This is a genomic window from Microbacterium sp. NPDC057944 (assembly GCF_042887445.1).
In the GTDB taxonomy this organism is placed as follows: domain Bacteria; phylum Actinomycetota; class Actinomycetes; order Actinomycetales; family Microbacteriaceae; genus Microbacterium; species Microbacterium natoriense.
Window position 1 is genome coordinate 1,648,185 of record NZ_JBHVPJ010000001.1, and the last position, 224,967, is coordinate 1,873,151.

215 protein-coding genes and 2 tRNA genes (1 of these 217 cut by a window edge) are annotated in these 224,967 nt (G+C 69.8%); 139 read left to right on the plus strand and 78 right to left on the minus strand.

Translation table 11 applies throughout. The features are described 5' to 3' along the window. Nucleotides 1-106, plus strand: partial view of a universal stress protein gene (locus ACFVRO_RS07410; protein ID WP_386950917.1) — the final stretch only. 818 nt of this gene lie to the left of the window's left edge; only the last 106 of its 924 coding nucleotides appear in the window; the start codon falls outside the window, past its left edge; its stop codon occupies nt 104-106. Nucleotides 107-324: 218 nt separating this feature from the next. Here ACFVRO_RS07410 and ddaH read toward each other — a convergent pair whose 3' ends face one another. The 6 genes from ddaH to ACFVRO_RS07440 form a co-directional block, all read right to left on the minus strand. Further along, on the minus strand, nt 325-1,086 hold the full coding sequence (gene ddaH / locus ACFVRO_RS07415; protein WP_223585897.1) for a dimethylargininase: 762 nt from the start codon (nt 1,084-1,086) through the stop codon (nt 325-327). 58 nt (nt 1,087-1,144) lie between these two features. Continuing rightward, on the minus strand, nt 1,145-2,518 hold the full coding sequence (locus ACFVRO_RS07420) for a pyridoxal phosphate-dependent decarboxylase family protein (protein WP_386950919.1): 1,374 nt from the start codon (nt 2,516-2,518) through the stop codon (nt 1,145-1,147). Nucleotides 2,519-2,626: 108 nt separating this feature from the next. After that, nucleotides 2,627-3,682, minus strand: a complete 1,056-nt coding sequence (locus ACFVRO_RS07425; protein ID WP_386950921.1) for an alpha/beta hydrolase — start codon at nt 3,680-3,682, stop codon at nt 2,627-2,629. A 67-nt stretch (nt 3,683-3,749) separates the two neighbouring features. Beyond that, on the minus strand, nt 3,750-4,493 hold the full coding sequence (locus tag ACFVRO_RS07430; RefSeq protein ID WP_386950922.1) for a siderophore-interacting protein: 744 nt from the start codon (nt 4,491-4,493) through the stop codon (nt 3,750-3,752). Next, nucleotides 4,493-6,238: an ABC transporter ATP-binding protein gene (locus tag ACFVRO_RS07435; RefSeq protein ID WP_386950924.1), complete on the minus strand. Its 1,746-nt coding sequence runs from the start codon at nt 6,236-6,238 to the stop codon at nt 4,493-4,495. The genes ACFVRO_RS07430 and ACFVRO_RS07435 overlap by 1 nt, the downstream gene beginning before the upstream one ends. Continuing rightward, entirely contained in the window at nt 6,235-8,085 is a 1,851-nt protein-coding gene (locus tag ACFVRO_RS07440) for an ABC transporter ATP-binding protein (protein WP_386950926.1), read from the minus strand. Before ACFVRO_RS07440 ends, ACFVRO_RS07435 begins: the two co-directional genes overlap by 4 nt. A 128-nt stretch (nt 8,086-8,213) precedes the next feature. On the opposite strand from ACFVRO_RS07440, the gene ACFVRO_RS07445 reads away from it, so the two are divergent. After that, nucleotides 8,214-8,900, plus strand: coding sequence for a TetR/AcrR family transcriptional regulator (locus ACFVRO_RS07445; RefSeq protein ID WP_386950928.1), 687 nt, complete (start codon nt 8,214-8,216; stop codon nt 8,898-8,900). 1 nt (nt 8,901) lies between these two features. Here ACFVRO_RS07445 and ACFVRO_RS07450 read toward each other — a convergent pair whose 3' ends face one another. The 3 genes from ACFVRO_RS07450 to ACFVRO_RS07460 form a co-directional block, all read right to left on the minus strand. Then, a complete protein-coding gene (locus tag ACFVRO_RS07450; protein ID WP_386950929.1) occupies nt 8,902-9,453 on the minus strand; it encodes a cysteine hydrolase family protein in 552 nt (183 codons plus the stop codon). Then, nucleotides 9,450-10,892, minus strand: coding sequence for a purine-cytosine permease family protein (locus ACFVRO_RS07455; protein WP_386950930.1), 1,443 nt, complete (start codon nt 10,890-10,892; stop codon nt 9,450-9,452). Before ACFVRO_RS07455 ends, ACFVRO_RS07450 begins: the two co-directional genes overlap by 4 nt. Before the next feature lie 82 nt (nt 10,893-10,974). Further along, the gene (locus tag ACFVRO_RS07460; RefSeq protein ID WP_386950933.1) at nt 10,975-12,255 is read right to left on the minus strand and encodes a M18 family aminopeptidase; all 1,281 of its coding nucleotides are present in this window, start codon (nt 12,253-12,255) and stop codon (nt 10,975-10,977) included. A gap of 171 nt (nt 12,256-12,426) precedes the next feature. On the opposite strand from ACFVRO_RS07460, the gene ACFVRO_RS07465 reads away from it, so the two are divergent. Further along, nucleotides 12,427-17,964: a hypothetical protein gene (locus ACFVRO_RS07465; RefSeq protein ID WP_386950935.1), complete on the plus strand. Its 5,538-nt coding sequence runs from the start codon at nt 12,427-12,429 to the stop codon at nt 17,962-17,964. Between the two features lie 226 nt (nt 17,965-18,190). Further along, entirely contained in the window at nt 18,191-19,045 is an 855-nt protein-coding gene (locus ACFVRO_RS07470) for an EamA family transporter (RefSeq protein WP_386950938.1), read from the plus strand. A 21-nt stretch (nt 19,046-19,066) separates the two neighbouring features. On the opposite strand, the gene ACFVRO_RS07475 is transcribed toward ACFVRO_RS07470, so the two are convergent. Then, nucleotides 19,067-19,720 (minus strand): response regulator, encoded by a 654-nt coding sequence (locus ACFVRO_RS07475; protein WP_386950940.1) that lies wholly within the window; start codon nt 19,718-19,720, stop codon nt 19,067-19,069. 231 nt (nt 19,721-19,951) lie between these two features. Between ACFVRO_RS07475 and ACFVRO_RS07480 the strand changes: the two genes are divergently transcribed. Beyond that, nucleotides 19,952-21,094, plus strand: coding sequence for a sensor histidine kinase (locus ACFVRO_RS07480; RefSeq protein ID WP_386950943.1), 1,143 nt, complete (start codon nt 19,952-19,954; stop codon nt 21,092-21,094). Nucleotides 21,095-21,299: 205 nt separating this feature from the next. On the opposite strand, the gene ACFVRO_RS07485 is transcribed toward ACFVRO_RS07480, so the two are convergent. Further along, on the minus strand, nt 21,300-22,043 hold the full coding sequence (locus ACFVRO_RS07485) for a GntR family transcriptional regulator (protein WP_386950945.1): 744 nt from the start codon (nt 22,041-22,043) through the stop codon (nt 21,300-21,302). Nucleotides 22,044-22,213: 170 nt separating this feature from the next. Between ACFVRO_RS07485 and ACFVRO_RS07490 the strand changes: the two genes are divergently transcribed. The 7 genes from ACFVRO_RS07490 (at nt 22,214) to ACFVRO_RS07520 (ending at nt 29,764) form a co-directional block, all read left to right on the plus strand. Next, a complete protein-coding gene (locus ACFVRO_RS07490) occupies nt 22,214-23,143 on the plus strand; it encodes a phosphate/phosphite/phosphonate ABC transporter substrate-binding protein (protein ID WP_386950948.1) in 930 nt (309 codons plus the stop codon). 81 nt (nt 23,144-23,224) lie between these two features. Next, nucleotides 23,225-24,052 (plus strand): phosphonate ABC transporter ATP-binding protein, encoded by an 828-nt coding sequence (gene phnC / locus ACFVRO_RS07495; protein WP_105672848.1) that lies wholly within the window; start codon nt 23,225-23,227, stop codon nt 24,050-24,052. Next, a complete protein-coding gene (locus ACFVRO_RS07500; RefSeq protein ID WP_386950950.1) occupies nt 24,049-25,788 on the plus strand; it encodes a PhnE/PtxC family ABC transporter permease in 1,740 nt (579 codons plus the stop codon). The genes phnC and ACFVRO_RS07500 overlap by 4 nt, the downstream gene beginning before the upstream one ends. After that, nucleotides 25,785-26,909 carry a TIGR03364 family FAD-dependent oxidoreductase gene (locus ACFVRO_RS07505; protein WP_386950953.1) on the plus strand — a complete coding sequence of 375 codons (1,125 nt, stop codon included), beginning with the start codon at nt 25,785-25,787 and terminating at the stop codon, nt 26,907-26,909. The genes ACFVRO_RS07500 and ACFVRO_RS07505 overlap by 4 nt, the downstream gene beginning before the upstream one ends. Then, nucleotides 26,906-27,613, plus strand: coding sequence for an HAD family hydrolase (locus ACFVRO_RS07510; RefSeq protein ID WP_386950955.1), 708 nt, complete (start codon nt 26,906-26,908; stop codon nt 27,611-27,613). The genes ACFVRO_RS07505 and ACFVRO_RS07510 overlap by 4 nt, the downstream gene beginning before the upstream one ends. 7 nt (nt 27,614-27,620) lie before the next feature. Next, nucleotides 27,621-28,700, plus strand: coding sequence for an alcohol dehydrogenase catalytic domain-containing protein (locus ACFVRO_RS07515; RefSeq protein ID WP_386950958.1), 1,080 nt, complete (start codon nt 27,621-27,623; stop codon nt 28,698-28,700). A gap of 155 nt (nt 28,701-28,855) precedes the next feature. Further along, nucleotides 28,856-29,764: a DMT family transporter gene (locus ACFVRO_RS07520; RefSeq protein WP_386950961.1), complete on the plus strand. Its 909-nt coding sequence runs from the start codon at nt 28,856-28,858 to the stop codon at nt 29,762-29,764. A 1-nt stretch (nt 29,765) separates the two neighbouring features. On the opposite strand, the gene ACFVRO_RS07525 is transcribed toward ACFVRO_RS07520, so the two are convergent. Further along, nucleotides 29,766-30,524 carry a YidC/Oxa1 family membrane protein insertase gene (locus ACFVRO_RS07525; RefSeq protein ID WP_386950964.1) on the minus strand — a complete coding sequence of 253 codons (759 nt, stop codon included), beginning with the start codon at nt 30,522-30,524 and terminating at the stop codon, nt 29,766-29,768. 63 nt (nt 30,525-30,587) lie between these two features. Continuing rightward, entirely contained in the window at nt 30,588-30,860 is a 273-nt protein-coding gene (locus ACFVRO_RS07530) for a DUF6412 domain-containing protein (protein ID WP_341941335.1), read from the minus strand. Nucleotides 30,861-30,950: 90 nt separating this feature from the next. Here ACFVRO_RS07530 and ACFVRO_RS07535 point away from each other — a divergent pair, with 90 nt between their 5' ends. Beyond that, nucleotides 30,951-31,982, plus strand: coding sequence for an NAD(P)H-dependent flavin oxidoreductase (locus ACFVRO_RS07535; protein WP_386950967.1), 1,032 nt, complete (start codon nt 30,951-30,953; stop codon nt 31,980-31,982). A gap of 306 nt (nt 31,983-32,288) precedes the next feature. Here ACFVRO_RS07535 and purU read toward each other — a convergent pair whose 3' ends face one another. Next, the gene (gene purU / locus ACFVRO_RS07540; RefSeq protein ID WP_105672840.1) at nt 32,289-33,140 is read right to left on the minus strand and encodes a formyltetrahydrofolate deformylase; all 852 of its coding nucleotides are present in this window, start codon (nt 33,138-33,140) and stop codon (nt 32,289-32,291) included. Between the two features lie 75 nt (nt 33,141-33,215). Between purU and ACFVRO_RS07545 the strand changes: the two genes are divergently transcribed. Further along, entirely contained in the window at nt 33,216-33,683 is a 468-nt protein-coding gene (locus ACFVRO_RS07545; RefSeq protein ID WP_386950969.1) for a glutaminase, read from the plus strand. Between the two features lie 156 nt (nt 33,684-33,839). On the opposite strand, the gene ACFVRO_RS07550 is transcribed toward ACFVRO_RS07545, so the two are convergent. From ACFVRO_RS07550 to ACFVRO_RS07565, 4 genes are read right to left on the minus strand one after another with little or no spacing between them, the layout of a single operon-like run. Then, a complete protein-coding gene (locus ACFVRO_RS07550) occupies nt 33,840-34,556 on the minus strand; it encodes a GMP synthase (protein ID WP_386950972.1) in 717 nt (238 codons plus the stop codon). A gap of 24 nt (nt 34,557-34,580) precedes the next feature. Next, nucleotides 34,581-35,321: a LysR substrate-binding domain-containing protein gene (locus ACFVRO_RS07555; RefSeq protein ID WP_386950975.1), complete on the minus strand. Its 741-nt coding sequence runs from the start codon at nt 35,319-35,321 to the stop codon at nt 34,581-34,583. Between the two features lie 20 nt (nt 35,322-35,341). Further along, entirely contained in the window at nt 35,342-35,707 is a 366-nt protein-coding gene (locus ACFVRO_RS07560) for a hypothetical protein (RefSeq protein WP_386950978.1), read from the minus strand. Beyond that, complete coding sequence (locus ACFVRO_RS07565; RefSeq protein ID WP_386950980.1) at nt 35,704-37,326, minus strand: PspC domain-containing protein; 1,623 nt, start codon at nt 37,324-37,326, stop codon at nt 35,704-35,706. Before ACFVRO_RS07565 ends, ACFVRO_RS07560 begins: the two co-directional genes overlap by 4 nt. 113 nt (nt 37,327-37,439) lie before the next feature. On the opposite strand from ACFVRO_RS07565, the gene ACFVRO_RS07570 reads away from it, so the two are divergent. Together ACFVRO_RS07570 and ACFVRO_RS07575 are read left to right on the plus strand one after the other, a co-directional pair. Next, nucleotides 37,440-38,639 (plus strand): PspC domain-containing protein, encoded by a 1,200-nt coding sequence (locus ACFVRO_RS07570; RefSeq protein ID WP_341941342.1) that lies wholly within the window; start codon nt 37,440-37,442, stop codon nt 38,637-38,639. Next, nucleotides 38,632-39,291, plus strand: a complete 660-nt coding sequence (locus ACFVRO_RS07575) for a LuxR C-terminal-related transcriptional regulator (RefSeq protein WP_386950983.1) — start codon at nt 38,632-38,634, stop codon at nt 39,289-39,291. Before ACFVRO_RS07570 ends, ACFVRO_RS07575 begins: the two co-directional genes overlap by 8 nt. An 86-nt stretch (nt 39,292-39,377) precedes the next feature. Here ACFVRO_RS07575 and ACFVRO_RS07580 read toward each other — a convergent pair whose 3' ends face one another. From ACFVRO_RS07580 to ACFVRO_RS07620, 9 genes are all read right to left on the minus strand, one after another. Next, nucleotides 39,378-39,785: a DapH/DapD/GlmU-related protein gene (locus ACFVRO_RS07580; protein ID WP_105672833.1), complete on the minus strand. Its 408-nt coding sequence runs from the start codon at nt 39,783-39,785 to the stop codon at nt 39,378-39,380. A gap of 80 nt (nt 39,786-39,865) precedes the next feature. Then, entirely contained in the window at nt 39,866-40,639 is a 774-nt protein-coding gene (locus ACFVRO_RS07585; RefSeq protein WP_105672832.1) for a DNA-formamidopyrimidine glycosylase family protein, read from the minus strand. Beyond that, a complete protein-coding gene (locus tag ACFVRO_RS07590) occupies nt 40,639-41,409 on the minus strand; it encodes an EI24 domain-containing protein (protein WP_386950985.1) in 771 nt (256 codons plus the stop codon). The genes ACFVRO_RS07585 and ACFVRO_RS07590 overlap by 1 nt, the downstream gene beginning before the upstream one ends. 357 nt (nt 41,410-41,766) lie before the next feature. Next, on the minus strand, nt 41,767-46,365 hold the full coding sequence (locus tag ACFVRO_RS07595) for an ATP-dependent helicase (RefSeq protein WP_386950987.1): 4,599 nt from the start codon (nt 46,363-46,365) through the stop codon (nt 41,767-41,769). Between the two features lie 43 nt (nt 46,366-46,408). After that, nucleotides 46,409-47,479 carry a hypothetical protein gene (locus ACFVRO_RS07600; RefSeq protein ID WP_386950989.1) on the minus strand — a complete coding sequence of 357 codons (1,071 nt, stop codon included), beginning with the start codon at nt 47,477-47,479 and terminating at the stop codon, nt 46,409-46,411. A gap of 14 nt (nt 47,480-47,493) precedes the next feature. Beyond that, nucleotides 47,494-48,096 carry an ATP-binding cassette domain-containing protein gene (locus ACFVRO_RS07605; RefSeq protein WP_386950992.1) on the minus strand — a complete coding sequence of 201 codons (603 nt, stop codon included), beginning with the start codon at nt 48,094-48,096 and terminating at the stop codon, nt 47,494-47,496. Continuing rightward, the gene (locus tag ACFVRO_RS07610) at nt 48,087-49,106 is read right to left on the minus strand and encodes a hypothetical protein (protein ID WP_386950994.1); all 1,020 of its coding nucleotides are present in this window, start codon (nt 49,104-49,106) and stop codon (nt 48,087-48,089) included. Before ACFVRO_RS07610 ends, ACFVRO_RS07605 begins: the two co-directional genes overlap by 10 nt. Nucleotides 49,107-49,183: 77 nt before the next feature. Continuing rightward, nucleotides 49,184-49,738 (minus strand): hypothetical protein, encoded by a 555-nt coding sequence (locus tag ACFVRO_RS07615; protein ID WP_386950997.1) that lies wholly within the window; start codon nt 49,736-49,738, stop codon nt 49,184-49,186. A gap of 20 nt (nt 49,739-49,758) precedes the next feature. Further along, nucleotides 49,759-50,040: a hypothetical protein gene (locus ACFVRO_RS07620; RefSeq protein WP_386950999.1), complete on the minus strand. Its 282-nt coding sequence runs from the start codon at nt 50,038-50,040 to the stop codon at nt 49,759-49,761. A gap of 258 nt (nt 50,041-50,298) precedes the next feature. On the opposite strand from ACFVRO_RS07620, the gene ACFVRO_RS07625 reads away from it, so the two are divergent. Next, the gene (locus tag ACFVRO_RS07625) at nt 50,299-50,706 is read left to right on the plus strand and encodes a DUF6157 family protein (protein ID WP_386951001.1); all 408 of its coding nucleotides are present in this window, start codon (nt 50,299-50,301) and stop codon (nt 50,704-50,706) included. 27 nt (nt 50,707-50,733) lie between these two features. Here the strand turns inward: ACFVRO_RS07625 and ACFVRO_RS07630 are convergent, their stop codons facing one another. The 4 genes from ACFVRO_RS07630 to ACFVRO_RS07645 are packed head-to-tail and all read right to left on the minus strand — an operon-like array spanning nt 50,734 to nt 56,106. Then, the gene (locus ACFVRO_RS07630) at nt 50,734-52,053 is read right to left on the minus strand and encodes a CHAT domain-containing protein (protein ID WP_386951003.1); all 1,320 of its coding nucleotides are present in this window, start codon (nt 52,051-52,053) and stop codon (nt 50,734-50,736) included. Next, the gene (locus ACFVRO_RS07635; protein WP_386951005.1) at nt 52,050-53,681 is read right to left on the minus strand and encodes a hypothetical protein; all 1,632 of its coding nucleotides are present in this window, start codon (nt 53,679-53,681) and stop codon (nt 52,050-52,052) included. The genes ACFVRO_RS07630 and ACFVRO_RS07635 overlap by 4 nt, the downstream gene beginning before the upstream one ends. Continuing rightward, nucleotides 53,678-54,766 carry a hypothetical protein gene (locus ACFVRO_RS07640; protein WP_386951007.1) on the minus strand — a complete coding sequence of 363 codons (1,089 nt, stop codon included), beginning with the start codon at nt 54,764-54,766 and terminating at the stop codon, nt 53,678-53,680. The genes ACFVRO_RS07635 and ACFVRO_RS07640 overlap by 4 nt, the downstream gene beginning before the upstream one ends. After that, nucleotides 54,763-56,106, minus strand: a complete 1,344-nt coding sequence (locus ACFVRO_RS07645; protein ID WP_386951009.1) for a hypothetical protein — start codon at nt 56,104-56,106, stop codon at nt 54,763-54,765. The genes ACFVRO_RS07640 and ACFVRO_RS07645 overlap by 4 nt, the downstream gene beginning before the upstream one ends. Before the next feature lie 81 nt (nt 56,107-56,187). Here ACFVRO_RS07645 and ACFVRO_RS07650 point away from each other — a divergent pair, with 81 nt between their 5' ends. From ACFVRO_RS07650 to ACFVRO_RS07665, 4 genes are all read left to right on the plus strand, one after another. Next, nucleotides 56,188-57,483 carry a PA2928 family protein gene (locus ACFVRO_RS07650; protein ID WP_386951012.1) on the plus strand — a complete coding sequence of 432 codons (1,296 nt, stop codon included), beginning with the start codon at nt 56,188-56,190 and terminating at the stop codon, nt 57,481-57,483. Between the two features lie 100 nt (nt 57,484-57,583). Continuing rightward, nucleotides 57,584-58,333, plus strand: coding sequence for a DUF998 domain-containing protein (locus ACFVRO_RS07655; protein WP_386951015.1), 750 nt, complete (start codon nt 57,584-57,586; stop codon nt 58,331-58,333). A gap of 25 nt (nt 58,334-58,358) precedes the next feature. Continuing rightward, entirely contained in the window at nt 58,359-59,630 is a 1,272-nt protein-coding gene (locus ACFVRO_RS07660) for a sensor histidine kinase (RefSeq protein ID WP_386951017.1), read from the plus strand. Further along, on the plus strand, nt 59,627-60,286 hold the full coding sequence (locus ACFVRO_RS07665) for a response regulator (protein ID WP_386951019.1): 660 nt from the start codon (nt 59,627-59,629) through the stop codon (nt 60,284-60,286). The genes ACFVRO_RS07660 and ACFVRO_RS07665 overlap by 4 nt, the downstream gene beginning before the upstream one ends. A gap of 210 nt (nt 60,287-60,496) precedes the next feature. Here ACFVRO_RS07665 and ACFVRO_RS07670 read toward each other — a convergent pair whose 3' ends face one another. Then, nucleotides 60,497-62,182: an ABC-F family ATP-binding cassette domain-containing protein gene (locus ACFVRO_RS07670; protein WP_386951022.1), complete on the minus strand. Its 1,686-nt coding sequence runs from the start codon at nt 62,180-62,182 to the stop codon at nt 60,497-60,499. Nucleotides 62,183-62,469: 287 nt separating this feature from the next. On the opposite strand from ACFVRO_RS07670, the gene ACFVRO_RS07675 reads away from it, so the two are divergent. Further along, a complete protein-coding gene (locus ACFVRO_RS07675) occupies nt 62,470-62,817 on the plus strand; it encodes a hypothetical protein (protein WP_386951024.1) in 348 nt (115 codons plus the stop codon). Between the two features lie 7 nt (nt 62,818-62,824). Here the strand turns inward: ACFVRO_RS07675 and ACFVRO_RS07680 are convergent, their stop codons facing one another. Beyond that, complete coding sequence (locus tag ACFVRO_RS07680) at nt 62,825-63,469, minus strand: alpha/beta hydrolase (RefSeq protein ID WP_386951027.1); 645 nt, start codon at nt 63,467-63,469, stop codon at nt 62,825-62,827. A gap of 29 nt (nt 63,470-63,498) precedes the next feature. On the opposite strand from ACFVRO_RS07680, the gene ACFVRO_RS07685 reads away from it, so the two are divergent. Then, complete coding sequence (locus tag ACFVRO_RS07685; protein WP_386951029.1) at nt 63,499-64,101, plus strand: NUDIX hydrolase family protein; 603 nt, start codon at nt 63,499-63,501, stop codon at nt 64,099-64,101. Between the two features lie 141 nt (nt 64,102-64,242). Here the strand turns inward: ACFVRO_RS07685 and ACFVRO_RS07690 are convergent, their stop codons facing one another. After that, nucleotides 64,243-65,310, minus strand: coding sequence for a threonine aldolase family protein (locus ACFVRO_RS07690; RefSeq protein ID WP_386951031.1), 1,068 nt, complete (start codon nt 65,308-65,310; stop codon nt 64,243-64,245). A gap of 72 nt (nt 65,311-65,382) precedes the next feature. Here ACFVRO_RS07690 and ACFVRO_RS07695 point away from each other — a divergent pair, with 72 nt between their 5' ends. The 3 genes from ACFVRO_RS07695 (at nt 65,383) to ACFVRO_RS07705 (ending at nt 67,839) form a co-directional block, all read left to right on the plus strand. Then, nucleotides 65,383-66,900 carry an MFS transporter gene (locus ACFVRO_RS07695; protein WP_386951033.1) on the plus strand — a complete coding sequence of 506 codons (1,518 nt, stop codon included), beginning with the start codon at nt 65,383-65,385 and terminating at the stop codon, nt 66,898-66,900. Next, on the plus strand, nt 66,897-67,508 hold the full coding sequence (locus ACFVRO_RS07700) for a GNAT family N-acetyltransferase (RefSeq protein ID WP_386951036.1): 612 nt from the start codon (nt 66,897-66,899) through the stop codon (nt 67,506-67,508). Before ACFVRO_RS07695 ends, ACFVRO_RS07700 begins: the two co-directional genes overlap by 4 nt. Nucleotides 67,509-67,602: 94 nt before the next feature. Continuing rightward, the gene (locus ACFVRO_RS07705) at nt 67,603-67,839 is read left to right on the plus strand and encodes a hypothetical protein (protein ID WP_386951038.1); all 237 of its coding nucleotides are present in this window, start codon (nt 67,603-67,605) and stop codon (nt 67,837-67,839) included. Between the two features lie 87 nt (nt 67,840-67,926). On the opposite strand, the gene ACFVRO_RS07710 is transcribed toward ACFVRO_RS07705, so the two are convergent. Both ACFVRO_RS07710 and ACFVRO_RS07715 read right to left on the minus strand, forming a co-directional pair. Continuing rightward, nucleotides 67,927-68,568, minus strand: coding sequence for an SDR family oxidoreductase (locus ACFVRO_RS07710; protein ID WP_386951041.1), 642 nt, complete (start codon nt 68,566-68,568; stop codon nt 67,927-67,929). A 111-nt stretch (nt 68,569-68,679) separates the two neighbouring features. After that, on the minus strand, nt 68,680-70,119 hold the full coding sequence (locus ACFVRO_RS07715) for a DUF6421 family protein (protein ID WP_386951044.1): 1,440 nt from the start codon (nt 70,117-70,119) through the stop codon (nt 68,680-68,682). Nucleotides 70,120-70,191: 72 nt separating this feature from the next. Here ACFVRO_RS07715 and ACFVRO_RS07720 point away from each other — a divergent pair, with 72 nt between their 5' ends. Further along, entirely contained in the window at nt 70,192-70,650 is a 459-nt protein-coding gene (locus ACFVRO_RS07720) for an Lrp/AsnC family transcriptional regulator (RefSeq protein WP_344012741.1), read from the plus strand. Nucleotides 70,651-70,665: 15 nt separating this feature from the next. Here the strand turns inward: ACFVRO_RS07720 and ACFVRO_RS07725 are convergent, their stop codons facing one another. Then, a complete protein-coding gene (locus tag ACFVRO_RS07725) occupies nt 70,666-71,691 on the minus strand; it encodes a DUF5937 family protein (RefSeq protein WP_386951047.1) in 1,026 nt (341 codons plus the stop codon). A gap of 45 nt (nt 71,692-71,736) precedes the next feature. On the opposite strand from ACFVRO_RS07725, the gene ACFVRO_RS07730 reads away from it, so the two are divergent. From ACFVRO_RS07730 to ACFVRO_RS07745, 4 genes are all read left to right on the plus strand, one after another. Then, the gene (locus tag ACFVRO_RS07730; RefSeq protein WP_386951049.1) at nt 71,737-72,099 is read left to right on the plus strand and encodes a cupin domain-containing protein; all 363 of its coding nucleotides are present in this window, start codon (nt 71,737-71,739) and stop codon (nt 72,097-72,099) included. A gap of 15 nt (nt 72,100-72,114) precedes the next feature. Beyond that, nucleotides 72,115-72,405 carry a DUF4287 domain-containing protein gene (locus ACFVRO_RS07735; protein WP_386951051.1) on the plus strand — a complete coding sequence of 97 codons (291 nt, stop codon included), beginning with the start codon at nt 72,115-72,117 and terminating at the stop codon, nt 72,403-72,405. Between the two features lie 22 nt (nt 72,406-72,427). Continuing rightward, nucleotides 72,428-73,072, plus strand: coding sequence for a dihydrofolate reductase family protein (locus ACFVRO_RS07740; protein ID WP_386951054.1), 645 nt, complete (start codon nt 72,428-72,430; stop codon nt 73,070-73,072). A gap of 866 nt (nt 73,073-73,938) precedes the next feature. After that, nucleotides 73,939-74,904, plus strand: coding sequence for a 1,4-dihydroxy-2-naphthoate polyprenyltransferase (locus ACFVRO_RS07745; protein WP_386951057.1), 966 nt, complete (start codon nt 73,939-73,941; stop codon nt 74,902-74,904). A gap of 242 nt (nt 74,905-75,146) precedes the next feature. Here ACFVRO_RS07745 and ACFVRO_RS07750 read toward each other — a convergent pair whose 3' ends face one another. Genes ACFVRO_RS07750 through ACFVRO_RS07760 form a run of 3 tightly spaced genes read right to left on the minus strand, consistent with a single transcriptional unit; the run spans nt 75,147 to nt 77,563 of the window. Then, nucleotides 75,147-76,325, minus strand: coding sequence for a hypothetical protein (locus ACFVRO_RS07750; RefSeq protein ID WP_386951060.1), 1,179 nt, complete (start codon nt 76,323-76,325; stop codon nt 75,147-75,149). A gap of 48 nt (nt 76,326-76,373) precedes the next feature. Further along, nucleotides 76,374-76,649, minus strand: a complete 276-nt coding sequence (locus ACFVRO_RS07755) for a DUF4229 domain-containing protein (RefSeq protein ID WP_386951062.1) — start codon at nt 76,647-76,649, stop codon at nt 76,374-76,376. Then, the gene (locus tag ACFVRO_RS07760; RefSeq protein ID WP_386951065.1) at nt 76,646-77,563 is read right to left on the minus strand and encodes a hypothetical protein; all 918 of its coding nucleotides are present in this window, start codon (nt 77,561-77,563) and stop codon (nt 76,646-76,648) included. The genes ACFVRO_RS07755 and ACFVRO_RS07760 overlap by 4 nt, the downstream gene beginning before the upstream one ends. Nucleotides 77,564-77,667: 104 nt before the next feature. Here ACFVRO_RS07760 and ACFVRO_RS07765 point away from each other — a divergent pair, with 104 nt between their 5' ends. The 5 genes from ACFVRO_RS07765 (at nt 77,668) to ACFVRO_RS07785 (ending at nt 83,480) form a co-directional block, all read left to right on the plus strand. Beyond that, nucleotides 77,668-78,648 carry a glycosyltransferase family 2 protein gene (locus ACFVRO_RS07765; protein ID WP_386951068.1) on the plus strand — a complete coding sequence of 327 codons (981 nt, stop codon included), beginning with the start codon at nt 77,668-77,670 and terminating at the stop codon, nt 78,646-78,648. After that, nucleotides 78,645-80,006 carry a polysialyltransferase family glycosyltransferase gene (locus ACFVRO_RS07770; protein ID WP_386951071.1) on the plus strand — a complete coding sequence of 454 codons (1,362 nt, stop codon included), beginning with the start codon at nt 78,645-78,647 and terminating at the stop codon, nt 80,004-80,006. The genes ACFVRO_RS07765 and ACFVRO_RS07770 overlap by 4 nt, the downstream gene beginning before the upstream one ends. Next, a complete protein-coding gene (locus ACFVRO_RS07775) occupies nt 80,003-81,151 on the plus strand; it encodes a cytidylyltransferase domain-containing protein (RefSeq protein ID WP_386951073.1) in 1,149 nt (382 codons plus the stop codon). Before ACFVRO_RS07770 ends, ACFVRO_RS07775 begins: the two co-directional genes overlap by 4 nt. An 83-nt stretch (nt 81,152-81,234) precedes the next feature. Further along, entirely contained in the window at nt 81,235-82,107 is an 873-nt protein-coding gene (locus ACFVRO_RS07780; RefSeq protein WP_386951076.1) for an N-acetylneuraminate synthase family protein, read from the plus strand. Beyond that, on the plus strand, nt 82,104-83,480 hold the full coding sequence (locus ACFVRO_RS07785) for a DUF6716 putative glycosyltransferase (protein ID WP_386951078.1): 1,377 nt from the start codon (nt 82,104-82,106) through the stop codon (nt 83,478-83,480). Before ACFVRO_RS07780 ends, ACFVRO_RS07785 begins: the two co-directional genes overlap by 4 nt. Nucleotides 83,481-83,501: 21 nt before the next feature. On the opposite strand, the gene ACFVRO_RS07790 is transcribed toward ACFVRO_RS07785, so the two are convergent. Beyond that, on the minus strand, nt 83,502-84,104 hold the full coding sequence (locus ACFVRO_RS07790) for a TetR/AcrR family transcriptional regulator (RefSeq protein WP_386951081.1): 603 nt from the start codon (nt 84,102-84,104) through the stop codon (nt 83,502-83,504). A 104-nt stretch (nt 84,105-84,208) separates the two neighbouring features. Here ACFVRO_RS07790 and ACFVRO_RS07795 point away from each other — a divergent pair, with 104 nt between their 5' ends. Together ACFVRO_RS07795 and ACFVRO_RS07800 are read left to right on the plus strand one after the other, a co-directional pair. After that, on the plus strand, nt 84,209-84,922 hold the full coding sequence (locus tag ACFVRO_RS07795; protein WP_386951084.1) for an SDR family oxidoreductase: 714 nt from the start codon (nt 84,209-84,211) through the stop codon (nt 84,920-84,922). A gap of 37 nt (nt 84,923-84,959) precedes the next feature. After that, nucleotides 84,960-85,958 (plus strand): NADP-dependent oxidoreductase, encoded by a 999-nt coding sequence (locus tag ACFVRO_RS07800; protein WP_386951086.1) that lies wholly within the window; start codon nt 84,960-84,962, stop codon nt 85,956-85,958. Nucleotides 85,959-85,962: 4 nt separating this feature from the next. On the opposite strand, the gene ACFVRO_RS07805 is transcribed toward ACFVRO_RS07800, so the two are convergent. Further along, the gene (locus ACFVRO_RS07805) at nt 85,963-87,012 is read right to left on the minus strand and encodes a hypothetical protein (protein ID WP_386951088.1); all 1,050 of its coding nucleotides are present in this window, start codon (nt 87,010-87,012) and stop codon (nt 85,963-85,965) included. 212 nt (nt 87,013-87,224) lie between these two features. Here ACFVRO_RS07805 and ACFVRO_RS07810 point away from each other — a divergent pair. After that, nucleotides 87,225-87,300, plus strand: a tRNA-Met gene (locus tag ACFVRO_RS07810). Between the two features lie 31 nt (nt 87,301-87,331). Here ACFVRO_RS07810 and ACFVRO_RS07815 read toward each other — a convergent pair. The 9 genes from ACFVRO_RS07815 to ACFVRO_RS07855 form a co-directional block, all read right to left on the minus strand. Further along, entirely contained in the window at nt 87,332-88,222 is an 891-nt protein-coding gene (locus ACFVRO_RS07815; protein ID WP_386951091.1) for a siderophore-interacting protein, read from the minus strand. Then, entirely contained in the window at nt 88,219-90,027 is a 1,809-nt protein-coding gene (locus ACFVRO_RS07820) for an ABC transporter ATP-binding protein (protein WP_386951094.1), read from the minus strand. Before ACFVRO_RS07820 ends, ACFVRO_RS07815 begins: the two co-directional genes overlap by 4 nt. After that, a complete protein-coding gene (locus ACFVRO_RS07825) occupies nt 90,020-91,660 on the minus strand; it encodes an ABC transporter transmembrane domain-containing protein (protein ID WP_386951096.1) in 1,641 nt (546 codons plus the stop codon). Before ACFVRO_RS07825 ends, ACFVRO_RS07820 begins: the two co-directional genes overlap by 8 nt. Further along, nucleotides 91,657-92,445: an ABC transporter ATP-binding protein gene (locus ACFVRO_RS07830; RefSeq protein ID WP_386951098.1), complete on the minus strand. Its 789-nt coding sequence runs from the start codon at nt 92,443-92,445 to the stop codon at nt 91,657-91,659. Before ACFVRO_RS07830 ends, ACFVRO_RS07825 begins: the two co-directional genes overlap by 4 nt. A gap of 11 nt (nt 92,446-92,456) precedes the next feature. Further along, a complete protein-coding gene (locus ACFVRO_RS07835; RefSeq protein ID WP_386951101.1) occupies nt 92,457-93,551 on the minus strand; it encodes a FecCD family ABC transporter permease in 1,095 nt (364 codons plus the stop codon). Then, entirely contained in the window at nt 93,548-94,621 is a 1,074-nt protein-coding gene (locus ACFVRO_RS07840) for a FecCD family ABC transporter permease (RefSeq protein WP_386951103.1), read from the minus strand. Before ACFVRO_RS07840 ends, ACFVRO_RS07835 begins: the two co-directional genes overlap by 4 nt. Nucleotides 94,622-94,629: 8 nt before the next feature. After that, complete coding sequence (locus ACFVRO_RS07845) at nt 94,630-95,697, minus strand: ABC transporter substrate-binding protein (protein ID WP_386951105.1); 1,068 nt, start codon at nt 95,695-95,697, stop codon at nt 94,630-94,632. Nucleotides 95,698-95,864: 167 nt separating this feature from the next. Continuing rightward, a complete protein-coding gene (locus ACFVRO_RS07850; RefSeq protein WP_105677320.1) occupies nt 95,865-96,707 on the minus strand; it encodes an AraC family transcriptional regulator in 843 nt (280 codons plus the stop codon). After that, a complete protein-coding gene (locus ACFVRO_RS07855; RefSeq protein WP_386951108.1) occupies nt 96,704-97,327 on the minus strand; it encodes a TetR/AcrR family transcriptional regulator in 624 nt (207 codons plus the stop codon). Before ACFVRO_RS07855 ends, ACFVRO_RS07850 begins: the two co-directional genes overlap by 4 nt. A 71-nt stretch (nt 97,328-97,398) precedes the next feature. On the opposite strand from ACFVRO_RS07855, the gene ACFVRO_RS07860 reads away from it, so the two are divergent. Both ACFVRO_RS07860 and arfB read left to right on the plus strand, forming a co-directional pair. Continuing rightward, a complete protein-coding gene (locus ACFVRO_RS07860) occupies nt 97,399-98,742 on the plus strand; it encodes an MFS transporter (RefSeq protein ID WP_386951111.1) in 1,344 nt (447 codons plus the stop codon). A gap of 156 nt (nt 98,743-98,898) precedes the next feature. Next, nucleotides 98,899-99,339, plus strand: a complete 441-nt coding sequence (gene arfB, locus ACFVRO_RS07865; protein WP_105677308.1) for an alternative ribosome rescue aminoacyl-tRNA hydrolase ArfB — start codon at nt 98,899-98,901, stop codon at nt 99,337-99,339. A 72-nt stretch (nt 99,340-99,411) separates the two neighbouring features. On the opposite strand, the gene ACFVRO_RS07870 is transcribed toward arfB, so the two are convergent. Continuing rightward, entirely contained in the window at nt 99,412-101,487 is a 2,076-nt protein-coding gene (locus tag ACFVRO_RS07870) for a bifunctional lysylphosphatidylglycerol flippase/synthetase MprF (protein WP_386951112.1), read from the minus strand. Nucleotides 101,488-101,554: 67 nt separating this feature from the next. On the opposite strand from ACFVRO_RS07870, the gene ACFVRO_RS07875 reads away from it, so the two are divergent. Then, a complete protein-coding gene (locus tag ACFVRO_RS07875; RefSeq protein WP_386951115.1) occupies nt 101,555-102,622 on the plus strand; it encodes a PQQ-dependent sugar dehydrogenase in 1,068 nt (355 codons plus the stop codon). 4 nt (nt 102,623-102,626) lie between these two features. On the opposite strand, the gene ACFVRO_RS07880 is transcribed toward ACFVRO_RS07875, so the two are convergent. Beyond that, nucleotides 102,627-103,733 carry an LLM class flavin-dependent oxidoreductase gene (locus ACFVRO_RS07880; protein ID WP_386951118.1) on the minus strand — a complete coding sequence of 369 codons (1,107 nt, stop codon included), beginning with the start codon at nt 103,731-103,733 and terminating at the stop codon, nt 102,627-102,629. A gap of 226 nt (nt 103,734-103,959) precedes the next feature. On the opposite strand from ACFVRO_RS07880, the gene ACFVRO_RS07885 reads away from it, so the two are divergent. The 6 genes from ACFVRO_RS07885 (at nt 103,960) to ACFVRO_RS07910 (ending at nt 110,106) form a co-directional block, all read left to right on the plus strand. Then, entirely contained in the window at nt 103,960-105,282 is a 1,323-nt protein-coding gene (locus ACFVRO_RS07885) for a M20/M25/M40 family metallo-hydrolase (protein WP_386951121.1), read from the plus strand. 173 nt (nt 105,283-105,455) lie between these two features. Then, a complete protein-coding gene (locus ACFVRO_RS07890; protein ID WP_386951123.1) occupies nt 105,456-106,499 on the plus strand; it encodes an amino acid ABC transporter permease in 1,044 nt (347 codons plus the stop codon). After that, nucleotides 106,496-107,287 (plus strand): amino acid ABC transporter ATP-binding protein, encoded by a 792-nt coding sequence (locus tag ACFVRO_RS07895; protein WP_223585958.1) that lies wholly within the window; start codon nt 106,496-106,498, stop codon nt 107,285-107,287. Before ACFVRO_RS07890 ends, ACFVRO_RS07895 begins: the two co-directional genes overlap by 4 nt. A 51-nt stretch (nt 107,288-107,338) precedes the next feature. Next, the gene (locus tag ACFVRO_RS07900) at nt 107,339-108,337 is read left to right on the plus strand and encodes an ABC transporter substrate-binding protein (protein WP_105677298.1); all 999 of its coding nucleotides are present in this window, start codon (nt 107,339-107,341) and stop codon (nt 108,335-108,337) included. Between the two features lie 78 nt (nt 108,338-108,415). Then, complete coding sequence (locus tag ACFVRO_RS07905; protein WP_386951126.1) at nt 108,416-109,567, plus strand: LLM class flavin-dependent oxidoreductase; 1,152 nt, start codon at nt 108,416-108,418, stop codon at nt 109,565-109,567. Beyond that, nucleotides 109,564-110,106: a GNAT family N-acetyltransferase gene (locus ACFVRO_RS07910; RefSeq protein WP_105677317.1), complete on the plus strand. Its 543-nt coding sequence runs from the start codon at nt 109,564-109,566 to the stop codon at nt 110,104-110,106. The genes ACFVRO_RS07905 and ACFVRO_RS07910 overlap by 4 nt, the downstream gene beginning before the upstream one ends. A gap of 59 nt (nt 110,107-110,165) precedes the next feature. Here ACFVRO_RS07910 and ACFVRO_RS07915 read toward each other — a convergent pair whose 3' ends face one another. The 4 genes from ACFVRO_RS07915 to ACFVRO_RS07930 are packed head-to-tail and all read right to left on the minus strand — an operon-like array spanning nt 110,166 to nt 114,683. Beyond that, on the minus strand, nt 110,166-111,026 hold the full coding sequence (locus ACFVRO_RS07915) for a DUF1684 domain-containing protein (protein WP_386951129.1): 861 nt from the start codon (nt 111,024-111,026) through the stop codon (nt 110,166-110,168). Beyond that, a complete protein-coding gene (locus tag ACFVRO_RS07920; protein ID WP_341941402.1) occupies nt 111,023-112,408 on the minus strand; it encodes an NtaA/DmoA family FMN-dependent monooxygenase in 1,386 nt (461 codons plus the stop codon). Before ACFVRO_RS07920 ends, ACFVRO_RS07915 begins: the two co-directional genes overlap by 4 nt. An 18-nt stretch (nt 112,409-112,426) precedes the next feature. Next, the gene (locus ACFVRO_RS07925; RefSeq protein WP_386951131.1) at nt 112,427-113,623 is read right to left on the minus strand and encodes an LLM class flavin-dependent oxidoreductase; all 1,197 of its coding nucleotides are present in this window, start codon (nt 113,621-113,623) and stop codon (nt 112,427-112,429) included. Between the two features lie 31 nt (nt 113,624-113,654). Then, nucleotides 113,655-114,683 carry an LLM class flavin-dependent oxidoreductase gene (locus ACFVRO_RS07930; protein ID WP_386951134.1) on the minus strand — a complete coding sequence of 343 codons (1,029 nt, stop codon included), beginning with the start codon at nt 114,681-114,683 and terminating at the stop codon, nt 113,655-113,657. Nucleotides 114,684-114,925: 242 nt separating this feature from the next. On the opposite strand from ACFVRO_RS07930, the gene ACFVRO_RS07935 reads away from it, so the two are divergent. After that, nucleotides 114,926-115,651, plus strand: a complete 726-nt coding sequence (locus ACFVRO_RS07935; RefSeq protein ID WP_386951136.1) for a GNAT family N-acetyltransferase — start codon at nt 114,926-114,928, stop codon at nt 115,649-115,651. On the opposite strand, the gene ACFVRO_RS07940 is transcribed toward ACFVRO_RS07935, so the two are convergent. Together ACFVRO_RS07940 and ACFVRO_RS07945 are read right to left on the minus strand one after the other, a co-directional pair. Continuing rightward, nucleotides 115,648-116,289, minus strand: coding sequence for a DsbA family protein (locus ACFVRO_RS07940; protein WP_386951138.1), 642 nt, complete (start codon nt 116,287-116,289; stop codon nt 115,648-115,650). The genes ACFVRO_RS07935 and ACFVRO_RS07940 overlap by 4 nt on opposite strands. Before the next feature lie 66 nt (nt 116,290-116,355). Continuing rightward, the gene (locus ACFVRO_RS07945; RefSeq protein ID WP_386951141.1) at nt 116,356-116,760 is read right to left on the minus strand and encodes a hypothetical protein; all 405 of its coding nucleotides are present in this window, start codon (nt 116,758-116,760) and stop codon (nt 116,356-116,358) included. A 72-nt stretch (nt 116,761-116,832) separates the two neighbouring features. Here ACFVRO_RS07945 and ACFVRO_RS07950 point away from each other — a divergent pair, with 72 nt between their 5' ends. The 3 genes from ACFVRO_RS07950 to ACFVRO_RS07960 are packed head-to-tail and all read left to right on the plus strand — an operon-like array spanning nt 116,833 to nt 119,697. Further along, a complete protein-coding gene (locus tag ACFVRO_RS07950; RefSeq protein ID WP_105673772.1) occupies nt 116,833-117,177 on the plus strand; it encodes a PLD nuclease N-terminal domain-containing protein in 345 nt (114 codons plus the stop codon). Next, a complete protein-coding gene (menD, locus tag ACFVRO_RS07955; protein WP_386951144.1) occupies nt 117,174-118,838 on the plus strand; it encodes a 2-succinyl-5-enolpyruvyl-6-hydroxy-3-cyclohexene-1-carboxylic-acid synthase in 1,665 nt (554 codons plus the stop codon). The genes ACFVRO_RS07950 and menD overlap by 4 nt, the downstream gene beginning before the upstream one ends. 16 nt (nt 118,839-118,854) lie before the next feature. Then, nucleotides 118,855-119,697: a PPK2 family polyphosphate kinase gene (locus ACFVRO_RS07960; protein ID WP_386951146.1), complete on the plus strand. Its 843-nt coding sequence runs from the start codon at nt 118,855-118,857 to the stop codon at nt 119,695-119,697. 323 nt (nt 119,698-120,020) lie between these two features. On the opposite strand, the gene ACFVRO_RS07965 is transcribed toward ACFVRO_RS07960, so the two are convergent. Further along, the gene (locus ACFVRO_RS07965) at nt 120,021-121,274 is read right to left on the minus strand and encodes an isochorismate synthase MenF (protein WP_386951149.1); all 1,254 of its coding nucleotides are present in this window, start codon (nt 121,272-121,274) and stop codon (nt 120,021-120,023) included. Between the two features lie 198 nt (nt 121,275-121,472). Here ACFVRO_RS07965 and ACFVRO_RS07970 point away from each other — a divergent pair, with 198 nt between their 5' ends. The 6 genes from ACFVRO_RS07970 to ACFVRO_RS07995 all read left to right on the plus strand — a co-directional run bounded on the left by ACFVRO_RS07970 (nt 121,473) and on the right by ACFVRO_RS07995 (nt 127,448). Further along, nucleotides 121,473-122,060 (plus strand): hypothetical protein, encoded by a 588-nt coding sequence (locus ACFVRO_RS07970; RefSeq protein WP_386951151.1) that lies wholly within the window; start codon nt 121,473-121,475, stop codon nt 122,058-122,060. A gap of 69 nt (nt 122,061-122,129) precedes the next feature. After that, on the plus strand, nt 122,130-122,789 hold the full coding sequence (locus tag ACFVRO_RS07975) for a ubiquinone/menaquinone biosynthesis methyltransferase (protein WP_386951616.1): 660 nt from the start codon (nt 122,130-122,132) through the stop codon (nt 122,787-122,789). A 34-nt stretch (nt 122,790-122,823) separates the two neighbouring features. Further along, entirely contained in the window at nt 122,824-123,885 is a 1,062-nt protein-coding gene (locus ACFVRO_RS07980) for a polyprenyl synthetase family protein (RefSeq protein ID WP_105673760.1), read from the plus strand. 56 nt (nt 123,886-123,941) lie between these two features. Continuing rightward, the gene (locus ACFVRO_RS07985; RefSeq protein WP_386951154.1) at nt 123,942-125,315 is read left to right on the plus strand and encodes an FAD-dependent oxidoreductase; all 1,374 of its coding nucleotides are present in this window, start codon (nt 123,942-123,944) and stop codon (nt 125,313-125,315) included. Nucleotides 125,316-125,377: 62 nt separating this feature from the next. Next, nucleotides 125,378-126,409 (plus strand): hypothetical protein, encoded by a 1,032-nt coding sequence (locus ACFVRO_RS07990; protein ID WP_386951155.1) that lies wholly within the window; start codon nt 125,378-125,380, stop codon nt 126,407-126,409. A gap of 28 nt (nt 126,410-126,437) precedes the next feature. Further along, on the plus strand, nt 126,438-127,448 hold the full coding sequence (locus tag ACFVRO_RS07995; protein ID WP_386951159.1) for an alpha/beta hydrolase: 1,011 nt from the start codon (nt 126,438-126,440) through the stop codon (nt 127,446-127,448). Here ACFVRO_RS07995 and ACFVRO_RS08000 read toward each other — a convergent pair. Further along, on the minus strand, nt 127,439-128,071 hold the full coding sequence (locus ACFVRO_RS08000) for a GntR family transcriptional regulator (RefSeq protein ID WP_105673752.1): 633 nt from the start codon (nt 128,069-128,071) through the stop codon (nt 127,439-127,441). The genes ACFVRO_RS07995 and ACFVRO_RS08000 overlap by 10 nt on opposite strands. Before the next feature lie 413 nt (nt 128,072-128,484). Between ACFVRO_RS08000 and ACFVRO_RS08005 the strand changes: the two genes are divergently transcribed. The 3 genes from ACFVRO_RS08005 to ACFVRO_RS08015 all read left to right on the plus strand — a co-directional run bounded on the left by ACFVRO_RS08005 (nt 128,485) and on the right by ACFVRO_RS08015 (nt 130,817). Beyond that, a complete protein-coding gene (locus ACFVRO_RS08005) occupies nt 128,485-129,168 on the plus strand; it encodes a response regulator transcription factor (protein ID WP_181155862.1) in 684 nt (227 codons plus the stop codon). Then, a complete protein-coding gene (locus ACFVRO_RS08010) occupies nt 129,165-130,196 on the plus strand; it encodes a sensor histidine kinase (RefSeq protein ID WP_386951162.1) in 1,032 nt (343 codons plus the stop codon). Before ACFVRO_RS08005 ends, ACFVRO_RS08010 begins: the two co-directional genes overlap by 4 nt. Nucleotides 130,197-130,280: 84 nt before the next feature. After that, complete coding sequence (locus tag ACFVRO_RS08015; protein WP_386951165.1) at nt 130,281-130,817, plus strand: hypothetical protein; 537 nt, start codon at nt 130,281-130,283, stop codon at nt 130,815-130,817. 81 nt (nt 130,818-130,898) lie between these two features. Here ACFVRO_RS08015 and ACFVRO_RS08020 read toward each other — a convergent pair whose 3' ends face one another. Continuing rightward, a complete protein-coding gene (locus ACFVRO_RS08020) occupies nt 130,899-131,387 on the minus strand; it encodes a YajQ family cyclic di-GMP-binding protein (protein WP_105673738.1) in 489 nt (162 codons plus the stop codon). Between the two features lie 186 nt (nt 131,388-131,573). Between ACFVRO_RS08020 and ACFVRO_RS08025 the strand changes: the two genes are divergently transcribed. The 3 genes from ACFVRO_RS08025 to ACFVRO_RS08035 all read left to right on the plus strand — a co-directional run bounded on the left by ACFVRO_RS08025 (nt 131,574) and on the right by ACFVRO_RS08035 (nt 135,352). Then, the gene (locus ACFVRO_RS08025; protein ID WP_223585975.1) at nt 131,574-132,788 is read left to right on the plus strand and encodes a maltose ABC transporter substrate-binding protein; all 1,215 of its coding nucleotides are present in this window, start codon (nt 131,574-131,576) and stop codon (nt 132,786-132,788) included. Between the two features lie 70 nt (nt 132,789-132,858). Further along, nucleotides 132,859-134,463 carry an ABC transporter permease subunit gene (locus ACFVRO_RS08030; RefSeq protein WP_386951167.1) on the plus strand — a complete coding sequence of 535 codons (1,605 nt, stop codon included), beginning with the start codon at nt 132,859-132,861 and terminating at the stop codon, nt 134,461-134,463. A gap of 1 nt (nt 134,464) precedes the next feature. Beyond that, nucleotides 134,465-135,352: a sugar ABC transporter permease gene (locus tag ACFVRO_RS08035; RefSeq protein ID WP_105673732.1), complete on the plus strand. Its 888-nt coding sequence runs from the start codon at nt 134,465-134,467 to the stop codon at nt 135,350-135,352. Between the two features lie 9 nt (nt 135,353-135,361). Here ACFVRO_RS08035 and ACFVRO_RS08040 read toward each other — a convergent pair whose 3' ends face one another. Further along, nucleotides 135,362-136,573 (minus strand): ROK family transcriptional regulator, encoded by a 1,212-nt coding sequence (locus ACFVRO_RS08040; protein ID WP_386951169.1) that lies wholly within the window; start codon nt 136,571-136,573, stop codon nt 135,362-135,364. A gap of 187 nt (nt 136,574-136,760) precedes the next feature. Here ACFVRO_RS08040 and ACFVRO_RS08045 point away from each other — a divergent pair, with 187 nt between their 5' ends. The 9 genes from ACFVRO_RS08045 to ACFVRO_RS08085 all read left to right on the plus strand — a co-directional run bounded on the left by ACFVRO_RS08045 (nt 136,761) and on the right by ACFVRO_RS08085 (nt 146,059). Further along, nucleotides 136,761-139,376, plus strand: a complete 2,616-nt coding sequence (locus tag ACFVRO_RS08045) for a chitosanase (protein ID WP_386951172.1) — start codon at nt 136,761-136,763, stop codon at nt 139,374-139,376. Nucleotides 139,377-139,381: 5 nt separating this feature from the next. Further along, nucleotides 139,382-140,650 carry an MFS transporter gene (locus tag ACFVRO_RS08050; RefSeq protein WP_386951175.1) on the plus strand — a complete coding sequence of 423 codons (1,269 nt, stop codon included), beginning with the start codon at nt 139,382-139,384 and terminating at the stop codon, nt 140,648-140,650. After that, nucleotides 140,647-141,603 (plus strand): TolB family protein, encoded by a 957-nt coding sequence (locus tag ACFVRO_RS08055; protein WP_386951178.1) that lies wholly within the window; start codon nt 140,647-140,649, stop codon nt 141,601-141,603. The genes ACFVRO_RS08050 and ACFVRO_RS08055 overlap by 4 nt, the downstream gene beginning before the upstream one ends. A 56-nt stretch (nt 141,604-141,659) precedes the next feature. Then, entirely contained in the window at nt 141,660-141,812 is a 153-nt protein-coding gene (locus ACFVRO_RS08060; protein WP_181155858.1) for a hypothetical protein, read from the plus strand. Between the two features lie 114 nt (nt 141,813-141,926). Continuing rightward, nucleotides 141,927-142,904: an ABC transporter gene (locus tag ACFVRO_RS08065; RefSeq protein ID WP_105673725.1), complete on the plus strand. Its 978-nt coding sequence runs from the start codon at nt 141,927-141,929 to the stop codon at nt 142,902-142,904. Between the two features lie 8 nt (nt 142,905-142,912). Beyond that, nucleotides 142,913-143,404 carry a hypothetical protein gene (locus tag ACFVRO_RS08070; RefSeq protein ID WP_386951181.1) on the plus strand — a complete coding sequence of 164 codons (492 nt, stop codon included), beginning with the start codon at nt 142,913-142,915 and terminating at the stop codon, nt 143,402-143,404. Nucleotides 143,405-143,458: 54 nt separating this feature from the next. After that, nucleotides 143,459-144,106, plus strand: coding sequence for a spermidine/putrescine ABC transporter substrate-binding protein (locus ACFVRO_RS08075; protein WP_181155857.1), 648 nt, complete (start codon nt 143,459-143,461; stop codon nt 144,104-144,106). 127 nt (nt 144,107-144,233) lie between these two features. Then, complete coding sequence (locus ACFVRO_RS08080) at nt 144,234-145,229, plus strand: ATP-binding cassette domain-containing protein (RefSeq protein ID WP_223585982.1); 996 nt, start codon at nt 144,234-144,236, stop codon at nt 145,227-145,229. Then, a complete protein-coding gene (locus ACFVRO_RS08085; RefSeq protein ID WP_386951183.1) occupies nt 145,226-146,059 on the plus strand; it encodes an ABC transporter permease in 834 nt (277 codons plus the stop codon). The genes ACFVRO_RS08080 and ACFVRO_RS08085 overlap by 4 nt, the downstream gene beginning before the upstream one ends. 27 nt (nt 146,060-146,086) lie before the next feature. Here ACFVRO_RS08085 and ACFVRO_RS08090 read toward each other — a convergent pair whose 3' ends face one another. Next, entirely contained in the window at nt 146,087-149,287 is a 3,201-nt protein-coding gene (locus ACFVRO_RS08090) for an ATP-binding protein (RefSeq protein ID WP_386951185.1), read from the minus strand. Nucleotides 149,288-149,513: 226 nt separating this feature from the next. Between ACFVRO_RS08090 and ACFVRO_RS08095 the strand changes: the two genes are divergently transcribed. The 39 genes from ACFVRO_RS08095 to rplQ all read left to right on the plus strand — a co-directional run bounded on the left by ACFVRO_RS08095 (nt 149,514) and on the right by rplQ (nt 178,027). Then, on the plus strand, nt 149,514-149,990 hold the full coding sequence (locus ACFVRO_RS08095; protein ID WP_105673716.1) for a DUF2975 domain-containing protein: 477 nt from the start codon (nt 149,514-149,516) through the stop codon (nt 149,988-149,990). Further along, nucleotides 149,990-150,211 (plus strand): helix-turn-helix transcriptional regulator, encoded by a 222-nt coding sequence (locus ACFVRO_RS08100; RefSeq protein ID WP_105673714.1) that lies wholly within the window; start codon nt 149,990-149,992, stop codon nt 150,209-150,211. The genes ACFVRO_RS08095 and ACFVRO_RS08100 overlap by 1 nt, the downstream gene beginning before the upstream one ends. Continuing rightward, entirely contained in the window at nt 150,208-153,909 is a 3,702-nt protein-coding gene (locus ACFVRO_RS08105) for an SCO7613 C-terminal domain-containing membrane protein (protein WP_386951188.1), read from the plus strand. The genes ACFVRO_RS08100 and ACFVRO_RS08105 overlap by 4 nt, the downstream gene beginning before the upstream one ends. Nucleotides 153,910-154,118: 209 nt before the next feature. Then, the gene (rpsL, locus tag ACFVRO_RS08110; RefSeq protein ID WP_013584051.1) at nt 154,119-154,487 is read left to right on the plus strand and encodes a 30S ribosomal protein S12; all 369 of its coding nucleotides are present in this window, start codon (nt 154,119-154,121) and stop codon (nt 154,485-154,487) included. 5 nt (nt 154,488-154,492) lie between these two features. Continuing rightward, complete coding sequence (gene rpsG / locus ACFVRO_RS08115; protein WP_045256225.1) at nt 154,493-154,966, plus strand: 30S ribosomal protein S7; 474 nt, start codon at nt 154,493-154,495, stop codon at nt 154,964-154,966. Between the two features lie 84 nt (nt 154,967-155,050). Next, nucleotides 155,051-157,168 carry an elongation factor G gene (gene fusA / locus ACFVRO_RS08120; protein WP_105673711.1) on the plus strand — a complete coding sequence of 706 codons (2,118 nt, stop codon included), beginning with the start codon at nt 155,051-155,053 and terminating at the stop codon, nt 157,166-157,168. A gap of 148 nt (nt 157,169-157,316) precedes the next feature. Continuing rightward, nucleotides 157,317-158,507: an elongation factor Tu gene (gene tuf / locus ACFVRO_RS08125; protein WP_105673709.1), complete on the plus strand. Its 1,191-nt coding sequence runs from the start codon at nt 157,317-157,319 to the stop codon at nt 158,505-158,507. 179 nt (nt 158,508-158,686) lie between these two features. Continuing rightward, nucleotides 158,687-158,899 carry a hypothetical protein gene (locus tag ACFVRO_RS08130; protein WP_105673707.1) on the plus strand — a complete coding sequence of 71 codons (213 nt, stop codon included), beginning with the start codon at nt 158,687-158,689 and terminating at the stop codon, nt 158,897-158,899. A gap of 867 nt (nt 158,900-159,766) precedes the next feature. Then, nucleotides 159,767-160,075: a 30S ribosomal protein S10 gene (gene rpsJ, locus ACFVRO_RS08135; protein WP_017201594.1), complete on the plus strand. Its 309-nt coding sequence runs from the start codon at nt 159,767-159,769 to the stop codon at nt 160,073-160,075. A gap of 8 nt (nt 160,076-160,083) precedes the next feature. Beyond that, nucleotides 160,084-160,743, plus strand: coding sequence for a 50S ribosomal protein L3 (gene rplC / locus ACFVRO_RS08140; RefSeq protein WP_341941419.1), 660 nt, complete (start codon nt 160,084-160,086; stop codon nt 160,741-160,743). Nucleotides 160,744-160,745: 2 nt separating this feature from the next. Continuing rightward, on the plus strand, nt 160,746-161,408 hold the full coding sequence (gene rplD / locus ACFVRO_RS08145) for a 50S ribosomal protein L4 (RefSeq protein ID WP_105673703.1): 663 nt from the start codon (nt 160,746-160,748) through the stop codon (nt 161,406-161,408). Beyond that, on the plus strand, nt 161,405-161,728 hold the full coding sequence (rplW, locus tag ACFVRO_RS08150) for a 50S ribosomal protein L23 (protein ID WP_017201591.1): 324 nt from the start codon (nt 161,405-161,407) through the stop codon (nt 161,726-161,728). The genes rplD and rplW overlap by 4 nt, the downstream gene beginning before the upstream one ends. Nucleotides 161,729-161,748: 20 nt before the next feature. Then, entirely contained in the window at nt 161,749-162,588 is an 840-nt protein-coding gene (gene rplB, locus ACFVRO_RS08155; RefSeq protein WP_105673701.1) for a 50S ribosomal protein L2, read from the plus strand. Between the two features lie 12 nt (nt 162,589-162,600). Continuing rightward, entirely contained in the window at nt 162,601-162,882 is a 282-nt protein-coding gene (gene rpsS, locus ACFVRO_RS08160) for a 30S ribosomal protein S19 (protein ID WP_017201589.1), read from the plus strand. Continuing rightward, nucleotides 162,882-163,280, plus strand: coding sequence for a 50S ribosomal protein L22 (rplV, locus tag ACFVRO_RS08165; protein ID WP_386951191.1), 399 nt, complete (start codon nt 162,882-162,884; stop codon nt 163,278-163,280). The genes rpsS and rplV overlap by 1 nt, the downstream gene beginning before the upstream one ends. Beyond that, nucleotides 163,280-164,035, plus strand: coding sequence for a 30S ribosomal protein S3 (gene rpsC, locus ACFVRO_RS08170; protein WP_105673696.1), 756 nt, complete (start codon nt 163,280-163,282; stop codon nt 164,033-164,035). The genes rplV and rpsC overlap by 1 nt, the downstream gene beginning before the upstream one ends. Beyond that, nucleotides 164,035-164,454, plus strand: a complete 420-nt coding sequence (gene rplP / locus ACFVRO_RS08175; protein WP_105673694.1) for a 50S ribosomal protein L16 — start codon at nt 164,035-164,037, stop codon at nt 164,452-164,454. Before rpsC ends, rplP begins: the two co-directional genes overlap by 1 nt. Continuing rightward, on the plus strand, nt 164,454-164,771 hold the full coding sequence (rpmC, locus tag ACFVRO_RS08180; RefSeq protein ID WP_017829202.1) for a 50S ribosomal protein L29: 318 nt from the start codon (nt 164,454-164,456) through the stop codon (nt 164,769-164,771). The genes rplP and rpmC overlap by 1 nt, the downstream gene beginning before the upstream one ends. Continuing rightward, nucleotides 164,771-165,088 (plus strand): 30S ribosomal protein S17, encoded by a 318-nt coding sequence (rpsQ, locus tag ACFVRO_RS08185; protein WP_105673692.1) that lies wholly within the window; start codon nt 164,771-164,773, stop codon nt 165,086-165,088. The genes rpmC and rpsQ overlap by 1 nt, the downstream gene beginning before the upstream one ends. After that, the gene (gene rplN / locus ACFVRO_RS08190; RefSeq protein ID WP_017201583.1) at nt 165,085-165,453 is read left to right on the plus strand and encodes a 50S ribosomal protein L14; all 369 of its coding nucleotides are present in this window, start codon (nt 165,085-165,087) and stop codon (nt 165,451-165,453) included. The genes rpsQ and rplN overlap by 4 nt, the downstream gene beginning before the upstream one ends. Before the next feature lie 2 nt (nt 165,454-165,455). Then, nucleotides 165,456-165,815: a 50S ribosomal protein L24 gene (rplX, locus tag ACFVRO_RS08195; protein ID WP_386951195.1), complete on the plus strand. Its 360-nt coding sequence runs from the start codon at nt 165,456-165,458 to the stop codon at nt 165,813-165,815. Continuing rightward, nucleotides 165,815-166,405 (plus strand): 50S ribosomal protein L5, encoded by a 591-nt coding sequence (gene rplE, locus ACFVRO_RS08200; protein WP_105673689.1) that lies wholly within the window; start codon nt 165,815-165,817, stop codon nt 166,403-166,405. Before rplX ends, rplE begins: the two co-directional genes overlap by 1 nt. A gap of 141 nt (nt 166,406-166,546) precedes the next feature. Further along, nucleotides 166,547-166,945 (plus strand): 30S ribosomal protein S8, encoded by a 399-nt coding sequence (gene rpsH / locus ACFVRO_RS08205; RefSeq protein ID WP_105673687.1) that lies wholly within the window; start codon nt 166,547-166,549, stop codon nt 166,943-166,945. A gap of 6 nt (nt 166,946-166,951) precedes the next feature. Next, nucleotides 166,952-167,488 carry a 50S ribosomal protein L6 gene (rplF, locus tag ACFVRO_RS08210; RefSeq protein ID WP_386951198.1) on the plus strand — a complete coding sequence of 179 codons (537 nt, stop codon included), beginning with the start codon at nt 166,952-166,954 and terminating at the stop codon, nt 167,486-167,488. 2 nt (nt 167,489-167,490) lie between these two features. After that, nucleotides 167,491-167,850 carry a 50S ribosomal protein L18 gene (gene rplR / locus ACFVRO_RS08215; RefSeq protein ID WP_105673683.1) on the plus strand — a complete coding sequence of 120 codons (360 nt, stop codon included), beginning with the start codon at nt 167,491-167,493 and terminating at the stop codon, nt 167,848-167,850. Next, nucleotides 167,847-168,545 carry a 30S ribosomal protein S5 gene (gene rpsE, locus ACFVRO_RS08220; protein ID WP_386951200.1) on the plus strand — a complete coding sequence of 233 codons (699 nt, stop codon included), beginning with the start codon at nt 167,847-167,849 and terminating at the stop codon, nt 168,543-168,545. Before rplR ends, rpsE begins: the two co-directional genes overlap by 4 nt. Beyond that, nucleotides 168,545-168,730 carry a 50S ribosomal protein L30 gene (gene rpmD, locus ACFVRO_RS08225; RefSeq protein WP_067121122.1) on the plus strand — a complete coding sequence of 62 codons (186 nt, stop codon included), beginning with the start codon at nt 168,545-168,547 and terminating at the stop codon, nt 168,728-168,730. Before rpsE ends, rpmD begins: the two co-directional genes overlap by 1 nt. Continuing rightward, nucleotides 168,730-169,362: a 50S ribosomal protein L15 gene (rplO, locus tag ACFVRO_RS08230; RefSeq protein ID WP_386951202.1), complete on the plus strand. Its 633-nt coding sequence runs from the start codon at nt 168,730-168,732 to the stop codon at nt 169,360-169,362. The genes rpmD and rplO overlap by 1 nt, the downstream gene beginning before the upstream one ends. 103 nt (nt 169,363-169,465) lie before the next feature. After that, nucleotides 169,466-170,788: a preprotein translocase subunit SecY gene (gene secY, locus ACFVRO_RS08235; protein WP_386951205.1), complete on the plus strand. Its 1,323-nt coding sequence runs from the start codon at nt 169,466-169,468 to the stop codon at nt 170,786-170,788. Then, complete coding sequence (locus ACFVRO_RS08240; protein ID WP_386951208.1) at nt 170,785-171,381, plus strand: adenylate kinase; 597 nt, start codon at nt 170,785-170,787, stop codon at nt 171,379-171,381. Before secY ends, ACFVRO_RS08240 begins: the two co-directional genes overlap by 4 nt. Before the next feature lies 1 nt (nt 171,382). After that, nucleotides 171,383-172,231: a type I methionyl aminopeptidase gene (gene map, locus ACFVRO_RS08245; RefSeq protein ID WP_386951210.1), complete on the plus strand. Its 849-nt coding sequence runs from the start codon at nt 171,383-171,385 to the stop codon at nt 172,229-172,231. A gap of 125 nt (nt 172,232-172,356) precedes the next feature. Continuing rightward, on the plus strand, nt 172,357-173,025 hold the full coding sequence (locus tag ACFVRO_RS08250) for a DsbA family protein (protein WP_386951213.1): 669 nt from the start codon (nt 172,357-172,359) through the stop codon (nt 173,023-173,025). Nucleotides 173,026-173,186: 161 nt separating this feature from the next. After that, the gene (locus tag ACFVRO_RS08255) at nt 173,187-174,743 is read left to right on the plus strand and encodes a choice-of-anchor A family protein (RefSeq protein WP_386951216.1); all 1,557 of its coding nucleotides are present in this window, start codon (nt 173,187-173,189) and stop codon (nt 174,741-174,743) included. A 161-nt stretch (nt 174,744-174,904) separates the two neighbouring features. Further along, entirely contained in the window at nt 174,905-175,126 is a 222-nt protein-coding gene (gene infA, locus ACFVRO_RS08260; RefSeq protein ID WP_005050493.1) for a translation initiation factor IF-1, read from the plus strand. Between the two features lie 64 nt (nt 175,127-175,190). Continuing rightward, complete coding sequence (gene rpmJ / locus ACFVRO_RS08265; protein ID WP_005050492.1) at nt 175,191-175,307, plus strand: 50S ribosomal protein L36; 117 nt, start codon at nt 175,191-175,193, stop codon at nt 175,305-175,307. Nucleotides 175,308-175,493: 186 nt separating this feature from the next. Then, complete coding sequence (rpsM, locus tag ACFVRO_RS08270) at nt 175,494-175,868, plus strand: 30S ribosomal protein S13 (protein ID WP_047524098.1); 375 nt, start codon at nt 175,494-175,496, stop codon at nt 175,866-175,868. Between the two features lie 31 nt (nt 175,869-175,899). Then, complete coding sequence (gene rpsK, locus ACFVRO_RS08275; RefSeq protein ID WP_050722515.1) at nt 175,900-176,298, plus strand: 30S ribosomal protein S11; 399 nt, start codon at nt 175,900-175,902, stop codon at nt 176,296-176,298. A gap of 124 nt (nt 176,299-176,422) precedes the next feature. Next, on the plus strand, nt 176,423-177,412 hold the full coding sequence (locus ACFVRO_RS08280) for a DNA-directed RNA polymerase subunit alpha (RefSeq protein ID WP_017201565.1): 990 nt from the start codon (nt 176,423-176,425) through the stop codon (nt 177,410-177,412). Nucleotides 177,413-177,475: 63 nt separating this feature from the next. After that, a complete protein-coding gene (gene rplQ / locus ACFVRO_RS08285; RefSeq protein ID WP_341941424.1) occupies nt 177,476-178,027 on the plus strand; it encodes a 50S ribosomal protein L17 in 552 nt (183 codons plus the stop codon). A 158-nt stretch (nt 178,028-178,185) separates the two neighbouring features. Here the strand turns inward: rplQ and ACFVRO_RS08290 are convergent, their stop codons facing one another. Together ACFVRO_RS08290 and ACFVRO_RS08295 are read right to left on the minus strand one after the other, a co-directional pair. Then, nucleotides 178,186-179,763 (minus strand): AMP-binding protein, encoded by a 1,578-nt coding sequence (locus ACFVRO_RS08290; RefSeq protein WP_386951218.1) that lies wholly within the window; start codon nt 179,761-179,763, stop codon nt 178,186-178,188. An 82-nt stretch (nt 179,764-179,845) separates the two neighbouring features. Then, the gene (locus ACFVRO_RS08295; protein WP_386951221.1) at nt 179,846-181,066 is read right to left on the minus strand and encodes a PAS domain-containing protein; all 1,221 of its coding nucleotides are present in this window, start codon (nt 181,064-181,066) and stop codon (nt 179,846-179,848) included. A gap of 161 nt (nt 181,067-181,227) precedes the next feature. On the opposite strand from ACFVRO_RS08295, the gene ACFVRO_RS08300 reads away from it, so the two are divergent. The 8 genes from ACFVRO_RS08300 (at nt 181,228) to ACFVRO_RS08335 (ending at nt 187,732) form a co-directional block, all read left to right on the plus strand. After that, the gene (locus tag ACFVRO_RS08300; protein ID WP_386951224.1) at nt 181,228-182,256 is read left to right on the plus strand and encodes a Bug family tripartite tricarboxylate transporter substrate binding protein; all 1,029 of its coding nucleotides are present in this window, start codon (nt 181,228-181,230) and stop codon (nt 182,254-182,256) included. Nucleotide 182,257: 1 nt separating this feature from the next. Continuing rightward, the gene (locus ACFVRO_RS08305) at nt 182,258-182,821 is read left to right on the plus strand and encodes a tripartite tricarboxylate transporter TctB family protein (RefSeq protein ID WP_386951227.1); all 564 of its coding nucleotides are present in this window, start codon (nt 182,258-182,260) and stop codon (nt 182,819-182,821) included. Beyond that, on the plus strand, nt 182,821-184,368 hold the full coding sequence (locus tag ACFVRO_RS08310; protein ID WP_105673657.1) for a tripartite tricarboxylate transporter permease: 1,548 nt from the start codon (nt 182,821-182,823) through the stop codon (nt 184,366-184,368). Before ACFVRO_RS08305 ends, ACFVRO_RS08310 begins: the two co-directional genes overlap by 1 nt. Before the next feature lie 116 nt (nt 184,369-184,484). Continuing rightward, a complete protein-coding gene (locus ACFVRO_RS08315) occupies nt 184,485-185,288 on the plus strand; it encodes a sulfite exporter TauE/SafE family protein (protein WP_386951229.1) in 804 nt (267 codons plus the stop codon). A gap of 26 nt (nt 185,289-185,314) precedes the next feature. Further along, nucleotides 185,315-185,770 (plus strand): MaoC family dehydratase N-terminal domain-containing protein, encoded by a 456-nt coding sequence (locus tag ACFVRO_RS08320; RefSeq protein ID WP_386951232.1) that lies wholly within the window; start codon nt 185,315-185,317, stop codon nt 185,768-185,770. After that, complete coding sequence (locus ACFVRO_RS08325) at nt 185,770-186,168, plus strand: MaoC/PaaZ C-terminal domain-containing protein (RefSeq protein ID WP_386951235.1); 399 nt, start codon at nt 185,770-185,772, stop codon at nt 186,166-186,168. Before ACFVRO_RS08320 ends, ACFVRO_RS08325 begins: the two co-directional genes overlap by 1 nt. Next, nucleotides 186,168-187,298: a UDP-N-acetylmuramate dehydrogenase gene (locus ACFVRO_RS08330; protein ID WP_386951238.1), complete on the plus strand. Its 1,131-nt coding sequence runs from the start codon at nt 186,168-186,170 to the stop codon at nt 187,296-187,298. The genes ACFVRO_RS08325 and ACFVRO_RS08330 overlap by 1 nt, the downstream gene beginning before the upstream one ends. 32 nt (nt 187,299-187,330) lie before the next feature. Further along, nucleotides 187,331-187,732 carry a VOC family protein gene (locus ACFVRO_RS08335; RefSeq protein ID WP_386951240.1) on the plus strand — a complete coding sequence of 134 codons (402 nt, stop codon included), beginning with the start codon at nt 187,331-187,333 and terminating at the stop codon, nt 187,730-187,732. Nucleotides 187,733-187,824: 92 nt separating this feature from the next. Here the strand turns inward: ACFVRO_RS08335 and ACFVRO_RS08340 are convergent, their stop codons facing one another. Together ACFVRO_RS08340 and ald are read right to left on the minus strand one after the other, a co-directional pair. Next, a complete protein-coding gene (locus ACFVRO_RS08340) occupies nt 187,825-189,024 on the minus strand; it encodes a pyridoxal phosphate-dependent aminotransferase (RefSeq protein WP_386951243.1) in 1,200 nt (399 codons plus the stop codon). A gap of 181 nt (nt 189,025-189,205) precedes the next feature. Next, nucleotides 189,206-190,291 carry an alanine dehydrogenase gene (gene ald, locus ACFVRO_RS08345; RefSeq protein WP_386951245.1) on the minus strand — a complete coding sequence of 362 codons (1,086 nt, stop codon included), beginning with the start codon at nt 190,289-190,291 and terminating at the stop codon, nt 189,206-189,208. Nucleotides 190,292-190,412: 121 nt separating this feature from the next. Between ald and ACFVRO_RS08350 the strand changes: the two genes are divergently transcribed. After that, entirely contained in the window at nt 190,413-190,922 is a 510-nt protein-coding gene (locus ACFVRO_RS08350; protein ID WP_105673625.1) for an Lrp/AsnC family transcriptional regulator, read from the plus strand. A 17-nt stretch (nt 190,923-190,939) separates the two neighbouring features. On the opposite strand, the gene ACFVRO_RS08355 is transcribed toward ACFVRO_RS08350, so the two are convergent. The 3 genes from ACFVRO_RS08355 to aceB all read right to left on the minus strand — a co-directional run bounded on the left by ACFVRO_RS08355 (nt 190,940) and on the right by aceB (nt 194,752). Next, a complete protein-coding gene (locus tag ACFVRO_RS08355) occupies nt 190,940-191,371 on the minus strand; it encodes a hypothetical protein (protein WP_386951247.1) in 432 nt (143 codons plus the stop codon). Between the two features lie 108 nt (nt 191,372-191,479). Then, entirely contained in the window at nt 191,480-193,075 is a 1,596-nt protein-coding gene (locus tag ACFVRO_RS08360; protein ID WP_386951250.1) for an isocitrate lyase, read from the minus strand. Nucleotides 193,076-193,105: 30 nt separating this feature from the next. After that, nucleotides 193,106-194,752, minus strand: coding sequence for a malate synthase A (gene aceB, locus ACFVRO_RS08365; protein ID WP_341941441.1), 1,647 nt, complete (start codon nt 194,750-194,752; stop codon nt 193,106-193,108). A gap of 140 nt (nt 194,753-194,892) precedes the next feature. Here aceB and ACFVRO_RS08370 point away from each other — a divergent pair, with 140 nt between their 5' ends. From ACFVRO_RS08370 to ACFVRO_RS08395, 6 genes are all read left to right on the plus strand, one after another. Beyond that, nucleotides 194,893-196,344, plus strand: a complete 1,452-nt coding sequence (locus tag ACFVRO_RS08370; protein ID WP_344012608.1) for a helix-turn-helix domain-containing protein — start codon at nt 194,893-194,895, stop codon at nt 196,342-196,344. Between the two features lie 238 nt (nt 196,345-196,582). After that, nucleotides 196,583-197,689, plus strand: coding sequence for an ABC transporter substrate-binding protein (locus tag ACFVRO_RS08375; protein WP_386951252.1), 1,107 nt, complete (start codon nt 196,583-196,585; stop codon nt 197,687-197,689). Further along, nucleotides 197,689-198,486, plus strand: coding sequence for an ABC transporter ATP-binding protein (locus tag ACFVRO_RS08380; protein ID WP_386951254.1), 798 nt, complete (start codon nt 197,689-197,691; stop codon nt 198,484-198,486). Before ACFVRO_RS08375 ends, ACFVRO_RS08380 begins: the two co-directional genes overlap by 1 nt. Next, the gene (locus tag ACFVRO_RS08385; RefSeq protein ID WP_341941443.1) at nt 198,479-199,327 is read left to right on the plus strand and encodes an ABC transporter permease; all 849 of its coding nucleotides are present in this window, start codon (nt 198,479-198,481) and stop codon (nt 199,325-199,327) included. Before ACFVRO_RS08380 ends, ACFVRO_RS08385 begins: the two co-directional genes overlap by 8 nt. 94 nt (nt 199,328-199,421) lie before the next feature. Beyond that, nucleotides 199,422-200,789, plus strand: coding sequence for an NtaA/DmoA family FMN-dependent monooxygenase (locus ACFVRO_RS08390; protein ID WP_386951257.1), 1,368 nt, complete (start codon nt 199,422-199,424; stop codon nt 200,787-200,789). After that, nucleotides 200,782-201,666: a ribokinase gene (locus tag ACFVRO_RS08395; RefSeq protein ID WP_386951260.1), complete on the plus strand. Its 885-nt coding sequence runs from the start codon at nt 200,782-200,784 to the stop codon at nt 201,664-201,666. Before ACFVRO_RS08390 ends, ACFVRO_RS08395 begins: the two co-directional genes overlap by 8 nt. An 11-nt stretch (nt 201,667-201,677) precedes the next feature. Here the strand turns inward: ACFVRO_RS08395 and ACFVRO_RS08400 are convergent, their stop codons facing one another. After that, nucleotides 201,678-202,307 (minus strand): PadR family transcriptional regulator, encoded by a 630-nt coding sequence (locus tag ACFVRO_RS08400; RefSeq protein WP_386951263.1) that lies wholly within the window; start codon nt 202,305-202,307, stop codon nt 201,678-201,680. Between the two features lie 104 nt (nt 202,308-202,411). On the opposite strand from ACFVRO_RS08400, the gene ACFVRO_RS08405 reads away from it, so the two are divergent. After that, a complete protein-coding gene (locus ACFVRO_RS08405; RefSeq protein ID WP_105673603.1) occupies nt 202,412-202,924 on the plus strand; it encodes a flavin reductase family protein in 513 nt (170 codons plus the stop codon). Continuing rightward, nucleotides 202,921-203,316 carry a riboflavin kinase gene (locus tag ACFVRO_RS08410; RefSeq protein ID WP_386951266.1) on the plus strand — a complete coding sequence of 132 codons (396 nt, stop codon included), beginning with the start codon at nt 202,921-202,923 and terminating at the stop codon, nt 203,314-203,316. The genes ACFVRO_RS08405 and ACFVRO_RS08410 overlap by 4 nt, the downstream gene beginning before the upstream one ends. 22 nt (nt 203,317-203,338) lie before the next feature. On the opposite strand, the gene ACFVRO_RS08415 is transcribed toward ACFVRO_RS08410, so the two are convergent. Beyond that, entirely contained in the window at nt 203,339-203,896 is a 558-nt protein-coding gene (locus tag ACFVRO_RS08415; protein WP_386951268.1) for a TetR/AcrR family transcriptional regulator, read from the minus strand. Between the two features lie 55 nt (nt 203,897-203,951). Here ACFVRO_RS08415 and ACFVRO_RS08420 point away from each other — a divergent pair, with 55 nt between their 5' ends. Then, nucleotides 203,952-204,656 (plus strand): MBL fold metallo-hydrolase, encoded by a 705-nt coding sequence (locus ACFVRO_RS08420; protein ID WP_386951271.1) that lies wholly within the window; start codon nt 203,952-203,954, stop codon nt 204,654-204,656. 2 nt (nt 204,657-204,658) lie between these two features. Here ACFVRO_RS08420 and ACFVRO_RS08425 read toward each other — a convergent pair whose 3' ends face one another. Continuing rightward, entirely contained in the window at nt 204,659-206,167 is a 1,509-nt protein-coding gene (locus ACFVRO_RS08425; RefSeq protein ID WP_386951274.1) for a PucR family transcriptional regulator, read from the minus strand. A 95-nt stretch (nt 206,168-206,262) separates the two neighbouring features. On the opposite strand from ACFVRO_RS08425, the gene gabT reads away from it, so the two are divergent. The 6 genes from gabT (at nt 206,263) to ACFVRO_RS08455 (ending at nt 214,523) form a co-directional block, all read left to right on the plus strand. Beyond that, the gene (gene gabT, locus ACFVRO_RS08430; protein WP_105673593.1) at nt 206,263-207,630 is read left to right on the plus strand and encodes a 4-aminobutyrate--2-oxoglutarate transaminase; all 1,368 of its coding nucleotides are present in this window, start codon (nt 206,263-206,265) and stop codon (nt 207,628-207,630) included. 144 nt (nt 207,631-207,774) lie between these two features. After that, the gene (locus ACFVRO_RS08435; protein ID WP_105673591.1) at nt 207,775-209,139 is read left to right on the plus strand and encodes an NAD(P)/FAD-dependent oxidoreductase; all 1,365 of its coding nucleotides are present in this window, start codon (nt 207,775-207,777) and stop codon (nt 209,137-209,139) included. Continuing rightward, the gene (locus tag ACFVRO_RS08440; protein WP_105673589.1) at nt 209,139-210,017 is read left to right on the plus strand and encodes a universal stress protein; all 879 of its coding nucleotides are present in this window, start codon (nt 209,139-209,141) and stop codon (nt 210,015-210,017) included. Before ACFVRO_RS08435 ends, ACFVRO_RS08440 begins: the two co-directional genes overlap by 1 nt. Before the next feature lie 3 nt (nt 210,018-210,020). Beyond that, nucleotides 210,021-211,631: an APC family permease gene (locus ACFVRO_RS08445; RefSeq protein ID WP_386951276.1), complete on the plus strand. Its 1,611-nt coding sequence runs from the start codon at nt 210,021-210,023 to the stop codon at nt 211,629-211,631. Between the two features lie 35 nt (nt 211,632-211,666). Continuing rightward, nucleotides 211,667-213,133, plus strand: a complete 1,467-nt coding sequence (locus ACFVRO_RS08450; RefSeq protein ID WP_386951279.1) for an NAD-dependent succinate-semialdehyde dehydrogenase — start codon at nt 211,667-211,669, stop codon at nt 213,131-213,133. 25 nt (nt 213,134-213,158) lie between these two features. After that, on the plus strand, nt 213,159-214,523 hold the full coding sequence (locus ACFVRO_RS08455) for an NAD-dependent succinate-semialdehyde dehydrogenase (RefSeq protein ID WP_386951282.1): 1,365 nt from the start codon (nt 213,159-213,161) through the stop codon (nt 214,521-214,523). A 141-nt stretch (nt 214,524-214,664) separates the two neighbouring features. Here ACFVRO_RS08455 and ACFVRO_RS08460 read toward each other — a convergent pair whose 3' ends face one another. After that, nucleotides 214,665-217,460 carry a hypothetical protein gene (locus tag ACFVRO_RS08460; protein WP_386951285.1) on the minus strand — a complete coding sequence of 932 codons (2,796 nt, stop codon included), beginning with the start codon at nt 217,458-217,460 and terminating at the stop codon, nt 214,665-214,667. Nucleotides 217,461-217,509: 49 nt separating this feature from the next. After that, complete coding sequence (locus ACFVRO_RS08465; RefSeq protein ID WP_386951288.1) at nt 217,510-219,324, minus strand: HSP90 family protein; 1,815 nt, start codon at nt 219,322-219,324, stop codon at nt 217,510-217,512. Between the two features lie 193 nt (nt 219,325-219,517). On the opposite strand from ACFVRO_RS08465, the gene ACFVRO_RS08470 reads away from it, so the two are divergent. From ACFVRO_RS08470 to nusG, 3 genes are all read left to right on the plus strand, one after another. Continuing rightward, nucleotides 219,518-219,590: transfer RNA gene (locus tag ACFVRO_RS08470), tRNA-Trp, on the plus strand. Between the two features lie 40 nt (nt 219,591-219,630). After that, nucleotides 219,631-219,906, plus strand: coding sequence for a preprotein translocase subunit SecE (gene secE, locus ACFVRO_RS08475; RefSeq protein WP_105673576.1), 276 nt, complete (start codon nt 219,631-219,633; stop codon nt 219,904-219,906). Between the two features lie 40 nt (nt 219,907-219,946). After that, nucleotides 219,947-220,978: a transcription termination/antitermination protein NusG gene (nusG, locus tag ACFVRO_RS08480; protein ID WP_105673574.1), complete on the plus strand. Its 1,032-nt coding sequence runs from the start codon at nt 219,947-219,949 to the stop codon at nt 220,976-220,978. A 62-nt stretch (nt 220,979-221,040) separates the two neighbouring features. On the opposite strand, the gene ACFVRO_RS08485 is transcribed toward nusG, so the two are convergent. After that, a complete protein-coding gene (locus ACFVRO_RS08485; protein WP_386951291.1) occupies nt 221,041-223,743 on the minus strand; it encodes a tetratricopeptide repeat protein in 2,703 nt (900 codons plus the stop codon). A 2-nt stretch (nt 223,744-223,745) separates the two neighbouring features. Next, nucleotides 223,746-224,897, minus strand: a complete 1,152-nt coding sequence (locus tag ACFVRO_RS08490; RefSeq protein ID WP_386951294.1) for a hypothetical protein — start codon at nt 224,895-224,897, stop codon at nt 223,746-223,748. Nucleotides 224,898-224,967: the final 70 nt, after the last annotated feature.

A 224,967-nucleotide genomic window follows, 5' to 3' on the forward strand; every position in this document is an offset into this window, starting at 1 on the left:
CTCGCACGCGACGAAGGTGGTCAGGCACTCGCCGGTCCCGGTGATCGTCGTGCCTCGCGGCGCGGCGGGGGAGCTCCTGGAAGCGGCGGAGGACCCGGGCGCCTGAGCGCCTGCGTCAGGCGGCGCTGCCGGTCTGCGCCAGAACTCCGGAGATCCTGCCTGCATCGGCGCGGATTGCGCCGCCTCCACCCGGATCGCGACGATTCTCCGGAGTTCTGGCGGTGGACGGACGCCGGGACGGATGCGACGGACGGATGCGACGGACGGATGCGACGGACGGATGCGACGGACGGATGCCGGGACCGCGGTCCCGGCATCCGTTGATCAGTCGCGCACGCGCACCGAGAGGCAGGTGACGCAGCCCTCGAGCTTCTCGAACTCGCTGATCGGCGTCTCGATCACGGTCAGTCCGCGGTCGCGGAACAGCTGGGCGCTCTGCGGTGCCTCGGACGACATGAGCACGGTCGTGTCGTCGAGGACGACGACCGCGGTGCCCTGCTCCTCCAGCACAGGGAGGAACTCGGGGTACACGGAGGCGTCGTCGACGAGCGGCGGGTAGCCGATGATGGTGCCGTCGGGCAGCGCGGTGACCCCGCTCTTGAGGTGGAGCACCTTGGTGACGGGCACGGCGACGACCGTCCAGCCGCGAGGGGTGAGAAGGTCGCGCAGCTGCGCGAAGCCGTCGGCGTTCGAGCGCAGGGTCTGTCCGACGTAGACGGTTGTGCCGACCTTGAGCACGTCTCCGCCGTCGAGCGTGCCCGGGGCCTCGATCGCGACGAAGGGGATGCCGGCGCGCTCCAGAGCCTCGCGCGTGGAGTCGATCTCGCCGCGGCGGGAGTCGGCGCCGGGGCGGCTGAGCACGGCGAGGTCGCCGAACATGATCACGGTGTCCTCGACGAAGACACCGTCGGCGTGCTCGTCGGCGGCGTCGATCTCGATGACGTCCCAGCCGAGTCCGCGGTAGACGTCGACGTACTGCTCCCACTGTCGCTGAGCCAGTTCGGCGTCGACGGGGACGCGCTCGAAGTGGGTGAGCTCGCCTTCGGCGAGACGCGGAGAGGGACGGCGGACGAGAAGGCGTGACATGGCTCAAGAATACCGGCGGCCCGCGTGGGCGAGCCACCGGCGGTCCCGGCGGATCAGGTCACTCCATGGTGTCGAGGATGGCGATGAGGTCCTCGAAGGTGGTCAGCGGATTCACGATCGCGAAGCGCGTGTTGGGTCGTCCGGCATGCGAACTCGGGACGACGAACGCGTACTGGGAGTCGAGCAGCCCGTCCGACCAGCGGGCGTAGTCGTCGCGGTCCCAGCCGTCGCGCTCGAACACGACGACCGTGAGCTGCGGGTCGCGGACGAGCGTGAACCCGGGGCGACGGCGGATCTCCTCGGCGATCCGCTGCGTGAGCGCGAGCGTGCTCGACACCGCGTCACGGTACGCCTGCACCCCGTAGGTGGTCAGCGAGTACCAGAGCGGAAGGCCCCGGGGGCGCCGGGTGAGCTGGATCGCGTAGTCCGAAGGGCTGAAGTCGTCGCTGTCGGTGAGGGTGTCGAGGTACTCGGCGTGCTGCGTGTGCGCTCGACGGCCGGTCTCGGGATCGCGGTAGAGCAGCGCGCAGCAGTCGTACGGGGCGAAGAGCCACTTGTGCGGATCGACGATGGCCGAGTCGGCCCGCTCGACGCCGCGGAAGTGGTGCCGGGCCTCCGGGGCAAGGATGCCGGTGAGGCCGTAGGCGCCGTCGATGTGCAGCCAGAACTCGAACTCGTCCTTCAGCGCGGCGATGCCCTCGATGTCGTCGATGATGCCGAAGTTGGTGGAGCCGGAGGTCGCGACGACCGCGAACACGGCGTCGCCATGCTCGACGAGAGCCTCGCGCACGGACTCCGCGTGCAGCTTGCCGTCGGCGCCCGCGGGTACGGCGATGGTGTCGACGTCCATGACCTTCGCCGCCGACTTGTTCGAGGAGTGCGCCTCGGCGCTGCAGACGAGCTTCCACCGTGGCGGGAGCGGAGTGCCGGCCTCCTCGAGGCGGCGCTTGGCGGCGTCACGCGCGGCGACGAGGGCCGAGAGGTTGCCGATCGTGCCGCCCTGCACGAACACTCCTCCGGCGCCCTCGGGGAAGCCGATCTCGGCCGCGAGGAAGGACAGCACCTCGTTCTCGGCGTACACGGCGCCTGCGCCCTCGAGCCAGCTGCCGCCGTACAGGCCGGATGCCGAGACGACGAGGTCGAAAGCGATCGCCGCCGTCGTCGGGGCGGTCGGGATGAAGGAGAGGTAGCGCGGGTGGCTCGCGGTGAGGCACGCCGGAGCGAGGATGTGTTCGAAGAGCGCGAGCGCGCGGGTGCCGCCGATGCCCTCGTCTGTGATAGTGCGGCCGGCGAGGCGGCGCAGCTCCCCAGGGGGGAAGGGCTTGTCGAGCGGCACGTCCCGTGCCAGCATCCGCCGGCGGGAGTAGTCGAGCACAGCGTCGACGATCGACGCCTGCTCATCGGTCGCCGCGTGCATCCGCGTCGGGTTCATCGGACACTCCTCTTTCGCCCCGCGGCACACCCGCCGAGGCAGGGAAACGCTAACAGAACGGCGGCTCCGTGGCATCCTCCCGCCCTCCTCTCGGGCGCGGGCGAGGGGTCAGCGGGTGGTGTGCGCGTCCAGGAACGCGATCGTCTTCTCCAGCGCGGTCCGCGCGTCGGGCTGATCGAGATGGAACTGGTACTCGTGCGGCAGCTGCGGCTCGTGGGGAGCGGGCCAGAACAGCGTGGTCACATCGACCCCCAGCTCGTCGAGGCGCTTCGCCATCGGGATCGACTGCAGCCAGGTGAGACCGTCGCCGTTGCCGCCGGAGATGTAGGTCGCCGGGAAGTCGGCGGTCACCCAGTCGATGGTCGACATCGTGGCGCCGGTCGAGCCCTCAGCCCAGTCCTTGGCGCCCGAGTACGCCCACATCGACGACTTGAACCCCCAGCCGACGAGGCCGTTGAGCTCGGCGAGGGCGGAGAGGTCGTAGACCCCGCAGTTCAGGACGGTCGCGACCAGCTGATCCGGCCGCAGGGCGGGCGCGAGGCCCATGATCTCGGCGTAGTCGGAGTTCGTGATGAGAGTCGCGAGCTGGCTCGCGAGCTGACCTCCCGCCGAATCCCCGGCGAGCACGATCTGCGTCGGATCGACGCCGAGCTCCTCGGCGTGCGCGTCGATGTACGCCAGCGCCTCGTTCAGCTGCGTGACGGCGAGCGGGTAGACACCCTCCGGGCCGAGCGTGTAGTTCACCGCGATCGTCGTGTACCCCTCGCCGGCGAGGATCCGGAGATAGGGGTCGACGTTCTCCTTCGCGCCCGACACCCAGGCGCCGCCGTGGATCCAGACCACGGTCGGCAGCGGGCCCGAGGCGGATGCCGGTGAGAACACGTCCATCGTGGTGTCCGCGCCGCCGTCTGCGTACGCCACGTCGAGGGTCTCGGTGAGCTTCGTGTCGGGGACGTGCCGGTCCATCTCCGCGGCGGTGTCGTCTCCGCCCTTCGTGAACACCCCCCGGATCACCATCGCCGAGGGCCACGGTGTGATCGATCCGATGATCGCGACGACTGCGGCGACGGCGAGGAGGATGCCGAGAGTGACCTTGGTGCGGCGCCACCGTCGGCGGCGACGCTCCGGTCGTGCGGACTCCTCGACGGGCGCTGCTGTGCTCATGGGACCCCTCCTCCGCACCAGTGTGCCAGTACTCCGAGTGGGTGCCTACGGGGGTCTCCCCGTGGTCTCAGCCGGTCGACTTCCCCTCGATCCAGTAGAACTGGGTGAAGTGACGGCCTCGATCGAGGGTCAGATGATCTCGGAGGACTCCGCGCACGTTCTTGACGAGCGTCTTCTCTCCGGCTGCCCACGCGTAGACGCCGGGCTGCGGAGCGACGGAAGAGCGGATCGCCTCAGCGAGCGCGGCGCCACGGTCCCCGCTCCTCTCCACCCACTCCCAGCTGCCGTTCTCGCGCACGGTCCGCGGCAGGGCATCGCGATCGACGTGCTCCTCCTCCAGGAGCACGCGCGTCTCGACCTCCGGGGGCGCGGCCTGCAGCCAGGTGTTGATCGCAGGCAGTGCAGTGGCGTCCCCCGCGAGGACGAGGGTCGTGGTGCCGTCAGGGATGTCGATGCGCGCCGGGGTGAGTGCGACTTCGAGGCGGTCGCCGACAGCGGCGGTCCTCGCCCAATCCCCGGCGGGCCCCGCCACATCGTGAAGCACGAAGTCGAGGCTGAACGTCGACGTCGCAGCGTCGACCGTCACGAACGTGTACCCGCGTTGAACGACGAAGCCGTCACCCTTGGCCGGGTGCGGCACCCAGAGTCGCAGCCAGAGTGTGGGAAACACGTCGACGGCCCCGACGACGTCCGGGGCGCGGAAGACGATCCGTCGGTACCAGGGGGTGAAGTCGCGGATCTCCACGACCTCGGTCGGATGATTCGCGATGCGCATCAGGCGCATCATCCCGCGCTGCCAGTTGGCGGCCATCAGCGTGCGACCTCCCCGGCGGGCACGAGGTGCCAGCCTGATGCCCGCGAGCGCTCGTTCCAGAAGTCGGCGTAGCGACCGCCGGCGGCGAGAAGTTCGTCATGCGTTCCGCGTTCGACGATGCGTCCCTGATCCAGGAACAGGATCTGATCGGCGTGCTGGATCGTCGAGAGGCGATGCGCGACCACCATGACCGTCTTGTCACGGGTGAGCTCGTGGATGCCGCGCACCACGGCCGCCTCATTCTGCGGGTCGAGAGCACTGGTGGCCTCATCGAGCAGCACGATGGGCGCATCCTTCAGCAGAGCGCGGGCGATCGACACGCGCTGGCGCTCGCCGCCGGACAGAGAGGTGCCGCCCTCGCCGACGTTCGTGTCCCACCCGTCGGGAAGCCGTTCGATGATCTCATCCACTCGGGCGACCTCCGCCGCGCGAGCGAGGTCGGCGGCGGAGGCATCCGCACGCCCGATCCGCACGTTCTCCGCTATCGACTGGTGGAACAGATAGACGTCCTGGAACACGAGGGAGAACTGCTCCATGAGCGTGGTCGAGGAGTACTCCGAGATGGCGTGGCCGCCGACCTCGATCCGTCCGGCTCCGACGTCGTAGAAGCGCGAGGCGAGGCGCAGCAGCGTGGTCTTGCCGCTGCCGCTCGGTCCGACCAGGGCTGTCGTGGTGCCTGCCGGCACGGTGAAGGAGACACCGTCGATCACGGGCTCTCCGGTGTCGTAGGCGAAGCGCACATCGTCGAAGCGCACTCCGGCGTCGGCAGGCTGCACGGGACTGTCCGATTCGGGCAGCGTCGGAGTGTCGAGCAGCTCCGTGATGCGGTCGGCCGCGTTCGCGGCACCGCGCACCGCGGTCGACAACTCGGCAGCCTGGTTCAACGGATCGATGAAGCGCGAGCTCACGGCGATCAGGGCGATCGCGGCCGGCACGGAGAGCGTGCCACCGGAGGCGAACGAGACCACCAGGTAGACGAGCGCGATGAAGGTGAGCTGCACCAGGAACGAGAACACGACGAGACCGGGCACCGAGGCGAACACGAGTCCGCGCCCGACGCGTCGTTGTGCGGTGAGTGCCTTCTGCAGGCCGCGGTTCCCGGTCGTGGCGGCCCCGAAGGCACGCAGCACGGGCTGCGCCTGGGCGAACTCGATCACCCGGGAGTTCGACTCCTCGGCGGCGGTGTGCGCCCTGGTCTCGGCGCGGGAGTAGACGCCCTGACCCCAACGGTTCACGAGATACAGCAGCGGTGCACTCACGACCATGGCGAGCGACACACGGGCGTCGAGGAACAGCATCCCCACAGCGACCCCCGCAGGTACCAGCACACCGGTCAGGAGCGGGGTGAGCAGATGGGCGAACACGCCCATCGCGTCCTTCACGCTGCTGCTGATCAGGCGCGAGACGCGCCCGGCCGTGGCCGATCCGAACCACCCGAGCGGCAGGGTCGCGATGTGGTCGCCGAGCCGCGTCTGCAGCGAGTGCATCATGCCCGTGCCGATGCGCAGACCGAGCACGGACTGCCGGTATCCGCAGAGGAACACCACGACGACGGCAGCGGCGACCCCGGCTGTCCAGCCCCAAGCCGCGCCCAGGTCGCCGCGGAACAGGGCCTCCAGCAACGGCATCAGCAACACGTACGCGGCGGACTGCGCGAGCGCGAACACCACGATCGTGACGAGGTAGAGCGGGATCATCCCGCGGTAGGGATCGGGCACCAGGCGCAGCACCTTGCGGATCATGCGCGCACCTCCAGGTTCTGAGTGGTTCCGGATGCGGCATCCGCGGTCCGTTCGAGCTGGTCGACCTCGGTGAGGGCGCGTTCGTTCGCGGCCCAGAGACGGGAGAAGAGTCCGTCGGCGTTCCGGAGCTCGTCCGGGGCGCCTCGTTCGACGACGCGGCCGCGGTCGAGCACGACGATCTGGTCCACGTCGACGATCGTGTGCAGGCGATGAGCGATCACCAGCACGGTCCGGTCGGCGACGAGCACTGCGAGGGCATCCTGGATCGCCGCCTCGGATTCCGGATCCGCGAAGGCCGTCGCTTCGTCGAGCACGAGCACCGGCGCATCGGCGAGCAGCGCACGCGCGATCGAGAGGCGCTGGGCCTCACCGCCGGAGAGCCGCGCGTCGACGCCGATCTCGGAGTCGTAGCCGCGCGGGAGTTCGAGAATGCGCTCGTGGATCTGCGCCGCTCGGCACACGCGCTCGAGCGCGGCGTCATCCGCATCCGGCCGCGACAGCAGCACGTTCTCGCGCACGCTGCCGGCGATCAGCTGCACATCCTGCAGCACGAACCCGACGGCGCGGTAGAGGTCTGCCGACCGCAGCGAGCGGAGGTCATGGCCGTCCACCGTGATGCGCCCGCCGGTCACGTCGTAGAAGCGCGGGACGAGCCGGGCGAGCGTCGACTTGCCCGATCCGCTCGGTCCGACCAGCGCCGTGATCGTGCCGGGGTGGAGCTCCAGATCGACACCCCGCAGCACGGGGTGACCCTCGCGGTATTCGAACGACACATCCTCGAACCGCACGAGTCCGGAGGTCGGGACAGGTCCATCGGCCGGGTCGACCAGCTCGGGGGTCTCGATCAGGTCGAGCAGTCGGACGGATGCCGACGACGCCTGTCGCAGGGCCTGGAGCCCGTACCCGAACGTGAGCACCGTGCTGCCGATGCCGAGCCCGACGAGGACGAACGGGACCAGGGCGGCGGGCTCCATCGCGCCGCCGCCGATCAGGCCGAGCGCGGCGAGGAGCACGATCAGGAGCACGACGACCGGATTCAGCAGCTGGCTTCCGATCCCCTCCAGGCGGGTGATCGGCCCGACCCAGGCGGTGAAGAAGGTCGCGTAGCCGTCGATCGCCTCCTGGTAGCGGTGGTGTCCCTTGCGCGGCTGCCCGAAGGCGCGCACGACCTGGATGCCGTCGACGAACTCGATGGTGGTCTCGCTGACCCTGCTCTGCCAGGACTCGAAGGTGGTGAGCTTCGCGGCGTAGCCGGAGCCCATGATGCGCGACATCACGAATCCGTAGAGCACGATCGGCACCAGCAGCAGGAGTCCGAGTCGCCAGTCGACGAGCATCAGGTAGACGAAGGTCGCGAGGGGCAGGGTGAGAGCGCTGACGAACTCGAGTCTGGCGTGCGCGACGAGGTAGTGCAGTGCGTCGACGTCGTTCTGCAGGAGCTTCTTGACCTCTCCGGAGCTGCGCTCGGTGAACCAGCCCAGCGGCACGCGCGAGAGCTTCGCGGCGAGCAGCTGGCGCAACGTGAACTGGTGCTCTGCGTCGATCAGGTGAGACCAGAGCATCGCGCCCGACTGCAGTAGGCCGCGCACGCCGAGGATGCCGAGGGCGGTGAGCAGCAGCGTCCACACGCGGCTCCAGTCCGGAGCGGTGGCGAGGAGTTCGCGGCAGACCTCGGCGATCAGGATGAACGGCACGACGGCGCAGAGTGAGGCGACGGCCACGATGACGCTCGCCACCGTGAGGCGGGCGGAGACGGGGCCGAGGACCCGCCGATCCGCGAGTCGCTGTCGTTGTTTCGCGGTGCGACGAACGGCCTTCGCAGCTGCTCGCTCGGCGATGTCTGTCATCAGAGCCTTCCTTTTGCAATCATCTATTGCAAAACAGGTCGAGCGTAGCGCGGTCCACTCGGTTAAGCAAGGTTAGCCTTACCTATATCTACCGCAGTCTCTGCGGGGGCACAGGTACGATGGGGCGGATGTCAGCCCACCCCCGCCGCGGTCGACCTCCCCTCACCTCGCGGGAGGCGATCATCGACGCCGCCCTCGAACTGGGACTGGACAGAGCCACGACGTCGGCCGTGGCGCAGCGTCTCGGAGTCGATCAGTCCACCCTCTATCGGCATATAGACAGTCGCGAGGACATGCTCGATGCTGCGGTCGCAGTGGCAGTCGGGCGCGCCGAATGGCCAGACCCGGGGGCGGACTGGGCCCTCTACCTCCGGGCCTGCGCCGAGACCATGTGGTCCATGTTCTCCACCACGCCGGGACTCGCACAGCGCATCAGGGCGATGCGTACCGTTCCACCCTCTCTGGTGGAGCAGTCCTTCCGTGTCGTCGACCACCTCACCCGTACCCTCGGCTTCTCGCTGCGGGAGGCCGCGCTCATCGTCGACACCATCGGGGACATGACTGCGGACTCGTTTCTCACGATCGAGGCGCTCGACCGCGTCGTCGATGACGGTGCGCGCACCTTCCGGGACGTCGCGCTGGCGAGCATGGAATCGGCCGGTTCGCTCGTGCCCGATGAGCGGATCGCCGCAGAGTACGTCGAGATCATGCGCGATGCGATGGGCGAGCGCGGTCACCCGAGCACGTGGTGGTCGGACAAGGTCGAGCTGGTGATCGACGGGATACGTCTGCGCTTGGAGCGGCGGGCGGGCTGACTCAGCGTCCGGCGAGCACCGATGCCGCGTCGCTGATCGTGATCTGCGGCGGGTACAGCCCCATCACGTGGAGTGCGGCGGTGTGGTTCTCGGCCGTGGAACCCGCGCACGCGTCGGCGGCGACCGTGACGCGCGCCCCGGCATCCGCCGCCGCCAGCGCGGTCGACAGCACGCAGCAGTCGGTCGAGACCCCGGCGAGGACGAAGTGCGCTCCGCGGCCGATGATCGCCTCGATCTCCGGACCCCACTTCCCGAAGGTCGGCAGGTCGAGGGTCGTATGCGGGGACAGGTCCGCGGCATCCGGCACCAGGTCGAACAGCGGATCGGTCGGCGGCTTATCGGCGAAGGGCCAGGCCGCGAAGTACTCGCCCCACGACGTGGAGCGATCGGCCGTCGGCATCCACCTCGTGACGAGCACGCGCTCGCCGAAGGACTCCGCCAGGGCGCGGATGCGCGGCATGACGTCGGCGAAGAACGGCGAGCCCCACGCCGAGTCGGGCGCTGCGAAGATCGCCTGCGGGTCGATCACGACCAGCCAGGCGTCGTCGGTCACGCGCCCTCCTGCTGGCGGATCTTCGCCGCCCGCCCGAACCAGGTCACGAGGAACGACAGCACCAGCGCGAACAGCACGCCGAGGTTCGCATAGCCCCAGTCATCGCGCCAGCCGAACAGGTCGAGGAAGTAGCCCTGCCAGTCGTTCCATCCGGTGTCGGGGATCTGGTTCATGACGAACCCCCAGCCGATCACGGTCGCGACGAGCATCGTGCCGATCGAGAGCCAGTCGAAGGCTCCGTAGCGTCCGCGGCTGTCGAAGAGCGCAGCGTCGTCGTAGTCCTTGCGGCGGCGCAGGATGTCGGCGATCAGGATTCCGGCCCACGACGCCATCGGCACGCCGAGAGTGATGAGGAAGGACTGGAACGGCCCGATGAAGCTCGTGGCGAAGAACACGACGTAGATCGTGCCGGCGGTGAGGATCACGCCGTCGACCGCCGCCGCGGCCGGGCGGGGGATGCGAATGCCGAGGCTCAGCAGGGTGAGGCCGGACGAGTAGATGCCGAGCACGGCGCCGGACACGAGCGTGAGGATCGCGACGATCAGGAAGGGGAACAGCAGCCACGTCGGCAGGAGGGTCGCGAGGGCGCCGATCGGGTCGCCGCCGACCGCGGCGGCGAGGTCGTCGTCGGAGCCCGCGAGCAGGAGCCCGAAGAACACCAGGATGATCGGGGCCACGGAGCCGCCGATCGTGTTCCAGGCGACGATCTGTCCGTCGGATGCCGTGCGCTTCTGGTAGCGCGACCAGTCGGCGGCGATGTTGATCCAGCCGAGTCCGAACCCGGTCATGACCATCACGAGGGCGCCGATCGTCTGCGCGAACGTCCCGTCGGGGCGCGAGAACGCGGTCTCCCAGTTGATCGAGTCGAACGTGAAGATCAGGAACAGCACCGTCATGGCGCCGGTCAGCCAGGTCAGCACCGACTGCAGCCGCATGATCGTGTGGTAGCCGAGCACGGAGGCCCCGACGATCAGGGCGGCCACGGCGACCGTCGCGATGATGCTCACCGCGGTGTCGTCCTCGCCGCTCACCCAGCCGAGCGTGCGCAGGATCGTTCCGGTCGCGAGCACTGCGGTGATGGCGAGCGACGTCTCCCAGCCGATCGACGTCAGCCACGACACGATGCCGGGGAGCTTCTGCCCCTGCACGCCGAAGGCGGCGCGCGAGAGCACCATGGTCGGCGCCGAGCCGCGCTTGCCGGCGATCGCGATGAGCCCGCACAGCAGGAACGACACCACGATCCCGACGATCGACACGACCGTCGCCTGCCACAGCGAGACGCCGAAGCCCAGGATGAAGGATCCGTACGACATCCCGAACACCGACACGTTCGCGGCGAACCAGGGCCAGAAGAGGTCCCGCGGTTTCGCGGTGCGATCCGACTCCGGGATGATCTCGATGCCCGCACGCTCGATCAGCGCGCCCGTGTTCTGCGTCATGACGACATCCTGGCACCGTCGCACCCCGCGTGGGGCGGATGCGCGCGCCGACCTTCCGCCGCGTGCCTTCTCCCACGCAGCGTCAGCCGCGGAAGAAGGCTCCGGCCACCAGGCTCAGGTCGTGCAGATCGGAGACCCCGGCGAGTTCGCGGGCCGAGTGCATCGACAGGATCGGGATGCCGACGTCGACGGTGCGGATGCCGAGGCGGGTCGCCGTGATCGGGCCGATGGTCGAGCCGCACGGCACGTTGTTGTTCGACACGAACTCCTGCGGGCGCACCCCGGCGCTCTCGCACCACGAGCGCCAGGCGGCGGAGCCCACGGCATCCGTCGCGTAGCGCTGGTTCGCGTTGAGCTTGAGGATGGGGCCGGACCCCAGCACCGGGTGCACGACGGGGTCGTGCTTGGCGGCGTAGTTGGGGTGCACCGAGTGCCCCACGTCGCTCGACAGGCACCACGACGAGGCGTAGGCGCGGCGACGTTCGGAGGCGTCGGCGCCGAGACCGGCATACACCCGCTCGAGCACGTCCTCCAGGAAGGGGCCGGCGGCGCCGGAGCGCGATCCGGAGCCGAGCTCCTCGTGGTCGAACGCGGCGAGGACGGCGATGGGGCCCGACTCCGCGTCATGCGTCGCGAGCGCCACGACCCCCGCGTGCACGGAGGCGAGGTCGTCGAGGCGGCCGGATGCGAAGAACGCGCTGTCCTTGCCGAACACGGAGCCGCGGGCGGTGTCGGCGATCACGACGTCGTAGCCGCGGATGTCGGATGCCGCGACACCGGCGGACGCCGCGAGCTCGGCGAGGATGTCGGCCTGCGTCGGGTCGCCGAGGCCCCACACGGGCTGGGTCTGGAACTGCTTGTCGAGCGCGAGGCCGCTGTTGGCCTCACGGTCGAGGTGCACCGCCAGCTGCGGCAGACGCAGCAGCGCTCCGGTGTCGGCGAGCACGACGCTGCCGTCGGCGAGAGCGAGACGGCCGGCGAGGCGCAGCTCCCTGTCGAGCCAGGAGTTCAGCAGCGGGCCGCCGTACACCTCGACAGCGGCCTGCAGCCACCCCGCGGATCCGGTGGTGGGCTGCGGCTTCAGCTTGAAGCCGGGGGAGTCGGTGTGGGCGCCGAGGACATGCGAGGGCGTGGTGGCGACGGCATCCGACGGGACGGTCCAGGCGATGGCCGCACCGTCCCTGACCACGACGAACCGGCCGCCCTGCTGAGCGGGCCAGGGGTCCTCCTCGCGCAACCGGGAGAACCCGGCCGATTCGAGCCGGCGCGCCACCTCCTCGGCTGCGTGGTAGCTCGACGGCGAGGCGGAGACGAAGTCCGCGAGGTCGTCGGCGTGGGCGAGGGCGGATGGAGCGACGGGCATGAGTGGCCTTCCTGCGTGCGTGCACCTCCGATCGTAATCGGGTCTCGATCAGGCAACGGAGCGCGGGGAAAGACTTAAGGAGAGACGACCACTCGGCTAGTGTCGACACCGGAGAGGTGCATCGTTCGAGCGATGCGCGGGGAGCCTCCGGGGAGAAACAGGGGGACTTCGGTGTCTTCAATCGCTCATTCGCGCGTCCGTCGCGCCGTCGCCGCCGTCACGTCGGCCCTGCTGCTGGCCGCCGGACTCACGGTGGTCACCGAGACGGTCGCGCCGACCACGGCATCCGCAGCGCAGAATCCGACGCAGTGCGCCGGATCGCTGTCGCTCACCAACGGCAGCTTCGAGCAGCCGGTCTTCAGCGGCGGGGTGCTCATCACCAACGAGACCAACGTGCCCGGCTGGCTGACGACCGCCACGGACAACCAGATCGAACTCTGGCGCTACCCCGGCAACCCGAACGGCTGGCAGGCCGCGCAGGGCACGCAGTTCGCCGAGCTCAACGCCAACCAGACCAGCATGCTCTACCAGGACGTCGCGACCACCCCCGGGCAGACCCTGTACTGGTCGCTCAAGCACCGCGGGCGCGTCGGCGTCGACACGATGCGCGTGATGATCGGCGTCCCCGGCGGCACCCTCACCAACGTCAGCGGCTCGCTCTCCGACGGCACCGCGGCCTGGGCCACGCACACCGGCTCGTACACGGTGCCCGCGGGTCAGACCCTCACCCGCTTCGGCTTCCAGGCCGTCAGCACGTCGACCGGCAACAACTCGGTCGGCAACCTGCTCGACGACATCTCCTTCGGCACCGGCCCCTGTCTGGTCTCCACGAAGTCGGTGCAGAACCTCACGGGCGGCGGCACGACCGCCAACATCGGCGACACGCTCCGCTACACCGTGACCACCACCAACGGCGGCGGCAACCCGGCGCTCCAGTCGGTCTCCACCGACATCGTCCCCGCGGGCGTCGACTACGTCCCCGGTTCCCTGAAGCTCGTGAGCGGGCCAGGAACCGGAGCGCTGACAGACGCGACGGGCGACGACCGCGGCGAGTACGTCCCCGGTTCGCGCACCGTCAGGGTGCGCCTCGGCGAGAACGGGACGGCATCGGCCGGCGGTTCCATCGGCGTCGGCGCCGTGACCTCGTACACCTTCGACGCGAAGGTGCGAGCGGATGCCGCGACCACCACCATCGTCAACGAAGCCAGCGTCGCCTTCCGCGAGCCCGTCACCAACATCGACCGCACATCGATCACCAACGAGACCCAGACCCCGGTGAACCCGGCGGCCGATCTCGCCATCACGAAGACCCTCGACACGGCCGCGCTGGTGGCTGGGCGCCCCGCGACCTTCACGATCACCGTCACGAACGACGGGCCGCAGACCGGAACCGGGGTGACGGTCACGGACGCGGTCCCCGCAGGACTCACGAACGTCCAGGCCACTCCGAGCGGCGGATCCTGCACGGTCGGCGGAACGGTCACCTGTTCCCTCCCCGACCTCGCCGTCGGCGCCAGCGCGACGATCACGCTGACCGGAACCGTGTCCCCGACGCTGAACCCGGGTGCGGCGCTGACCAACACGGCATCCGTCGCCGGCTCGCGGTTCGACCCGAACCAGGCGAACAACACCGCCACCGCGTCGGGCACGCTGAACGCCGAGGCCGACCTCTCGATCGTCAAGACCTTCCTGCCGACCGCTCCTGTCGCCGGCGACGACGTCTCGTACACGCTCACGGTCCACAACGCGGGCCCCTCCGAGGCGCGCGACGTCAGGATCACCGATCCGCTCGACCCCGCGACCGCCTTCGTCAGCGCGACTCCGCAGCAGGGCACCTGCTCGCTGAGCGGCGACGTGGTCGGGTGCCTCCTCGGCACCCTCGCGCCGAACGCCACCGTGACGGTGACCGTGATCGCGCACCTCGACCCCGACGCCGTCGCCGCCGTGCAGAACTCGGCGAGCGTCACGAGCAGCACACCCGACCCCGACCCGTCGAACAACGTCGACTCGACGAGCTTCGACCCGACGATCATCGCCGATCTCGCCGTCACCAAGACGGCATCCGCGGCGCAGGTCTCCGCGGGCGGCACGGTCACGTACACGCTCGTCGTCACGAACAACGGAGCCTCGGATGCCGTGAACGCGGTGCTCGATGACACGCTGCCCGCTGGTCTCACCGTCGCCAGCGTCGCCACGACCTCCGGCAGCTGCGCGACGCCGTCGCCGTCGCGCATCCAGTGCACCTGGCCGCTGCTCGCCGACGGCGCCTCCAGCACCGTCACCCTGCAGGCGCTCGTCGCGGCCGACGCCCCCACGGGAACCCTGACGAACACGGCATCCGTGGCCTCGCCCGCCGAGGACTCGAACCCGTCGAACAACTCCGACTCGGCCGATGTCGAGGTCGTGCAGAGCGCCGACATCAGCGTCGTCAAGACCGCCGACGCTCAGGCCGTGCCCGGAGGCGCCTTCGGCTACACCCTGACCGTGACCAACGGCGGTCCGTCCGTCGCCCGCGGCGTGGTGCTCACCGACACGCTCCCGGCAGGCTTCACCCTCGGAGCGACCCCTGCCGGGTGCACGCTCACCGGCAGCACCCTCACGTGCCCGCTCGGCGACCTCACCGTCGGTCAGATCGTGACCGTCCGCCTCGACGGGACGATCGCCGAGAGCGCGACCGGAACGCTGACCAACACGGCGACGGTGACCTCGCCGACGCCCGACCCCGATCCGTCGGACAACACGTCCACGGTCGACAAGCCGCTCACTCCGAGCGCCGACGTGGTCGTCGAGAAGACGACGAGCACGCCGAGCGTCCCGCTCCAGGGTGAGGCGAGCTTCGTCATCACCGTGCGCAACGACGGACCGTCCACCGCTGCGGGCGTCGTGGTCGAAGACGCCGTGCCCGTTGGCCTCGCGACCACCGGGGCCACCCCGTCGGTCGGCACCTGGTCGGCGGCCGACTCCCGCTGGACCGTCGGCACACTGCTGCCCGGCGAGTCGGCGACCCTCACCGTCACGGCGCAGGTCGTCGCGACCGGCTCGATGACCAACACCGCCACCGGCACCTCGCAGACGCCCGACCCCGACCCGTCGAACAACACCGACACGGCGACGGTCGTCGGCACGCCTTCCGCCGATCTCTCGGTCGTGAAGACGGCGTCCGCCAACCCCGCGAACCTCAACGCGCCGATCACGTACACGATCGTCGTGACGAACAACGGTCCGAGCCCGGCATCCGCCGTCGCGATCTCCGACCCGCTGCCCGCGGCGCTGCTGACGCCGACCACCCCCACCGCCGGATGCTCGATCACCGCGGGCCAGCTGAACTGCGCCGTCGGCACGCTCGCGGTCGGCGCCACGTTCACGGCCACCGTGACGGGAACGGTCGACCCGGCCACGGCCGACGCGCAGCTGTCGAACACGGCCACCGTCACCTCGACCACGCCCGACCCCGACCCGTCGGACAACACCTCGACGAGCGTCGTGCCGATCGCCGGCACTCCGCGGATCGAGCTCGTGAAGCAGGCCGCCGCCCCCGTCGACGCGAACGGCAACGGCCGGATCGACGCCGGGGACACGGTGGCCTACAGCTTCACGGTGCGCAACACGGGCAACGTGACGTTCACGAGCACGCAGATCACCGACCCGCTGCTGGGTGGGGCCGTGACCTGTGCCGCCCTCGCGACCCCGCTCGCTCCGGGAGCGGAGGCCGTCTGCGCGCCGGTGACCTACACGCTGACGCAGGCCGACCTCGACAACGGCACCGTGCACAACGAGGCCACCGTCACCGGCCAGTCGGCCCAGGGGACCGCGACCGACGACGCCGAGGCGAACGTGATCGTCCCGAGCGTGAACAGCGTCAGCCTCACCAAGACTCCCAGCACGGTCGTCGACATCAACAGCGACAACCAGGTCAATGCCGGGGACACGATCCAGTACACGTTCACGCTCACGAACACCGGGACGACCACGCTGCACAACGGGCAGATCGACGACCCGATGCTCGGTGGCCCCGTCGCCTGCGTCGCGCTGGACGGGGTGCTCCTGGAACCGGGCGACTCGGTCACCTGCGCTCCTGTCGACTACACCCTCACGCAGGAGGACATCGACAACGGCGTGGTGAGGAACACCGCATCCACCATCGCCCAGGCGCCCGACAACGCCTTCGTCGAGGACACGGCGTCCGCATCCGCCAACATCGATCAGACCGCCGGCATCGACCTCACGAAGACGGCGGGTCAGGTCACCGATGCGAACGGCGACGGGTTCATCGGCGCCGGGGACACGATCGACTACTCCTTCACTGTGCGCAACACGGGCACCACCACCCTGGTGGGTGTCACCGTGTCGGACCCGCTTCTCGGCGCGGGAGCGCTGTGCACAGTCGGCGATCTCCTGCCAGGGGCCAGCGCAGCCTGCGGACCGTTCACCTACGCGCTCACGCAGACGGACATCGAAGCTGAGCGCCGCCCGAACTTCGCCACGGCTACCGGCGACAGCCCGATCGGCGAGGTCAGCGACACCGGCTCCGCGGAGGTCCTGTTCTCCGGCACCACTGCGATCGCTCTGACGAAGACGCCCGGTGCCGTCGACCCGGGCGCGGACGGCATGGTCGGAGCCGGTGACACCGTGCCCTATTCGTTCACGGTGAGGAACACCGGAACGACGCAGCTCCGCGACATCGTGCTCAATGATCCGCTGCTCGGCGGAGAGATCGACTGCCCGGCACTCGACGGGCTTCAGCTCGAGCCGGGACAAGAGGTCGTCTGCGGCCCTGTCGACTACGAGCTGACTCAAGCCGACGTCGACGCCGGAACGGTCCACAACACCGCGACCGTCGAGGGGCAGTCCTGGAGCGACACGGTCGAGGCCACGGACGAGGCCGATGTGCGCGTGGCAGGGACCGACGCCCTCTCGCTGCTCAAGTCGGCGGCGGCGATCGTCGACGCGAACGGCAACGGGCGCACCGACGCCGGCGACACCATCGCGTACACGTTCACCGTCACGAACACGGGCACGACGACGCTCACCGGCGTCTCGGTCTCCGACCCGCGCCTGAGCGGCGACATCGTCTGCGACACGACCGAGCTGGCCCCCGGCGAGGCGACGGTCTGCCACGGCGAGCCCGCCGTGATCACTCAGGCCGAGGTCGACGAAGGCCAGATCGTGAACACCGCCACCACCACGGGCACCGGTACGAGCGAGATCCCGCCGACGGCGGAAGACACGGTCGTCACGCCCATCGAGGCGCAGCCGGCCATCGCCCTCGCGAAGACCGGAGGGGAGTACGCGGATGCCGACGGCAACGGCAAGATCAGCGCGGGCGACACGGTGAGGTTCCGCTTCACCGTGACGAACACCGGGGCGAGGACGTTGACGGCCGTGGCGATCAGCGACCCGATGCTGGGCGGCACGATCGCCTGCGAGATCCCCGATCTCGCGCCCGGAGCGAAGGCCGACTGCGGTCCGGTCGTCTACGTCCTCACGGCGGCCGACGTCGCGGTGGGCAAGGTCGTCAACGTCGCGACGGCGACCGGCACGGCTGGCGCCGTCACGGTCACGGCGGCGGCGACGGCATCCGTCGACCTGAACGTGCTCGCGACGACCGGTGGCGTCATCAACGGCGTGGGCTGGGCGCTCGCCCTGCTCGCGATCGGCGCCTTCGTGCTCCTGATCGCGCGGCTCCGTCGCGACGAGATCGAGGTCTGACCCTCGCGGTCGGATGAGAGGCGCCCGGTGCGGATGGTCGCACCGGGCGCCTTCGCGTTCACATCGATGGGCTAGGGTGTACCGCGATAGCGCCTAGGGTTCCGGGGTCCGTCCCGTCTGGTCCGAGCGGCGCCACGGCTCTTCTCCGCAGGAGAGCCGTCATCTGACAGGACAAAAGCCCGGAGGACCCTGTTCGTCGCGCCCGCGGCGGATGGAAGGGTCTGTCATGTCGTCTCTCGCCTTCGTCCTCGTCTTCGCCGCGGCCGTGTCCCACGCCGCCTGGAACGTGATCGCGCACGGAGTGAGTCGTGCCGGGGTGCCGTTCCTGTGGTGGGGAGCCGTCGGCGGAACCGCCTTCTGGATCGGAGCCATCCCGTTCACGGGCGGGCTCGGCACCGACGACCTCGGCGGGTTCCTGCTCGGCGTGGGCGTCTCCGCGGCCCTGCACGTCGTCTACATGGCCGTGCTGCAGCGGGGGTACCAGGAGGGCAACCTCTCGACCGTCTACGCCACGGCGAGGGGCACAGGGCCGTTCCTGTCGGTGATCGTCGCGGTGCTGCTGCTGGGGGAGCGCCCGTCGGTCATCGCGCTGATCGGCGTCGCGGCGGTGATCGTCGGCGTCGTCGCGATCGGGCTGGTCGACCGTGGCGGGGATCGGGTCTTCGACCTCGGGCTCGTGTTCGGGCTGCTCACCGGCGTCGCGATCGCGGCGTACACGATCTGGGACGCGAACGCCGTGCGCACCTGGTCGCTGTCGCCGGTCGCGTTCATGGTCGGCACGATGGTGCTGGAGATCCCGTTCTACACGCTCGGGGTGCGCAGGCGGTGGGATGCCGTCGCGGCTCTGTGGCGCTCGCAATGGAGGCGGATCGTGGCGTTCAGCATCCTGTCTCCGCTGTCGTACATCCTCGTCCTGACGGCGATCCAGATCGCTCCCGTCGCGCTGGTGGCTCCGCTGCGCGAGGTGAGCGTGGTGCTCGTGAGCCTGTTCGGGGTGCTCGTGCTGAAGGAGGACCGCCCTGGCTGGAGGCTCGGCGCATCGGTCGTCGTGGTCGCGGGCATCGTGCTGCTCGCGCTGTAGGCGAGGTCGCGGCGTGAGGGCTCAGCGGAAGTCGACGAGCCCCGCGTGCGCGGCGGTGACGAGGATCTGCACGCGGTCGCGCACCTGCCACTTCGCCATGATGCGTCCGAGGTGAGCCTTGACCGTGCCCTCGGACACGATCAGCGACTGCGCGATCTCGGAGTTCGACATGCCCTGGGCGAGGCGTTCGAGGACCTCCGCCTCGCGCTCGGTGAGCTCTTCGAGTTCCGTGTCGCCGGCGAGCGGTTCCGTGCTGCGCACGTGCTTGACGAGGAGGGACGCGATGCGCGGCGACAGCGAGCTCGCGCCGCTGTGCACCTCGCGCACGCCGGTGACGATGCTCTCCGCGCTCGAATCCTTGAGGAGGTAGCCGGAGGCGCCGGCGCTCAGCATCGGCAGCACGGTGTCGCTGCCGTCGAGCGTGGTGACGGCGAGCACCCGCACCCCCGGCCACCGATCGGCGATCGCCGCGGTGGCCTCGATGCCGTTCATCTCGGGCATCTGGACGTCCATCATCACGACATCCGGCTGGTCCTTCTCGATGAACGCGATCGCCTCGAGTCCGTTCTCCGCCTGTCCGATGACGTCGATCGCCGGATCCCTCGCGACGAAATGGGAGAGCGCGGAGCGCACGAGAGGGTCGTCGTCGACGATGAGCACGCGGATGTCCGGCATGAGGGAAGCCTATCGGCGCTGGCCGGGAGGTCAGGGGCAGATCTAGACCTTTGTCTAATGAGGTCTGGACTCAAGACAGATGTGCGCGCCGAGCGGAGCCGAGAAGATCAATAGGTACCTAGACGAAAGAACTAACTACGGAGGTGAACTACTATGACTTTCTGGCAGCAGGTTGGCAAGTTCTTCGGTGTCTATCGCTAAGAGTACCTGGCTAAAAGGAGATACTGAACCATGGCGTTCGACCAGTCGACCCGCGAGGATCCCGGCTCACTTCGCCTGGGTCGCAGCGAACGGCTGGGTGCCGTCGAGAGGATCGTCGTCCTGGCGATCATCGGGATCATCGTCTCGATCGACATCATCGGTCTCTTCCTTCCGCCGGGTGTGGAGTTCGGGGCGGCGGCGATCAGCATCGCCTCCACCGCAGTCTTCGCTCTCTATCTGTGGTCGCCCCTCTGGGCGACCGTCGCACTGGCCGTCATCTTCGGCCTCTCCTTTCTGACCGGAACCGAGACCCAGGTCCTCACCGCCGCCGCTTTCGCGGCCGGGATGGTGATGCGGCTGGGCAGAGGGTCCCTGATCTTCTCCTACATCGGAGTCTTCCTCCTGTCCGCGGCGCTCATCGCGTTCGGGGATACGAGGGTTCCCGTGAACGTCGGCGTCCAGATGATCCTGGCCGCCGTCTCCGGCGCCATCGGATACGCCCTTCGGCTCGCAGCCGAGAGGGGCCGACGCCTTGAGCGCGAGCTCGCCGAGCAGGTCGAGCGGGAGCACGAAGCGGTCCTCGCAGAGAGGCGCTGGATCGCCGGCGAGCTCCATGACAGCATCGCGCACCACCTCACCGTCGTCGCTCTGCACGTGCAGATGCTCGACGACCCGACGATGACCTCCGAATCCCAGGAGGCCATCCGGGTCGCCGCACGCAAGGCCATGGCCGATCTGCGCTTCGTGATCGAACTCGCCGACGACGGGCCCCGCTCTGCCGGAATGCAGACGGGCGACCTCGATTCGGCGGTCGACGAAGCGAAGGCGGAGATCGAGGCCGCAGGCCATCCCGTCGTCGCGACCGGCGACCCCCGGGATGAGCGCATTCCCCGTGTCGCGGAGATCGCGTTCGCGCGCATCGTCCGAGAGTCGGCGACCAACATCCTCAAGCATGCCGGCCCGGGGGAGGTCGCGATCAGTCTGGACATCGACGACGACTCGGCCGCGCTGACGATCAGCAGCCCGATGCCGACGACTCCGCGGCGAGATCTCCCCTCCAGCGGCACCGGTCTCAACCGCATGGCCGAGCGCGTTCTCGGAGCGAGCGGCGAGTTCACGGCGGGTGAGGTCGACGGCGCATGGCAGGTTGCCGCTAGACTGCCAATGGCCTGATCAGCGCCTCATTCAAGACCTAGACGAAAGTCTAGGCAAGTCTGAACGAACGTCCCTATTGAGGGCACCCTCACGCGACCTATCCTGGAATCTCCCCAGAATAAGCGTCCCCAGCGCTGCGATCGCGAGCGCGATCTTCTTAGGCTTCTGAAACCACTGCGCTCGCGATCGCGTTCTGTGTACGGGACACGTCCCGATCAGGCGGCTATCCGCCCACCGCGCGCATGTAGTGCCCGTCCGTCGAGATCCCGGATGCGGCGACCGTGAAGCGCACGACCTCGCTGAGGTAGCGGTCCTCCGACGCCTCGAAGATGCGCCCGTCTGCGTCCATCGAGATGCGGCTCAGGCGCAGGATCGGCGTCCCCTGCGGAACACGCAGCAACGCGGCATCCTGCTCGTCCGCTGCCACCGCGTCGATCACGTGCTGCAGTCCGACGATCGGATGCCCGACGGATGCGAGGTACTCGGTGATCGACACGCTGTCGAGGTCGACCTCGAAGAGCCGCCGCCCGGCAACCTCCGTGTAGAACAGCCGCTCGAGCATGGTCGGGCGTCCGTCCAGCGATCGCAGCCGTACGACGCTGACGATGGTGTCGCCCGGAGCGACCCCGAGGAGCTCGGCCTTGGCGCCCGCGCGCCGCAGGCTCAGTTCCTGCGTCTGCGCGCCGGGAGTGACACCGAGGTCGCGTGCCCAGCGGGTGAACGGCACGGACATGTCGACGGCCTGACTCGCCTTCCGCGCGACGACGCGCGCGGGGCGACCGCGGCTGGTCTCGATCAGCCCCTCGCCCCGCAGAGCGGCGAGGGCGTTGCGGATCGGGCCGCGCGAGGTGCTCCAGCGCTCGGCCAGTTCGGCCTCGGTGGGAACGTCATCGCCCGGACGCAGGATGCCGGAGGCGATCTGGGAGCGCAGCTCGTCGGCGATCTGGGTGTACACAGCTTCTGCCACATAGGCATACTACTTGGTCAGGTCGATGAGGAGCGAGAGGTTTCTCCGGTGTTCATCCGGGAGAACCCTCGGTAAACGACCTCTGAACTCTTGCAAGTTAGGTACCTTTCTCGACTCGTGACCTGAGAGAGTCATCCGTGGATCAACCCCCACACACCCGAAAGGTCCTCATGAAGCTCCGTGCTCTCCCCGCCCTCGCCGGCGCCGCGGTCCTCGCCCTCGGCCTCGCCGCCTGTTCCGGTTCGGCCGACGCCACCAGCAACGGCGGCACCGACGAGGCCGCCGCGACCTCCAGCTACGCGGTCGAGGAGAACACCCTCGTCTTCGGCGTCGTCCCCGACTCGGTGGACACCGAGACCAACTACCAGCCGCTGATGGACTACATCGCGAAGATCACCGGCAAGACGGTCGAGTACCACGAGTCCACCGACTACGCCGCTCTCATCGAGGCCGCGGTCGCGGGCAAGATCGACGTCGCCTCGTTCTCGGGCTTCACCTACGTCACGGCCACCGCCAACGGCGCCAAGCTCACCCCCATCTCCTCCATCGTCACCGAAGAGGGTCAGGAGCCCGGCTACTACTCGCAGGCGATCGTCCCCAAGGGCAGCAGCATCTCGAGCATCGCGGACTTCAAGGGCAAGAAGGTCTGCTTCGTCGACCCGTCCTCGACCTCCGGCTACCTCTTCCCGTCGTACAACCTGCTCCAGGCCGGCATCGACCCGAAGACCGACATCACCCCCGTCTTCGCGGGCAAGCACGACGTGAGCGTGCAGAAGGTCGGCGAGGGCGTCGAGTGCGAGGCGGGCTTCGCCGAGGACTCCGAGGTCGAGAAGTCCGACGCCGTGAAGGTCATCGACGAGACCATGGTGCCCGGTGCTCCGCTGGTCTACTCCTCGACCCTCCCCGCCGACGTCACGAAGAAGCTCAGCGACGGCCTCGCCGAGGTCACGATCGACGACATCATCGCCGCGGGCATCAAGAGCGCCGACACGGACTCGTTCCGCAGCGTGTTCTACGCCACGAAGCCGGTCGACGACAAGTACTACGACCTCATCCGCGACATCTGCAAGAAGACCGAAGCGGAGCAGTGCCAGGGCTGACGCCCTGAGCCACGCACCCGGCCGTCGAGCGAGGTCACGACCCGCTCGACGGCCGGGACCAACTCATACAGGAGATCTGACATGAACGCGGCATCCGATGCCCTCATCCGCCTCGACGGCGTCACGAAGACCTTCGGGTCGACCACGGCTCTGAAGGACGCGTCGCTCCAGGTCTCCCGGGGCGAGATCGTCGTGCTGCTGGGGCTCTCCGGCTCCGGCAAGTCCACACTGCTCCGCCACCTCGACGGGCTCGAGGTCCCCACCTCCGGCTCGGTCGAGGTGCTCGGCCAGCAGGTCCCCGCGCTGAAGGGCGGCGCGCTGCGCCGGCTGCGCAGCCGCGTCGGGTTCATCTTCCAGCAGTTCGAGCTGGTGCCGTCGTTGACCGTGCTCGAGAACGTGCTCACCGGATCGCTCTCCACGGTGCGCGGCCCGCGGCTGGGCCTGTGGGGCTACTCGAGGGCCGCCAAGCTGCAGGCGCTCGAGCACCTCGACCGCGTGGGTCTCCTCGACCGCGCCTACCAGCGCAGCGACACCCTCTCGGGCGGACAGCAGCAGCGCGTCGCCATCGCCCGCGCTCTCATGCAGAAGCCCGACATCCTGCTGGCGGACGAGCCCGTCGCCTCCCTCGATCCCGAGTCCAGCGACCAGGTCATGGCGCTGATCCGCGAGATCGCGGCGGATGCCGGCCTCACCGTCGTGTGCAGCCTGCACCAGGTCGACCTCGCGATCTCCTGGGCCGACCGCATCGTCGGCCTGCGGCACGGCGAGATCGTGCTTGACACCGTGACCGACGGACTGAGCAAGGCCGCGGTCATGGAGATCTACGGGCGGGTCGCGACGACCACCGCCGAGATCCAGGCCGTGCAGGTCGAGCTCGCGGATGCCGTCGCCGAGGTGGCTGCGCAGTGACCACCCTCACCGGCACCCCGACCGGGGCCGCGACCCAGGGGCCTCGTGGCTCCGTCTCCGAACGCGCCCCGCGGCCCCGCATCTCTCCGGAGCGCATCGCGGCATCCCTCACGCTCGTCGCACTGGTCGTGCTCGGCATCCTCGCGGTCAACGAGGTGGGCATCTCGATCCCGGCGATGGTGGAGAGCTGGGGCAACGCGGAGAACTTCTTCGCCCGTGTGCGCGGTCTCTCCTTCCCCGAGGCCGGAGACCTGATCTGGCTGATCGCGCTGACCGTGGGCCTCGTGCTCACGGGGACCCTGCTCGCGGCCGTCCTCTCCGTGCCCATCGCGTACCTCGCCGCATCGAACACCACCCCCGGCAACGGATGGCGTCTCGCCGCGCGCTTCATCGGCGTCCTCACCCGTGCGATCCCCGACGTCGTGCTCGCGATGGCGTTCGTGCTCATGTTCTCGCTCGGCACGCTCCCCGGCATCCTGGCCATCGGCATCCACTCGATCGGCATGATCTCGAAGATGTTCGCCGATGCGATCGAGCAGATCGACGAGGGGCCCCGTCTCGCGATCCGGGCCGCCGGCGGGTCGAAGATGCAGGAGTTCACCTCCGGCGTCCTGCCGCAGGTGCTGCCCAGCTGGGTCGCGACCGTGCTGCACCGCAACGACATCAACCTGCGCGGCAGTGTGGTGCTCGGCTACGTCGGCGTCGCCGGACTCGGCCTCGAGATGTCCTACGCATTCAAGGCCCTCAACTACGGCAAGGGCCTCGGCATCGCCCTGGTCATCTTCGTGCTCTGCATCGTGATGGAGATCGTCTCCAGCCTGGTGCGCGGCGCGATGCTCGGACAGCAGCAGCAGACGCGCTCGTGGATCGACCGCATCGTGCACCCCCGCCTGGGCGTACGCACCCCCGCGGCACCGGAGGTGCGAGCGGCATGGGCCGCGAGCCCGCAGACGGCCGTGCGCCGACCGTGGACCGGCCAGCGCGTGCGGCACACGATCGCCGGAGCCGTCGCCGTGCTCGTCGTGATCGGCGGGGTCGTCGTCAGCGACATCAACTGGCTCGACTTCGTCACGTTCTGGGGGCGCGTCCCCGAGGTCGCCGCGAAGTTCTGGCCGCCGTCCTTCGGAAACTACGACGCCACCGTCATGATCGTCGCCATGCGCGACACGGTCGCGATCGCCCTCGCGGCCACCGTGCTCACCCTGCTCCCGTCCCTGGTGCTCGGCTCGCTCGCCGCCAGCAATGTGGCGCCGAGCAGGGGTGCGCGAGGCGTCGCGCGCTTCCTGCTCGTCGGCATCCGCGGCATCCCCGAGCTGATCCTCGCGATCGTGCTCGTCGTGATCACCGGTCTCGGACCGCAGGCGGGAGTGATCGCGCTCGCCATCGGCGGCATCGGGCTGCTCGGCAAACTCATCGCGGACTCCTTCGAAGAGGTCGACCGTGGCCCGGAGCGTGCGCTGCGCGCCGTCGGGGCGACCCGCCTGCAGACCTACACCTCGGCGACCGTGCCGCAGGGCACCCGTGCGCTGATCGGACACAGCTTCTACATGCTCGACACGAACATCCGCGCGGCGACGATCCTCGGCATCGTCGGCGGTGGAGGCGTCGGCTACTACCTGCTCAACGCCAGCCAGGGCTCCCGATACGAGACGGTCACCGCGATCGTGCTGATGATCCTCGCCACGGTGCTCGTCGTCGAGGGGCTCGCGATGTGGATGCGGAAGGTGTTCCGGTGAGCCGCGCCGACGTGGTCGTCGTGGGCTCCGGCATCGTCGGACTCGGAGCCGCTTACGCCGCCGTGCGCCGTGGACTGCGCGTCACCGTCGTGGACCGGGCGGATGCACCGGTCGGAGCGACGATCCGCAACTTCGGGCACCTCTGCATCGGCGCGCAGACCGGCGAGGCCCGCCGCTACGCCGACCTCTCGCGAGAGCTGTGGCTGATGCTGTCGCGCGACGCGGGGTTCTGGCTGCGCGAGTCGGGGACGCTCGTCGCCGCCCGGCACCGCGATGAGCTGGCCGTACTGGAGGCCGCGGACGGAGACGGCATCCGGATGCTGGATGCCGACGAGCTGCTGCGCCTCGCACCGCTGCGGCCTGAGGGTCTTCTCGGCGGAGCGCACATCGTGACGGATCTGCAGACGGATCCCCGCACTGCGGCATCCGCGATCGTCCGCCATCTCGCCGACCTCGGCGTCTCGTTCCTCTTCCGCACGGCGGTGACGTCGATCGCCTCAGGGCGGGTGGACACCACCCGTGGCGCGATCGAGGCCGGGCAGATCGTCGTCGCGGTCAACCACGATCTCGATCAGCTGCTGCCCGAGATCGCCGAGCGCGTCGGCGTCGAGCGCTGCGCACTGGACATGATGCGCGCGGCGGTGACGCTGCGACATCCGCTCGCCGCCCCGCTGCTGACCGGGTGGTCGCTCGTGCGGTACGGGCGCTTCGCCGGATCCGCCGAAGCCGCGGCACTCCGCGAGCGCCTGCACGCCGAGCGGCCCGATCTCGCCGCGATCGACCTCAACCAGATGTACACGCAGCTGCCGGACAGCACGCTCATCATCGGTGACTCGCACGCCACATCGGCAGCGCCTCCGCCCTTCCAGCCGGAGTCCGCGTTCGACGCGTTCCTGACGGAGGCGCAGGCGCTGTTCGACATGCCGGAGCCCCGCGTGATCGAGAGATGGCAGGGCGTCTACGCCAAGGGGCCGCAGGAGTTCCTCGTCGAACGTCCTGAGGAGGGGGTGCTGGTGCTCGCCGCGACCACCGGCATCGGAATGACAACGGGTCTGGGGCTCGCTGAAGAGAATCTCACCGCCGCCTTCGGGTGGGCACCCGCAATGGAAGGAACATCATGACCACTCCTCTCGAACTCGCCGTCCTCGACATGGCAGGAACCACGGTGCTCGACGACGGCGTCGTCGAGCAGGCGTTCCAGCGCGCAGCCGAGCGCACGGGCGTCGCCGATCGGATGCCGTGGGCCGAGGCCCTCGACTACGTGCGCGTCACCATGGGGCAGTCGAAGATCGACGTCTTCACCCACCTCTCGGGCGGCGACGCGCTGGCTGCAGCCCGCGCCACCGCCGAGTTCGAGGGCGCCTACGCCGAGATCGTCGAGGAGCAGGGGGTCTCGGAGATCCCCGGCGCCGCCGACGCGATCCAGGGCCTGAAGGACGCCGGTCTCGCGGTCGTGCTCACCACCGGCTTCGCGCCCGTCACGCGCGATGTGCTGCTGAACGGACTGGGCTGGGGCGACCTCATCGACCTCGCGCTGTCTCCCGTGGACGCCGGTCGCGGACGCCCCGCCCCCGACCTCGTGCTCACGGCGCTGCTGCGCACGGGCGCCACCCGGGTGTCGGCCGTCGCCGTCGCGGGTGACACCACGAGCGACGTCGAGTCGGGCCGCCGCGCGGGCGCGGGCTTCGTCGCCGGCGTGCTCAGCGGAGCGCACGATCACCGGGCGCTGTCCGCCGCGGGCGCCGACGCGGTTCTCGCCGACGTCACGGGTCTGCGCGGCGTGCTCGCCGAGCGCGGGCTGCTCCCTCTCGTCTCCCGCGTCTGAGCCGGACATGGGCACGCTGCTGATTCGCCCGCCCGGCCACCGCAGAGACGTCGCGCTTCGCCCGGCGGCCACGGCCATGGTCTGGATCGGCGAGGGTCACCCGCACGAGATGATCGCGGTGCCGGGGGTGGCCCTCGGCGACCGAGACGCGCTGGTCGCGGTCGAGATGTCGACGATCTGCGGGTCCGACGTGCACACCGTGCAGGGGCGCCGCTCGGCGCCCACCCCTCTCGTGCTCGGGCACGAGAGCGTCGGCCGCGTGATCGCGCTCGGGGATGCCGGAGCGCTCGCCGTCGACGGCACACCGCTGCGTATCGGCGACCGGGTCGTCTGGTCGGTCACGGTGTCGTGCGGAACGTGCGACCGCTGCCTCGCCGGCCTCACGCAGAAGTGCCGGTCGTTGGGCAAGTACGGCCACGATCGGATCGGGGCGCACGGCGACCTCACGGGGGCGTTCGGCAGCCACGTGCAGCTCCGCGAGGGCACGGCCATCGCGCGCGTGCCGGAGACGCTGCCGGCGTCCGTGCTCGCGCCGGCCGCCTGCGCGACCGCCACGGCCTGGGCCGCGGTCGCCCGCGCTCGCCGCAGCCTCGATGGGGCGACGGTGCGGATCCACGGCGCGGGACTCGTCGGACTCTCCGCCGCGGCCATCGCCGCGGAGCAGGGAGCGCTCGTCGAGGTGCGCGACCCGAACCCGCAGCGTCAGGCGCTGGCCGCGGCCTTCGGCGCGACGACCCTCGACCGCGACCCGGAGGTCGTGATCGAAGCCTCAGGGCATGCGGTCGCCGAGGCGATCGACGGGGTCGCCGTCGGCGGCGTCGTCGTGCTCGTGGGCAGCGTGTTCCCCGCAGAGCCTGTTCCCCTCGATGCCGAGAGCATCGTCCGCAGGCTCATCACGATCGCCGGGGTGCACAACTACACGGGCGCGGAGCTCGCCGAGACGGTGGCCTTCCTCTCCGGTCGGGGCCGTGCCTATCCGTTCGCGGACGCGGTGGGCGAGATCCGTCCGCTGGGCGAGCTCGACGAGGCACTGGCCGTGGCATCCGCTCCCGGAGCCCCGCTGCGGATCGGACTCGTGCCGGGCTGACGCCGGCACCCGGTCATCGAGCGAACGGAGCGCGCCCGGACGGGTTCTCGGGGCGTGCAGGTCGGGGTCGGCCTCACCCGGACGTCGAGCGAGCAGAGCGAGTCGAAACGGTTTCCGGGGCGCGCGGCTCCGGGCCCCGCCCCTAGGCTGGAAGGGTGCAGCAGCCAGCGTCGTCCCGCCCTCTCGTCGGCGTCGCCCTCGTCGTCGGCTCCTGCGCCTCACTGCCCTTCGGGGCGGCCGTCGCCGCGCAGCTGTTCCCGAAGCTCGGGCCCTGGGGTGTCACGTCTCTCCGCGTCGCGATCGCCGCGCTCCTGCTGCTCGTCATCGTGCGTCCGCGCCCGCGCAGCTGGAGCCGACAGCAGTGGATCGCGGCCGTCCTGTTCGGTGTGTCTCTGGCGGCGATGAACGGGTTCTTCTACGCCGCGATCGACCGCATCCCCCTGGGGCCCGCCGTCGCGATCGAGTTCCTCGGACCGCTCGTGCTGGCGGCCGTGCTCACCCGGAGGCTCGCCGACGCCGTGTGGGTCGGCATCGCCCTCGTCGGCATGGCGCTGCTCGGGGTCGACGGCATGGTCGGCGCCGAACCCCTCGACCCGCTCGGGATCGTGTTCATCCTCATCGCCGCTGGTTTCTGGGCCATGTACATCCGCATGAGCGCCCGTGTCGGCGCGCTGATCCCCGGGACCAGCGGACTGTCGATCGGTCTCGTCGTCGCAGCGGTGCTGCTGCTCCCGGTCGGAGTCCCCACGTCCCTCGTGGTGGCGGGGGAGCCGGATCTGCTCGTGCTCGCCGCGATCACCGCCGTGCTGTCGTCGGTGATCCCGTACACGTTCGAGCTGGCGGCGCTGCGGCGGCTGCCTCAGCGCGTGTTCGGCATCCTGCTCAGCCTCGAGCCCGCCTTCGCGACCCTCGCCGGCTGGCTGGTGCTCGGTCAGGACGCGACCGTGCTGCGGATGCTCGCGGTGGGCCTCGTGATCGCGGCCAGTGTCGGCACCACCCTCGGCGTGCGCAGGGATCGGCGCCCCGACGGGCCGTTCACGGCGCCGATCCCTCTTCCCGACTGAGTCAGACCCGCGCGGGAGCCGCCTCCGGAAGCGGGTACCGCCGGCGCAGCACGACGCGCTGCACCAGGGTCCATGCCACCGTGACCGTCAGGTACAGCGCCGCCGCGAGCGGGACGAACACCGCGAACACCGCGGTGAGGTAGTGCATCGCGCTCATGATGCGCAGCATCCCGGGGGAGGACAGCGGAGAGTCGTCGACCGGCGTGGGGCGGAACACCCTCCGGGTGATGTCGGCGATCACGATCATGATGGCGATGAGCACGCCGTAGACCAGCAGGGTGGGGAGCTGGAACGGCCCCGCGGTGAGCATGTGCAGCAGGCTCGTGCCCAGCGGTGCGCCGAACAGGTCGTGCTCGAGCAGGGCGTTGGGATGCCCGGCGATCTCCGGCCGCAGGAACAGCGTGTAGAGGATGCCGACGACGGGTGCCTGGGCGAGCACGGGGAGCATGCCCGCGAAGGGGGAGGTGTTCTCGGAGCGGTACAGCTCCAGCATCTCCTTCTGCAGCCGCTCCGGGTTCTTCTTGTGCTTCTGCTGCAGGACGCGCAGCCGCGGTGCGAGGCGAGCTCTGGTCTGCTCGGCCTTCGCCTGGGAGATCCCGACAGGGATCAGCAGGGCGCGCACCAGCAGGGTGACGAGCACGACCGCGAGGGCGGCCGCGGATGCTCCGGCGAGGGGAGTGAGGATGGTCGAGAGTCCGGCGAGGCCGCCGTAGGCCGCGTCGAGCAGCCAGGTCAGAGGAGGGAAGGCGAAGATGTCCAAGATGGGTCCGTTCGTGTGCGGGAAGGGTCGGCGAAGACCGCGCAGTCCCGTACGAGAGACGGACTACGCGGCGACGGCGACTCCCGGCGCACGAGGGCGCGGGTGGCCTGCGGCATCCGGATCGCTCTGACTCAGCAGTGCGCCGATGTCGATGGCGCGCAGCGGGTGCGGGGCATCGGCATCCGGAGCGGGCCCGACGGCCAGGGCGAGGGCGATGGTGAGGGCGGCCAGCGCGACCAGGGCGATCGCGAGACCGAGCGCTGCGGCATCGGGCATGGACACGAGGCCGAGGGCGGTCGCGACAAAGCCCAGCATCTGGCTGATCCACTCGCTCATGCGCACCCCTCTCCGAGCCGAGAGTATCACCGCGTGCGGGGAACGGTCATACTCCGCCGCGGCTGTGCGCTGCGGGCGTAACGTCGAAGCATGAGCCTCTTCGACGTCGCGCATCCGATCGTCCTCGGCCCGTTCGGCGGGCTGTCATCCGTGCCGCTCACGGCCGCCGTCAGCGAGGCGGGAGGACTCGGATCGTACGGGCTGTACGGCTACGACGCCGACAGGATCCGTGCCACGATCGCGGCGCTGCGGAACGCGACGGCCCAGCCGTTCGCCGTGAACATCTGGCTGCCGACGGGCGACGAGGTCGAGCCGAACGCGCAGCACGCGATCTTCGCACAGGCCCTCGCGCCCTTCTACGAGGCCGTCGGCGTCGACGTGCCTCCGCGCCCCGCGCAGTACCTGCCGTCGCTGGAGGAGCAGACGGATGCGATCCTCGCGGCCGCACCCGCGGTGCTCAGCGTCGTCTTCGGGGTGCCGTCAGCCGAGCTGGTCGACGACGCGCATCGCCGCGGCATCCGTGTGGTGGGCACGGCGACCACCGTCAGCGAGGCGGTGGCGCTCGCCGGGTCCGGGGTGGATGCGATCGTCGCGACCGGGGCGGAGGCCGCGGGGCACCGAGTGTCGTTCCTGCGGCCTGCCGAGGAATCGCTCGTCGGACTCTTCTCTCTGCTCCCGCAGGTGGTGGATGCCGTCGACGTGCCCGTGATCGCGGCAGGCGGCGTCGCCGACCGTCGAGGCGTCGCCGCCGCCTTCGCGCTGGGCGCCTCCGGGGTGCAGGTCGGCACGGCGTTCCTGGCGACGGAGGAATCGGCGGTGACCGATGCCCATCGCGATGCGATCCGCGCGACGGCGGCCGACGAGACCGTGCTGACCAGGGCCATGAGCGGTCGTCTTGCTCGCGGGGCGCGCAACAGGGCGGTGAGGGCGATCGAGGCGAGCGGCACGATCGCGCCGTTCCCGATGCAGAACTGGCTCACCGGGCGGTTCCGCGCCGCCGCGGGGGAGCAGAACCTCGGGGAACTCCAGTCGCTCTGGATGGGGCAGTCCGCCCCGCTCGCGCGCTACGCCACGGCATCCGAGGCGTTCGCCGAGCTCGTGGCGGGAGTCCCGGTGCGCTGAGGGCGCGTAGGCGCGTGCGGCGCGTGCGGCGCGTGCGGGGCGTGGGCGCGTGAGGCGCGTGGGCGCGCGAGGCGCGTGCGAGGCGCGCGCGAGCGAGCGGGGCGTGGGCGCGTGAGGCGCGTGGGCGCGCGAGGCGCGTGCGAGCGAGGAGTCAGGAACGGCCGGGTGTGGGTGCCGTGAGGGCACGTTCTCCGACCCCTCACATTTGGCAGGGGGTGAGGGGTCGAGAACGGTCGGGTGTGGGCCCTCGAAGGCGGCGGTTTCTGACCCCTCGCGCCTTGACGACGCGCGCGCGGAGGCGGCGGGCTAGAGGATGACGGTCGAGCGGCCGTGCACGATGACGCGGTCCTCGGCGTGCCACTGCACAGCACGGGCGAGGACGAGGCGCTCGACGTCGGCGCCGCGGCTCTGCAGCTCGGAGGCCGACTCGGAGTGCGTCACCCGGGTCACGTCCTGCTCGATGATCGGCCCCTCGTCGAGGTCGGCGGTCGCATAGTGCGCGGTCGCGCCGATGAGCTTGACGCCCCGGTCCTTAGCCCTGGCATAGGGGTTCGCGCCGATGAAAGCCGGCAGGAACGAGTGGTGGATGTTGATCACCGGGGCGCCGAGGCGCTCGATGAAGTCGTCAGTGAGGATCTGCATGTAGCGGGCCAGGACGACGAGGTCGACGTTGCCGCGCAGCAGCTCCAGCTGCCGCTCTTCCATGAGCTGCTTGTCACCCGAGGGGATGTGCACGAACGGCACGCCGAAGGAGCGGACCGACTCCGCGAGGTCGGGGTGGTTCGACACGACCATCGTGATGTCGATGTCGAGCTGGCCGCGCTGCGTCCGCCACAGCAGCTCCATGAGGCAGTGGTCGTACTTCGAGACGAAGATCGCAACGCGCTTGCGGCGAGCGGTGTCGTGCAGCGACCACTCCATGCCGAACCGTTCGGCGACCTTCTCGAGGTCCGCTTCGAGGGCGGTCCTGGCGGCGGAGAGACCGGGCAGGTGGATGACGGTGCGCTGGAAGAATCGTCCGCCTTCGGAGTCCGTGGAGTGCTGGTCGAGGGAGATGATGTTGGCCCCGTGCTCCGCGAGCACGCCGGCGACGGCGGCGACGATGCCGGGCTGGTCGTCGCAGGCGATGAGCAGGCGGGCGGTATCTGGCTGAGACATGGGGGCTCCTCGAGGGTGTGCAACGATTCTGCCGTGGATGCGACGACCGGGCGAATCGGCTCCTAACCTGGAGGCGTGGACACTGCCGCACAGCTGCTCGATGACGCTCGAAGCGCCCTCTCCGGCGCGCCGAAGGAGGGGCTCGGCGAGGAGCGCGAGTCGCGCTGGCGAGGCCACCGCATCGTGAGGGTCGGCGAGGCCTGGCACCTCGGCGTGCTGCTGCTCACCGAGTCGCACGCGCTCGCGACGGCCGAGGTGCTGCGGGCTGCGGAGCTCGGACGTCGGGGGTTCACCGCCGAGTCGGCGCGCGATCGGGCGGAGCGGCGGGCGCTGGCCCTGCGCGGCGGATTCGGCGAGGGCGACGTCGCGCACGTCGGCTGGACCGTGATCGACGTGGATGCCGTGGATGCCGGCGGTGCGTCGGGTCCGCTGGCGTCGATCGACGGCGTGCCGTCCGTGCGGTGGAGCGCGGCGGGCGGGTTCATGCCTCTGGCGGCGTACCTTCGCGAGCGCGTGGAGCTGCTGCGTGAGGTGGGTCGCTGAGCGGAGTCCGCGGTTCTGACTGACGAGGCGCGGAAGGTGGTCGGCGCGACTCGCGGTCGGCGGTTCGGTGGCGACTGTGGCGCCGGACCGAGGCTCGGTGTCGGTGTCGGTGTCGGTGTCGGTGTCGGTGTCGGTGTCGGTGTCGGTGTCGGTGGCTCAGGCGAAGTGCTCGGCGAATCGTCGAAGCAGTGCCGCGCCCTCGGTGACGGATGCTGCGAGCACCTGGCCCTGCACGAGATCGAACTCGTCCGGGTCGAAGTAGCCGGTGGTGCGGTAGAACGTCATCCGGTCGGCGAAGTCGCGCGGGGTGGGTTCCGGGTGGAACTGCGCCGTGTACAGGTGGGTGCCCACGCGGTACGCCTGCACGGGGCAGGTCGCGTTCGTGGCGAGCAGCACGGCGCCCTCGGGGACGGCGGCGGCGCTCTCCTTGTGCGCGGTGAACACCGTGAGCGCCGGCGCGCTCGGACCGAAGATCGGGTCGACGTCGCCTTCGGGCGTGGTCTCGATGACGGTGGCGCTCGCCGACTCGGGGGTGTCGTTCGCCACTTCTCCGCCGAGCATCCGCGTGACCACGCCGATGCTGAAGCAGGTGAAGAACGCCGCGATCCCGCCGTCGATGGAGTGCTGGGCGAGGCGTTCGAGATCGGCTTCGACCCGACGTTGCAGCGGCGACTTCGTGGCGTCGCTCACGTTGAATGGGGAGCCTCCGATGACGACGCCGCGGTAACGGGCGAGGCGCGTGAGGTCGAGCGGCTCGTCGAGGAGGTTGAGGCGGTCGACCACGTCGACCCCGAGGGCGCGCCGGAAGGATGCGTGTTCGGCATCCGCCGCCCCGGTCTCCGGGCGCACGCAGACGTAGAGAAGCGAGGCCATTCGGAGATTCTACTGAGCGCGGGCTCAGCGCGACGAGTTGGCGGTGCGGCCTCGAACGATGCCGACGAAGGTGTCGACGTCGGCTGTTGTGCGATCGCGGGGCCAGGCGAGAGCGACCGTCGAGATCGGGCCGTCGGTGAGGATGCGGTAGTCGACGTCCTTGCGGTGGTGCAGTCGGGCGATGGACATCGGCACCACCACGATGCCGACTCCGGAGGCCGCGGTCTCGATTGCGTTCTCGGCGGACAGCGGCGCGAACGAGGCGAGAGTCGTACCGGGTAGGTCGAGCTGGCTGAGGGCGTCGTCGAGCAGGGGGATCACGACCTCGCCGTCGAGGTCGGACGAGGTCAGCTCGTCAGCGGCGAGGAGATGCGAGTCGATTGCGGCGACCACGACGGGCAGCTCGTCGTACAGCGCGATGACGTGAAGAGCATCATCGGTGAGCGGCAGTCGCACCAGCGCCGCGTCGACCTCGTCGATCGCGGACTTCTGGGTGGACACCGTGATCGGCACGAGTTTGAGCGGAACCTTGGGCATCCGGTCTTTCCATGCATCGATCCATTTGCCCGGGGTCGCGCCGGCGACGGCGCCGAGGCGGAACGTGCGTGCCTCCTCGGTCGTGGGGTCCTGCGCGTCGAACACCACCGGAGAGGTCTTCTTCGGGGGCTTGCGCGGAGGATAGCGTTCAGCCGGAGCCGCCTTGTTCTTGCGTACGGGCCCGGCCGGGCCGCGGGGACGCGAGGGGCGCCGCGGTTGTTTCGCCATCAGACCAGGGTATCCCCGGACTAGGGGGTTCGGGATGCCGCACGTCGTTGGATGCGGCGGATGAGACCGATCGCACCGAGGAGGAGGACCAGCCCGCCCGCAACCAGCAGAGCGAAGGATGTCACGGTCATCGGTGTGAGATCGAGCACCCATCCTGCGATCCCCTCACGCCGTGCATCGTCGGCGAGGAGGAAGATCGCGTTGCCCGCGATCACGGCGAACAGTGTTCCCCAGATGATGGCCGCCCAGCGTGTACGCGGAGGGGCCGGGGCGGACGCGGCCGCCATCGCAGCGGCGGGGGAGGGATCCACGGTGGCGGTCGCGGCCGCGGGCGGTTCCAGCGCCACGGTCGGCGCGGGCGGTGCCGTGTAGTCGTCGGTGCTCATCGTTCTTCCTCTGCGGGTTCATGGATCGTGACGGTGATGCTGCCCGATCGCTGGGTGATGGTCACAGGCTGGATGGTGGTGATCGAGCCTCGGTCCGCGACGACGCTGGTGTTCAGCGTCTGTGAACCGTGCCGGTCGGCGGACGTCCAGATGCCGCTGTCGACCACCGTGCCGGTCTCGTCGTCGATGCGCACCCACTCGACGGGGAGCGCGCCGACCGTGGCCTTCAGATCAAGCCGGACCCCGGCTTCGAGGTCGATCTGCGTCGAACCCGAACCCTTGTTCACCACGAGCGGTCGGGGGCCGTCGTCATGGGGCATGAGCGTCATGTAGAGGTCACCGAAGGGCTGATTGATCGTCTGAGCGGCGACATTCGAGATTCCCCGCGATCCGAAAGCGAGGTCTGAGAACGACGCGACGCTCCCGGTGATCAGACCCGCGACGAGTGTGAGCGCTGTCACGAAGGCGAGGAAGCCGCTGCGTCGGCGCCAGGCGCCGGCGACGATCATCCCGAGGGCGAGCATCAGCGCCGCCGAGAGGAGGCCGATCGCTCCTGCCGCCTCGCCGAGCCCGCTCTGCAGGGTGAACAGCGTGACGCCGGAACCGGCGACGATCGCCAGCCCGATGACAGCGGCGACGTAGGCGAAGCTCGCTCGAGGATTCGATGCCCTGCGTATGCGTCGGCGCTCAGCGGCCTCTGTGGCGAAGACCGCCGCCTCAGCCTGACGTTCTTTGCGCAGCTGGTCGCGCACGGCACGCTCGGCATCCTGCTGCTGGCGTCTCCAGGCCTGGTCCTGTTCCTTCCACGCAGCATGCTGGGCGCGCCATGCCGCGAGGGATTCGGGGTCGTTCGCCACCGGTGCGCCCGGAGGCTCCGGGCGATCCGGGGCGGCGGCGGGCGGCGCGAGGTTCGTGGGAGTGGCGCCCGTCCCCTCAGCGGTACCCGAGTCGCTGAGGGTGACGGGCGCGCCCGGGGCGGCGGGATCTGCGGAAGCCATCGGCAGATCCGGCGCAGCGGCACCCGGGGTGCGGCTTGCGGCACGCACGATGAGGAAGAGCAGTCCGGCGACGATCACGAGTCCGACGAGCCAGCTGATCAGCGAGAGCGCAGACCATCCGGCGTAGCCGAGACCGAAGACGGTTCCGGTGATGGGGGCGGTGGGGATGAGCCCGATGACGGCCATCGCGAGGATGCCGATCTGGACGGGCTGGTAGTCGCCCCGCAACAGATCGCGGGTGTGGATGCGTCCGTCAGAGTCAGGCAGGAGCGCCCACGCCAGTGCGTAGAGGAAGATCACCGGCAATCCGAAGAGGGCGGCGACGACGAGCACGCCGCGCACGATCAGCGGATCGATGCGCAGGCGGACCGCGATGCCCGCGGCGACGCCGCCGAGCCACCCATCGGTCCGGGCGATGCCGAGGCCGGATACCCAGAGGAAGAATCGATCGGTGCTGTGAGGAGGGGCGGTGCGCGAACCGGCGGCCGTTCCCGTCCAGGAGTCCGAGGCCGGGGGAGTCGCGGCGGGAGAGGGATCCGGGGCGGCGTCAGAGGGAAGAGCCTCTGCGGCCTCGTCGTCGGTCTCCGCTGCCGCAGGTGGCGGCTCTGTGGGAATCGTCATGCATCGATCTTCTCGACATCGGATGCCGGGTTCCATGGGGTGAACCCCTGAGCGGACCCTGATTGTCGTCGGCTGAAGGTTCGGATCGTCGTCGCGGATGATTGGATGTCGTCATGTCCTCTTCGGCCGCGTCTGCACGACCTCCCCAGGTCTCCGCGCCCGCGCGCCCTCCGCTGGTGCGCGATCGCGAGTGCGTCGTCGCCGGTGTGAGCACCGGAGTGGCCAGGCATCTCAGTGCGCCGTTGTGGACGGTGCGCGCGTTGTTCGTCGTCCTGCTGCTGTCCGGTGGGGCCGGCCTGCTCCTCTACCTCTGGTTCTGGGCGTTCATGCCGTGGGCCGAGGGTGAGCAGACTCCGACCAGGCGAGCGCCTGTGGCCTGGATGCTCCTCGCCCCGGCGGCCGTCGGCGTGATCGTCGTGCTCTCGTGGAGCATCGGCGGCAGCTGGCTCGGCGGGGTGTCCGCCGGTGAGGCCGCGGTGGTGGTCACCGCGACGACCTCGCTCGCTGCGGGGGCAGGGCTGTGGGCGACGCTGTTCGACCGCACCGACGCGGACCGCGGACCGCGGCACACTCTGATCGTCAGAGCGCTGGCGGTCCTGCTCCTCGCGCTCCTCTTCGCCCTTCTGCTCATGCGGCCCGCAGGCGAGGCCAGCGTCGCCCTCGTGCTGCTGCCGCTCGCCGGTCTACTCGCCGTGCTGTCGTCGACGCTCATCCATCGGTGGAAGGAGCTGACCGGCGAACGCGTGCGCCGCATCCGCGAGGAGCAGCGCAGCGAGATGGCGGCGCACTTGCACGACTCGGTGCTGCAGACGCTCGCGTTGATCCAGAACAGGGCAGGAGCGTCGAGTGAGGCGGCGCGGCTCGCCCGAGCTCAGGAGCGGGAGCTTCGAGCGTGGTTGTACGACGGCGATGCCCCGGCGGACAGCGATCTGCCCACCGATCTGAGGGACTATGCGGGCGCCCTCGAACTCGACTTCCCGGTGCGGATCGACGTCGTGTCGGCGGGCCTCTCCGCCGAACGCGCGAGCGGAGGGCTCGCCGCCGCGGCGCGGGAGGCGATGCTGAATGCGGCCAGGCACGCCGGTGGGGAGATCTCCGTCTACATCGAGGGCAGCGCGGCGGGGGTGGATGTGTTCATCAGAGATCGTGGCGCAGGGTTCGCTCTCGACGAGGTGCCGAGCGATCGCCTCGGGGTGCGTGAGTCGATCGTCGGACGCATGCGCCGGTACGGCGGCACCGGAACCGTACGCAGCGACGACAAGGGCACCGAGATCCATCTGCACCTCCCGACCCCAGGAGAGAACCGTGGCTGAGGCCATCCGCGTCGTGATCGTCGACGACCACTCGATCTTCCGATCCGGTCTCCGCGCAGATCTCGATGCGACGGTCGACGTGGTCGGAGAAGCAGCCGACGTCCCGTCGGCGATCGCCGTCATCCGCGAGACCGGCCCCGACGTCGTGCTGCTCGACGTTCATCTCCCTGGGGGTGGGGGTACGGATGCGACCGGCGGCGAGGAGGTGATCCGAAGCTCCACGCCGACGACCGCCCGCTTCCTCGCGCTGAGCGTGTCGGATGCCGCGGAAGACGTGGTTCGCGTGATCCGTGCCGGAGCTCGGGGGTACATCACCAAGGGGTCGTCCGGCGTCGAGGTGAGTAGTGCTGTGCGCGCAGTGGCAGACGGGGACGCCGTGTTCTCGCCTCGACTCGCGGGATTCGTGCTCGACGCGTTCGGTGCCGTCGCAGGGGAGACCGCCACCGCGCAGGATGAACTCGACAGGCTGTCGTCACGCGAGCAGGAGGTCATGCGACTGATCGCGCGAGGCTATGCCTACAAGGAGGTCGCGTCCGAGCTGTTCATCTCGATCAAGACGGTCGAGACGCATGTGTCCGCGGTGCTTCGCAAACTCCAACTGTCATCACGACATGAACTGACGGTCTGGGCGTCGGAGCGGAGATTGCTCTGACCCACGCACACCGTCACGCTCCTCGGAGTGGAGATTGCTCTGACGCACGCACACCGTCACGCACCCGCGACGGTGGCTGAGCCCGCTCAGGCCGCGAGCCAGAGGCCCTTCGGGTCCGTCGCAACGGTGAGACCGGCGGCGACGGTCTCGTCGTCACCGATACGCGCTCCACGCACGATGCGTGCACCGGCGCCGATCTCGGTACGGACGCCCACATGCGCCCCATCGCCGATCGCAGCGCCCTGACCGATGTGCGCGTGCGCATCGATGTGCGCGTTGTCGCCGATCACAGCATCCGCGTCGACCCACGCTCCGCGCGCGATCGTCGCCCCGGCGCCGACGCGCGCGCCGGGTTCGATATAGGCGCCGGCCTCGATGTGCGCCTTGGGATGCACCTTCGCGCCATGCGCGACGAGACCTCGGCCATTGGCGTGCTTACGGTAGCGCAGCGTCCCGCCCTGGTCGTTCTCGATGTCGACGTAGTTCTTGCCCACGATTCCTCCCGTGTCCGGAGTTCTCCGGATATAGCAACAACGACGGGACAGCCGATTTCATTCCCGAACCGGGATGCTGCTCATCGTTGGCAGCTCGGACACCAGAACGTCACCCGTTCACGGGTCGGATCCGCGCCCTGCGATCCCTTCCGGATCGGGGTCCCGCAGCGTCGACAAGGGCGTCCGGCCCGTCCGTAGACCCACGTCGTCTGCCCCGGACGATTGACTCCGGTGAAGGTACGGTCGGCCCGGTCGCGATTGGCTCGGATCGTCCTGACACCGAGATCCACGAGGGCGGCGACGTCCACGTCCTGCACGGGCCTCTCGGGGAGGATTCCGCGCAGGAACAGGAGTTCCGCCGCGTACTCATTGCCGAACCCGGCGACATTTCGCTGATCCAGGAGGGCGACGTGAACGCTCCTCGGATCCGCCTCGAGTCTGCGGATCGCCTCCTCGGCATCCCAATCCTCCGCGAGGGGATCGGGGCCGAGGTAGCCGATGAGTTGAGCCTCGTCGCGAGTCGGCACCACCTCGATCTCAGCCAGGTCGACGCCGACCGCCTCGCGCTTCGCCGTTCCGACGATCGCGCGGACCTTGAACGCCGGATGCCGCCACTTCTCCCCGGGGGCGTACACGAACCAGGCGCCGTCCATGCGCAGATGCGAATGCACCGTGCTGTCCCCGATCCGCAGCAGCAGGTGCTTGCCCCTGGCCACCGCGCCGTGAACCAGCTGACCGGTCAGATCCACGGTCGCGGCCCGCGGCACCCTGAGGTCGAAGCGGGTGACCTCGGCGCCGGCCAGAGCGTCGTCGAGTCGCTTCGCAGTGCGGAAGACGGTGTCGCCTTCGGGCATCAGGCTGGCCGAGCTTCAGGGGGTGTCAGCGGTGTCAGCGGGGTGCGCGCCATCATGTCGCGCGCGAGCATCGTCGACGCGGCGACGGCGACCGGCATGACGACGACGGCGCCTCCGGGGATCAGGAAGCACAGCTGCGTCGCCACACCGAAACCCAGCACCCGCGCCCTGCTGCCCGAGAAGAGCGCCGCCCTGTCGAGCGGGCTGAGGTCGCGTGCGTCGAACGCGCGGCCCGTGAGCTCTCGAGCGAGAAGCCGACCGGAGAGGATCACTCCGAGCACGGCCGCCAGGAAGCCGCCGATCAGCGGGACGAAACCGATCAGGAGCACGACCAGGGCGATCAGGATGCCGAGAACGACCAGGCGCAGGCCTTCGGCGAGGGCCGACCAGAACCCGCCTCCATCGGAAGGCGGCGGGTCGCCGAGCTCGACCTCGACGGCATGCCAGATACGCTGGTAGAACGGGTCGCCGATCGTCAGCGTCAGCGCGCTGAACACCACGGTGGACAGCGCGATGGCGGCCGCGACGACGACGAACCCGACGGCGCCGCGGACCAGTCCCTTCCACGGCGCGGGCCACTCCTCCGCGAACGGGGTCAGCCATGCCGAGATCGACGTCATCCCGAAGACCAGCGGCAGCAGCACCGCCGCGAGGATCGCGAGCGAGATGAGCGCGGGGACGAGACCGAGGTTCATCAACCCTGGACGCGTGCGCCACAGTGTGAACCCGCGCAGCAGCGTCCGCACACCGATGCCGAACTCCTGGATCATGTGACCAGGGTATGCGTCGAGGACGACATCGCGACGACGGCCCGATCAGATCGGATGCTCGGAGAAGCGACGAGCGTCGTTCGGACGGGCACACCTTCGGAGCGCACGGAGGACGCGCCGAGTGCGTCGCTTCGTTCCCGGCGTGTCGGGCGTCGGCTCCGAAGCTGTGCCCGGCAGGCGTCGGCTCCGAAACTGTGTCTGGGCTCCGAAGCTGTGCCCGGCAGATCTCGGCTCCGAAACTGTGCGTGGGCTCCGAAGCTGTGCCCGGCAGGCCGGCCCGGCAGGTCTCATCGCCGAAACCGTCCCCGGCAGGTCGGCTCCGACGTCGTGCAGGAACGGACGGTCAGGAGCAGGAGCTCAGATCGCTCTACGGAGCGTGTAGCCGCGCGGGGTGACGACGAACCCGGCCTCCTGCAGGGCGAGCGCGAAGTCGGTGCCGTAGACGCCGTCGCCGTTCACCTTCTCGACCGTGAGCGTGTCGAGGCGCCTGGCTCGCGCCGTCGCCGCCAGGTCGGACGAGGCCGCCCGCAGCACATCGAGGTCGTCGCTGAACGACAGCACCGTGCGACCGCCCCGTTCGAGGTACAGCACGAGCGCTCCGTCGACCAGCACGACCAGCCCGCCCGCCTTGCGCCCGGGACGGTGGGAGACGCCCTCCCGACGCGGCCAACCGAGTGCGGCGCCGTACGGGTTCGCCGGATCGGTCGCCGCGAGCGTGACCGCCGTACGCGGCGGAGGGTCGGCGAGACCGGCGAAGGTGCGGAGCCGGTCGACGGTCGCGGATGCCGCGAACTGCGCGGCCCCCAGCTTCTCGATGACGTAGCCGCGGCGGCAGTGCCCGGCCTCCTCGAAGCCCGCCAGCACCCGGTACGCCTGAGCGAAGCCGCCGGGCACGCCCTCGGCCTGCACGGCGCCGCGGGTGACCACGCCGTACCTGTCGAGGAGGAGCCCCGCCGTGACGGTCGCGCGGCGCGCGGCATCCGTCTCCACTGCGGGCAGGAGCGACCAGCGGCCTCCGATGGACGTCGGCCTCGGGGCGGTGCGGGTGAGGGACACCCCGCGGTAGGTGCGCGCTCGCGGCGCCCGGCGAGTGACCTTATGCGCCTGCGAGCCGCCGGCGAGCAGCGATCGCAACGGCGAGAAGGTGTCGTTGGTGACCCGTCCCGCCCAGGTCAGCGACCACAGCGCGTCGAGCACGGACTGCTCGTTCTCGGCGCCGGTCATCTCCTTCAGCTGCGCGGCGAAGTAGGCGCCCCCGGCGTGCAGGGCCGACAGCACCTGCGCCTCCAGGGAGCCGGTCGCCAGCTCCGTCTCGGGCTCGGGGAGCGTGAAGGGAGCGAGGTCGGCAGGGTGCAGCGACACCCAGCCGTCGCGACCGGGGAGCGTGCCGTTGCCGGCCCAGACGACCTCGCCGGCGGCCGTCAGCTCATCGAGCATCGCGGGAACGTAGTCGTGCACGCGCGAAGGGAGCACCAGCGACTCCCACGCGCTCGCGGGGATCGGCACCCCGGCGAACTGCTCGATCACGCTGAGCACCCCGTCGAGGCCGTCGAGAGGGCGCTTCAGATGCTGCCAGTCGGGGAGGAACCTCGCGTACGCCTCGGGGGAGACCGGCTCGACGCTGCCGCGGATGGCGGCGAGCGAGCGCATCCGCAGACGCCGCAGCACCTCGGTGTCGCACCACTCCAGATCGGAGGCGCTGCCTGCGGCCTCCGGCAGGAAGTAGCCGCTGGTGATGCGCCCGGCGGTCTCCAGCCGCTGCAGGGTGTGGCGTGCGACGGCCGCGCCGAGCCCGAAACGAGAGGCGACGGCATCCGTCGTGAACGGACCGTGCGTGCGGGCGTGCCGGGCGACGAGGTCGCCGAGAGGATCGGCCACCGGTTCGAGGAAGGCCACGGGGATGCCGGTCGGGAGCGCGACCCCGAGGGCGTCGCGCAGTCGACCCGCGTCCTCGATCGCCGCTACCCGCGACATCCCGGCGACGGTCACGGGGATCGCCCGGCGAGCGGCGACGAGGGCGTCGAGGTGGGACGCGGCATCCGAGGACTCCTCGAGCCGCTCTGCGACCTCCGCGGCATCCAGTGGTCCCAGCATCCTGAGCAGGTCGGCGACGCCCTCGAGCCCCCGAGCTCGGCGCTCGGGGTCGAGGCGCTGGGCCTCTCGTTCGAACTGCGCGATCACCGCGGGATCGAGCAGTTCACGCAGCTCGACCGTCCCCAGCAGCTCGCCGAGCAGGGCGGGGTCGACCGAGAGTGCGGCGGCCCTGCGCTCGGCCAGCGGCGAGTCGCCCTCGTACATGAAAGCGCCGACGTACCCGAACAGCAGATCGCGCGCGTAGGGCGACGGCTGCGCTGGCTGCGTCTCGACGAGCCGGACGCGTCGGTCGGCGATCGCGGTCGCGAGCTTTCGCAGTGACGGCAGGTCGTAGACGTCCTGCAGCACCTCGCGCAGGGTCTCCAGGATCACCGGGAAGGTCGGATGCCGCCTCGCCACCTCGAGCAGCTGCGCCGAGCGCTGGCGCTGCTGCCACAGCGGCGTCCGCTTGTTCGGGTTCATGCGCGGCATGAGCAGCGCCCGGGCCGCGCACTCGCGGAAACGGGAGGCGAACAGGGCAGAGCCGCCGACCTCCTCCGTGACCAGATGCTCCAGCTCGTCGGGGTCGAACACGAAGAGGTCGGCCCCCGGAGGCTCGGCCTCGGCATCGGGGATGCGCACGATGATGCCGTCGTCGCTCGCGACCGCCGAACCCTCGACGCCGAGTCGCTCGCGGACCCGCGCGTTGATCGCGAGCGCCCAGGGGGCGTGCACCTTCATGCCGTACGGGGAATGCAGGATGACGCGCCAGTCGCCGACCTCGTCGCGTCCGCGCTCGACGGTGAGAGTCCTGTCGGTGGGAAGAGTGCCGGTGGCCTCTCGCTGCTCGGTGAGGTGCGCCATGAGGTTCGCCCGCGCCTGCTCGTCGAGACCCGCCTCGATCAGGCGCTGCGCCGCCTTCTCGGGCGTCGCCGCAGACACCTCGCGCGAGAAGCGGCCCAGGGCCTCTCCGAGCTCGTACGGGCGGCCGATGCCGTCGCCGTGCCAGAACGGGACCTTGCCCGGCTGGCCGTACGCGGGGATCACGTTGACGCGGTCGTGCGTGATCTCGGCGATGCGCCAGCTGGTGGTGCCGAGCGTGAACACGTCGCCGACGCGCGACTCGTAGACCATCTCCTCGTCGAGCTCGCCGACCCTCGCGCCCGTGGTCTCGCCGGCCACGAACACCCCGAACAGACCGCGATCGGGGATCGTGCCGCCGCTCGTCACGGCGATGCGCTGCGCACCGGGACGGCCGGTCAGCGTGCCGGCATCCCTGTCCCACACCAGACGCGGCCGCAGTTCGGCGAACTCGTCGGACGGGAAGCGCCCCGCCAGCAGATCGAGCGTCGCCTCGTACGCCGAGCGGGGGAGCGACTGGAAGGGGGCCGAGCGGCGGACCGTCTCGAACCACTCCTCGACGCTGATCTCCCCGAGCGCGCTGGCGGCGACCGTCTGCTGGGCCAGGATGTCGAGCGGATTGCGCGGCACCTGGATGGCCTCGATCTGCCCCGCCAGCATCCGCTCCGTGACGATGGCGGTGTGCAGCACGTCGCCTCGGTGCTTGGGGAAGAGAGCGGCGCGGCTGATCTCGCCGACCTGGTGCCCCGCGCGTCCGACGCGCTGGAGGCCGGAGGCGGCGGAGGGCGGCGCCTCGACCTGGATCACGAGGTCGACCGCGCCCATGTCGATGCCGAGCTCGAGGCTGCTGGTCGCGACGACGCAGCGCAGGATGCCGGACTTCAGCTCCTCCTCGACCTGCGCCCGCTGCTCCTTCGACACCGAGCCGTGGTGGGCCTTCGCGAGCACGGGGTCGGCGCCCGCTGTCGCCCCCGCCTGCGCCATCATCGCGGCGGGGATCGTCGCCTCTGGGAGCGGGATGCCGTTGCGCTCCGAATAGATCTCGTTGAGGCGGCCTGTGAGCCGTTCGGCGAGCCTCCGCGAGTTCGCGAACACGATCGTGGAGTTGTTCTCGAGGATGCGATCGACGATCGCCTCCTCGACATGGGGCCAGATCGAGCCGGTGACCTCCGTGTACTCGGCGGGCTCTCCGTCGCCGGGGGCGGCGACCCCCGGGGGTGGCGGCGGGTTCGTCATGTCGTCCATCGGAACGACGACGGCGAGTTCGAAGGTCTTGGACGCGGGAGGCGCGACGATCTCCACCGGCGCCGCTCCGCCGAGGAAGCGCGCCACCTCGTCGATCGGCCGCACCGTGGCCGACAGGCCGATGCGCTGCGCCGGGCGCTCGGCGCCGTGGGCCGTGCGCAGGGCGTCGAGCCGCTCGAGGCTCACCGCGAGATGCGCGCCGCGCTTGGTCGCCGCCACCGCGTGCACCTCGTCGATGATCACGGTGTGCACGTCGCGCAGGGTCTCCCCGGCGCGACTGGTCAGCATCAGATACAGCGACTCCGGGGTGGTGATGAGGATGTCCGGAGGATCGGAGACGAGCTTGCGCCGGTCGCTCGACGTCGTGTCGCCCGACCGCACCCCGACCGTAACCGACGGCGAGGTCGTTCCGAGGCGCCGGGCCGACTGTCCGATGCCGATGAGGGGGGAGCGCAGGTTGCGCTCGACATCGACGCCCAGCGCCTTCAGCGGCGAGATGTAGAGGATGCGGGTGCGGGCGGCATCCTTCTTCGGCTCCGCCCCGCCCGACGCCATGCGCTCGCGGAACACGCTGTCGATTGCCCAGAGGAACGCCGAGAGCGTCTTGCCAGAGCCCGTCGGTGCGACGACCAGGGCGTGCTTGCCCGCGGAGATCGCATCCCACGCACCCGCCTGCGCCGGAGTGGGCGCGGTGAAGGCCCCACGGAACCAGTCCTGCGTCGCGGGGGTGAACCGGTCGAGCACGCGATGCTCTGAGCCTGTCGAAGCGTCGCTCATCCCTCCATCATCGCCGAGGGGACGGACATCGAGGGCGTCGCTGTCATCTCTCCTTGAAATAGCGGAAGAGATGCGACTCGCGAACGCTCGCCCAGCCGAGCACGGTTCCGAGCACGACGCCTCCGAGCACCGCGCACACTCCGCGCAGGGCGTACCAGTGCAGGGACGACGTCGTGCTCGCTCCCGCTGTCAGCGAGAGGTACAGCGCCACAGGAGACACGATGAGCAGCGCGAGCCCGAGCAGGACCGCGACCTCCAGCAGCAGCGTCGCGAGCTGATCGCTCCGACGAACGCCGACGTGACGTGCCGATGCGAGCTCCAGCCGCCGAGCGCGTACGAACAGCAGCGCCACGACGGCGGCCAGAACGCCGCAGACGGCGGCAGCGTAGGTCCAGACCGCCGCCAACGGACCGACATCGAAGCGTGCACCCAGGGACGAGTTCGCTGAGACGAGCTTCAGCCCCGAACCCGCCCCGTCTCCGCCCGATCCCTCGACGACAGCGAGCGACGCCAGCGACTCGACAGCGTCGGTCTGCGGCCACACCGTGATCCAGCATTCGTCGAAGCGCCCCTGCGACATCGTCTCTGCGATCACCGCGAAGCTGAATGCGGGGAGCCGACCGTCGTCCGGGTAGCGGAACGTACCAGCGACGGGTGCCTGCGTCCCGTCGAGCAGCAACGATTGGCCGGGCGACCACCCCAGCGCGTCGGAGACCTCGCTCGACAGCAGCAGGCCGCCGCCGTTGCGATCCGCGTCCAGCACGTCGGCGAGCCCGGGCGTGGCCTCGAAGTACCGTGCCGAGGTGCGGGGAAGCAGCGTGAGCTTCGTTCCGCTCGCTCGTTCCCGGACTGCGCCGGCGGCGACCACGTTCGGAAGCGCTGCGAACGCATCGCACTGTTCGCCGTCGATGCGCCCTTCCGCCTGCACCACGAGCGTAGCCGCGCCAGCGGCCTGATAGGCGTTCGCCCTCGCGTCGGCATCGCGAAGGGCGAGCTGAGGGAGGATCACGGCGCCGGCGAGGAGTGCGATCAGGATGACCGCGATCCACGCACTCGCTCCCACACCGGCTCGGAGGTTCCGCGCGGCCTCGCGGGCTGCCTCCGTCGGGCGCATCGATCCGACGCGCCTCATGCGAACGTCGCCATGTCGATGTGGTCGGTGCATGCGTCTCGAGTCCCGGCGTCGTGGGTCGCGATCACGACGATGCTGCGTCGCCCCGCCGCCGCTCCGAGCGCAGCGTTGACAGTCGCGGAGGTGAGAGGGTCGAGCTGCGCCGTCGGCTCGTCGACCAGGAGCAGAGCCGGCGCGGCCGCAATGCCTCTGGCGAGCAGAAGCCTCTGCGCCTCTCCGCCCGACAACGCGGAGAAACGGGTCTCCGCGCGGTGCCCGAGACCGAAGTCCTCGAGAAGGGCTGACGCATGCCGATCGGCATCCGCTCTCGAGGATCCGGCGGCGATGAAGGGCAGCGACACATGGTCGAGGGCGGTGCGCTGGAAGACGCCGTGCGGGTTCTGGAAGACCCACCCGACAGTCGAGGCATCGCCTCGGTCGACCTCGCCCTCGGTCGGTCTGACCCACCCGGCGAGGATGCTCAGGAGCGTCGTCTTGCCCGATCCCGACGGCCCTGTCACCGCGTAGGTGCGCCCTGCTTCCAGGTCCAGGTCCACGTTGCGGAACAGAAAGGGCTGATCGTCGAACCTGTGGCCGAGCCCTCGCGCAGTCAGTCGCATGTCGTCTTCGACGACGGGTCGAGGTCGACCTCCGTGAGCGACACACCTGCGGCCACCGGGCGGACGAAGGTCATGCCCAGTTGCGAGGCGAGCACCGTCACGGGAACAGCGCCCCCGTCATCGATCACGCAGAAGACGTCGCCGCTCTCGACGACCGCTCGCGGAGGCACCGCGAAGACGGTGACGGCCTCTGCGAGGCGGAGGGTGCCTTTGACCTTCTCGCTCTCCGATACGGCGCGGGCGGCCGAGTAGGAAGGTGTGGCCGCGAGCCGATCCAGGTCGGACGCCGCGAAGTCGCCGTCCTCATCGATCGAGAAGTCCTGATCGTCGATGCGGACGGTTCGTGCCCCCGGAGCGAGCTCGTCGGGCAAGGGGGTGACATGGGCGCCCAGAACCAGAGAGGGGAGGTCGGCGAGGACACCGCCCTGGCCGACCTGACTGCCCAAGGCGACGGGGCATCCCGACGCGGGGATGGAGGTGCTCGGGAGCCAGGCGATGCTGCTCAACGAGACGCCGTCGACGCCCTTCGCGCTGCCCCCGGCCGCGGTGATCAGCGCGCGGTACGCGGCGAGTGTGGCCGCGGTGAACCGATCGCCGGGGTCGATGCCGAGACCGAGGCGGGAGAGCTCATCGCGCAAGGCGCCGACATCCGGCCCCGTCATGCCCACGCTGATGTCCCGCCAGAGCGGAAGAGCCGTTGCGAGGGCGATCACCGGAGCGCCGTCGAGATGGAACGGCGATGTCCCCGAGACGATGTCCGCGCCCTTCATGCACGAGGCGCCGGTGACGATCCCGCCTCGCGGCGCGATGAACGCACGCGTAGGCCCGTAGTCGACCGTGACTCCGATCGAGCGCTCATCCGAGAAGGGCCTCTCGGAGACAGGGACCGCATCGATGCCGACGGGTTTCTCGAGCGAGGAGGGAAGGGGCATCGTCGCCACGAGAACGCCTGCTGCGGCGCCGACGCACACGAGCGCGGCGGCGATCACGCCCAGAAGGGTCTTGTTCATCGCAGCCTCACTTTTCCCCCGGTCACGATAGCCGCATCCGTCCCGCCGACGGTGCGGCCTCGCTGAAGCGGCATCGGTCATGAGGCGGGCGTCACGCCGAACGGGTTGCTCATGCATGCGGTGCCGGCCTCGGTCTGCGCCGATGCAGGTAGCTCCTCGGTCAGGAACTTCTCGACCGTGTAGTCCGGGTCCACGAGGTCGTGGTCGATCAGGCACTCCACGACTCCTTCGTTCCAGTCCCGTGAGTCCGGGTTGAGCACCTGATCCTCATAGAGGTTCCGGACCACGTCGAACGTGCCTTCACCGCACTCGGCGGAGACGTCGAGAGCCTCCTGTTCCGGTCGTTCCTTGGGGATGGACGTGGTGGGGACCAAGAGCCCGAAATCGTCTCGTTCGACGACGACGCCGACGTCGTTGTCTTCGACGCATGTCTTCCAGAGGTTGTAGGCCTCCTCATACTCCGCCGACGAGACGACTCCGTCTTTCACAACGCCTTCTTCGAAATCCGACAGGGTGATCCCGGTGAAATTGCCGAGCACCCGATCCAGCCGATCAGGTGAGGCATTCTCGGTCGACGAACACCCGATGGCGCTGATTCCCACCCCCATCAGGAGGGTGGAGATCAGCGCCATGCGAATTCCTGTTCGGAAAGTCACCACTTAACGTCGAAGCCGCTGTTGTAGGCGTATCCGTTGGATGCCGACGCCGAGGAATAGCCGCTGGAGCGCCACGATCCGACCGCGGTCTGGATCTGACCAGTGGACGGGATCAGCCGGGACACGTAGGCGCGGACCTGAGAGCAGGTCCCGCCGGTTCGCTGGTACTGGGAATACGTCGCGTTGTTGGAGCCCTGGGTGTTGCAGGTCGCCGCCGCCGCAGGGTTCGCGGGGCCGACAGCCACAAGGGCTCCAGCCGCGAGAGCGATTGCAGCCATGACGCTTGCCGTCTTCTTCTTCATTGAATCTTCTCCGGTCTTCTCATGTATTTTGTTGCTTCCCCCGGTCGTGACCCTATTGTCAGAATCTTCGGAATGTCAACATGCTGACGCATTCAGCGAAGACGTCTGAACCGTCGCGGGAGATGCGTGATTTCATGCGAGGACCAGGCATTTGAAGCAGGAGACTTCATGATCTCCGCATCGGGGAAGAATGCGAAGATACCGGAATGCTCCTTGGAGCGCGATCATGGTGACATGGAGCACACCACGAACTACCGGAGCACCTTCATCGAGGTCGCCGACGACTGCCCTGCAGACGGCGCCACCGAGCCGCCGACGACCGAGAAGCCGACGATCGCCGCGCTCCACTACCGGCTGATCACCGAACAGCCCTACGCACGCACCTCGGACGACGTGATCTTCGAGACGTTCGCGCTCCGCGCCGGCATCGCATCGGACGACGACGACGCCAGGGCGGTGTTCTTCTCGAAGGGCCAGCCCTGCCTGAGATCGTCGCCGCTGGGCAAGCGCTACGGCTGGGGCATCCTCCACGATGCCGACGGCAGGGTCGCCCTCGTGCCCCGAGAGTCCGAGGAGTACGCAGCCCTCGCCGCGGATCCCTCGCTCGCGCACACGCGGGCGATGCGGAGCCGTCGCGCATGAGCGAGGGACGCCCTCTGCGCCGATCCGTCAGACTCGCACCGGCGCCGGGGCCCAGGCGGTCGCGAAGGCGCCCCACATGATCGGGGAGTGACGCGGGTCTCCGGTGGAGGTCCACAGTCGGCGCTGCTCCCGCTGCCAGGCAGCCAGGGAGCCGATCGGGTCGTCCGACTCGTGCGCGGCGTTCACGGCGATGACCGCGTCGGTCAGCATCCCCTCCGCGCGGTCGCCGAGAGCGGGGACGAGACGGCGCAGACCCGCCTCGGTGGGCAGGGTCCACCGAGTCGCGGTCACGTACTCCGCGCCGCGGTGCAGGAACGCGGCCACGAGCCCGGTCGGCTCGGCGAAGCGCAGGTCGGTGCCGGAGTCGCACGCGATGAGCGCCACGCGGTTCGGCGCGGTCAACGGCGGGAGCCCTGCGCCGCCCAGGGCGATCTCGGCGGCGGAGTAGGGCCGATGCGCCCCGATCGGCGGGGTGTCACCGGGGGCGTCTGCGCCGTCGGACAGGTGGAGGCGGGCGTCGAGCGCATGCGTCGACGCGGTGACGTGCCCGACGTAGAGGAGCCGTCCTGCCCCGTCGAGGGCATTCGCCAACGCGGTTCGGTCGATGTCCGCACGGCGGAACGCGTCTCCCTGCGGCATCCGCCGCCGTCCGAGCGCGTCGATGGCGAGCGCCAGCGGGGAGTCGGGCGAGACGGGGCCGAGCACGCTCCCCAGCTCGCTCGTGTCGGAGAAGCCGGGGACCATCGGATCCAGCACCGCCGCGACGGGGGAGGAGGGCGACCAGGGCGACACCGATCTGGACGGATCGTTGCGCAGCGTGGCGGGCAGCAGGACGGACGCATCGGCCATGTCGACGCCGCGCTCACGACCGGAGGTGCTCAGCAGCTCCCACGGCAGCTGCGCGGTGGAGGGAGACAACTGGATCCGCAGGTGGGGGCGCAGCCCGGCCTCCTCGAGGGCGTCGAGCTCGGCGCCCAGCCACTGCGGGATCAGCGCGGCGGTGAGCATCCCGGCGAGCTCCTGCTCGCGCTCCGGGTCCAGGAGGTCGCCGTGGGCGAGTGCCCTGGTCAGCGCATCGACCCCGCTCTCTCCCGGCAGGGGGGAGGGCAGGGCCCGCGCGAGGCGGTCGAGCGCCGGCGCGACGAGATCCCGGGCGATGAGGGTCATCCGGGGCGAGCTGCGCTGGTGCTCCCACACCCAGCTCACGAACAGATCGTCGCCGTCGACGAAGCGCAGACGGGCCCTCGGCCGCTCGCCGTCTGGCAGATCGAGGAGCACGGCGGCGCCCTCGGTGCGGGCGAGGGGCAGCGGGGCGCCGAGGCCGGGGAGCTGTCTCCAGTTGCTCACCACGCCGGCACCACAGCCTCCGAGCGCAGCGGGACGCCGTACTCGGCCTCCGCCTTCCGGATCCACGCGTCGAGCACCGGCGCGGCGCCGGGGACGGCGACGACGCGCGGCGGCGGCGCGAAGCGGAAGGATGCCGTGCCCTCTCCGCCGAGCAGGCCCGCAGCGGCCGCAGGGAGCTCGTCGCGCTCCCGCTCGTCGCGCTCCCACTCGACGGCGGAGGCCCGTGGCCGCTCGAAGGGGAGGGGAGCCGTGACCTCGACCGCGGCATCCGCCTGCAGCGTCACGGACGCAGCCGCGTTCTCGACGAGCTCGAACAGCAGCGCGGAGTCGCCGAGCGTACGGGCCAGGCGGAACGCCAGCTCGCGTGCGGGTGCGGCGACCTGCAGGCTCCAGCGCTCCCTGGTGCCACCGGGTGCGAACCCGTCGCGCAGCGCCTCGGTGAGCAGAAGGACGGGGATCGCGAGGTCGCGCGCCTTCTCCAGCCGGGCGAGGCGCGAGCGCGGGGTGATCGACATCGCCGCCCACTCGGCGTGCATCTCGGCGCGTCGCAGGTCGATCCTGCCGCGATCGTGTGGTGATCGCGCGAGCTCCCGTGCGGCGCGGTAGGCGTCGTCGGCCGCCGGATACCGATTGCGTGCCGACTCCGCGTCGCCGAGGAACGAGTAGGCCTCCAGCCGCTCGTGCACGGCAGCATCCCGGTCGAGCTCATCGAGCAGCACGCGCAGGGCCTTGGCGGCCGCCCCCGTCCGCCCCGACTGCAGCAGCACAGCGGCGAGTCCCGTCCTGCTGGCGGCCAGCCGTGTCGTGAGGCCGACCCGTCCGGCGAGCTCGGCGGCCTGACGGAAGCCCTCCTCCGCCTCACGGAGCCTTCCCTCCTGCATCGCCACGCGGGCGAGGTTCTCGACGGCGTGCTGGCGGCTCGTCGCGTCGCCGGAGAGCTCCTGGGCCTGATGCGCGAGCTGCAGGTACTCCCGTGCGGCGGTGTCGTCGCCGGTGCGCTGAGCGATCACGCCGAGGTTCGCGTACGCGTGTCCGGAGAGCTCGGGACCGACGCGCAGAGCGACGGACAGGGCGCGCTGCGCCTCGTCCTGCGCCTCCTGCAGACGGCCGGTGGTGATCAGCACCACGGTGCGCGCGTTGTGCACGGAGAATGCGAGGAGGTCGCGCTGATCGAGGTCGTCCGCGTCCAGCTGGGCCTCGGCCTCCGCGATGCCGGAGAGGGCGTCGTCGAGACGGTCCAGCTGCGTGAGGGTCTGCGCCCTCGACAGCATGCCGTTGATCAGCACGGTGCGCGTCGCGCGTTCGTCTCCGATCAGCCCGAGCGCATCGGATGCCGCGGCCAGGCCCTCGTCGGCCGTGCGCAGCGCCTCGGCCAGATCGCCGCGGAACTCGTGCGCGGCCGCGAGGTTCAGCAGCGCCCTGGCGCGCATGTCCAGGCCCTCACCGTCGACGTCGGCCACACGGGTGAGGGCCACCACCTCGCGCAGCGCGACCGCGGCCTCGTCCACGCGCCCCTCGTGCAGCATCATCGCCGCCTCGTTGTTCCTGTCGCGTCCCGGCTTCCACCGCGGAGTCGCCGGGATGCGGCCGAGCACGGCGCTCGGCGGGCGCTCCTCGGGGGAGGTCATCGGCTCGACCCTGCGGCTCGCTCGGCGAGGGAGGCGTCGGGGGAGAGCATCCGCGCGGCCGCGACGGAGAGCAGTCGTTCGCGGTCCGCCGCCGAGTCGGGCGCATCGGCGTCAGCGGGACTCAGTACGGGGTCCCGCACCCAGAGCAGCCGTTCGCCTGCGGGGAGGAAGAGAGCGGATGCCGGAACCTCGGCCTGTCCGCGGAAGAGCGCCCCGTCGCGGCGGAGGGCGACGTCGACGCCGAGCTCTGCCGGTCCGAAGCGCGCGGCCAGCGTGCGCCCGGAGGACGGGGCGTCGACGGCGGGCACCTCCACCCGCAGCGTCGCGACACCGGCGCTCTGCCGCAGCGTCCACCGCGCTTCGGCCTCCGCGTCGACCGTCTGCGCGGGTACGTCGCCCCACCGCACCGCCGCCGAACCGGAGGCGACCTCGATGCCGTCGGACGCATCCCGCGCTCCACCCGCGGCGAGCGCCCACTCCTGACGGACCTGCGCGGCGTCCGCCGCAGTGGCCTCGGCCGGATCGAGGGCCACGCCGTAGTCCTCGGACAGCGCCGTCAGCGCAGAGAGGAGCCGTTCTCCCTCCGCGGCGAGCGCCGGAGGGAGCGCGGCCAGGGCGGATGCGATGCCCGCGGCGTCGGCGAGAGCCCTCTCGGTCGCCAGGTCGTCGTCGAGGAGGTGCTCCACGGCGTGCGAGGCGAGCGCGATCTCCGCGGCGAGCAGCACCGGGTCGACGGCGGGCACCCGAGCTCCGGCCGGCCACCACGCCCTCGTCCAGGAGAGGCGAGCGAGACGGAGCACGGCGTCGATGACCGTCTGATCGCCCGGTTCGATGATGGTCGCACCGTGGACGCCGCGGATGACGGCATCCGCGGTCTCCGGCCCGTACACGTCTGCGAGCCAGGCGCTCGCCGCGTCGACGTCGTCGATGTCGGCATCCGGAAGGGCGGCGGGCCCGGTCGGGTCCCCGTGCAGCAGCCCGCCCCTGACCTCGACCACCGTGGTGAGACAGGGCACCCGATCGAACGCTCCGTCGGTCGAGGAGAGGTGCGCGAGATCGCCCTGCACCCTGATCCGCAGGGTCATGCCGCCTCCGTCGCTTCCCGCTCGTCCGCGCCGCGGACCATCATCGTCTTCAACCGCTGGCGCTGATCCATCACGACCGAGCGCAGCACGCCGTCGAGGAGATCCCACACGTCCCGCGGATCGAGGGGCTGCTCGCGCAGCTCCCTGCCGTGCAGACGCACCCACAGCCGCCGCAGGTATCCGCGCCGCACGCTGCGGATGTCGTCGACGACGGATGCCGGCACTCCGCTCGTCCCCTCGGGGAGCCGCAGCGCCCGGCGCACGTAAGCCTCGCGGTGCCAGCGCGCCGCGAGCAGACGGTGGGCCGCGGTCGGCTGCGCAGCGCGTCCCGCGTCGAGGGCGGTGCTCGCCTCCGCGCCGAGCAGCATGGCGACCCTGCTGTCCTCCTCGCCGAGCTGCCAGGCGCTCGTCGAGCGGACGATCTCCGCGGCGATCAGCTCTTCCGCGTCGATGCCGAGATCCACGCGCGCGCCGCCAGAGAGCGCGGCGAAGAGGCGCTCGAAGATCGAGCGGTCGAAGGGCAGCGGCAGGTCGCGCTTGGACGCCGTCTCACCGAGCCGGGGTGCGGGAGGGAGCGGATGCCGGGTCAGCCCGAGCTGCTGTGCGGTTCCGTCGTCGGCGAGCCGGGCGCTCGCTGCGGAACCGGCGGAGCCGTCCACGAGAACGGAGAGGGGCGCCGACCCGTCCCCGGTCGGGCAGGCGTCGAGGGCGGCGGCCACCGTCTCCGCCGACGCCGACGCCGACGCCGACGCCGCCGCTGGTGCGGGCCCGGAGCCGGGGCGCCGTGACCATGCGTCGCCGAGCTCCTCGCCGAGACGCGCCGCAGCCGTCTCGTCTCTGAGCAGCTCCCGCACCTGAGCGAGCAGCGAGTCGCCCGAGGCCTCGGCGATCTCCGTCACGACCTCTGCGGCGACGGCATCCGCATCGGCCGACGGCGGCCCCGAGGTGCGGGCCAGCTCGAAGCAGCGCTGGAAGTACTTCTCCTGCGGGTTGCCGTCGGTGATCCGCAGTCGTCGCCGAGCGGCCTTCAGCTCCAGGAACCAGGCTGCCGCAGCGGTCAGATCGCCGCCGGCGGCCCGGATGCGGTCGTGCAGCTCGGCCGCGGCATCCGACGTCAGAGTCCCCCCGGCGAGTCCGGGATTCTGCACCGGGCGGATCACCAGCGGATCGAGGATCAGCTTCAACGTGCGGGCGAGCGGACGCCCCGAGCCGTTGCTCAGCGCAGCCACACCCGGACCGAGCTCCCGCCACGCCTCGGCGATCACGAGTGCGCGCGGGCGCCGTCCCTCCGCGGGCTCCGCAGCGGGGGCCGAGGGGGAGAGCTTCAGGGGCGCGCTCATGACCGCCAGCCTATAGAGCCGTCACGACGACGCGTCGAAACCCGTGATCGGGAGACCGAGGGCGACGGGCATCCTGACGGCATGAACACGAACGAGTCGCGAGGGTATGTGCTCAACGGCAGCACGGTCGTCCCGCTGGGTTCCTCGGCGGTGCCGCCGCCGAGGAACCACGATCCGAAGCGGGTGCGCCGCCGCCTCCGGCTCCGCTTCCTCGGCTTCCTCCTCGCGCCTGTGCTCATCGGCGGGCTGATCTTCATCGCGACGTCGCTGTTCAGCCCGTCGTCGCGCGACGTGGAGATCCTCCCCGGCGCCGCGGCGATCAGCATCGACGAGCAGGACGTGGCGCTCCTCGTCTACGCCGACGACTCCCGTCCCGGTATCGGCGAGCCGATGTTCCAGACCCGGGCGACGGCGATCCGGCTGTCCGACGGCGTGACGCTCTGGGACCAGCGCCTGAACGAGGAACTCGGCAGCGAGGCCGCGGCGCTCGCCGGTGACTCGTCGCTCGTCTACGTCGCCACCGATGAGGGACTCGTGATCCTGGATGCCGCGACCGGTGCGATCCGCGCCGAGGGGCACGGCATCGACGGCATCGGGGCGGATGCGGTGTTCTCGGCATCCGCGTACGGCTACGACGTCGAGACGAACGCGGTCGTGGCGCTCACCGGAACCGGCGCGGTCGTGCAGATCCCCGTCGGCGCCCTCGTGGCGTCACCGGCGGAGGCAGCCGTCGCGAGGCGCTGGCAGGGCACGCTCAGCGCCTCGGCCTTCCTGGACACCTCCGCCCTCACCAGGCTCGCCGACACGGCGATGGCGACGGACGGCACGACCGTGGAGATCGAGACGGTGGCCGAGGCCGTGAGTCGGGACGCCCTGGTGATCACGTCGCCGGACGGTGCACTCATCCGCCACACGGAACTCGTCGACGCCGAGATCATCCCGCTCACCGGCGCGCAGACCCGACTCGGGGTCATGCTCGCGACCGGGCAGTTCCTGGAGGGCGACTTCAGCGACATCGACCAGGACGACATCGAGGCTCTGCTCGAGGCCGCGAGCGCGCAGGCATCAGCGGGCGGTGCGCTGTCATCGCCCGCGGGGTTCGCCTCGGGATACGTGCTCGTGCAGCACCGCGAGTCGGTCAACGCCGAGCGGATGCTGCTGAGCAGCGTGTCCGTCGCCACGGGGGAGCTCGTCGACACGGTCGAGATGGGGGCCGACGCGATGAGGGCGATCGCCGGTCCGTCGGGGACGACGGCGGTCATCGCCGCCGATCCGGATGCCTGGCAGCCCGACACGCTCCGCGTGCTCGACGCCGACGGATCCCTGCGCCGCATCGAGGTCGGGTCGGTGCCGTGGTGGGTGATCTCGTTCGGATGACGCGGCCGCGTGGGCGGTGTCGTACCCAGGTACGACACCGTCCACGAAAGGGCACTCCGGTGCGACGCGGCGGGTCGACCCCGAAATCTACGGTCGAATCATGCCCACGAATCCCCACAGCCCCACCGCACCAGGAGTCCCCCTCAGAGCCGTCGCCGCACTCGCGGGAAGCGTCCTGGTCGGCATCGCCCTGACGATCATCTGGATCGCGCGACTGAGCACCGATCGCACGCTGTACGTGAGCGGATTGGGAGCCGACGGCGAGCCGACCGCGGGGTGGTTCGAGATGGCGCTGCTGCTGCTCGTCGCAGGAGGATTCTCCGTCGCGTGGGCGGCACGCGGCCTCCGCGCGGCTGTTCCGATCCTGAGCATCGGCACGCCGTCGCTCTCCGTCGCGCTGTCTTCGTCGCTGTTCCTCGTGGCCTCTCAGGTGCCCTGCACCTCGGGATGCCCGCTGCCCGTCGGGCCCACGTTCACCTGGCAGGACCTGATCCACACCAGCGTCGCGGTGCTCGCCTTCGCCCTGGCCGCGGTGGCGATGCTCCAGGCGTCTTTCGTGCAGGGCCGACCGGTGCTGCGTGCGCTCTCGCTGGGCTCGGGGATCGCCACCGCTCTCATCGCTGCGGCGGGTGGGATCCTCTCCCTCCTGCAGTACCGCACCGACATCGGCAGCATGCTGGAGCTCGTCGCGACCACGGTCGGGATGGGGTGGCTCATGATCCTCGGAGTCTCGACGGCGCACACGCAGCGGAGCCTCCTCTCGGCCTCTGCGAGTCGGGAGGGAAAAGGCGCCCACGACGGAGCACTCCGCGGGGCGGCGCGCGCCGAGGCGTTCGCGGCGTCCGCGTGAGGGGCGCGGTGCGTAGAGTCGTCCCATGGCCGAGTCTCCCGTCTCCCCGCAGGCGCCGGTCCGCGAGGACGAGCTGCCCCGGCCGCCCGGCGCCGTCCGCCGGTTCTGGAGCGGACACCCGCTCCTCGTCGATGCCGTGCTCGCCGGCGTCTACCTTCTCTTCGCCATGCTCTGGGCGACCGTCACCCCGCTCTCCTCTGGGGTGTGGTCGCCGCTCGGCCCGATCCTCGTGCCGCTGGTCGGCGGCATCGTGGCGGCGGCATCCCTCCTCGTGCGGAGACGCCGCCCGTGGGTCACGTTCGCGGTCTTCGGGGCGGTCGCGGCCCTGTGCCTCGTCGTGGATGCACCCGCCGAGCCGTTCGGCATCGCCATCGCCCTGTACGCGGTGTTCGTCTACCGGTCCAACCGCAGCGGATGGATCGGCTTCGGCATCGCGGCGCTCGCCGGCTGCATCCTCTTTCCCGCGATCGATGCCGCGCTCCGGGGGCGTCAGGAGAGCCCCCTCTCCTCGGCGCCGACCGGGCTGCTGCTCCTCGTCGTGCTGCTCGTCTCCGCGCTGCTCGGGGTGACGGTGGGCGACCGGCGCCGCTACATCGGGGCGATCCTCGACCGTGCCAACCAGCTGGCGCGGGAGCGGGATCAGCAGGCGCGGCTGGCGACCCTGGCCGAGCGCGCGAGGATCACGAGGGAGATCCACGACGTCGTCGCCCACAGCGTGTCGGTCATGGTCTCGCTCGCCGACGGCGCCGCCGCGCTGGCGGAGAAGGACCCCGGCCGCGCGCGGAGCGCCGTGCAGGAGATCGGCGCGGTGGGGCGGCAGTCCCTCCTCGAGATGCGACAGCTGCTCGGCGCGCTGGGCGACGAGGGCACCGACGGCGAGGAGCGGTCGCCGCTGCAGCCCAACCCTGGCGTCGGCGACCTCGCCGCGCTGATCGAGACCTTCCGCACCGCCGGACTGCCCGTCGTGACGCGCACGCACGGCGAGCCGCCGGCATCCCCTGCGCTCCAGAACGCGGTGTTCCGGATCGTCCAGGAGGCGCTCACGAACGTCCTCCGCTACGCCTCCGAGCCCCGTACGGTGTCCGTGACCCTCGACTTCAGGGAGGGCGCGGTCGTCGTCGACGTCGTGGACGACGGGAGGGCCGGCCCTCCGGCGGAGTCGGTCGGCTCCGGGCGCGGGCTCGTCGGCATCCGAGAGCGGGTCCGCCTCTACGGGGGAACAGCGGATGCCGGTCCGATCGAGGGCGGAGGGTGGCGCGTGCACGTGGAGATGCCGGAACAGGAGGCGCAGCGATGAGCGGCGAACGGATACGGGTGCTGATCGTCGACGACCACGAGCTGATCAGGCGCGGCATGAGGATGGTCCTCGACGCCGAGGACGATCTGGATGTCGTCGGCGAGGCCGTGTCGGGGACGGACGCCGTGCATCAGACGGAGCAGCTCGCCCCCGATGTGGTCCTCATGGACATCAGGATGCCGGAGATGGACGGCATCGAGGCGACCAGGCGTATCGTCAGGACCGCGCCGTCGACCAGGGTCCTCGTGCTCACGACCTTCGACCTCGACGAGTACGCGTTCGGCAGTCTGCGCGCGGGGGCCAGCGGATTCCTGCTGAAGAACACGCCCCCGGCGACGCTGACCGCGGCGATCCGCTCGATCGCCGCCGGTGACGCCCTCGTCTCCCCCCGCGTGACGAGGGCGATGCTGGACCTGTTCGCGACACGGCTGCCGCGGCAGGCGGGCGACATCGATCAGCGCGTCGGCGCTCTCACGGAGCGCGAGCGGGAGGTGTTCCTCGCCATCGCGAAGGGACTCAACAACGCAGAGATCGGCGAGCGGCTGTTCGTCACGGAGTCGACGGTCAAGACGCACGTCGGCAGGGTCCTGCAGAAGCTCGACCTCCGCGACCGCGTGCAGGCCGTGATCATGGCGTACGAGGCCGGTCTGGTCTGACGGCGAGGCCGGTCTGGTCTGACGGCGAGGCGGGGCTGGTCTGACGATGAGGCCGGTCTGGTGCGGCTGAGGGGCGACGGTGCGGCCGGTCTGACGGCGCGGCCGGTCTGGTGCGGCTGAGGGGCGGGCTGGTGCGGCTGAGGGGCGGGCTGGTGCGACGGTGCGGCCGGCCAGGGAGGCGATGCCCCCGGACCGGCCGCGTCGCGCGGGTCAGCCGACCTCGCGCAGCATCCCGTCCGCATCGATCTCGAGCGTGAGATCGAGATCGAGTCGGGCGAGGAACGCGTCGTCGTGGCTGACGATGAGCACGGCGCCGCGGTACGCGCGCAGCGCCTCGACGAGCTGGTCGACCGTGTCGAGGTCGAGGTTGTTCGTCGGCTCGTCCAGCATCACGAGCTGAGGTGCGGGGTCGGTGAGCAGCAGCGCGGCCAGAGCCACGCGGAAGCGCTCGCCTCCCGACAGTGCGGCGACAGGGCGCTCCGCCGTGGCTCCGCGGATGAGGAACCGTGCGAGCCGGTTGCGCAGCTCCTTCTCCGGCACCTGGGGTGCGGCATCCGCGATGTTCTCGAAGACCGATCGGGTCTCGTCGAGTCCGTCCATACGCTGCGGCAGGTAGCCGATCCGGTCGGTGTGAGCCGTGGCCTCGAGCTCCGGGCGTTCGCAACTCCTCAAGATTTCGCCGGAATCGTCCGAGTTCGCCGATTCTGTCTCCGACTGACCAGTTTTTGAGGAGTTATGAACATCGGCGGCGTTCGCCACCAGCCGCTCCAGCAGCGTGGTCTTGCCCGCTCCGTTGCGTCCGATCAGCGCGACGCGCTCCGGACCCTGCAGGACCCACGAGCGCTCGCCGTCGCCGATCTCGGCGATCCGGCGCGCCCGCGAGACCTCGGGGTCGGGCAGCTCGATCTTCATCGACGAGTCCGACCGCACGCGGCGCCCCGCCTCGTCGAGGGAGGCGCGCGCGGCATCCTCCTTCGCTCCGACCTCGGTGCGCAGCTTTCCCGCCGAGACCTCCGCGGCCATCTTCCTGCCGTGCGCGACGATCTTCGGCACGCGCTTCTCGACCTCGGCCTTGTTCGCCATCTTCGCGCGCGTCGCGAGCTTGGACTCGGCCTCGATCCGCTGGCGCTTCTCCTTGCGGAGCACCTGCTTGGCGGTGACCTCGGCCTGCTTCGCGGCATCCTGCTCGGCGTCCAGCCAGGCGCGCCACGCGGAGTACGGTCCGCCGAACACGCTCAGCGTCTGCGCGTACAGCTCGGCGGTGTCGTCCATCAGCTCCAGCAGCGAGATGTCGTGGCTGACCACGATGAGCGTGCCCTTCCACGACCTCACCATCGCCGCCAGCTTCGCGCGGGCGTCGCGGTCGAGGTTGTTCGTGGGCTCGTCGAGGAGCGTGATCGGCGCTCGTCGCAGGCGGATGCCGGCGATCGCGACCAGCACGGCCTCGCCGCCCGACAGCTCTCCGACCCGGCGGTCGAGGAAGTCGGGAGAGAGGCCGGCCTCGGCGAGGGATGCCTCCGCCCTGGCCTCGATGTCCCAGTCGTCGCCGACCGCGTCGAAGTGCGCCGGGTCGACGTCGCCGGCGCCGATCGCGCGGACGGCGTCGAGCGCCTCGGCCACGCCGAGCAGTTCGGCGACGCGGCGGTCGACGTCGAGGGTCAGCTGCTGCGGAAGGTAGGCGACCTCCCCGGAGGCCGAGACGACACCCGAGGTGGGCGCCAGTTCACCGGCCATCAGGCGCAGCAGCGTGGACTTGCCTGCGCCGTTGCGTCCGACCAGCCCGGTGCGGGCCGAGCCGAAGGCGCCGGACACGGCGTCGAGCGCCGTCTGCCCGTCGGGCCAGGTGAAGGTGAGGCGGTCGAGGGTGACCGAGGCATGAAGGGTGGGGGTTGACATGGTGTCTCCTGTCGAGTGCGAGGGTGCACTGACACCGAGCCCTCGGGGAGTCGTCGGAAGACGACCTCGCAAGGAGGGAGATGGGCCGTGGATCAGCCGTCGTCGGGTCAGCGCGCGGAAAGAAGAGCGCGGAGGCGACGGATCAGATCAAAGGACTTCCAGACACGGCGGACAGGACTCCATGACGATACCCCCGCCTCCTCGGTGCGCGCAACCCGGGCGTGTCGCGCCGGGATGTCCGCCGCGCGGGGGATGCCGCGGAGCCTCCGGACTCGTAGCGTGGAGGCATGGCAGACGAGAGCATGAGTCCCGGCGAGATGATGCAGCGCGTCGGCATGGGGGCCGGACTCGCGATCGGAATCGGCGTCGGCGTCTCTCTCGGCACAGGTTTCCAGAACCTGGCGCTCGGCATGGGGATCGGCGTCGGGATGGGAACCCTCGTCATGATGTGCTTCATCAGCGCCGGATCGAAACTCCGGAAGCAGGAGTGGGAGGCGGCGCAGGCGGCGCGTGAGTCCTCCGACACGGATGCCGAGGATGACTCCGAGAGCGGGGGCGGAGCGGGGAGCGGTACCGGCGCTGGTGCCGTGGCCGACGGCGAGCCTGACGCGGATCGACCGGGCCCGCGGTCCTAATTGTCGGTCAGCCGTCGAGCCACTTCGCGATGAAGTGCCGCACGTCGCCGAGCTCCTCCTCGGAGATGCTGTGGGTGAGTCCCGTGTAGACGCGGCCGGAGAGGTCGGAGTGGCCGGGCAGCCACTCGGCGGTGTGCGCGACGAGGTGCGCCGGGATGACGTCGTCATGCGTCCCGCGCCCCCAGAACACCGGCGGGCGCAGGTCGGCGAGCTCCTCGTCGCCTGCGACCTCCCCGGGCGTCGCGTATCCGCTCAACGCCACGACCGCGCCGAAGCGCTCGGGCGCGAGCCGCATGGCCTGCAGGGAGACCGCCGCGCCCTGCGAGAACCCGAGCAGCGCGACCTTCGGAGCATCGGATGCCGCGGCGTCGAGCCAGCGGAGGAACGCCTCCGCCGCAGCGGTGACGTGGGAGGCATCGCGTCCGTCGAGGCCGTCGATCGGGTACCAGGACCGGCCGGGCATCGGCCACGGCGGCGTCAGGGGAGCGGCGACGGATGCCACGGCGATGCCCTCGGGCAGATACGGCACCAGACCGAACAGGTCGTGCTCGTCGGCGCCGTAGCCGTGGAGCAGCACCAGCAGCGGCATCCCCTCCCGGTCGCCGGCGGACCACCGGGTCGCGGTGTCGTCGATCGTCAGGTTCTCGGTCACGCTCCTATCCTGCCTGGTAGAAAGGACACATGGCGGTTCGCACACCTGATCCCGATCCGGAACCCGAAGACTCGGGGCTCGGCTCCTTCGGCGGCGCCGCGCCGGCGTCGGGGGCGAATCCCGGCTGGCTGACCGACGTCGAGCTCGAAGAGGCTCGTCGTCGCATGCCGATGCTCTACGTGGAGGCGATCCCCGTGCGCACCGACGGCTCGGGGGTGGTGACCGAGATCGGCATCCTGCTGCGATCCACGCCTCTGGGTGAGATGACCCGCACGATCGTGTCGGGCCGGGTGCGCTTCGGCGAGACGATCCGCGACGCGCTGTTCCGGCACGTCGAGAACGACCTCGGGCCGATGGCCTTCCCGCTCCTGCCGCCGCAGCCGCTGCCGTTCACGGTGGCCGAGTACTTCCCGATCCCGGGCGTGAGCGCCTATCACGACGACCGTCAGCACGCGGTGTCGCTCGCGTTCGTGGTGCCGGTGACCGGCACCTGCGAGCCCCGTCAGGACGCGCTGGAGGTGACCTGGTTCACTCCCGAGGAGGCGGGCTCAGACGCCGTCGCCGCCGAGATGGAGGGCGGCCGCGGCACGCTCATCCGTCAGGCTCTGGCGAACCTCGGCCTGCTCCGGTAGCCCGCCCGCGCTCCGGCTCCGTCGAGTGCACGGGAAGTCGCCGAGTGCACGGGAAGCATGCGTGAACAAGCCGTGCAGTCGGCGATTTCGTGTGCACTCGACGGCAGGATGCGCCGCGGCGAGTGAGTGCGGGGCGGCGCGTCAGGCCTGCGTCAGGCGCGCGAGCTCCGCGACGAAGGCGTCGACGTCGTCTTCGTGCGTGTCGAAACCGCACATCCAGCGGACCTCGTTGCGTGCGGCATCCCAGTCGTAGAAGCGGAACGACTCGCGCAGTGCGTCGGCGACGCCGTCGGGCAGCGTCGCGAAGACGCCGTTCGACTGGGTCGGCTGCGTGAACGAGACACCCGTGATCGAGCCGTCGGCGATGCCGGCGTCGATCGCTCCGCGGAGGCGCTGGGCCATGGCGTTCGCGTGCTGCGCGTTGCGCAGCCACAGGTCGCCCTCGAGCAGCGCGATGAGCTGAGCCGAGACGAAGCGCATCTTCGAGGAGAGCTGCATGTTGAACTTGCGCGAGTAGCTCAGACCGTCTGACGCCTCGGGGTTCAGCACCACGATCGCCTCGCCCAGCATCGCGCCGTTCTTCGTGCCGCCGAAGCTGAGCACGTCGACGCCGACGTCGCGTGTGAAGGCCCGCAGCGGCAGGTCGAGCGCCGCGGCCGCGTTCGAGATGCGCGCGCCGTCGACGTGCAGCTTCATGCCGCGCTCGTGCGCGTGATCGGCGAGGGCCTTGATCTCCTCGGCCGTGTAGAGCGTGCCGAGCTCGGTGGACTGCGTGATCGAGACCACGAGCGGCTGCGCGCGATGCTCGTCGCCCCAGCCCCAGGCCTCGCGGTCGACGAGCTCGGGGGTGAGCTTGCCGTCGTCGGTCGGGACGGTGAGCAGCTTGAAGCCGCCGATCTTCTCGGGGGCCCCGCCCTCGTCGACGTTGATGTGGGCGGTGGATGCCGCGATCACGGCGCCCCAGCGCGGCAGCATGGACTGCAGACCGGTGACGTTGGCGCCGGTGCCGTTGAACACCGGGAACGCCTGCACGCCCTCGCCGAAGTGCGACCGGAAGACCTCCTGCAGGCGCGCCGTGTAGGCGTCTTCGCCGTAGGCCACCTGGTGGCCGCCGTTGGCCGCGGCGATGGCGGCGAGGACATCGGGGTGGATGCCGGAGTAGTTGTCGCTGGCGAATCCCCGGATCGCGGGGTCATGCTGAATGCTCACCGCCCCAGTCTATTTGCGCGGGGGAGCGCGACAGGCCTACCGGATGTCCGTACCCCCGCCTACCCTCTTAGCATGCAGAGAACCGCGGCGAAGACGGCCTTCGCGAACGTCCTCGTCAACACGCTGATCGCCAACGTGACGACGAGCTTCCTCTGGTTCGCGCTCACGTTCTGGGTGTACATCGAGACGCAGTCCGTGCTCGCCACCGGCATCATCGGCGGCGCCTACATGCTCTTCATCGCCTTCTTCGCGATGATCTTCGGCACGATCGTCGACCGGCACCGCAAGCACACCGTGATGCTGCTGTCGAGCGTCGTCTCGGCCGCGGCCTTCCTGGTCGCCGGCATCCTCTACGTCTGGCAGGGAGAAGCGGCGCTGCTCGACCTCGGCGGTCCGTGGTTCTGGGCGTTCTCGCTGGTGATCCTCTTCGGCGGGGTCATCGAGCAGCTCCGCAACATCGCCCTGTCGACGACCGTCACCCTGCTGGTCGACGAAGACAAGCGCGCCAACGCGAACGGCCTCGTCGGCACCGTGCAGGGCCTGGCCTTCCTCGTCACCAGCGTCTTCTCCGGACTCTCTATCGGCTTCCTCGGCATGGGCTGGACCCTGGTGATCGCGATCGCCGCGATGGCGCTGACCTTCGTGCACCTGATGTTCATCCGCATCCCCGAGGGCACACCGGAGCCCGACCCGAACGCGTCGAGCGCGCTCGACTTCCGCGGCAGCGTGCAGGCGATCAGGCTCGCACCGGGCCTGTTCGCGCTGATCATCTTCTCGACGTTCAACAACCTCATCGGCGGCGTCTACATGGCGCTCATGGATCCCTACGGACTCACCCTGTTCGACGCGCAGACGTGGGGCTTCGCGCTGGCGTTCGCCTCGACGGGCTTCCTGGTCGGCGGAGGTCTCGTCGCGAAGTTCGGACTCGGCCCGAAACCGATGCGCACGCTCCTGCTCATCGTCATCGCGATGGGACTGCTCGGGGCCGTGTTCATGCTGCGCGAGTGGTGGCCGCTGTACGTCGTGGGCATGTGGGTCTACATGGCGATGGTGCCGCCGGCCGAGGCCGCGGAGCAGACCGTGATCCAGAAGGTCGTGCCGTTCGAGCGGCAGGGGCGGGTGTTCGGCGTCGCGGCGGCGATGGAGGCGGCCGCCGCCCCGATCACGGCCTTCCTCATCGCGCCGATCGCCGAGTTCCTGATCATCCCGTACATGAAGACCCCGGCCGGCGACGCGCAGTGGGGCTGGCTGCTCGGGCAGGGCGAGGCCCGCGGCATCGCCCTGATCTGCCTCTTCGCGGGACTCATCATGGTCGTCGTGGGCGGTCTGGCCTTCCTCACGAAGTCCTACCGGCAGCTGACCGAGCTGTACGCCAATGCGCCGGCGCAGGAGATCCCCGGCGGAGAGGCCGACAGCGCGGCGGATGCCGACGACGGCGCTTCGTCGGCAGCTGCTGATGTGACGGAGGATGCCGAATCGGGCGGGGTTTCCCGTTCGTCCGGGCCTGCGCTGATCGATCCGGTATCAGCCCGCGGTGGACGAGCCGGGGCGGACGGCAGGGAGGCGGCCGACGAGGGGCGCGATCGGTGAGCCCGCAACAGACCGAGGAGCCGGGGGAGATCAGGATCGTCCCGGCGAATCAGGCCGGGTGGGATGACCTGCAGTCGATCCTCACCGGGTCGGCGGCGCGGTGCCAGTGCGAACGGCAACGCCTCGGTGACGGCGACTGGTGGAACATGCCCGTCGAGGAGCGGCGCGACCTGCTGAGGGGCGAGTCGCACTGCGGGGATCCGCGTGCGGCGGAGACGATCGGTCTCGTCGCCTACCTCGGCGACGATGCGGTCGGCTGGTGCGCGGTCGATCGGCGCAGTGTCTATGGGCGACTCCGCGGATCGTCGGTGCCGTGGAAGGGCCGCGACGAGGACAAGAACGACGACGGTGTCTGGGCGATCGCGTGCCTCATCGTGCGACCGGGCTTCCGCCGCCGGGGTCTCACGTACCCCATGGTGGTCGCGGCGGTCGACCACGCCCGCGCGCAGGGCGCCACGGCGATCGAGGGATACCCCCTGCTCACGGGAGGCTCCACGGTCTCGTGGGGCGAGATGAACGTCGGCGCGGTCGGCCCGTTCGCCGCGGCCGGATTCACCGAGGTCAGCCACCCGACGACCCGACGCGTCGTGATGCGGCTCGACCTCTGAGCGGCCGGAGACACGCGACGCTCGACTGGGCGCCGCAGGCACACGCGACGCTCGACTGAGCGCCGCGGCATCCCTGCCCGTTCATGAACTACCCGTGCTGCTTCGGCTTCTGCCCGCGCTGCTTCGGCTTCTGCCCGCACTGCACCGGTTCGGGTCGCGCGGCTCCTCTCTGAAGATGCTGCTGATGTGCCGGGTCGCGCTGCTGTTCGCTGATGCGCTGCGGACCTTCGGGTCGAGCTGGTGTTCACTGAATGCGCTGCGGGACCTTCGGGTCGCGCTGCTGTTCGCTGAATGCGCTGCGGGATGTTCGGGTCGCGCTGCTGTTCGCTGAATGCGCTGCTGAAGTATCGTGCGCGTGTGCAGCGATGGGCAGCGCGAAGAGACTCCACCCGCCGAGCGTCCGCAGCCGCAGCTCGCGTCAGGCGAGGTCGATCACGCGGTCGTTGAGCTCTGCGGCATCCGCATCCCACAGTGCGAGGACGGCGGTTGCGAGCGCGGCAGGGTCGAGCGCCTTGGCGCGGAACACGACGGATGCCGCACGCAGCGGCTCTTCGGCGTCGCGAGCCGCCTTCGCGAAGCCCTGCGCGACCGCCCGCGCCCACGCTTCGCTCGCCGCCTTCACGGCCGCGTAGTTCGCCCCTCCGGCGAGCGGCCTGGCGACGGCCGTCGACGAGACGACGGCGAAGCGCCCGGCCTCCGAGGTGCGCAGCGCGGCATCGAAGGCGCGGCTCGTGGCCCGCACCGCGAGCAGGGCGGGGAGGAGGGCGTCGAAGTCTTCATCGGACTGTCCTGCGAGCCCACCGCCGCCGCGCCATCCGCCGACCAGCGGGAGCACCCCGTCGACGACGTCGAGGCGTGCGGCCAGCGAGGTCATCTCCTCCAGGGAGGTCGCATCGGCGACCTCGATCTCGGCGCCGGCATCGGCGAGCGGCGCCAACCGCGACGCCGAGCGCCCGGTGGCGACGACCCGAGCTCCCGCCGTCAGGAGTGCGCGCGCGACGACGAGCCCCGCGTCGCTGGTGGCTCCGGCGATGACGATGGTGCGACCGCTCACGCTCATGACGGGTTCCCCTTTCGGCGGCATCCGATTCTCGGACGAACGCGCCCTTCTCGGACGATCCTCCCCGAATCATCCGAGAAACGGGAGGGCGTCCGAGAAGGGCGCGTGTGATCAGTCGTCGGTGCCGCGGATGCCGACGGTCGACTCGATGACCGGCTTCATCTTCTTGTCGAGAGTCTCGAAGAACATCGACAGCGGGAATTCGTCGTCCATCACGGCATCCGTGTAGCCCTTGGGGGCGCCGGCGAGGATCTCGTCGGAGAGCCCACGGGCCCACTGCGACGCCGGGTGCGGCGTGAGCGTGCCCCGGACGAGCTCGTACGCGGCCAGCCAGTGCGCGACCTTCGGGCGGTCGATCGAGTGCCAGTACAGGTCGTCGATCGCATCGCCCAGGGCGACCACGGCGTCGGGGACGTTGTCCCAGTCGAACGCGAGAGCGGTGTCGGTCCAGTGCAGCACGCCCCGCTGGTGCAGCCACGCGAACAGCAGCTGGCCGCCGACCGCGTCGTAGTTGCGCGTGCGGTTGCCGGTGATCGCGAAGCGGAAGATCCGGTCGAAGATCACGGCGTACTGCACGAGCCCGGCGTGGTCGTGCATCTCCCGCTCGGCCTCGGTCAGCTCCTCGCCGGCGGCGATGCGGGCCGCGAGGGCGCGCTCGATCTTCACCGACTCGCGGAACGCGGTCATGTCGCAGCGCATCTCCTCCAGCGAGTAGAGGAAGAACGGCATCCGCTGCTTGATCATGAACGGGTCGAACGGCAGGTCGCCGCGCATGTGCGTGCGGTCGTGGATGATGTCCCACATCACGAACGCGCGCTCGGTCAGCGCCTGGTCGTCGAGCATCGCCGCAGCACGCTCCGGCAGGTCGAGGTTGGTGATCTCGGAGGCGGCGCGGGTGACCCGGCGGTAGCGGGCGGCCTCGCGGTCCTGGAAGATCGCACCCCACGTGAAGGAGGGGATCTCGCGCATCGCGACGGTCTCGGGGAACAGCACGGCCGAGTTCGTGTCGTAGCCGGGCGTGAAGTCGACGAGACGCAGCGAGACGAACAGCTTGTTGCCGTAGTCGCCCGCTTCGAGCGCCGCGATGAACTCCGGCCAGATCGTCTCGACGATGAGCGCCTCGACGAGGCGGTCGCTCGATCCGTTCTGCGTGTACATCGGGAAGATCACGAGGTGGCGGATGCCGTCGACGCGGTGCTGCTGCGGCTGGAAGGCCACGAGCGAGTCGAGGAAGTCCGGCACGCCGAAGTCCTCGGAAGCCCAGCGGTCGAAGTCCACGATCGAGGCCGAGAGGTAGTCGGCGTCGTGCGGGAAGGCGGGCGCCAGGGCGCGGATGCCGGCGGTGATCGCGGCGACGAGCTCTCGTGCGACGCCGTGGTGCGCGGCATCCGGAATGGAGCCGTCCTTGATCTGGAGCTCGCGGATGGCGATCGCGGCGTCCTTGAGCTGCGCCCAGGCGGCGCTCTGCTCGGCGATCGTGGCGTCCTCGACGACCTCGGGTTCGCCGACGATGGCCTGTGCAGCGGAGCTGGTGGCGGAAATGATGGACATCGGGACCTCCGATCGGAGAATGGGGCGGAAAGATTCCGGCATATACGGAATCCTGACGATAATCTTACATCCATGGATGACTCTGTCGACCGCGCGATCCTCGCCGAGGTCTCTCGAGACGGCCGCGCTACGCTCTCCCAGCTGTCGGATGCCGTGGGCCTCTCGGTGTCGGCCGTGCAGTCGCGCCTGAAGCGCCTCGAGACGCGGGGCGTCATCACCGGCTACCGCGCGATCCTCGACCCGGAGCAGGCGGGCACCCCGCTCTCGGCCTTCATCGAGATCACCCCGCTCGACCCCGCTCAGCCCGACAACGCCCCCGAGCTGCTGGAGCACCTCGACGCGATCGAGGCCTGCCACTCCATCGCCGGAGACGCGAGCTACATGTTGTTCGTCCGGGTGGCCTCTCCCCGGGCGCTGGAAGGACTGGTCCGCGACATCCGCCTCGCCGCGAACGTGAGCACGCGCACCACGGTCGTGCTGCAGACCTACTACGAGCACCGGCCGATCATCCCCATAGGCTCCGCGGACTGACCCGGTCACCGCGGATCAGATCGCCGCGCCGATCATCGCCTCCCCGAGGGGCGTCCGCAGGTGCAGCATCCGGTTGCCCTCGCGCTCGCTGCCGATGAGCCCGGCGCCGCGGAGCACGGTGAGGTGGTGGGATGCCGTCGACACCGCGATGCCGGCATCCCTCGCCACCTGAGAGGTGGTGCGAGCGACTCCCGCGTGGAGCAGGATGTCGGCGCGCGCAGGACCCAGCAGGGCGCCGAGCGCGTCGGCCACCTCGGCTGCGTCGCGCGCCCAACCCGCGGTGACGCCGCGCGCGGGGTAGTAGAGGGTCGGCTGGGCCGGCGGTTCGGTGAGCACCATGCAGCCCCACGACGACATCACCGATGGCACGAGCACGAGTCCGCCTCCGCGGCAGTCGACGTGCTCGCTGTGCCGTCGCAGCTGCACGCGCACGGCCCCTTCTCCCCAGCTCACCCGCGGGTGCAGATCCTCGGCCATGGCCGCGATGCCCGACGATGCGATGGTCCGCGAGCGCACCGCGATGTCGGCGCGCAGCAGCCGCTCCAGCTGGGGCCACACCGGCGCGAGCACGGCATCCCACACCTCCGGCCAGGCGTCGGCGATCATCTCCCGCGCCCGCGCTGGACGCTCCTGCATGTCTCTGAGCGCTCGCTGACGCGCCCCCGTCGACCGGTCGACCATCTTGCCGAAGTCCACGCGCATGCCGTCGAGGGGCGTCCGCCGCAGCGCCTCCCGCTCGGCATCGGGCGTCAGATCCCACGCCGCGGTCGTCGTGAGGAAATCGGGGAGGTAGCCGTCCTCGCCGATGACGACGGCGAGCAGCTCGAAGCTCCGGCGGGGGAGGCGCTCGCGCACCGCTCGGAGCCATCCCCACTGCAGCGGATGCTGCGCCGGACGCAGCAGCACCCGCACGGCGTGGGCCAGCTCGTGCCCGGGGGAGATCCCGAAGCGCACGGCCTGGATGTCGCCGGGGCTCAGGTGGAACTCCACCCGGTGATCCGGATGCTCGATGCCTTCGATCGGAGCGGAGTTTCGATCCACATCGAAACTCTAGGCCGTGTCGGTGGGGGTGTCGAGACTGGACCCATGAACAGCGCATCGACGTCCGCAGGAATCGTCGCCGCGGCGGACATCCGCATCGGCACAGGTCGCAGCCGTCGCTTCGAGGGCGGCGAGCACGGCGCGGCCGTCTCGTACTTCTACGTGGAGAATCAGCCAGGACAGGGGCCGGGGCTGCACTGGCACCCCTACCCTGAGACCTGGGTGGTGCTCGAGGGCACCGCGCAGATCACCGTCGGCGACGAGACGCTGCTGGCGGTGGCGGGAGACACGGCCACCGGGCCCGCGTTCGTTCCGCACCGCTTCACCAACGTCGGCGAAGGAGTGCTGCGCATCATCGGCATCCACGCCTCGGCCACCATCATCCAGACGTTCCTCGACGAGGACTGACACACAGGAGAGCACATGTCGTTCCAGGCATACCTCGACAAGATCGAGACCAAGACCGGCCTCACCCCCCGGCAGTTCATCGAACTGGCCACAGAGAAGGGATTCGGCCCCGACACGAAGGCGACCCCGATCGTCGCCTGGCTGAAGGAGGAGTACCAGCTCGGCCAGGGGCACGCGATGGCCCTCGTGCACGTCATCACCAAGGGACCGCAGATCAGCGCCAAGCACGTGGGCACCGACGGCACGCACGCCGACGCCTCCGACACGCTGTGGCTCGACGGCAAAGACAGCAAGCCCGCACTCTGACCCCTCTGCAAGGAGCACCGACATGGCCGTTCGCGCCGATCTGAACATCTCCCTCGACGGTTTCGCGACCACCACGGACCAGACGCCGGAGAATCCCTTCGGCGAGGACTGGGGTCGACTCGTCGCCGCCTACACCGCCACCCGCACCTTCCGCGCCCGCGTGCTCGGCGACACTTCCGGGGAGGGCACGACAGGACTCGACGAGGACTACGCCGCCGCGTACTTCGAAGAGGTCGCCGCCGAGATCATGGGCGCGGGAATGTTCGGCCTGCACCAGCACGGCGACGACCCCGACTGGCGCGGATGGTGGGGAGACGAACCGCCGTTCCACGTGCCCGTGTTCGTGCTCACCCACACCCCGCGCGCCTCGATCGAGTTCGCGAACGGCACGGTCTTCCACTTCATCGAGGCGACCCCGCAGGAGGCGCTGGCGCGCGCGACCGAGGCCGCGGGCGGCGGCGACGTCCGCATCGGCGGCGGCGCCGACGTGGTGCGGCAGTTCCTGCGGGCGGGGCTCATCGACCGGCTGCACGTGGCCGTCGCGCCACTCGTGATCGGCAGCGGCGAGCGCATCTGGGACGGCCTGCGCGGTATCGAGAACGACTACGCCATCCGCAGCGAGGTCGCGGAGAGCGGCGTCACGCACGTCACCTTCACTCGTCGCTGAGCATCCGATCCTCCTCAGCGCGAGCGCGCGGGGGCGGGCGCGTCGTCGCGTCGCGTCGTCGCGTCTGTGCGGGTGCGGGCGGGGTCGCGGCCGCGGGCGCGGGCGGGGTCGCGTGTGCTCACGCTCGGGAGGAGATATCACGTTCGGGAGGAGGATTCCGCGCGGATTCTCCTCCCGAACGTGAGTTCTCCTCCCGCGGGGAGTTCGCCTCTCGAACGTGAGTTCGCATCACGTGGGGAGTTCTCCTCTCGAACGTGAGTTCGCGTCGAGTCGCGTCGAGTCTGTGCGGGTGCGGGCGTGGTCGCGTGGGCGGGGGCGTGGTCGCGTGTGCTCACGCTCGGGAGGAGATATCACGTTCGGGAGGAGGATTCCGCGCGGATTCTCCTCCCGAACGTGAGTTCTCCTCCAGTGGGGAGTTCTCCTCCCGAACGTGAGTTCGCATCACGTCACGTCGGGTCTGCGCGGGCAGGCACGTGGTCGCATCGCATCGCATCGCATCGCATCGCATCGCGTCGCGTATGCGGGGGCGTGGTCGCGGGGGCGGGGGCGGGGGCGTGGGCGCGGGTGCTCTCATTTGGGAGGAGAACTCTCGTTCAGGAGGAGGATTCCGCCTGGATTCTCCTCCCGAACGTGAGTTCTCCTCCCGAACGTGAGTTCTCCTCCCGTGGGGAGTTCTCCCCCCCCCAGTGGGGAACTCTCCTCCCGTGGGGAGTTCTCCTCCCGGACGTGCGTGGTCCTCCCGAACGGGGGTCTCCTCCCGGGGGTCTCCTCCCTTGGCCGCGCCGGCTCCTCGCCGGGGCGAGGCTTCGCGTCGTGTCTCGTCTCGCTCGACGGCGGGAAAAGGAGTGACCAGTAGGATTCCCTCCGTGGCAGCATCCTCGAATCGTAAGAAGAAGTCCCGTCGCGCTCCCGTCCGCACGAGCGGGAATCCGGCGAGGAAGCCCGTCGTCGAGCTCGGCCCGGTGACGGCATCCGACTGGATCGGCGCTGCCCGTCTGCGCACGCTGCCGCTCGCGATCGCGCCGGTCGTCATCGGCACCGGAGCTGCGCGCAGCACGGGACCGGAGTTCCACTGGGTCATCGCGCTGGCGTGCCTCGCGGTCGCGGTCTTCCTGCAGATCGGCGTGAACTTCACGAACGACTACAGCGACGGCATCCGCGGCACCGATGCGCATCGTGTCGGACCCGCACGCCTGACCGCCTCGGGTCGGGTGTCACCGCGCACCGTGCTGATCATCGGCCTCGTCTTCTTCGCTCTCGCGGCGGTCGTGGGTCTCGCGATCGTCATCCGCACGCAGCAGTGGTGGATGCTCGCCGTCGGAGCGGTCTGCATCGTCGCGGCGTGGTTCTACACCGGAGGAAAGCGCCCCTACGGCTACTTCGGCCTCGGAGAGGTGTTCGTGTTCGTGTTCTTCGGGCTCGTCGCCACCCTCGGCACGACCTGGGTGCAGATCTTCGCGCTGCCGCAGCAGGCCTGGCTGGGCGCGGTGGCCGCCGGACTGTTCGCATGCGCCGTGCTGCTCGCCAACAACCTCCGCGACATCGACCAGGATCGCCTCGTGGGCAAGCGCACCCTCACGGTGCTGATCGGCGCGCGGGCGACCCAAGTGCTGTACACCCTGTTCGTGCTCGCGCCGTTCGGCATCTCGATCTTCCTCGCGCTGCTCTTCCCGATCGCGTGGATCGCGCTGCTGGCCTTGCTCGCCGCGCTCCCGGCGCTCGTGATCGTGTGGACCTATCGCAAGCCCGGCGAACTCGTCATCGCCCTCGCCCTGACGTCGCTCGCGGCGCTCCTCTACGCGGGGGCGCTGTTCTGGGCCTTCGTCGGCTGACGCGCGTCTCAGCGGGGAGACGTCGCGTTTCAGCGGGGAGACCGCGCGTCTCAGTCGGGAGACCGCGCGTCCCAGTGGGGAGACGTCGCGTCTCAGCGGGGAGGCCTCGCGTCTCAGTGGGGAGACGTCGCGTCTCAGCGGGGAGACGTCGCGTCTCAGCGGGGAGACCGCGCGTCTCAGCGGGGAGACCTCGCGTCTCAGCGGGGGACGTCGCGTCTCAGCCACGAGACGTCGCGTCTCGCTCAGGAGACGAGGTTGCCTCCTCCGTCGCTCGGATGCTCGACGGGGAGACGGTAGCCGAACTTCTCGCGGAGCGACGGCGCAGCGGCCCCGAGGCGCATCGCGAGAGAGAAGAGTGCGGCGAGCCCGAGCAGCAAGATGACGGCCGTCACGACGGCAGCGGCGATGTCCGGAGCGGTGAGGCCCAGCACCCCGGCGCCGAGCAGCACCCACACCGCGGTGGCCGTGCGGAGGTCCGCGGCGAGCACCGTCGTCGCTGCGGATGCTCGACCCCGATCGGCGGCCGTCGCAGCCTTGCCGGCACGAACCCGCTGGAGGACACGACGCAGCTGGTCGACGCGAAGAGCTCCGAGGGCGAGAAGCGCGAGCGCGCAGAGCGGACCCACAGCGGCTCCGACGACCTGCACCTGCGCGGAGACCCCCGCTGGCGGCTGGAGGGCGAGGGCGGCGCAGGCGAGGGCCGCCGGTGTCAGCACGATGAGGAGTGGTGTCGCAGCCCGATCCAGCGTGGAGCGTTCTCGGCGCTCCCGGGCATCGACCCGCTTCTGAACGTCATCGTCGACCACGAGCACCCTGGCCCGGCCCTGCTCGCCGAGCGCTGCGGCGGGAAGCCGGTCGGCCCCGGCACGGGCCCAGCGGCGGTCGGCGGCGAGCAGGACGAGCACGACAGGGATGCAGAGCGCGCCGATCACCAGCGAGACGGCGGCGATGAGGGGGAGTTCGCCGGCGGCGAGGAGGATGCTGCCCGTGCCCAGGGCGATCACGCCGATGGACGTGGTCGTGGCGACGGCGGCGATCCGCGGAGAGCGCCCGATCGGTCCGCGCACCTCGACGGCGTTGCGCAGCTCGCGCGGGTCTGCGGTCCGCGCGTACATCCGGACGAGGGCGAGCTGTCGTGCGGTGGACGCGTAGCCCCACGTGAGGAGAGACAGGGCGCCGCCCAGAACCGCGGCGAGGAGCGGGCCGCCGAACACCTCGATGACGTCGGTCGGGGAGTCGGGGAAGACGAGTCTGCCGAGGAGCGCCAGGAGCGGGAGCGTGCACAGGAGCAGGCCGCATCCGACGGCGGCGGCAGCGGAGAGGCCGACAAGAGCGTCGCCGATCAGCACGCCAGGGGTGGGTGGCAGCTCGCGGCCACGTCGGCGTCGTCCGTCTCCGAGAGATCCGCGGCGTGAGGTCACGAGACCAGGCTCTCACGGGCAGACTCCGCTTGAGCCACGGAGGTGGGCTCAGGACTCGGAGTCGAGAGCGTCGTCCTCGGCATCCGCGTCCGACTCGGCGCCGGTGGTGCGGGCCTGACGACGCTCGTGAAGGCGCGTCGAGGCGTCGGAGAGCGGAGTGCGCAGGAACAGCAGCGAGATGCTCGCCCCGATGAGGGCGGCGAAGATCGCGGCGAGCCACCAGAACTCCCGGAAGATCGGGAAGAAGAACCAGAGGATCGCGAGCGGGACGAGGAACGCCAGCAGCCGCAGCACGGTGTAGACGATGATCGGTGCGGGCTTCACCCGTCCAGTCTACGTTCGTCGCGGGGGTGCTCGATCCCCAGGCGGGCGAAGGGGATGCCGCGCACCACGCGTCGCCAGGGATGCTCGCCCAGCGACCACAGCATCCGCGCGTCCGGGTCGAGTGCGAGGTCCTGGCATCCCGCGGGCAGGGGCTGGGCGGCGCGGCGGATTGCTCCGGCCGGTCCCGTCCACAGGGCACCGGGGCGCAGCTGGTCGGACTGCGACGCGAAGTAGGTGGCGCCCCAGCGCACGGCGCCCTGGAGGTGCGGGATGCCGGGGGCGAGGAGCCCGTTCTCGACGGCGGCGAAGCCGTCTCCCTCCCGCGTGGGCAGGAGGAACTCGCCGATCCGGCCGTCTCCGCCGGTGCGGTACTCGCCGATGAGCACCCTCGGCAGCGGCTCGCCGTCGGCGTCGAACACGCGACCGAGGAACGAGCACCGCAGCGCCACGGGGTGGATCCTCGTGCGCACCGCGACGAGCGCGCTCCGCCGCAGAGACCCGGTCAGGCGTCGGGCGTCGGCGCCGCGCACGGTGCGGAGACGAGCGAGATCGAACTCCCAGATCCCCTGCATGGTGGCCGCGGCGAAGAGGCGGTCGCCGAACCACGCGAGACCGCCGACGTGGATGCGCGCGGGTTCGAGCTCCCCGTCCGGGCCCTCGATCACGAGGGCGACGTCGCGGTGCCGTGAGCGCTCGAGGTCGATGAAGGAGACACGCGAGGCGAGGTGGTGCCTGTCCCTGTCCTGACGGAACCAGCTGACCGCGAGGGTCCGTCGACCGTCCAGGATGCCGAGATCGACGCCCTGCGGATACCACCGGTTCGTCCACGCCCGCGCGCTGAGCCAGCGGAGATCCAACGTCTCGCGGGATCTCCGGCGCAGGGGTCTCCCCGAGGATCCGAGTGGTCGCGGCATCCCCCTATCGTGGGGGATCGACCTGGGAGCGGGCGGGCAGGACACCCCGTGTTCACCTCGACGTCGCCGGGCGGCAACGCTCGCGTGCCAGCATCCGTGGCACCATGCGCGCTCCCCTCGTCACCGTCATCCTCCCCGCCAAGGACGCCGGCCCGTACATCGCGACCACGCTGGAGACCCTCACGCGCCAGTTCGGCGACCCCGCGGCGCTCAAGCTGGTGATGATCGACGACGGCTCCCGCGACGACACCGGGGCGCTCATGCGCCGCTACGCCGAGCGCTTCCCGCACTCCGCGGTGCTCACGAACCCGCGGCCGCAGGGCCTCGCGAGCGCGCGGAACCAGGGCCTCGCGCACGTCGAGGGCGACGCCTTCTGCTTCGTCGACGGAGACGACTGGATGCAGCCGCACCGCCTCTCCGTGCTCGCGGAACGGCTGAGGGAGCTGGACTGCGACTTCGTCCGCACCGACCACGTCACCGTCACCGGTGCCAAGCGCGCCCTGCACCGCGCCCCGCAGCCCTGGCGTGAGCGGGTGCTCTCGCCACGCGACGCGATCCTCCCCGAGAACGAGCCGACCATGGTCGACTACCCCTTCGCGTGGGCGGGCATGTTCCACCGGCGCGTGCTCGACGCCGGCCTCGCCGCGTTCCCTCCCGGACTCTTCACGGCCGAGGACCGGCCGTGGATCTGGCGCCTGCACCTCGAGGCGGAGTCGTTCGCGGTGGTCGACGCTCCGGCGCTGCTGTACCGCCGCGGGGTCGCGACGTCCCTCACGCAGATCCGCGATCGCCGCCAGCTCGACTTCGTGCGCGCGATGACGGAGGTGCTCGACGTGGTGGCGTCGGATCGGGATGCCGAGCGCTTCCTGCCCAAGGCGACGTGGACCGTGCTGGCGCTGAGCTCGCGGCATCTCGTGCGGTCACGGCGGATGACGAGGCCGCTGCGCGCGGAGATGCGCAGCGGCATCCTCGGTCTGCTGGAACGTCTTCCCGCGGACGACGTGGCGGGAGTGATCGGGCGGCTCGACGGGCCGCGGCGGCGGGTGCTGGCGCCCCTGCTGCGTCGGGTGGGGAGCGACGCATGACGCAGATCTTCGCGCTGCACAGCGCCTACGGGCTCGCCACCGCGGTCGCCGCGATCGACGCCGGACTGCTCGACGCCGAAGCCGATGGCCGGGGCCGGGCCGAACGGGTCCTCGTGCCGTTCACGTCGTCGCGGGTGCCCGAGACGACGGTCGGCATCGCCGCTGACCCCGCGCTGCGCTCGCTGCGGGAGCGGTTCGACCGCGTGGAGGACCTGGACGTGCTGCTCGGGGCTGCCCACCCCAGCGCGTGGAAGCCGAGGGAGAGCGACCTCCCGGTGCTGGAGCGGCTGCTGCGTCGCGCCTGGAACCTCGATCCGCGCGGGCTCGAGCTGTTCGTGCAGAGCCCCCAGGTCGCGCCCGCGCGCACGCTCATGACGCTCTTCCCCGGCGCACGGATCACGATCATCGGCGACGGGCTCATGACCTACTCGCCGATGCGGGTCGCGCTGGGGCACACGGTGTCGGCGCGCATCGAACGCGTGGTGCACGCCGATGTGGTGCCGGGGGTGCGGCCGCTCGTCGGGGCGCCGCACGCGGAGTCCGTCCCCGTGCCGGCGGCGCGGTTCCGCACGGTCTTCGAGGAGACCGCGGCGGGCGACGCCGCGGGGCTCGACGACGGGACGCCGACCGTGCTCGTGCTCGGGCAGTACCTCTCCGCGCTCGGCCTCATGACGGCCGAGGAGGAGGTCGCGCTGCAGGCCGAGCTGATCGATCGTGCAGCGGCCTGGTCGCCCGAGCGGATCGTGTTCAAGCCCCATCCGTCGGCGCCGCCCCTGCACACCGACGCGCTGCGGGCCCGCGCGGCATCCCTCGGCATCGCCTTCGCCGAGTACCGGGGGGCGCTCGCGGCCGAGATGCTCGCGGAGCGCCTCGACGTCCTCGCCGTCGTGGCGGGGTTCTCGACCGCCCTGCCGACCGTGCGCGCCCTGTTCGACCGGGAGATCGGCGCGGCCGGCACCGGCACCGTGCTGGCGAGGCTGACGCCGTTCGAGAACAGCAACCGCATCCCGGCGACCATCGTCGACGCCCTCACCCGGCCCGCATCGGGCTACGCCGATCCCGAGCGGCTGCAGCTGCTCGTCGACGCCGTCGGCTACGCGATGCAGCCCGAGATCGCCGGTCACCTCCGCCCGCGCGCGGAGGAGCTGCTGCGGGGCATGGACGCCGTCGAACGCGACAGGTACTTCTCCGCCCAGCGGCTCACGGAGCTCCGGCTGCCGGGAGCCCCCGACGAGGGGGCGCTGCAGCGGGTGCTGCGACCGGCCGGCGGGGTCGGTCGCATGGAGGAATGGCGGTTGACGGCTCTCGGCGCGAGGCGGAGGGCCGGCAGGGCATGGAAGGCGATACGAGGACGATGACATCGATGGTGGCGATCATCCCCGCGCGGGGCGGATCGAAGCAGGTGCCGCGCAAGAACGTGCAGCGCGTGGGCGGCGTCCCGCTCGTGGCCAGAGCGGTGCGCGCCGCGCTCGCGGCCGACGGCATCGACCTCGTCGTGGTGTCGACCGACGATGAGGAGATCGCGGCGATCGGCGCCGCGGCCGGTGCGCGCATCGTCCGCCGCCCCGCCGAGCTCTCCGGCGACACGGCGACCTCCGAGAGCGCGATCCTGCACGCGCTCGACGCGCTCGCGGCGGACGGCATCGACACGGGGGTCGTCGCGTTCCTGCAGGCGACGTCGCCGTTCATCCCCGCCGACGCCCTCTCCGACGCCGTCGCGCAGGTCGCGGGAGGGCGCGCAGACAGCGTGTTCTCGGCCTACGAGACCTACGGCTTCCTCTGGAGGAGGGATGCCGACGGCGCGGCTGCCGCGATCAACCACGACGCCGCGCACCGACCCCGCCGGCAGGATCGGGAGCCGCACCACCTGGAGACCGGGGCGTTCTACGTGTTCTCGGCCGCGGGTTTCCGCGAGAGCCGGCACCGCTTCTTCGGACGCACCGCGATCGCGGAGGTTCCGGAGTGGACCGCGATCGAGATCGACGACGAGCAGCAGCTGCGCATCGCGCGCTCTCTGGCGGCGCTGCACGAGCAGCGGCATCCGATCCCGGTGAAGGCCGTCGTCACCGACTTCGACGGCGTGCACACCGACGACACCGCGATCATCGACGCCGACGGCGGGGAGCGCGTGCGGGTGAGCCGCGAGGACGGCATGGGCGTCGCCCTGCTGCGGGCCGCAGGGCTGCCGATGCTGATCCTCTCCACCGAGGTGAACCCTGTCGTGCGGGCACGCGCCGAGAAGCTGCGCGTGCCGGTGCTGCACGGCATCGACGACAAGGAGACGGCGCTGCGCGGCTGGGCCGCTGAGCAGGGCCTCGATCTCGCCGACATCGCCTATCTCGGCAACGACGTGAACGACCTCCCCGCACTGCGCATCGTCGGGTGGCCCGTCGCGGTCGCGAACGCGCACCCGCTCGTCATCGAGGCGGCGCGGGTGGTGCTGTCGCGCGAGGGCGGACGGGGAGCTGTTCGCGAACTGGTCGAACGCGTGTTGTCCAGCTGACGTGCGCCGGTAACCCGGGTGTTGGGCGCAGTTCACCATCGGCGCGTACCCAGGAGAGAAGGCATTCGCAGACCGGAGGAATCATGACTGTCAGCATCGGATCGCACGTCATCGGAGGCGGTCGTCCCGCCTACGTCATCGCGGAGATCGGCCTGAACCACAACGGCGACGTCGACATCGCGAAGAAGCTCATCGACGTGGCGGCGCGCGCGGGGGCGGATGCCGTGAAGTTCCAGAAGCGCACGCCCGAGATCTCCACCCCCGAGCACATGCGCGACGTGCCGCGCGAGACGCCGTGGGGCACCATGAGCTACCTCGACTACCGCCGGCGGGTCGAGTTCGGCCGCGACGAGTACATCGAGATCGGCGACCACGCCACGATGCTGGGTCTCGACTGGTTCGCCTCGCCGTGGGATGTGCCCAGCGTCGCGTTCCTCGAAGACCTGGGCGTCGTCGCCCACAAGGTCGCCTCGGCCAGCCTCACCGACACCGAGCTGCTGGTCGCGCTGCGCGAGACCGGCAAGCCCGTCATCCTCTCCACCGGCATGTCGACGATCGAACAGATCGACCGCGCCCTGGACACGCTCGGCACCGACCGGGTCGTGCTCATGCACGCGACCTCGACGTATCCCCTCGAGCCGGAGGAGGCGAACCTGCGGGTGATCTCGACCCTCCGCGACCGCTACGCCGGCGTGCCGGTCGGATACTCGGGCCACGAGCGCGGCCTGCAGATCTCCCTCGCCGCCGTCGCCCTCGGCGCCGTCGCGGTCGAACGCCACATCACGCTGGACCGCACCATGTGGGGCTCCGACCACGCGGCATCCCTCGAACCCACGGGTCTCGAGCACCTGGTGCGCGACATCCGCGTGATCGAGAAGGCCCTCGGCGACGGCGTCAAGCGCGTCTTCGACAGCGAGCGCGCGCCCATGGCGAAGCTGCGTCGCGTCCCGGCATGAGCACCGGGCTGCGGGTCGTCGCGATCGCGGACGCCGACTCGTTCGTGAAGTGGTCGGCGTCGCTGCTCGGCGCCGTCCCCGGCATCCGACCGCATCTGCTGCTGGTGAAGACCCCGCTGACCGCGAGCGCCGCCCAGGAGCGCACGGCGCTCGCGGGTGCAGGGCTCGATCCGAGCGCCGTGTCGCGGGTGATGTTCCGCGAGACGGCGCCGTGGCTCGAGGCGCAGCGCCCCGACGTGGTGCTGCTCGCCGGCCGGGGTCCGTTCGTGCGGCTGATGGGGCGGATGATCGACGGTCTGCGGCACCGCCCCGTGACGGTGGCGGGTCTTCCGGGGATGGCGATCCCCGCGCAGCGCGGAGCCATGGACTATCGCCGCCACGTCGACCTCCTGGTGGTGCACTCGCATCGGGAGGAGCGGGCGTTCGCCGAACTGGGCGGCCGTATCGGCGTCGACGTGCAGACCGCGCTCGCGACGCTCCCCTTCGCGAGGACGCGGGCGCGGATGCTGTCGCCCGCCGTCGCGCGCGCCAGGGCGGAGCGCGGGGTCCTGGTCGACGAGAAGCCGACGTCTTCGGCGCCCGCTCTCGCGAAGGCCGCGGCGACCGACATCGTCTTCGCGGCGCAGGCGCTCGTGCCGGCGGATCGGGAGGAGCGCGCCGAGATCGCCGCGACGCTGGTGCGGGCGGCGAAGGCCGATCCCGGTCGACGCGTGGTCGTGAAGCTGCGGTCGCGGCCGGGCGAGGTGGAGACGCATCTGGAGCGCGACGCGTACACCGAGCTGCTCGGCGAGCGCCGCCCCGACAACCTCGTGTTCTCGTACGACTCCATGGCCGCCGCGCTCTCGACCGCCGCGGGGCTCGTCACGGTGAGCTCCACCGCCGCGATCGAGGCCGTGGCCCAGGGCGTCCCGGTCATCGCTCTCGACAGCTTCGGGGTGAGCAAGTCGCTGCTGAACACCGTGTTCGTCGGCAGCGGGCTGCTCGGCGGGCGGAGCGAGGTCGTCGCAGGGCGGTTCCGGCATCCGCATCCCGACTGGCTGCGCGACAACTACTTCCATCCCGAGATCGAGTCCACGTGGTGGGAGCGGGTAGAGGAGCTCGTCGTGCGGCGTCGAGAGGGCTCGCTTCCCGCGCGACGTGTCCCTGCGGCGCGCGGTGGTGCGCTGCACGAGGCCTGGCACCGGGCGAGCGTGCTGGGCCGCGACGACCGCACTCTCGCCGGACGGGTCGCGCTGGCGGTCGGAGTGCCCGCCACGCGAGCGCTCGCCGCGGTGCGCCGACGTCGTCAGCCCGCGGGGCTGGGCACGTGGGGGGATGCGGGCACCGACTTCACGCTCGAGCCGAACCCGTTCCACGACTCGATCCGTCGGTAGCGGATCGACTTCCGCGACCGGTCAACGGCCGATGACGGCGGCGATCTGTCGTCTGATGTCGTCGGCGAGGTCGTCGATGCTGCGTGTCGCGTTCACCGTGGCCGCCATCGTGAGGAACATGATCGCCGACACGACTCGCGCCTGGGTCGTCGCCCGCGCCTCCGCATCGACCATGCCCCGGCTGAGGATGCGGGCGACCGCGTCTTCCGTGGATCCCACGATCGAGAGGGCCTCGGCGTGGCGTTCGTCGTCCACGCTTCCGAAGACCATCTCGCGGAGGTAGGTTCGTCCGTTGTCGATCTGGACGCGGTTGCATTCGATGATCGGCCGGAGGAGCGCCATCACCGCATCGAGGGCATCTGCCATCGCCTCGGCGGCGTGCCGGCCCTTCTCGAGCGCCTCGGCGTAGTGCGCGTTCTGCACGAGCAGCAGCAGCTCGCCTTTCGTCTTCGCGTAGAGGAACACGGTCCCGGTGCCGACGTCCGCCTTCTCGGCGATCTGCTGGGTGGTCACATCCTCGACGCCGTACTCGGCGAAGAGCGCGGCGGCGGCCGCCGTGATCCGCTCCAGCTTCTGCTGCTTGTTGCGCTCACGACGCCCTGCGGATGCGAGCTGGGTCGACATGTGATCCTCTCGGAATAGAAACTGAGTGCACTCAGTTATGAGTGGAGTCGCTCACGCGCACTCACCATCATCATCCATTGTCCCCACAGAAGAGAGATCTGCTCATGCCCACACTCAACGGCGCCGTCGTCCTCATCACCGGAGCGAACGGCGGGATCGGCACCCGTTTCGTCGAACAGGCGCTCGCGCGTGGGGCCGCCAAGGTGTACGCCACCGCCCGCACCCCGCGGGAGTGGACGGATCCCCGCGTGGTTCCTCTGGTCCTCGATGTGACCGATCCCGCATCGATCCGTGCGGTCGTCGAGGCGGCACCCGACGTGACCGTGCTCGTCAACAACGCCGGTGCATCCGTGCCCACCGCCGGCATCCTCTCCCATTCCGATGAGGACATCCGCCGCAACGTCGGGACGAACTTCCTCGGGCCGCTCTTCCTCGCACGTGCGTATGCGCCCCTCCTCTCCGGACGGCCCGGTGCTGCGATCATCGACATCCACTCGGCACTCGCGTGGTACGCGGTCGGAGGCATCTACAGCGCCACCAAGGCCGCACTGTGGTCGGCGACCAACTCCCTTCGACTGGAACTCGCTCCGGCCGGTGTCCACGTCGTGGGGGTGCACGTCGGGTACGTCGACACGGCGATGGCCGCTCACGTCTCCGACCCGAAGACGGACCCCGCCGCGCTCGTGGCCGCGGTTCTCGATGCCACCGAGCGCGACGAGTACGAGGTTCTCGCCGACGACACCTCCGTGCAGCTGAAGGCGGGTCTCAGCGCGCCGCTCGAAGCGGTGTACCCGCAGCTTCGCGCCACGACGGTCTGACCCGGCGCAGACGGTCACGAGAAGACAGGAGAAGGACATGCGCGCATTCGTCGTCAAGAAGTACAGGCGACCACTGGAGCTTCAGGAGGTCGCCGAGCCGGAGGTCGGCGACACCGACGTGCTGGTGCGGGTCGAAGCGGCGGGCGTCAACCAGCTCGACGAGAAGATCCGCAGCGGAGAGTTCGCGCAGATCCTCCCCTACGCGCTCCCCCTCGTGCTCGGCAACGACGTCGCGGGTACGGTGATCCGCGTCGGACGGCTGGTGCGGGGATTCCGTCCCGGCGATGAGGTGTACGCGCGGCCGGACGCGGCGCGGATCGGGACGTTCGCCGAGCGCATCGCGGTCGACGAAGCCGATCTGGCTGCGAAACCGGCGAACATCTCGATGGCTGAAGCAGGGTCGTTGCCCCTCGTCGCTCTCACCGCCTGGCAGGCGCTGGTGGAGAGGGGGCGGCTCGCTCCGGGGCAGAAGGTCCTCATCCACGCCGGCGCCGGCGGAGTGGGGTCCATCGCGATCCAGCTCGCCAGGCACCTCGGCGCGCACGTGGCCACCACGGCGAGCGGCGCCAATGCCGATTTCGTCCGTGACCTCGGCGCCGACGTCGTGATCGACTACCGCCGAGAGGACTTCGCGGAGGTCCTCTCGGGGTACGACCTGGTGCTGGACAGCCTCGGAGGCGAGAACCTCGAGAAGTCGCTGCGTGTGCTGAAGCCGGGCGGGCGGGCGATCGGCATCTCGGGGCCGCCGGATCCGGCCTTCGCCCGAGCTGCGGGGCTCAACCCGCTCCTCGTCCTCGCGATCACCGCTCTCAGCCGCAGGATCCGTCGTCAGGCGAAAAGGCTCGGGGTGGCGTACGAGTTCCTCTTCATGCACGCCGATGGTGAGCAGCTCCGGGAGATCACCGATCTCGTGGAGCGGCGGGTGATCCGCCCCATCGTCGCGCGGACCTATCCGTTCGCTCAGGTGCCGGAGGCTCTCGCCGATGTCGCCGCAGGGGTGAGCCGCGGCAAAGTGGTGATCACGGTGTCGAGCTGACGGCTCACCGCGGGAGCACACCCCCGGCGGGACCGGGCGGCGGCGCATCGGGGTCGACGAGGTAGGGCGCGTACTCGTCGTCCCACCTCTGCAGGGTCTGCACCCACCAGAACACGGCGAAGAGAGACAGCGCGAACGCCTCCCCGATCAGGACGAGAGGGAAGCCGTTCAGGTGATCGCGGATCGCGAAGGCCACGATGAGGAGGATGAGGTCTCCGGCCATGAGGCGGCTGACCCAGCGGTAGAGGGTCCGCTGCCAGGGGGCGGGCGCCGTCTGCTCGTCGCTCTCGTCCTCGCGGGCATGAAGGAGGGGAACGGCCGCGAACGCGCCGAAGAACAGCAGGGTCGCCGCGAAGTGGATGCTGGAGGGGAACGGCCAGAAGTTGAACGGGAACCCGTCGCTGAGACCGGGGGCGAACGCGAGGACGAGCATCACGACCGCGGTGACCGCAGCAACCCATGACACGATCGCCGCCGACTTCCGGCTCCGCGCGGCATCCTCCCGCAGCAGTGTCTCCTCGGCGCGCTCCTCGGGGCTGAGCGCCGGGCGGGTGCTCTGCTCGCGTCGGAGTCGATCGTGTCTGCGGACCAGGACCATGACGATGATCGTGGTGAACACGACCACCGCGTAGACGGCGATGCCCGCCCGCGCGCCGTCGAGGTACTCGTCCGGCACGCAGTCGCCGCTCTCGGGGCAGATCTGCTCCGGCGTGCGCTGAGACGGAGCGATGCCCGTGGGCACGAGGGCGATCAGCGGAGCGAAGAGCGCCGAGATGTCGAGGAGGGTGACGGCGCGCGAGCGGCCGGAGAGGGAGAGGAGAGCGAGGGATGCCGCGATCAGCGCTCCGACGAACACGGTGCGGACGGGCGTGTAGAAGTAGTGGCTGATTGACGGCAGCATGTTCCAGCCGAACTCCAGCGGACGCCAGGAGATCACGACCGTCTGGATCAGCACGCTCGCCAGGATCGCGAAGACGACGAAGACCAGGGAGAGCCGCAGGTAGCGGTGGGTCTTCAGCACCGTGGAAGGCGGGCGTACCGGGTTCTCCATCATCGTCGTCCCCTCAGGGCGTCACGGGATGCGGCGGCGCTGCCGGCATCGCCGAACGGCTGCGTATGGAGGGGACGCTACACCCGGACGGGCGGCCGGAACAGGGGGCTTCCCTCTGCCGGACGCCCGTCGCCGTCATCGCCGGACTCATAGCGTTATCCCAGGCAACGAGCCTGGTCATCCGCGGATCCGCCGGGTAGCGTCGAGGTCATCATCGCGGCGATCCGGGCGGTCCCGGGCTCCGGCTCATAACCGGCAGCGTGGCGGGTTCGACTCCCGCCGTCGCGTCCACGTCGCACGTCCCGCTCATCGAGCGCGGACGTCAGAGCCCGAGCTGGTCGAGCCTCTCCTCGAACCGCACCTGCACGTCCTCCGGCTCGTCGTCGTCGATCTCGGCCCAGATCGCGTCGAGCTCCTTCTGCACCGACTCGGGCAGCGCGGCGAACTTCTCGTCCCACGCGGCGATCGGGGTCCAGTAGCCGACGACCTTGAAGCGCGTCGCTGGCAGCCCGAGCTCCTTGCGCAGGTACTTGCGCACATCGCGCAGTGCGACCGTCTCGCCGGCCACCCAGACGTATCCCTCGTCGAGGGCGAGGCGGTCGTCGACGATGCCGCGCACCAGCTGACCGAGCGCGCTGGGCCCGTGGCCGTTGCCGCCGACGACCCAGGTGACCTCGACGTCGGCGCCGACCTCGAACGCGACCTGATCCTGCGCGGTGGGCACCTCGAGCACGACCCGGGTGCGCACGCCCTCCGGCGCCGCAGCGGCGATGCGGGCGACGGCGGGCAGACCGGTGAGGTCGGCCACGAGCACCTGCCAGGTGATGTCGGCCGGGGGTGCATACAGACCGGTCGGCGCGTTCAGCCCGAGCACGTGGCCTGGTTCGGCGCGCGCCGCCCAGGGCCCGGCGACCCCCGCCTCGTGAATGACGAAGTCGATGTCGAGCTCGCCGGCATCCGGGCGCACGCCGCTGATCGTGTACGTGCGCATCGGAGCCTCCGGCGCTCCCTCCGGCGTCTCCCACCAGTCGCCCGCAGGCACGGGCAGCGAGACGTCGGTGGGGTCTTCGCCGTGCGGGAAGAACACGCGCACGTACTCGTCGCCGATGCCGGTACTGAGGAAGTCGGCGACGCCGTCACCGCCGAGGGTGATGCGCACCAGGTTCGGGGTGAGGGTGGCCGTGCTGCTGACGATGCCGCGGTGGATGTTCACGGAGTCTCCGTCTCTTCGTTCGGGGTGGGGGAGTGAGTGGGGGCGGTCGGGGCGTGCGCGGTCTGGGCGAGCCAGGAGTCGCGGTAGAGGCCGTCGGCGGCGAGGAGCTCCTCGTGCGTGCCGCGCTGCGTCGTGCGCCCGTCGGCGAACACGACGATCTGCTCGGCCGCGGCGGCCTGCTGCAGCCGGTGCGCGATGAGCAGCGCGGTGCGGCCCTTGCGCAGTGCGGCGATGGCGTCCTCCACCGCGTCGCGGTGATGCAGTCCGACGTCGGCGGTCGCCTCGTCGAGGATCACGATCGAGGGGTCGGCCAGGAACGCCCGCGCGACGGCGAGCTGCTGGACGCGCCCCTCGTCCATCGGCACGACGGGCCCATCCGACGGGTCCGCGTCGTCCGGCTCCCGGTTCAGTGCGTCGACCGCCCACTCCGCCCCGACCGCCCGCAGGGCGGCGACCATCTGAGCAGGAGTCGCGTCCGGGGCGACCAGCGTGAGGTTGTCGGCGATCGTGCCGCGGAACTGGTGCAGCTCCTGCGACAGGTAGTACGGCTCATCCGTGGTCGAGGCCAGGTGCACGCTGCCCGAGGTCGGCGGGTGGTGCCCGGCGATCACTCGGGCGAGGGTGCTCTTGCCCGACCCTGAGGTGCCGACCAGCGCGGCGGTCGTGCCCGGCGAGACGTGCAGTGTCACGTCGCTGATGCCGCGACCGGTGGTGGGGTAGTGGAAGGTCACGTCGCGCACCTCGATGCCGGCGGATGCCGTCGGCGCCGCGGCCGATTCCTCGACCTGTGCACCCAAGGCCGCAGGGGCGAGGTCGATGACGCCCACGAGGCGTGCGAGTCCGATCGCCGCGCGCTGGATGTCGTCGAGACCGAAGATCAGCTGACCGACCGGGCCGAACAGGCGGTGGAAGAGCAGGGCGGCGGTGGTCACCATGCCGACGGTGATCGCGCCGCCGGAGTGCAGCAGGAAGCCGGTGCCGAGGATCGCGGCCAGGCCGACGAGCTCGCCGCCGTTGATCCACCGGAACAGGCGGTTCGTCACGCGCACCCCCTCGATCTGCATCCTGATCGACGCCTCGGCCCGCTCTGACACGCGGGCGAGAGCGTGCTCCTGCTCGTTGAACGCGGTGAGCGTGTCGATGCCCTCGACCGCGTCGAGCACGGCCTGGCTTCGCGCGGCCTCGCGTACGCGCACCTCACGGAACACGACGCGCGACCTGCGCAGGAACGCCCGGGTGCCGAGCACGTAGAACGGTGCGGAGGCGATGCCCGCGAGCGCGAGCCAGGGGTCGAGCGCGGTCAGAGCGGCCACCGAGACGGCGATCGCGAAGGCGGCCGACAGCAGGGTCGGTGCGACGTTCCCGCCGGCCTCCGCCACGGCGTCCACGTCGCCGGTGACGCGCGAGAGCAGGTCGGCGCTCTCGCCGTCGTCGACCGCACCCACCGGCAGGCGCATGGCCGAGGTGAACACGTCTTCACGAAGGCTGGCCAGCATGTCCTGCACCAGTCCGGTGAGCACCCGCACCGCCCACAGCATCATGACGGCGGCGCCGATCGCGCCGGCGCCGGCTCCGACGACCCAGCCGGTGATGGTCGCGACGCCTGCGTCGGATGACACGGCGTCGACGATGCGCCCGAGACACGCGGGCATGACGATGCCCAGAGCGGATGCCGTGAGGAACAGCACGGCGACGCCGGCTGCCCTGGCCGAATGCTGTCGCAGCAGCGCTCCGACCGCGGCGCGCACGCGGGCGCCGGAGGCGATCGGAAGCAGGGGAGTGGTGGTGTCGATGGCGTCACTCATGCGGCGCATCCGATCCGTGTGAGGAGATGTCGATGACCCTGTCGCAGGCGCCGAGCAGCACGGGGGACGTGCTGATCACGATGACGGTGTCGGTGTGCGCCGCGAGGGCGCGGGCGATGTGCGCCTCGGTGACGGCATCCACCGCCGAGGTCGGCTCGTCCAGCACGAGCACGTCGGCCTCCGCGTGCAGCGCCCGCGCGATCCCGATCCGCTGCCGCTGTCCGCCCGAGAGCCGTCGACCGGCCTCGCCCACCTGCGACTCCCAGCCGCCGACCTGAGCGATGGTGTCCTGCAGCGCCGCCATGTCGACGAGCGCGGGGTGCGGCGAGCCGTCGATGCCGTGTCCGCGCACGGCCTCGCGCAGGGTGCCGCTCACGATCGTCTGCCCGTGCGGTGGAGCGACGACGCGGCGGCGGTACTCGATCGGATCCCACTCCGTCAGGTCCCGCCGCTCGCCGTCGATGGCGAGCTGCACCCGTCCGTGCTCGGGCGGCGTGCGCAGGCCGAGGAGACGCGAGAGCGAGCGAGCGGTGTCGCTGTCGGCGGGGCGGATGCCCAGCAGCTCGCCCTCCCTCACCTCGACGAGCGAGTCGGGGGAGTCGCCGGGGCGGAAGGCCAGCACGACGTCATCCGCCGAACCCCGACGGCCCTCTCGCGCGATCGGGGCCCCGAGCAGGTCGTCGGCGTCGATGACCTCGGCGAGTCGCTTGGCCGAGGCGAGCTTGTGGATCCAGTTCGAGGGGAACGACCCGGCGTAGGCGAGGTAGCCGCTGATGAACTGGGCGAGGCCGAGCACGGTGACCAGCTCGCCGATGCTGATGCGGCCCTCCGCCGCGAACCACGCCGACATGCCCGCGAGCGAGGTCGTCGCGACCGCGGCCAGCGTGGTGCTGACGGCCTCGTACGAGGCGAGGGATCGACCGGCGGCGGTCGCCGCGCGACGGGAGGCGTCGCTCGCGGCGACGTAGCGCCGCACGGCCTCCTCGCGGGCGCCGATGCCCACGAGCACGCGGAAACCGCTCATGAAGTCGGCGGCGACGGCCCCGGCCTCGGTGGCCGCGTGCTGCTCGGCGAAGCCGCGGCGCTCGAGCGGACGCGACACGACCTGCATCACGAACATCATCGCGATCGTGGAGCCGAACACGACGAGGGTCGCGACCGGCGAGATCACCAGCATCGCCAGCCCCGCGCCGAGGATCGCGGCGATCGTGGAGCACTGCTGCGCCACCGACCAGGCCACACCGGCCACGCGGTACGTGTCGGAGGTGACGAAGGTCAGCGCCTCGCCCGGCGTCACCGCCCGGCGGGACAGTCTGGGGCGCAGCATCCGCGACAGGGTGAGGTGACGCAGCGCCTGCTCGCCGTAGCCGTAGATCGAGACCATCAGGCGGGATGCCGACTGGTAGCTCGCGGTCAGCACCAGGAACGTCGCCACCAGCACGCCGATCCAGAGCGCGAGCGCGACCGGATCGGCGAGGAGCACGGCCCGGTCGATGGTCGCGCCGATGATGACGGGGATCGTGGCCTCCGCCAGCGCGTGCACGATGAGCAGCGCCGTCGCGGCGGCGAGGGCGATACCGCGCCCCTCCGCCTTCAGCGCGATCCCGAAGAGTCGCCGCGGAGTGTTCGTCACGGCGTCCGCCGACCGAGCGGGAGCACCAGCGGAGTGCCCGAGACCGGATCGGTGATCACCCTGCAGGGCAGGTCGTACACGGCCTGCACGAGCTCGGCGGTGATGATCTCGCGCGGGTCGCCCTGCGCCACGATGGCCCCGTCGCGCATCGCCACGAGGTGGGTCGCATAGCGCGCGGCGTGATTGAGGTCGTGCAGCACGGCCACCAGGGTGGTGCCGCTGCGGTGCAGATCGGCGAACAGCTCCATCAGATCGATCTGGTGCGCGATGTCGAGGAAGGTCGTCGGCTCGTCGAGCAGCAGGTGCTTCGTCTGCTGGGCGAGAGCCATCGCCACCCACACGCGCTGCCGCTGGCCGCCCGAGAGCTCGTCGACCAGTCGGCGGGACAGATCGGTCACCCCTGTCGCCGCCATCGCCTCGGAGACGGCGCGCTCGTCGGCGCTGCTCCAGGTGCGCAGGGCGCTCTGGTGCGGGAATCGTCCTCGTCCGACGAGGTCGGCCACGGTGATCCCGTCGGGGGCGATCGACGACTGTGGCAGGAGCCCCAGCTTGCGCGCCGCCTCCTTCGGCGTGAAGGAGCGCAGCTCGGCGCCGTCGAGCAGCACCGCGCCGGTGGTCGGACGCAGCAGCCGGGCGAACCCGCGGAGCAGGGTCGACTTGCCGCACGCGTTCGGTCCGATGATGATCGTGAACGAGTCGTCCGGCACCTCCAGCGACAGCGCGGAGATGATCGGGGTCTCCCCGTAGCCCAGCGTGATGTCGCGGGCCAGCAGCGAAGCGGTCATGGGTGTTCCTTTCAGGTGCGGCGCGCGTACTGGACGGCCAGCAGCCAGGCGAGATAGAGTCCGCCGATCGACACCGTCACGACGCCGACGGGGACGGCGACGAGCTGGGCGACCGCGTCGGAGACCACGACGAGAGCGGCGCCGGTGAGCATCACGGGCGCGGCGCCCATCGGGGTGTTCGAGCGGGTGAGGCGCTGCGAGATCTGCGGAGCCGCGAGCGCGATGAACGAGATGGGACCCGCGGCCGCGGTGACCAGCGCGACGAGGGCGATGCCGAACACCATCGCTGCGAGCCGGGTGCGACCAGGGCTGATGCCCAGCGCGGTGGCCGCGTCGTCGCCCATCTCGAGCACCGGCAGCGTGCGGTTCAGCGGCAGCGACAGCAGGGTGACGATCGCGAACACGATCGCGGCGGGGATCAGCTGGTCGAACCCGAGCGAGGCGAGCGAGCCGGCCCCCCAGGTCGCGGCCATCATGGCCTTCTCGACGCTGACCGAGATCAGGATCCAGGAGGTGAGCGAGCCGAGCCCGGCCGAGACGCCGATGCCGACGATGATCAGGCGGAACGACGACAGGGTGTTCTTGTTCGCCAGCACGTACACGAGCAGCGCGGTGATCAGGCCGCCGACGAGCGCGCCCACCGCCTTGAACATGTAGGTGTTGAGCTCCAGCACCACCATCATGAGCGTCACGCCGAACTGCGCGCCGATGCCGAAGCCGATGATGTCGGGGGAGCCGAGCGGGTTGCGGGTGAGCGACTGGAAGATGCCGCCGGCGAGGGCGAGAGCCGCACCGCAGAGCACGGCGAACAGCACGCGCGGCAGCCGCCACTCGAAGACGACCTGGCGGATGTCGGGGTCGGAGGACGGGTCGACGATGGCGCGGATGACCGAGCCGAAGTCCACCTCGTAGGCGCCGATCGTCATGGATGCGAGGCCCGCGGCGATGATCACGGCGGCCAGCACCGCGCAGACCACGATCGAGCGCACCGGGATGAGCGTCGCGATGCGCGCGGTCTCGATCCGGATCTGCCGGCGTCCGTGGTCGACGGGGGTGAACTCCGTGCTGTCCTGTGCGGCGGCGGTGGGCCGCTGGTCGATGCTCACAGTCCGCTCACCCGCTTGCGGCGCACGAGCGCGATCAGGAGCGGGGCGCCCAGCAGCGCGGTGACGATCCCGACGCGGAGCTCGCCACTGGGGAGCACGATGCGGCCGAGGATGTCGGCGAACAGCAGGAAGGACGGGCCGATGATCATCGAGTACGTCAGCACCCAGCGCTGATCGGGGCCCGTGAACCAGCGGACGATGTGGGGGATCATCAGCCCGACGAAGGCGATGGGGCCGGCGGCGGCGACGCTCGTGCCGGCCAGCAGGGTGACGGCGACGATCACCAGCACGCGGGTGACCTGCACGCGGGCGCCGAGCGCCTGGGCCAGGTCATCGCCGAGCGCCAGGGCGTTCAGGGAACGGGCGCAGAGCAGCCCGATCAGGAGACCCGCGACGATGAGGGGCGTCGCCCAGGCGAGCTGGTCGATGGTGCGTCCGCCGATCGAGCCGACACCCCAGAAGCGCATGACCTGGAGAGTGCCCAGATCGCGCAGCACGATCGCGGTCGTGAGGCCCGTGAACGCCGCGCCGAGCGCGACCCCGGCGAGCGTCAGCTTCATGGGCGTCGCGCCGGAGGCCCCGAAAGAGCCCAGCGCGTACACGAGGATGGTGAGCACGAAGGCGCCGGCCAACGCGAAGGGCACATAGGCGCCGGGGGCGGTCAGTCCCAGCACGCCGACCGCGAAGGTGACGGCGAAGGACGCGCCCGCGTTCACGCCCAGGATGCCGGGGTCGGCCAGGGGGTTGCGGGTGAAGGCCTGGATGAGCCCGCCGCACACGGCCAGGGCGGCGCCGACGACGATGCCCAGCAGCGTGCGGGGGACCCGCAGCTCCCTGACCATGAGGTGCAGCGCGTCGGCGTCGTCGTAGGCGAACAGGGCGTGCAGAACGGTGAGGGGGTCGATCGCTCGGTTGCCGACCGCGAGCGACGCGATGGCGGCGATCACCAGCACCACCGCCGAGACGATCAGCCCCAGCACGAGCGTCGCGGTGCGGTGCGGGGAGCCGTCTGCACGGCCCCCCGCACCTGAGTTCGAGACGTCCGTGCCGTCTTCCGTCGCCAGGGACATCTCGCGCGTCACTCTCCTGCGATGGTCGGCTCGCCCTGCAGCGCGGCTGCGAGGTCGTCGACGTACTTCGGGAGGATGTACTTCAGCGACAGCACGGTCGGCGCGCTGATCGCGGAGGCCTCCGCGGCATCCGCGTAGATCACGTAGGAGCCGTTCGCGATGGGGTTCCAGCGCGAGACGACCTTGTTCTCGACCGTGTACTCGCCCTCGGCCGCGCTGCCGCCCCACGCGGCGAACAGGTCGGCCTGCACGTCGTAGAGCTTCTCCAGGCTGACGCCGGTGTACCAGTTGTCGCCCTCGGCGCTCGCGAGGAAGCTGTCCATGGCCGAGGTGGAGGTGAAGCCGAGCGCCTCGGTGATGCGCACGCGGGGGTCGTACTCCAGGTAGACGCCGAGGTCGGTGCCGCCCTCGTTCAGCGTCAGGCCCCAGACGAAGGTCTTGTCTTCGAACTCGGGGTGCTCGCCGGCGAGGGTGCTGATCTGCTCCTCGGTCTCGGCGATCAGCTCCTCGGCCTTGGCGTCCTCCGACAGCGCCTTGCCGACGGTGCGGGTCATGCCCTCCCAGGTGCCGGGGTTCCAGGGGCCTTCGATGTAGGGCACGGTGGGCGCGATCTCGCTCAGCCGCTCGTACTCGATGTCGCTCACGCCCGAGTACAGGCTGAGGATCAGGTCGGGCTTGAGGGCCTTGATCGCCTCGTAGTTGGGGCCGTCCTCCGTGAACGGGATGATCTCGGGGGTCTCGCCGTACTCCTCGGTGACGAACTCCTCGAACCAGGGCTGGTAGCCGCTCTCGCCGGCGCCCCACACCTCTTCGATGCCGACCGGGTTGGTGCCGAGTGCGGCGACGATGTCGGGGGTCATCCAGCCGAGGGCGACCACGCGCTGGGGCTTCTCAGGGATCACGGTCTTGCCGTGTCCGTGCTCGATGACCACGCCGTCGGTGGACGTCGACGACGAGGCGGACTCCGCGCCTTCTCCGGTGGTCGAGCACCCGGCCAGGGTGAGGGCGGCGGCGATGGCCGCGGCGACGAGCGCGGAGCCTCGCCGGATCTTCGGGCGCGCGAGAGCGTGCGACATGGTTCTCCTTCAGAGAGATGGGGAGGGGAGCGCCGCGTCAACGCGGCAAGAAGTTAGGTAAGCATGCCCTAACAGAACGATGCTAGAACGCCGAGAACGCGGCCAGTGTCGATCGATGGACGACTTGTATCGCTATACGGACAGAACGCGTCGGATGGGCGCGAGGGTCAGCGCCAGTAGAGGTGGTGCGCCGAGTCGGCCTGCACGCGGGCGACGTGCTGACGCGGGGTGAGTCCGAACCGCTCCTTGAAGCTCGCGGAGAAGGCGCTCGTCGTGGCATAGCCGCACCGGTGGGCCGCGGCGCCGATGGGGGTGCCGTCGACGATCAGGCGGGCGCCGAGGGTCATCCGCACGCCGGTGCGCCATCGGCCGAACGTCATGCCGACGTCGTTCTGGAAGATGCGCAGGACCGTGCGCTCGTGCAGGCCGTGCGCGAGGAACAGCTCACCCGCGCTGCGCGGGTCGCCCGGGTCGTCCAGCACCGCCTGCACCAGGGCGCGCACGCGCTCGTCGGCGGGCAGCGGGACCTCGCCCCAGCCGTCGAGCGCCTCAGGCGCCGGCTGCTGCAGCATCTCGATGAGCGTGCCCTGGATGCGCACGCGCAGATCGGTGGGCATGTCGTTGATGCCGAGGTGCAGCAGCATCTCCTGGACGGCGCGCGGCACGAGCACCCGGGTGACGTCGTCGATCGGCGCGATCGCGGATGTCGCGGGCAGGTACGTGTAGCACCCGACGGAGTCCCGCTCGTGGTGCGCCGTGTGCGGCGTCCGCGCGGGGATCCACACGCCTTGACCAGGGGCGAGGCGCCACATCGCGTCCTGCAGATGCACCCACACGGTGCCGCGGTAGCACCACGCGAGCATCGCGTCGGCGTGGGAGTGGGGAGGGGAGAGCGGGCGGGTGCCGGTGTCCTCTCCGGTGACGACCCCCGTCCCCATCAGGTACGGCGCGACAACGGTCGACGGCAGCTCAGGGCTCGCCTCCCAGTCGTCCCGCCGATAGGAGTTCATCGTGCGTCGGTGCGCGCGCTCGCCAACCGCGCCTCGACCGGCGACCATCCGCTCTCCAGGATCGCGAACCCGGCGTCGAGCGTGCCGAGCTGATCGTCGGCGTCGTTGACGAGCAGCAGCATCTGCAGGACGAAGCGGGAGTAGACCCTGATCTCGGCGGTCGGCGCGTCGAGTCCGAGCTCGTCGGCGATCGCGTCGGACAGGGCGTCCTCGTGGCGGAGCCACATCCGAGCCGCGTACTCGCGAAGCACTGGCGTCTCGTTCAGGAACGCCATGAAGATCCGGGTGACGTCGTCGCCGTGCTCATCGACGTTGGTGCGGACATCGGTGGAGTAGAAGTCGTGGAGCGCCCGGTTGATCGAGATGTCGTCTGCGCGTCCGCGCACGGCGCCGACGAGCCGGTCGCGCTGCTCGTCGTCTTCGTCGAAGACCAGCGCCTCCTTCTGCGGGAAGTGCGCGAAGACGGTGGTGGGGGAGACATCGGCGGCGTCGGCGATCTCGCGGATGCTGACGTTGTCGAAGCCGCGATCGAGGAACATCTTCGTCGCGACGTCGGAGATGTTCTTGCGGGTCGCCGCCTTCTTCCGCTCGCGTCGACCCATCGGCTCGGTGCTCGTCATGCCGACCACTCTATCGCGGACCGGATTCATAAGTGGCTTGACATCGAAACTGGTATCGATACACTTTCGGAATGACTTCACTCAATTCGACCGGTCGCGTCGGCAACCGCGCCTGGGTCATGCTCGTCGTCCTGACGATGCTGACCGTCATCGGGATGACCGTCGTCCTCCCCGTCCTGCCCTTCGTGGTGCTGGAGTACGTCTCGAACGAGAAGGACCTCGCGATCTGGGTCGGCGTCCTCGAGGCGATCAACGGACTCTGCGCCTTCCTCGTCGCCCCCTTCCTCGGGCGCCTCTCCGACCGCTTCGGCCGACGCCCCGTGATCATCGCGGCCGCGTTCGGCGCCGCCTTCTCGATGACCCTGTTCGGCATCGGCGGAGCGATCTGGGTGCTCGTGCTCGCCCGCGTCATCCAGGGGCTGACCGCCGGCGACATGCCCGCACTCTTCGCCTACCTCGCCGACATCACGCCGCCCGAGAAACGCGCCCAGCGCTTCGGCCTGCTGGGCGCCCTCTCCGGCATCGGCATGATGATCGGGCCGGCCATCGGCGGCCTCCTCGCCGCGATCGACCTGCGCCTCCCCGTCTTCCTCACCGCGGCGGTCGCCCTCACCATCGCGATCCTCAGCATCTTCCTGCTCCCCGAGAGCCTCAAGCCGGAGAACCGGATCTCCGCGATCTCCGCCAAGGACGTCCAGCCGTTCGCGGTGTTCAAGGACGCGTTCGGCCGCAAGGAGCTCCGCGGACTCATGATCGGCTTCGGCATCCTCGCCCTGCCGTTCGGGTTCTTCGTCAACAACTTCAGCGTGCTCGCGCTCGACTCGATCCAGTGGGGTCCAACCCAGATCGGTCTGCTGACGGCCGCGGTCGGCATCATCGACATCCTCATCCAGGGCGTGCTGCTCGGCATCCTGCTGCCGCGGATGGGCGAGCGCGGGGTGATCGTCAGCGGCATCGTGGCGCAGGCGATCGGTCTCGCCGCCCTCGCGATCGTGGCCTCCGTGTTCGCGCAGCCGTGGGTGTTCATCGTCGGAGCGCTCCTCCTCGCCGCCGGTCAGGGCGCATCGCAGGCCGCGATGGACGGCGCGATGTCGAACGCCGTGGGCGACGACGAGCAGGGCTGGCTGGGCGGGGCGACGCAATCGCTGAACGCCGCGATGAGCACGGTCGCGCCCCTCATCGCCGCCGCCCTCTACGCCGGTGTCAGCCACGCGGCCCCGTACTGGCTGGGCGTCGTGCTCATGATCGTCGCCGCGATCGTCCTGGGGCGCGCCCACATCGCGAACACCGCGAAGACGCCCCCGAAGGGCGCCGCCGCGGCCGGGGCCGGGGCCTCCGGGGCAGGGACGCCCGCGGCCGGGGATCCCGTCGCCGCTCCGGCCGGGGCGGACGAGGCCGTCGACGCCGCGGTCTGATCTCGCTGCAGGAGCTCCGCGGGCCGGGGCGACCGGTTCACAACTCCTCAAGAATCGGCGTCAGACGGGGTGATCCGGCCGGAGTCCGGCCGGATCACCCCGTTCGTGAGGAGTTGTGAACCGCGAGCTGGACACGGGGCGCGAGATGATGGATGCATGCCCTCTCCCCATCGCCCCGGACTGCGGGTCACCGCGGGCGTCACGATCCCCGAGTCCGAGCTGTCGTGGCGGTTCTCGCGGTCGTCGGGACCCGGCGGCCAGGGAGTGAACACCGCCGACTCCCGCGTGGAGCTGGTGTGGGATGCCGCGGCTTCCGCTGCGCTGTCGCCGGTCCAGCGGGAACGCGTGCTCGACCGGCTCAGCGGGCGGCTGGTCGGAGGGGTGCTGACGATCGCGGCATCCGAGCACCGCGCCCAGCTGCGCAACCGGGATGCCGCGCGCGAGCGTCTCGCGTCGGTCGTCGCCGAGGCCCTGCGCCCGCCCGCCCCGCCGCGCCGACCCACGAAGCCGAGTCGCGGCGCGAAGGAGCGCCGGCTGAAGGAGAAGCAGCGCCGCACCGACGTGAAGCAGCTCCGCAAGCCTCCGCGCGACGGCTGAGGCCTCGGTCGGCCCGCCCGGCCCCCGCACCCCAAGCAGCTGCGTCGGCCGCCTCGCGACGGCTGAGCGCGTTCAGTCGCGGGGCCCGCGCACGAGCTCCAGACCGGCTCCGGCGAACTGCCGCAGGGTCGCGTCGGGCAGGAACGCCCTCGTCAGCGCTCCGCCGATCGCGGCGAGGTCGCTCTCGTCGCGGAACAGCAGGTACATCGTCTCGTAGCGCGGGTGGAACTTCTGCTTGAAGCGGTGCAGCGACCCGAAGCCGTAGACCGGCTCGAGCGCCTCGGCGAGGCGGTCGCTCAGCGCCGCGATCATGCCGGCGTCCGGCGGGTAGTCGTGGGCGAGCGGGGCCCCGGAGAGCGACATGATCTCGCAGCCCTCCTCGGAGAACTGCTTCGCGGACGAGCCGATCAGGTACTCCATGACGGGGCCGAATCCACCCTCCCTGCGCCGCATGAGATCGAGCGTCCACCCGCGCACGACGCCGCCCTCGCCGTAGATCGGCAGCCAGGACAGGAAGCCGTCGACGTCTCCGTTCGGCGCGACGGCGAGCGCGAGCCGCACCTCGTGCGCCTCCGCCTCGTCCAGGGTGCCGAGGGTGAAGCGCATCTCGGGGAGGTCCTTGTCGCCGACCCATGCCTCGGAGATCGCGCGGAGCTGCTGCTGCACGCCCCACGGCTCCGACTTCAGGTGCGTGAGACGGAAGGTCATCTCCTCGCGACCGGCCTTGTTGAGGGAGGTGCGCACGGAGTTCCAGCGCTTGCCGGTGAACGACAGGCCGGGCAGGTCGACGATCGTGTCGTCGGCGACGACCAGACTGCGCCAGGTGTCGGGCACGGCGGCGCGGGTCGCGTCGTCGGCGCTGAAGAAGCACGGCACGAGCCCCGCGTTCTCGGCGGTGTGGATGAACTCCTCCACCGCCGCGGCGCGCGTCTCACCGGGGCCGATCGGATCGGCGAGGGCCAGGGCCACTCCGCCCCGTCGTTGATAGGCGACGATGCCGCCGGTCGTTCCGGCGTAGCTGTTGCCCTCCCACGTCGTCATCCAGGAGAGGGTGCCGCCGCCGTGAGCGCGCAGGGTCCGCAGCAGGTCGGCGAGGGTCGGGGCGGGCTGGATGCCGAGCTTCGAAGACCTCTTGGCGCGGAACGCGCGCCGCACCACGATCAGGTAGATCAGCACGAGCAGCCAGAGGAACGCGCTCGCGAGAGACAGCTCGGTCTCGCCGTAGATGACGGACTCCAGCTCCGCGGCGCTGGTGAGGATGATGAGCGTCAGGACGAGGACCCCACCCAGCACGTTGAGCGCACCGAGGATGATCGCGAGCACCCAGCTCCAGCGGCGACCCCGGCGGAGACCCCGCACGATGAGGAGGACGACCGCGACATCGATCGCCACGTCGACGACACCGCCGGATACCGGTTCGGTCGGGCCGAACGGTCCGTCGGTGGGGAGGAGGATCGTGATGATCTCGGCCGCGGTGAGCGCGATCACGGCGATCACCGCGATCAGGCGCTGCTCCCGCACGGTCGTCCTGCGGACCCGCAGCGAACGGTCCGTGACGAGGATCAGCAGCACGGCGAGCAGGTGCTCCAGATCGTCGACTGCGCCCCAGAACAGCATCATGACGAAGACGAAGCCCAGGAGCACGAGCCAGCCGCGCACGCGCCACGGCGCCCGGAACAGGCCCACGGCCGCGGCGATGCAGGCCATCGTGCCGCCGGACGCCCCGACATCGAGCGACTGGGCCTGCGTCTGCGCCCAGGCCCAGGGGACCTGCGACAGGAGCAGCAGCGTGAGGGCCGTGGCGAGGACGGCGAAGAGCTGGCCGACCCAGAAGTAGGCGAGGGCCACGCGCGACCCTCGACGGAACTCGAGGTAGCCCATGCCCCAGAAGCTGGCGATCGTGATCGCATACACCCACGGCTGGCCGATGAAGAACGTTCCGGTGACCGGCGTCCACCACCTGCCGTCGGAGAGGTTCGGCAGCCCGTAGGCGACGGCCTCGAAGAGATCGGCATCCTCGAACGGCATCCACAGCCCCCGGGATGCGACGCCGACGAGGAGGATCAGCCCCACCATGGTCAGGGTGGCGGGGATCCTCCGCAGTGCGGAGACCGCCTGGCTCGGTGTGATGCGTCGCGACCGGGTCATGTGCTCAGCGTAACGATGCGGGCGGCGGGGCTTCCCTCGGCGCGGCGCGGGGCGTTGGATGGGACGCATGGTCGGGACGCGAGGACAGAGAACGGCGACGCTGCGGCGCACGGTCGCGTGCTGCGCGACGGCATCCGTCTTCGCGCTCGCCGCGTGCACGTCGTCGAGCGGGCAGCCTGTCGCATCCGCACCGGCTCCGATCGTGTTCGCCGACGGCCTCGATGCGCCCTGGTCGATGGTCCTCCACGGCGATGCGCTCCTGATCAGCGAGCGCGACAGCGGCCGGGTGCTGGAGTTCGACGAGAGCGGAGCCCGGCACGAGGTCGGAGTCATCGACGGCGTCGTCGTCGGCGGGGAGGGCGGGCTCCTCGGGCTCGCGGTGCGCGACGGGGAGCTGTACGCCTATCTCACCGCCGACGACGGGAACCGGGTCGAACGCCGGACGCTCCTCGGCGAGCCCGGCGCCCTCTCGCTCGGCCCTCCGGTGACGGTGATCGACGGCATCCCCTCCGCGTCGAACCACAACGGCGGGCGCCTCGCCTTCGGGCCGGACGGGATGCTCTACGTCACCACGGGCGATGCGGGAGACCGCGACAGCGCGCAGGACCTCGACGCCCTCTCCGGCAAGATCCTCCGACTCACGCCCGAGGGAGGCATTCCCGACGACAACCCGTTCTCCGGGTCGCCGGTGTACAGCTACGGCCATCGCAACCCGCAGGGCATCGGGTGGGATGCCGACGGCACGATGTACGCGACCGAGTTCGGGCAGGACACCTGGGACGAGCTCAACGTCATCGAGGCAGGGGGGAACTACGGCTGGCCGGAGGTCGAGGGCGCGGTCGATGACGCGGACTACATCGACCCCGTGCAGCAGTGGCGTCCGGCGGAGGCGAGCCCCAGCGGCATCGCGGTGACGAACGGCGACATCCTCATCGCGAACCTGCGCGGTGAACGACTGCGCAGCGTGCCGCTCGACGACCTGTCCACGAGCACCGAGAGCGTCGTCGGAGAGTACGGACGGCTCCGCGACGTCATGGTCACGACGGGGGCGATCTGGCTGCTGACGAACAACACCGACGGCCGCGGCGACCCCGCGGAGGGCGACGATCGGGTCATCCTGTTCCCGATGGACTGAGGGCTCAGTCGAGCAGGCCCTTCTCCCTGAGCAGCGGTCGGACCCCTTCGGCGAACCAGTACGCCTCCTCGAGGTGGGGGTAGCCCGACAGCACGAACTCCGTGAAGCCGTGACCGTGGTACTCGGCGACGAGATCAGCGACCTCCTCGTAGCTGCCGACGAGCGCCGTGCCCGCCCCGCCGCGCACCAGCGACACCCCGGCCCAGAGCCCAGGGTGCACCTCCAGGTCGCTGCGGGTGAGTCCGCCGCTGCTGAGCGCGTTCTGACGCTGCTGGCCGACCGACTGCGAGCGGGAGAGCGTGGCTCTCCGCCGCGCCAGGACCTCCGGGTCGAGGCCGTCGATCAGCGAGTCCGCGATCGACCACGCCTCCTCAGAGGTCGGACGGGCGATCACATGCAGGCGGACGCCGTAGTCGAGCCTGCGCCCGAGCGCCGCAGCCCTCGTCTGCACGCGACGGATCTTCTCGGCCGCCTGCGTCGGGGGCTCGCCCCAGGTGAGGAACACGTCGGCGTGCGCCGCGGCGACCTCGATCGCGGCATCCGATGAGCCCCCGAGGTAGATCGGCGGCGCCGGCACGGCCGTCCTGAGCTGCGCATCCTCGATCCGGAAGAACTCGCCGTCGTGGGTGACGTTCTCTCCCGCCCAGAGGCGGCGCAGGATGCCGAGGTACTCGGCTGCCCTGCGGTACCGATCGTCCTTGCCGATGGTGTCGCCGAAGCGGCGCTGCTCGGCGTCCTCGCCGCCGACGACGATGTTGACCCGCAGCTGCCCGCCGCTGATGCTCTGGAACGTCGCGGCGGTCTGCGCCTGCAGCGTCGGGGAGACGAGTCCCGGCCGGACCGCGATGAGGTAGTCGAGTGCGCGGGTGTGCTGGGTGAGAGCCGAGGCGATCGTCCAGCTCTCCTCGTTGCCGCCGCCGGAGGGCACGAGCACCGCCTCGTAGTCCAACTGCTCGGCGGCGCGCGCGATCTGCGCGAGGTAGTCCACGGTGGGCTCCCGCTGAGCCGCCACGCGACCGGCCGGATCGTAGGCGGTCGCGCTGCCGAGGCCGATGTCGGTGCGGGAGTCTCCGGTGAGCGGCAGGAACCAGTCCAGCGAGATCGCGCTCATGCCGACGCGCCTTCCGGACGGGGGAGGATGCCGCGCACGATGCCTCCGTCGTTCACAGATGCCATGCGTCGAGTGTCGCCCGTCCGCCACCTCGCCCGCACGCCGAGCGACGCTGTGAGACGCTCGATGACGTACTGCGTCGGCGTGCGGCATCCGCCCTGTGCGCCGCGGGTAGCGTGAGGCGACGCCGGGCGGGCGCCCGGGTGGACCCCGAGGAGATACGCAGATGACCGCACCCAGCCCGCTTGAGACCGAGGCGCTCGAATTCATCCGCGCGCTCATCCGCATCGACAGCGTCAACACGGGGGATGCCGCGACGATCGGCGACGGCGAGACACGAGCCGCGCTGTTCGTGAAGGAGAGGCTCGAAGAGGTGGGCTATCGGGTCGACCTCGTCGAGCCGCAGCCCGGGCGCGCCAGCGTCGTCGCGCGACTCGAGGGTTCCGACCCCGATGCGGGGGCGCTGGTCGTGCACGCGCACCTCGACGTCGTGCCCGTCGAGGAGGCCGACTGGACCCACCCGCCCTTCGGGGCCGAGATCCACGACGGCATCCTGTACGGCCGCGGAGCGGTGGACATGAAGAACTACGCGGGCACGATCCTCGCGATCGCCCGCGCGTTCCGTCGCGACGGCGTCGTTCCCCGCCGCGACCTCATCTTCGCCTTCTTCGCCGACGAGGAGGCCGGTGGCGTGTGGGGAGCGCGCTGGATCGTCCGACACCGGCCGGAGCTGTTCGCCGGCGCCACCGAGGCGATCAGCGAGGTGGGCGGCTTCTCCGTGCCCCTCGCCGACGATCGCCGCGCGTATCTCGTCGCCACCGCCGAGAAGGGGGTGACCTGGGCGACGCTCACGGCGCGCGGCCACGCGGCCCACGGCTCCCGCCCGACAGCCGACAACGCGGTCGTGCGGCTCGCCCGCGCCGTCGCCGCCGTCGGCGCGCACCGGTTCCCGGTCGTCCGGACGCCCGCCCTCGACCGGTTCCTCCGGGTGTTCGAGGAGCACCGCGGCCTCCGCGTGTCCGGCGCCGACAGCGAGCTCGACGAGCAGCTCGCCGAGCTCGGGTTCGTGTCCTCCCTCGTCGGAGCATCGGCGCGCAACACGGTGTCGCCCACCGTGCTCGCCGCCGGAGGCAAGACGAACGTGATCCCCGCGGAGGCATCAGCGCGCCTCGACATCAGGGTGCTGCCCGGAGCGGATGCCGCGCTGCGCGACGAACTGGCGGCCGTGGTCGGCGAGGGGGTCGACATCTCGTGGGGCCATGCGGTCCCCGCGATCGAGGCGCCGCTGGATGCGCCGCTGATCGACGTCCTGCAGGGGGCGATCGCCGCAGAGGACCCGGGGGCGCTGGTGGTGCCGTACCTCCTCCCGGCGAGCACCGACAACAAGCACCTCGCTCAGCTCGGCATCCGCGGCTACGGCTTCGTGCCGCTGCGCGTGCCCGCCGACTTCGACGTGTTCGGCGAGTTCCACGCGGCCGACGAGCGGATCCCCGTCGACGCGCTGCACTTCTCGACGAGGGTGACGGAGCAGATCCTCCGCAGGGCCTGATCCGCCGCTTCCCGTGTTACCGGCGGAGCCGTCCGGTTACGCGACGAGCCCCTCGGTTACGGCGTGCGTCTGCCGGTTGCGACGTGTGAAACCCGGCTGTGATCAGCGATTGCGATGCCCCTACCTTGGCTTCACGCGGCACACCCGGTGCCGCTCGGAGCACGAGGATCACCATGACTGACACAGCCGCCCCACCCGTCGGCACCGCGGTCGATCTCGAGATCGACCGCCCCCAGGATGCGCGGGAGAAGGTGGATCTCGGCGCCGTCACCGTGGTGCATCCGCGCCACTGGTGGCGATGGACGATCGCCGCGATCATCATCTTCGTCCTGGCCCAGTTCGTCTGGAGCCTCTTCACGAACGACCGCTACATGTGGGACTCGTTCGCCGAGTACTTCTTCTCCGGTCCCGTGCTCATCGGCATCGGCTACACGCTCTCGATCACCGCGGTGTCGGCGGTCGTCGGCTTCGTGCTCGGCACGATCATCGCCCTCGGCCGGCTCTCGACGTCGACCCTGTTGAGCTCCGCGGCGTGGGGGTACATCTGGTTCTTCCGCTCGGTGCCGCTCGTCGTGCAGATCATCGTCTGGTACAACCTGGGCTACCTCTACCCGACCCTCGGGCTCGGCACCCCGTTCACCACCGACTTCTGGATCGTCGAGTTCCCGACCGTGCAGCTCATCAGCGCGTTCGCCGCGGCGATCCTCGGGCTCGGGCTGCATCAGGCCGCGTACTCGGCGGAGATCATCCGGGGCGGCCTCATCTCGGTCGACCAGGGGCAGCAGGAGGCCGCGGCCGCTCTCGGCATCCCGGCCAGCAGACGGCTCTTCCGCATCATCCTCCCGCAGGCGATGCGCTCGATCATCCCCAACGCGACCAACGAGGTGATCGGCCTCGTCAAGGGCGCCTCCGTCGTGTTCGTGATCGCGATCCCCGAGCTCTTCTACGCCGTGCAGGTGATCTACAACCGCAACAGCCGGGTCATCCCGCTCCTGCTCGTCGCCGTGGTCTGGTACACGATCATCACCACGATCCTCAGCATCGCCCAGTTCTACATCGAACGGCACTTCGCCCGCGGCTCCGTGCGCACCCTGCCGCCCACCCCGCTCCAGCGGGCGCGCCGTTGGGCGAGCGCGCAGTGGACGCGGCTGGGGGATGCTCCACCCGAGGCGCCGGTCGCGTCCGCGCTCGCCGCATCCGGAGGGGGCGTCCGATGACCGCCGTCGCCGCGGAGACCGCGACCAGGGGGCTCGTCGAGATCCACAACGTCCACAAGAGCTACGGCGGCGTCGAGGTGCTCTCCGGCATCGACCTGACGGTGCAGCCGGGGGAGGTGGTCGCACTGCTCGGCCCCAGCGGTTCCGGCAAGTCGACGCTGCTGCGCACGATCAACCACCTCGAGAGCGTCGACCGCGGATCGGTCACGGTCGACGGCGAGCTGATCGGCTACGAGCTGCGCGGAGAGAAGCTGCACGAGCTGCGCGAGCGCGAGATCCTGCGGCGCCGCACGCAGGTGGGCATCGTGTTCCAGAACTTCAACCTGTTCCCGCATCTCACCGCGCTCGAGAACGTCACCGAGGCGCCCATCGCGCTGAAGCGGCTGAGCACGGACGATGCGCGGGAGCTGGCGCTGGGCCTGCTCGACCGCGTGGGTCTCGCCGACAAGGCCGACGCGTATCCGCGGCAGCTCTCCGGCGGCCAGCAGCAGCGCGTCGCGATCGCCCGCGCCCTCGCGCTGAAACCGAAGGTGCTCCTGTTCGACGAGCCGACCAGTGCGCTGGATCCCGAGCTCGTCGGGGAGGTGCTCGACGTCATCCGCGACCTCGCGCAGCTCGGCACGACGTTGATCATCGTCACGCACGAGATCGGCTTCGCCCGGGAGGTGGCCGACCGCGTGGTGTTCCTCGACGCCGGCGTCGTGGTCGAGCAGGGGCCTCCGGCCGACGTGCTCAGCAACCCCCAGAACCCCCGCACCAGGGACTTCCTGTCCAAGGTGCTGGGCTGACCTGCACGACCCGAACGCGGCCCGTCCGCAGCATCCAAGGAGAACACAGAAATGGCACTCAGCAAGAAGCAGGGCGTCGCGATCGGAGTGGCCGCCGCAGCGGTGCTCGCGATCGCCGGCGTCGTGACCGCCGTCACCCTCAACCGCCCGACGGAGGCGGCCGCCGACAACGCGACCCCCGCCCCGAAGGAGACCTCGGCCAACGTGTCGGCCGACGACATCGAATGGGTCACCGGCGAGGTCGTTCCCGAGGCCGTCGCCGCGCTGAAGGAGAGCGGCTTCGAACCGATCGAGAAGGGCAAGCTCACCGTCGCCGTCGGCGCCTTCGTGCCGCCGCTCAGCTACGTCCCCGACGGGGAGACCCTCCCTGCTGGCACCGAGCCGAACATCGGCAGCCTGATCGCGGAGGGGCTCGGGCTGGAATACAACCCCGTCGTCGTCGCCTGGGCCGACTGGCCCCTCGGCGTGCAGTCGGGGAAGTACGACCTCATCACCTCCAACGTGACCGTCACCGAGGAGCGCAAGGAGCTCTTCGACTTCGCGAGCTACCGGCAGGACCTGCTCGGCTTCTACGTGAAGGCGGACAGCACGATCGACAAGATCGAGGAGGCGGCGGACATCTCCGGCCTCAAGATCGTCGTCGGCTCGGGCACCAACCAGGAGCAGGTGCTGCTCAAGTGGAACGAGGAGCTCGAGGCCGACGGCAAGGCCCCGGCCGAGCTGCAGTACTACGACGACAACGCCGCAGCGACGCTCGCGCTGCAGTCCGGCCGCGTCGACGCGAGCTTCGGCCCGAACGCCACGGCGGCCTGGGCGGCGCGGGAGACCGGCGACACCAGGCTCGTGGGGATCGTCCCCGGCGGCTGGCCGCTCGCGGCGACGATCGCCGCCGGGACCGCGAAGGGCAACGGCCTGATCGAACCCGTCGGCATCGTGCTGAACGAGCTCATCGCGAACGGGAAGTACGCCGAGGTCCTGAAGGCCTGGGGGCTCGACTCCGAGGGCATCGACGCGTCCGAGATCAACCCGCAGGGGCTTCCGAAGTCCTGACCCAGAGGTGCGGGCCGTGCGCGAGAGCGCCGGCCCGCACTCCGCCGCCGCACCTCCGCACCGAGAAGGACGAAGACCATGACCGACCGCGCACCACTCAGCATCCTCGACCTCTCGCCCTTCGGCGCCGGGTCGACTCCGGCGCAGGGGCTGCGCGACACGATCGCGCTCGCGAGGACGGCGGAGCGCCTCGGCTACCGCCGGTACTGGCTCGCCGAGCACCACCTGAACCCGGGTGTGGCCGGCGCCGCGCCGCACGTGCTGCTCGCCGCGGTCGCCGCGGCCACCGAGCGCATCCGCATCGGCACCTCCGCGACGATCATCGGCAACTACTCGGCGCTCCAGGTGGTCGAGGCCGCCGGCGTCGTCGCGGCCCTGCATCCAGGACGCTTCGACCTCGGCATCGGCCGCTCCGGCTCGACGACCCAGCCGACCGGCCGTGCGTCGGAGCCGGAGCCGCCGCAGGCCAGGATCGTCGACGGACTGCTCCTCCCCGCCGCGCGGCCGTTCGCCTTCGACGCCGTGCGGTTCGCCGCGCAGGCACGGCTGCTGAGACGGACCGCGGGCGACGCCGACCGCTTCGAGCAGGACGTGCTCGACATCCTCGCCCTGATCGATGGCTCCTACGTCGCACCCGAGGGCGTCCCGATCCATGCGACGCCCGCCGAGGGGCAGCCGATCGAGGTCTGGCTGCACGGCAGCACGGCCGGACCCAGCGCCGAGCTCGCGGGTCGGCTCGGACTGCCGTTCGGCGCGAACTACCACGTCGCCGGCAGCTTCGTGCTCGACGCTGTCGACGCATACCGTCGCGCATTCCGCCCCGGCGTGCTGGATGCGCCGCACGTGATCGTGTCGGCCGATGTGCTGGTCGCCGACACCGCCGCCGACGCCGAGCGCGTGGGCCGCGGCTACGCTGAATGGGTGCACAGCATCCGCGCCGGTCAGGGCGCCATCGCCTATCCGCGCCCCGAAGATGCTCTCGTCGAGCCGTTCGAACCCGACCTCCTGGATGCCGTCGGGGACCGCCTCGACACCCGGTTCGTCGGCGATCCTGATCACGTCTCCGAGCGGCTGGAGACCCTGCAGCGGGTCACCCGCGCCGACGAGCTGCTGGTCACCACGATCACCCACGACCCTGCGGACCGTGCGCGCTCCTACGAGCTCCTCGCCGCAGCGTGGGGACTCGGCGCCCCCGCCGAGCGCGCCCTCGCCATGGCGGTGCGGGCGTGACGGCATCCGCACCCGGCACGCGGGCGCCCGCCCTCGTCATCCGTCTCATCGCGCCGGCCGAGCACGCTCTCGTCGGGCGCCTCACCGAAGAGGCGTACCTCTCCAGCTACACCGGTCTCTCGCCCGCGTACGTCGAGTCCCTGCGTGACGTCGACGCCCGTGTCGCCCTCGGCGACGTGTGGGTCGCGGAGGACGCAGGCGGCGTCATCGTCGGCAGCGTGTGGGTGCCGCGCCCAGGGGAGCAGCTCTCCGAGCTGGCGGAGGAGGGAGAACTCGACTTCCGGCAGCTCGCCGTGTCTCCGTCGGCGCGCGGCCGCGGCATCGGCGAGGCGCTGACGAGGCACGTGATCGCCCTGGCCGTCGAGCGCGGCGCCCATCGCGTCGTGATGAACAGCGGTCCCGAGATGCTCGGCGCGCACGCCCTCTACGCGAAGCTCGGCTTCCGCCGCCTCCTCGAGCGCGAGCACCGCATCGAGGTGGAGCCGGGGCTCTTCCTCGACCTGCTGGCTTTCGGTCTGGACCTCGGTCCGCGCAGCTGACGGGGAAGACGTGGAAGGAGGACGTGCCCCGCGGGGCACGTCCTCCTCTCCGTTCTCCGTCAGAGTCGACCGAACGGCACGATCCCCGTGGCGGAGAAGACACCCTCCACCCGGTCGCTCGGCGTCTTCTCGCCGGCCTCGACCGCGATGCGCAGACGGTTCTCCGCCGGCGGCAGCGGGCAGGTCGCGAAGTCCGTGTAGGCGCACGGGAGGTTCACGGCCCGGTTGAAGTCGATCACCGTGTCGTCGGAGTCGTCCGCCACCTCGATCGTCACCGTGCGGTTCGCCGCGTAGGTCGTCACGCCGCTCGTCGCATCCGTGAAGAGGATGAACAGCTCGCCCGGCCGATGCCCGGGGAAGGCGAGCAGACGGAAGACCTCCCCGTCGATCGCGAACTCCGCATAGCCGGGGGAGTCGTACACGTGGCTCAGACCGTCGACCGCGGCTCCCACCTCGATCGATCGCGGCGCGATGAAGCGCACGAACCGTGCGGGAACGCGCCAGCCGGGGTCGGCCGGGTAGACGGGAGTCCCCGCGTACGCGCGCAGGAAAGCGAAGTCCGACCGCCGGGGGCGGAGGATGCCGCGGCCGCCGCGCGTGGCGACCTCCACGACGCCGCCGGAGAAGCCGACCGTGACGCCGTCCCGCTCGGCGATCGGGCCGAAGCGGTGCGTGCCTCCCACGGTCGCGCCGTCGACGATCAGCTCCTCGTCGTGCGCGAGCTCGACCGTGGGGCCCTCGGCGCCGGTGCTCCACAGCCCGGGAAGACCCGGCACCGCGGTCGGCTCCTCCGACAGCCAGAACAGCCCGGTCACGGCGAGGAAGCCGTGCGGATCGGCGCGCCGGCGCTCGTGCGCGGCATGCCAGTCCTCCCACTCCCGGGTGAAGGCCGCCGCATCGATCGTCGCGGGGAGGGTCATCGCGCGCTCTCCGTCCCCGCCGAGAGCAGCTGCCCCGTGCGCTCCGGCACCGGAAGGCCGAGGTTGTCCCGCAGGGTCGTGCCCTCGTAGTCGGCGCGCAGCGATCCGCGCTCCTGCAGCAGCGGGACCACCTGGTCGACGAACTCGTCGAGCCCCGACGGCACCAGGTGCGAGCCGAGGACGACGCCGTCGCCTCCGCCCTCCTGCACGAACGTGTCGAGCTGGTCGGCGACCTGCGCGGCCGTGCCCACGTACCCGGCCCTGCCGGCGATCTCGTGGGCGAGCCCGCGCAGGGTCAGCCCCTTCGCCTCGGCGAGCTCACGCCACGCGCGCACCGTCTCGATGCGGTCCTGGAACACGAACGCACGGCCCTGGATGATGGCGGGCGCCTGGGGGTCGGGGTCGACGTCGGGCAGGGGGCCGTCGGGGTCGTACGCCGAGAGGTCGCGATTCCACACCTGTTCGAACGTGACCTGGATGGTCTTGTCCGTCAGCTGCTGCTCGCGGATGTGACGCTCCTTCTCCTCGGCATCCGCCTGCGAGTCGCCCAGGACGAACCCCGCGGCGGGCAGGATCTTGATCTCGTCCGGCCCGCGGCCGAAGCGTGCGGCGCGCTCCCTAATGTCGGCGGAGAACGCCTTGCCCTCCGCGAGCGTCGCATAGGGGGAGAAGATCGCATCGGCCGTGGATGCCGCGAAGTCCCGCCCCTGCGGGGAGACGCCCGCCTGCACGATGACCGGACGGCCCTGCGGGCTGCGCGGCACCGTGAACCGCCCGGAGATGTCGAACTGCGTGCCGCTCTGCGCGAAGGCGCCGGCATCCGCATCCGCGAGGAACACACCGGACTCCTTGTCGGCGACGATCGCGTCCTGCGCCCACGAGTCCCACAGGCGCCGGACCGCGGCGACGGTCTCCTCCGCCCTGACGTAGCGTTCGCTGTGCGGGAGGAATCCGCCGCGACGGAAGTTGGCTCCGGTGAACGCGTCGAACGACGTGACGACGTTCCACCCCGCCCTGCCCCCGGAGAGGTGGTCGAGGCTGGCGATCTGCCTGGCCAGCTCGTAGGGCTCGTTGAACGTCGTGTTCAGCGTGCCGACGAGGCCGATGTGCTCGGTGACCGCAGCCAGGGCGGCGAGCACGGGGAGCGTGTCGGGTCGCCCGGCGATGTCGTGGTCGAAGATGCGCCCGGCGCGGGCGCGCAGGGCGAGTCCCTCCGCGAGGAAGAAATAGTCGAAGCGGCCGCGCTCGGCGGTCTGGGCGACGTGTCGGAACGTCGCGAAGTCGATCTGGCTCCCGGCATCCGGGTGCTCCCACAGCGTGTGCTCGTTCACGCCGCCGACGTAGGCGGCGAGGATGATCTGCGTGCGCGGTCTGGTGGTCATGTCGTGTCCTCCGGGTTCTCAGGCGATGGCGTAGCGGTTGGGGACGGTCTCGGCGAGCCCGAGCAGCCCCCGCAGGGTGTCGGCCTCGTAGGACTCGTGGAACAGCCCGCGCGACCGCAGCTCTTCTGCGAGCGCTCCCGCGATGCGCGGGAGATCGTCGGTGAGCACGCCGGGGCGCAGTCGCACGCCGTCGTAGCCGATGGCGCCGAGCTGCGCGATGAGGTCGGCGAGCTCGGCGGCCGATCCCGTGAAGATCCGCGCATCGCTCGTGAGGGGCCGGCCGAGGGCGTCGAGCCTGCGCAGTCGATCGGCGGCGCGCTCACCACCCGGCTCGTCGAGGAGCACGACGATGTCGGCGAAGATCCGCAGGCGCTCGCCCGTCCGCCCCTCGGCCGCCTCGGCCGCGGCGACCTCGTCGAGGATCGACCGGGCGTGCGCGGCATCCGCGGGGGTCACGAAGACCGCATCGGCCGACCGTGCGGCCAGGCGATACGGCACCTCCGCATGGGCGAGGGCCACGACGACGGGCTGCCCCTGCGGCGGGCGCGGCGTGATCGACGGCCCGCGGACGCTGAACCAGCGCCCCTCGAAGTCGACCTCGTGCACTCTGTCGGCGTCGAGGAAGCGGTCGGTGGCGGCGTCACGGATCTCGGCGTCGTCCTCCCAGCTGTCCCAGAGCCGGCGGACGACCTCGACGGAATCGGCGGCCTCGTCGAAGAGCTCGGCGATGAGCGCGTCGAACGCCGGCTCACCCCACGCCGCTTCGGCGCCGGGGTGCTCTCGCCGGCCGAAGTGCGCCGCCTCGTCGTGGCGACCGGACACCTTCACCTGCCACCCTGCGCGCCCTTCGCTGGTGTAGTCGAGGGTGGCGACGCCCTTCGAGACGTGGAAGGGCTCGGTGTGGGTGGTGGTGATCGTGGGGATGAGCCCGATGTGCGAGGTCGCCGGCGACACCCGCGATGCGATCAGCAGCGCGTCCAGGCGCCCGCGCACCTCGTCGGTGCGGTCGTCCGGTCGGCCCTGCTCGGAGGACTGCAGCGCGAGCGAGTCCTCGATGGTCGCGAAATCGAGGAGGCCCTCCTCGGCGAGGCGGACGAGGTCGACCCAGTACCCGGGCGTGAACAGCTCGGCCGGGCGGGACGAGGGCTCGCGCCAGGCGGAGGGATGCCAGCCGGCGCCGTCGAGGGCGACGCCGATGCGCAGTCGTGAACTCATTGTGTGTGCTCCAGTTCTCAGGCGGTGGATGTCAGGAGGAGGGGACGAGGGCGGATGCCGCGGGCACCCAGCCGAGGCGGGGGAGGACGGCGTGGCGGATGTCGGAGAGGATCTGCCGGTAGTCGTCGAGGGCGAGCGCGTAGGGCAGCGCGATGCGCAGCTCGGTGCGTCCGTCGATCGCAGGGTCGGCGAGCAGGCGTTCGACGATGTCGTCGGCGGTGCCGAACAGATCGCGCTGGAAGACGTGGCCGCCGACCGGCGCCTCGGTGCGCGCCTGGCGGCTCTCGGCGAACGCCGTGTACCGCGCGCGCTGCGAGGAGGTGGCGCTGTCGAGCGGCAGGATCACCCGCTCGACCCCCACCGACGGGGCGCCGGGACCGGAGTGGTGCGCGTAGTAGTCGTCGATGTGCGCGCGCTGGGCGGTCTCGAAGTCGTCGCCGGATGCGCTCGCCGTGATGTTGCCGAGCAGGAGCTTGAGTCCGCGCTGGGCGGCCCAGCGCACCGAGCGGGCGGAGCCGCCGCCGAGCCAGACGCGGTCGCGCAGATCCGCGATGTGCGGCTGCACGCGGGGTGTCTGCGGCCCGTACGGCGTGGTGATGTCCGGACCCAGTGCGCGTCCCTCCACGGCCTCCAGGAATCGGGAGATCAGCTCGTACGGATCCACGGCCTCGTCCTCGCCGCGGCCGAGGTGGCGGAGCAGGTCGCCGTGCGGCGCCGAGGAGCTGATGCCCACGTTGAGCCGGCCGCGCGACAGCGCGTCCACGGTCGCGAAGTCCTCGGCGAGCCGGAACGGCGTCTCGTAGCCGAGCGGCACCACCGCCGTCTCCAGGCGGATGGTGTCGGTGCGCTGCGTCGCGGCGGCGAGGAAGGTCAGCGCCGAGGAGACCCCGCGTTCGAGGTGTCGCTGGCGGATGCCGGCCACCTGGAACCCGATCTCCTCGGCGAACTCGAACAGCCGCAGGGTCTCCTCGAGACCTCCGGACGGATCCGCCTCCGGATAGTTGCCGGCGAGCGTGAACCCGGCCTCGGAGATGGTGTGGCCGTGCGGGTGTGCGGTCATCGGTGCGGGTCCTTCCCTGCGACGTGGAGTGCCGATGGGCGATGTTCTCACCGCGCCGCGGAGCCGCCAACGCGACGGTCACGCGCTGTCGCCCACGGTCACCGCCCGACCCCGACGGTTAAGCGGTGACGCGAGACGTCACCGGGCGACACAGGACGGAGGCAATACGACGGAGCCGACCCGTGTTGCTCCTAACGTGGGTGCACGCCACCCCGAGAGCCCCTGACGAACGGACCGGTCCCATGACGCACGCACCCACCGACGACCACGTCCTCGACAACCCCGCGTGGCACGCCCTCACGGGGCCGCACGCCTCGTTCGCCGTCGGCGGCGACCTGGTGCGCCGCTACCCGGCCGACGTCGCTCCGTTCGTCGCGGTGCGGACCTGGGAGCATCCGCACGTCTGGCAGGAGCTCACCGAGCTGGTGGGGCCAGGACAGGAGGTGGGCATCTCCGCCGCCGACCCCGAACTGCCGGAGGGGTGGGAGGAGCTCGGACGCGGTGCGGGCGTGCAGCTGGTGGAGACGGATGCGCTGCGCCCTCGCCCCGATGAGGAGGCGGTGCTGCTCGGCGCCGCGGACGTCCCCGAGATGCTCGCGCTCGTCGAACGCAACCAGCCGGGGCCCTTCCGTCCGCGCACCCACGAGCTGGGCCGGTACGTCGGCATCCGCCGCGACGGCAGGCTGGTCGCGATGGCGGGGGAGCGGCTGCATCCGGAGGGGTGGACCGAGATCAGCGCCGTCGCCACCGACGCCGAGCACCGCGGACAGGGCCTGGCCTCGCGGCTGGTGCTCGACGTGGCGTTCCACATCCAGGAACGAGGCGACCGGGCGCTCCTGCACGCGGCGGCGACGAACACGGGGGCGATCCGCGTCTACGAGCGCCTGGGTTTCACGCTCCGACGGCGCACCACGTTCCTCTCGGTCCGCACCCCCGTGGACGCGGACGACCGGGTCCTCGCCGGCTAGCCGTTCACGGCCTTCTCGATCGCGGCCTCCAGGTCGCCCCAGGCGGTCAGCTCGAGCAGCGTCCCGTCGAGGAAGAACGACGGGGTGCTCTGCACGCCGAGGGCGACGCCGTCCGCCTTGTCGGCCTCGATGCGCGCGAGCGTCGCCGGATCCGCGATCGCCTCGTCGTACGCGGCCAGGTCGAGACCGAGCTGCTCGGCGAACCCGCGGAACACCTCGGGGGTCTCGACGGTCTTCTCGCCCCACTGCGCCTGGGTCTCGAAGAGCATCGTGTACATGTCCTCGAAGCGGTCCTGCTGCGCCGCGGCCTCGGCGGCCAGCGCCGCCTGGGTCGAGTTGATGTGACCTGGCAGCGGGAAGTAGCGCACGACGTAGGTGATCTCGCCGTCGTACTTCTCGCGGAGGTCTTCGACGATCGGGTGGAAGGCGCCGCACGCCTCGCACTCGAAGTCGAGGAACTCGACGAGGGTCACGGCGCCCTCTCCGGCGTCGTCGAGGACGTGCGAGTCGGTGCGGACGGTCTCGCCGTCTCCCGACGGGGCGGACGCGCGCTGATTGAGGGCGAACACGATGGCGCCGATCGCGACGAGGACGATGACGGCGAGGGTGATGATGAGGGCTTTGAACGAGGTCTTCATGGGGTCTCCGAACACAGGACGAACAGGGGTGAGTACAGCGGATGCCGCAGAGAGCGGCGGCGCGGCTCAGGTTCGCGAGACGGAGAGCTGGGTGAGGGTGAGGGCGGGGACGTGCAGACGGGGGCCGGCTCTGCTCGGCAGCTGCGCGCGCACGGCCACGCCGGTGGTGACGACCAGCCTGTCGGCCGCCACGCGCAGGACCAGGAGCACCAGCAGGAAGCAGCAGATCACCGCGATGACGCCGAGGCCGGCATCCGAGGTGAGGACGTCCGCCGTCGTCGTGCCGTGGTGATCGGCCGCGGCGGTCCCCGCCGGTGCGTCCGCCGCGACGCACAGCGTCGCGTGGGCGTCGCTCTCGCCGTGCGACGACGACCAGGCCCCGACGACGAGCAGCAGTGCGAGCCCGAGCGCGATGGCGATCCTGACGATCAGCATCCGCTCGGTCCGGGGCGGAGACGACGGACGGGGCATCGCCGGGCAGTCTAGCAACGCCGCCTCTGCGGACAGGGGCCGGTGCTCAGCCGACGCGCCTACACTGAAGACGTGGCGAGATTGTTGATCGTCGGCGGCTTCCTGGCCGCCGTCTTCTGGGTGTTCAGCATCGTCGACTGCGCAGTGCAGCCGGCGACGCGGCACCGCGGTGTGCCCAAGCCAGGGTGGATCGCCATCGTCGTCCTCATCCCCGTCGTCGGAGGCGTGCTGTGGTTCGCTCTCGGCCGGCGCCGTGGCGATGATCGCTCCGCGAGGGTGTTCGCTCCCGACGACGACCCCGCCTTCCTGCGCAGCATCGACAAGAAGGAGCAGGACGCCCGCATCGCCGAGCTCGAGGCGGAGCTCGCACGCCTCGAGGACGAGGGCGACGGGACTGCGACGGACGCGCGTCCGTGACGTCGTCTCCTGCGACGGATGCCGCGGCATCCCTGATCTCAGACCTCATCGCGCACGGCGTGCGCGATCTCGTGCTCTCACCGGGCTCCCGCTCTCAGGCGCTCGCGCTCGCCGCGGTGGCCGCCGCCGGACGCGGGGTGCTCCGCGTTCATGTGCGCATCGACGAGCGCGTCGCCGGGTTCACGGCCCTCGGGCTGTCGCGGGAGACCCGCGTGCCCACCGCCGTCGTCTGCACCTCAGGCACGGCCGTCGCGAATCTGCTGCCTGCGGTCATGGAGGCCTTCCACTCCGGCGTGCCGATGCTCCTGCTCACGGCCGACCGACCCCCGGAGCTCCGCGGAGTCGGCGCCAACCAGGCGACGACCCAGCCGGGGATCTTCGGGCCGTTCGTGCGGGCGCAGCTCGATGCGCCGGTGCCTGGGGACGGCGACTGGACCGGGCTCGCCTCCGCGGCCGTCGCGACCGCCGTGGGCGGGGATGCCGCGCACGGACTCCCCGGCGTCGCCGGCCCCGTGCACCTGAACCTCCCCTCCCGCGAACCGCTGTCGAGCGGGTCCCCGGTGATCGACGTCGACCCCGGTGAGGCCCCGCGCCACGGCGAGGGCACGCCGATCGTCCTCGAACGCGGTCCTCGGACGGTCGTCATCGCCGGCGCCGACGCCGGGCCGCGCGCCGAGGAGATCGCCCACGAGGGCTCCTGGCCGCTCATCGCCGAGATCGTCAGCGGCGCACGCTTCGGCAGGCGGCTCGTGCACGGCTACCGAGCGCTTCTCGGTGAGCCGGAGCTCGGCGGACGCATCGAGCGCGCCGTGGTGCTCGGCCACCCCACGCTCAGCCGAGAGGTGTCGCGCCTGCTCGCCCGCACCGATGTCGACGTCGTCGCCGTGCGGCATGGGGGAGAGGATCTGAACCTCAACGGACGCACGCGCCCCGCGGCATCCGTCGTCGTCGCCCCGGGGGAGCCGGATCGCGACTGGCTCGGCGCGTGGCTCACGGCATCCGCCTCCCTCGCGATCGACCTCAGCGAGCGGGCCCCCGATGCCGACGGACTCGCCTCGACCGATGTCGCGGCGCGGAGGGACGCGGTGCGGGCAGAGCTCGCCGCCGTGCGTCGCCCGCTCGATCGCGAGCTGCTCGTCGACGCCGTGTGGCGCGCGACCTGGCCGCACGACCGGCTGGTGTTCGGGTCGTCGCGGCTCGTGCGCGTCGCCGACGCCGTGCTGGGCGGCAAGAAGGTGCCCGTGCACGCCAACCGCGGGCTCGCGGGCATCGACGGAACGATCGCCACCGCCACGGGCATCGCCGTGGCCAGCCAGGCCGAGGGGGCGCACGGTGTGACCCGCGTGCTGCTCGGCGACCTGGCGTTCCTGCACGACGTGGGGGCGCTGCTGCTGCCGCCGGACGAGACCGCGCCCCGGCTGCAGGTCATCGTCGGCAACGACGGCGGCGGCACGATCTTCGACGGACTGGAGGTCGCGGCATCCGCACCCGCCGCCGACCTCGACCGCGCCTTCTACACGCCGCACACCGTGCAGCTCGAGCAGCTGGCCCTCGCGTACGGCTGGGAGCACCACCGCGTCACGACGCGCTCCGCGCTCGACCAGGTGCTCACCGCCCCGTCGGGAGGGAGTCAGCTCATCGAGGTGCCGCTGCCTCGCTGACTGGCATGATGTGTGCATGAACGCACACGCCTGGACACGCGAGCTGCAGGTCGGCGAGGGGTTCCGCCTCTCCGACGTCGACCCCGACGGCAAGCCCGGATTCTCCGGTGGCAAGACCGAGGGCGCGCACGCCCTGGTCTCCGGACTCGATGACCTCAACCACCTGCAGGAACGGCTGTTCGCGGAGAGCCGTGCGGGGGTCGCGAAGGATGCCGTGCTGCTCGTGCTGCAGGCGATGGACTCCGCGGGCAAGGGCGGCATCGTGCGGCACGTCGTCGGCGGAGTCGACCCGCAGGGCGTCTCGCTGGCCGCGTTCAAGGCGCCGACCGCGGAGGAGCGGGAGCACGACTTCCTGTGGCGTATCGAGAAGCGCCTGCCCGAACCCGGCTTCATCGGGGTGTTCGACCGCTCGCACTACGAGGACGTGCTGATCGGACGCGTGCGCGCGCTGGCTGAGCCCGACGAGATCGAGCGCAGGTACGGGGCGATCAACGACTTCGAGGCGCAGGCCGCGGCCTCCGGCATCCGCATCGTCAAGGTCATGCTGCACATCTCGCGCGACGAGCAGAAGGCGCGGCTCATGGAGCGGCTGGAGCGCCCGGACAAGCACTGGAAGTACAACCCGGGCGACGTCGACGAGCGGTTGCGGTGGGACGACTACATGGCCGCGTATCAGACCGTGTTCGAGCGCACGTCGACCGAGGTCGCCCCGTGGCACGTGGTTCCGGCGAACGCCAAGTGGTACGCCCGGTTGGCGGTGCAGGAGCTGCTGCTCGCGGCGCTGGAGGACATCGATCCGCAGTGGCCGGCCGCCGAGTTCGATGTCGAGGCGGAGAAGAAGCGGCTCGCCGCGAGCTGATCCCGGCCCGCCTGGAGCGGCCGGCGCGCGCACGCGGTGCACAACTCCTCAAGAATCCGCCTCCGGGCGTCCGATCCGGTCCGGTCGGGCGGTTTCCCCGCGTTCTGTGAGGAGTTGTGAACGGAGCCGGGCTCCAGGACTCCGGAGATCCGGTTCGGACGGCCGCGGCCCTGGATCTGTCGGCCACCGTCGAGGGGCCGGAGCGTTCTCCGGAGTTCTGGCACGCACAAGCGGTGCACAACTCCTCAAGAATCCGCCTCAGGGCGCCCGATCCGGTTCGGTCGGGCGGTTTCCCCGCGTTCTGTGAGGAGTTGTGAACGCGCTCAGGCGAGGGCGTCGACCAGAGGGCGGAACTTCACCCTGGTCTCCAGCAGCTCGGACTCCGGGTCGGAACCGGCGACGATGCCCGCGCCCGCGTACGCGGTGACGGCGATGTCGTCGGGGCCGGTCTCGAACTGGGCGCAGCGCAGCGCGATCGCCCACTCGCCGTTGCCTGCGGCATCCACCCAGCCGACCGGTCCGGCGTAGCGGCCGCGGTCGAAGGGCTCGAGCTCGCGGATCGCGGCGATGGCGTCGGGGGTCGGCGTGCCGGCGACGGCGGCGGTCGGATGCAGCGCGCCGATGAGGTCGAGCGCGGACTCGCCGTCGGCCAGCTCCCCCTCGACGTCGGTCGCGAGGTGGAACAGATTGGGGAGCTTCAGCAGGAACGGCTGTTCGCTCGCCGCCAGCGCCCTGGTGTGCGGTCGGAGAGACGCGAGCACGCTCTGCACGGCGTACTCGTGCTCGTCGAGGTCCTTGGTGCTGGACGCCAGCGATGCGGCGGCAGCGGTGTCGGCATCCGCATCGGCGCCGCGCCCGATGGTGCCAGCCAGAACCCGTGCGGTCACCGTGCGGCTCCGCACGGTCACGAGGGTCTCCGGGCTCGCACCGATCAGCCCGTCGACGGCGAACGCCCAGGTGTCGGGGTATCCGCTCGACAGTGCGCGCACGAGGCGGCGCAGGTCGGATCCGGCGGGGATGCTGCCGGTGAGGTCGCGCGCCAGCACGACCTTGCTCAGCTCGCCGTCGGCGATGCGGCCGAGCGCCTGCCGCACGGAGTCCTGGTATCCCTGGGGGCTCTGCGCGCCCGGTCCGACCGTCCCAGCCCAGTGCGGCCCGTACTCCCGGGGCTCTGGGTGCGCGGACGTCGCCGGGTCGGACGAGCTGCGGATGCGGGTCAGCCAGGTGCGGCCGCGGTGACGGCCGATGACGGCGGAGGGTACGACGAGGATGCTGTCGACGGCGGAGTCCTCATCGAAGGAGAGGGCTCCGAAGGCGACCAGTCCGGTGCCGGGGAGGCCGAGGGGGTCGTCGATCTCGGCATCCTGCACCAGATCGCGCCAGAGCCGAGCGGCGATCGCCGACCGCAGCGGGCCGCGGCCGGCCGGGATGCGGATGCTCTCCACGACACCGGATCCGACGGCGACGATCCCGTCGCCGCGGCGCAGCCACGCGAACGGGTCGGCGGGGTCGGCGTACGCCAGGGGGTCTTCGACCGGGTCGATCTCGCGGGTCTCCACGACCAGCCTCGTGCTCACCCCTCCAGCCTAGTTCGTCGGTCCGGGCGGTCTCCCCGCCGTGCCCCGTCTCGGCTTCTGTCCGCTTCGTCCTTCTGGTGTCCTCGCCCAACTCCACGGGCACGAGAGTTCCGTGCCGTACGAGACACAGCGTCCGCACGAGAGCTCGGCATGGCACGCAGCGGCGGGCGTGGGGGTGGGGGCGCATACGCTGAGGGCATGAGCGATGCACGCCCCGCACCCGGCACCGAGATGATCATGCAGTGGCGCAAGTGGGACGGCTCCCCGCACTGGCGGCACGAGTGCGTGTACCTCGGCTCCGATCGATGGGGCGACTGGATCGGACAGCCGGTCGGCTGGCGGAGTGCTCGTCCGGGCCGCGAGTTCACGGCGGAGGGACTCAATGTCACTCTCGTCCCCGCCGGTCGAGAGGACTTCGCGCTCACGGTGAACCGAGACCACCCCAAGGGCATGCGGATCTACATCGATCTGGGCTGGGACGTGCACTGGTCCGACGACCCGCTTCTCGTGACCGGGATCGACATGGACCTCGATGTCGTGCGGGTGACGGGGGAGCGCGGCACCTGGGTCGACGATCGTGACGAGTGGGCCGAGCACAGCGCCGAGTACGGCTATCCGCCCGAGGTCATGGCCCACCTCGAGGCGCTCGCGCTCGATCTCGAGGAGGGGGTGCGGGCGCAGCATCCGCCCTTCGACGACGCCACGGCGGATGCCTGGCTCGACCGCCTTGCCGCGCTCGACCTCGGACCCGGCGAGCAGGGCGGGCGCTCAGCCGGGCGCGCCTAGACTGAACCCGTGACCCCGAACAAGCCCAACCGCGCAGATCTCGGCAAGGACCCCGCCCGCGTCAGCGGCATGTTCGACCAGGTCGCGGCGGGATACGACCGCACGAACACGGCCATGACGGTCGGCAACGACGCGCTCTGGCGCGCCGCGACGACACGCGCCGTCGCCCCGAAGCCGGGGGAGCGCATCCTCGACCTCGGCGCGGGCACAGCCTCGTCGTCGGCCTCCCTCGCCCGCAGCGGCGCCGAGGTCGTCGCCGCCGACTTCTCTCCCGGCATGCTGGCCGAGGGCAAGCGTCGGCACGGCGGCATGCGCAACCTGTCGTTCGTCGAGGCGGACGCCACCGACCTCCCCTTCGCGGATGCCGAGTTCGACGCCGTTACGATGTCGTACTCGCTGCGCAACGTGCACGACCCGAAGAAGGCGCTGCGCGAACTGTTCCGGGTGACGAAGCCCGGCGGGAGGCTCGTGATCAACGAGTTCTCCACCCCGCCGCGGAAGCTGTTCCGGGGTGCGTACCGCTTCTACAACGCGCAGGTGCTCCCGCGGGTGGCGCGCGTCGCCGGCACCAACGGCGACGCCTACGACTACCTGAACGAGTCCATCCGCGAGTGGCCAGACCAGCGCAGGCTCTCCGCCTGGATCCGCGAGGCGGGCTGGACGGATGTCGCGTACCGCAATCTGTCCTTCGGCATCGTGGCCCTGCACCGTGCCCGCAAGCCCGAATGATCGAGGGGTCGCGCCGCGCAGGTAGGCTGGGTTCGTGACTTCGAGCCCCATCGCCCCGGGTTCGCGACTGGCGAGCCGTCTCGGCTTCAGCGACCGCGTCTTCATCGGACCCGCCGCTCGCCGTGTCGCGCGCGCCATCGAAGACGGACTCGAGCTCGTCGAGACCGGACTGGCCGAGGACGTGCGCGTCGCCGACCCGCTCGCCGACGCGACCAGCCGCTACCTGTACGAGGCCGGGGGCAAGCGCATCCGCCCCGTGCTCACCCTCCTCGCCGCCCAGCTCGGCGACGGCAGCACGGAGGCCGTGATCGACATCGCCAAGGCGCTGGAGATCACCCACCTCGGCTCGCTGTATCACGACGACGTCATGGACGGCGCCGACCGGCGCCGTGGAGTGCCCGCGGCGCAGACCGTGTGGGGCAACAACATCGCCATCCTCACCGGCGACATCCTGTTCTCCCGCGCCAGCCAGCTCATGGCCCGCCACGGCGACCGTGCGATCCGTCTGCAGGCCGACACCTTCGAGCGGCTCGTGCTCGGCCAGATGCACGAGACGATCGGCGCCCAGCCCGGCGACGACCCCATCGAGTTCTACATCCAGGTGCTCGCCGACAAGACCGGATCCCTCATCGCCGCCGCGACTCAGGCCGGCGTCATCTTCTCGAACGCCTCCGCGGAGTACGAGGAGCCGATGCGCGTCTACGGCGAGAAGATCGGCGTGGCGTTCCAGCTCCTCGACGACGTGATCGATCTCTCGGCCAAGCCCGAAGACACCGGCAAGGTGCCGGGGACCGACCTCCGCGCGGGCGTCCCCACCATGCCGTACCTGCTGCTGAAGGCCGAGCCCGACGCGGCATCCGCCGACCTCGCCGCCCGGATCGACGAGGGGGTCGCCCTCATCGCCGACGGCGCAGACCCCTCGATCCTCGACGGACCTCTGGCTGAGCTGCGCGACCACGCGTCGACGCAGAAGACCCTCGAGCTCGCACTCTCCTGGACGCAGGACGCCATCGACGCGCTCGCGCCGCTGCCGAAGGGCACGGTCCGCGACGCGCTCACGCGCTTCGCCGAGTCGCTGGCCGAACGCTCCAGCTGACCCTCGCCGCTCCGCGCGGCCGCACCCGGAACGCCGGGCGTGACGAAAGGACCCCCATGACCAAGCTCAGACTCGCCATCGTCGGTGCCGGCCCCGCGGGCATCTACGCCGCCGACATCCTGCTGAAGGCGGAGCGCAAGTTCGACGTCTCGATCGACCTGTTCGAGCAGCTCCCCGCGCCGTACGGCCTGGTCCGCTACGGCGTCGCCCCGGATCATCCCCGCATCAAGGGCATCATCACGGCGCTGCGCGATGTGCTCGACCGCGGCGACATCCGGCTGTTCGGCAACGTGCGATTCGGCGAGGACATCACGCTCGAGGATCTCAAGAAGCACTACAACGCCGTGATCTTCGCCACGGGTGCGATCCGCGACACCTCGCTCGACATCCCCGGCAGCGACGCGGTGGCGTCCTACGGCGCGGCGGACTACGTGAGCTGGTTCGACGGACACCCCGACGTGCCGCGCGAGTGGCCGCTGGACGCGGCATCCGTCGGCGTCCTCGGCAACGGCAACGTCGCGCTCGACGTCGCCCGCATGCTCGCCAAGCACGCGGAGGACCTGCTCGTCACCGAGGTCCCGGAGAACGTCTACGAGGGCCTCAAGGCCAGCGAGATCACCGACGTGCACGTGTTCGGTCGCCGCGGTCCCGCTCAGGTGAAGTTCACGCCGCTGGAGCTCCGCGAGCTCGGCGAGCTGCGCGATGTCGACATGGTCGTCTACGACGAGGACTTCGACTACGACGAGGCGTCGAAGGACGCGATCGCCAGCAACAAGCAGGTCATGGTCATCGACCGTGTGCTGCAGTCGTGGCGCAAGCGCGACTCGGTCAACAACGCCGGCGGCACGGCATCCCGCCGCCTGCACCTGCACTTCTGGGCCCGCCCCGTCGAGGTCCGCACCGACGAGAACGGCCGCGTCGCCGCTCTCGTCTACGAGCGCACCGAGCCCGACGGACAGGGCGGCGCGGTCGGCACCGGAGAGCTCCGCGAGGTCCCGATGCAGTCGCTGTACCGTGCGATCGGCTACTTCGGCTCGCCGCTGCCCGGCGTGCCGTTCGACAAGAAGCACGGCGTGATCCCGAACCGCGAGGGCCAGGTGCTCGCGAAGGACTCCAACCAGCGCGTGCCGGGCATCTACGCCACCGGCTGGATCAAGCGCGGACCCGTCGGCCTCATCGGCCACACGAAGTCCGACGCCATGGAGACCGTGCGCCACATCATCAACGACCAGGGCTCATGGTGGCAGCCGGAGGATCCGTCTGAGGAAGCGATCACGGCGCTGCTCTCCGAGCGCGGCGTGAAGTGGACGGACCTCGAGGGCTGGCACCGCCTCGACGAGCACGAGATCGCCCTGGGCGCCCCGCAGGAGCGCGCCCGCGTCAAGGTCGTGCCGCGCGACGAGATGGTGCGGGTCTCCCGGGGCGAGTGATCGTCATCGGTTCGTTGCAGGGATGCGGCGGGTCGACGGGGAGCTGAGCTTAGGGTGGCATCATGCGACTGCGCCATCTCCTCGCCATCAGCGCCGCCACGATTCTCCTCGTCTCAGGGTGTGCACCGACCCCCACGCCCGAGCCGTCGGCATCCCCCTCAGCGGCGACTCCGACGCCCACGCCGACTCCGACTCAGGCGCCGCCCGTCGAGCCGACGCCGGCGTTCACCCTGACGTGTGCCGATGTCGGCGCGGCCCTTGCGGCCGTGATCGGCGAGCCGTCAACCCCGATGCACCCGGCACTGTCCACCGTGTCGACGATGAACTGGATCCCGGGGCCCGCGCAGTACATGTTCCAGCGGGCCGGCGGCATCGCCTGCTCAGCCGGTGACGAGAGCGCGCACTGGGAGGTCGCCGTCGTCCCCGACGGTCCCGACGTCTTCGACGGTGCGCTGGAGCGAGGCGCCCCGCTGACGCCTGGTGGCGGATGTGAGTCGGGCGGATGCACCTTCGAGCTCACGGAGGGCGACGTCCACCTCTCCGCAACGATGAGAGGCCCCTGGGTCGACGCGAATGCGGCAGGGATCGAATCCGCGCTGCGGGCGCTGGTCGCCACCGCGGCGGCGAACGTCCGCGTGGTGGCACTCGCCGACAGCGACATCGTGGGAGCACGATGCGAGCGGTTCCTGACGGCCGAGGAGCTCTCCGCCCTGCTGGGGACCGAGGCGGTGCTGCAGTCCTCTTTCGGCGGGTGGGGGATTCCCGCTGAGGTGTACGAGGTCGTCAACGGTTCGACGATCTGCTATTTCCGAGGCCCAGGAGACGAGTACTCATCTCCTGCGCTGCTGCAGATCACCGGGCTGCCCGCGGGCGCGTGGGCTTTCGATCGGCAAGAGGGGACCCCCGTCGTCGTCGAGGGCGCCGACGAGGCCAAGACCAGCGCCGGTGAGCACGGCGAGACGCATCTCGACCTGAGGGTCGGTCCCGACTGGATCCGCATGACCACCTACGACGGGTCTGCGTCGAGCGATCCCCTCGCGATCGCCGTGCGGCTCGTACGCAACCTCACCGTCGGTCACCTCGCTCCGCAGTAGACGGATCGCGGTCGGCTAGCCTGGCGGCATGGCTGACTGGATTCCCGACGTCCTCGGAGAGGAGTTCGCGCAGCTGACGCTCGAACTCGGCGACGACGACGAGGGGCCGGTCGTCGCGACCCTGGTGAGAGCGCTGCCGATCGAGGCGGGGTGGTGGGAGCGGTTGCTCGGACGCCGCCGTCCGCTGGAGGACGTCGACGTGCTCTACGTGCACGGGTGGTCGGACTACTTCTTCCAGAAGCGCCTCGCGCGGTTCTGGACGGCGCGGGGTGCGCGGTTCTACGCGCTCGACCTGCGCAAGTACGGCCGCAGTCTGCGACCCGGACAGACGCCCGGATACATCACCGATCTCGCGACCTACGACGAGGACATCGCCGCCGCTCTCGACGCGATGGGTCGCGGGGCGGATGGCGCGGCATCCGCACGTCGCCTGGTGCTGTTCGGGCACTCGACGGGTGGGCTGACGCTGAGCCTGTGGGCCTCACGTCACCAGGGGAGTGCGGATGCCGTCATCCTGAACAGTCCCTGGCTGGAGTTCCAGGTGGCCTCCGTGCGCCCGCTGATCGCCCCCGTGGCGGAGCTGCAGGCGCGGTGGGCTCCCCGCGAGGTGGCTCCCCAGGTCGACCTCGGCTTCTACACCCGTGCGCAGCAGGAGGTCGCCGATCCCGACGATCCGGTCGAGGTGAACCTCGACTGGCGCCCCGTGCAGACCATGGCGGTGCACGCGGGGTGGTTCCACGCGATCCTCCGGGGGCACTCGACCGTGGCCTCCGGACTGACGATCGCGGAGCCCGTCTGCGTGCTGCTCTCGGCGCGGTCCGCGACTCCGACCAGGTGGTCGGACGATCTCACGCGGGCCGATACGGTGCTCGTCGTCGACGACATCGCCCGCGCGGCGCTGAAGCTCGGCCCGTCGGTCACCGTCGAGCGCATCGACGGCGCCCTGCACGACGTCTTCCTCTCGCGTCATGAGGCGCGCGAGGACGCGTACCGGCGTCTCGGCCGCTGGGTCAGCGGGTGGGCAGCGGCTCAGACGTAGTGCATCGCCCGGGTGAGCTGCTCGGCTCTGTCGCCGTCGGCGCTCAGCACGGCGTCGCGGAAGTCGCGGTAGACCTGCTGCATCCGCTCCTCGTCCTCCTGGGGGATCTGCCAGTCCCGGAGGTTGCGGAACAGTGCCATGCCCGTGTCCTGGATCAGCGCGCGGTGCTGAGCGTTGGCACTGCGATCGCTGAGGTAGGAGAACACCGCCCACCGCGACTCGGAGATGCTGCGCGGCTCCTGCGCCTCGTACATCTTCTCGATGAGGCCGGCCACGTGCTCGCGCTCCACCTCGGTCATGCGCGCGACGCCCATGCGCGCCGCGACGCCCGCCTGGTACCCGGCGAACTCGAGGGTCTGCGCCACGATCTCGGGTGTGACCGCGGTGACCTCCGTGTACCTGCTCGGGTACATCGTCACCAGGCCTAGGCGCTCGAGGCGCTGCAGCGCTTCACGTACCGGTGTGCGCGACACGTGGAGCTCGTCGGCGACCTCCACGTCGCGGATGCGGTGCCCCGGTGCCAGATCGCCGTTGACGATCTGCGTTGCGATGTATTGGAACACCTCTTCAGCGAGCAGCTGCTTGCTCTCGCCGATGGTGCTGTTCGAACGCTTTCCGTTCATGGATTGCCCCCAGTTGCATGTCCAGATCCCGGACGCCCCCATGATGTGCCCGGAGGGCAACTACATCACGAACTGCGGCCGGATGCCAACACTCCACGCGCAGGCGCTCGGATTACGTCTGCGCGCGGGTTTTCCCCTGATATTTCGTAAAAATCATTTCTGTGGTCGGCGGGCGTTAGGGACGCCCGCCGACCACAGGCGATGGGCATGCACGGAGCTGTCGGGTGCCCGGTCCCCACAGGGCAGGATCCGCGATCCCGAGAACGCGAATCCGAGATCGGCAGCGCGTCGTGCACGCGAACATCGTTCGTCGCTTCCGGATGCGACAGCTTCCAGTCTTGAGCAACTAAACCCGTATATCAGTATGCGATCGCTGGGATCCCTCCATAGGCGCAGCGGAGCATACTGGGAGCGTGTCGAACTCACGTGACGGTCAGCCCGTGGGGCGGGCGCGGCTGCTCTACGTCGAAGACGAGCCCGACATCGCCGAGATCGCCGTCGAGGTGCTCTCCGACGACTTCGTCGTCGATCATGCGGCAGACGGCGAGGCCGGGCTCCGGATGGTTCTCGCCCGTCGTTACGACGTGATCGTCGTCGATCGACGCCTCCCCGGCATGAGCGGCATCGAGCTGATCCGCGCCATCCGGACCGCGCGGCTGGCGACCCCTGTGCTCATGCTCACCGCGCTCGGAGCGGTCGAAGATCGCGTCTCCGGCCTCGATGCCGGAGCCGACGACTACCTCGTGAAGCCGTTCGACTTCGCCGAGCTGCGCGCGCGACTGCGTGCGCTGATCCGCGGCAGGGGCGTCGGCGACCGCAGGGAGATCGGCGACTGGCTCTTCACCCCGGTCGCCCAGGCCCTGTACTCGCCCGCGGGCGAGAGGATCCCGCTGACTTCGGCAGAGACCGAGCTCCTCGAGCTGCTCACCTCGAGCCCCGAGCACGTGTTCTCCAGGGAGGAGATCCTCGACAGCGTGTTCCCCGGTGGTGCGGCGGCGACGGTCGACGCGTATGTCCACTACGTCCGCCGCAAGTCGACCCCCGAGATCATCGACACGGTGCGCGCTCGCGGCTACCGGACGGGGACTCCCCGATGAGCGGGCGGACGGATGCCGCGATCCGTGCCGACCGCCGCAGGGTGCAGCGTGCGGCGCTCCGAGCCGGAGTGTGGGTGGCGGCGGCATCCGCCGTGGTCGTCACGCTGCTCAGCGTCGTGACGATCGCCGCGCTGTCGGCGTCGTCGCGCCCGGAGCACCCGCCGGAGGGCCCCGGTCCCGGTGGGGGACGACCGCCGGGGCGCGTGATCGAGCTCGGCACGGCGATTCCGATCGCCGTCGCCGTGGGTCTGCTCGGCATCATCGCCCTCGGCGCGACGTCCTGGTATCTCGCGCGCCGGGCGGCCCAGCCGCTGGCCGCAGCTCTCGAGGTGCAGCGCTCTTTCGTGGCCGACGCCAGCCACGAGCTGCGCACTCCGCTCACCACCCTCACCAGTCGGATCCAGCTCGCCGAGCACCGCGCCGCACGCGGGGGCGACGTCGGCGGCGCCCTCGCGGATCTGCGTCGCGATGCGGCGGTGATGGATGCCGTGCTGACCGATCTGCTGGTCACCGCGGAGTCCGCCGGCACGACCGGGGCCGATGCGCACGCCGCCGCTTCCGTCGGGGCCGCCGCGCGCGAGGCGGCCTCCGTCCTCGCCCCGCGTGCCGCGGAGGCCGACGTCTCCGTGGCGGTCGAGGTCGCGGACGGGCTCGTGGTCGCGGCGGACGCCGTCGCCCTGCAGCGAGCGCTGACGGCACTGCTCGACAACGCCCTGCGCTTCGCGCCGAGGGGCTCGACCGTCGAGGTATCGGCGGTCGTCGTGGGGCGGCGCGTCGACATCAGGGTCGTCGACCACGGCCCGGGGATCCGCGGCATCGACCCCGAGCACGTCTTCGACCGGTTCGCGCGAGCGGAGGGCGCGGGGGACAGCAGCGGACGCCGCGGTTTCGGACTCGGGCTCGCCCTGGTCCGTGACCTCGCCCACCGGTTCGGCGGCACGGTCGCGGTCGAGGAGACCTCGGCGTCTGGCACCACCTTCCTGCTCTCGCTCCCCGCAGCGACCGCCACGGATGCGCGGAAGGGCTGAGGCTTTCTGATCACCGGGCTATGAATCCGCCGGACGGGGCCGATTCTTGGTCCTGTCTTGGGGGCGGGCGGCGACAGTGGCGTCATGTCCAAGAACTCAGACAACAGCACCGGTTCATCAGGTGCGGATGCCGAGGCGTCCGCACACCTCGGCTCCGATTCCGCGGCCACATCGCCCGAGCAGGAGACCGTGCCCCTGACGCCGACGGCCTCCGCGCCGCCACCGGCGGCGTCCTACGCCCCGGCCGCAGCGGCCCCGGCGGGCGCGCCGGTCGCGGTGGCCGCTCCACCCGCGGCTCGACGCAACGGGCTCCTCATCCTCGTCGCCGTGCTCTCCGGCATCCTTCTGCTCGGCATCGGGTTCGGGGCGGGCTGGGCGATCTCCGGCGTCGCCCACTCCCACTCCCAGGGCGGCTTCGGGCCCGGCGGAGGGTCCGGCCCCGGCGAACGCCCTGGCGGGTCGGAGGACGGCCGAGGCGGTCCTGGAGGAGGCGGCTCCGGCGGACAGGGGGGTCAGCAGAACGGGCCGCGCGGCGGTTCGACGGACAACGGCGGCACCGGGTCGACGGACGGCGGCGGCACCGGGTCGACGGACGACGGCGGCACCGGCCCGAACGGCTGAATCCCGCGCACTCCCCGCGCGCATGAGAACGGCCGGATGCCGGGGCTCACCCCTCGGCATCCGGCCGGTGTCGTCTGCGCGTCAGCGGTAGTTGATGAACTGCAGGTCGAGGTCGAGGTCGGCGCCCTTGAGGAGCGCGATCACCGACTGGAGGTCGTCGCGGCTCTTGGACTGCACGCGCAGCTCGTCGCCCTGGATCTGGCTCTTGACGCCCTTGGGGCCCTCGTCGCGGATGATCTTGTTGATCTTCTTCGCGTTCTCCGAGGAGATGCCGTCCTTGAGGGAGGAGACGATGCGGAACTCCTTGCCGCTGGCGAAGGGCTCGCCCGACTCCAGGCTCTTCAGCGAGATGCCGCGCTTGATGAGCTTCGACTGGAACACGTCGAGCACGGCCTTGGCGCGCTCTTCGGTGTTCGCGATGATCAGCACCTGCTCGCCGCTCCACGCGATCGATGCTCCGGTGCCCTTGAAGTCGTAGCGCTGTTCGATCTCCTTGTGAGCCTGGTTGAGCGCGTTCTGCGCCTCCTGGTGATCCACTTTCGAGACGATGTCAAAGGAACTGTCAGCCATAGGGAGAAGTCTACCGACACCCTCATTTCCAGGGGAGTTGGAAGCGCTTTCATCTTGATCAGCGCGCAACGACACGGTCACAGGTTGGTATCGACGCACTTTTTCATTGCGGATCACGACGATCCCGGTGCATACTGTAAGCGCTTGCAGTACCGCAGGCCACAGCACTGAGAGAGGCTCACACCAATGAAGGTGAACAAGAGGAGCATCGCTGCCGTCGGCGCGATCGCCATCGTTTCGACCCTGACGCTCGCCGGTTGCTCGACCGGTACCAGCGGCGACTCGTCCAAGGGCGAAGACGCAGGCAGCACCCTGACCGTGTGGGTCGACTCCGAGCGCGTCGACGCGCTGCAGGGCGCGGCCGACTCCTACGAGGAGAAGACCGGCGTCAAGGTCAAGCTCGTCGGCAAGTCCGTCGACGACATGAAGGACGACTTCATTCAGCAGGTGCCGACGGGCAAGGGCCCCGACGTCGTCATGGGCGCGCACGACTGGCTGGGCGAGCTCTCCACCAACGGCGTCATCGCCCCGCTGGAGCTCGGCGACTCGGCATCCGACTACCTGCCCGTCGCCCTCCAGGCAGCGACCTACGACGGCACCGTCTACATGCTCCCGTACGCGGTCGAGAACATCGCCGTGCTGCGCAACGCCGACCTCGTCCCCACGGCTCCGACGAGCTTCGACGACATGCTCTCCAAGGGCACTTTCGTCGTCGAGCAGGGCGCCGAGGGCAACCCGTACCACCTCTACCCGTTCCAGACGGCGTTCGGCGCCCCGGTCTTCGGCACCGACGACTCCGGCAGCTACGACCCGACCGACCTCCAGCTCGGCAGCGAGGGCGGCTTCGCCTTCGCCGACTGGCTCGCGGCCAAGGGCAAGAACGGCACCGGCACGCTGAACACCGACATCGACGGCGAGATCGCCAAGCAGCAGTTCCTCGACGGCACCGCCGCCTTCTGGCTCACCGGCCCGTGGAACGTCGGCGCGGCTGTCGACGCCGGCATCAACGTCGCGATCGACCCCGTCCCCAGCCCCACCGGCGAGACCGCGTCGCCGTTCGCCGGCGTCAAGGGCTTCTTCGTCAGCGCCGAGTCCAAGAACAAGGTCGCGGCCAACGACTTCCTCGTCAACTACCTCGGCACCAAGGACGTCCAGCTCGAGCTCTTCAAGGCAGGCAACGTGCTGCCCGCGCTCACCGCTGCGGCCGACGAGGCGGCATCCGACCCGATCATCGCCGGCTTCCAGGCCGTCGGCGCCGACGCCGTCCCGATGCCGGCCATCCCGGCCATGGGCTCGGTGTGGCAGTTCTGGGGCGTCGCCGAGGCGGCCATCATCAACGGCGCAGACCCGAAGACGACGTGGCAGAAGCTCGTCGACGACGTGACCGCGGCCATCAAGTAAGACACACCCAGCACCATCCTGCCGGGGCGGACGTCACCGTCCGCCCCGGCAGCTCCACGACGGGGACGAGATGACAGACACTGCCGAGCCCACGGCTCCTCCGACCAAGCGCCAGCGTCAGGCCGCGAAGATCGCCGAAGCGGCGTCCACGCCGATCGGCTGGATGCTGCTGAAGATCCTGCTGCTGGCCATCGTCGACGCGATCGCGCTCTACGCGGCCTACGTGCTCTTCACGCACCAGGAATGGCTGATCCTCGGCATCGTGGTCGTGGTCGCCGTCCTCGTCAACTGGATCTACTTCTCCCGCAAGCGGATCCCCGCGAAGTACCTCACGCCCGGCATCATCTTCCTGATCATCTTCCAGGTGTTCACGCTGCTCTACACCGGGTACATCGGCTTCACGAACTACGGCACCGGTCACAACGGCACCAAGGACCAGGCGATCTCCTCGCTGCTCGCCTCCGCGCAGGAGCGCGTCGAGGACTCGCCCACCTACCCCGTGACCGTCGTCGAACAGTTCGGCACCTACGGCCTCCTGGTCACCGACCCCGACTCCGGCGATGCGCTCCTCGGCACCGCCGAGCAGCCGCTGCAGGAGGTCGACGCGGAGTTCGACGGCGACAGGGCCGTCTCGGTCGACGGCTGGACCACGCTCCCTCTCGCCAAGGTCTTCACGCTCTCGAGCGTCCTGGAGAAGCTCTCGGTGCCGTTCAGCGACGACCCCAACGACGGGAGCCTCCGGGCGCCAGACGGGCAGAAGGGGTATCTGTACGTCTCGACGCTCACGTACGACGCGGATGCCGACACCATCACCGACACCGACACCGACACGGTCTACTCCGACGTCGGCACCGGCGCGTTCACCTCCGACAGCGGCGAGGAGCTGCTCCCCGGATGGCAGACGACGGTCGGCTTCGACAACTTCGTGCGCGCCGTCGCCGACGAGTCCATCCGCGGCCCGCTGATCTCGGTCACGATCTGGACGTTCGTGTTCGCCCTCGTCTCCGTGGCGTCGACGTTCTTCCTCGGTCTTCTTCTCGCGCTCGTGTTCAACAACACCCGGATGCGGTTCCGCAACGGCTACCGGATCATCCTGATCCTCCCGTACGCGTTCCCCGCGTTCCTCTCCGCCCTGGTCTGGGCGGGCATGATGAACGAGAGCTTCGGCTTCATCAACCAGGTCATCTTCGGGGGCGCGGAGATCCCGTGGCTCACCGACCCGAACCTCGCCAAGGTGTCGGTGCTGATCGTCAACCTCTGGCTCGGCTTCCCCTACATGTTCCTCGTCTGCATGGGCGCCCTGCAGGGCATCCCCGAAGACGTGAACGAGGCGGCGGTGATGGACGGCGCGAACCCGTGGCAGGTCTTCCGGCGCATCAAGCTGCCACTGCTGCTCGTGACGGTGGCGCCGCTGCTGATCTCGTCGTTCGCGTTCAACTTCAACAACTTCAACCTGATCTACATGCTCACCAAGGGCGGTCCCCGCTTCGACGACGTGAGCATCCCGGTCGGGCACACCGACATCCTCATCTCGATGGTCTACAAGGTGGCCTTCACCGGTCAGAACCGCGACTACGGTCTGGCCTCCGCCTTCACCATCCTCATCTTCATCGTGGTGGCGACGATCTCGATCATCAGCTTCCGCAAGACCAAGGCACTCGAGGAGCTGAACTGACATGAGCACCGACATCCTCGCTCCGCGCAAGCGCAGCCTCGGCGCGTGGTTCGCCGACACCGGATGGCGCCACGTCGTCGCCATCGTGGTGAGCGCCTTCGCCCTGTTCCCGCTGCTCTACGTGTTCTCCGCATCGCTGAACCCGAAGGGCACGCTGACCGGATCCAACCAGCTGTTCTCCGCGATCGGCATCGACAGCTACGTGCGCATCCTCAGCGATCCGCAGAACCCCTACGGCCTGTGGTTCCTGAACACCCTCGTCATCGCCGTGGTTACGGGCGCATCGACCGTGTTCATCGGCGCGCTGGCGGCATATGCCTTCTCACGCATGCGATTCGCCGGGCGCCGCATCGGCCTCGTCACGATCGTCGTGGTGCAGATGTTCCCGCAGCTGCTCGCGGTCGTCGCGATCTTCCTGCTGATGTCCACGCTGGGGGACTGGTTCCCCGCGATCGGCCTGAACACGCACACCGGCCTGATCCTCGTGTACCTCGGCGGCGCTCTCGGCGTGAACACCTACCTGATGTACGGGTTCTTCAACACGCTGCCGATGGAGCTCGACGAGGCCGCGCGCATCGACGGCGCCGGGCACGCGCGCATCTTCTTCACGATGATCCTCCCGCTGGTGGCGCCGATCCTCGCGGTGGTCGCCCTGCTGTCGTTCATCGGCACGGTGAACGAGTACGTGATCGCGAGCATCATGCTCGTCGACGTCGACAAGCAGACGCTCGTCGTCGGTCTCACGAAGCTCGTCGCGAACCCCCGCTACGCGGACTGGTCGGCCTTCTCCGCCGGCGCCGTGATGGCGGCCGTGCCGGTGATGATCCTGTTCCTGTTCCTGCAGAGGTACATCGTCGGCGGCTTGACCGCCGGAGCGACCAAGGGCTGACGCGGCGGGTCAGTCGTCGTCGCCCGCAGGCTTCGACTGGCCGCCGCTCACGGTGCTCAGCACCTCGTCCTGCACCCGCTCGAGCGCAAGGCGCAGGGCGCCGTCGAGAACCGGGTTCTCGTCCAGCGCCGAGAGCAGCACGGGCGGCCGTGCGACGACGGCGGCGTGCAGATGGTGCTGCACCAGGCTGCGCAGACGCTCCCCGCCTGCAAGGGCGAAGTCGCCGGCCAGGACGATGAGGTCGGGGTCGACGATCGCGACCACCGCAGACAAGCCGAGGGCCAGTCGGCTGGCGATCTCGTCGAGGGCCGCTGACGCCGCGTCGCCGTCTGCGGCGACGGCATCCGCCACCGCCTCCACCGGCGTGGCCGCGTCGAAGCCGTGCTCCGCGAGCACGCGGCCGAGCGCGGGTGCGCCGGCGAGAGCCTGCATGCCGCTCGCGCCGAACTCGTTGGTCAGGCTGCCGACCGGCGCCCCGGGGAGCGGCAGGTCGGAGATCTCGCCCGCGCCTCCCGTGAGGCCACGGTGCACGCGTCCGCCGAACATCAGACCCATGCCGATGCCGTCCGAGACCCAGAGCACCGCGAAGCTGTCGTTCTCCGTCGCGACGCCGTGGGCGCGCTCGGCGATCGTGACGAGGTTCACGTCGTTCTCGATATCGACGGGGGCGCCGATGCGCTCCTTCAGGGCGGCGGTGAGACCGGCGCGCTGCCATCCGGGGAGGTGCGACGCGAAGCGCAGGCGGTCGGAGGTCGGGTCGATCGCTCCCTGGATGCCGATGACGACGCGGCGCAGGTCGGACGGATCCACGCCGATCGGGGCGCACGCGCCGCTGAGCGCCTCGTGCACCTGCAGGGTCGGGTCGCTGACGTCGCCCTCGGGGGTCGGCAGCGCGAACTCTCCGACCTTCCTGCCGGTGAGGTCGACCACGACGGTCGCGATGCGCTCGGGCGTCACGTCGACGGCGGCGGTGTAGGCGGCCTTCTCGTTGACGCTGAAGAGCTCGGCGGCGCGTCCGATGGCGCCGTCGCGGTTGCCCTCGCTCTTGACCAGGCCGCTGTCGCGCAGCTGCATGAGCAGGTGGGATGCCGTGGGCTTCGACACGGCGAGATGGGCGGCGATCTCGGGGCGGCTCAGCGGGCCGAGATCGAGCAGGAGCCGCAGCGCCGCGCGCGCGTTGATCGCTCTGACGACGCTGGTTCCGGTCGGGGCAGTGGGCACGGAGTCCTCGATGTTTCGTGGTCGGGTACTCCGAATCGTACAGACCTTGACGACCAATGAACGTGAGAAGAAGTAATCATCCGACCATTGCGCACGGCAGGCGACTGGGGTATAACTCTTCGTAAAGAATGTTTCCTAACTTTCTGAACCGACCCCCATCGGAGGAACCATGCGTCAACGTCGACCAATGCTCGCGCTGCTGGCAGCCGCGATCGTCATACCCCTCACCGGGCTCGTGGCGACCTCGGCGCAGGCAGCGACCCCCCTCTCGCTCCGCGACCCCGTCAAGCGGGAGATCGCGCAGGAGATCATCACCTCCGCCGAGAACTCGCACCTGAACTGGTACGACTACTACGACTACATCGAGGACATCGACGACGGCCGCGGATACACGGGTGGCATCGTGGGCTTCACCTCGGGCACGCACGACATGCTCGTGCTCGTCGAGAACTACACGAAGAAGTACCCGAACAACCCCCTCGCCAAGTACATCCCCGCTCTGCGCAACGTCGACGGCACCGAATCGCACGCCGGACTCGGCACCGCGTTCGAGACCGCCTGGAAGGCGGAGGGCAAGAAGCCCGAGTTCCAGCGGGCGCAGCGCGACGAGACCAAGGTCCAGTACTTCGACCCGTCCGTCAACCTCGCGATCTCCGACAAGCTCGGCCCGCTCGGGCAGTTCGCGTACTACGACGCGGCGGTCGTGCACGGCTTCGACGGCCTGGAGGACATCCGCACCCAGGCGAAGAAGAAGGCGACGACCCCCGCATCCGGCGGCAACGAGACCACGTATCTCAACGCCTTCCTCGACGCCCGCGTGGTCGAGATGAAGAAGGAGGCCGCGCACGAGGACGTCAGCCGCATCGAGAACGCGCAGCGCGTCTGGCTCAACGCCGGCAACCTCAACCTCAACACCCCGCTGAGCTGGTCGGTCTACGGCGACCCCTTCAGCATCCCGACCGACCCGACGCCCCGCTGGCCCAACGACGACGGCACCACGCCGACGCCGACGCCGACGCCGACGAGCACTCCGACGTCGACGCCGACGCAGAACCCCGGCACCGCGACGCTGATCTCGAAGAACAAGCCCGTGACGACGTCGTCGTCCGAGGGCTCGGGCTTCGAGGGTGCGAAGGCGGTCGACGGCAACGCGACGAGCCGCTGGTCGAGCGTCGAAGGCGTGGACCCGCAGTGGATCCGCATCGACCTGGGCGCAGGGTCCAAGGTCGACAAGGTCGTCCTGAAGTGGGAAGCCGCCTACGCGTCCAAGTACCGCGTCGAGGTCTCCACCGACGGCACCACCTGGACCACCCTCGCCACCGAGGCCGCGGGCAACGGCGGCACCGACGAGTTCACCAACCTCAACGGCACCGGCCGCTACCTGCGCATCTACGGCACCGCACGAGGAACCGCCTACGGCTACTCCCTGTTCGAGGTCGAGGCCTACACCCTCACCGGCGGCGGCACCCCCACGGCGACGCCCACGCCGACCCCGACGCCGACGCAGACATCCACTCCGACGCCGACCCCGACACCGACCAGCACGGCGAACCCGGCGGCCACCCTCATCTCGAAGAACAAGCCCGCGACGACCTCCTCGGTCGAGAGCGCGGAGTTCGACGGGGCGAAGGCGGTCGACGGCAACGCGACCAGCCGCTGGTCGAGCGTCGAAGGCGTGGACCCGCAGTGGATCCGCATCGATCTCGGTGACGGCGCGAAGGTCAACAAGGTCGTCCTGAAGTGGGAAGCCGCATACGCGTCCAAGTACCGCGTCGAGATCTCCGCCGACGGCACCACGTGGACCACCCTCGCCACCGAGGCCGCGGGCAACGGCGCCACCGACGAGTTCACCAACCTCAACGGCACCGGCCGCTACCTGCGCATCTACGGCACCGCACGCGGCACCGCCTACGGCTACTCGCTGTTCGAGGTCGAGGCCTACGGCACCGCAGGCAGCACCCCCAACCCCGGCACGGGCTTCACCGTGGTCGCCGCCGGCGACATCGCGGGCCAGGGCTGCACGACCCGGGGCAAGAAGGTGACGGGGGAGTTCCCCTCCGACTGCAAGCACTTCGAGACGTTCGACCGTGCGCAGGCGATCAACCCGGTGTTCTACATCACCCTCGGCGACATGCAGTACGACGACGCGAAGGCGAGCGATTTCTCGACCGTCTACGCCAAGTCCTGGGGCACGGTCAAGGGCAACACCTGGCCGATCCCCGGCAACCACGAGACGTACGACGACTACGACAACCTCGACCCGAAGGCCTACCGGGACTACTTCGGCAACCGTGCGACGCCCCAGGGCAAGATGTACTACAGCTACGACTACTCGAACTGGCACTTCATCGCCCTGGACTCGAACACCTTCACCGACCAGGCGCAGCTCAACTGGCTCGCGGCCGACCTCGCGTCGAACACCAAGCAGTGCGTCGTGGCGTACATGCACCACCCGGCGTTCAGCTCGGGCGATCACGGCAACGAGCCGGCGAGCCAGCCGGTGTGGAAGATGCTCGCGAACGCGAACGTCGAACTCGTGCTCAGCGGGCACGACCACGACTACGAGCGCTTCAACGCCATGAACGCCTCTGGTGCGGCATCCTCGTCGGGCACGGTCCAGATCGTCAGCGGTCTGGGCGGTCATGAGATGCGCGACTTCGGCAACACCAAGGCGAACAGCGCCAAGCGCATCAACACGGCGTACGGGGTGTCGAAGCTCGACTTCACCGACACGTCGGTCACGCACTCGTTCGTCGACATCGGCGGCACCGTGCTCGACACCAACACGATCACCTGCCACTGACGATCATGTACCTCGCCGGCAGCAAATCGCGGCAGGACGACGGAAGCACGGCGGTCCACCCTCAGGTGGGCCGCCGTGCGGCCGGAGTCGGCAGCACCGCGATCGCACTGGGGGCGGTGAGCCTGCTCACCGACCTCTCCTCCGAGATGGTCACGGCGGTCCTTCCGCTGTACCTCGTCATCGGGCTGGGCATGACCCCGCTCGCCTTCGGCTTCCTCGACGGCCTCTACAACGGCGTCACCGCCTTCGTCCGCCTTCTCGGAGGTCACATCGCCGACCGCTGGTCGCAGCACAAGCTCGTGGCGGGCATCGGCTATGCGCTGTCCGCCATCTGCAAGCCGTTCCTGCTGCTGTCGGGGACGTCGACCGTGGCGCTGTCGGCGACGCTCGCCGTCGACCGCATCGGCAAGGGCATCCGCACGGCGCCTCGTGACGCCCTGATCTCGCTCTCGGTGGACGACGCCCATCAGGGGCGCGCGTTCGGCGTGCACAGGGCGATGGACACGGCCGGCGCGCTGCTGGGCCCCCTGGCCGCCTTCGGGCTGCTGTGGATGCTGGCCGACGCCTTCGACGCCGTCTTCATCGTGAGCTTCTGCGTCGCCACGCTCGGGGTCCTCGTCCTCATCGCCTTCGTCCCTGGCCGGGGAAACGTCCCCGTCGGGGCCCCGCGCCCGACGCTGCGGGAGACGGTGAAGATTCTCGGCGATCCGGCGTTCCGTCGTCTCCTCATCGCGGCGACCATGCTCGGTCTGGCCACGATCGGCGACGGCTTCCTCTACCTGGGTCTGCAGGACCGGATGCAGCTGGATGCCGTGTTCTTCCCGCTGCTGCCGCTGGGCAGCGCGCTCGTCTATCTGACGCTCGCCGTGCCGATGGGTCGTCTCGCCGATCGGATCGGACGTCGGCTGCCGTTCCTGCTGGGAAACCTCGCCCTGCTCGGCGCCTACTCGACCCTCCTGCTCCCGATCGACGGCCCCGTGCTGCTGGTGCTCCTGCTCCTGCTGCTCGGAGTCTTCTATGCGGCGACCGACGGCGTGCTGATGGCGCTGGCCGGTCCCGGCATCCCGCGCGATCGCCGCGCCGGAGGCATGGCGCTGCTGCAGACCGGGCAGGCCACCGGTCGGCTGTTCGCCGCAGTCCTGTTCGGCGCCGCCTGGACGTTCTGGGGCGTGACGGCGGCGTTCGCCGCGGCATCCGTCGTGCTCCTGGTCGTGCTCCTGGCCGCGGCCGTGCTGATCCGCCCCGAGCGCTCTCCTGCGGAGGAGATCGCGTGACCCCGATGACGAAGCGGATCGCGCTCGTGGGGTCTGCGGCGCTGGTCCTCGCGGTCGTGGGCGTCGGCTACTCGCTGTTCGCCGTGAACCGCGACGGCGCGCCCTCGCACGCCGAGGCCGCCGTCGCTCCGGCGACCGATGCGGGGCTCTACGTGCGCGGCACCGACGGATACGTCGTGCAGCAGGACGGACAGGACAGGAGCGGCACCGGTCTGGAGTGCAGCCGGTTCTACGCGGCCGCTGATACCGCCGTGTGCGTGAGCATCGAGGGCAGCCTGAAGCCGACGACCACCGTGTCGGTGAGGGATGCCGACCTCACGGAGGAGCAGACCTTCACCTACAGCGGGGTGCCCTCGCGCGCACGGGTATCGCCATCGGGGCGAATGGTCGCGTGGACGGTGTTCGTGACGGGCGACAACTATGCCGGGACGAACTTCTCCACCAGGACCGGGATGTACGACCGCGAGAAGGACTTCCTCGTCGACTCGATCGAGGGGCTCCAGCTCTTCATCGACGGGCAGCGCGTGCACCGCGTCGACGCGAACTACTGGGGAGTGACCTTCACCGACGACGACAACACCTTCTACGCCACGGTCTCGACCGGCGGCAAGACCTACCTCGTCCAGGGCGACTACGAGAAGTGGACCGCGCACACCGTACGTGAGAACCTCGAGTGCCCCTCGCTGTCTCCCGACGGGACGCGACTGGTGTTCAAGAAGCGCGTGAACGACAGCGTCGACGACCCGTGGCGGCTGTACGTCCTCGATCTGGCGACCATGGAGGAGGAGCCGCTCGCCGAGGACCGCAACGTCGACGATCAGGCCGCCTGGCTCGACGACGAGACGGTCGCCTATGCGGTCGGCGACGACGTCTGGTCCGTGCCGGCCGACGGCAGCGGGAAGCCCGTGCGCATCGCCGAGAACGCGTCGTCGCCGGTGATGGTGAGCCGCTGATCGTGATGTCGGCGTTGCGCCGCTCACCGGCGCATCAGCGGTCGTAGCGTGGAGTCATGGCGAAAGTGGGGGGGCGCAACCTGGCGATCAGCTGGATCGCCGGGCTCCTGTGCACCGGGGTGATCGCCGTGCTCGTGTGGTTCGCGATCCCGATCGTCCCGGCGATGGCCTCGTTCGTCGGCGACAGCCTCCGCAGCGTCCTGCCCTGAGGCTCTGTCCGGTACCGCGGAACCCCGGGTCGGCGACACGTCGGCACGCCTCCGGCAGCGCGTGAACACGCGGAGGTACCCTCGCACTGACCACATCCTATGAGAGGCGCCCCCATGAGTGACCCCGAGGTTCCCCGGCCCGAGCAGCCGAACGACGTCGATGACGTCGTCGACAGCGCGAACGCCGGTCTCGACGCCGCCGCAGCAGCGGGTGCGGATGTCCCCGGAGCGGCGTCCGACGCCGCGGAGACGACGGATGCCGCGGCCGACGCCGCCCCCGTCGCCGACCCCGATCTCGCCGCCTTCGAAGAGGCAGAGCGCGACCACCCCGGAACGTTCTCCACTCCTGCGCTGAACGACGTCTACGCCGCCGACGCGGACGAGACCGCGGTGTACACCGCGCCCGTCGCGCACGAGGAGTCGACGATCGCCGATTCCGCCTACGCGTCTGCGGACGACACCGAGACGCGCATCGTTCCGTCAGAGCCCGTGCTCGCCGAGGCGCCGGTCGTCGCCGCCTTCGCGCAGCAGCCCATCTTCGTGCAGGCCCCGGAGCCGCCCCGTGAGCGGGGCAACCGCGGCACGGCCGGCGCGATCGGCCTGCTCGCTACCCTCGCCTTCGCGATTCTCTACCTCGGGGCCACTCTGGGGCTCGGCGCGCTCTCCGGAGACGTCACGGGGAAGAACATCGGCGAGGCCGCCCTCGCCCCGCTGACGACCTTCGGCTTCTGGATCCCCGTGGTGGTCTTCTTCCTCGGCTTCTGGCTGCTGGGAGCGATCATCAACCGCGGTCGCTGGGGCCGCTGGGTGATCTTCGGCATCATCGTCGGCGCGATCGCGTACGGCGGGCACATCCTCGGCCAGCTCGTCGAGGAGCCGTTCTGGCGCCTCACGGCCTCGGAGGGCGCGGAGTTCGTCAACGGCCAGCTCCTGACCCCGCTGGCGATCGCCGCCTTCGTGTTCGCACGCGAGCTGACCATCTGGTTCGGCGCCTGGGTCGCCCGCAGCGGCGCCCGCAAGACCGAGCTCAACGCCGAGGCGCAGCGCGAGTACGAGCGCACGCTCGAGGCGGGGCCGACGCTCTCCCGCTAGGACACGAGATGTCATCGTCAGACCCCCGCAGGCCTCCGTCTGCGGGGGTCTCGGCCGTTCTGGCCCTGGTCATGGCCGTGATCAGCTTCTTCGCGCTCGCCGTGTTCGGGCTCGGGGCGCTGAGCATCACGACGGATGCCGACATCATCTCCATCCGGGGCCTCGGCCAGGCACCCGGAGCGGTGGGGATGCTGTTCGGCGTGATCGCGTTCGCCGCGACCCTCGGCCTCGCGCTGCGGGCGCGGCATCCGTCCTTCCTCTCCGTGCCCGTGGTCGCTCTGAGCACCGCTCTCATCCACCTGCTCGCGGTGTGGGTCGCCGTGCTCCTCTCGACGAGCGATCTGATCGTCGCGACGGCGGTCGTCGGCGATCTGGTGCGCGGCGGCCCGAGCCTCGTGCTCCTCGCCGCCGCGGCCGTGGCCGCATGGGGTGGCATCGCCCTGCGGCGCACGAGGGCGCAGCATCCGCACTGGCCGTGGGAGGGCGACGACGCCGAGTGACGCCACGGCCCGCGAATCTGGTCCGACACGCCCGGCGCGCCGTACGCTTGTGGTGTGGAGCGCTCGCTGGAGACGCAGGTGGACCAGGCCGTCGAGGCCTGGTTGCGCTGGGTGCCGCGCTGGGAGCCGGCCACCCACCGCGGACGCGTCGCGCCCTGTCGCCGGTGCCTCGGATCGCCGGTGCTCTCCGCCGCCGGGATCGCGGCGAACGCCCCGCACGGCGTGCAGCACGGCCTCTCCACCCGCATCAAGGCGATCGTCGATGCGGCGGTGGCCGAGTACACGGCACGCAACCTCCCGATGCTGCAGCGCGAGCTCGACCAGCAGTCCGCACGCAACAGGGCCCGCAGCTACCGGCCGTCGGAGGACCTCGATCCGGAGTTCGACGGGCTGCCGCTCGACCCGGAGCCCGTGCCCGGTGCGCCGTTCCTGTTCACGATCGCCGGCATGGCCGATGACGCCGCCGAGGAGCTCCCTCCGCTGCCGCCGCTGAGCGACGAGGCCAAGGCCGCCCTCCGGCAGGAGGTGTCGCTGGCCGACGAGTACGCGAACATGGTCGGGCGGGAGATCTGCGGCATGCTCCTGCGCCACCGCCTGCACATCCAGGCCGCGATCTCTCAACACGTCGAGCCGCAGATCGAGGCGATGCTCGCCGAGCTCACGCAGTCGCTGGACTCGCCCTTCGGCCCCGACACCGTCTGACCGCGGCCGGTCGGCGGAGCGCGTCGGCATCGCCGACGCCGCACCGGGACGAGCGTCGACAGTGCGCGACAGCGGACGACAGCGACGCGACAGCGCCCTGAAAGCGGGCGAGCGGATGCTGTCTCCCATGACAGAACGCAGCGCAGACTGGGCCGTCGAGGCCGATGGACTCGTGAAGGTGTTCGGGCAGAACCGCGCGGTCGACGGCGTCGACCTCCGCGTGAAGACCGGCACCGTCTACGGAGTCCTCGGCCCGAACGGCGCCGGCAAGACCACCACCATCAACATGCTCGCGACCCTCATGCGTCCGGACGGCGGATCGGGTCGGATCTTCGGCTACGACGTCGTGCGCGACCCGCAGATCGTCCGCCAGCTCATCGGCGTCACGGGGCAGTTCGCGTCCGTCGACGAGACACTCTCCGCCACCGAGAACCTCATGATCTTCGCCCGTCTGCTCGGCCTCGGCCGCAGCGAGGCGAAGACCAAGCAGGAGGAGCTGCTGGAGCGCTTCGGACTCGCCGAGGCCGCCCGTCGTCCGCTCAAGGACTTCTCCGGCGGCATGCGCCGGCGCCTCGACCTCGCGGCATCCCTCATCGCCCAGCCCCCGCTGATCTTCCTCGACGAGCCGACGACCGGTCTCGACCCCCGCACCCGCGGTCAGATGTGGGACACGATCCGCGAGCTCGTCGCGACCGGATCGACCGTCCTGCTCACGACCCAGTACCTCGACGAGGCCGACCAGCTCGCCGACCGCATCGCCGTCATCGACCACGGCAAGGTGGTGGCCGAGGGCACCGCCGACGAGCTCAAGGCGTCCGTGGGCACGTCGAGCCTGCAGCTGCGGCTCACCGACCCCGCCGACACGGCGGACGCGCTGACCGCGATCGAGAGGATCCTCGGGGTCCGCGGCACGCTGTCGCCCGAGGCCGCTCGCCTCACGGCTCCGATGGCCGATGCGAACCGCGTCGCCGACCTGCTCATCACCCTTCGCGAGAGCGGCATCGGCGTCACGGAGCTGAGCGTGCAGAAGCCGACGCTCGACGAGGTGTTCCTCACCATCACCGGTCGCCCGGCGACCGCAGACGAAGACGCAGACACGCAGAAGGAAGAGGTGCACGCATGAGCGCCACCGCCGTCGCGCCCGCCCGCATGATCGTGCCGGCATCCGAGCGCCGCCTGAAGAACCGCACGAGTCTCGGTCAGACCGTGCAGAACACCCTCACGATGGCCTACCGCGGTCTCGTGAAGATCCGCCGCACGCCGGAGCAGCTCTTCGACGTGACGCTCCAGCCGATCATCTTCACGCTGATGTTCACCTACATCTTCGGCGGGGCGATCTCGGGCGACGTCGCGTCCTACCTGCCGGTGATCATCCCCGGCATCCTCGTGCAGACCGTGATCACCACGTCCGTGGTGACGGGCACGCAGCTGCGCGAGGACATGGACAAGGGCGTGTTCGACCGGTTCCGGTCCCTGCCGATCGCCCGCATCGCGCCGCTGTCGGGTGCTCTGCTCGCCGACACCCTCCGCTACGCGATCGCGACGACGCTGACCTTCACGATGGGCTACATCATGGGCCTGCGTCCGGAGGGCGGCATCGGCGCGGTGATCGTGGCCGGCCTCCTCGTGATCGGCTGCTCGTGGGCGATCAGCTGGATCTTCGCCTTCTTCGGAGTGATCGCGCGCACCGCATCGAGCGTGCAGGGCATCTCGATGCTCGTGCTGTTCCCGCTGACGTTCCTGTCCAACGCCTTCGTCCCGGTGGACACCATGCCCGACTGGCTGCAGGGGTTCGTGAACATCAACCCCGTGTCGCACCTGGTGACCGCGGTGCGGGAGATCATCAACAACGGCGTCTTCGGCGCCGACGCCTGGATCTCGATCCTCGGCGCCGCGGTGATCGTCGCGATCTTCGCTCCGCTCACGGTGCGCGCGTACATGCGCAAGGCCTGACCCGGATCCGGACGGCCCCGTGCGGACTCAGTCCGTGCGGGGCTTCTCCAGCATCCGCAGGGCGCGCTCGGCGAGCTCGTCCGATGCGAGGGCGGAGGCCTCGGCGCGTGCCGCCGCGACCGCCTCCGCGCCCGTGACCTCTGCGGCGCGGGCGAACAGGGTCGCGAGGCTCAGACTCGGCAGGTCCTGTCGGGCGCCGAGCCGCTCGGCCAGGGCCAGCGCGGCCAGCCCTCGATCCCGCTCCGGTGCGCTCGTGAGCGCCCAGGCCGCCCACCCCGCGAGCACGGTGCCCAGCACGGGGCGGTCGACGTAGACCGGGTTCATGCGGTGCAGCGCCCGCATCCGCGTGCGAAGCCGGGCCGCCCAGCGCGCGACGTCGGCGGGCGGCAGCAGCCCGTCGGAGGCGGATGCCGCGATCAGGCTCGCGACGAGCAGCAGGTACCAGGGGTTCGCGCGCTGGGAGCCGTGGGCGAAGGCGTCGAGGGAGCGCTGGTAGTCGGCGACGGCGCGGTCGCGCTCACCGCGGGCGCGTGCCACCTCCGCGAGCCCGAACCAGCCGAGCGCGGCGTACTCGAGGCCCTGCTGCGTGAGCTCGCCGGTGCGCGAGAGGTCGTCGAAGAAGCCTTCGGCCTCGTCGATGCGCCCGAGGCCGAGCAGAGCGATGCCGCGCGTCCAGTCCTGCTGGACCCGCTCCTCGGCCGCGTCGAAGTCCTCCGCGGCGCGCTTCGCCCTGTCGAGCCAGGCGAGCGCGTCGGCGGGCCGGCCCGACTGCCCGGCGATCTGGGCGGACGAGCTCGCGGCGAGCGTGGCGATCCAGCGATCGCCGGTCTGCTCGGCCAGCTCCCATGCGCGCTGCGCCGAGCGGGCGGCGCCCTCGGCGTCGCCCATGTTCTCGGCCGTCTGCGACGTCATGAACTCGCCGATGAGCCGTGCGGAGGGCTCGCTCGATCGGCGCAGCTCCTCCAGCGCCTGCATCATCCTCTCCGGCCGGGCGATCTGCACGGCCACCGAGGTGAGCGCGGCCCACCCGGGGCTCAGGACGACGGTGGGGGAGCGGTGCAGTCGGCGCAGCCTGCTGAACGCGCGCAGGCCGCGGGGGTCCTCGCCGAGCAGCGACATCAGCGCGCAGGGCAGGAGCACGCTGACGAGCACGTCGTGCGGCACCGCATGGTCGTCGAGGCGGTCGATCGCCGCGATCATCGCCGCGGCGAATCCGGTGAACTCGGTGAAGGAGCCGCGCACGACCCACGACGTCGCGAGCGTCGCGAAGATCCGCACGGCCTCGGCGGAGCGGTTCCCGTCGAGTGCGTGACGCAGCGCGGCGACGAGGTTGTCGTTCTCCGCGCTCAGTTCGCGCAGCGCCTCGGCCGTCGCGGGGGAGTGGGCACCCAGCAGGCTGGCGCCCGGCATCCGCGAGTAGGCGCTCGCCCAGGAGAGCACGGCATCCCAGGCGGTGTCCTCCGCACCGGAGGATGCGAGCCTGGCGAGCCCGAACTCGCGCACGGTCTCCAGCATCCGGAACCGCAGGTCCGCGCCGTTGCCCGCCTCCGCGACGACGAGCAGCGACTGAGCGACCAGACGGTCGAGGAGGTCGTCGACGACGGGCTCGTCGAGCACGGCGGATGCCGTCGCCGCGGAGAATCCCGCAGGGAGGAGGGACAACCTCGTCAGCGCGGTGCGCGAGTCGTCGTCGAGCAGATCCCAGCTCCACTCGATGACCGCCTGCAGCGTGCGGTGGCGCTCGGGGGCCGCGCGATCGCCGCCGGTGAGCAGGGCGAAGCGGTTCTCCAGCCTGGCTTCGATCTGCTCGGCGGTCATGGTGCGCACACGGGCGGCCGCCAGCTCGATCGCCAGGGGGAGGCCGTCGAGGCGCACGCACAGTCGCGCGACGGCATCCGTGTTCAGCCGGGCGTCGGGCCGCACGGCGCGCGCCCGCTGCAGGAAGAGCCGCACCGCCGGTCCCTCACCGTCATCGGCGCTGAGGGAGGTCAGCGGGTAGACCGCCTCGGCCGCGATCGCCACGGGAGTGCGGCTGGTCGTGAGGATGCGCAGGGTCGGCGCGGACGCGAGCAGCTCCGTCGCCCAGCGCGCCGTCGCATCGATGATCTGCTCGCAGTTGTCGAGCACCAGCAGCGTCGGGCGCTCGGTGAGCAGCGCGACGATGCGGGTCCGCAGATCGGGCTGGGCGCGCGCTTCGGAGAGACGGCCGCCGGTCGACGCCTCGCTGATGCCGAGGGCCGCGCCGATCGCCGGTTCGAGGTCGGCGTCGGCGCGGATGCTGGCGAGGGCGATCACCGCGACGACCGGGGCGTCGGAGGCGGCCGCGACCGCCTGGGCGAGCCGGGTCTTGCCCAGGCCTCCCGCCCCGAGGATCGTCACGAGGCGCGAGCGCACCAGCAGGTCGCCGATCCCCGCCACGTCGCCTTCGCGGCCGATGAGCTCGTTGGGCGCAGCCCGCAGACCGATGCGGATCGGCGCGGGGGAGCCACCGGTCTCGCCACGGAGGATCCGCGCGTTGAGGGCGGTCGTGGTCTCACCGGGAGAGGTGCCGAGGTCGTCGCGCAGGCGCGTGCGCAGCGCGGCGAACACCGCGAGCGCCTCCTGCGGTCGACCGGAGTCGGCGAGGGCCGTCATCAGCTGCGCGTGCACGTCCTCGTCGTAGGGCTGCGCGGTCGCGATCTCGGTGAGCTGCGGAACGGCCTCCGCGGCGCGGCCGAGGGCGATGAGCGAGCGCGAGCGCGCGGACCGCAGTCGCCGGTGCAGCGCATCGGACGCCTCGGCGAGGTCGGCGGCCACGGGGGAGAGCCCGAGGTCGGCGCCGGCGTCTCCCCGCCACAGGGCGAGGGCGTCGTCGAGCAGGGCGAGGCGAGCGGGATCGCCGTCGGGCAGGCGGAGCGCCTCGGCATCCGCCGACCGCGCGATCGTGAGGTCGCAGGAGCCCTGATCGCCGAGCGCATAGCCGATCGCGTCGCTGCGGATCACGTCGGCTCCGCCCGATGCGCGCAGGCGGGAGACGAGCGTCTGCAGCGCGCCGCGCGGATTCGCCGGCTGCTCGTCGCCCCAGACGTCGGCGGAGAGCGCCTCGATGCTGCGGGAGGCCCCGGCGCTCAGCGCCAGGGATGCGAGGAGGGCGCGGGAGGTCGCGCCGGGGATCTCGACCGGGGATCCGTCCGCTGCCGCGACCGTCACGGGGCCGAGCACGGCGACCCGGGGAGCGTGCTGCGTCACCTCGCCAGCATAGGCCGCGCGCGCCGCTCCGCGCGGTCCGTCGACAGGGAGGCGCGCCCTGGGTGCGCTCGCCGGTCCCGGAGGCGACGCCGCCCCGCATCGCGGAGGGGATCCCCGGAGCCGGATCCTGCGCATCCCCTGGGAGAAGCGCGGTGCGAGTGGAGCGCCGGGTCGGCGATAGCTATCGTTTTTCGATAGATATCCATTGCTGATCGATAGGGTCGTCATGCAGCCTCACGTCACTCGCATCCTCAAGGCGTTGATCGTCCTCCTGCTCGGGCTTCTGCTCGCCAGTCAGATCCTGGTGATCCCGGAGGTTGCACGCATCACCGCGATCCGCAACCCCGACGTGGCCCAGCTGGAGGTGCCGGGCATCATCGGCGCCGTGCTGTTCCTCGGACTCGTCGAGGTGACGCTGGTGTGCATCTGGTTCCTGCTCTCCCTCGTGCAGGCCGAGCGCATCTTCCGCGTAGAGGCCTTCCGGTACGTCGACGTGATCCTCGCCGCCCTCGTCTCGGCCGGAGCCCTGATCCTCGCCTCGTTCATCGTGATCGTCGCGAGCCGCGCCGTGTCGCTCTCGCTCGTGCTCCTCGCCGTGCTCGGCATCGTGGTGAGCGCGGCGCTCGCCCTGCTCGTCGTCGTGCTGCGCGGGCTCCTCCGCAAGGCGCTGGAGCTCGAGCAGGACCTGTCCGAGGTCGTCTGATGCCCATCGTCATCGACCTCGACGTGCAGCTCGCCCGCAAGAAGATGAGCGTGCAGGAGTTCGCCGACGCGATCGGCATCACCCCCGCCAACGTCGCCGTGCTCAAGAACGGCAGGGCCAAGGCCGTGCGTTTCACCACCCTCGACGCGATCTGCCGCGTCCTCGACTGCCAGCCGGGAGAGATCCTGCGCTGGATCCCCGATGAGGAGGAGCAGCGATGACCACGACGGGCACCATGCCGCTGTCGACCTGGGGCGAGTCCGTCGCCAGACACCTGCTCGACGACTCCAGCTGTCCCATCTGCCAGTGGACGCTGTCCGGCGGAACCTGCGCGCGCTGTGGCGCCGATCTGCGCGGGCCCATCTCGGGAGACGTGTGGAAGGCGTCGCAGTCCGCGGCCGCGGCGATGCGCGCCCGAGACGAGCTCCTCCGTCAGGTCCCGGTCCTCTCGCTCGCGCCGGTCGGCGCGATGCCGCGCCCAGCGGAGGATGCTCCGACCCCGGTCGCGGCCACGGAGCCCTCCCCGGCATCCGCTCCCGATCCGCAGAGCAGCGCGACGCTGCAGTCGGTGCTGGCGACGGCGGGGGCCGGTCTGTTCGCCGTCGCGGCGATCGTCTTCACCTACTTCAACCCCGACCTCGCCGACCGTGCGCTGCGCGGGGTGATCGTCGGTCTGGTGACCCTGCTCTTCCTCGGGGGAGCGTGGATGCTCTCCCGTCGCTCGCTGCGCTTCTCGGCGGAGGCGGTCGGCGGCCTCGGCCTGGTGTTCGCGGGCCTCGACATCCACGCCTTCGCGCAGCTCGCCGCCCCCGCGGTGGATCCGTGGTTCACGGCGGCCGCCGTGACCGCCGCCGCCGGTGCGGTGATGCTCCTCGCGGGGCGTCGCCGCGGCATCCGGATCTGGGAGTGGACCGCGGTCACCGCGCTCGCGCTCACCCCGGCGATGCTGGGCGTCGCCGGGGGCACTCCGCTGTCGGCGGTGCTCGGTGCGATCGGAGTCGCCGCGGCCGGAGCAGCGCTGATCGAGTGGGTGCGGCCGCCTCTGGTCGAGCAGATCACTCTCACCGCGGTGCAGCTCATCGCCTCCCTGAGCGCCCTCGTCCTCATGTGGCGGGTGGATGCCGGGAGCGACACCGCGTTCTTCCTCACGATCAGCGGGGTGCTGCTGCTCGTAGCGGTGCACGCCGTCATCGCCGCACGGCGGATGCTCGCCGGTCTCTGGGCGTACGGCGCCGGAGGCACGGGAGCGGCGGCCGTGGTCGTCGCCGTCTTCGCGCTCACCGGGGAGGCGCTGCAGAGCACGCCGTGGCTGTTCGCGATCGTCCCCGCTGCGGCATCCGTCGCGCTCGTGCTGATCGGGGCGCTCGTCCCGCTGCCCCGTGCGGTGCCCCGTGGTCTCGTGGCGGCCGGAGCCCTCACGGTCCTCGCCGTGCCCTCCGCCGTGCTGCTCGGCTTCTCCGCCATGTCGGGTGTCGCCACGGTGGGCGAGTTCGCGCGGGGCGGCGACTCCGGCTACGCGCTGGGAGACACGGCGTCGGGGGTCGTCGTCGGACTCGCCGCGGTGTGCGCAGGGCTGGCCGTCTTCGGCGGGCTCGCACGCGACAGAGACGGGCTTCGCGGGCTCTCGGTGCCCGCCGCGCGGCTGTCGCTCGTCGCCGCTGCCGTCGCGGTGCTCGTGCTGGGCTGCGCGAAGCTGGTGCCGCTTCCGGCCTCCGTCGCGGTGCTCGCCGCGGCCGTGGTGCTCGTCGTCGCCGCGCTCCGGATGCTCCCGACCGTCGTGCCCGCTCCGGGGGCCAGGCTCATCCTGCTGGTCGCGGCCCACCTGGCGCTCGTCGCCGCGGTGATGGTCGCGTGGCGCGAGACCGCGGCGGTCCCGCTCGCAGGGGCGGGGACCCTGGTCGCCCTGGCCGCGCTCGCCTCCGCGCGTCCGCAGCGGTTCCGCTTCCTCTACGTGGGCGCCGGTTTCGCGTACGCCCTGGTCCTCGTCGCCATCGCGCTCGGGCAGGGGGGCGTCTCCGGGATCGCGCAGCTGTGCCTGACGGCATCCGCCGGCCTCGGCGCCGCGATCGTCTGCACCTACCTCCCGCGGGTCGGAGCGCGCTCCTGGCAGGCCGTGCTGGTCGTCGCGACCGTGCCCTTCGGCATCGGCATCCTGCAGGTGGTCGTCGAGCGCAGCGGGTGGACGGCGCTGTCCACCGGTCTGATGTTCGCCCTCGCGATGTCTCTGCTCCTCACACGGCGTCCAGGGCTCACCCTCGCCGTGCGCACCGCGGCCGCGGCGATGCTCGTGCCCGCGCTCGCCGTCGTCGTGGTGTGCCTCGGCGCGCAGCTGCTGACGTCGAGCGGATCCCCGGTGACGCTGCCGATCATCGCCGTACTCGTCGCCCTGGTGCTGCCGTCGACGCCGATCGTGAGAGCCGCGCTCGTGACCAGGGGACACCCGATCGGAACGGCGGATGCCGCGCGCATCGCGATCGAGGCGTCCGCCCTGCTCACCGGGGTGATCGCGGTCGGGCTCGCGCTCTGGCGCGACGCCGCGGGGCTCGGGACGACGTTCCTCGTGCTGCTGATCCTCGGTATCGGCGCGACAGCCGGAGCGATCTTCGCCGGCCGTCGCCTGCTGTGGTGGGTCGCGGCCGCGTCCTTCACCGGGGCGCTGTGGTGTGTGTGGGGGATGACCGGGGTCGACCTGCTCGAGGCGTATCTGCTGCCACCTACCCTCGGCGCCGCGGCCGTCGCGACGGTGCTGACCCTACGGGGGCGTCCGGCGACGGGTCTGTACGCCGCGGGTCTCGCGCTCGCGATCGGCCCGCTGCTCGCCATCGTCGCCGTGGTCGAGCCGGATGCCGCGGGCCAGGTCTCCCTGCCCTGGCGGGTCGGTGGTCTGCTGCTCGCCGCCTGGGCGCTGCTCGGGCTCGCGGCTCTGCTCGGCCGCGAGGGCGCCGGGGTGCGGATGCGGCGGCTGCGGAGACTGCGCATCCCGACGCTCCTCACCGCGGGCCTGGCATCCACGGTCGGCACGATCCAGGCCATCCGGATCGGGCTCGGTCAGGACGTCCCGACGCTGCACGGCGCTGCTCTCCTCCTCTCGTGCCTCGGCGTGAGCGCGCTCGGCGCCGCCGTGCTTCTGCTCGCCGCCCGCGGCATCCGACGGGCGGTCCCCGCGGAGTCCCCTGTTCGATCGAGCTGCTGGCTCGGGGCCCCGTCTGCGCTCGCGCTCGCCGCGGGGACGTGGTTCGCGATCGAGCGCGACTGGTTCTCGATCTGGGCGATGTGGTCGCTGATGCTCGTCTGGCTGCTCGCCGTGGTGGTCGCCGCATCCCGTGCACGACGCGGGGGGACGCTTCTCCCGCCGGTCTGGTTCCTCTTCGCGATCGCGTTCGTCACGGCCGTGGTCGCGTGGAGCCCGCGCGACCTGCGCGTGGAGTGGTTCTCGCTCCCGCTCGGTGCCTTCCTGCTCCTCGCCGGCGTGCTCGGCGGCTCCTCGACGCCGCCGAGCGACGGTGAGGGGGAGTCCTCCTCGAGGAGCCGCCCGACGCTGAACAGCTGGCCAGGGCGGTGGAGCGGATCCTGGGCGCTCTTCGCCCCGGGGATCGTCGTGATGATGATCGCGTCCATCGTCTCGACCTTCACCGATCCGCTCACCTGGCGGGCGATCCTGGTGATGGTGCTGGCTCTCGCCGCGATCCTCGTCGGATCCCGCGGGCGGCTCGCCGCGCCCTTCCTCATCGGACTGATCGTGCTGCCGATCGAGAACGTGTTCGTGTTCTCGGTGCAGATCGGGCGCGGCATCGAGTCCATGCCGTGGTGGATCACGCTGGCGGTCATGGGGGCGGTGCTGCTCATCATCGCGGTCACGGCCGAGCGCAGGACGGGGGAGGGCGGTTCGGTGGCCGCGCGTATCAGAGACCTGCGGTGAGCGCACCTCCCATTTGACCGCCACGTTACGCGGCATTACACTTGGTCAGGTGTGTGCACGTCTTGACGTGCGCGCTGGGCGTCGGCTCCATAGCCGGTCCGCCCCCACGGCATACCCACCACCACACAAGCACGTCGGTTCCGGCGTGTCGGTGGGTCATGATGTGAAACCCATCACGCTGTCACCGTGCAGCATTATGAGGAGAGAACGTGCCAACCATTCAGCAGTTGGTTCGCAAGGGTCGCTCGCCCAAGGTCTCGAAGACCAAGGCGCCCGCACTGAAGTCGAACCCCCAGCAGGCCGGTGTCTGCACCCGTGTGTACACCACCACCCCGAAGAAGCCGAACTCGGCGATGCGCAAGGTCGCCCGTGTGAAGCTCCGCAACGGCACCGAGGTCACCGCGTACATCCCCGGTGAGGGCCACAACCTCCAGGAGCACTCCCTGGTCCTGGTCCGCGGCGGTCGTGTCAAGGACCTCCCCGGTGTGCGTTACAAGATCGTCCGCGGCGCCCTGGACACCCAGGCTGTCAAGAACCGTAAGCAGGCTCGCAGCCGCTACGGCGCGAAGAAGGGTTGAGTTAGATGCCTCGTAAGGGTCCCGCACCTAAGCGTCCCGTCGTCAACGACCCGGTATACGGCGCTCCGATCGTCAGCCAGCTGGTCAACAAGATCCTCGTCGACGGCAAGAAGTCCCTCGCCGAGTCGATCGTCTACAACGCCCTCAAGGGCGTCGAGGCGAAGAACGGCGGCCAGGATGCCGTCGCCACGCTGAAGAAGGCGCTCGACAACGTCCGCCCCACCCTCGAGGTCAAGAGCCGCCGCGTCGGTGGCTCGACCTACCAGGTGCCGGTCGAGGTCAAGCCGCACCGCGCGAACACCCTCGCGCTGCGCTGGCTCGTCAGCTACGCCAAGGGCCGTCGTGAGAAGACGATGACCGAGCGTCTGCAGAACGAGATCCTGGACGCGTCGAACGGCCTCGGTGCCGCGGTCAAGCGCCGCGAGGACACCCACAAGATGGCCGAGTCGAACCGCGCGTTCGCTCACTACCGCTGGTAACAGCTTCGCCCGCCCCCGGCCGCCCGCCGGGGGCGGGCACCCCCCTCTTCGCAGTTCGACTGCCAAAAAGATAAGGACACTCCTGTGGCACAAGACGTGCTCACCGACCTGAGCAAGGTTCGGAACATCGGCATCATGGCTCACATCGATGCTGGCAAGACCACCACGACCGAGCGCATCCTGTTCTACACGGGCGTCAACCACAAGCTCGGCGAGACGCACGACGGTGCCTCGACCACCGACTGGATGGAGCAGGAGAAGGAGCGCGGCATCACGATCACGTCTGCCGCCGTGACCTGCTACTGGAACAAGAACCAGATCAACATCATCGACACCCCCGGTCACGTGGACTTCACGGTCGAGGTGGAGCGCTCGCTCCGCGTCCTCGACGGCGCGGTCGCCGTGTTCGACGGCAAGGAGGGCGTCGAGCCCCAGTCCGAGACCGTGTGGCGTCAGGCCGACAAGTACAACGTCCCCCGCATCTGCTTCGTCAACAAGATGGACAAGCTCGGCGCGGACTTCTACTTCACCGTCGACACCATCATCAACCGCCTCGGCGCCAAGCCGCTCGTCATCCAGCTGCCGATCGGCGCGGAGAACGACTTCATCGGCGTCATCGACCTCGTCGAGATGCGTGCGCTGGTCTGGGCCGGCGACTCCAAGGGTGACGTCACCATGGGCGCCTCCTACGAGATCCAGGAGATCCCGGCCGACCTCAAGGAGAAGGCGGACGAGTACCGTCAGCAGCTCCTCGAGACCGTCGCCGAGACCGACGACGCGCTGCTCGAGAAGTTCTTCGGTGGCGAGGAGCTCACGGTCGCCGAGATCAAGGGCGCCATCCGCAAGCTCACCGTCGCGTCCGAGATCTACCCGGTCCTCTGCGGTTCGGCGTTCAAGAACCGCGGTGTCCAGCCGATGCTGGACGCTGTCGTCGACTACCTCCCGAACCCGCTCGACGTGGGCTCGATCGAGGCGCACGACCCCAAGGACTACGACACGATCATCGAGCGTCACCCCGACGCCAACGACCCGTTCGCAGCTCTCGCGTTCAAGGTCGCCGTGCACCCGTTCTTCGGTCGCCTGACCTACGTGCGCGTGTACTCCGGCCAGCTCGACTCCGGCGCTCAGGTCATCAACTCGACCAAGGGCAAGAAGGAGCGCATCGGGAAGATCTTCCAGATGCACGCCAACAAGGAGATCCCGGTCCCCTCGGTCACCGCCGGCAACATCTACGCGGTCATCGGCCTGAAGGACACCACCACGGGTGACACCCTCACCGACCCCGCAGCCCCGGTCGTCCTCGAGTCGATGACGTTCCCGGAGCCGGTCATCGAGGTCGCCATCGAGCCGAAGACCAAGGCCGACCAGGAGAAGCTGGGTGTCGCCATCCAGAAGCTCGCTGAGGAGGACCCGACCTTCCGCACGGAGCTCAACCCCGAGACCGGTCAGACGACCATCAAGGGCATGGGCGAGCTGCACCTCGACATCCTCGTCGACCGCATGAAGCGCGAGTTCAACGTCGAGGCGAACGTCGGCAAGCCGCAGGTCGCGTACCGCGAGACGATCCGCAAGGCCGTCGAGAAGCACGACTACACGCACAAGAAGCAGACCGGTGGTTCGGGTCAGTTCGCGAAGATCCAGTTCAACATCGAGCCGCTCGAGCTCGACAACGACAAGACCTACGAGTTCGTCAACGCCGTCACCGGTGGACGCATCCCGCGTGAGTACATCGGCTCGATCGACGCCGGTTTCCAGGATGCGATGAACGTCGGCGTCCTCGCCGGCTACCCGATCGTCGGCGTCAAGGCGACGATCGTCGATGGTGCGGCTCACGATGTCGACTCCTCGGAGATGGCGTTCAAGATCGCAGGCTCGATGGGTCTCAAGGAGGCTCTCCGCCGGGCGAGCCCGGTGCTGCTCGAGCCGCTGATGGCCGTCGAGGTCCGTACTCCGGAGGAGTACATGGGCGACGTCATCGGCGACCTGAACTCGCGTCGTGGCCAGATCCAGTCGATGGAGGATGCCGCAGGCGTCAAGGTCGTCCGCGCGCACGTCCCGCTGTCCGAGATGTTCGGCTACATCGGCGACCTGCGCTCGAAGACCTCGGGTCGCGCCGTCTACTCCATGGAGTTCAACAGCTACGCTGAGGTTCCCCGTGCAGTGGCCGACGAGATCGTCCAGAAGCACCAGGGCGGCGAGTAACACTTCTGGGAGCCGGGTTCCGACCCGGCTCCCAGGTCACCTACAACTTCACATTCCCTCTCTACTAAACTGAGAAACAAAACCCGTAGAGAACCGGTCGCAAACCAGTGCCCGGTCACCTCTACAACGACGTCCTGAGGAGGACCCAGTGGCTAAGGCCAAGTTCGAGCGGACCAAGCCGCACGTCAACATCGGAACCATCGGTCACGTTGACCACGGCAAGACCACGCTCTCCGCAGCGATCTCGAAGGTGCTTGCTGACAAGTTCCCGTCTGACACCAACGTGCAGCGCGACTTCGCTTCCATCGACTCGGCGCCGGAAGAGCGCCAGCGTGGTATCACCATCAACATCTCGCACATCGAGTACGAGACCCCGAAGCGCCACTACGCGCACGTCGACGCTCCCGGCCACGCCGACTACGTCAAGAACATGATCACCGGTGCGGCTCAGATGGACGGCGCGATCCTCGTGGTCGCCGCCACCGACGGCCCGATGGCTCAGACGCGTGAGCACGTGCTGCTCGCCAAGCAGGTCGGCGTTCCCTACCTGCTCGTCGCGCTGAACAAGTCCGACGCGGTCGACGACGAGGAGATTCTGGAGCTCGTCGAGCTCGAGGTTCGCGAGCTGCTCGCCGCTCAGGGCTTCGACGAGGACGCGCCGGTCGTGCGCGTCTCCGCTCTGAAGGCCCTCGAGGGTGACGAGAAGTGGACCCAGGCCATCCTCGACCTGATGCAGGCCGTCGACGACAGCGTTCCGGAGCCGGAGCGCGACCGCGACAAGCCCTTCCTGATGCCCGTCGAGGACGTCTTCACGATCACCGGTCGTGGAACCGTCGTCACCGGCCGCGCCGAGCGTGGCACGCTGGCCATCAACTCCGAGGTCGAGATCGTCGGACTCCGTCCGACCGTCAAGACCACGGTCACGGGTATCGAGATGTTCCACAAGCAGCTTGACGAGGCATGGGCCGGCGAGAACTGCGGTCTCCTGCTCCGTGGCACCAAGCGTGAGGACGTCGAGCGCGGACAGGTCATCGTGAAGCCGGGTTCGGTCACGCCGCACACCAACTTCGAGGGCACCGCCTACATCCTCTCGAAGGAAGAGGGCGGCCGTCACAACCCGTTCTACACGAACTACCGCCCGCAGTTCTACTTCCGCACCACCGACGTCACCGGCGTCATCTCGCTGCCCGAGGGCACCGAGATGGTCATGCCCGGCGACACCACCGACATGACGGTCGAGCTGATCCAGCCGATCGCCATGGAGGACGGCCTCGGCTTCGCCATCCGTGAGGGTGGACGCACCGTCGGCGCCGGTACGGTCACGAAGATCATCAAGTAAGCATCCGCTTCCTTCGCACAGGGGTCGAGCCTTCGGGCTCGGCCCCTTTGTGTTTCCCGATTCGATGACACTCGGTGTCTCAATCGATGCACGGGGTTCCGTATACCGGCGTCGACATGCAGAATGAGTGGGTCGGCCTGATCGGTCGGCGCAGAGCACACCTCAGAAGGGGATTCACCATGGGTATCGAGGACGCCGTCAACAAGGGCAAGGAACTCTTCGAGCAGAACAAGGACAAGATCGAAGAGGCGGTCAAGAGCGAGCAGGCCGAGGACATCAGCGACAAGGTCCTCGACGGTGTCGCCGACTTCGCCAAGAAGATCGCCCCCGGCGCGGCCGACAAGATCGACGAGATCCGCGACGGCGCCGACAAGGCCGTCGGCAACGAGTAACCCTCGCGCAGACTCGGAGCGGCGGTCCTTCCTGAGGGGAGGGCCGCCGCTTCTCCGTGTCCGGACGAGATCGGGGAGGAACCCAGTATTCCGGTCTCCGGTATCGCGTTCCTGCGGAGTCATCCCGTACAATGACATCTGACCGTCTGGGGAACTTGCGGTCTGGGACGTCGAAGGGGTTCGACCTCCCGCATCCACGCGGCTCGCCGCGTTCGAACTGGGGAACGATCTTGGGGATCATCGTGCGACGCGCGCACTCTGTGCGCCACAGCGTCTCCCTGCCTGCGCGGCAGGTCATCTGCCGCGCCCTCGGTCGGGGAGCACGGCGTCCCTTCACGCCGGGCTCCTCGCGTTCGGTGTGCCCCCTCGCACTGGACGCCCTCCCCAAGCGGGGCGAGGCATGGGGATGCCTCGCCCCGCTCTCCTGATCCGCCCGCGTCGCGGGCTGCAGAGGTCTGGAGTACGCCGCTGCGGCGGCTGCGACGGAAGCGCGACACGCCCGGGTTTGCAGAAGTGAAATCCGGCATGGCAGAATAGTCAGGTTCGACATTTCGGCGTGCTTCGCGTGCGCTGGATCACCATCACGAGTGTGCATAGGCGGCGTCGTCCCGAATGGGATGGGGCGCAGGGACCTAGGCCGCGTATGGCAGAACACCCCCGACACTCCTCATCGAGGCTTCATCATGCGTGGTGGAGGTCGGCATCCGCACGTCGCGAGGCGTGCGGGATGACAGCAGAACAGTGGTGCAGCAGATCGACTCGCAAGAGCCGTTCTCGTGCCGAGGCGCAACCAGCGCCATCGTGCGTCCAATGCCCCAGGATCATCCGGTCCCGGACGGTACGACGCCTAAAGAGAGAGAGCAGACAATGGCGGGACAGAAGATCCGCATTCGCCTGAAGTCGTATGACCACGAGGTCATCGACACGTCCGCACGCAAGATCGTCGACACCGTGACCCGTGCGGGCGCGACCGTCGTCGGACCCGTGCCCCTTCCGACCGAGAAGAACGTCGTGTGCGTCATCCGGTCGCCCCACAAGTACAAGGACAGCCGCGAGCACTTCGAGATGCGCACCCACAAGCGTCTGATCGACATCGTCGACCCGACGCCCAAGGCCGTCGACTCGCTGATGCGCCTTGACCTGCCGGCCGATGTCAACATCGAGATCAAGCTCTGAGGTTCGACATGGCTGACATCAACGCAAAGATTTCCAAGGGCATGCTGGGCACGAAGCTCGGCATGACCCAGGTGTGGAACGAGAATGGCAAGCTCATTCCCGTCACCGTCATCGAGCTCGCGCCGAACGTGGTCACCCAGATCCGTACCCCCGAGAAGGACGGCTACAACGCCGTGCAGATCGCGTACGGTCAGATCGACCCGCGCAAGGTGAACAAGCCGCTCTCCGCCCACTTCGAGGCTGCAGGCGTCACGCCGCGTCGTCACGTCACCGAGATCCGCACCGCGGATGCCGGCGACTACACCCTGGGCCAGGAGCTCACGGTCGACGCCACCTTCGAGGCCGGCCAGCTCGTCGACGTCGTCGGCACGAGCAAGGGCAAGGGCTTCGCCGGTGTCATGAAGCGTCACAACTTCAAGGGCGTCTCGGCATCGCACGGTTCGCACCGCAACCACCGCAAGCCCGGCTCCATCGGCGCATCGTCGACCCCGAGCCGCGTCTTCAAGGGCATGCGCATGGCCGGCCGTATGGGTGGCGAGCGCGTGACCGTCCTCAACCTCACGGTGCACGCCGTCGACATCGAGAAGGGTCTGCTGCTCGTCAAGGGCGCCGTCCCCGGTGCTCGCGGTCGCATCGTCTACGTCCGCAACGCAGTGAAGGGTGCCTGATCATGGCTGACTCGACTCTCGCGCTCGACGTCCTCAAGGCAGACGGCAAGAAGGCAGGCTCGATCGAGCTTCCCGCCGCGCTGTTCGACGTCAAGACGAACATCCCGCTGATCCACCAGGTCGTCGTCGCGCAGCTCGCTGCCGCACGTCAGGGCACCCACTCGACCAAGCGTCGCGGTGAGGTCTCCGGTGCAGGCCGCAAGCCCTTCAAGCAGAAGGGCACGGGTAACGCCCGTCAGGGCTCGATCCGCGCGCCGCACATGACCGGCGGTGGCATCGTGCACGGCCCGAAGCCGCGCGACTACTCGCAGCGCACGCCCAAGAAGATGATCGCCGCCGCCCTCCTGGGCGCGCTGAGCGACCGCTTCCGCGGCGACCGCATCCACGCCATCGAGTCCTTCGGTATCGACGGCACGCCTTCGACCAAGACCGCGGTGAGCTTCCTCACCAACGTCGTCTCGTCGAAGAACGTGCTCGTGGTGATCGAGCGCAACGACGACGTGACGCTGAAGAGCATTCGCAACCTGTCGAACCTGCACGTGCTGACGTTCGACCAGCTCAACGCCTACGACGTGCTCGTCTCCGACGACATCGTCTTCACCCAGGCCGCTCTCGAGGGCTTCATCGCCTCGAAGACCGGCGCCAACCAGGAGGTCTCCGCATGAGCGAGCAGGCATCTGTTCTCCAGACGGCCCTGAACAAGGACCCGCGCGACATCATCCTGAAGCCGGTCGTGTCCGAGAAGAGCTACGGGCTCATCGATGAGGGCAAGTACACCTTCCTCGTCGACCCCCGTGCCTCGAAGACCGAGATCAAGCTCGCCATCGAGAAGATCTTCGGCGTCAAGGTCGCGAGCGTCAACACTCTCAACCGCGTCGGCAAGGCTCGCCGCACCCGCTTCGGCACCGGCAAGCGCAAGGACACCAAGCGCGCCATCGTGACCCTGAAGTCGGGCACCATCGACATCTTCACGGCAATCGGCTGATCCGGGGGATAAGGACAATCATGGCTATTCGCAAGTACAAGCCCACGACCCCGGGCCGCCGCGGCTCGTCGGTGGCTGACTTCGCCGAGATCACTCGATCGACGCCGGAGAAGTCGCTGCTGCGCCCGCTCTCGAAGACCGGTGGTCGCAACAACCAGGGCCGCATCACGACCCGTCACATCGGTGGTGGCCACAAGCGCCAGTACCGTGTCATCGACTTCCGTCGCAATGACAAGGACGGCGTGAACGCCAAGGTCGCTCACATCGAGTACGACCCCAACCGCACCGCACGCATCGCGCTGCTGCACTACTTCGACGGCGAGAAGCGCTACATCATCGCGCCGAACAAGCTGAAGCAGGGCGACATCGTCGAGTCGGGTGCATCGGCCGACATCAAGCCGGGCAACAACCTCCCGCTGAAGAACATCCCCACGGGTACGGTCATCCACGCCATCGAGCTCCGCCCCGGCGGCGGCGCGAAGCTGGCACGTTCGGCCGGCGTGTCCGTCCGTCTCGTCGCCAAGGACGGCCCCTACGCCCAGCTGCGTCTGCCCTCGGGCGAGATCCGCAACGTCGATGCGCGCTGCCGCGCGACCATCGGCGAGGTGGGCAACGCCGAGCAGTCGAACATCAACTGGGGCAAGGCCGGTCGCATGCGCTGGAAGGGCGTCCGCCCGACCGTGCGTGGTGTCGCGATGAACCCGGTCGACCACCCCCACGGTGGTGGTGAGGGCAAGACCTCCGGTGGTCGTCACCCGGTCTCCCCCTGGGGTCAGGCTGAGGGTCGCACCCGTCACGCCAACAAGGAAAGCGACAAGTACATCGTGCGCCGTCGCAACGCCGGCAAGAAGCGCAAGTAGGAGTAAGAGAAGATGCCTCGCAGTCTTAAGAAGGGCCCCTTCGTCGACGAGCACCTGCTTCGCAAGGTGGTCGTGCAGAACGAAGCCGGCACGAAGAACGTCATCAAGACCTGGTCTCGCCGGTCCATGATCATCCCGGCCATGCTGGGTCACACGATCGCGGTCCACGACGGTCGCAAGCACATCCCTGTGTTCGTGTCCGAGACCATGGTCGGTCACAAGCTGGGCGAGTTCGCGCCCACCCGCACCTTCCGCGGCCACGAGAAGGACGACAAGAAGGGGCGGCGCCGCTAATGGTCGAATCCATCGCACGCGTGCGACACATCCGCGTGACCCCGCAGAAGGCTCGTCGTGTCGTTGCGCTCATCAAGGGCAAGCAGGCCCAGGAGGCTCTCGCGATCCTGAAGTTCGCGCAGCAGAGCGCCAGCGAGCCGATCTACAAGCTTGTCGCGTCGGCCATGGCCAACGCGCAGGTGAAGGCGGATCGCGACGGGGAGTTCCTCGACGAGCAGGACCTGTACGTGGCTAACGCCTACGTCGACGAGGGCACGACGCTCAAGCGTTTCCAGCCCCGTGCACAGGGTCGCGCTTTCCAGATCAAGAAGCGCACGAGCCACATCACGGTCGTGCTCTCGACGCCCCAGACGGCTCCGGCCGCCTCGAGCGACAGCAACAAGAAGGCGAGCAAGTAATGGGACAGAAGGTAAACCCGTACGGCTTCCGTCTCGGCATCACCACGGACCACGTGTCGCGCTGGTTCTCCGACTCGACGAAGCCGGGTCAGCGCTACGCCGACTACGTCGCCGAGGACATCAAGATCCGCAACCTGCTCAAGACGCAGCTCGACCGCGCCGGTGTCTCGAACATCGAGATCGAGCGCACCCGTGACCGCGTCCGCGTCGACATCCACACCGCCCGTCCGGGCATCGTGATCGGTCGTCGTGGAGCCGAGGCAGAGCGCATCCGCGGCGACCTCGAGAAGCTCTCGGGCAAGCAGATCCAGCTGAACATCCTCGAGGTCAAGAACCCCGAGGCCGACGCTCAGCTCGTCGCACAGGGCATCGCCGAGCAGCTCTCTGCTCGCGTGGCGTTCCGTCGTGCGATGCGCAAGGGTCTCCAGGGCGCGCAGCGCGCTGGTGCCAAGGGCATCCGCATCCAGGTCTCCGGCCGTCTCGGCGGCGCCGAGATGAGCCGGTCGGAGTTCTACCGCGAGGGTCGTGTGCCGCTGCACACGCTTCGTGCGAACATCGACTACGGCTTCTACGAGGCCAAGACCACCTTCGGCCGCATCGGCGTGAAGGTCTGGATCTACAAGGGCGACCTCACCGCCAAGGAGCTTGCCCGCGAGCAGGCCAACGCACCGAAGTCCCGTCGTGACGACCGTGGTGGCGACCGCCGCCGCGCGCCGCGCAACGAGGCACCCGTCGCAGAAGGAGCGTCTGCCTGATGCTTATCCCTCGTAAGGTCAAGTACCGCAAGCAGCACCACCCGGGCCGCTCGGGCCAGGCCACCGGTGGCACCAAGGTGTCGTTCGGTGAGTTCGGCATCCAGGCGCTCACCCCGGCGTATGTGACCAACCGTCAGATCGAGTCCGCTCGTATCGCGATGACGCGTCACATCAAGCGTGGCGGAAAGGTGTGGATCAACATCTACCCCGACCGTCCGCTCACGAAGAAGCCGGCCGAAACCCGCATGGGTTCCGGTAAGGGTTCCCCCGAGTGGTGGGTTGCCAACGTCAAGCCGGGTCGCGTCCTCTTCGAGGTCGCCGGCGTGAGCGAGGAACTCGCTCGCGAGGCACTGACCCGTGCCATTCACAAGCTGCCGCTCAAGGCACGCATCATCAAGCGCGAGGAGGGCGACGCGTAATGGCGATCGGCACCAAGGAGCTCGCTCCGGCAGAGCTCGACACGTTCGAAGACCAGCGCCTCGTTGAGGAGCTGCGCAAGGCCAAGGAGGAGCTGTTCAACCTCCGTTTCCAGTCGGCCACCGGCCAGCTGGAGAGCCACGGCCGCATCCGCGCCGTCAAGCGCGACATCGCGCGTCTCTACACCGTGATCCGCGAGCGTGAGCTGGGCATCCGTGCGACGCCCGCTCCCGTCGAGGCTCCGGCCAAGAAGGCGACCAAGTCGAAGGCGAAGAAGGCGGACTCCGCTGACGACGCCGTGAAGGAAGAGGCTGAGTGATGGCCACCAAGAAGGAAGCCGCCGTCGAGGCTGAGCACGCCGCTCACGACGTCCGCGACGAGGATGCCCGCGGGTATCGCAAGTCGCGTCGTGGCTACGTCGTCAGCGACAAGATGGACAAGACCATCGTGGTCGAGGTCGAGGACCGCGTGAAGCACCCGCTTTACGGCAAGGTCATCCGCCGCACCTCGAAGGTCAAGGCGCACGATGAGACCAACTCCGCCGGCATCGGCGACCTGGTCCTCATCAACGAGACCCGCCCGCTGAGCGCCACGAAGCGCTGGCGTCTGGTGGAGATTCTGGAGAAGGCCAAGTGATTCAGCAGGAATCCCGACTCAAGGTCGCCGACAACACCGGCGCCAAGGAGCTGCTCACCATCCGCGTGCTCGGTGGCTCCAAGCGTCGTTACGCCGGCCTGGGCGACACCATCGTCGCGACCGTCAAGGACGCGATCCCCGGTGGGAACGTCAAGAAGGGCGACGTCGTCAAGGCGGTCATCGTCCGCACCAAGAAGGAGGTCCGTCGTCCGGACGGCTCCTACATCAAGTTCGACGAGAACGCCGCCGTCATCCTGAAGAACGACGGGGAGCCCCGCGGCACCCGCATCTTCGGTCCGGTCGGTCGTGAGCTTCGTGACAAGAAGTTCATGAAGATCGTGTCGCTGGCGCCGGAGGTCATCTAATCATGGCGAAGATCAAGAAGGGCGACCTGGTTCAGGTCATCAGCGGTCGCAAGCAGGAGAAGGGCGGCGACCGCGGCAAGCAGGGCAAGGTCCTCGAGATCCTGTCCGGCCAGAACCGCGTCATCGTCGAAGGCGTGAACTACGTCACCAAGCACACCCGCGTCGGCCAGACGCAGCGTGGCACCAAGACGGGCGGCCTCGAGACTGTCGAGTCCCCCATCCACATCTCGAACGTCGCAGTCGTCGACCCCTCGACCAAGAAGCCGACCAAGGTCGGCCACCGGGTCGAGGAGCAGACCAAGGACGGCGTCAAGCGCACCGTCCGCGTGCGTTACGCGAAGAAGAGCGGTAAGGACCTCTGATGAGCAACGCCACTGCCGCGCCGGCTGGCAAGATCCAGCCGCGCCTGAAGCAGAAGTACAACGCCGAGATCAAGAAGGCTCTGCAGGACGAGTTCGGCTACTCGAACGTCATGCAGATCCCCGGTCTGGTCAAGGTCGTCGTGAACACCGGTGTCGGTGAGGCTGCTCGCGACAGCAAGGTGATCGATGGTGCGGTCGACGACCTCACCAAGATCACCGGCCAGAAGCCGATCGTCACGAAGGCCCGCAAGTCCATCGCGCAGTTCAAGCTGCGCGAGGGTCAGGCCATCGGCGCGCACGTCACCCTCCGTGGTGACCGCGCGTGGGAGTTCGTGGACCGCCTGGTCTCGCTCGCACTGCCCCGCATCCGCGACTTCCGCGGTCTGTCGGCCAAGCAGTTCGACGGCAACGGCAACTACACCTTCGGTCTCCAGGAGCAGAGCGTGTTCCACGAGATCGACCAGGACAAGATCGACCGGGTTCGCGGTTTCGACATCACCGTCGTCACCACCGCGAAGACGGATGACGAGGGCCGGGCACTGCTCCGTCACCTCGGCTTCCCGTTCCGGTCGGACGACGCCCAGGCGTAAGCCCGGCATGTGAGAGCCGGATGCTGCGTTCACCCGCAGCATCCGGCTCCCGCCATGCCGTATAATTGAAGATTGCGTGCTCATCGCAGGCCGTCTGTCGTGTAACGGCAGCCGGAACCTCATGACCAAAGGAAAACAACAATGACAATGACAGACCCGGTCGCAGATCTGCTGACCCGTCTGCGCAACGCGAACTCGGCGCATCACGACTCCGTGACCCTGCCGTCGAGCAAGCTCAAGACGCACATCGCCGAGATCCTCCAGCAGGAGGGCTACATCGCCGGCTGGGAGACCTCTGACGCTCGCGTCGGCAAGAACCTCACCCTCCAGCTGAAGTACGGCCCCAACCGTGAGCGTTCGATCGCGGGCATCAAGCGCGTGTCGAAGCCCGGCCTCCGCGTGTACGCGAAGTCCACCGAGCTTCCCAAGGTCCTCGGCGGCCTCGGCGTGGCCATCCTGTCCACCTCCTCCGGTCTTCTCACCGACCGTCAGGCTGAGCAGAAGGGCGTGGGCGGAGAAGTTCTCGCCTACGTGTGGTAATCCGAAATGTCGCGTATTGGACGACTTCCCATCGACGTTCCCGCGGGCGTGACCGTTTCGGTCGACGGCCGTGAGGTCGCGGTGAAGGGCCCCAAGGGTGAGCTCACCCTGACGGTGGCCAGCCCCATCGAGGTCGCGGTCGAGGAGAACCAGGTTCTCGTCTCTCGTCCCGACGACGAGCGCGCGTCGCGGTCGCTTCACGGCCTGACCCGCACGCTCATCAACAACAACATCATCGGCGTGACCCAGGGCTACACCAAGGGTCTCGAGGTCGTCGGAACCGGCTACCGCGTGGCTCAGAAGGGCAGCTCGGTCGAGTTCGCCCTCGGCTTCTCGCACCCGGTCCTCATCGACCCGCCCGCCGGCATCACCCTGACGGTCGAGGGCACCAACAAGCTCACCGTCAGCGGCATCGACAAGCAGGCTGTCGGCGAGGCAGCTGCGAACATCCGCAAGATCCGCAAGCCTGAGCCGTACAAGGGCAAGGGTGTCCGCTACGCGGGCGAGGTCGTGCGTCGCAAGGCCGGAAAGAGTGGTAAGTAACCATGGCTCTCAAGTCAAAGTCTGACGCCCGCGCGCGTCGTCACGCCCGCCTTCGCAAGAAGGTCGTCGGCACCGAGGCGCGTCCGCGTCTCGTCGTCAACCGTTCGGCTCGCCACGTCTTCGTGCAGCTCGTCGACGACAGCAAGGGTCACACCGTGGCGTCGGCTTCGACGCTCGAGACCGACCTGCGCACGCTCGAGGGTGACAAGACCGCCAAGGCCCGCAAGGTCGGCGAGCTCCTCGCCGAGCGCGCGAAGGCCGCAGGCGTTTCCGAGGCAGTGTTCGACCGTGGCGGCAACCGCTACGCCGGTCGTGTCGCCGCCATCGCCGATGGCGCTCGCGAAGGGGGCCTGGCACTGTGAGTGACAACAAGGAGAACGAAGTGACCGAAGCGGCTGCTGCCACTTCCGAGACGGCGGCCGGCACCACGCAGGCCGAGCCGTCTCAGCGCGACAACCGCCGCGGCGGTGGCCGTGGTGACCGCAACCAGGGTGGCCGCGACCGCAACTCGCGCGACCGTGGTGACAACCAGTTCCTCGAGCGCGTCGTCACGATCAACCGCGTGTCGAAGGTCGTGAAGGGTGGTCGTCGCTTCAGCTTCACCGCTCTCGTGGTCGTCGGCGACGGCAACGGTCTGGTCGGCGTCGGTTACGGCAAGGCCCGCGAGGTGCCCCTGGCCATCTCGAAGGGTGTCGAAGAGGCCAAGCGCAACTTCTTCCGCGTTCCGCGCGTCGGCAGCACCATCCCGCACCCGGTGCAGGGTGAGGCGGCCGCCGGTGTGGTCCTGCTTCGTCCGGCCGCTGCCGGTACCGGTGTCATCGCCGGTGGTCCGGTCCGCGCCGTGCTCGAGTGCGCCGGCATCCACGACGTGCTGTCGAAGTCGCTCGGCTCGTCGAACACGATCAACATCGTGCACGCGACGGTCGCGGCCCTGAAGCAGCTCGAGGAGCCCCGTGCGGTCGCCGCGCGTCGTGGCCTCGAGTTCGACCAGGTCGCACCTGCGCGTCTCGTCCGCGCCGAGGCTGAGGCCATCGCCGCACAGAAGGTAGGTGCCTGATGGCCGCCCGGCTCAAGGTCACGCAGATCAAGTCCAAGGTGAGCGAGAAGCAGAACCAGCGTGACACGCTGCGCAGCCTCGGTCTGAAGCGCATCGGTGACAGCACCGTTCGCCCCGACGACGCGCAGACGCGCGGCTACGTCAAGACCGTCGCCCACCTCGTGAAGGTTGAGGAGATCGACTAATGGCTGAGAAGAACGAAGCCGTCGAGGCTGAGAAGGCCCCGAAGAAGGCAGCGGCCCCCAAGGCTGCCGCCGCGAAGAAGCCCACTGCGGCCAAGGCTCCGGCGAAGGCCGCGGCCGACGCCAAGGCCGAGGCTCCTGCGAAGAAGCCCGCCGCCAAGAAGGCTGCGCCGAAGAAGGATGCTCCGGCATCCCGCCCCGGCGTCCTGAAGGTGCACCACCTGCGTCCGGTCCCCGGATCCAACACCGCGAAGACCCGTGTCGGTCGCGGTGAGGGCTCCAAGGGCAAGACGGCCGGTCGCGGCACCAAGGGCACCAAGGCCCGCAACACCGTTCGCGTCGGCTTCGAGGGTGGGCAGATGCCTCTGCACATGCGCACCCCGAAGCTGCGCGGGTTCAAGAACCCGTTCCGCGTGGAGTACCAGGTCGTGAACCTGGAGAGGCTCGCGGAGCTGTACCCGGCCGGTGGCGACGTCACCGTCAGCGACCTGGTCGCCAAGGGTGCCGTTCGCAAGAACGAGAAGGTCAAGGTTCTGGGCAACGGCGACATCGCCGTGAAGCTCACCGTCGCGGTCGACAAGGTCTCGGGTTCTGCCGAGCAGAAGATCGTGGCTGCGGGCGGATCCGTCAAGTAACCACTGCAAGAGAGGGGTCGGAGAAATCTCCGGCCCCTCTTTTGAGTTACCCTGGTCTTTCAGCCATCCCTCAGGGATAGGCAACCTTTTCAGGAGGACGTCCTTGTTTAGCGCCATCGCGCGGATCTTCCGCACGCCCGACCTGCGTCGGAAGATCGGTTTCACTCTGGCGATCGTCGCCATCTACCGGCTCGGGTCCAACATCCCCGCTCCGTTCGTGCACTTCCCGAACGTCGAGGCGTGTCTCGCGCAGAACTCCGGTACGGAAGGCCTTCTGGGTCTCGTCAATCTCTTCTCCGGCGGTGCGCTGCTGCAGCTGTCGATCTTCGCCCTCGGCGTCATGCCGTACATCACCGCGACGATCATCACGCAGCTGCTCCGTGTGGTGATCCCGCACTTCGAGGCGCTGCACAAGGAAGGTCAGGCAGGGCAGTCCAAGCTGACCCAGTACACGCGCTACCTCACCATCGCTCTCGCGCTGCTGCAGTCGACCACGCTGGTCACCGTCGCGCGCAGCGGGCAGCTCTTCGGCAACACCGACGTCGCCGCTTGCCAGAACCTGCTGACGAACGACGTGTGGTGGGCGCAGCTGCTCATCATCGTCGCGATGACCGCAGGCACCGGACTCATCATGTGGTTCGCCGAGCTCGTCACCGAGCGCGGCATCGGCAATGGCATGTCGCTGCTCATCTTCACCTCGATCGCCGCGACCTTCCCCGGCGCCATGTGGCTCATCTGGCAGACCAAGGGCTTCGAGATCTTCCTGATGGTGCTCGTCGTCGGTGTGATCGTGATGGGGCTCGTCGTCTTCGTCGAGCAGTCCCAGCGACGCATCCCGGTCCAGTACGCCAAGCGCATGGTCGGGCGCCGCACCTACGGCGGTACGAACACGTACATCCCGATCAAGGTGAACATGGCCGGCGTGATCCCCGTGATCTTCGCCTCGTCGCTGCTGTACATCCCGGCGCTGATCGCGCAGTTCAACACTCCGCAGGACGGTTCGACGCCCGCAGCCTGGGTGACCTGGATCACGGCGAACTTCACCAAGGGCGACCACCCGATCTACATGCTGGTGTACTTCCTGCTGATCATCGGCTTCACGTACTTCTACGTCGCGATCACGTTCAACCCGGTCGAGGTCGCCGACAACATGAAGAAGTACGGCGGCTTCATCCCCGGCATCCGCGCGGGGCGCCCGACCGCCGAGTACCTCGACTACGTGCTCACGCGCATCACGCTGCCCGGCTCGATCTACCTCGGTCTGATCGCGCTCATCCCGCTCATCGCCCTGGCCGTCGTCAACGCCAACCAGAACTTCCCGTTCGGCGGCGCCTCGATCCTCATCATCGTCGGTGTGGGTCTCGAGACGGTCAAGCAGATCGACGCGCAGCTGCAGCAGCGACACTACGAAGGGCTCCTCCGATGACCGCATCCGCTCGTCTCCTGATCGTCGGCCCCCAGGGCTCCGGCAAGGGCACGCAGGGTGTGCGCATCGCCGAGTCGTTCGGCATCCCCGTGGTGTCGACGGGAGACATCTTCCGCGCGAACATCAAGGCCGGCACCGAGCTGGGCCGGCAGGTGACCGCGATCCTCGACGCCGGCGACCTCGTGCCCGACGAGCTGACCAGCGAGATCGTCCGCGATCGACTCGCGCAGGACGACGCCGCCGCAGGCTTCCTGCTCGACGGCTACCCGCGCAACACGCATCAGGTCGAGCACCTCGACGAGTTCCTCGCTGGCCGTGGCGAGAGCCTCGACGCGGTGATCCTGCTCGACGTGCCGCGCGACGAGAGCATCTCGCGTCTGGCGCTGCGTGCGACCGAGCAGGGTCGCACCGACGACACCCCCGAGGCCATCGCGCACCGGCTGGACATCTACGAGCACGAGACCGCTCCGATCCTGTCCGTGTACGGTCCTCGCGGCATCGTGGACACGATCGACGGCGTGGGCTCGCTCGACGAGATCACCGAGCGCATCTTCGCGTCGCTCGACGCCCGCGGCCTCCGCGTCGCGGTCTGAGATGTTCCGTCGCTCGATCTACAAGACCCCCGCGCAGCTGCGGTCGATGGTCGAGCCGGGGCTCATCACGGCCGCGGCGCTCGACGCCGTCGCTCCGCTGATCCGTCCGGGCGTCACGACTCTCGAGCTCGACACCGCCGCGAACAGGACGATCCTGGACTGCGGTGCGGAGTCGAACTTCCAGCTCGTCCGCGGCTACCGCCACACGCTGTGCGTGTCGGTCAACGAGGAGGTCGTGCACGGCATCCCCGGTGATCGCGTGCTGGAGGCGGGAGACATCGTCTCGGTCGACGGCGGCGCGCAGTACCAGGGGTGGAACGGCGACAGCGCGCGCACGTTCATCGTGCCCGGCGACGCGGATGCCGAGCTCGTCGCCCGCCGCACCGAGCTGTCCCGGGTGACCGAGGGCTCGATGTGGGCGGGCATCGCCGCCATGGCGTCGGTCTCGCACATCGGCGACATCGGTGCGGCCATCCAGGGGTACATCGAGGACCAGGGACCTTCGGCCGTCTCCGGCGAGACCTACGGCATCCTTCGCGAGTACGTGGGCCACGGTATCGGCCGGAAGATGCACGAGGCGCCCAGCGTCTTCAACTACCGGACGCCCGACCCCGGAGCCGAGATCAAGCCCGGCCTGGTGCTCGCGATCGAGCCGATGGTGACCGCGGGTGGAGAGGCGACCTTCGTCGAGGACGACGACTGGACCGTCTCGACGCTCGACGGCTCGGATGGCTCGCACTGGGAGCACAGCGTCGCCGTGCACGACGGCGGTATCTGGGTTCTCACCGCAGCCGACGGGGGAGCGGCGGGTCTCGCTGCCTTCGGCGTGACGCCGACGCCGATCGCCTAGGCGCCCCGGATGCGGTCACAACAGCCGCATAGGTTTCTCCAGGCAGAATAGAGTCGTGTGGCGCATCTGCGCCCGAGGACTTCAAGGCGGACTCACGACAGTGGGCCTCGACAGATCGGAAAGCAATGGCAGTCGCGAAGAAGAACACCAACTGGTTCGCGGTCGGCGTGTCCGCGGCCGTGGTCGTCGTGCTGATCGCGCTCGGTGGCGTCGTGTGGTTCATGAACAACCAGGCGACCAGCCCGGGCGCGACTCCCACCAGCAACCAGACGTTCGACGCCAAGACCGGCGCGATCTCATTCGGTGAGGGCAAGGATGAGATCGCGGTCTTCGCGGACTTCCAGTGCCCGATCTGCAAGAGCTTCGAGGACCAGTTCGGTGCCGACCTCGAGGCGGCAGCCGCCGACGGGCGCATCACGCTCTCGTACCACCCCATCGCGATCCTCGACCGCTACTCACAGGGCACCGAGTACTCGTCGCGCTCGGCGGGCGCCGCGGTCTGCGTCGCGGAGTCGAACCCCGACAAGTACCTCGACTTCGCCAAGGCGCTGTTCGAGAACCAGCCCGCGGAGAACAGCACCGGTCTGACGAACGCTCAGCTCGTCGAGTTCGCGAAGCAGGTCGGCGCGGATGACGCCGCCTCGTGCATCACCGACGACACCTACCGCAAGTTCGGTGCCGCCCAGGCGAAGGCGCACGACATCAAGGGGACTCCGACCGTCGAGGTCAACGGCAAGCGCCTCAACCTCCAGGATGCCGCAGACATGAAGACGTTCACCGACCTGATCAGCTGACCGTCGTCCGGGCGCTCCGACGCCTGAACGCACACATCCCGAAGCGGGTCCGCGAGTTATCGCGGGCCCGCTTCGTCGTGTGCAGGAGCGGCTCCGCCCAGGCGCCGCTCAGATTAGTTAGCTAAGGTAACAAAAGTCCATCATGAACCGGGGAGGGAGACATGATGAAGAGCAATTTCGCGCGCCCGAAGCGCGCTGGAGGAGCGGCCGCCGTTGCCGCCGTGGGAATCGCGATGATCGCCGGAGGCGCCGCCCCCGCGGCGTTCGCCGCTCCGTTGCCTGGAGGCATCGGAGCACCGCTGGGGATGTGCACGCCGGACGGCGGGTTCCCGTGGATCGACGGGAGCGGTCCGTGGCAGCCGCAGGTGCACGACACGGGCATCAACACCTACGTCGGCGGCGATTTCACGGTGACCGGATCGGCCGAGGCCGAAGGGCTGGTCGTGGTCGGCGGTGACATGCACATCGACCGCAGCTTCATCGTCGGCATCGCGATCGGATCCGACATCCGCCCCGCGCCCGGAGAGACCCAGCTCCAGGTCGGCGGAGACGTGACGACGGCCGACGCCGCCGTCCTGCACGTCGGCGACACGTCGAACCCCGGTGGAGCCGTCAGGATCGGCGGCTCTGCGGCTCCTGGCAGCATCCAGAACAGCGGAGCGTCCCTGGAGACGGGACTGACCGCCCCGGTGGCGCTGGACCCCCACGGCTCCTTCCAGAGCCGTGTCGAGGGGTGGTCCTCCGCGCTGAGCGACGAGACCGCCAACGGCGTCGTCACCGTGCAGGGGGCCGGCTGGGTCGACATGGAGCTCAGGGGCACCGGCGCCGACGAGCTGCAGGTGTTCGACGTCACCGCGGAGCAGCTCGGATCCGCGAACGCGATCTACTTCCGCAACATCCGTCCGCACGCGCCGATCGTGGTGAACGTGAGCGGCGACGCCGTCAGCCTGAAGGCCAACGCGTACGACTACAACGACCTGCGGGCGCCGTTCGGCATCGCGATGACGTCGCCGGGAGACGGCGACATCGCCGCATCCATCCTCTGGAACCTCGAGGACGCGACGACGGCGACGATCGGAGGATCCACGCAGATCCCCGGGTCGTTCCTGGCTCCCCACGCCGACGCCGAGGTGATCGCCAACACCAATGGGCGCATGTACGTCGGCGGCGACCTCCTCGCCAGCGGCGGCGGCAACGAGATGCACGCCTACCCCTGGTCGGGGACATGCGGTGATGACCCCGATCCCGGTGTGGACGCGGACGCCGACGCCGATGCGAACGGTGCGGATGCCGGTGCGGATGCGAATGGTGCGGATGCCGGTGCGGATGCGGGCGCTGATGCGAATGGTGCGGATGCGGGCGCGGATGCGAATGGTGCGGATGCCGGTGCGGATGCCGGTGCGGATGCGAATGGTGCGGATGCGGGCGCGGATGCGAATGGTGCGGATGCGGGCGCGGATGCGAACGGCGTGCACGCCGACGCGGGGGCGGACGGGGCGTCTGCGGGCGTTAGCACCGCTGCCGACGCGAACGCGGCTGCCAGCGCCGCGGCCTCGGCCACGGCTGCGGCGACCGGCGATGCGAGCGGCGCCCACGACGGAGCGCTCGCGACCACCGGCGGCCAGGCGTCGACCTGGCTGATCGGGGGAGGCGCGGTGGTGCTCCTCGGCGGTGTCGTCCTCTTCCTCGCCGCGCGCGCTCGGCGCGTCGCGGAGTGACGCATCGACGGCGGGGGCGCCAGCTTGCCGGAACCCCCGCCGTCGGATACCATAGATCTTTGGTGCCTTGCGCCTTGATTCGGCGTGTCTGAATCGGTGCAGCACCGCAATCCAAATCACCCACCGCAGATCGACCGGTCTGCAGAAGCGTCAGCGAGGCTATGGCTAAGAAAGACGGTGTCATCGAGATCGAGGGCGTCGTGTCCGAGGCGCTGCCCAACGCGATGTTCCGCGTTGAGCTCACCAACGGACACAAGGTTCTGGCAACGATCTCAGGCAAGATGCGGCAGAACTACATCCGCATCATCCCCGAGGACCGCGTGGTCGTGGAGCTCAGCCCCTATGACCTCACGCGCGGGCGCATCGTCTATCGCTACCGCTGATCGGTCGAGAAGTAACACCCCAGGCATCGTGCCTGCCCGGTGAAGACAGCGAACAGGAAAAATCATGAAGGTCAACCCCAGCGTCAAGCCCATCTGCGATCACTGCAAGGTGATCCGCCGCCACGGCCGCGTCATGGTGATCTGCAAGAGCAACCCGCGCCACAAGCAGCGCCAGGGCTGATCCCTAGAGATCTGACACACAACTCAATACAGGTCGCGCGAGCGATGAGGCGTCTCGTCTCTCTTCGCTCGCTCACCGACCGCGACGAACAGGCAGGATCAGATCCCACTCCGGTGGGGGACACCTCGGGGCGGAGGCCCGGGCACCGATCCTGTTCCACACCTCCACAACACCCAGGAGAACCGCATGGCACGTCTTGCCGGCGTTGACATCCCGCGCGACAAGCGCGTGGTGATCGCCCTTACCTACATCTACGGCGTCGGCCGTACCCGCTCGGTCGAGATCCTCAAGGCTACGGAGATCGACGAGAGCATCCGCGTGAAGGACCTCAGCGACGACCAGCTGATCGCCCTCCGCGACTACATCGAAGGCAACTACAAGGTGGAGGGTGACCTGCGCCGCGAGGTTGCAGCAGACATCCGCCGCAAGGTCGAGATCGGCTCCTACGAGGGCATCCGCCACCGTCGTGGTCTCCCGGTCCGTGGTCAGCGCACCAAGACCAACGCCCGTACCCGCAAGGGCCCGAAGCGCACCGTCGCAGGCAAGAAGAAGGCCCGCTAAGCGCGGCCCCAGGGACTAGGAGAACATTTTCATGGCTGCACCCAAGGCCGCCGCGCGCAAGCCGCGCCGCAAGGAAAAGAAGAACATCGCGCTGGGCCAGGCCCACATCAAGTCGACGTTCAACAACACGATCGTCTCGATCACCGACCCGTCCGGCGCTGTCATCGCGTGGGCGTCGTCGGGTGGCGTGGGCTTCAAGGGCTCCCGCAAGTCGACCCCGTACGCCGCCGGTATGGCTGCCGAGTCCGCCGCCCGTCAGGCTGCGGAGCACGGCGTCAAGAAGGTCGACGTCCTCGTGAAGGGTCCGGGCTCCGGCCGCGAGACCGCGATCCGCTCGCTCCAGGCCGCTGGCCTCGAGGTCGGCTCGATCTCGGACGTCACCCCGCAGGCGCACAACGGCTGCCGCCCGCCGAAGCGTCGCCGCGTCTGATCCGGCTCATGCGAGGGGTGCCACGGCATCCCTCGCATGCCCGCGTGCGGGCATGACTTCCACAACTCAAGACCTCACCACACCACATGTCATATAGCGGGCATGTGATCGAAAGGAACACAGAGTGCTTATTGCACAGCGTCCCACACTGACCGAGGAAAAGATCGTCGAGAACCGGAGCCGGTTCATCATCGAGCCTCTGGAGCCCGGCTTCGGATACACGATCGGCAACGCGCTGCGTCGCAGCCTGCTGTCGTCGATCCCCGGCGCCGCGGTCACCAGCGTTCGCATCGACGGCGTGCTGCACGAGTTCAGCACCATCCCCGGCGTGAAGGAGGATGTCACCGAGATCATCCTCAACATCAAGCAGCTCGTCGTCTCGTCCGAGCGCGACGAGCCGATCACGGCGTACCTGCGCAAGACCGGTGCGGGCGAAGTGACCGCCGCCGACATCTCGGCTCCGGCCGGTGTCGAGGTGCACAACCCCGAGCTCGTCATCGCGACGCTGAACGACACGGCGAAGTTCGAGCTGGAGCTCACCATCGAGCGCGGCCGCGGCTACGTCTCGGCGACGCAGAACCGCAACGAGTACGCAGAGGCGGGTCAGATCCCGATCGACTCGATCTACTCGCCGGTCCTCAAGGTCAGCTACCGCGTCGACGCCACCCGTGCGGGTGAGCGCACCGACTTCGACAAGCTCGTCCTCGACGTCGAGACCAAGTCGGCGATCAGCCCCCGCGACGCCGTCGCCTCGGCTGCGAAGACGCTCACCGAGCTGTTCGGCCTCGCCCGCGAGCTGAACGTCGAGGCCGAGGGCATCGAGATCGGCCCGGCGCCGGTGGAGGCTGTGAACTCCAGCGAGCTGTCCATGCCGATCGAGGACCTCGACCTGTCCGTGCGCTCGTACAACTGCCTGAAGCGTGAGGGCATCAACACTGTTTCCGAGCTCGTCGCCCTGTCGGAGACGCAGCTCATGAACATCCGCAATTTCGGCCAGAAGTCGGTCGACGAGGTGCGCGACAAGCTCATCTCGCTCGGTCTGTCGCTCAAGGATTCGGTGCCCGGTTTCGACGGCGCCCACTTCTACGGCGGCAGCGAAGACGAGTCCTTCTGACCCACCCGGATTGTCATCTGGCAGAGGCCAGCTGACCCGACCTTTCCTGACCAGGAGTTAGATATGCCCAAGCCCACCAAGGGTCCCCGCCTCGGAGGCGGCCCCGCACACGAGCGCCTGCTGCTTGCCAACCTCGCGGCCCAGCTCTTCACCCACAAGTCGATCACCACGACCGAGACCAAGGCGAAGCGCCTGCGTCCGCTCGCAGAGCGTCTCGTGACGCTCGGCAAGCGCGGCGACCTGCACGCGCGCCGTCGTGCGCTCACGGTGCTGCGTTCCAACAAGGACGCCGCGCACATCCTCTTCAACGAGATCGCGCCGCTGGTCGCCGACCGTGAGGGTGGCTACACCCGCATCACGAAGATCGGCAACCGCAAGGGCGACAACGCTCCCATGGCCGTGATCGAGCTCGTCCTCGAGCCCGTCACCCCCAAGGCGAAGTCGACGAAGAAGGCTGCCCCGAAGGCTGAGAAGCCGGCCGAGGTCGTCGAGGAGGCTCCCGTCGAGGAGGCTCCCGTCGTCGACGAGGCCGCCGAGGCAGGCGCCGAGTCGCAGGCCGAGGGCGAGGCCGCCGAGGCTGCTGCCGCGGACGCCGTCGAGGAGAAGTCCGAGTAAGCACCCGCTTGCTGAAGAAGCCCGCCGTCCCCTTCCGGGGCGGCGGGCTTCTTCGTGTTCCTGGGGGGAACTGCTCCCCTCGCGGATCCGCCGTATGGAGACCGGGGATCGACGGAATCAGCGAGGAGAGCGTGGGGACCGGGCCTGGGGGACCCGTCTCAGGTGCGGATGCGGAGGTCCTTCCGGAGGATCTTGCCGGATGCGGACTTCGGGATGACGTCGATGAACTCCACCTGGCGTACCTTCTCGTGCGGGGCGACGTGGGAGGCGACATGAGCCATGACGGCATCCGCATCCAGCTCCGCGCCCGGCTGCACGACGACGAACGCCTTCGGCACCTCCTGGCCGTCTTCGTCGAACGCGCCGATGACGGCGGCGTCAGCGATGGACGGATGCTCCAGCAGCACGGCCTCGAGCACGGCGGGGGCGACCTGATAGCCCTTGTACTTGATGAGCTCCTTGAGGCGGTCGACGATCCGGTAGATGCCGTCGTGCGTCACGGTCGCGACGTCTCCGGTGTGCAGCCAGCCGTCGGCATCCAGCATCTCGGCGGTCGCATCCGGGCGGTTCAGGTAGCCGACCATGACCTGCGGCCCGCGGACCCACAGCTCACCCGGTTCGCTCACGCCCTCGACGGGGACCTCGACGTCGGCGCCGGACTCCGGGTCGACCAGCCGGGCCTCGGTGTTGGGCACGAGCGGACCGATGCTGGAGCGGTCGATGTCGTCTCGCGTCTCCGAGATGAGGTTCACGGCGGGGCTGGTCTCCGTCATGCCGTAGCCCTGCGTGACCGTGCAGCCGAGTCGGGAGGCGACCGCGGAGGCAAGCGCGCCGTCGAGCGGAGCCGCGCCCGAGAACACCACCTTGATCGAGGACAGGTCGTACTGGTCGACGATCGGATGCTTGGCCAGAGCCACCGCGATGGGAGGGGCCACGAACACCCAGGTCGTGCGGTGCTCGGCGATGATGCGCAGGAACTCGGCGAGGTCGAACCGGGGCATCGTCACGAGTCCGGCGCGCTGATGCAGCGCGAAGTTGAGCAGCACGGTCATGCCGTAGATGTGGAAGAAGGGCAGCACCGCGAGCACGCGGTCGGTCTCGTCGACGCCGAGAACGGGCTGGCACTGCGACACGTTGGCGACGAGGTTGCGGTGCGTGAGCATGACGCCCTTGGGCCGACCTGTGGTGCCGGACGAGTAGGGGAGCACCGCGAGGTGCGTCGCGGGGTCGAACGACACCTCGGGCGCCGGATGCCCTTCGCCGAGGAGAGCGGGCAGCGAGGGGTGGCCGTCGGCGCCGTCGAGCACGATCACATGGTCGGCGTCGATGCCCAGCTTCTCCGCGGCCGCCTGGGCGCCGGGCAGCAGGGGCGACACCGTGACGAGCCAGGTGGCACCGGCATCCGTCAGCTGATTCGCGATCTCGTCGGCCGTGTAGAGGGAGTTGATGGTCGTGGCGGTGGCTCCAGCGCGCAGGATGCCGTGGAACACCGTCGCGAAGGCGGGGACGTTCGGGCACAGCACGCCGACGACGGTGCCGACCCCGACCCCGCGGGCGGCGAGGGCGCCGGCGAACAGGTCGATCTGACCGACGAGCTGACGGTACGTCGTCGTCGCTCCGCTCACCCCGTCGACGAGCGCGACCGCGTCCAGTCGAGACTCGTCGAGGCCCCCGAAGAGGAAGTCGTAGATGGAGACCTCGGGGATCTCGACATCGGGGTAGGTACTGCGAACCATGAGATCTCCTTCGATCCGGGTCTGCCGGTGGCGCCGTCTGATGCGATCCAGTGTCGCACATTACGGGACCGAGTCCCAGGGGTCAGTTGTTCTCGATGGTCCGATACCGTGTGCTCGGACGCCCCTTCGTCGAGTAGTCGAGCGCCCTGACCGCCCTGCCGGAGCTCGCGAGGTGCTCCAGATAGCGTCGTGCGCTGACGCGGGAGATCTGCAGGGCCTCGCCGATCTCGCTCGCCGACGCGTCGACCCGTGATCCCAGGGCGCCCGCGACGCGATCGAGCGTCTCGGCGCTCAGGCCCTTGGGCAGGCCGAAGCGCTGACGGAAGGCGATGATGGCGTCGGCGGCCTCCACGCGGCGCACGACATCGTGCAGCTCGGTGTGGTCGCGCAGCAGCAGCGTCGCCTCGACGCCGGCGCCGTCGACCTCACCGCCCGTGCTGCGGGCGACGAGCACGTGCGAGCCCACGATCACCGGGCGTCCCGTCGCCTCTCCCTCGCGCAGCACCGTGTACAGTTCGTCCCCGAGCATCTCCGCGGCGTCGGCGCCGTCGAGTTCCTCGGCATCCCTCCCGAGGAACCGTGCGGCGGCGTCGTTGGCCAGGGTGATCCGTCCGGCGCCGTTCACCGAGACGACCCCTTCGCTGAGCCTGTGCAGCGTCGTCTCCTGGTTCTTCACGAGCGCCGCGATCTGGTGGGGCTCCAGACGGTAGATGCGCCGGCGGATGACGGACGTCACCCACGCCGAGCCGAAGACGCCGAGCACGGCGGCCGCGAGCATCGCGGAGATCAGCCAGGCGAGCCCGCCGAGGAAGTCGGCGCTCAGATCCTCCTCCAGGATGCCGACCGACACCGTGCCGATGACCTCGCCGTCGTCGGCACGGATCGGCACCTTCACCCGCCAGGACGGGCCGAGGGTCCCGGTCTGCGTCCCGACGTAGATCTTGCCGGAGAGGGGGATCGACGGATCGGTCGAGACGGGCTCTCCGATCAGGTCGGGATGCGGGTGGGAGTACCGGATGCCCTCCGCATTGGCCACGACGATGTACGCGAGGTCGGAAGCCTTGCGGATCACCTCCGCGACCGGCTGGATGGTCGCAGACGGGTCCTCGTCGTCGAAGGCGTCGAGCACGGTGGGCAGCTGCGCGACGGACTGGGCGACGGCCTGCATCCTGTCCTTGTACGACTCCCGCAGCGCGTTCTCCTGGAACGCCCCCGCGATGATGCCCGTGGCCAGGGTCACCAGGAACACGATCAGCGCCTGCAGCGCGAGCAGCTGCATCCGGAGCGTCATCTTCGAGGCCACCGGACCATTCTCCTCGCTGCCCTCGTGCGGGGCGACACGGGGGAGGCGCCGCTCGCGACCAATAGTTTCAGAACCGCGACCAATGGTTTCCGAAGCTTGAGCGGCGGCATCCGTCCTTCGAAGGTGGACGGACAGCACCCGACGCTCAAGGAGGAGCGAAGATGAAGAAGACCCGTATCGGCACCCTGACGGCCCTGGCCGCCGCAGCCACCCTGGCCCTCACCTCGTGCGCCGGAGGTGGCGGCTCGACGGGAACCGGATCGGACGACGCCGGAGCAGACGAGGCCGTGACGATCAGCGACCTGAACATCGTCGTCCCCGCCGACCCCGGCGGAGGGTGGGATCAGACAGGGCGCGCCCTGTCGCAGCTGCTCACGGAGGAGAAGGTCGTGAGCTCCGCGCCCGTCACGAACGTCGGCGGTGCCGGCGGCACGGTCGGTCTCGCCCAGCTGGCGAACGAGAAGGACGCGAACACCCTGATGGTCATGGGGCTCGTCATGGTCGGCGCAGTGGAGACCAACGCCTCCGCCGTCCGCATCGAGGACATGACCCCGATCGCCCGCCTCACCGACGAGCCGCTGGTCGTCGTCGTGCCGGCGGACTCGAAGTACGACACCCTCGAGGACCTCGTGGAGGACGTCGTCGACAACGGGCAGGCCGTGACCATCACGGGCGGCTCGGCCGGCGGCGCGGACCACATCCTCGCGGGGCTCATGCTCGAAGAAGCGGGGCTCGACGGCTCCGAGATCGCGCAGAAGCTCAACTACACGCCCAACTCCGGCGGCGGTGAGGCGACCTCGCTGATCCTCGGTGGCAAGGTCTCCGCGGGCATCTCCGGTGTCGGCGAGTTCCTGCAGCACATCGATGCAGGCACCATGAAGGCGCTCGCCGTGTCGTCGGAGGAGCCGGTCGAGCAGCTTCCCGACGTGCCGACCATCACGGATGCCGGCTACGACGTCGTGCTCACGAACTGGCGCGGCGTGATCGCCCCCGGAGGCATCTCCGACGGCGACAGGGACGAGCTCGTGCGCATCGTCACCGAGCTGCACGACTCGCAGGCGTGGACGGATGAGCTGGAGACGAGGGGCTGGGCCGACGCCTTCCTCACGGGCGCCGAGTTCGACGACTTCCTCACCGGCAACATCACGGAGGTCACCGCGACGCTGAAGAACATCGGGCTGGTGCAGTGACATGACCCCCTCCGGTTCTCTGGGGACGGGAGGGGACGCCGTGCGGGCGGGCGAGAGCCCGTCCGCACGGTCGTCGTCGCTCCCCGTCGGCGAGCTGGTGTTCGCCGTGCTCATGGTCGGACTCGGCGTGTTCGCCGTCGCCGGCGTCTTCGCCATCCACGTGCCCCTCGGCGCGACCGTGGGCCCGAGGGTCTTCCCGATCTTCGTGTCGGCGATCCTGCTGGCCTCGGCCGTCGCGGTGCTCGTCGGCGTGCTCCGCGGCAAGCGGGGCGCCGCGGAGGAGGGCGAAGACATCGACACCAGCCTCCCGACCGACTGGCTCACCCTCGCGAAGCTCGCCGGCCTGATCGTGGCCCACCTGCTGCTGATCGAACCGCTGGGCTGGGCTCCGGCCGCCGCCGTCCTGTTCGGCGGCGTCGCGTGGTCTCTCGGGGCGAAGAAGTGGTGGATGGCGTTCCTCGTCGGCATCCTCCTCGCGCTCGTCGTGCAGATCGTGTTCGGCGGACTCCTCGGGCTCTCGCTGCCGTGGGGCCCCGCTCTCGGCTGGCTCGGAAGGATGTTCTGATGGACAGCTGGTCCCTGCTCATGGAGGGGTTCGCGACCGCGTTGCAGCCCCAGTACCTCGTCTTCGCCTTCTTCGGCGTCTTCATCGGCACCGCCGTCGGCGTCTTGCCCGGCATCGGCCCGGCCATGACGGTCGCGCTGCTGCTGCCGCTCACGTACACCCTCGACCCCGCCGCCGCGCTGATCACCTTCGCCGGCATCTACTACGGCGGCATGTACGGAGGGTCGACGACGAGCATCCTGCTCAACACCCCGGGGGAGTCGGCCTCGATCGTCACGGCGATCGAGGGCAACAAGATGGCCAAGCTCGGGCGCGGTGCTGCCGCGCTCGCCACGGCCGCACTCGGGTCCTTCGTCGCCGGCACGCTCGCGACGGTCGGGCTCACGCTGCTCGCCCCGGTGCTCGCGCAGTTCGCCGTGAACCTCGGGCCGTCCGACTACGTCGCGCTCATCGTGATCGCGTTCGTGACGGTCGGCGCGCTGATCGGCAGCTCGATCTCGCGCGGGATGCTGTCGCTCGGCGTCGGCCTGTTCCTCGGACTGGTCGGCACCGACCTGCTCTCCGGACAGCAGCGCTACACGCTGGGGCTGCTTCCGCTCTCGGACGGCGTCGACATCGTGCTCGTCGCGGTGGGGCTGTTCGCGGTGGGGGAGACGCTGTACATCGCGGCGCGGCTGCGGCATGGCGGCGTGGAGGTCATCCCCGTCGCCAGGGGATGGCGCAGCTGGATGACCAAGGAGGACTGGCGCCGGTCGTGGAAGCCGTGGCTTCGCGGCACGGCCATCGGGTTCCCGATCGGCACGATCCCCGCCGGCGGCGCGGACGTCGCGACCTTCCTGTCGTACGCGACCGAGCGCAAGCTCTCGCGGCACCGGAACGAGTTCGGCCGGGGTGCGATCGAGGGCGTCGCGGGGCCGGAGTCGGCGAACAACGCGGCGGCGGCCGGTGTGCTCGTGCCGCTGCTGACACTGGGGCTGCCGACGACAGCGACCGCGGCCATCATCCTCACCGCCTTCCAGTCCTACGGGCTCCAGCCGGGACCGCTGCTGTTCCAGAGCCAGTCGAGCCTGGTGTGGGCGCTGATCGCGAGCCTGTACATCGGCAACGTGATCCTGATCGTGCTGAACCTGCCGCTCGTGGGCATGTGGGTCAAGCTGCTGCAGATCCCGCGGCCGTACCTCTACGCCGGCATCCTGCTGTTCGCCGTGTTCGGGGCGTACGCGCTGCACTACTCGCCCGTCGACATCCTCATCCTGCTCGTGGTGGGCGTGCTCGGCTACTTCATGCGGCGCTTCGGCTACCCGGTCGCCCCGCTCGTCGTCGGCATGATCCTGGGGCCGATGGGAGAGGAGCAGCTGCGCAAGGCGCTGCAGCTGAGCCAGGGCGATCTCACGACGCTCGTCGCGCAGCCCTTCGCGGCGATCGCGTACGGCGTGCTGGCGCTGCTGATCATCGGCGGGCTGTGGCTGCGGCGTCGGCAGCAGCGCTATGAGCAGGCGCTCACCGAGTCGATCGCCGTGCCGGTCAGAGCGGATTCGGAGATCTGACCGCTCAGGATGCCGCGTCCCTCCCTCGTCGATGCGCGATGCGAGTGAGGGGCGCGGCGTCCGTCCGCCGCAGGGACGGCGTCGGACGGAGCAGGGCCCGAGAGTAGGCTGGAACGGTGAACGACGTCCTGGCCCCGAACCGAGGGCCTCGCGCCTACGCATCCTTCATCGGCATCGGCATCGGCCTCGTCGCCGGGCTCCTCTCCGGCCTCTTCGGCGTCGGCGGCGGCACCGTGATCGTGCCCCTGCTCGTGCTGCTGCTGCACTTCAACCAGCGGCTCGCCGCGGGGACGTCCCTGGCGGCCATCATCCCGACAGCGACCGTCGGCGTGATCTCCTATGCCGTGCACGACTCGGTGGCCTGGATCCCCGCGATCATCCTCGCGGCCGGATCCGTCGTCGGCGCGCAGATCGGCACGAGGCTGCTCCCGAAGATCTCGCAGACGGTGCTGCGGTGGGCCTTCGTCTCCTTCCTCATCGTCGTGATCGTGACGCTGTTCCTCGTGATCCCCTCCAGGGATGCCGTCTTCGACCTGAACTGGCTCAGCGGCGTCTCGCTCGTCGCCCTCGGCGTCGCGACCGGCATCATCGCCGGCCTCATCGGCGTCGGCGGCGGGGTGATCGTGGTGCCGGCGATGATGATCGCCTTCGGCACCAGCGACCTCGTGGCCAAGGGCACCTCGCTGCTGATGATGATCCCCACCGCGATCTCCGGGACGATCGGCAATCTCCGCAACCACAACGTCGACCTCGTCGCGGCGGGTCTGGTCGGCGTCTCGGCCTGCACGACGACCGCGCTCGGTGCCTGGCTGGCGACGCTGATCGACCCGCTGACGGCCAACATCCTGTTCGCCGCCTACCTCGTCGTGATCGCGGCGCAGATGGCCCTCAAGGCGATCCGGGGTCGCAAGAAGAGCTGAGCACCCCCGAGAAGTAGGATCGAAGGGTGGCAGTGAACCAAGAACTCGTCGGACGGGACTTCCCGCCGACCACCCCGTACCTCGTCGGCCGTGAGAAGATCCGCGAGTTCGCGCGCGCCGTCTTCGCAGATGCTCCGCAGCACACCGATGTCGAGGCCGCGCGCGCCGCGGGCTTCGCCGACGTCGTCGCGCCGCCGACCTTCGCGATGGTCGTGCAGGATCACACGCTGCAGCAGCTGCTGAACCAGACGGACTCCGGCATCGTGCTCGCGCGCACGATCCACGCCGAACAGCGCTTCACCTACTCGCGTCCGATCGTGGCCGGAGACGAGCTCACGGGCCAGTTGCGCGTGACCGGCATCCGCATGATGGGCGGCAACGCCATGATCACGAGCGAGGCCGAGATCACGGATGCCGAAGGCGCCCACGTCGTGACCGCCACCAGCATGCTGCTCGTGGGGTCGGAAGAAGGAGCCGAGTGATGTCGTTCACCGTCGGAGACGTGATCGCCGAGCGCACCGTGCACCTGACCCGCGAGTCGCTCGTGCGGTACGCCGGAGCGTCAGGGGACTTCAACCCCATCCACTACCGCGACGACGTCGCCGCGGTAGTCGGCCTCCCCGGAGTGCTCGCGCACGGCATGCTCACGATGGGCGTGGCCTCCTCCGTCGTGGTCGCCGCCCTCGACCCCGCCGCGCGCATCCTCGACTACGGCGTGCGCTTCACGAAGCCCGTCGTCGTCGACCCGCAGGACGGCGCCGATGTGCACGTGCTGGCCACGGCCGGCGCTGTCGACGACGAGGCCGCGCGCATCGACCTGAAGGTCACGTTCGGCGAGACGACCGTGCTGGTCAAGGCGCAGCTGCGCGTCGCGATCTGATGCGCGAGGTCGAGCCGATCCGCCTGTCCGCCCTCACCACGCTGCACACGGGCGCCGCCCCGGAGCGGATGCTGGAGGCGTCGACAGCCGACGAACTCGTCGAGGCGCTCCGCGACGTGTGGTCCCGAGGAGACGACTGGTTCGTCCTCGGCGGCGGATCGAACCTCTTCGTCGGAGACGCGCCGTTCGAGGGCACGGTCATCCGCATCCTGACGCAGGGCATCGAGGAGCTCCCGTCGCCGCACGCCGGGCGCATCCGCCTCCGCGCCCAGGCCGGTCACGCGTGGGACGACCTCGTCGCCTACGCGGTCGAGCACGGCTACGCGGGGCTGGAGGCCATGAGCGGCATCCCCGGCACCGTCGGCGCCGCCCCCGTGCAGAACATCGGGGCGTACGGCCAGGAGGTGCAGGAGACGCTGGTCGAGGTGGAGCTGCTCGACGAGCACGCCGACGAGATCGTCACCGTCCCGGCCTCCGAGCTCGGCCTCGGATTCCGCACCTCGGTGTTCAAGCATCACTACGGCAGCGAACCCCACCGCAGGGCGGTCATCCTCTCCATCACGGTCGACCTGCTCGTGGCGGGGGAGCGCGTCGTGCGGGGCGAGCAGCTGCGTCGGGCGCTCGCGCTCGAGGGCGACGAGCCGGTGCCGCTGCGGTGGGTGCGCGAGCGCATCCTCGCGACCCGCGCCTCGAAGGGCATGCTGCTCGACGAGGACGACCCCGACACGCACGGAGTCGGCTCCTTCTTCCAGAACGCGATCGTGCCGGAGAGCGTCGCCCGGGCGCTCCCGCCGGAGTGCCCTCGCTGGCCCGTCTCGCCCGACCTCGACGCCGTGACCGTGATCCCGCTGGCGTCCTACGACGGGCTGGTCCCGCCGTCGAAGCCGGAGCGCGCCGAGGTCAAGGTGAGCGCTGCGTGGCTGATCGAGCAGGCCGGCATCCGCAAGGGATTCAAACTGCCGCGGTCGCGGGCGTCCGTGTCGACCAAGCACGCCCTCGCCCTCACCAACCGCGGTGGGGCGACCGCCGCCGAGGTCTCGGAGCTCGCGCGCTTCATCCAGAGCCGCGTGCACTCCGAGTTCGGTCTCGTGCTGCAGCCCGAGCCGGTGCTCGTCGGCGTCGAGCTCTGACGGGCGTCGGTGCGTCGACGTACACTCGCGGGATGAGCGGACTGATTCCCTACCTCCTGTTCCCCGGCAACGCGGCGGAGGCGCTGGCCCACTATCAGGCGGTGTTCGGCGGCGAGCTGCAGATGTTCGACTATGCGACGGCAGGGCGCCACGACGGCCCGCCCGACTCGGTCGCCCACGGTCAGCTCTCCGGTCTCGTCGACCTGGCCGGAGCCGACGCGGGGGCCGATGACGACGCGGTGCAGATGGGCGGCATGTTCCTGTCGCTGCTCGGCACCGCGGATGCCGCCACGCTGACGCGCTGGTACGACGAGCTCGCCGCCGGCGGACGCGTCATCGATGCGCTGCAGAAGCGCCCGTGGGGCGATTGGGACGGCACGCTCGTCGACCGCTACGGCATCCGCTGGCTCATCGGGTACCACCCCGAGGACTGAGCGGCCCGGCATCCCGACCCGCTGAACGACGACGCCCCTCCGGTCCGCGTGGACCGGAGGGGCGTCGTGTTGCCGGGGAAGACCCCGCCGGCTCAGGAGAACAGGCGCTGGAGGCGCTGCACGCCCTCGAGGAGCTGGTCGTCGCCCAGGGCGTACGACATGCGGATGTAGCCCGACGGGCCGAACGCCTCGCCGGGGACGACGGCGACCTCGGCCTGCTCGAGGATGAGGTCGGCGAGCTCGAGGGAGGTGGTCGGCGTCACGCCGCCCCACGTGCGGCCGAGGAGGCCCTGCACGTCGGGGTACACGTAGAACGCGCCGAGGGGGTTCGGCACGATGAGACCGTCGATCTTCGACAGCTCCGAGACGATGAGCTGACGGCGGCGGTCGAACGCCTCGCGCATCTTCTCGGCCTCGGTCTGCGGGCCGTTGAGGGCGGCGATCGCGGCCTTCTGGGCGACGTTGTTCACGTTGCTCGACAGGTGCGACTGCAGGTTGCCCGCGATCTTGATGGCGTCGGAGGGGCCGACCATCCAGCCCACGCGCCAGCCGGTCATGGCGTAGGTCTTGGCCACGCCGTTGACGAGGATGGTCTGGTTCGCGGCCTCGGGCACGGCCTCGACGATCGAGGTGGCCTTGACGCCCCCGTACGTGAGGTTCTGGTAGATCTCGTCGGAGATGATCCAGATGCCGTGCTCGACGGCCCATTCGCCGATCGCCTTCGTCTCCTCCGCGGTGTAGACGGACCCGGTGGGGTTCGACGGGGAGACGAACACGAGCGCGGTGGTGCGCTCGGTGCGCGCGGCCTCCAGCTGCTCGACCGTGACCTTGTAGTCCTGGTCGGCGCCGGCGAAGACCTCGACGGGCGTGCCGTCGGCGAGGCGGATCGCCTCGGGGTACGTGGTCCAGTACGGCGCGGGCAGCAGCACCTCGTCGCCGGGGTTCACGACGGCCTGGAACGCCTGATAGACCGACTGCTTGCCGCCGTTGGTCACGATGACCTGACTGGGCGAGACCTCGAGCCCGGAGTCGCGCAGCGTCTTCGCGGCGATCGCCTCGCGCAGCGCCGGAAGGCCGGCCGCCGGCGTGTAGCGGTAGCTCGCGGGGTCGGCCAGGGCCTCGGCCGCGGCATCCACGATGAACTGCGGCGTCGCGAAGTCGGGCTCGCCGGCGGCATACGAGATGATCGCCTTGCCCTCGGCCTTCAGAGCCTTGGCCTTGGCGTCGACCTTGAGGGTCGCGGACTCGGCGATAGCGGACAGCTTGCGAGAGAGAGGTGCGCGTTCGGTCACGGTAAAAGCGTACTCGGCCCGCCGCCCGCGGCATCCTCCGGATGTCGATAAGAATGACGGAACTTTCCGTATCCGTGCACGAAGCCCGCGAGGCCGCAGGACGGCCCCTCGTGAGGGGTCGCGACACACCGGGTTAGGGGCCAGGGATGCCGCGATCTCCGACACCTCGCGCGGGGTCGGGTCAGAGGCCGTGCGCCTGGGCGACCGCGTCGAGCACGATGCGCCCGCCCTTAACGTTCAGCCCCTTGGCGAGGGCGGCGTCGTCGGATGCCGCGCGGTCCCAGCCCTTGCTGGCGATCGCCGACACGTAGGGGAGGGTCGCGTTGGTGAGGGCCCGCGTCGCGGTCTCGGGCACGGCGCCCGGCATGTTCGCGACGCAGTAGTAGATCGAGTCGTGCACCGCGAAGGTCGGGTCGTCGTGCGTCGTGGGGCGCGAGCCCTCGAAGCATCCGCCCTGGTCGATCGCGATGTCCACGAGCACAGAGCCGGGCTTCATGGCGGCGACCATGTCGTCGGTGACGAGCTTGGGGGCCGCGGCGCCGGGGATCAGCACCGAGCCGATCACGAGGTCGGCCGTGGCGAGCTCCTCCGCGATGTCGTAGCGGTTCGAGGCCCTGGTCTCCAGAGCCCCGCCGTAGCGGTGCTCCAGCTCCCGCAGACGCGGCAGGGAGATGTCGATCACGGTGACCTTCGAGCCGAGGCCGAGGGCGTTGGCCGCGGCGTGCTCACCGGCGACGCCGCCGCCGATCACGACCGTCTTCGCACGCGGCGTGCCGGCGATGCCGCCGAGCAGCATGCCGCGGCCGCCGTTCGAGCGCAGCAGGGAGTACGACCCCATGGTGACGGAGAGCCGACCGGCGATCTCGCTCATGGGCACGAGCAGCGGCAGGCTGCGATCGGGCAGCTGCACCGTCTCGTAGGCGACCGCGGTGGTGCCGGCGTCGACGAGCGCAGTGGTGAGCGCGCGGTCGGCGGCCAGGTGCAGGTAGGTGAAGAGGGTGAGGTCGGGGCGCAGGAAGCCGTACTCCTGGGCCATGGGCTCCTTGACCTTGATGAGCAGATCGGCCTGGGTCCAGGCCTCCTCCGCGGTCGCGACGATCTCCGCACCGGCGAGGCGGTACGCCTCGTCGGAGATGCGCGAGCCGAGGCCCGCACCGGACTGCACGATGACGCGGTGCCCCTCGCGGACCAGGCGGTCGGCGCCGGCCGGGGTGAGCGCGACGCGGCTCTCGTTGTTCTTGACCTCAGTGGGCACGGCGATCTTCATCGATCGGATCCTTCCGGGTGGCGGCTGTTTCTGCGTCCACCAGAATCGCAGAAACATCGGCGTTCAGAAAGATTTCCTGAAGACTATTCGACAGAGGCCCTGATCCTGAATAATCATTCGGATGGAGACCTCTTCCGCGGCCCCGCAGCCGAACACTCTGCGAGCCCCCGCCCTCGACCCCGTCGACACGCAGATCGTCCGGCTGCTGGCGGCCGACGGGCGCATGACCAACGCGGAGCTCGCGGTCAAGCTCGGGGTCGCTCCGTCGACCGCGCACGCCCGGCTGCGATCCCTGCTCGACAGAGGGGTGATCACCGGCTTCCATGCGAGCGTGGACGAGCGGATGCTGGGCGCTGGCCTCCAGGCGATCATCGGCGTGACGCTGCGCCCGAGCGGGCGGCGGGAGAGCATCGTGGAGTTCGCCGAGAGGGTGCGCGTGCTGCCCCAGGTGATCCAGCTGTTCTTCCTCGGCGGCGACGACGACTTCCTCCTGCACATCGCGGTCGCGGACTCCTCGGAGATGCGCGAGTTCGTACTGGAGCATCTCTCGGCGCAGTCCAGCGTCGCCTCCACGCGGACGAGCATCGTGTTCGACTACCACCGCAACTCGGTGGCCGCCTCGTTCCGCTGAGGCGGAGCCCGCGGGCGTCAGGCGCCGTACGAGGCGGGCGCCGCGCAGTAGTCCGCGAACCGACGGAACGGATGCCGCGGATCGGTCACCTCGACGAGGGCATCCGCCACCGTGTGCGGGGGCTCGTCTCCGGCGAGCTGCCAGAGCGCGTAGTTCCACATGCCGCGTGCCGCCTCGCTCAGCAGAGCACCGGGGCCCGACACCATCAGCACCCGCGGAGACCGCTCGGCGCGGAACGGGGCGACGACGTCCGCGCGGAGCTGCGCGGGGTCCACCTCGTCGGTGTGGGTGCGCACGACATCCTGTCCGGCCGCGCGCAGCGCATCGGCGAGCTCGTCCGCCGCGGCTCGCGAGCGCTCGGCATCCGCTCCCGCCACCGCGAGCAGGCGCGTGCCGCGGGGGTAGAGGTGCAGGAACTCGCCGGCGATGCCGGTCCACACGTCGCTCATCGCTCCAGGCTACGCCCGCCCGCCGCCCCCGGCACGGCGATGCCCCTCACCGGATCGCGGTGAGGGGCATCGTCCTGGGGCATCCGGGCCTGTCGTCCGGACTCGTCGTCAGTTGAACTGGTTCATCGTGTTGTGCTGACCGCCGGCCTTGAGCGCGGCGTCCCCGGCGAAGTACTCCTTGTGGTTGTCGCCGAGGTCGGAGCCCGCCATGTTCTGGTGCTTGACCGTGGCGATCCCGCCGCGGATCTCGCGGCGCTGCACGCCCTTGACGTAGGCGAGCATCCCCTCGTCGCCGAAGTAGCCCTTCGCGAGGTCATCGGTCGACAGCGCGGCCGTGTGGTAGGTCGGGAGCGTGATGAGGTGGTGGAAGATCCCCGCGCGAGCGGAGCCGTCGCGCTGGAACGAGCGGATCTTCTCGTCGGCCAGCCGCGCGAGCTCGGTGTCGTCGTACTCGACGCTCATGAGGGCGCTGCGGTCGTACGCCGACACGTCGCCGCCCTGCTCCGCGAGCAGGTCGTACGCCTGCTGGCGGAAGCTCAGCGTCCAGTTGAACGACGGGCTGTTGTTGTAGACGAGCTTCGCGTTCGGGATGACCTCGCGGATCGCGTCGACCATGCCCGCGATCTGCTCGACGTGCGGCTTCTCCGTCTCGATCCACAGCAGGTCGGCGCCGTTCTGCAGCGACGTGATGCAGTCGAGCACGACGCGCTCCTCGCCGGTGCCGGTGCGGAACTGGTAGAGGTTGCTCGCGAGACGCTTCGGGCGCAGCAGCGCGTCGCCGCGCTTGATGACCACGTCGCCGTTGCCCAGATCGGCCTCGGAGATCTCCTCGACGTCGAGGAAGGAGTTGTACTGATCGCCGAGGTCGCCGGGCTCCTGCGAGACGGCGAGCTTCTGGGTGAGCCCCGCGCCGAGCGAGTCGGTGCGGGCGACGATGATGCCGTTGTCGATGCCGAGCTCCAGGAACGCGTAGCGGACCGCGTTGATCTTCGCGAGGAAGTCCTCGTGAGGCACGGTGACCTTGCCGTCCTGGTGGCCGCACTGCTTCTCGTCGGAGACCTGGTTCTCGATCTGGATGGCGCACGCGCCCGCCTCGATCATCTTCTTCGCGAGCAGGTACGTCGCCTCGGGGTTGCCGAAGCCGGCGTCGATGTCGGCGATGATCGGGACGACGTGGGTCTCGTAGTCGTCGATCTGCGACTGGATGAACTCCGCCGCGGTCTCGTCGCCGGCGGCTCGGGCGGCGTCGAGCTGGGTGAAGAGCAGGTCGAGCTCGCGGGCGTCTGCCTGGCGGAGGAACGTGTACAGCTCCTCGATCAGAGCGGGCACCGCGGTCTTCTCGTGCATCGACTGGTCGGGCAGCGGGCCGAACTCGGAGCGGAGCGCGGCGACCATCCATCCGGAGAGGTAGAGGTAGCGCTTGTTCGTCGACTTCAGGTGCTTCTTGATCGAGATGAGCTTCTGCTGCCCGATGAACCCGTGCCACACGCCGAGCGACTGCGTGTACACCGAGGAGTCCGCGTCGTACTCGTCCATGTCGCGGCGCATGATGTCGGCGGTGTACTGAGCGATCTCGAGCCCGGTGCGGAACCTGTTCTGCGCGCGCATCCGTGCGGCGGACTCCGGGTCGACGGCGTTCCAGGGGGAGCCGTGCTCCTCCTTCAGCGCCCGGATGGCGTCGATGTCGTCCTGGTACTGAGTCATGTCAAGTCCTTCGTGGTGGTGATGAGCGGGTCAGTTGTTCTCGATGAGGTAGCGCGAGTAGGCGCCCAGGGTGAGGAAGGTGGGGAACTCCTCGTGCAGCGCGACCTCCCGGAAGACGTCGGCGGCGTCGTCGAAGCGGTCTCCCGCCGACCGCGTGGCCTGGGCGAGGATCTCCCGGATCAGGCCCTCGACGTACTCCGCGGTGATCGCGGTGCCGTCTTCGGTGGTGCGGTCCTGGTGGATCCACTGCCACACCTGCGAGCGGCTGATCTCGGCGGTCGCCGCGTCCTCCATCAGGTTGTCGATGGCGACGGCGCCCTGCCCGCGGAGCCAGGCCTCGAGGTAGCGGATGGCCACCGAGACGTTGTCGCGCACGCCCTGCGCCGTGATCGGGCGCCCGATGTGCAGGTCGAGCAGGTCGGATGCCGAGACCGACACGTCCTCGCGGAGACGGTCGACCTGGTTCGGCCGGTCGCCAAGCACGGCGTCGAACTCGGCCTGCGCGGTGGCGATCAGGTCGGGGTGCGCGACCCAGGTGCCGTCGAAGCCGTCCGCGGCCTCGCGCTTCTTGTCGGCCGACACCTTCTCGATCGCCCGTGCGGTGACCTCGGGGTCGCGACGGTTGGGGATGAAGGCGCTCATGCCGCCGATCGCGTATGCGCCGCGCTTGTGGCACGTCTGCACGAGCAGTTCGGTGTAGGCCCGCATGAAGGGCACCGTCATGGTGACCTCGCTGCGGTCGGGGAGCACGAACCGGGCGCCGCGGCCGCGGTAGTTCTTGATGATCGAGAAGATGTAGTCCCAGCGACCGGCGTTGAGGCCGGCGCAGTGGTCGCGCAGCTCGTACAGGATCTCGTCCATCTCGAACGCCGCGGGCAGCGTCTCGATGAGCACGGTCGCGCGGATCGTGCCGTGCGGGATCCCGATGTACTCCTCGCTGAAGCTGAAGATGTCGTCCCACAGCTTCGCCTCCTCGCTCGACTCGAGCTTGGCGATGTAGAAGTACGGCCCGCGGCCCGACTCGATCAGAGCCAGCGCGTTGTGCACGAAGTAGAGGCCGAAGTCGACCAGCGAGCCGGATGCCGACATCCGCCGACCTGCGCGGTCGGTGAACTCGATGTGCTTCTCGGTGAGGTGCCAGCCCCGAGGGCGCATCACGATCGTGGGCGTCCGCTCGGCGGTCACGCGGTACTCCTTGCCCTCGGGGGAGGTGAAGGAGAGCTCGCCGCGGATCGCGTCGCGCAGGGACAGCTGGCCCTCGACGACGTTCTTCCAGGTGGGGCTGGTGGCATCCTCCTGGTCGGCCAGCCAGACCCGGGCGCCCGAGTTCAGGGCGTTGATGGTCATCTTCGGGTCGGTGGGGCCGGTGATCTCGACGCGGCGGTCCTCGAGGCCGGGTCCGGGGCCGGCGACGCGCCAGTCGGCGTCCTCGCGGATGTGCGCGGTCTCCTCGCGGAACCGCGGGTCGTGGCCGTTGCCGATCTCGAAGCGGCGGCGCATCCGGTCGGCGAGCCGGTCATGGCGGCGGCCGCCGAAGCGGTGGTGCAGCTCGGTGAGGAAGGCGAGCGCATCCGGAGTGAGGATCTCGTCGTAGCGATCGCGGATGGGACCTGCGACCGTGATCGCCGGACCCTGCTGCGCCGTCTGGATCGGCGCGGTGACGGTGGGAGTGCTCATGATCAGAAGTCCTTTCTTCGAACGATCCGGCTGCGATGCCGTCTGGCTTGAGACCACTCTGCGTGAAGTTCACGACCCGAACCGACCAAATCCGGAGTGAAGATCGACGGAAATTCTGTTTCTGTGACAGAATCGCCGGCATGACCACCTCAGCCGTCGAAGAAGACGCCGACGCCCTCACGATCGGCCGCCGCATCCGCCAGCTCCGCACCGCGCGCGGGATGACCCTCGACGACCTCGCAGCGGCGGTCGATCGCGCGCCGAGCCAGATGTCGATGATCGAGACGGGCAAGCGCGAGCCTAAGCTCACGCAGCTGCAGGCGATCGCGCGTGCACTGGGCGTCACGATCGACGCTCTGCTGGAGGGGGAGCCGCTCGACGAGCGCAGTGCGATCGAGATCGCGCTGGAGCGCGCGATGAAGGGGCAGACGTTCCAGGCGCTGGGCATCGAGCCCTTCCGCATCGCCAAGAGCATGCCGACGGATGCCCTCAGGGCGCTGCTGGCTCTGCACGGCGAGATCGACCGCCTCAAGGACGAGAGGGCGGCGACGCCCGAGGAGGCCAGGCGTGCGAACGTCGAGCTGCGCCACCTCATGCGACGGCAGGACAACCACTTCGCCGACCTCGAGGCCAAGGCGTCCGAGATCCTCACCGCCGTCGGGCACTCCGGCGGTCCGCTCACTCAGCGCACGGCATCCGAGATCGCCGCCTACCTCGGCTTCACCCTGCACTACGCCCCCGACCTCCCGCAGACCACGCGCAGCGTCGCCGACCTCGCCAACGGCAGGCTGTACCTCTCGAGCCGCGCGCAGGCGAAGGGCGATGCCCGCACGGCCGTGCTGCAGGCGCTGTCGAGCCGGATGCTGGGGCATGCGGAGCCGCGCAGCTACGCGGAGTTCCTCCGCCAGCGCGTGGAGACGAACTACCTCACCGGCGCCCTGCTCATGCCGGAGGGGCACGTCGTCCCGATGCTGACGGAGGCGAAGTCGCGCAAGGCGATCTCGATCGAGGACCTGCGCGACGCGTACTCGGTGTCGTACGAGACGGCGGCGCATCGCTTCACGAACCTCGCGACCCGACACCTCGACATCCCCGTGCACTTCCTCAAGGTGCACGAGTCGGGCACCATCACCAAGGCCTACGAGAACGACGACGTGAACTTCCCGACCGACCGGTTCGGCGCGATCGAGGGGCAGATGTGCTGCCGGAAGTGGACCAGCCGGGTGGTGTTCGACGAGGACGACCGGTTCAACCCGTACTACCAGTACACCGACACCGGCAACGGGACGTACTGGTGCACCGCCCGCGTCGAGGCGTCGAGCGAGGGGCTGCACTCCGTGAGCGTCGGCGTGCGCTTCGATGACACCAAGTGGTTCGTCGGGCGGGACACCCCGCATCGCGGCGTCTCGAAGCACTCGGTCGAGGTGTGCTGCCGTCGCGCTCCCGCCGAGCTCGAGGAGCGCTGGCGCGAGAACGCCTGGCCGAACGTCAAGACCCCGCGCACCCTGCTCGCGACGCTGCCCACGGGTGCGTTCCCCGGCGTCGACACGACCGACGTGTACGAGTTCCTGGAGGCGCACGCTCCGCGCTGACCCGCTCTCACGCTCGCCGCTCGGGTCGCCGACTGCACGGCTTCCTCCCGAGTGCACGGCATCCTCGCGAGTGCACGGCATCCGCGCGTGAACAGGCCGTGCACTCGGCGCGAAGCCATGCACTCGCGTGCCCGTCGATGGTCCGCTTCGTCAAAGTTTAGTTTGATCTTGCTTAGTCAATCTTGACTATGTTACTTTCGACGAGCCATCAACGACGAACGGCCGAGAAGGGACCCTCATGGCTACTTCCCCCGCGGAAACCCGAATCCGCATCGCTGCCACCCTGACGTGCGTTCTCGCTGCCACGCTCACCCTCGGAGCATGCTCCGCACAGAGCCCCGGCAGCGGAACCGCCCCCGCAGACGCAGCTGTCGACGCCGACAGCTGCCAGCGGAATCAGGATGCCGGCACCATCACCTACATCTCCGGCTACGGCTACTCGGCCAGCGCCGGTCAGCTCGACGTGTTCCTCGCGAAGGAGCTCGGCTACTTCGACGACCTCTGCCTCGACGTCGAGATCAACGCCTCCGGAGCGAACGGGCAGCAGCTCGTGGCATCGGGGCAGGCGCAGTTCACCGCGCTCGGCTCGGCATCCGACGTCATGCTCGCCGCCGCCAACAGCAAGAACCTCACGGCGGTGGCCACCTACGGAACCACCTCTCCCTTCTCGATCTTCGGCAACGAGAAGCTCACGAGCCTGAAGGATCTGGAGGGCGGGTCGCTGGGCTACTTCATCAACCTCACCCCGATCGCCTCCGCCATGCTCGACAACGCCGGCGTCGACGTCTCGAAGGTCGAGATGGTCAAGATGACCAACTACGACCCCACCGTCGTCGTGCGGGAGCAGGTCGACGCGATCGTCGGCTACGCCTCCAACCAGCCGGAGTCGCTCAAGGCTCAGGACCTCCCGTTCAGCGAGTTCCTCCCCGCCGACGAGGGCGTCGAGGGCACCTACAACGTGATGGAGGTGAACTCGCGCTTCCTCTCCGAGCACCGCGAGGTCGCCGCCGACTTCATGCGAGCCAGCCTCAAGGCCCTGCAGTACTGCCTCGACGAGTCGGACGCCTGCATCGACACCCTCGCGAAGCTCGCCGAGGACAACAACCAGGGCGCCGCGTTCCCGCGCGACCAGCTCGCCCGCACCTGGGCCGTCGAGTCGGAGTGGGTCCGCATGAGCACCGGCGGTCACCCCGGCGTGCAGACCGAGGCCATGTGGAAGCCCGAGTACGCGCTCGTCGAGAAGTACGGAGACGTCAAGGACCTGCCGAAGATCGCCGACATGATGGACGTCGACCTGGTGGCCGACCTCTACGACGGCGACGAGCTGATCTGGCCGGCGAAGTGATGGCCGCCTCGCAGGGAGCGGGCGTCGAGGTCACCGGCGTCACCAAGACCTTCGGAGTGGACGGGGCGCGGGTGACCGTGCTCGACGACGTCAGCCTCACCATCGGCATGGGCGAGTTCGTCTCCGTGATCGGACCGAGCGGATGCGGCAAGTCGACGCTCCTCAAGGTGGTCGCCGGTCTCATCGACGCGGACTCCGGAACCGTCACGATCGACGGGGAGAGCGTGAGCGCGGCATCCAGCGACAAGAAGATCGGGCTGGTGCCGCAGTCTCCCGCTCTGCTGCCGTGGAAGACCGTGCGCGAGAACGTCGAGCTGCCGCTGCGGATCAACCGCGGCGCCAACGGAGGGCGCGCGCTGCGCGACCCCGAGGAGCTGCTGTCGACGTTCGGTCTCGGAAAGGCGATGTCGAAGTACCCCGGTCAGCTCTCCGGAGGCATGCAGCAGCGCGCCGCCATCGCCAGGGCCTTCGTGTTCGACCCGGCCATCATGCTGATGGACGAGCCGTTCTCGGCCCTCGACGAGATGAACCGCGACCTGCAGCGGATCGCCCTGCTGGAGTTCTGGCAGTCGAACCGCAAGGCCGTCATGTTCGTGACCCACTCGGTGCCGGAGGCGATCATGCTCTCGGACCGCATCGTGGTGATGGCCGCCCACCCCGGCCGTATCGCCCAGGTGATCGACGTGAACCTGCCGCGCCCCCGCACCGAGGAGGCGTACGCGACGGACGAGTTCCGCGAACTGGAAGGCATCGTGCGCGGTGCGCTGCGCGCGCAGACGGAGAAGGCCCATGTCTGAGATGACGATCCGCGACACCACGGCGACCCTCGCCACCGCCCGCCTGAGGGAGACGCCGCGCCGCGGCATCCCCTCCTGGCTGCGGTGGGGAGCGTGGCTGCCCACCCTCATCACCTTCGCGATCGCGGCCACGCTGTGGCAGCTCGTCGCCTGGTCGAACCCCTACGTCCTCCCCGCGCTGCAGGACATCGGCGCCAGCCTCGCCGGAGACGCGGGCATGTACTGGTCGAACTTCCTCGTCACACTGCTCGAGGTCGTGGTCGGCGCATCCGCCGGCATCCTCGCCGGATTCCTGCTGGCCGTGGTGATGGCGGAGTTCCAGATCATCGAGAAGGCGGTGATGCCGCTCGTGATCATCGTGATGGTGACCCCGATCGTCGCCATCGCCCCCGCCCTGGTGGTGGCGTTCGGCTTCGGCATGGTGCCGAAGTTCATCGTCACCGGGCTCGTGGTGTTCTTCCCGATGCTGGTGAACTCGCTCGCCGGCCTCCGCGACGTCGACCAGCGCGCCCTCGACGTGTTCACGACGCTGCACGCCTCGCGGTGGGAGATCTTCCGCGAGCTGCGCCTCCCGGGGAGCATGCCGTACGTGTTCGCGGGGCTCCGCATCGCGCTCCCGCTCGCCGTCGTCGGCGCCGCGGTCGCGGAGTTCGTCGCCGCCGGTCAGCAGGCCGGTCTCGGCTCGCTCGTCACGACGTCGGCCGCGCAGGCCAACCTGCCGGTGACCTGGGCCAGCATCGCTCTGCTCTGCCTCCTCGGCGTCCTCCTGATCGTGCTCCTCGCGGTCGTGCGCAAGCGCGTCCTGTGGTGGAGCGACGGCGAGGTCACCGCGAAGGGCTGACGCCCGCGAACTCCGATCCGGGGGCGGATGCTCCGCTCCCGGGTTCCTCCGGCATGCCCGGAGACCCCTCATCACCCACAAGGAAGGCACGCACATGACCGTCAAGCAGCTGCGCCTCGGCCTCTTCGAGAACGCCCAGGCGAACGACTCCGGAACCGCGACCTGGCGTCACCCCGCCAACGGGCGCTATCTCTTCGACACGCTCGAGTACTGGCGCGACACCGCGCGCATGGCGGAGGACGCCGGCTTCGACTTCCTCTTCCTCGCCGACGCGTGGGGGTGGGCCGACGTTGCGGGGGAGCGCCCCGACATCTGCTCGGTGGAGGGACTCGACCTGCCTCGCCTGGATCCGGCGATCATCCTCGGAGCGCTGATCCCCGAGACCACCCGGCTCGGGCTCGTCGCCACCGGTTCGACGCTGCTGGAGCCGCCGTACTCGTTCGCGCGCAGGATGGCGACCCTCGACATCCTGTCCGGCGGGCGCATCGGCTGGAACGTCGTGACCACCGGCACCGCCGACACGGCCGTGCAGGGGTTCGGCGTGCCGATGGTCGGGCACGACGAGCGCTACCTCATGGCGGACGACTTCATGCAGGTCGTCTACAAGCTGTGGGAGCAGGCGTGGGAGGAGGGCGCGCTGGAGCGCGACAAGTCCGGCCGCTTCGCCGATCCGTCGAAGGTGCACCGCATCGCGCACGACGGCCCGTACTTCCGCTCGCACGGCTACGGCAACACCTCGCGCTCGCCGCAGGGCACCCCTGTGCTGTTCCAGGCCGGGGCGTCGCCCGCCGGTCGCGAGTTCGGCGGCAAGCACGGCGAGGCGATCTTCGTCGGCGCCGGCAGCGTGGAGCAGCTCCGCGCCCACTCCGTCGCGATCCGCGAGGAGGCCGTGAAGAACGGCCGCGCGGCGCACGAGGTGAAGATCATGTCGGCGTTCGCCGCCGTCGTCGGAAGCACCGAGGAGGAGGCCCGGCGCACCTACGCCGAGGTCGCCGACGCGCAGAACCCCGAGGTCACGGTCGCCTCCTACGCGTGGTTCACGGGCCTCGACCTGTCGTCGTACGCGCCGGAGACGCCGATGGCGGAGCTGAGCACCGAGCTGTCGCAGACCCAGGTCGCGCGCTTCGCCGACAAGACCGTCGGAGACGTGCTGGGCGACTGGCACGCGCACGGCGTCGGAGCGCGGCCGATCGTGGGCACGCCCGAGCAGATCGCCGACCGCATGATCGAGCTCGCGGAGGGTGCCGATCTCGACGGCTTCCTCTTCTCGCCGGTGATCCCGCCCGCCTCCACCGCGGACTTCATCGAGCACGTGCTGCCGATCCTCAAGGAGCGCGGCGCGATCGCGGTGCCCTCGAGCGAGCCGCAGTCGCTGCGCGAGCGGCTGATGGGCACGTCGAGCCCCGCTCTGGCGGAGTCGCACACCGGGTCGTCGTACCGGGGGTCCCTCTCGCGTGTCTGAGAGCCTCTCCGGTGTCGCCGTGGTGGGGAGCGCGAACCTCGACCTCGTGGTCGAGGTGGCGCGCCCCCCGCTCGTCGGCGAGACGCTGCTCGGACGCGCGGGCGGCCGCTTCTCCGGAGGCAAGGGCCTCAATCAGGCGGTCGCCGCGGCCCGCAGCGGCGCGGACGTCCGCTTCTGCGGGTCGGTCGGCGCCGACGAGGCGGGAGACCTGCTGCGACGGACGCTCGTGGATGCGGGAGTGGCAGCGGGCCTCCGGAGGACGGATGCCGCGCCCACCGGCGTCGCGCACATCCTGGCCCTGCCTGACGGCGACAACAGCATCGTGGTCGCCGCCGGCGCGAACGAGGAGCTCACCGCCGAGGACGCCCTGTCCGGCGTCGCCGGGGCCGCCGTGGTGCTCGCCCAGCTCGAGGTGCCGGCGGAGACCGTCGACGCGGCGCTGCGGGCCGGGCGGGATGCCGGAGCGCGGACGCTCCTGAACGCGGCCCCGGCGTCGGAGTCCGCACTCGCGCTCCTGGCCCACGTCGACGTCCTCATCGTCAACGAGACCGAATGCGCGGAGCTCGGCGGCGCGGATCGACTGCACGCGGCGGGCGCCGAGACCATCGTGCTCACGCGCGGCGGCGACGGGGTCGAGCTGCACAGAGCGGGGGAGCCCGTGCTGCGCATCCCGGCGTTCCCCATCGACCCCGTCGACACGACCGGAGCCGGTGACGCGTTCTGCGGAGCGCTCGCCGCGGCGCTCGCCGCCGGCGCCGCCATCGAGGAGGCCCTGCTCACGGCATCCGCTGCCGGGGCGATCGTGGCGCTGCACCGCGGGGCGAACACCACCGCGCTCGCTCCGGCGGCTCTGGCCGCTCTCGTCGCGACGCGCTGAGCGCCGCGCGCTCAGCGCCGAGGCGCGGGCTCTTCCGCTGCGGCCTCGGCCGGGGCCGCAGCAGGGGTCGCCGCGGGCTCCTCGCCGGCGAACACGTACTCGCCCTGCCTGAGCCGGTCGAGGAGGTCGAGCAGCCACTGCTTCTCGGCGGTGAGTCGGGCGGTGGAGAGGTCGAAGATCTCGCGGACGTACTTCGGCGTCGTCTCCGAGCGGAGCGTGTCCTGCACGTCGAAGCCGTTGGCGGTGATGATCGCGTCGCTCTTGATGAGGCGGTGCTCGAGGCCCGCGATGACCTCCTGGCGGCTCAGCACGAACATGAACGAGGCGATCGTCATGATCGCCTGGGTGTCGAACGGAGCGACGTTCCAGAGGTTCTCGCGCAGCATCCGCTGCAGCTCCACCTCCCCGGCCGGGGTGATGCGGTAGGTGGTGCGAGCGGGGCGCTTGCCCTCGGTCTCGGTGCCGCTCTCGGCGACGTAGCCGTCGACCTCGAGGGCGCGCAGGGCGTTGTAGATCGAGCCGGGCTGGATGTGCGCCCACTCGTCGACGTGCCAGGTCATCAGCTCGCGTCGGAGGAAGTAGCCGTGCACGGGCTGGAACTGCTTCACGGCGCCGAGGACGACGAGGCGGGTGGTCGACATGCCCTCATGCTAACGGCTGGATCGTCGAGTACCGGCTTGTTTGCATGGTCAAAGTTACGTACAATCTGAACTAGTCAAAGTTGACTAAATGAAAGGAACCCGAAATGACGACTGCGGCGCCCGAAGTCCTTCCCCGCGATATCGCCCTGCGTCGGGCCTTCTCGATCTACCCGACCGGCGTCGTGGCGCTGGCGGCGGAGGTGGAAGGGCGTGCCGTCGGCATGGCGGTCAACTCGTTCACGTCGATCTCGCTGGAGCCCGCACTCGTGGCGATCAGCGCCGCGCGCACATCGAAGACCTGGCCGGTGCTGCGGGCCGTGCCCGAGCTCGGCATGAGCGTCCTTGCCGCCCACCACGAGCCGCTGAGCCGGATGCTCTCCTCCCGCGAGGGCGACCGCTTCGGCCAGCACGGGTGGCGCGCGACCGACGGCGGCGCGATCCTCATCGAGGACGCGGCGCTCTGGCTGACCTGCCGCCTGCACAGCACCTTCGACGGCGGAGACCACGAGATCGCCCTGTATGAGATCGCCGACATCAGTGTGTTCGGCGAGGTCGAGCCGCTCGTGTTCCATCAGAGCCGCTACCGCACGATCGCGACCTCCGAGACCGGGGAGTGAACCCGCCGCACCCCCGGTCGATCGCAGGCGAGGTGGTCCCCGGAGACGGCAGGGGGAGGGGGCTCGGCATCCCCACGGCGAACCTCTCCTGCGACGGCGCCGACCTGCCCGACGACGGCATCTACGCGGCCAGGGTGGGGATCGACGGCGCCGATCCGCGGATGCCGGCCACGGTCAGCGTCGGCACGAACCCCACGTTCGCGGGGGAGCGGCCCCGCAGGGTCGAGGTGCACGTGCACGACGTCGACCTCGACCTCTACGGGCGGCGCCTCGACGTCGTGCTGATCGCCTTCCTGCGGCCGACCCTGCGCTTCGCCGACGTGGCCGAGCTCGTCGCCCAGTCGGAGCGCGACATCGCCGGATGTCGGCGGGTGCTCGCCGCGCAGGGCTGAGCGGATCCGCCCTGGCCCTGGGTCACGCCCCGATGCCGCGCAGCACGATCTCCAGGCCGTGCTCGAATGCGGTGTCGACGTCGCCGCCCTGGCGGAAGCCGCCGTTCTGCTCCATCGTGCTGAAGCCGTAGGCCCACGCCGTGAGGGTGCGCGCGGATGACAGCGGGTCGTCGGGGGAGATGCGGCGCACCGTGTCGAGCAGCATGGTCATGAGCGGAGCGATCGTCTCGGGCGAGGGGGTCGCGAGCGGTGCGGGGGCGCAGAACAGCAGCGTGGTGATGTTCGGGGAGCGCGCGGCGAGTGCCCGCAGCGCGCGGGCGGCTCCGGCCAGCACACCCCGTGGCTCGTCCGACGCCGCCGCGATGGCCGAGATCTCCTCGCCCAGTTCGGTCGCCGCGTCATCGGCGGCGAGGCGCAGCAGCTCGTGCCGGTTCGCCGCGCGCTTGTACAGGCTCGGCGCGCGGACGCCGACGGATGCCGCGACCGTGCTCATGGTGACGGCATCCAGTCCGTCGCGCTCGGCGATGGATCGGATGGCGGCGACGAGCTCGGGAGTGCTCACTCTCTGCGGTGCGGGCATGCACCCAGCATATGGCTATTGACTGTAGCCATCAAGGCTATGTATCGTAGCCAACATGACCGCACAGCTGCTCCGCATCGGCGACGACATCATCGCCATCCACGCCGTCGTGACCGACGAGGGCGTGACGCTCATCGACGCCGGGCTCTCCGGCGACCTCGGCATGCTCCGCTCCGCGCTCCGCGACGCAGGGCGCTCGCTCTCCGACATCCGCGGCATCGTGCTGACCCACGGCGACGTCGACCACATCGGCATCGCCGAGCAGCTGCGCGCAGAGCACGGCATCCCGATCCACATCCTCGGCCTCGACGAGGACCTGGCGACGGGCCGCACGACCAAGAAGGTCAAGGCCGGGGAGTGGCGCCTCGGTCCGGTGCTGCGGTTCCTCTGGAGCACGCTGCGCCGAGGAGGACTCCGCACGCAGCGTCCGCTCGAACTGCACGCCGTGTCCGACGGCGACGTGCTCGATCTCCCCGGGCGCCCCGAGTTCATCGCGACCCCCGGTCACACGCGGGGGTCGGCCGCGATCCGTGTGCCGGTCGTCGACGCGCTCTTCCTCGGCGACGCCATCACCACCCGCCACGTGCTCACGGGGGAGGGAGGCGCTCGGCTCGCCCCCTTCAGTGAGGACACCTCCGAGACCCGCCGCAGTCTGGAGAGGCTCAGGGACCTCCCCGAGAGCCGCATCTTCCCCGGCCACGGCCCCGAGTTCACCGGCACGGCAGCGGCGCTGCTCGACGCCCTCGACGCGCGCGACTGACCTCAGTCCCGCGCGGTCTGCAGCAGCGTCCACGCCTCCGCGCGGGCAGGGAAGGACCCCAGGTCGATTCCGAGCAGGACACCGGCCTGCGAGATCCGCGAACGCAGCGTGTGCCGGTGCACGCCCAGCGCGAGCGCCGCCGGCTCGGCGCGGGCGTCGTGCTCGAGCCACGTCCGCAGCGCGTGCTCCAGGTCGCCGCCCGTCGCCGCGTCGTGATCGCGCAGCGGGGCGAGTCGAGACTCGGCGACCAGCCGCGCCTCGTCGGTCGCGAGGGCGCTGAGGATGCTCGACCCCACCGTGTCCGCGTAGCGGAAGGCGCCGGCGTCGCCCTGCTGGCGCAGCGAGGTCAGGGCCTGCGCGTGCGCGCGGGTGAACGCATCGTACGACTCCGGCTCGGAGACCCCGAGGCGGATGCCGAACCGCGAGGCCACGTCGTCGAACAGGTGCTCTTCTCCGGCGGAGACGCACATCACGACCCCCTCGACGGACTCGGCGACGAAGGACGCCGTGCCGTGGTCTGCGCGGCGGCGCTCCCACCAGTCGACGAGAGGCCCCGCGGGGGCGTCGGAGGCCACGGCGACGACCATCGGCGCCTGCGGGACACCGCCGAGCACTCTCCTGGCGAGGGCCGGGTCGTCGGTCAGGAGCGATCCGAGGAGCTGCGTGTGCAGGCGTCTGCGGCTGCGGGCGAGCTGCTCGCTCTGCTCCATCGCGAGGCCGGCCATGGCGATCACCGACGTCACGACGGTGCGCGCCTCGGAGTCGATCGCATCGACGGCGAGGGCGATCACCCCGCGGAGCTGTCCGCCCCGCCCCACGGTGAACAGCATGAACGTCTGTCCGTCGATGCTCAGCGACTGCCCGGCCTCGAGGCCGCGCGTGAGCACCTCGACGACCTGCCCGCCGAGCCCGGAGAGCACGTCGGGTGAGATGCCCTCGCGCGGATGCGACAGGGTGAGCGCGCCGGCGGCGTCGTACATGCCGACCCACGCATCGAGCCGGCGCCCGAGCTCGGCGATCGTCGCGTCGAGTCCGTGCGGACGCAGCGCGGCCAGGGCGAGCGCCCGCTGCGTGTCGAGGGCCCACGAGCGGCGCGCGTACGCCTGGGCGGCGATCGCCTCCGAGTGCGCCCGCGCGACCGCGATGAACGGGGTGCGGTACGGGACCTCGAACAGCGGCATCCCTCGTGCGGCGCATGCCGCGATCAGCTCCTCGGGGATGCCGGCCCTGTGCACCTCGGTGCCGAAGCCGAGGCCGAGCACGCCGCGGTCGGAGAGCCGGCCCACATAGGTGTCGATGCTCGCCTCGTCGTCGAACTGCGTCCCCGTGGTCAGGAGCGCCAGATCCTCGGAGAGGAAGGGGGTGGGGTCGGCGAGATCGGAGCTGTGGACCCAGCGCAGCGGACGGTCGAGCGCGCCCTCCGGCAGGGCCTCCTCGGCGGACACCAGGGCCAGCCCCAGGTCACGGCGGGCGAGCAGCGCGCGCAGTGCGGGGTGGTCCGTGGTGGGCACGGCGCTCCTTTCGATGTACAGTCCGGAGAATCTTCTCCACAGATTGTACAGTTCGGCGAATGCAACGGCATCCGGACCCGGAATACGCTCGCGGCATGGCACTCCTCGACACCGCAGCTGTTGCAGTTCCCCTCGGCGGACCCGAGCTCCCCCAGGAGCGTCGCCTCGTCACCGAGCTCCCCGGCCCCCGCTCCGCCGAGATCCTCGCCCGCAAGGCGGATGCCGTGGCAGCGGGCGTCGGACACACCGTTCCGGTCGCGGCCGTCGCCGCAGGCGGAGGCGTCGTCGTCGACGCCGACGGCAACTCGCTCATCGACCTCGGCTCGGGCATCGCCGTGACCACCGTGGGCAATGCGCACCCGAAGGTGGCCGCGGCCGTCGCCGCCCAGGCGGCGCAGTTCACCCACACCTGCTTCATGGTCTCGCCCTACGAGTCGTACATCGGCGTCGCCGAGGCGCTCAACCGCATCACCCCCGGTGACTTCGCCAAGAAGAGCGCGCTGTTCAACTCGGGCGCGGAGGCCGTCGAGAACGCGATCAAGATCGCCCGCAAGCACACCGGTCGCCAGGCCGTCGTGGCCTTCGACCACGGCTACCACGGCCGCACCAACCTGACCATGGCGCTGACCGCCAAGTCGATGCCCTACAAGAGCGGCTTCGGACCGTTCGCGCCCGAGGTGTACCGCGCCACCGCGTCGTACCCCTTCCGCGACGGACTCAGCGGCGCAGAGGCTGCGGCCCGCGCGATCCTTCAGCTCGAGAAGCAGATCGGCGCAGAGAACCTCGCCGCCGTCATCATCGAGCCGATCCAGGGCGAGGGCGGCTTCATCGTCCCCGCCGACGGGTTCCTCCCCGCGATCGTCGACTGGTGCCGTGCCAACGGCGTCGTCTTCATCGCCGACGAGGTGCAGACCGGCTTCGCCCGCACCGGAGCCATGTTCGCCAGCGAGATCTTCGGCATCGAGCCCGACCTCATCACCACGGCCAAGGGCATCGCCGGCGGACTTCCGCTTGCCGCGGTCACCGGCCGGGCCGAGATCATGGACGCCTCGCACTCGGGTGGCCTCGGCGGCACCTACGGAGGCAACCCGATCGCGTGCGCCGCGGCGCTGGCCGCGATCGACGTGTTCGAGAACGACGGGATGATCGAGCGCGCTCGCGAGATCGGCGACATCCTGAAGGCCCGCCTCGCGGAGATCCAGCAGGGCGACGCCCGCGTCGGCGACATCCGCGGACACGGCGCGATGATCGCGGCGGAGTTCGTGAACCCCGAGACCAAGGCTCCGGATGCCGCTCTCACCGCGGCCGTCGCCAAGGCCTGCATCGCACAGGGCGTCATCGTCCTGACCTGCGGCACCTACGGCAACGTCATCCGCTTCCTCCCGCCGCTGTCCATCGGAGATGACCTTCTGAACGAGGGCATCGACGTCGTCGCAGCGGCGCTCGCGGCCCACCCTGCGTGAGACGGATCGCGCTCTCGCGCGGTCCAGGCGCACAACGGGTCGCGCTCTCGCGCGGCCCAGGCGCACAACAGACGTCCGGTCGCGACTCGTGTCGGGGGATTTCGAGTCGCGGCCGGCATAACCATCCAACGAAGGAGTTGCACCATGGCTGAGATCACCCGTGACGTACTGATCATCGGAGCAGGAGCCGCCGGCACCACCGCCGCGAACGACCTGCGCAAGGCCGGCCTCTCTGTCGCCGTGCTCGAGGCGCGCGACCGCATCGGCGGCCGTCTCTGGACCGACGTCATCGACGGCGCCATGCTCGAGATCGGCGGACAGTGGGTCTCTCCCGACCAGGATGCGCTGAAGGACACGATCGAGGAGCTGGGCCTCGAGACCTACAGCCGCTATCGCGAGGGTGACAGCGTGTACGTCGGCCCCGACGGCCAGGTGCACCGCTTCACGGGGGAGATGTTCCCCGTGTCGGCCGAGACCGAGAAGGTCATCGCCGAGATCACCGAGCGTCTCGACGCCATGGTCGCCGAGATCGACCCCGACCAGCCCTGGGCGCACCCCCGTGCCAAGGAGTGGGACTCGGTCACGTGGGACGCGTGGCTGCGCCAGCAGACCGACGATGACGAAGCCGTGCGCAACCTCGCCTTCGCCACCGGGTCCGCGATGCTCACCAAGCCGACGCACTCGTTCTCGCTGCTGCAGTCGCTGCTGATGGCGTCCTCCGCCGGCTCGTACTCGAACCTCGTCGACGCCGACTTCATCCTCGACAAGCGCGTCGTGGGCGGTCTCCAGCAGGTTCCGCTGCTGCTGGCAGAGCGTCTCGGCGACGACGTCTTCCTGAACCAGCCGGTGCGCACCCTCGAGTGGAGCGACTCCGGCGTCGTCGCGACCACCGACGAGCTCACCGTCAAGGCCCGCTATGCGATCCTCGCGTTCGCACCGGTGCTCTACAACCGCATCTCCTTCGTGCCGGCGCTTCCGCGCCGTCAGCACCAGATGCACCAGCACATCTCCATGGGCTTCGTCATCAAGGTGCACGCGGTCTACGACCGTCCGTTCTGGCGCGAGCAGGGCCTGAGCGGCACGGCCTTCAGCCCCTACGAGCTGTCGCACGAGGCGTACGACAACACCAACCACGGCGACGAGCGCGGCACCCTGGTCGGCTTCGTCAGCGACCAGAACGCCGACGACCTCTTCACGCTCTCGGCCGAGGAGCGCAAGGAGCGCATCCTCGAGTCGCTGTCGCACTACTACGGCCCCGAGGCCAAGAACCCGGTCGTCTACTACGAGAGCGACTGGGGCACCGAGGAGTGGACCCGCGGCGCCTACGCCGCCAGCTTCGACATGGGCGGCCTGCACCGCTACGGCGCCGACCTCCGCGCGGCCGTCGGCCCCCTGCACTTCGCGTGCAGCGACATGGCCGGCGCCGGCTACCAGCACGTCGACGGGGCGATCCGCATGGGCCACCTCGCCGCATCGAACATCGTGGCCGCGAGCCGCGACGCCGGCTGATGGCCGGAACCATCGTCGTCGGCTACACGGCGACGGATGCGGGAGCGGATGCCGCGGCTCTGGGCGCGCGCCTGGCGCGCAGCCTCGGCGCCTCCCTGCACCTGGTGATCGTGCTGCCCTCCGAGGGCACGCGCAGTCCCATCGTGCCGCCGGAGCGCGCCTATGAGGACCACATCCGCGCGCAGGCGAAGCAGTGGCTGTCGGAGGCCATCATGGCGCTCCCGCAAAACCTCACCCGCTCGGGGCACGTGCGGTTCGGCGAGTCGTTCGCCGAGGGTCTCATCGCCGCCGGCGAGGAGTTCGGCGCACGACTGATCGTCGTCGGAGCTGCGGGTGGAGGCCTCTTCGGGCGTCACCGTCTCGGCAGCGTCGCGTCCGAGCTGCTGCACTCGTCCACCATCCCGGTGGCGCTGGCCCCCGCAGGCGCCGCACAGGAGGACGACCACGTCGTCCCGCGCGTGACGGTGGCCGTCGGCACCCGGCCGGGCGCCGAGGTCCTGCTCGACGAGGCGACGTCCATCGCCGCCGACACCGGCACCGACCTCCGCCTCGTCTCCCTGGTGCCCTTCGACGTGCCCCCGGGGCTCGACACGGGCGCGATCCGCCTGGTCGGCAACGCCCACGCGCACGACGTGCTCGCGGTCGCGAAGGAGATCCTGCCCGACGACCTCGGCGCCGTGATCGAAGAGGCCCCCGGCGACAGCGTCGAGGACGCGGTCGCGAACCTGTCCTGGCTTCCTGGCGAGGTCATCCTCGTCGGATCCTCGCGGCTCGCGCAGCCGCGACGCCTGTTCCTGGGCTCCACGGCGGCGAAGATGCTGCACGTGCTGCCCGTTCCCATGATCGTCGTCCCGCGCACCCGCGCGGAAGGAGTGTGACCCATGAGCGAGTCGACGAAGCCTCTGCTCCCCACCGGCTCCGGATCCGCCGCATCCGGTGAGGCGGCGCCCGACGCCGAGCATCCGGTGACCGGCGGGATCTCGCGCAAGGGACTGAGCGTCGGAACCGTGGGCGTGATGGGCGCCCTGGTGATGGGCATCTCGTGCATCGCCCCGGCGTACACCTACACGGCCGGCATCGGCGGCGCAGTGGGCGCCGTCGGATTCCAGGTTCCGGCGATCCTGCTGCTCGGATTCATCCCGATGCTGCTCGTCGCCTTCGGGTACCGAGAGCTCAACAACGCCATGCCCGACTCCGGCACGAGCTTCACCTGGGCGACCAGGGCCTTCGGCCCGTACGTCGGCTGGATGGCCGGGTGGGGTCTGATCGTCGCGACGATCCTGGTGCTGTCCAATCTCGCCGGCATCGCCGTCGACTTCCTCTTCCTGCTGATCTCGCAGATCTCGGGCAACGAGGCCATCGCCGAGATCACCCGCAACCCGTTCGTGAACGTGGCCGTGTGCCTCATCTTCGTCGCTCTCGCCGCGTGGGTGTCGTACCGCGACGTCTCGACCTCGCAGAAGCTGCAGTACGGCCTCGTGGCGTTCCAGATCGTGATCCTCGTGGTGTTCGCCGTGATGGCGATCGTCCAGACCGTCCAGGGCGGTGCCTTCGAGCCGCACATGCCCGAGCTCTCCTGGTTCAACCCCTTCGCGATCCAGGGCGGCCTGTCGGTGATCGTGATGGGGCTCTCCGCATCCGTCTTCATGTTCTGGGGGTGGGACGTCACCCTCACGATGAACGAGGAGGCCAAGGACCCCGAGCGCACGCCCGGACGCGCGGCCATGCTCACGGTGCTCTCGATCATCGCGATCTACCTGCTGCTGACGGTCAGCAGCCTGATGTACTCCGGCATCGGCGACAAGGGCCTCGGGCTCATGAACGAGGAGATCGGCGGCAACGTGTTCTTCGCGCTGTCGGGTCCGGTGATGGGCGGCCTCGCTTTCCTGCTCTCGCTGGCCGTGCTCACGTCGTCGGCGTCGTCGCTGCAGTCGACGTTCATCTCGCCGGCCAGGACCCTGCTGGCGATGGGTCACTACGGGGCGGTGCCCCAGCGATTCGCCGGGGTCAACCCGCGGTTCTTCACGCCGGGATTCGCGACGATCGCGTCCGCCATCGTCGCGGGCGGGTTCTACGCCGTGATGCGCTTCCTCAGCGAGGATGCGTTGTGGGACACGATCCTCGCGCTGGGCATGATGATCTGCTTCTACTACGGCATCACCGCGCTGTCGTGCGTGTGGTACTTCCGTCACCAGTGGTTCGACTCGGGCAAGGACTTCTTCTTCAAGCTCGCGAGCCCCCTCGTCGGCGGAGTCATCCTGCTGGTGCTCTTCGTGGTCACCGCGATCGACAGCCTCGCGCCCGACTTCGGATCGATCGCCATCGGCGCCGATGCGAACGGCGAGGGCGGCATCGGCATCGTGTTCTTCATCGGCGTCGGCCTGCTCGTCTTCGGCGCCGTGCTGATGATCGTCCAGCGGATCGTCAATCCCGACTTCTTCCGCGGCAAGACGCTGAGCGTGGACGCCCCGCCGAGCGCCCGTCGCCGCTGACACCCCTCTGCCCGCACCCCACAGAAAGAGAACCCATGAGCACTCAGACAGAGCAGGCGCTGCTCGACAGCATCCCCACAGGCCTCTTCATCGGCGGTCAGTGGATCGACGGCGAGACCGGAGGCACCTTCGACGTGCAGGATCCGGCCACCGGAGCGGTCATCCGCACCATCGCCGACGCGACGCCCGGCGACGGCGTCCGCGCGCTCGATGCCGCCGTGGCGGCTCAGGACTCGTGGGCTGCGACCGCGCCCCGCACCCGCAGCGACATCCTGCGCCGCGCCTTCGACCTCGTGCAGGAGCACAAGGAGGACCTGGCGCTGCTGATGACGCTCGAGATGGGCAAGCCGCTCGCCGAGGCCAGGGGAGAGGTCGCCTACGGCGGCGAGTTCCTGCGCTGGTTCAGCGAGGAGGCCGTGCGCATCAGCGGTCGCTACGGCATCAACCCCGAGGGCACCGGGAACATGGTCGTCTCGCAGCGCCCGGTCGGGCCCTCGTTCTTCGTGACGCCGTGGAACTTCCCGTTCGCGATGGCGACCCGCAAGATCGCGCCGGCTCTCGCCGCTGGCTGCACGGTCGTCATCAAGCCCCCGGCACTCACGCCGCTCACCACGATGTTCTTCACCTCGCTGCTGGAGAAGGCCGGTCTCCCGGCCGGCGTCGTGAACGTCGTGCAGACCTCGCGCTCGAGCGCGCTGTCGGCCCCGATCATCGCCGACCCGCGTCTGCGGAAGCTGTCGTTCACCGGATCGACCGAGGTGGGTCGCAAGCTCATCGCCCAGGCAGCCGAGGGTGTGCTGCGCGTCTCGATGGAGCTCGGCGGCAACGCCCCGTTCGTCGTCTTCGACGACGCAGATCTGGACAAGGCCGTCGAGGGCGCCCTCGCGGCGAAGTTCCGCAACATCGGTCAGGCGTGCACGGCGGCCAACCGCTTCATCGTGCACAAGGACGTCGCCGCCGAGTTCGGCCGCCGGGTCACCGAGCGCGTCAACGCGATGAAGATCGGCCGGGGCACCGAGGAGGGCGTCGCGATCGGCCCGCTCATCGATGCGGATGCCGTCGCCAAGGCCGCCGAGCTCGTGGGCGACGCCGTCGACCGCGGCGCGACGCTGCTCGCTGGTGGCAAGGCGCTCGACGGCGCCGGCAGCTTCTACGAGCCCACCGTGCTCACCGACGTCGTCGCCGGCAGCGCGATCCTCCGTGAGGAGATCTTCGGCCCGGTCCTCGCGATCGCGACCTTCGAGACCGAGGAGGAGGCCGTCCGCCTCGCCAACGACACCGAGTACGGCCTCGTGTCGTACGTGTTCACCGAGAACCTGCAGCGCGGTCAGCGGATGATCGCCGACCTGGAGACGGGCATGATGGGGCTGAACGTCGGCGTGGTCTCCAACGCGGCCGCACCCTTCGGCGGCGTCAAGCAGTCCGGCGTCGGCCGCGAGGGCGGCCTCGAGGGCATCCACGAGTACCTGTCCACCAAGTACACGCTGATCCCGGTCTCCTGACCGGACGGCTCAGACGAGGAGAGAAATGGTCGACTACGCAGTCATCAACCCCGCCACCGGAGAGACGCTGGCGTCGTTCCCGACGCTGACGGACGCACAGGTCGAGGAGGCGCTCGCCGCCGCCGACAGCGCGCACCGGGAGTGGTCGCGAGGCACCACGGTCGCGGAGCGCGCTGCTCTGCTCCGTCGCGCCGCCGAGCTGCACCGCGAGCGTCGGGAGGAGCTGGCCGACATCTTCGTGCGCGAGATGGGCAAGCCCCGCGAGGCCGCGCTCGGAGAGGTCGACTTCGCCGCCGACATCGCCGAGTACTATGCCGACCAGGCCGAGGCGATCATGGCCGACCAGCCGATCGCGATCCTCGGCGACGGATCGGCGCTCATCCGCCGTTCCTCCCTCGGCCCGCTCATCGGGATCATGCCGTGGAACTTCCCGGCGTACCAGATCGTGCGCTTCGCGGCGCCGAACCTGATCGTGGGCAACACGATCCTGCTGAAGCCGGCGCCGCAGTGCCCGGAGTCCTCGGCCGCTCTCGAGGCGATCTACCACGACGCGGGCTTCCCGAAGGGCGCGTACCAGAGCGTGCTCGCCACGAACGAGCAGATCGCGACGATGATCGCCGACCCGCGCGTGCAGGGCGTGTCGCTGACGGGCTCGGAGCGCGCCGGCGCGGCGGTCGCAGAGATCGCCGGACGCAATCTGAAGAAGGTGGCGCTGGAGCTCGGCGGGTCCGACCCGTTCATCGTGCTGTCGACGGACGACCTCGACGCGACCGTCGAGGCCGGCGTCGCCGCGCGTCTGGACAACAACGGTCAGGCCTGCAACGGCGCCAAGCGCTTCATCATCGTCGACGGCCTGTACGACGCCTTCGTGGAGAAGTTCACGGCGGCGATGGCCGCGGTCGAGGCGACCGACCCGACGCTCGACGACACGGTGCTCGGCCCCGTCGCGTCCGAGGTCGCGGCCGAGAACCTGCAGAAGCAGGTCGACCAGGCCGTGGAGCAGGGCGCGACCCTGCTCACCGGAGGCACCCGCGATGGGGCGTTCTTCGCGCCGACCGTGCTGGCCGACGTCACGCCCGAGATGAACGTCTACCGCGAGGAGCTCTTCGGCCCGGCGGCCGTCGTCTACCGCGTCGCGGACGAGGACGCCGCCGTGGCGCTCGCGAACGACACCACGTTCGGCCTCGGCTCGTATGTCTTCACGACGGATGCCGAGCAGGCGGAGCGCGTGGCCGACAAGATCGAGGCGGGCATGGTCTACGTCAACCTCGTCCTCGCCGACAGCCCCGAGCTGCCCTTCGGCGGAGTCAAGCGCAGCGGCACCGCCCGCGAGCTGGGCCACCTCGCCGCGGACGAGTTCGTCAACAAGAAGCTCATCCGCGTCGCCTGACCGGTGCGAGAAGGGGGTGGATGCCGGCATCCACCCCCTTTCTGCGTCTCTGAATGAGGGCGCGCGACGGTACGAGCGCGCGCGACGCGACGAGCGCGCATGCCCTGGCATGCGCGCCCGTACCGAGCCGGGGCGCGCGCCTCAGTCGAGGAGAGCGCGGACCTCGGCGGCCTCGGAAGTGCGACCCAGGGACTCCAGCAGCGTGCCCAGCTCCAGAGCCGCGACCTCGCGCAGCTGCGGGAACTCCGCACCGTGATCGAGCGCGGCCCGGTACAGCGGCACGGCATCGGCGCCGCGCTCGTTGCCGGCGAGCAGCCGGGCGGCGAACAGTTCGGAGCCGCCTGCGGACCCGACGTCTCCGAGTCCTGCGAAGCCATCGGATGCCGTCAGCGCCGCCGCGACGGCCTCGTCGATGCGCCCGAGGCTGCCGAGAGCCCGGCCGCGCGAGTCGGTCACGTCGGCGAGCAGCCATCCGGCGTCGTGCTCCTGGGCGAGCGCCGCCACCTCGTCGAACAGTGCGAAGGCGCGCTCGTCCTGACGTCCGCCGTAGGCCTGGCCGAGGTTGTGGAGCACGTCGGCGAGCGTGCCGATGGCCTCGGGGTCCTTCCGGACGATTTCGGATGCCGATTCGAGCAGCTCGATCGCATCGTCGTGCTCGTCGAACCGGGCCAGGATCTTCGCCCGCTCCAGCAGCGACAGCGCCTGGTCTGCGTGCTGCTCGGCCTCGCCGTAGAGCTCGGCGGCGTATCCGTACGCGCCGACGGACTGCCCGAACTCACCCGCGGCAGAAAGCGCCCGCGCGAGCATGGAGGCGGTCATCGCGCGCGAACCCGCAGGGACCTCGCCCTGCTCCTCGCGCTCCAGCACCGTGCCGAAGAGCTCGGCGGCCTCCTCCGCGTCGCCGACCGCGAGCATGGCGCGCGCGAGGCGGAAGTCCGCCCCCGCGCGGTCGCCGTCCTCCTGCTCGGCGATCCGCGAGGTCACGCGGTAGCGGGCCAGCGCCTTCTCGGGGTCTCCTGCGTCCTCCCAGAGCGCTCCCGCGAGCAGGTGCGCCGAACCGAGGGCCGACGTCGCGCCGAGTCCGGCGAGCAGTCGGCAGGCCTCGTCGGCGTCCGCCGCACCCAGCGCGTACTCCTCGTTGCCTCCGCGCAGCCTCGCCCGCGTCTGCAGAGCACGGGCGCGGTGGCCGATGCTGAGGTCGTCCTGCGCGAGGAACCGCTCGAGCAGCACGGACGCGGCCTCCAGGTCGCCCTTGCCCAGCACGGCGGACAGCGCGACCAGCGTGGTCGTGTTCGACAGGCGCGCGTCGTCGGCCGTGGCGAAGTGCCGCGCGGCGCGCTCGGCGAGGTCGAGCGCGGCATCCGTCTCGTCGGCCATGAGGTGCAGAGACGCGCGGCTGAGCGCGAGGTCTCCGCGAGACCAGGCGGGGAGGCCGTCATCGGCGCCGAGCTCGCGCTCCAGGCCCTCAGCGCTCTCCGGGGTGTTCAGGCCGAAGGTGGCGAGGCCGAGGCGCTCCTCCAGGTCGGCCTGCGCGCTCAGGCCCGCCGCACGCAGCGCCTCCAGCCGGGAGGGGAGCACCTCTGCGGCCTTCTCGGCGTGATCGAGGGCGACGAGGATGCCGATGCGCATCGAGAGCAGCTGGGCGCGTTTGGCGGGGTCTTCGCTCTCCAGCGCGCGGCCGAGTGCGTCGAGCGTCTCCTTCTCCGCCCCGTACTGGCCGAGGTTCATGGCGCGCTCGAACCAGCCGTCGGCGTCGAGCGGGGTCGAGGCGGGCGCCGTCTCCACGAAGGCGTCCGAGCGGATCGGCACGTCGTACTGCACGGAACCGAGGGCTCGCATGCGCGCGAGGCTGCGGGCGTGGCCGTCGGTGCCGTCGCGCTCGTCGAAGGCGCTCCCGATGCGCTCGGCGGCGGCCCATGACGCAGCGGCGAGCTCGGCGGCGCTCCAGACGCCCTCGTGGTCGCCGAACAGCGGCACCAGGGCGGCGGAATCCGCTCCCCGCACGGGGGTCTGTCCGTGGCCGGCCGCGGTGACGCGGTCGAGGGCGAGGGCGAACGCGGCCAGCGCGGCGAAGTGCGCATCGACGTTGAGACCGTCGTGGGCGAGCCACGCGATGTGCCGCTCGACCATGGTGAGCGCACGGGCCTCGTTGCCGGTGATCGCGGCGAAGACGATGTTGTTCGCGACGATGCGGAGGTTGTCGGGGTTGTCCTTGGCGAGGCGGTAGCTGCGCAGGTGGGCGGTCTTGGCGTCATCGGGCCGTCCGGCGCGGAGATACGGCAGCAGTGCGCGCGACAGAGCGTGCTCGGGCTCCTCTCCGCAGGAGAATCCGCCCTCGATCATCTCCTCGACGAGCCGGATGGCGTCGTCGTCGCGGTCGGTGTCGGCGAAGAACCCGGCGAACTGGCTGCGCCCGCACGCGTCGCAGTGGCTGTGCTCGTCTCGCGGGGTGGCCTCCAGCTGCACTCTGAGCGTCTCGGCGTCGTCGATGCGGCCGGCATCCCACGCGTCCTCGAAGCGCGCGGTGAGCACGCCGCTGAGGCCGAGGCCGGCCGTGCGGTAGTGCGCCTCCATGTCGTCCAGCACCGCGGAGATCTGCTCCACGGAGAACGCGGGGGAGGAGCGCAGCGCCGAGGCCATCCACTTGAACTGCCACATGAGGTCGGCGCCGCCGTAGTCGAGATCGGCGGGGAAGCGCTGCGGGTCGGCGTCGTGGTGCGCGAGGCACCAGGCGAACGAGTTCAGCATCACGTCGGTGGCGCCGTTCATGTTCGCGGACGCGGTCTGCCGCATCCGCGCCTCGTACTCGAGCCGCTCGTCGCCGATCTCGAGCGCGAGCGCGACGGCATCCGAGACGAGAGCCTGCTCGGCCGGACCCCAGGGGGTGCGGTCGATCTCCTCGAGCAGCTGCTGGAAGCGCTTCTTGGGACGTGCCATGAGGGTGCCTTTCGGAGGTTCTCTCGATGTGTGCGCGGTGCGGAGGGGCTCAGTAGCCCTCGAAGGGGATCGCGTCGCCCTCGATGCCCGCCGAGAGCGAGACGAGATCGGCGAGCGCGCTGGTCATCAGTGCACGGTCCGCATCGGACAGCGGATGGTGGCCGGCGAGCAGCGCCTGGATGTAGAGCAGCTGCACCGTGCGGGCGAACACCGCGTCGTCGTGCACGCGCACGAGCGCCCGCACGACGCGATTCGACCAGTTCAGGCACAGACGCGCGCTGAGATCGTCGTCGCGGGTGGAGGAGACGGTCGAGTCGATGCGGTCGAGCACTCCGCCCCACAGCGACCCGGTGATGCCCTTGGTGCGCTTGCGATCGATGGCGCGCAGCACCTCGGGGTCGGCGACGTACAGTCCGGTGAGGTCGGTGCGATCGATCGAGCGGACGACGACGGCGCAACCGGATGCCGCGAGCACGGAGCCGGCGCGGGACTCCAGCGCCACCGCGGCCTCACGGTCGTCGAGCGGGGGAGGGTCGAGCCTGTCGAGCTCGCCCGTCACGTCCACCTGCTCGATCGTGACCCCCGGATAGAGCTCCGGGAGCAGGCGGACGAGGTCGGCGTCGAAGAGGTAGCCGCCGTTGACCAGGATCTCGGAGCTCGGCGAGATGCCCGCGACCTGGCGGAACTCGTCGACCGTGGCGGCGAAGCGCACGTGCGGATACCTCTCGGCGAGGTCGCCGATGCGCATGGTGCCGTGCGTGGTCTCCAGCGTGAGCCAACGGGTGATGAACTTCGCGAGCTCCTCGTCGTGCCGCACGAGGGACTTGAGCCCGACCTCGTGGATCGCGACGAACTGCGCGAGACGGTGGGGCTCGCTGAGGCCGAGCTCGAGCACCCAGCGGCGGATGCCGGCGCCGAGCTGCTCGCGGACGCGCTCGAGGGCCGCGTCCTCCACGAGCGACTCACGACTCGCGGTGGGGGCGAGGCCGGTGGAATCCACCACCGCGCGCACGAAGAACGCCCAGTCCGGCAGCACGTCGTCGACGCGCTCGGAGAGGAGCATGCGCCCCAGGTACATGCGCGTCGCCTGCCTGGCGCCCGGCGGCGGGGCGAAGGGGAGGACGTACGCGAGGCCGCGGGTGCCGGTTGCGGGCTCCGCGAGCTCGATGACGTCGAGGGGGCCGGCGCCGAGCAGGTCGCGACCGTACTGCACCGCATCCTCGGGGGCTCCGGAGAGGAAGGGTGCAGGGCGGGTGATGTCGATCTCTCCGGTGGGGGTGTCGACCGTGACCCGCACCGGGAGGAACTCGCCGAAGGTCGTCGCGAGCTCGCGCACGGCGGCGGGGCGAAGCAGCTCGTCGGCGTCGAAACGCGGCACGAGGTGCACGCTGGTTCCGATCGGCAGCTCCTCATCGATCTCGACGACCTGGAAGGTGCCGTCGGCGCTGCCGGTCCACTCGACGGAGGCGCCGCCTCGCGCGCTGCGGGAGCGGATGACGATCGTGTCGGCCACCATGAAGCAGCTCAGCAGGCCGATGCCGAACTGGCCGAGGTAGTCGCTGCGGGGCATGTCGAAGATGTCGCGCTTGGAGGAGCGCCCCACGGTGGCGAGCAGATCGGCGACCTCGGATGCGGTCAATCCCACGCCGTCGTCGCGCAGGACGAACTCGCCCGTGGCATCCGTTAGCGGGGAGATCGTGATGCGTCCGCCCGCGCCGTCGACGTCCCTGCGGGCCGTGATCGCGTCGCGTGCGTTCTGGAGCAGCTCGCGCAGATAGACGCGGGGGCTGGAGTAGATGTGCCTGCTGAGCAGGTCGACGACGCCGCGCAGATCGACCTGGAACTGCTGCACCTCTGCGCTCACGTGGGCTCCCTCCGCATACACCCGCCTGCCGAGCCTAACAACAACGGCATTCGGAGCAGCGGTTCGAGAGCGCCGCGCGGATGCCGTATGCTGGTGGAGCAGTTGTTGTCTGCAATCTTTCGCTGTGCCCCGATCCACCGATCAGTGCGCGGAGGAGGGCGGTGGATGACGACCCCGAGACCAACCGGTCTCTAGGGCGGTAGCTCAATTGGCAGAGCAGCGGTCTCCAAAACCGCAGGTTGCAGGTTCGATTCCTGTCCGCCCTGCGCGTCAGCGCAACGCTGACACACGAAAGGTACATTCAGGATGGATCAGGACGAACCGCGCGGCGAAGTCGTCGCGGCCGGTGCCACCCGTGAGAAGAAGCGCGGCTTCTTCGCCAGGTTCTTCGGCGGCATCGCCCTGTTCCTCCGCCAGGTCATCGCTGAGCTCCGCAAGGTCGTCACTCCGACCCGCAAGGAGCTGATCAAGTTCACCGCGGTGGTGCTCGTCTTCGTTCTCATCGTCATGGGCATCGTCTACGGACTGGACACCTTGTTCGCGTGGCTGACGCACGTGGTGTTCGGGGTTCCCGGCACCTGATGCCCCGCGGCTTCGGCCGCACACTTGGAGAAGAAACAACGTGTCTGAACGCTATTCCGACGACGCCGACTGGGCGACCGCTGCAGAGCAGTCCAGCGAGGAGGACGAAGCCCAGGAGGGCAACGTCCTCGCAGCGGAGGAGTTCTCGGTCACCTCGGCCGAGCACGTCGCCATCCACATCGAAGATGAGGACGAGAGCGACGACAGCGCTGCAGACGACATCGACATCGACGACCCGGAGGCGGACGCGATCGTGAACGACGCTCTCAACCTGGACGAAGCGGCTGAGTCTGAGGCTGCCGCTGAGGTCCTCAACGATTCCGTGGCCGAGGAGGCCGCCGACCTCGAGGCCGCTGCGGCCGAGGAGGTCACCCCCTACGACGGCCCCGACCTCGGTGCCGACGACGAGCAGGGCGACGAGGACGAGGCATCCGACGAGGATGCCGAGGAGGACCCGTACGAGGCCTTCCGCATGGACCTCCGCATGCTCCCCGGCAAGTGGTACGTCATCCACTCCTACGCCGGCTTCGAGCGCAAGGTCAAGGCGAACATCGAGCAGCGCAAGTCGACGCTCGAGGTCGAGGACGAGATCTACCAGATCGAGGTCCCGATGGAGGACGTTGTCGAGATCAAGAACGGCCAGCGCAAGATGGTCAACCGCGTGCGCATCCCCGGCTACGTGCTGGTGCGCATGGAGCTCAACGAAGACACCTGGTCGGTCGTCCGCCACACACCCGGTGTCACCGGCTTCGTCGGCAACGCGCACAACCCGACCCCGCTGCGCTTCGAGGAGGCCTTCAACATGCTGAAGGCGCTCGTCGAGGTCAAGGACGTCCCGACCGCCAAGAACATCGCGGCCAAGGGCGGCCTCGCCGTCGCACGCCCCGTGCAGGCCGAGGTCGACTTCGAGGTCGGCGAGACCATCACGATCAAGGAGGGCTCGTTCGCGGGTCTTCCCGGTTCGATCAGCGAGATCAAGCCCGAGAGCGGCAAGCTCACGGTGCTCGTCTCCCTCTTCGAGCGCGAGACCCCGGTCGAGCTGTCGTTCGACCAGGTCACCAAGATGATCTGACACACGCTTCACTGCGAACGGCCGTCCCTTCCGGGGCGGCCGTTCGTGCGTGTGGGACCCGACTACTCCGCTTTGCCGGAAGACCGGACCTGCTGAGCGCGCGCGTGGTGGAGATTGTCTCTGACAAGAGTCGCGTAGGGGTGATCCGAGCCGAAAATGCTCTCGATTCGGCTGAGCGTTTCCTCGTAAAGCGAGATTGCCAGGTCAATCTTCCCTACGGCCCGGTAGCAGTTGGCAAGATCGTTGCGACTACCGAGTGCGAGGGGATGGTCAAACCCGAACAGGCGTTCTTCGTCATCGTGATTTTGCTGATGGAGCACGATGGCTTCTTCATGCCGTCCGGCTTTGGCGTAACTGTTGGCGAGGTTGTTTCGGCTGTTTAGAGTATCGGGGTGGTCGGGTCCGAGGATGCGTTCGCGGTCGGCGAGGTTCTGGCGGTGGAGCGCGATGGCTTCGTCGTGACGTCGGGTCTCGTCGTATGCGGCGGCGAGGTTGTTGCGGCTATTGAAAACGTCGGGGTGGTCGGGCCCGAGGATGCGTTCGCGGTCGGCGAGGGTCTGTTCGTGGAGGGTGATGGCTTCGTCGTGATGCCCGGTCTCGGCATAGTGATTGGCGAGGTTGTTGCGGCTGGTGAGAACGTCGGGGTGGTCGCGTCCGAGGATGCGTTCGCGGTCGGCGAGGTTCTGGCGGTGGAGCGCGATGGCTTCGTCGTGACGTCCGGTCTCGTCGTATGCGGCGGCGAGGTTGTTGCGGCTAGTGAGAACGTCGGGGTGGTCGCGTCCGAGGATGCGTTCGCGGTCGGCGAGGTTCTGGCGGTGGAGCGCGATGGCTTCGTCGTGACGTCCGGATTTGATGTATGCGGCGGCGAGGTTGTTGCGGGTACTGAGAACGTCGGGGTGGTCGGGGCCGAGGAAACGTTGTCCTTCGGTGAGGTTCTTTTCGTGGAGAGTGATGGCTTCATTGTGGCGTCCGGCTCCGCTGTACGCGGTCGCAAGCATGTTTCGGGCGCCTAGGGTCTCATGGCGGCTTTCTCCAGAGAGTCGTGTGGCAGTTTCGGTCAGCCTCTCGGTGAGTACGATCGCCTGGCTGAGCTGGCCGGCCGAAATCAGCGCTGATGCCACGAACAGGCCGGCGGTGAACCGTTCGCGCTCGCTCGTGCCCGCCAAATTCATGGCGATGAGGCTGTTTTCTGCGCTAGCGAAATCCCACCCCTGCAATTGCCAGCGTACGGCGGTGAGAAGGTCCACGGCCCCAAGTGAGGTCGTAAGCGTCGAGGCACGTCGGAGCCACACGCTGCCGAGCGGGTGGGGCACCGATCCCATCTCGTCGAGCGCAAGGAAATGGATCTCTCGTCGCAGTCGGCGAAGTTCGTTCGGGAGCTCGGACCCCTCGGGGGAGAGCCGCGCTTCGAGCGCGACTCGGAGCGGTGTACGCAGCTGCATCACGGCTGTCGGCTCCCCGGCTGCCAGGTCCGCAAGGGCATCGTCGATCTGCCCCAGAAGCTCGATCGAAGGCACTCGTGTGCTGGGTAGCCGGCTGAGCGTACGAATCACGCTTCCGGTCGCATCCGATTCGAATTCATCAAGCATCCGGGCCGTATAGGAGTCTGCGCCGAGGCGATCCGCATCGTTGGGATCGAACCAGGCTGTGAGGAAGTCGACCACGAGGCGGAGGGGCTCTCCGCGGGTCTCTTTTATCTGGAATGAAAGTCGCGCCAAGGGCTCAGCCAGCTCGTAATAGGTGCGGCGCGCGTCCACCAGTTTCACGAACGGCGAGGTTGTGGGGCGTACCCAGCCGAGGTCACGTAGTTCCCCCAGGGTCTTGGCCATCGAACGCTTTTCGATCCCGACAGACTTCGAGAGTTCCGCGACGTGCACCGGGTGATCCGCTGAGGCGAGCGCTGCGACGGCAAGACGCTGGTGCCCGCTCAGGCGCCCGAGCTGTTCCTGATAGTAGGGCGTCAGGTCATCGAACCGAGTCAGGAGGGTGTCGATGAGTCCCCGAGCTCCGCTGGCCGTCAACGCGTCCGCCAGCGCGCTCCACAGCCGTGGCTGTCCGCCAGCCAGGTGAGCGATCGTCCGCAGCCTTGCCGTTGCTTCGTCGCTGTCGAGACGCGTCGCGAGCTCATCATCTCCGCGCTCTCGGGCAATCGTCTGCAACATCAGGCGAGCTTCCTCGACAGTGAAGGGTTCGAGGTGCGTCGTCGTGAAGAAGTTGTAGAACGGTTCCGAAGAGGAGGTGAGCGCGCGGTCCAGGCGGGTCGTAGATGCGACGACAAGCAGATGCTCGGACGTCTGGAGCAGGTGGCGCAGCTGGCTCTGCCCGGTAGGGGTGATCTGGAGGAGCACCTGGTCGAGATTCTCCACGATGACCACCAGTGGTCCGGCTTCGCGAACCAGATCTACGAGCAGTGCCTCGTACTCACGGTCTTTCAGACCGGGGTCCGTGTGGCGTCCCGCATGATCGAGGATCGCGCGCAGGAGAGAGCCATAAGAGACGATCGTCCAGGGATCTTCGGGTAGCCATGACACTTGCAGACGCGCGCCCGCCTCGATGAGTCCGTGCGTCCGATGAGCAACCAGCGAGAGCAGGTGAGTCTTTCCCGCCCCCCGAGGGCCGACAAGCAGGCTGTGATTGCGAACGTCGCTCGCCGCTGCCTCGCGCACTCGGTCCATGATCAGTCCGAGCGGGCGTTCGCGTGCGACGAAGAGTGCTTCGAGTGTCTCGCCTGGGAGGAGCGAGGGGGTGTAGCGGGTATATGACATGGTCAGATCAGCTTTCTGCGCTGTAGCCAAATGTGCTTCAGCACGAGGTACCGCCAGGTGAGGACGCCCTTGCTTTCCATGAGGTAGTGGTCGTCGACGAGCAGATCTATGAGCCGCGTGCGGGTGTCTCGACCGCTTTCGTGGTCGAGTATCTGGGCGACGGTCACAGACTCGTCCATGGCCACTTGATCGAGAATTCCCATCGCCTCGTCGCGGTCGTCGCCGTAGTTGACGTCGAAGCGCTCGACGAAGTGCGTGACCGCGCCGCTCTCGTCTCGATCGTCCAGAAAGCCCTGGAACACATCGGCGATGAGGTCGGGGGTCGCTTCTGAGATCGATCGCTCCCCGACTATCTGTGCGATCTTGTGCATCAGGAAGGGGATATGGCCGCATCGTTCCCTGAGTTCGGTGATGGCGGCGGCCGAGGGGTTGATGCACCCGGCCCCGAGGAGGAGCCGTTCCGATAGCTCCGCGGCTTCGGTCTCTTCGAGCGGTCCAAGGGGAATGCTCTGCAGGTCGTTGAAGTCCCCCTTTGTCGCACCGCACTGGGCGACCACGTGGTGGAGGCCGATGGATCCGCACAGGATCCAACGGACGTTCGGCGCCGATGAACGAAGCGCTCGGAGAGTTTGGAGGACGATTCGGGCTTCCTCCGCAGATTGATTCTCGGTGATGTTGCGGATGGCGAGAGGAAGCTCATCGATCAGCAGAAGCACCGGCTTTCCACTGTCGGATGCGGTCACATCGTTCAAAGTGGTTATCAGGTTCTGTAGCCTTTGAGCGGCCGTTCCCCCCACGCGTAGGTCGAGCGAAACGCCCATCGCTGATGCGCCTTCGATCGGCTTGAGGAACTGCGTGAGGCCGTCGAGGAACCTCTTCGGAAGAGGCGCGGCGCTGGCGAGTGCGTCGGCAGTCCTCTCGAAGAGTTCGCTCGAGGTGCGCGCAGCTTCGTAGTTGATGAAGACGGGTGCGAAAGAGGTGGTCGTTCGCTCCAGATGCCGGAGCCATTGGGTCTTTCCCATGCGTCGCGGGTCGGTCAGGAGCAGGTTCTCTCCGCTCAGCAGCCTGTTCTCCGCGCGCGTGGTCAACGTTTTTCGACCGACGAACGTCTTCGCCGACTGCGCGTTGCCCGGTTGAGGCGTTATCGGTTCCATCGAGCCCTCGTTTCGATATGCGGGAGATCTTCCGCATGAATAGGCGGGGAATCTCCCGTCCATTTATACG

Coding starts and splice junctions, on each gene's coding strand:
- ddaH (WP_223585897.1), bottom strand. CDS start 1,086: ATGTCACGCCTTCTCGTCCGCCGTCCCTCTCCGCGTCTCGCCGAAGGC.
- ACFVRO_RS07420 (WP_386950919.1), bottom strand. CDS start 2,518: ATGAACCCGACGCGGATGCACGCGGCGACCGATGAGCAGGCGTCGATC.
- ACFVRO_RS07425 (WP_386950921.1), bottom strand. CDS start 3,682: ATGAGCACAGCAGCGCCCGTCGAGGAGTCCGCACGACCGGAGCGTCGC.
- ACFVRO_RS07430 (WP_386950922.1), bottom strand. CDS start 4,493: ATGGCCGCCAACTGGCAGCGCGGGATGATGCGCCTGATGCGCATCGCG.
- ACFVRO_RS07435 (WP_386950924.1), bottom strand. CDS start 6,238: ATGATCCGCAAGGTGCTGCGCCTGGTGCCCGATCCCTACCGCGGGATG.
- ACFVRO_RS07440 (WP_386950926.1), bottom strand. CDS start 8,085: ATGACAGACATCGCCGAGCGAGCAGCTGCGAAGGCCGTTCGTCGCACC.
- ACFVRO_RS07445 (WP_386950928.1), top strand. CDS start 8,214: ATGTCAGCCCACCCCCGCCGCGGTCGACCTCCCCTCACCTCGCGGGAG.
- ACFVRO_RS07455 (WP_386950930.1), bottom strand. CDS start 10,892: ATGACGCAGAACACGGGCGCGCTGATCGAGCGTGCGGGCATCGAGATC.
- ACFVRO_RS07460 (WP_386950933.1), bottom strand. CDS start 12,255: ATGCCCGTCGCTCCATCCGCCCTCGCCCACGCCGACGACCTCGCGGAC.
- ACFVRO_RS07470 (WP_386950938.1), top strand. CDS start 18,191: ATGTCGTCTCTCGCCTTCGTCCTCGTCTTCGCCGCGGCCGTGTCCCAC.
- ACFVRO_RS07475 (WP_386950940.1), bottom strand. CDS start 19,720: ATGCCGGACATCCGCGTGCTCATCGTCGACGACGACCCTCTCGTGCGC.
- ACFVRO_RS07480 (WP_386950943.1), top strand. CDS start 19,952: ATGGCGTTCGACCAGTCGACCCGCGAGGATCCCGGCTCACTTCGCCTG.
- ACFVRO_RS07490 (WP_386950948.1), top strand. CDS start 22,214: ATGAAGCTCCGTGCTCTCCCCGCCCTCGCCGGCGCCGCGGTCCTCGCC.
- phnC (WP_105672848.1), top strand. CDS start 23,225: ATGAACGCGGCATCCGATGCCCTCATCCGCCTCGACGGCGTCACGAAG.
- ACFVRO_RS07510 (WP_386950955.1), top strand. CDS start 26,906: ATGACCACTCCTCTCGAACTCGCCGTCCTCGACATGGCAGGAACCACG.
- ACFVRO_RS07515 (WP_386950958.1), top strand. CDS start 27,621: ATGGGCACGCTGCTGATTCGCCCGCCCGGCCACCGCAGAGACGTCGCG.
- ACFVRO_RS07530 (WP_341941335.1), bottom strand. CDS start 30,860: ATGAGCGAGTGGATCAGCCAGATGCTGGGCTTTGTCGCGACCGCCCTC.
- ACFVRO_RS07535 (WP_386950967.1), top strand. CDS start 30,951: ATGAGCCTCTTCGACGTCGCGCATCCGATCGTCCTCGGCCCGTTCGGC.
- purU (WP_105672840.1), bottom strand. CDS start 33,140: ATGTCTCAGCCAGATACCGCCCGCCTGCTCATCGCCTGCGACGACCAG.
- ACFVRO_RS07550 (WP_386950972.1), bottom strand. CDS start 34,556: ATGGCCTCGCTTCTCTACGTCTGCGTGCGCCCGGAGACCGGGGCGGCG.
- ACFVRO_RS07555 (WP_386950975.1), bottom strand. CDS start 35,321: ATGGCGAAACAACCGCGGCGCCCCTCGCGTCCCCGCGGCCCGGCCGGG.
- ACFVRO_RS07560 (WP_386950978.1), bottom strand. CDS start 35,707: ATGAGCACCGACGACTACACGGCACCGCCCGCGCCGACCGTGGCGCTG.
- ACFVRO_RS07565 (WP_386950980.1), bottom strand. CDS start 37,326: ATGACGATTCCCACAGAGCCGCCACCTGCGGCAGCGGAGACCGACGAC.
- ACFVRO_RS07570 (WP_341941342.1), top strand. CDS start 37,440: ATGTCCTCTTCGGCCGCGTCTGCACGACCTCCCCAGGTCTCCGCGCCC.
- ACFVRO_RS07585 (WP_105672832.1), bottom strand. CDS start 40,639: ATGCCCGAAGGCGACACCGTCTTCCGCACTGCGAAGCGACTCGACGAC.
- ACFVRO_RS07590 (WP_386950985.1), bottom strand. CDS start 41,409: ATGATCCAGGAGTTCGGCATCGGTGTGCGGACGCTGCTGCGCGGGTTC.
- ACFVRO_RS07595 (WP_386950987.1), bottom strand. CDS start 46,365: ATGAGCGACGCTTCGACAGGCTCAGAGCATCGCGTGCTCGACCGGTTC.
- ACFVRO_RS07600 (WP_386950989.1), bottom strand. CDS start 47,479: ATGCGCCCGACGGAGGCAGCCCGCGAGGCCGCGCGGAACCTCCGAGCC.
- ACFVRO_RS07605 (WP_386950992.1), bottom strand. CDS start 48,096: ATGCGACTGACTGCGCGAGGGCTCGGCCACAGGTTCGACGATCAGCCC.
- ACFVRO_RS07610 (WP_386950994.1), bottom strand. CDS start 49,106: ATGAACAAGACCCTTCTGGGCGTGATCGCCGCCGCGCTCGTGTGCGTC.
- ACFVRO_RS07615 (WP_386950997.1), bottom strand. CDS start 49,738: ATGGCGCTGATCTCCACCCTCCTGATGGGGGTGGGAATCAGCGCCATC.
- ACFVRO_RS07620 (WP_386950999.1), bottom strand. CDS start 50,040: ATGGCTGCAATCGCTCTCGCGGCTGGAGCCCTTGTGGCTGTCGGCCCC.
- ACFVRO_RS07625 (WP_386951001.1), top strand. CDS start 50,299: ATGGAGCACACCACGAACTACCGGAGCACCTTCATCGAGGTCGCCGAC.
- ACFVRO_RS07635 (WP_386951005.1), bottom strand. CDS start 53,681: ATGACCTCCCCCGAGGAGCGCCCGCCGAGCGCCGTGCTCGGCCGCATC.
- ACFVRO_RS07640 (WP_386951007.1), bottom strand. CDS start 54,766: ATGACCCTGCGGATCAGGGTGCAGGGCGATCTCGCGCACCTCTCCTCG.
- ACFVRO_RS07645 (WP_386951009.1), bottom strand. CDS start 56,106: ATGAGCGCGCCCCTGAAGCTCTCCCCCTCGGCCCCCGCTGCGGAGCCC.
- ACFVRO_RS07650 (WP_386951012.1), top strand. CDS start 56,188: ATGAACACGAACGAGTCGCGAGGGTATGTGCTCAACGGCAGCACGGTC.
- ACFVRO_RS07655 (WP_386951015.1), top strand. CDS start 57,584: ATGCCCACGAATCCCCACAGCCCCACCGCACCAGGAGTCCCCCTCAGA.
- ACFVRO_RS07660 (WP_386951017.1), top strand. CDS start 58,359: ATGGCCGAGTCTCCCGTCTCCCCGCAGGCGCCGGTCCGCGAGGACGAG.
- ACFVRO_RS07665 (WP_386951019.1), top strand. CDS start 59,627: ATGAGCGGCGAACGGATACGGGTGCTGATCGTCGACGACCACGAGCTG.
- ACFVRO_RS07670 (WP_386951022.1), bottom strand. CDS start 62,182: ATGTCAACCCCCACCCTTCATGCCTCGGTCACCCTCGACCGCCTCACC.
- ACFVRO_RS07675 (WP_386951024.1), top strand. CDS start 62,470: ATGGCAGACGAGAGCATGAGTCCCGGCGAGATGATGCAGCGCGTCGGC.
- ACFVRO_RS07685 (WP_386951029.1), top strand. CDS start 63,499: ATGGCGGTTCGCACACCTGATCCCGATCCGGAACCCGAAGACTCGGGG.
- ACFVRO_RS07695 (WP_386951033.1), top strand. CDS start 65,383: ATGCAGAGAACCGCGGCGAAGACGGCCTTCGCGAACGTCCTCGTCAAC.
- ACFVRO_RS07710 (WP_386951041.1), bottom strand. CDS start 68,568: ATGAGCGTGAGCGGTCGCACCATCGTCATCGCCGGAGCCACCAGCGAC.
- ACFVRO_RS07715 (WP_386951044.1), bottom strand. CDS start 70,119: ATGTCCATCATTTCCGCCACCAGCTCCGCTGCACAGGCCATCGTCGGC.
- ACFVRO_RS07720 (WP_344012741.1), top strand. CDS start 70,192: ATGGATGACTCTGTCGACCGCGCGATCCTCGCCGAGGTCTCTCGAGAC.
- ACFVRO_RS07730 (WP_386951049.1), top strand. CDS start 71,737: ATGAACAGCGCATCGACGTCCGCAGGAATCGTCGCCGCGGCGGACATC.
- ACFVRO_RS07735 (WP_386951051.1), top strand. CDS start 72,115: ATGTCGTTCCAGGCATACCTCGACAAGATCGAGACCAAGACCGGCCTC.
- ACFVRO_RS07740 (WP_386951054.1), top strand. CDS start 72,428: ATGGCCGTTCGCGCCGATCTGAACATCTCCCTCGACGGTTTCGCGACC.
- ACFVRO_RS07760 (WP_386951065.1), bottom strand. CDS start 77,563: ATGCCGCGACCACTCGGATCCTCGGGGAGACCCCTGCGCCGGAGATCC.
- ACFVRO_RS07765 (WP_386951068.1), top strand. CDS start 77,668: ATGCGCGCTCCCCTCGTCACCGTCATCCTCCCCGCCAAGGACGCCGGC.
- ACFVRO_RS07770 (WP_386951071.1), top strand. CDS start 78,645: ATGACGCAGATCTTCGCGCTGCACAGCGCCTACGGGCTCGCCACCGCG.
- ACFVRO_RS07775 (WP_386951073.1), top strand. CDS start 80,003: ATGACATCGATGGTGGCGATCATCCCCGCGCGGGGCGGATCGAAGCAG.
- ACFVRO_RS07780 (WP_386951076.1), top strand. CDS start 81,235: ATGACTGTCAGCATCGGATCGCACGTCATCGGAGGCGGTCGTCCCGCC.
- ACFVRO_RS07785 (WP_386951078.1), top strand. CDS start 82,104: ATGAGCACCGGGCTGCGGGTCGTCGCGATCGCGGACGCCGACTCGTTC.
- ACFVRO_RS07790 (WP_386951081.1), bottom strand. CDS start 84,104: ATGTCGACCCAGCTCGCATCCGCAGGGCGTCGTGAGCGCAACAAGCAG.
- ACFVRO_RS07795 (WP_386951084.1), top strand. CDS start 84,209: ATGCCCACACTCAACGGCGCCGTCGTCCTCATCACCGGAGCGAACGGC.
- ACFVRO_RS07800 (WP_386951086.1), top strand. CDS start 84,960: ATGCGCGCATTCGTCGTCAAGAAGTACAGGCGACCACTGGAGCTTCAG.
- ACFVRO_RS07805 (WP_386951088.1), bottom strand. CDS start 87,012: ATGATGGAGAACCCGGTACGCCCGCCTTCCACGGTGCTGAAGACCCAC.
- ACFVRO_RS07820 (WP_386951094.1), bottom strand. CDS start 90,027: ATGAGTGACGCCATCGACACCACCACTCCCCTGCTTCCGATCGCCTCC.
- ACFVRO_RS07830 (WP_386951098.1), bottom strand. CDS start 92,445: ATGACCGCTTCGCTGCTGGCCCGCGACATCACGCTGGGCTACGGGGAG.
- ACFVRO_RS07840 (WP_386951103.1), bottom strand. CDS start 94,621: ATGTCCCTGGCGACGGAAGACGGCACGGACGTCTCGAACTCAGGTGCG.
- ACFVRO_RS07845 (WP_386951105.1), bottom strand. CDS start 95,697: ATGTCGCACGCTCTCGCGCGCCCGAAGATCCGGCGAGGCTCCGCGCTC.
- ACFVRO_RS07850 (WP_105677320.1), bottom strand. CDS start 96,707: ATGAACTCCTATCGGCGGGACGACTGGGAGGCGAGCCCTGAGCTGCCG.
- ACFVRO_RS07855 (WP_386951108.1), bottom strand. CDS start 97,327: ATGACGAGCACCGAGCCGATGGGTCGACGCGAGCGGAAGAAGGCGGCG.
- ACFVRO_RS07860 (WP_386951111.1), top strand. CDS start 97,399: ATGACTTCACTCAATTCGACCGGTCGCGTCGGCAACCGCGCCTGGGTC.
- arfB (WP_105677308.1), top strand. CDS start 98,899: ATGCCCTCTCCCCATCGCCCCGGACTGCGGGTCACCGCGGGCGTCACG.
- ACFVRO_RS07870 (WP_386951112.1), bottom strand. CDS start 101,487: ATGACCCGGTCGCGACGCATCACACCGAGCCAGGCGGTCTCCGCACTG.
- ACFVRO_RS07875 (WP_386951115.1), top strand. CDS start 101,555: ATGGTCGGGACGCGAGGACAGAGAACGGCGACGCTGCGGCGCACGGTC.
- ACFVRO_RS07880 (WP_386951118.1), bottom strand. CDS start 103,733: ATGAGCGCGATCTCGCTGGACTGGTTCCTGCCGCTCACCGGAGACTCC.
- ACFVRO_RS07885 (WP_386951121.1), top strand. CDS start 103,960: ATGACCGCACCCAGCCCGCTTGAGACCGAGGCGCTCGAATTCATCCGC.
- ACFVRO_RS07890 (WP_386951123.1), top strand. CDS start 105,456: ATGACTGACACAGCCGCCCCACCCGTCGGCACCGCGGTCGATCTCGAG.
- ACFVRO_RS07895 (WP_223585958.1), top strand. CDS start 106,496: ATGACCGCCGTCGCCGCGGAGACCGCGACCAGGGGGCTCGTCGAGATC.
- ACFVRO_RS07900 (WP_105677298.1), top strand. CDS start 107,339: ATGGCACTCAGCAAGAAGCAGGGCGTCGCGATCGGAGTGGCCGCCGCA.
- ACFVRO_RS07905 (WP_386951126.1), top strand. CDS start 108,416: ATGACCGACCGCGCACCACTCAGCATCCTCGACCTCTCGCCCTTCGGC.
- ACFVRO_RS07915 (WP_386951129.1), bottom strand. CDS start 111,026: ATGACCCTCCCCGCGACGATCGATGCGGCGGCCTTCACCCGGGAGTGG.
- ACFVRO_RS07920 (WP_341941402.1), bottom strand. CDS start 112,408: ATGACCACCAGACCGCGCACGCAGATCATCCTCGCCGCCTACGTCGGC.
- ACFVRO_RS07925 (WP_386951131.1), bottom strand. CDS start 113,623: ATGAGTTCACGACTGCGCATCGGCGTCGCCCTCGACGGCGCCGGCTGG.
- ACFVRO_RS07930 (WP_386951134.1), bottom strand. CDS start 114,683: ATGACCGCACACCCGCACGGCCACACCATCTCCGAGGCCGGGTTCACG.
- ACFVRO_RS07935 (WP_386951136.1), top strand. CDS start 114,926: ATGACGCACGCACCCACCGACGACCACGTCCTCGACAACCCCGCGTGG.
- ACFVRO_RS07940 (WP_386951138.1), bottom strand. CDS start 116,289: ATGAAGACCTCGTTCAAAGCCCTCATCATCACCCTCGCCGTCATCGTC.
- ACFVRO_RS07945 (WP_386951141.1), bottom strand. CDS start 116,760: ATGCCCCGTCCGTCGTCTCCGCCCCGGACCGAGCGGATGCTGATCGTC.
- ACFVRO_RS07960 (WP_386951146.1), top strand. CDS start 118,855: ATGAACGCACACGCCTGGACACGCGAGCTGCAGGTCGGCGAGGGGTTC.
- ACFVRO_RS07970 (WP_386951151.1), top strand. CDS start 121,473: ATGAGCGATGCACGCCCCGCACCCGGCACCGAGATGATCATGCAGTGG.
- ACFVRO_RS07975 (WP_386951616.1), top strand. CDS start 122,130: ATGTTCGACCAGGTCGCGGCGGGATACGACCGCACGAACACGGCCATG.
- ACFVRO_RS07985 (WP_386951154.1), top strand. CDS start 123,942: ATGACCAAGCTCAGACTCGCCATCGTCGGTGCCGGCCCCGCGGGCATC.
- ACFVRO_RS07990 (WP_386951155.1), top strand. CDS start 125,378: ATGCGACTGCGCCATCTCCTCGCCATCAGCGCCGCCACGATTCTCCTC.
- ACFVRO_RS07995 (WP_386951159.1), top strand. CDS start 126,438: ATGGCTGACTGGATTCCCGACGTCCTCGGAGAGGAGTTCGCGCAGCTG.
- ACFVRO_RS08000 (WP_105673752.1), bottom strand. CDS start 128,071: ATGAACGGAAAGCGTTCGAACAGCACCATCGGCGAGAGCAAGCAGCTG.
- ACFVRO_RS08010 (WP_386951162.1), top strand. CDS start 129,165: ATGAGCGGGCGGACGGATGCCGCGATCCGTGCCGACCGCCGCAGGGTG.
- ACFVRO_RS08015 (WP_386951165.1), top strand. CDS start 130,281: ATGTCCAAGAACTCAGACAACAGCACCGGTTCATCAGGTGCGGATGCC.
- ACFVRO_RS08020 (WP_105673738.1), bottom strand. CDS start 131,387: ATGGCTGACAGTTCCTTTGACATCGTCTCGAAAGTGGATCACCAGGAG.
- ACFVRO_RS08025 (WP_223585975.1), top strand. CDS start 131,574: ATGAAGGTGAACAAGAGGAGCATCGCTGCCGTCGGCGCGATCGCCATC.
- ACFVRO_RS08030 (WP_386951167.1), top strand. CDS start 132,859: ATGACAGACACTGCCGAGCCCACGGCTCCTCCGACCAAGCGCCAGCGT.
- ACFVRO_RS08035 (WP_105673732.1), top strand. CDS start 134,465: ATGAGCACCGACATCCTCGCTCCGCGCAAGCGCAGCCTCGGCGCGTGG.
- ACFVRO_RS08045 (WP_386951172.1), top strand. CDS start 136,761: ATGCTCGCGCTGCTGGCAGCCGCGATCGTCATACCCCTCACCGGGCTC.
- ACFVRO_RS08050 (WP_386951175.1), top strand. CDS start 139,382: ATGTACCTCGCCGGCAGCAAATCGCGGCAGGACGACGGAAGCACGGCG.
- ACFVRO_RS08060 (WP_181155858.1), top strand. CDS start 141,660: ATGGCGAAAGTGGGGGGGCGCAACCTGGCGATCAGCTGGATCGCCGGG.
- ACFVRO_RS08065 (WP_105673725.1), top strand. CDS start 141,927: ATGAGTGACCCCGAGGTTCCCCGGCCCGAGCAGCCGAACGACGTCGAT.
- ACFVRO_RS08070 (WP_386951181.1), top strand. CDS start 142,913: ATGTCATCGTCAGACCCCCGCAGGCCTCCGTCTGCGGGGGTCTCGGCC.
- ACFVRO_RS08080 (WP_223585982.1), top strand. CDS start 144,234: ATGACAGAACGCAGCGCAGACTGGGCCGTCGAGGCCGATGGACTCGTG.
- ACFVRO_RS08085 (WP_386951183.1), top strand. CDS start 145,226: ATGAGCGCCACCGCCGTCGCGCCCGCCCGCATGATCGTGCCGGCATCC.
- ACFVRO_RS08095 (WP_105673716.1), top strand. CDS start 149,514: ATGCAGCCTCACGTCACTCGCATCCTCAAGGCGTTGATCGTCCTCCTG.
- ACFVRO_RS08100 (WP_105673714.1), top strand. CDS start 149,990: ATGCCCATCGTCATCGACCTCGACGTGCAGCTCGCCCGCAAGAAGATG.
- ACFVRO_RS08105 (WP_386951188.1), top strand. CDS start 150,208: ATGACCACGACGGGCACCATGCCGCTGTCGACCTGGGGCGAGTCCGTC.
- rpsG (WP_045256225.1), top strand. CDS start 154,493: ATGCCTCGTAAGGGTCCCGCACCTAAGCGTCCCGTCGTCAACGACCCG.
- ACFVRO_RS08130 (WP_105673707.1), top strand. CDS start 158,687: ATGGGTATCGAGGACGCCGTCAACAAGGGCAAGGAACTCTTCGAGCAG.
- rpsJ (WP_017201594.1), top strand. CDS start 159,767: ATGGCGGGACAGAAGATCCGCATTCGCCTGAAGTCGTATGACCACGAG.
- rplC (WP_341941419.1), top strand. CDS start 160,084: ATGGCTGACATCAACGCAAAGATTTCCAAGGGCATGCTGGGCACGAAG.
- rplD (WP_105673703.1), top strand. CDS start 160,746: ATGGCTGACTCGACTCTCGCGCTCGACGTCCTCAAGGCAGACGGCAAG.
- rplW (WP_017201591.1), top strand. CDS start 161,405: ATGAGCGAGCAGGCATCTGTTCTCCAGACGGCCCTGAACAAGGACCCG.
- rplB (WP_105673701.1), top strand. CDS start 161,749: ATGGCTATTCGCAAGTACAAGCCCACGACCCCGGGCCGCCGCGGCTCG.
- rpsS (WP_017201589.1), top strand. CDS start 162,601: ATGCCTCGCAGTCTTAAGAAGGGCCCCTTCGTCGACGAGCACCTGCTT.
- rplV (WP_386951191.1), top strand. CDS start 162,882: ATGGTCGAATCCATCGCACGCGTGCGACACATCCGCGTGACCCCGCAG.
- rpsC (WP_105673696.1), top strand. CDS start 163,280: ATGGGACAGAAGGTAAACCCGTACGGCTTCCGTCTCGGCATCACCACG.
- rplP (WP_105673694.1), top strand. CDS start 164,035: ATGCTTATCCCTCGTAAGGTCAAGTACCGCAAGCAGCACCACCCGGGC.
- rpmC (WP_017829202.1), top strand. CDS start 164,454: ATGGCGATCGGCACCAAGGAGCTCGCTCCGGCAGAGCTCGACACGTTC.
- rpsQ (WP_105673692.1), top strand. CDS start 164,771: ATGGCCACCAAGAAGGAAGCCGCCGTCGAGGCTGAGCACGCCGCTCAC.
- rplX (WP_386951195.1), top strand. CDS start 165,456: ATGGCGAAGATCAAGAAGGGCGACCTGGTTCAGGTCATCAGCGGTCGC.
- rplE (WP_105673689.1), top strand. CDS start 165,815: ATGAGCAACGCCACTGCCGCGCCGGCTGGCAAGATCCAGCCGCGCCTG.
- rpsH (WP_105673687.1), top strand. CDS start 166,547: ATGACAATGACAGACCCGGTCGCAGATCTGCTGACCCGTCTGCGCAAC.
- rplF (WP_386951198.1), top strand. CDS start 166,952: ATGTCGCGTATTGGACGACTTCCCATCGACGTTCCCGCGGGCGTGACC.
- rplR (WP_105673683.1), top strand. CDS start 167,491: ATGGCTCTCAAGTCAAAGTCTGACGCCCGCGCGCGTCGTCACGCCCGC.
- rpmD (WP_067121122.1), top strand. CDS start 168,545: ATGGCCGCCCGGCTCAAGGTCACGCAGATCAAGTCCAAGGTGAGCGAG.
- rplO (WP_386951202.1), top strand. CDS start 168,730: ATGGCTGAGAAGAACGAAGCCGTCGAGGCTGAGAAGGCCCCGAAGAAG.
- ACFVRO_RS08240 (WP_386951208.1), top strand. CDS start 170,785: ATGACCGCATCCGCTCGTCTCCTGATCGTCGGCCCCCAGGGCTCCGGC.
- map (WP_386951210.1), top strand. CDS start 171,383: ATGTTCCGTCGCTCGATCTACAAGACCCCCGCGCAGCTGCGGTCGATG.
- ACFVRO_RS08250 (WP_386951213.1), top strand. CDS start 172,357: ATGGCAGTCGCGAAGAAGAACACCAACTGGTTCGCGGTCGGCGTGTCC.
- ACFVRO_RS08255 (WP_386951216.1), top strand. CDS start 173,187: ATGATGAAGAGCAATTTCGCGCGCCCGAAGCGCGCTGGAGGAGCGGCC.
- infA (WP_005050493.1), top strand. CDS start 174,905: ATGGCTAAGAAAGACGGTGTCATCGAGATCGAGGGCGTCGTGTCCGAG.
- rpmJ (WP_005050492.1), top strand. CDS start 175,191: ATGAAGGTCAACCCCAGCGTCAAGCCCATCTGCGATCACTGCAAGGTG.
- rpsM (WP_047524098.1), top strand. CDS start 175,494: ATGGCACGTCTTGCCGGCGTTGACATCCCGCGCGACAAGCGCGTGGTG.
- rpsK (WP_050722515.1), top strand. CDS start 175,900: ATGGCTGCACCCAAGGCCGCCGCGCGCAAGCCGCGCCGCAAGGAAAAG.
- rplQ (WP_341941424.1), top strand. CDS start 177,476: ATGCCCAAGCCCACCAAGGGTCCCCGCCTCGGAGGCGGCCCCGCACAC.
- ACFVRO_RS08290 (WP_386951218.1), bottom strand. CDS start 179,763: ATGGTTCGCAGTACCTACCCCGATGTCGAGATCCCCGAGGTCTCCATC.
- ACFVRO_RS08300 (WP_386951224.1), top strand. CDS start 181,228: ATGAAGAAGACCCGTATCGGCACCCTGACGGCCCTGGCCGCCGCAGCC.
- ACFVRO_RS08305 (WP_386951227.1), top strand. CDS start 182,258: ATGACCCCCTCCGGTTCTCTGGGGACGGGAGGGGACGCCGTGCGGGCG.
- ACFVRO_RS08310 (WP_105673657.1), top strand. CDS start 182,821: ATGGACAGCTGGTCCCTGCTCATGGAGGGGTTCGCGACCGCGTTGCAG.
- ACFVRO_RS08325 (WP_386951235.1), top strand. CDS start 185,770: ATGTCGTTCACCGTCGGAGACGTGATCGCCGAGCGCACCGTGCACCTG.
- ACFVRO_RS08330 (WP_386951238.1), top strand. CDS start 186,168: ATGCGCGAGGTCGAGCCGATCCGCCTGTCCGCCCTCACCACGCTGCAC.
- ACFVRO_RS08335 (WP_386951240.1), top strand. CDS start 187,331: ATGAGCGGACTGATTCCCTACCTCCTGTTCCCCGGCAACGCGGCGGAG.
- ald (WP_386951245.1), bottom strand. CDS start 190,291: ATGAAGATCGCCGTGCCCACTGAGGTCAAGAACAACGAGAGCCGCGTC.
- ACFVRO_RS08350 (WP_105673625.1), top strand. CDS start 190,413: ATGGAGACCTCTTCCGCGGCCCCGCAGCCGAACACTCTGCGAGCCCCC.
- ACFVRO_RS08355 (WP_386951247.1), bottom strand. CDS start 191,371: ATGAGCGACGTGTGGACCGGCATCGCCGGCGAGTTCCTGCACCTCTAC.
- ACFVRO_RS08360 (WP_386951250.1), bottom strand. CDS start 193,075: ATGACTCAGTACCAGGACGACATCGACGCCATCCGGGCGCTGAAGGAG.
- aceB (WP_341941441.1), bottom strand. CDS start 194,752: ATGAGCACTCCCACCGTCACCGCGCCGATCCAGACGGCGCAGCAGGGT.
- ACFVRO_RS08370 (WP_344012608.1), top strand. CDS start 194,893: ATGACCACCTCAGCCGTCGAAGAAGACGCCGACGCCCTCACGATCGGC.
- ACFVRO_RS08375 (WP_386951252.1), top strand. CDS start 196,583: ATGGCTACTTCCCCCGCGGAAACCCGAATCCGCATCGCTGCCACCCTG.
- ACFVRO_RS08380 (WP_386951254.1), top strand. CDS start 197,689: ATGGCCGCCTCGCAGGGAGCGGGCGTCGAGGTCACCGGCGTCACCAAG.
- ACFVRO_RS08385 (WP_341941443.1), top strand. CDS start 198,479: ATGTCTGAGATGACGATCCGCGACACCACGGCGACCCTCGCCACCGCC.
- ACFVRO_RS08390 (WP_386951257.1), top strand. CDS start 199,422: ATGACCGTCAAGCAGCTGCGCCTCGGCCTCTTCGAGAACGCCCAGGCG.
- ACFVRO_RS08400 (WP_386951263.1), bottom strand. CDS start 202,307: ATGTCGACCACCCGCCTCGTCGTCCTCGGCGCCGTGAAGCAGTTCCAG.
- ACFVRO_RS08405 (WP_105673603.1), top strand. CDS start 202,412: ATGACGACTGCGGCGCCCGAAGTCCTTCCCCGCGATATCGCCCTGCGT.
- ACFVRO_RS08415 (WP_386951268.1), bottom strand. CDS start 203,896: ATGCCCGCACCGCAGAGAGTGAGCACTCCCGAGCTCGTCGCCGCCATC.
- ACFVRO_RS08420 (WP_386951271.1), top strand. CDS start 203,952: ATGACCGCACAGCTGCTCCGCATCGGCGACGACATCATCGCCATCCAC.
- gabT (WP_105673593.1), top strand. CDS start 206,263: ATGGCACTCCTCGACACCGCAGCTGTTGCAGTTCCCCTCGGCGGACCC.
- ACFVRO_RS08435 (WP_105673591.1), top strand. CDS start 207,775: ATGGCTGAGATCACCCGTGACGTACTGATCATCGGAGCAGGAGCCGCC.
- ACFVRO_RS08440 (WP_105673589.1), top strand. CDS start 209,139: ATGGCCGGAACCATCGTCGTCGGCTACACGGCGACGGATGCGGGAGCG.
- ACFVRO_RS08445 (WP_386951276.1), top strand. CDS start 210,021: ATGAGCGAGTCGACGAAGCCTCTGCTCCCCACCGGCTCCGGATCCGCC.
- ACFVRO_RS08450 (WP_386951279.1), top strand. CDS start 211,667: ATGAGCACTCAGACAGAGCAGGCGCTGCTCGACAGCATCCCCACAGGC.
- ACFVRO_RS08455 (WP_386951282.1), top strand. CDS start 213,159: ATGGTCGACTACGCAGTCATCAACCCCGCCACCGGAGAGACGCTGGCG.
- ACFVRO_RS08460 (WP_386951285.1), bottom strand. CDS start 217,460: ATGGCACGTCCCAAGAAGCGCTTCCAGCAGCTGCTCGAGGAGATCGAC.
- secE (WP_105673576.1), top strand. CDS start 219,631: ATGGATCAGGACGAACCGCGCGGCGAAGTCGTCGCGGCCGGTGCCACC.
- ACFVRO_RS08485 (WP_386951291.1), bottom strand. CDS start 223,743: ATGTCATATACCCGCTACACCCCCTCGCTCCTCCCAGGCGAGACACTC.
- ACFVRO_RS08490 (WP_386951294.1), bottom strand. CDS start 224,897: ATGGAACCGATAACGCCTCAACCGGGCAACGCGCAGTCGGCGAAGACG.